The following is a 230686-nucleotide window of genomic DNA, read 5'->3' on the forward strand; positions in this document are numbered from 1 at the left end:
GATGTGGGCGCAGACTGCCCTTCCCAATTCGGACGGCTCGGGGGACCATCTGGCTGGATTCCGACCAAAGAATGGAGACGCCGTGCCCGATCTCAAGGGGCTGTCGCACATCGACTTGACCGTGTCCGACTGCGAACGGTCCGGTTCGTGGTGGGAGGACGTGCTCGGCTTCGTCACCGTGGCCAATTCACGTGGAGCGACCTTCGAGACGCGATCCATGATTCATCCGTCCGGCGTCGTCGTGACACTGATGCGTCATGACGGAACAATCGGCGGCTCGACATTCGATGAACGGCGAATCGGCCTGGATCACCTCAGTTTTCAAGTCGAGAACCTAGACGAGCTAAATCGTTGGACGGAACACCTCAACCAGCACGACGTCGAGCATTCGAAAGTTATCGACATCGGGTGGGGCCCAACGGTGGTGTTTCGCGACCCAGACAACATCCAACTAGAACTCTTCGTCCACCCGGATTCCACTGACTAGGTCGATTTCAGACTCAGGTTCAGGCCGCGGCGTCGCCAGACGTTGAACCGGAACTAGACGTTGAACCTAAATTCCACGACATCGCCGTCGGCCATCACGTAATCCTTGCCCTCCATGCGGACCTTGCCGGCGGCCTTGGCCGCGGCCATCGACCCGGCGTCGATCAAGTCGTCGTAGGACACGATTTCGGCCTTGATGAAACCTTTTTCAAAGTCGGTGTGGATCACCCCGGCGGCCTTCGGCGCGGTGTCGCCCTGGTGAATGACCCAGGCCCGCGCCTCCTTTGGCCCAGCCGTCAGGAAGGTCTGCAGTTTCAACGTGTGAAATCCAGCGCGGGCCAACGCATCCAAGCCCCGCTCGTGCTGGCCGATGGACTCCAACAGCTCGGTGGCCGACTCGTCATCGAGCTCGGCCAATTCCGCCTCGATCTTGGCGTCCAGGAAAACCGCGTCTGCGGGCGCGACGAGCTCGCGCAGCGCGGCGACTCGGTCGGCGTCGGTCAGCACCGCCTCGTCGGCGTTGAAGGCATACAGGAATGGTTTGGTGGTCAACAGGTTCAGCTCTCGCAGCGGCGAAGTGTCCAGCCCGGCAGCGAACAGGGTCGTCCCACCGTCGAGCACCCGCTGGGCGGTCAGTGCAGCCTCGTGAACGGGTTTGCGATCCTTGTTGTTACGGGCTTCCTTCTCCAATCGAGGCACCGCGCGTTCGAGTGTTTGCATGTCGGCCAGGATCAACTCGGTCTCGATGACCTCGATGTCGGATTTTGGGTCGACCTGTCCGGCGACGTGAGCGACGTCGTCATCGGAGAACACCCGCACCACTTGGCAAATCGCGTCGCACTCCCGAATGTTGGCCAGGAACTTGTTGCCCAGCCCGGCCCCCTCCGACGCGCCGGCGACCAGCCCGGCGATGTCGACGAAGGTCACCGGCGCCGGCACGTTCCGCTCGGAATCGAACATCGCGGCCAGCTTGGCCAACCGTGGATCGGGCAGCGGCACCACGCCTTCATTGGGTTCGATTGTCGCGAACGGGTAGTTGGCAGCCACCACGTCGTTCTTGGTCAACGCGTTGAACAGCGTCGACTTGCCGACATTCGGCAAACCCACAATTCCCAGGCTCAAGCTCACAGGGAGCCAAGTGTAGGGGCGATCGCAAGCGCGGCGGAGCCGGGCGCGGCGGGTCGGCCCCGTTGACCCCGGCGATCGCAAGCGCGGCGGAGCCGGGCGCGGCGGGTCGGCCCCGTTGACCCCGGCGATCGCAAGCGCGGCGGAGCCGGGCGCGGCGGGTCGGACCTCTACAAGCCGGGCAGGTCTTTACGGGCCTTTGGGCGCTGAGCCGGTACGGTCGACATGTGTCAGCACAGCGGGCGAGGTCGGCAGTGACGGCAGGTCATCGCTCGATCCACCCCAATTTTCCTGGTGTGCCGTGGTGGGCAGCGATCGTCATCGCAGCGACCGCGACCGCCGTCGGGTTCGCTTTCGACGCTGGCTCGGGCAACAAAGAGTTGACCGACGTTTTCTCCGCGCTCTACGTGCTGGGCTGCGTGGCTGCGGTGTTGGCGGTCCGGCAATCAGCTGTCTTCACCGCGGCCATCCAACCTCCGCTGATCCTGTTCTGCGCAGTTCCCGGCGCCTACTGGCTGTTCCACGGCGCCAGATTCACCGGGCTGAAGGACCTGCTGATCAACTGCGGCTATCCGCTGATCGAGCGTTTCCCGCTGATGCTGTTCACCTCGGCCGGGGTGCTGCTGATCGGAATGATCCGCTGGTATCTGGGAATGGCGGTACGAACAACCGTCAACACCGAACCCGAGACCGAGGAAACCGGCGGGGTTCTCAGCGCCGTCATCGCGAAGCTCGCCGCGATGATCGGTGGCGACGCAGCCGAACCCGAACACAGCAGGAAACCCGCCAAAGCGCCAGCCCGCGCCCGGCGCACCGACACTGCCGGCCGCCGCACCAAATCAGCCCAAGCCACCGGAGCCCGGGCCGCCAAGCGTCCCGCACCAACCCGGTCCCGGCACATTCGGCCGCCGTTGGAGGAGCCGCTCGACCCTGCGATCGAACGCACCCGGCGCCGACGCCCGACCCGTAACCGCGACATCGATGCACCAGAACCGCCCCGCCGCGGCCGAGTGCCCCGCGATCCCGACCTGCGCGGCCGACCACCGCGGGAGATCCGGCGCGACCCGCATCTGCGTCGCGGCAGGCCGGCGGCCCGCAGCAGCCGCTTCGACCCGTACGAGTCCACCGAGGGTTACGAACCCGTCAATCCTGTTGAACCGCGTCGCCGCTCCGCACCCAGCGGTGCGACCGCGACGCATCACCCCATTTCACAGGTGCGCTACCGGCGGTCAGCCGGGAACGACGACTCACGCAAACCGCGCAAGTTCAAGGCCGACTCCTGGGAATACGACGTCTGACTGGCCCCGCGCGAGCAGGATCAGGAACGGCTGGGGCGAATCTCTCGCGGTAGCGCGAACACCAGCGTCTCATTGGCAGTCGTCACCGGCTGCACCACGTCGTAGCCGGATTCGGCCAGCCGCTCCAGCACGCCACGCACCAGCACCTCGGGCACCGACGCTCCGGAGGTGACACCGACCGTGGTGACGCCGTCCAGCCAGGCCGGGTCGATGTCGTCGGCGCAGTCCACCAGGTGCGCGGCCCGCGAGCCGGCGCCCAGCGCCACCTCGACCAGTCGCACCGAGTTCGACGAGTTGGCCGACCCGACCACGATGACCAGCTCACATTCGGGCGCCATCGCCTTGACCGCGACCTGCCGGTTCTGGGTGGCATAGCAGATGTCGTCGCTGGGCGGATCCTGCAGCTTCGGGAAGCGCTCGCGCAGCCGCTGCACGGTTTGCATGGTCTCGTCGACGCTCAACGTGGTTTGGGACAGCCAGATGACCTTGTTCTCGTCACGGACCGTGACCTGCTCGACGGCGTCGGGTCCGTCGACCAGCTGCACGTGGTCGGGGGCTTCACCGGCGGTACCGATGACTTCCTCATGGCCCTGATGACCGATCAGCAGGATGTCGTAGTCGTCGCGGGCGAAACGCTTGGCTTCGTTGTGCACCTTGGCGACCAGCGGGCAGGTGGCGTCGATGACCTGCAGATCCCGCTCGGCGGCCGAGGTGTGGACGCTCGGCGCGACGCCGTGCGCGGAGAACACCACGATCGCGCCTTCGGGCACCTCGTCGGTTTCGTCGACGAAGATTGCCCCGGCTTTGGCCAGCGTGTCCACCACATGCCGGTTGTGCACGATCTCGTGGCGGACGTAGACGGGCGGGCCGTGCTTCTCCAACGCGCGTTCGACCGTCTCAACGGCGCGATCCACGCCGGCGCAGTATCCGCGGGGCTCGGCCAGCAACACCCGCTTACCGGTCGCGGACTCGACGACCGTGCTGGACGCACCGGGAATCCCCATGTTGATGGTAGGAGACATGACAACCAGGGTACGGTCCGGCGACCCGGCTACGCCATTTCCCGGCCAGCTTGGAGTTGACCGGCCGGGTAAGGCAGTCTTGGACCCATGCCTACTGCACCGTATGGGGTTCGGCTGCTGGTCGGTGCGGCGACGCTCGCCGTCGAGGAGACGATAAAGCTGCCGAAGACCATCCTGATGTACCCCATGACCCTGGCCAGCCAGGCCGCGCACGTCGTGATGCGATTCCAGCAGAACATGGCCGAACTGGTGATCAAGGGTGACGCCACGCTCGATAGCTTCTTCCCACCGAAGGACGAACAGCCCGAATGGGCAACCTTCGACGAGGACGCAGACGACGGCGAGCTGGAAGCCGGGCCCGAGCCGGGCGATGCCGAACGCCGCGCCGAAGGACGGTTCGCCCTGTACTCGACCTCGGATGGCGGTGCACCGACCGATCCCCCGACCACGCCCGTGCCCACCAAACGCGCCAAGAAGCCGGCCACGGCTACGGTGTCGATGCCGGCCGTGGCCGACGAGCTCGACTACGAAACGCTGACTCTGGCCCAGCTGCGTGCCCGGCTGAACACGCTGGACGTCGACGAGCTCGAGGCATTGCTGGCCTACGAAGAGGCCACCAAGGCGCGGGCGCCGTTCCAGACGTTGCTGGCCAACAGGATCACCCGCGCGACCGCCAAGTGACCGAAGCCGCGCAGCCGAACTCGGCCGAGAACCCGTTCCCGGTTCGCGCGGTGGCCATCCGGGTGGCCAGCTGGATCGACAAGCTGGGCACCGTGTGGGTGGAGGGCCAACTGACGCAGATCAAGGTGCGCCCAGACGCCAAGACGGCGTTCATGGTGTTGCGCGATCCCGCCGCCGACATGTCGCTGACCGTGACCGCTCCGCGCGATCTCGTGTTGAGCGCGCCCGTCAAACTCGCCGAAGGCGTCCAAGTCGTGGTGTGCGGCAAACCGAATTTCTACACTGGCCGAGGCACATTCTCGTTGCGGCTCAGCGAGATTCGCGCGGTCGGCATCGGCGATTTGCTGGCCCGCATCGAGCGGCTGCGTCGACTGCTGGACGCTGAGGGGTTGTTCGACCCGCGGCTCAAACGGCCGATCCCGTTCCTGCCGTGCACAGTTGGGCTGATCACTGGCCGGGCCAGCGCCGCCGAGCATGACGTGACGTCGGTGGCCGCTGCGCGCTGGCCCGCGGTGCGCTTCGCCGTGCGAAACACCGCCGTGCAGGGCCCGAATGCCGTCTCGCAGATCGTCGAGGCGTTGTCTGGGCTGGACGCCGACCCGGAGGTCGACGTGATCGTGCTGGCCCGCGGCGGCGGCAGTGTCGAGGATCTGCTGCCGTTTTCCGACGAGACGTTGTGCCGCGCGATTGCGGCATGCCGCACGCCGGTCGTCAGCGCGGTCGGCCATGAGCCGGACAACCCGCTGTGCGATCTGGTCGCCGACCTGCGCGCGGCCACACCCACCGACGCGGCGAAGAAGATCGTGCCGGACACCGCCGCCGAGCAGCGTCTGGTCGACGATTTGCGCCGGCGCAGTGCGCAGGCGCTGCGCAATTGGGTGTCCCGGGAGGAACGGGCCTTGGCCCAGTTGCGTAGTCGTCCGGTGCTGGCCGAGCCGCTGGCCGCGCTGCGGGTGCGTGCCGAGGAAATCCATCGTGCGCGGTCCGCGGGCCGCCGGGACATCACCCGGCGGGTCGCCGCGGAGACCGATCGGGTCGGCCATCTGGCCGCCCGGCTGGCCACCCTGGGACCGGCGGCGACGCTGGCCCGCGGCTATGCGGTGGTGCAGACGGTTCCGGCCTCGGGGCCGGCCGCGGTGCTGCGCTCGGTCGACGACGCCCCTTCCGGCACCAAGCTGCGGGTGCGAGTCGGCGATGGCGCGGTCGCGGCAGTCAGCGAAGGATCTACGGATGGCGAGTGACGAAGCTAAGCCCATTAGTCGCCTCGGCTATGAAGAATGCCGCGACGAACTGGTCGAAGTCGTGCGAGCCCTGGAGCAGGGCGGCTTGGACCTCGATGCGTCGCTGAAACTATGGGAAAGAGGCGAACAACTGGCTAAACGGTGCGAAGAGCACTTAGCTGGAGCTCGCAAACGCATCGAGGACGCGTTGGCTGCCGACAGGCCCAACGCCATCGATGAATAGTTGAAATCGGAACCAGTTTGACACGTTCCACTCGGAATTGGAACACGTTTCAGTTATCCTCGTCGGATGGGTGATGCATCGTTGACGACTGAACTCGGCCACATCCTGGTCACCGGCGGCTCCGGCTTCGTGGGCGCCAACCTGGTGACCACACTGCTCGAGCGCGGATATCACGTGCGCTCCTTCGACCGGGCGGCGTCGCCGCAGCCGGACCATCCCAAGCTGGACGTCGTCGAGGGCGATATCTGCGACGCTGACACGGTCGCCGCGGCGGTGGCCGGAATCGACACGATCATCCACACCGCGGCCATCATCGAGCTGATGGGCGGAGCATCGGTGACCGATGAGTACCGCAAACGCAGCTTCGCGGTCAACGTCGGCGGCACCGAAAACCTCGTGCGCGCCGGGCAGGCCGCCGGGGTGAAACGCTTCGTCTACACCGCGTCCAACAGCGTGGTGATGGGCGGTCAGCGCATTGCCAGCGGCGACGAAACACTCCCCTACACCGACCGGTTCAACGACCTCTACACCGAGACCAAGGTTGCTGCCGAGAAATATGTCTTGTCCCAGAACGGTGTCGGCGGCATGCTGACGTGTTCTATTCGGCCATCCGGGATCTGGGGTCGCGGTGACCAGACCATGTTTCGCAAGATGTTCGAAAGCGTCGTCGCCGGCCACGTCAAGGTGCTCGTCGGCAGCAAGAACGCCAAGTTGGACAACTCGTACGTGCACAACCTGATTCACGGCTTCATCCTGGCCGCAGAACACTTGGTGCCTGGCGGCACCGCACCGGGCCAGGCATACTTCGTCAACGACGCCGAGCCGATCAACATGTTCGAGTTCGCCCGGCCGGTGATCGAAGCCTGTGGGCAGCACTGGCCCCGGCTGCGGGTAAACGGTCCGCTGGTCCGCTGGGTGATGACGATCTGGCAGCGGCTGCACTTCCGGTTCGGGCTTCCCAAGCCGCCGCTGGAACCCCTTGCGGTGGAACGGCTTTACCTCGACAACTACTTCTCCATCGCCAAGGCAGAGCGTGACTTGGGTTACCGGCCGCTGTTCACCACCGAGCAGGCCATGGCCGACTGTCAGTCTTATTACTGTGAGTTGTTCGAGCAGATCAAGGCCACCACTGCGCCGCGTCCGGCGGCAGTCGTTGCTGCGCCGCCACCCGAATAGTCGTTACAACTGCGATCACATTTCGAGTCGGCGTGTAGCGTAATGCGCCATGGCTGAGACTGTGCTGGTCACCGGAGCGTTCGGAATGGTCGGCTCGGCGACGGTGCGACGGTTGCGTGCCGACGGCCACCGGATGATCGCCACCGACCTCGACGTGCCGGCCAACCGTAAAGGCGCGGCCAAGCTGCCGGGCGCCGTCGAAGTGCGCTGGGCCGATCTGACCGACGCGGAAGCGGTCGACACGCTGATGCGGTCGGTTCGTCCAACGGTCATCATCCATCTGGCGGCATTCATTCCGCCGCTGTGCTACGCCCGCCCGGCGCTGGCGCACAAGGTCAATGTCGACGCCACCGGCCTAGTCATCAACTCGGCCAGGGCATTACCGGAACCACCGCGACTCATCCTGGCGTCGAGCATCGGCGCTTACGGGGCCCGTAACCCGCATCGCATTACCGACTTGCTCACCGCGGAGACCCCGTTGCGCCCATCCGACAATTACGGCGCACACAAAGTGGCATCGGAGCACCTGGTGCGCGACTCCGGGCTGGAGGCAGTTGTACTCCGGCTCGGTGGCGTGCTGACCGCAGAGCCGCAACTCGATGTGGACCTCGACACCCTGTACTTCGCCGCATCGCTACCCCTCGACGGCCGCATTCAGACCGTCGACGTGCGCGACGTCGCCCGCGCATTCGCCGCGGCCACCACGGCGCCCGTCGCCGGTAAAACACTGCTGATCGGCGGCGACAGTTCGCACCGGCAACTGCAGGGTGATATCGCCGCGGCCACGGCAGCCGCGATGGGGCTGGTCGGTGGAATACCCGCGGGCCGGATGGGCGACCCCGATGATGACGACGGCTGGTACCACACCGACTGGATGGACACCACCGAAGCGCAGGAATTGCTTGATTTCCAACGAGTTTCGTGGCCACAGATGCTGGCCGAGACTGCCGATCGGGCGGGTTGGCGACGCTACCCGGCCCGGCTGGTCGCCCCGCTCGCGCATATGTTCCTCACGCGTCATTCGCCCTACTTTCGCTATCCGGGCCGCTACGCCGACCCGTGGGCCGTGATCGACGCCAAGTGGGGTAATTCCCGACCCGATAGGAGCACCGCATGAGCAGGCGCAGCGCGGTCGTCGTCGGAGGAGCCTCCGGCATCGGACGAGCGGTCGCCCATGCGCTGGCCGCCGATGACTGCCGCGTCACGGTCGCCGACCGCAACACCGACGGCGCCGAAGCGGTGGCCGCCGAACTCGGCGGTTCGCACGAAGCCGCGACCGTCGAAGTCACCGACGAAGATTCAGTTCAACGGTTATTCGCAGAGTCGGGTCCGCTCGACGTCGTCGTCAACACCGCGGGATTCAGCGGCGTCGGACTGATCACCGATCTGCCGGTCGAGGAATTCCGCTCGGTTGTCGATGTCTGCCTCACCGGCGCCTTCCTGGTGATCAAGCATGCCGCGCCGCAGCTACGCGATGGTGGCGCACTGGTGTCGTTGAGTTCGCTCAATGCCCGCCAGCCCGCGGCGGCGATGAGCGCCTACTGCGCGGCCAAAGCCGGGCTATCGATGCTGACCCAGGTTGCCGCACTGGAATTGGCGCCGCGCGGGGTCCGGGTCAATGCCGTCGCGCCCGGTTTCGTGCATACTCCGCTGACCGAACCGGCCACGCTCATTCCCGGGGTGCTCGACGACTATCTGGAAAACACCCCGCTCGGCCGGGCCGGCACGCCCGAGGACGTCGCCGATGCAGTGGTGTTTGCGACCAAGGCGTCGTGGCTGACCGGCGAAGTGCTCGACCTCAACGGCGGCGCGCACCTGATGCGATACCCCGACGTGTACGGGCATGTGATGAGACTGGCAGGTGGGCAATGACTTTCACCAGAAAGCAGGCGATCGTCACCGGCGGCGGCTCGGGAATCGGCGCCGCACTGTGCCGGGCGCTCGTGGCTGCCGGCGCCGACGTCGTGTGCACCGACGTCGACGGCGCCGCTGCGGCACGGACGGCCGATGCCATCACGGGTCCCGGCACCGCGCGCTCGGCCGTCCTCGACGTCACCGACGCTGCTGCGGTGCAAGCCTTGGTCGACCAGGTCGTGGAGCAGGCCGGTCGGTTGGATTTGATGTTCAACAACGCCGGGATCGCCTGGGGCGGCGACACCGAACTGCTGACGTTGGACCAGTGGAACGCGATCATCGACGTCAACATCCGCGGCGTGGTGCACGGCGTGGCCGCCGCTTATCCGGTGATGCTGCGGCAGGGCCACGGCCACATCGTCAACACCGCGTCGATGGCCGGACTCGCCGCGGCCGGGCAGATCACCAGCTACGTGATGACCAAGCACGCGGTGGTCGGGTTGTCGCTGGCGTTACGGTCCGAGGCGGTTTCGCGCGGGGTGGGCGTACTCGCGATCTGCCCGGCTGCCGTCGAGACGCCGATCCTGGATAAGGGTGCGGTCGGCGGCTTTGCCGGCCGCGACTACTACCTTCGCGGCCAGGGCATGAAGACCGCCTACGACCCCGACCGGCTCGCCCGCGACACGCTCAAAGCGATCCAGCGCAACAAGGCGTTATTGGTAGTGCCCAAACGCGCACACGCCTCCTGGCTGTTCGCCCGGCTGGCACCCGGGCTTCTGCAACGGTTTTCGGTCGGATTCATCACCCAGCAGCGCGCGCGGCAAGCCGCTCGATCGACTGCTGCACCATGAACACCGAATTCACCCGCACCCAGAAGCGGGCGCTGGCCGTGTTCACCCTCGTTGCCCTGCTGTTCACGGCGTATTTCCTGCGCAGCTACTTCGTGCTCATTGTGGTAGCGGCCGTCGGGGCGTATTTGTTCACACCACTTTTCACCTGGTTCGACCGACGGCTGCCTACCGGACTGGCGGCGACCTGCACGCTGCTGTCGGCGCTGGTAGCCGTCATCGTGCCGATCGGACTGCTGGTGCTGCTGGCGATCGTGCAGATCTCGCGGATGGTCACCCACGTCGCCGAATGGGTCGAGCGGACCGATCTCAGCCAGCTCGGCGACAAGGGCTTACGCCTCGCCAACGACCTGCTCGCGCGGGTGCCGTTCGTGCACACCACGATTACCGGCGAGTCGCTGCGGAAAGCGATGGTGACCGTTGCACAGAAGGCCGGCGAATGGTTCCTGCACGTATTGCAGGACACCGCCGGAAGCGTCTTCGGCGCCGTCACGTCGGCCATCATCTTCCTGTATGTGTTCGTCGCGATGCTCACGCATCGCGAGAAACTGTTGACGCTGATCCGCCAGCTCAATCCGCTCGGCGAAGAGGTCACCGATCTGTACCTGCGCAAGATGGGCTCGATGGTGCGCGGCACCGTCAGCGGCCAGTTCGTCATCGCGCTGTGCCAAGGTGTAGCCGGAGCCGCGTCGATCTACATCGCCGGATTTCACCATGGCTTCTTCATCTTTGCGATTCTGCTGACCGCGTTGTCCATCATCCCGTTAGGCGGTGGAATTGTCACAATCCCGTTCGGGATCGGGATGATCTTCTTCGGCAACATCTTTGGCGGCGTGTTCGTGGTGCTCTGGCATCTGATCGTGGTCACCAACCTGGATAACTTCTTGCGTCCGGTTCTGGTGCCGCGGGATGCTCGGCTCAATTCCGCGCTGATGCTGCTGTCGGTGTTCGCGGGTATCGCGATGTTCGGGCCGTGGGGCATTGTCATCGGCCCGGTGCTGATGATCGTCGTCGTCACCACGATCGAGGTCTACCTCGCGGTGTACAAGGACGTCGAGCTCGAAAATGGCGAGGACGCCGAAGAATCGGCTAAGCCAGCCGCGCAGTGAGAAACTCGACAACTCGCTTGCGGGCCTCGTAGGCCGGGTGGCCGTCGACCTCACGCACCTCGTCGGTCAGCACCGAGTGCGCCATCTTGGTGAAGCCGTACTCATTGCCTGCGCCGGACGGGATTTCGATCACCTCGAACGCGTCGCCGAGCCGCTTCTTGAGCGTCGCGAAGCGGTCGCCGGGGGACATCTTGTCCTCGCTGAAGCGCAATCCCATCGCACACAGCCCCTCATTGGCGGCGCGGTCCGCGACCACGTCCAGCTCGATGCGTGAAACGCCGGCGTCGCGGCGCTGCGCAGGCGTCAACGGCAACGGCAGCGACGGCTGGCTGAGCACCGGTGCCAGCACACTGTCGTCGACGGCGGCGGCCAGTGCGAAACCGCCAGTGAAGCACTGGCCGATCACCCCGACGCCCTTGCCGGGTGTCGATGCGTTGAGGTCACGGGCCAGCGCACGCAAAAACGACGCCACCGGCCGCTGTTTATCGGTCGCGAATGCCGCGAACTCCCTTGCCACACAGGCACGTGCCAACGTCGACACCGCGGCCACAACGTCGTCGCGGGGCGCTCCAGGGGTGCCGAACAATGACGGCATCGCAACCGTGAACCCGTTGTCCACCAGGTGATTCCCCAAAGCCAGCACGCCGGGATGGATGCCGGGTATCTCGGGGATCAGCACCACGCCGGGCCCCTCGCCCTTGCGGTAGACGTCGTGGGTATAGCCGCCACCGGTGAACGGTGACACCGACCAGCCGGTCAGATCGGCTTCGGGTGCGCTCATTGACGGTCCCTTCTAGCGCGGCAGCGGTGGTTGTGACTGGGTGGCCGCCGCCAGCGTACGGAACTGGTCGACGTTTCCCGCACCCGTGATCGCAATCTGGGTGGCACCGGCCGAACTGTCCAGCCGGGTGGTCCACACGTCCTCGGTTTTCCCGTCACCCCGGTAGACGATCCAGCCGGTGCCGTCGACGTCGACGGTGCCGGTGGGGTACATCGGGGACCCATCGTGGATCGAGCCGACCAGCTTGTCCTCGTCGGCGTTGCTCTGCGCCAGACTCAAGTACATGCCGGTGGGACTGATGTATCCCACCGTGGACGTCACCGCCCGCATCTTATGACCGGTCGACGGGTCGATCCGGCCGTCCGGGATGTCGCCGCGACTGCCGGAGTTGGGCTGCCAACCTTGCGGCAGCCGGGGCAGCCGGACCGGGAATCCCATCATCTGGGCATCTGCGTGCAGCGCGGCCGCCGCGTCGTAGGACGGCACCTGTCCCCGGTTGTTCGTGCCGGGCGCGAAGGTGCACATTCCGACCAGGCCGGCCAGCACGATGCAGGCGGCCACCAGCGGGACCAGCGACCAGAACATGTCCCGGCCGTCCTGCAGCAACCGTGGCTTGGCCGGTTTGGCCGTCGGCTGCGGCTGAGTCGTCACACCACAAGTATCCCAGCTCCAAACCGCCGACCTTCTTCTGGGACAATCGGCGCCATGACTGACCCCGGCGCCCCAGGCCAGCCGTCACGCCGCGAAGCTCCCGATCGCAACCTGGCCATGGAGCTGGTCCGGGTCACCGAGGCCGGGGCGATGGCCGCCGGCCGCTGGGTGGGCCGCGGCGACAAGGAGGGCGGTGACGGCGCGGCCGTCGACGCCATGCGCGAGCTGGTCAACTCGGTGTCGATGCGCGGTGTGGTCGTCATCGGCGAGGGCGAGAAGGACCACGCGCCGATGCTCTACAACGGCGAAGAAGTCGGCAACGGCGACGGACCGGACTGCGACTTCGCCGTCGACCCCATCGACGGCACCACCTTGATGAGCAAAGGCATGACCAACGCCATCTCGGTGCTGGCGGTGGCCGAACGCGGCGCGATGTTCGACCCGTCGGCGGTGTACTACATGAACAAGATCGCCACGGGCCCCGACGCCGCCCACGTCTTGGACATCACCGCGCCGATCGCCGACAACATCCGCGCGGTCGCCAAGGTCAAGGGCCTGTCGGTGCGGGATATGACGGTATGCATTCTCGACCGGCCCAGACACAGGCAGCTGATCAACGACGTACGCACCACTGGGGCGCGGATCCGGCTGATCACCGACGGCGACGTCGCCGGCGCGATCTCGGCATGCCGTCCGGAATCCGGCACCGACATGCTGGCCGGGATCGGCGGGACTCCGGAGGGCATCATCACTGCCGCGGCGCTCCGCTGCATGGGCGGCGAGATCCAGGCCCAGCTCGCACCGACCGACGACGCCGAACGGCAGAAGGCGATCGACGCCGGCTACGACCTCGCCCGAGTACTGACCACCGAGGACCTGGTGTCGGGCGACAACGTGTTCTTCTGCGCCACCGGCGTCACCGACGGCGATCTGCTCAAGGGGGTGCGCTACTACCCCGGCGGCTGCACCACCCAGTCGATCGTGATGCGCTCCAAGTCCGGCACGGTGCGGATGATCGAGGCTTACCACCGGCTCTCGAAACTCAACGAATACTCCGCGATCGACTTCACCGGCGACTCCACCGCTCAATATCCCCTGCCGTAACCGACAACCCTAGCGAGGATCACCCCCTATGGCCGATAGCGCCGAATACCGCATTGAACACGACACCATGGGCGAGGTCCGGGTACCGGTAAAAGCGTTGTGGCGTGCCCAGACTCAGCGCGCGGTAGAGAATTTCCCGATCTCCGGACGGGGCCTGGAGCGCACCCAGATCCGAGCGTTGGGTCTACTCAAAGGCGCGTGCGCGCAAGTCAATAAGGACCTCGGGTTGCTGGCGCCGGAGAAGGCCGACGCGATCATCGCCGCCGCCAACGAGATCGCCGACGGCCAGCACGACGATCAATTCCCCATCGACGTGTTCCAAACCGGGTCGGGCACCAGTTCCAACATGAACACCAACGAGGTGATCGCATCGATCGCGGGGGCCAACGGTGTCACGGTGCACCCCAACGACGACGTCAACATGTCGCAGTCGTCCAATGACACTTTCCCCACCGCCACCCACATCGCGGCCACCGAAGCCGCGGTGCGCCACCTGATTCCGGCGCTGCAGGTGCTGCACGACGCGCTGTCCGCCAAGGCCCGCGAGTGGCGCACGGTGGTGAAGTCGGGCCGCACGCATTTGATGGATGCGGTGCCGGTGACACTGGGCCAGGAGTTCTCGGGATACGCCCGCCAGATCGAGGCGGGTATCGAGCGGGTGCAGGCGACCCTGCCGCGGCTAGGAGAGCTGGCAATCGGCGGTACCGCGGTCGGTACCGGCCTCAACGCGCCCGACGGGTTCGGCACCAAGGTGGTCGAGGTGCTGGTCGACAGCACCGGTTTGGCTGAATTGCGTTCGGCGTCCAATTCATTCGAGGCGCAAGCCGCCCGCGACGGACTGGTCGAAGCGTCCGGCGCGCTGCGGACGATCGCCGTGTCGCTGACCAAGATCGCCAACGACATCCGCTGGATGGGATCGGGCCCGCTGACCGGGTTGGGCGAAATTCAGCTGCCCGATCTGCAGCCGGGCAGCTCGATCATGCCCGGTAAAGTGAATCCGGTACTGCCGGAAGCTGTTACGCAGGTTGCCGCCCAGGTGATCGGCAATGACGCGGCGATCGCCTGGGGCGGGGCCAACGGCGCGTTCGAGCTCAACGTCTACATCCCGATGATGGCGCGCAACATGCTGGAGTCGTTCAAACTGCTGACCAATGTGTCGCGGCTGTTCGCCGAGCGGTGCATCACCGGGCTGGCGGCCAATGTCGAGCGGCTGCGCGAGCTGGCCGAGTCGTCGCCGTCGATCGTGACGCCGCTGAACTCGGCGATCGGCTACGAAGAGGCCGCCGCGGTGGCCAAAGAAGCACTCAAGGAGCGCAAGACCATCCGCCAGACCGTGATCGACCGCGGGCTGATCGGCGACAAGCTTTCCGAGGAAGAGCTCGACCGTCGCCTCGACGTGCTGGCGATGTCCAGGGTGGCCGACGAGTCGCGATGATCAGCGCCGAGCTTCGGCGGCGCCGGCTGGCGACCATCGAAGAGCACATGAACACCGAGGTGACCAAGGAGTTCGACCGCACCCTGGCAACGTTCAACGGCCACCCGCGCTACGAGATCATGGCCACCGGCCAGATCTTCGACGGCGACGACGAGGTAATGGGGTACCACCGGACCACACGGACCGCGTTCCCCGACCAACGCCACGACAACGTCCGATACCACTTCGCCGACGACGCGGTCATCACCGAATTCGACCTGCTGGGCACCAATCTCGGTGAGTTCTACGGCCTGCCGCCGACCGGCAAGGCGTTTCGGGTTCCGATTATTGCGGTGTTCTTCTTTGACGGCGATCGAATCATTAACGAGCGCATCTACTTCGACTCGGCCAGTCTGCTCAGCCAAATCGGCCGCAGTGAACTGCTGACGCTCGCTGCTGCCGGCGAGTTGCCGGATCCGGGCAGATAGTCCTCAGCTGCCGTTGTTGGGCCCGCCCGAATTGGCGCCGGGAATGTCGGCGATCGGAAAGTTGGGCATCGGCTGGGGCGACGGCGTGTTGGGCAGCGACGGGATCTCGGCGGCCGGGATGTCGTGCAGGTCGTTGGCGGGCGGACCGTTCTCTCGGCTGCCGTAGACACTGCCCGGCGCTCGCGGTCCCAGCAGCTGACTGACCGTCACCAGGTGGTAACCGTTGGCCTTGAGCACTGGAATGAACTGGTAGACCAGGTCGACAGTGGACGAGTAGGTGTCGTGAAACAACACCACCGAGCCCGGCTTGATCTGCGTCATCAACACCGAGCGAGTGGCCGCAGTGTCGGAGTCGTTGATCCAGTCATACGGGATGACATCCCAGAGAATGGCGGCCTGACCGAGTTTGGCGGCGTCCTGGTTCACCGCCGCGTTGGTCAGCCCGCCCGGGGGCCGCCACAGCGTAGGCGTCACGCCGGTGGCCGCGCGGATCGCGTCGTTGGCCTTCGACAGCTGGCCCGGGACATCGGCGGGCGGGATCGTCGTCATGTTGGGGTGTTCCCAAGTGTGGCTGCCGATCTCCATGCCCGCCTCGGCGATACGCTTGGCGCCCGTCGGGTTGGCGGCGACCTTGTTGCCGATCAGGAAGAACGTGGCTTCGGCGTTGTTCTGCTGCAGGGTTTCCAACAGCCGACCGGTAAACGGGCTGGGGCCGTCGTCGAATGTCAGCGCCACACACTTGAGTTGCGTGCAATCGACGTTATCGGCGTCGGCACGTCGCACATGACCCGTACACGCCCCGATCACCAGCACACCTGTGGCCGCGACAACACCGAGAACCGTACGCCAGTACCGCCAGGCATGGCTGTCGCAGAGTCTCGGCACGCTGGCAGCCTACCGTCAGACCGCCACTTATCATCTCGGAGTCGATTCAACCGGCATGATTCGTGGACTGCCGTCCAGATAAGCGACGAGGCCCGACGGCCGGTAGGACGGAATCCGCTGGTATCGCTCAACCGCGGCGGAAGCGGCGTACTCGCGCATCTCATCACTGATACCGAGTTGTCGAACGAACGGCCGGATCAGACGGTAGAAGCCGGTGTACGAATCATGCTCCTGAGCCAAGGGGTCCGGCTCGACAGTTGTCAGGGAGCAAAGGATTCCGTCATTGCCGGGCGTCAGGGCAGCACTAGACGTTTGGATGAACGCCTCGGGCTCGAAGGACAAACCACACTCATGCGCGCGCTTCACCATCCACAGGAGCGGTATATCGCTCAACTCATGCTCCTGGTAGCCGCCGCCCACGTCGCAGTGAACGCCAACGAACCACACCTGCTCAATTCGCTGATCCCTAGGAGCGTCTCCCTGCGGCTTCCACAGCGTGGGCCGAAACGGACCTCTCTTCTCGTCGATCGCCAGCGCCTGGAAAGCTGCCTGGACGGTGGTGCTCAAGCTCGTGTCGTGAAATTCCCAGCGCCGGTTGAACCAGCGCAACCCGTTGATCGGAATGCCAAGAGCACCGACCGTGTCCCAAACACCGATGAAGCGGATCCCGGTTTCGTGCGAGTAGGACCGTCTGAACAGGGTCGCTTCGACGTTACGTGGGTGTGTTGTACTGCTTCGGCTGCGGTAAAGCGCGTACGCCTCGTCCACCCGGTCAATGTGCTCGCGGCGCAGGATTCCCGAATTTCGGACGAAGCCGGCGGTGCTGCGGGCGGTGAAGGCGCCGCGGCTGAAGCCGAAGAAGAACAGTTCGTCTCCCGGGTCGAAATTCTGCACGAGGAAGCGATAGGTCTCGCGGACATCGCGCGACAGCCCGAAGCCGAATGCACCTCCGCGGACGCGCTCCCAGCGGTTGGTTCCGACCCCACGGTGGTAGAAGGTTCGTTGCTCGCGCCCGTCGAGACCCTTCGGGGAAACTGCCAGTGCGACTTTGCTGACGTTCGTCGGCGTGGGGCTGCCACTGCTCTGCTGATCCGGGGTGTTCCACGTGCCATCGCAGCACACGATCAGCTGCTTCGACATCCGCGCTCCTTCACGGTCCGGCGTCCATCGGTCATGGAGCAGCGCTCAACCGGTTCGAAATTACGGCAGCGGCCCCTGGCTGATCTCCTCCAGCATCTCGGTGACCAGCGCGGCGATCGGCGACCGCTCGCTCCGCAGCAACGTGATGTGAGCGAACAGAGGATGGCCTTTGAGCTTCTCGATCACGGCCGCGACGCCGTCGTGACGGCCCACTCGCAGGTTGTCGCGCTGAGCGACGTCGTGGGTCAGGACGACTCGCGATCCTGCGCCCAGCCGGGACAGCACCGTCAGCAGCACGTTGCGTTCCAGCGATTGCGCCTCGTCGACGATGACGAACGAGTCGTGCAACGAGCGGCCCCGGATGTGGGTCAGCGGCAGCACTTCGAGCATGCCCCGGGACAGCACCTCCTCGAGCACCGCTGGACTGGCCAGACCCTCGAGGGTGTCGAAGACCGCCTGCGCCCACGGGCCCATCTTGTCGCTCTCGCTGCCGGGAAGGTAGCCCAACTCCTGGCCGCCAACCGCGTACAGCGGGCGGAAGACCACCACTTTGCGGTGAGTTCGCCGTTCCAGCACCGCTTCCAGGCCCGCGCACAGCGCCAGCGCCGACTTCCCGGTGCCGGCTTTGCCGCCCAGCGACACAATGCCCACCGACTCGTCGAGCAACAGGTCCAGCGCCACTCGTTGCTCGGCGGAGCGACCGCGCAGCCCGAACACCTCGCGGTCGCCGCGTACCAGTTGGACTCGCTTGTGCACGTTGATTCGCCCGAGCGCATGCGAACTGCCGCCCAGCAACCGGATCCCGGTGTGGCACGGCAGGTCTCGGGCAGCCGCCAGATCGATTTCGCCGTCGGCGAAGAGAGCGTCGATGTCCTCGGCCGCGGCTTCGACCTCGGTCATCCCGGTCCACCCGGAGATGACGACATCCTGTGCGTGATATTCGTCGGCGGCCAAGCCGACTGCACCGGCCTTGACCCGCAGCGGAATGTCCTTGCTCACCAACGTGACTTGCTTGCCTTCGGCGGCAAGGTTGGCCGCACAACTGAGGATCCGCGAGTCATTGCTGTCGGTGCGGAAACCCACCGGCAACACCGCCGGGTCCGTGTGGTTGAGCTCGACGTGCACCGTACCGCCTTGCGCACCAACGGGAATGGGCTGATCCAGCCGCCCATGCTCCAGCCGAAGGTCGTCGAACAAGCGCAGTGCCTGACGGGCGAACCAACCGAGCTCGTGGTGATGGCGTTTGGCCTCGAGTTCGCTGATCACCACCAGCGGCACCACTACGTGGTGTTCGGCGAACCGGGTACACGCCCACGGATCCGACAACAGCACCGAGGTGTCCAGCACATACGTCCGGATATCAGTCACGGAGCGCTCCTTGCGCGAACCGCGCGGCCCCCGCGCGGATGTGTCGGCGGGGATGCGGCACCAGGACCGGGGGCGGTCGTGGCGATGTCGTGACAAGAGGTGCCGTCGGGACAGCAGAGCACGTCGCTAGCCATCGAATGCGACGCTACTCCGGTCGGCACATACCCGCCGTGCAGGCGCGCCGTGGGCTAACGCGCCCGGCTATCAGCCTTGGATGAACTGCTGCAGCTCGGGCTGGTCCGCCAGCCCCCATGCCGTGATGCGGCCGGAAATCACCTGCTGCAGTTGCGAGTCGCCGAAAATCCCGGCGTCGGCCATGCTCTGCACCTTGTCCTGGTAGGCATCGATGTCGCCGCCGACGACACCGAGCTCGGCGGCGCGGGCGGCGATCGCGGCCAGCGTCTCGTCGCGGGTGTACTCCAGGCAGTGCGCCACGATGTTCGCGAAGAACTCCTCATGGCGCTCTTCGTCTTTGGCGATCCGGGTGATCAGCCCGGCCAGCACGGGCTCTTCGATCTGCGCCGCCAGGTTACGGCAGAACACCGCATGGGCACGCTCGAAGAAGGCCATGAACACCAGGGTCTCGACCTGGCTGAAGCGATCGGCGCGGTAGCCCTTCATCACGTGTTCCACCCGGACCTGCTCGTTGGCGGTCGGGTCCACTTCTCGGGTCACCACCAAGTACTCACGCAATGCGATGGCGTGCAGATGCTCCTCGGCGGTCCACCGGCCCAGCCAGCGGCCCCACCAGTCCTCGAGGATGAAGTGCTCGACGAGCTCGCGGTGGTAGCCGGCCAGGTTGTCCTTGGTGATGAGCAGGATCTCGCAGGCGTCGGTGATCAGCCGCGGCAGCGACGCCTGCGACGGGTCCCAGTCACGTCCACCGAGAAAGGCGAAGTTCTCGCCCTGTTCGAACGGCACGTAGTCGTGCGCGAACCAGATGTCCTCGGTCGTGAGATGGCGGTCCAGATTTGCCTCGACCACCGGATCGAGCTCCAGGATCAGTGCATTAGCTACAGGTTTCTGTGCCATAAAGTAACTGTAACCCAGGTTTACAGGTTTCGTGAAATCATCCGGGACGTGTCGTCAGGAGCCGACCAGCTTCCAGTCCTCGAGCCCGTCATAGAGCGGAAAAGCCCTGGCCAGCCGGGTCACACGGTCCCGCAGCCCCGGCACGTCGGCCGCCTCGCCGCCGGCCAGCGCGGTGCCGATGATGTCGGCAACCTCGCTGAACTCGGTGTCGCCGAAACCGCGGGTGGCCAGCGCCGGCGTACCGATCCGCAGCCCGGAGGTCACCATCGGCGGCCGGGGGTCGTTCGGCACCGCGTTCCGATTGACGGTGATGCCGATCTGGTGCAACAGATCCTCGGCCATCTGCCCGTCCAGCGGAGAGTTCCGCAGGTCGACGAGCACCAGGTGGACATCGGTGCCGCCACTGACCACCGACACTCCGGCCTTGGTGACGTCAGCCGCCAGCAACCGCTCGGCGAGGATGCGCGCCCCGGTCAGCGTGCGTTGTTGGCGCTCGGCGAACTCCGGCGAGCCGGCGATCTTGAGGGCCACCGCCTTGGCCGCGATCACGTGCATCAGCGGCCCGCCCTGCTGCCCGGGGAACACCGCGGAGTTGACCGCCTTGGCATATTCCTGCTTACCGACGATCAGCCCCGACCGCGGCCCGCCCAGCGTCTTGTGCACGGTGGTGGACACCAGCTGCGCATGCGGCACCGGCGACGGGTGCAGGCCGGCAGCGACCAGACCGGCGAAGTGGGCCATGTCCACCCACAACGTGGCGTCGACCTCGTCGGCGATCGAGCGGAACGCCGCGAAGTCGAGAATTCGCGGATAGGCCGACCAGCCGGCGATGATCACCTTCGGACGGAACTCGCGGGCCTTGGCCCGTACGGCGTCCATGTCGATCAGATGCGTCGCCGGGTCGACACCGTAGAAGCCGACGTCGTAGAGCTTGCCGGAGAAGTTGAGCCGCATGCCGTGAGTCAGATGGCCACCATTGGCCAGATCCAGGCCCAGCAGCCGCTCCCCCGGCGTCATCAGCGCGTGCAGCACCGCGGCGTTGGCCTGGGCGCCCGAATGTGGCTGCACATTGGCGAATTCGGCGCCGAACAGCGCCGTGGCGCGGTCGCGGGCGATGTTCTCCACCACGTCGACGTGTTCACACCCGCCGTAGTAGCGCCGGCCCGGCAGTCCCTCGGCGTATTTGTTGGTCAGCACGCTGCCCTGGGCCTGCAGCACCGAGCGCGGCACGAAGTTCTCCGAGGCGATCATCTCCAACGTGTCACGCTGCCGGCCGAGCTCTTTGCCCAGCAGGTCGGCGACATCGGGGTCGACCTCGGTGAGCGGGGCGGACATCACGGACGTAGCGGTGTCGGGAGCAGCAGTCACGTCGGCCAGTCTGGCATGTAAGGCCTATAGGGTCAGCCCCGGATAGAGCGGGTTGGCGGCCAGCAGCTCGGCTGCCGCGGCGTGCACCCGGCCGGCCGTGCCGTCGGCCAAGGTGTATTTGGCTTTCGAGGTGCCCTGCGGTGCGGTGTTGGTCAGCACGTCGACCACCAACTCGGCCACCCGGTCGAAGTCGTCGGTGCCGAACCCGCGGGTGGTCAGCGCCGGGGTGCCGAATCGGATCCCGCTGGTGTACCAGGCACCGTTGGGGTCGGCGGGGATGGAGTTGCGGTTGGTGACGACCCCGGAATCCAGCAGCGCGGATTCGGCCTGCCGCCCGGTCAGCCCAAACGACGTGACGTCGAGCAGCACGATGTGGTTGTCGGTGCCACCGGTGACCAACCGCGCTTCCCGCTTGAGGAACCCTTCGGCCAGCGCCTGCGCGTTGTCGGCGACCTGCTGGGCGTAGTCCTGGAACGCCGGGCGGCGAGCCTCGGCAAGGGCGACCGCCTTGGCGGCCATGACGTGTGCCAGCGGGCCGCCCAGCACCATCGGGCAGCCTTTGTCGACGGCATCGGCGTACTCCGGTTGGGCCAGGATCAACCCGCCGCGCGGTCCGCGCAGCGACTTGTGCGTAGTGGTGGTGGTGACGTGAGCGTGCGGAACCGGATCCTCGTCGCCGGTGAACACCTTGCCGGCCACCAGCCCCGCGAAGTGCGCCATGTCCACCATCAGCGTGGCGCCCACCTCGTCGGCGATCTGGCGCATGGTGGCGAAGTTGATCCGCCGCGGGTAGGCCGAATATCCGGCGACCAGAACCAGCGGCTTGAATTCCCGCGCCGCCGCGGCGAGGGCGTCGTAATCCAGCAGCCCGGTTTCGGGGTCGGTGCCATAGCTGCGCTGGTGGAACATCTTGCCGGAGATGTTGGGCCGAAACCCGTGGGTCAGATGCCCGCCGGCATCCAGCGACATGCCCAGCAGCCGCTGGTTGCCGAGCTTGTGCCGCAGCGCTTCCCAGTCCTCCTCGGACAAATCGTTGACGTGCTTGACGCCGGCCTCGGCCAGGCCGGGCGCCTCGACCCGGGTGGCCAGGATAGCCCAGTAGGCAACGAGATTGGCGTCGATACCCGAATGCGGCTGCACGTAAGCGTATGGCGCGCCGAACAGCTCGCGGGCGTGCTCGGCGGCCACGGTCTCGACGGTGTCCACGTTCTGGCAGCCGGCGTAAAAGCGGTGCCCGATGGTGCCCTCGGCGTATTTGTCCGACAACCAACTACCCATGGTGAGCAGCACCGCCGGTGACGCGTAGTTCTCGCTGGCGATCAGCTTGAGCGAATCACGTTGGTCGGCAAGCTCTTTGCGTGTTGCGGCGGCGATGCGAGGTTCGACGGCTTCGACGACCTGCAGTGCCGCACGGTAGGCGGCGCTCGCGGTGTCCGCGTATTCGGCGTCCATACTGTCAGCCTAAGCGCAGGGCTGACGGGATCAGCGGCTCGTCGAGCAGCCGGCCGAATCGCTCGATGAGACTGACCCCGGCCGGCCGATCATCCAGCCAGCCGCGCAGCAAGCGATATCCCTCGACGTAGGTGCTGGTGTAGGCGCGCCACAGCGGCGAGGACAGGAAGCGCAGCATCTGCCGGGCGCGGGTGTCGTTGACCAGCAGCCAGCGCCGCAGGAAGTCGGTCACCTCGTCGACGTCGCGGTGTTCGTCGTGCAGCATCAATGCCGCGTCCTGACGGACACCGGCCAGCGCCGCCGAGGCCTCCGACACCGCATCGGCCCGGTCGCCGTCGAAGCGCAGCCCCAAGTCGGCGTAGATCTCGGCGGCCCAGCTGCCCCAGCCGGCACCGACCGCGACGTGCAGGGCCAGATCGGCCAGGCCCTCGGCGATCAGGCACTGCGGAGTGTTGACCACAAAGATGGTCTGCTCGACCTGGCCCAGCCGGTTGACCAGCCCGGCTTCTTTGCGGCAGTGCTCGGTGTGGTGTCCCGGGTAGGACTCGTGGGCGACCAGCCGCGGCAGGTTGGACATCAGTTGTTTGAGGTCGGCGTTGACGGCCACCGTCGACCGGTAGTCGCCCAGGTAGTAGTTGAATCCGGACCACGGCTTGTCGCTGACGACCTGATAGTCGACGGTTTCGTTGTCGGGCAGCGGATACTCGCTGCGCACCCGGTCGCGCAGTGCGCTGGAGAACGCCTCGATGCACTCGGCCAGCCGCTGCGGCGGGATCTCTTCGGCGCTGCGATGGGCGGCCATCCGGTCGGCCAGTGGGCCGCTGCCGCCCAGCACCTCGTCGAGCCGGGTGTGCGCCTGCCGATAGCTGTCGGGATCACCTTTGGCGATGTCGACGTCGAAGTAGTCGCGCACCTCCTGCACGAAGCCGACATTCTCGCCGGCGAACTTCCGCCCGGCACAGGCCAGCGCACGCAGGTGAGCACCGAGGTAGTCGGCGCGAGTCTCGTCAAATCCGTTGCGGCGCGGCATGTCTGGCAGAACTGCGGTCAGCCGTTCGGCTTGCCGGACAAGGTCGGCCGGATCCGGCGCCGGTTCGTTGGCCACCTCCCGGCGCAGCGCGGGATCGCCGGTGAACGCGTCGACGTAGCCGGTCTCGACCCGGTCGAAGCGCAAACCCAGCAGCAAGTACTCACGGATCAGTGTGGCGGGCTCCATACCGGTTAACGCTATCCGCGTCGCCCCTGCAAGACTGACGCTATGCCGCGGCTGAGCGAGCCGAGCCCCTATGTGGAGTTCGACCGAAGTCAGTGGCGTGCGTTGCGCATGTCCACGCCGCTGCCGCTGACCGAAGAAGAAGTGGTCGCGCTGCGTGGTCTCGGCGAGCAGGTCGACCTGCTGGAAGTCGAAGAGGTCTACCTGCCGCTGGCCCGGTTGTTGCACCTGCAGGTCGCCGCCCGTCAGCGGCTGTTCGCCGCGACCGCCGAATTCCTCGGCGAGCCGCAGCAAAACCCGGACCGACCGGTGCCCTTCATCATCGGGGTGGCCGGCAGTGTGGCGGTCGGCAAGTCGACCACCGCCCGGCTGCTGCAGGCGCTGTTGGCCCGCTGGGACCACCACCCGCGGGTCGACCTGGTCACCACCGACGGCTTCCTCTACCCCAACGCCGAGCTCGAGCGGCGGAACCTCATGCACCGCAAGGGCTTCCCGGAAAGCTACGACAGGCGCGCGCTGATGCGTTTCGTCACCTCGGTGAAGTCGGGTTCGGAGTACGCATGCGCGCCGGTCTATTCACACCTGCACTACGACATCGTGCGCGGCGCCAAACACGTGGTGCGCCACCCCGACATCCTGATCCTCGAGGGTCTCAACGTGCTGCAGACCGGGCCGACGTTGATGGTGTCGGACCTGTTCGACTTCTCGCTGTATGTCGACGCGCGCATCGAGGACATCGAGCAGTGGTACGTGTCGCGGTTCTTGGCGATGCGCTCCACGGCCTTCGCCAACCCGGCCTCGCACTTCCACCACTACGCCGGGTTGAACGACCCGCAGGCCGTCGTCGCCGCCCGAGACATCTGGCGCTCCATCAACCGGCCCAACCTGGTCGAAAACATTCTGCCCACCCGGCCGAGGGCCACCTTGGTGCTGCGCAAAGACGCCGACCACTCCATCAACCGGCTGCGTCTGCGCAAGCTGTAATCCCCTTGAGCGCCGAACGTCTAGTTGTCGGGCGAAAATCCTAGATTTTCCACAACAACTCGACGCTCGGCACGGTTCAGACGTGAGCCGGTGCGGGGCCGCGCACCGTAAACCTCGAACGGCGGCGCCCCGCACCGACACCGGAGGGAGTCACGCCGGCAGTCGACGCACTCCGAGGTATTGCAGATAACCGAACAACGCGGTGTAGACCCCGCTGGCCAACGTTGCGGCAACACCGGTTGCGGTCAACGGCAGCGAGTCGGCCGCCACGACAGCAACCGCCGCCAGCGTGTACACGATGTTGGCGATAGCGACGCCGATTCCGGCTCGGCGCAGGTTTGGCAATGCGGCCACACTGAACACCGCCAGCCCGTAGAGCACGAAGAAGGCGCCCAGCGCATACTCCTGCACGGAGCTCAGTCCGGTCAGCGACGAGATCGGGTCGGCGGCAACAGCGACGGCCAGGCCCGCCAGTCCGGTCAACGTGGCGTCGGCGCGCATGGCGAACCGCAACAGCGAGTCGGTCGAGTCGGCCAAGGGGCGGGTAGGTATTCCGGTAACGGCGGTCATGTCAGGACTCCTTGGGGTGGTGGGTCGAACACCTCTGAGCGTGCCGTTCGGCGACTGCCAGATCGACGCGAGACACTGCCAAGTGATGCCATGCGCAGGTCAACCGGGTGACGATCGCGGACTATTCCCGGACTTAGGAGACCGGCAGCCGCCCACGCAGATCGGCAGCGATCAGCCGTGCGGCGGCGTTCTGCCAGTTGTGCAGTGACCGCTGCGGTACTTCGGTGACCAACCACTGCCAGGCTTGCCGGGCCGTCGGATCCAGTCCGGCGGCCGTGGCGTTCTGCGCGTAGGCGCGCACGCCGACGACATACGGGAAATACAGCGCGTTGTAGTAGCGCCATTGCTCGCTAGTGCCGAAGTCGCCGGCATCCCGCGGTTTGAGCGCCGTGATGCGATCGGCCAGCAGCGCCTTGAGTTCGATGGCCCGCTCCAGCGGCTGGTCGGGCGCCCCGCGGGCGGCCAGTCGCTGGTCGATGGTGGGCAGCGCGGTCAGCGGGCTGGCGACCAGCTTGGACAGGTCGCCGTAATGACCCAGCGCGCGCCGGGTGAGCCGGACGAATGTGTCGTCGTCGAAGCGGTCGAGCGGATCGTCCGATCGCAGCGGCAGCGCTGATTCGGTGCGGCGCAACGTCGCCCGGTCGGCGCGCAGCGCCGGCGAACGCGAGAAAGCCAGCCGGTCCAGCAGCCCCGCCAGCGGGTCGGCAAGGACCTGCACGTCGATCGCGATCGCCAAACTGGTGAATAGCAGCACCATCAGCGCGGGTTGCTGGCTTGTCAACGCGATCCCGATCAGCACCTGACCGCCGAACAGCGCCGCCACCGCGACGCTGCCCCAAAACGAGCGCAGCATGTCGGCCCGCAGCGCCTGACCTTCGTCGAAGGCGTCCCACAACGCCACCGCCACACCGAGCGCCAGCACGTCGCATCCCGTCGACGCCAGGGCCAGCCAGCTGGGCAACAAGCCCAGCGGAATGATCAGGATGGCGTTGCTCAGCGCGAAGAACAGCGTCGCGACGACGACCAGCCCGGCGACCGGGACCGGTTGGGCGGGCCGGACCAACGCCTTGGCCATTGCGCCGAGTGTGGAAAGCGAGATCACCGCAAACATCACCCAGTGGCCTGACCGCACCGGGCCGTCGACGCTGCCGGCCATCGTCGCGCCGACCAGGACGGCGGCCGCGACCCCGCCGGCCAGGAGCAGCTCGCGGGCGCGGCTAGACCAGTGATCGCACGGTCGCGCCAACTCCAGCAGCACCGCGAACCACGCCACGCCGGGAACAGCCGCCAAGTAAATCTCAATCTGGCTGAGCAAGCCGCTGTGCGCCGTCAGCCGCACCGCGTCCAGCGCCACGACGCCCGCGAAGCCACACAGGCCCGTCGCGGCCAACACCAGCACGGGCTTGCGCGGGTCACGGGCCAGCAGATACGCGCCCAGCCACCAGCTCAGCGCGAACACCACCGCAGACAGCGCAGCCATGGATCAAGTGTGGCACGCGCAACACGCGGTCACCGCGCGTATTCAGCGCGACGTGTTCAACTGCCAACCGCCGAGCACAACCGCGATCCCGCCGGCGGCGACGAGCGCCCAGTTACCCGATTCACTGAGCGACAACCAGCCAGACAATGCCGTCACCCACACGACCGGGGCGAAGATGAGGTTGAACACCCCGAATCCCCGCACCAGGCGTCGCGGAATCGGGCGCATCCGGTTCAGCCCGAACAGTAGGCCGATACCGCCAACGACAAACGCCAGCCCACCGGCAAGCAACGCCGGGTGCGGCACGCTCCACCAGTCACCGAGCGGCCCAGATAACGCGGCGACGATCGCGCCCGCGAGGCTCCAGAAGGCCAGGTCGGCAGAGATCGATTGCCAGCGTCCGCGGTCACCTCCCAGCAGGGGGTGGTTGTGACTACCTGAAATTATTTCGCGGGTCATGTGCCGATGGTGCGGCCGTCAGCAGTGCCAACGCCAGGCACGGCGCTGCCAAACGCTGCCAGCTACAGTGCGCTATCCGCCATAACGGCGGTGGCGCTGGCTGTAGTCGCGCAGCGCGCGGAGGAAGTCGACCCGACGGAACGCCGGCCAGTGCGCCTCGGTGAACCACATCTCCGAGTAGGCGCTCTGCCAGAGCAGGAAGCCCGATAGCCGCTGCTCCCCCGATGTCCGGATGACCAGATCGGGGTCGGGCTGCCCGGAGGTGTACAGGTTTTCCGAGATCGCGTCGACGGTGACCGCCTCGACGAGTTCCTCGGCACTGGCTCCGTTGGCGAGTTCCTTGTTCAACAGGCCGCGCACCGCGTCGGCGATTTCCTGGCGGCCGCCATAACCGACCGCCACATTGACGTGGAAGCCGCCGTTCTTCTCGCGGGTCGACTCGACGGCCGAGCGGAGCCGCCGCGCGGGCTCCTCGCCGACCAGCTCCAAATCTCCGACCGTGCGCACACTCCAGTGGTTCACCGGGGCACAGAGCTCCTCGACCACGTCGGTGATGATCTCGATGAGCGCGGCCAGTTCGTCGGGATCGCGTTGCAGGTTCTCGGTGGACAGCAGGTAGACGGTGGCCATTTCGATGCCGGCTTCTTGGCACCAGCGCAGCATTTCCGCGATCTTGACCGCGCCCATCCGGTAGCCGTAGCTGACATCGTCGTAGCCGGCGCTGCGCGCCCAACGTCGGTTCCCGTCGCACAGCACGGCGATGTGGCGGGGCAGTGCGGACCGGGAAGCAGCCAGGCCCTGCCGCAGCCGCAATTCATAGATGCGATACAGCGGTTCCTTGAGCCGTGGCGGGATGATGTCCACGAAGAACCAGATTACTGTGAGGGGCAATGGTTACCGGCAATCCCGGAGAGTTCCGGAAGGGCAAATCGAGCCAGACCGACGGCGCTTCGCGATCTGATCAGTCTGGACCGATGGCTGCTGTCCGGGAAGTGACCGACGACATCGTCGAGGGCGCCGCCCAAGTCCTGGTTAAGCCGCGAATGCGCGGCTGGATCCACTTCCACTCCGCCTGGTTGGCGCTCATCTGCGGCGCAGCGCTGGTATCCGTCTCATGGGCGGCCGAATCGCGCCGCGCCGGCCACGCGACGCTGATCTACGCCGCGGCCACGGTGGCGATGTTCGCCGTCAGCGCCACCTATCACCGGGTCCAGTGGAAATCGCTGACTGCCCGCAAGCGAATGAAGCGGCTTGACCACTCGATGATTTTCGTGTTCATCGCCGGAAGTTACACGCCGTTCGCACGGCTGGCCATGCCGCATGACACCGGCCTGCTGGTGCTGTGGATCGTGTGGGGCGGTGCACTGGCGGGGATCTTGCTGAAGATGTGCTGGCCTACGGCGCCACGCTGGGTCGGTGTACCGCTTTACCTGCTGCTGGGTTGGGTCGCGGTGTGGTTCGCCCCGACGATCGTGCACACCGCCGGGGTTGCCGCAATGGTGTTGCTGGCGGTCGGCGGTGTGCTGTACAGCATCGGCGGCGTGTTGTATGGACTGCGCTGGCCCGATCCGTGGCCGGCAACGTTCGGCTACCACGAGTTCTTCCACGGACTCACCGCGCTGGCCGCGGTCTGCCACTACATCGCCATGTGGTTTGCGGTGTTTTACGTCGGCCACCCGCTATAACTGCGTGGCGCTATAGCTGCGTGACGTTCTCCGGCGACCAGTAGGCCTTCATCCCGGCCACCTTGCCGTCGTCGTCGAAGACCATCACGTCGATCGGCTCGATCACCATCCGGCTGTCGCCGTATGCCACTGTCAGCCTGAAGTGGAAGGCCGCCTCGTTACCGGCGACCCGCAGTGTCACCAGCTCGCATTCCCGTTCGCCGGATTCCAGAGCCGCGTAGAAGCCGCGGATAGCCTGCCGACCGATGTGTACCTCGCCGCCGACCGGATCCTCGACGGTGGCGTCGTCGGCGTAGAGCTCGACGATGTCGTCGGCGCTGCCCTTGGCGACCAGGCTGATGTAGCGGTTGACGGTATCGGCGATGGTTTCAGCACTCGGCATGTCAGGCACGCTACCGCGACAGGGCGGCAGCCAGGTCCTCGGTAGTGGTGACCGGCATGTCGCACACCCGCCCACGGCATACGTAGGCGGCGTCGGCGCCGTCGACTCGATCGCGTCCGGCCAGTAGTTCCGACGAGTCGACCGCCCCGCCAACCACGATGGCTCCGCCCGGTGCGAGTCTGCGCGCATCAGCCAGCAACGACGATCCCGGCGCATCAGTAGCGACCGCGATCTGCAGCGGCCCACGGACGGCGGCTTCGGCGACCGCCAGCCAATGGCCGGCTGAGCGCGGCGCCCCGGCCAGTAACGGTGAATGCGCCAACAGGGCGTCGGCCGCCGCCTCTCGGTAACGATCAGCACGGTCAGCGCCCACCAAGTGCGCGGCGGTCAGCAGCGCCTCGGCGATCGTGGAGGCGCCCGACGGCGTCGCCCCGTCGACCGGATCGGCGGGCCGGTACATCAGTTCCTCGGCGTCGTCGGCGGTGTCGAACCAGCGGCCCGGGCGGTCCGGGTCGGCGAAGCGCGCCAGCGCGATGTCGAGCAGTTCAGTGGCAGTAGCCAGCCAGGTGTCCTCGGCGGTCAGCTGGTAGAGCGCCAACAACCCGGTGGCCAGCGCCGCATGGTCTTCCAGGATGGCCGCGGTGTCGCCGACTTCCCCGCGCAGACTGGCGCGACGCAGTCGACCGTCGACCATGTGCAGTTCCCCCAGCGCCGCGGCGCAGCGTCGGGCAGCAGCCAGCAGTTCCGAATCATCGAGGGCAACACTGGCTTCCGCCAACGCGGTGATCGCCAACCCGTTCCACGCTGTGACGATTTTGTCGTCGCGGTCGGGCTGCACCCGGGTCGACCGCGCGGCCAGCAGCACGGTGCGGACCCGGTCGAAGCGGTCGACGTCGCCGGGGTCGCTGCGCAACTGCAGCACCGACGTGCCCTCCTCGAACGTTCCGGTGTCGGTTACGCCGAATAGTGAAGCGGCCCAACGCCCGTCGTCGTCACCTAACACTTCACGCAATTGTGCGGGAGTCCACACGTAGGTCGAGCCTTCGCGGCCCGCGGCATCGGCGTCCAGCGACGAGGTGAACATGTCGGCGGCACCCAGGTCGTCGATGATGAACCGTGCGGTCTGGCCGGCGACGCGGCGCGCCAACGGGTCTCCGTTGCGACGAGCCAGGTGCGCATAAGCTCGCAGCAGCAGCGCATTGTCGTAGAGCATTTTCTCGAAATGCGGTACCACCCAGGCATCATCGACGCTGTAACGGGCGAACCCGCCCGCCAGCTGGTCATAGATTCCGCCCCGGGCCATCGCGGTGGCCGCGCGCTCCACCACGCCGAGCGCCTCAGCCGACCCGGTGCGCTCGTGGTCCCGCAGCAGCGCCTCCAGCAGGGCCGACGGCGGGAACTTCGGCGCTCGACCGAATCCGCCACGCACTGGGTCCTCCTCGCTCAGCACGGCGGCTACGGCCTGATCGCAAAGCGATGGCTTGACGTCTGGCCCGCCTCCCGGCATCCCAGAGGCCATCGATCGCAGCTCGCCGGCGATGTGGTCGGACGCCTGCTCGACTTCGTCACGGCGTGTCCGCCAGGTGTTGACGACGGCCGAAAGTAGTTCCAAGAACGCCGGTTTCGGATAGTAGGTGCCGCAGAAGAATGGCCGCCCGTCCGGCGTGAGGAAGCATGTCATCGGCCAGCCGCCGTGCCCGGTGAGCGCAACGGTGGCATTCATGTAGACGGCGTCGATGTCGGGCCGTTCCTCGCGGTCCACCTTCACGCACACGAATCCCGCGTTCATCGCCGCGGCAACGTCCTCGTCCTCGAAGGACTCGTGGGCCATGACATGACACCAGTGGCACGCGGCGTAGCCGACCGAGAGCAGGATCGGCACGTCGCGTTCGGCGGCCTCGGCCAGCGCCTGCGGCGTCCACTGCTGCCAGTGCACCGGGTTGTCGGCATGCTGGCGCAGATATGGGCTGGCGGCCCCGGCGAGGGTGTTGCTATTCGTCGGGTTCACGCGGCAATCCGTTGCGATCCGCCGGCTGATCGACGCCGACGGTACCTTCGTCGGCGGCCTGGTCCGGCTCCGGGTGCTGCGGGTCGAAAGACTCGGGGACCTTCTTCAGTTGCCGGTTCATCGACCGCACCAGCAGGAAGGTCCCGAGCAGCAGCAACACGATCACGAGCAGTCCGAACGGGCTGGCCTTGCCGAAATCCGGTCCGGTGTTGCGGGGAGCGTCGTCGGCAAGCAACGTCACCACATCGAAAAGCTCAATCACTGGTCGGTCTCGATTCCTGCGAACAGATCGGTCTCGGGTAGGCGCGGCGGCACCCGTGAGCGGGCCAGCTCGAATTCCTCGGTCGGCCAGAGTCGCTGCTGCCATTCGATCGGTGCGGCGAAGAAATCGCCGTCGGGATCGATCTGGGTGGCGTGGGCGCGCAAGGCGTCGTCACGCTGGCTGAAATACGCCGAGCACTCAACTCGGGTCGTCACCCGGTCGGCGAAGATGTCGTGCTTGGGATCCCAGTGCGCCAGCCACTTTCCGAACGGGCCCTCCTGGCCGTACTTGGCGAACTCGTCTTGCAGCAACTGCATCCGCTCGCGCAGGAAGCCGTGGTTGTAGTAGAGCTTGGGCACCGTCCACACGTCACCGGCCGCCGGGAAGCGGCGGTAATCGCCGGCCGCTTCGAACGCCGCCAGCGAAACCTGATGACAGCGGATGTGGTCGGGGTGCGGGTAGCCCCCGTTTTCGTCGTAGGTCGTCATGACATGCGGCCGAAACTCGCGCACGACCCGCACCAGCGCCTCGGTGCACGCCTCCAGCGGGGCCAGCGCGAAGCAATCCTGCGGTAGCGGTGGCGGTGGGTCGCCCTTGGGCAGGCCGGAGTCGATGAACCCGAGCCAGGTGTGCTCGACACCGAGAATCTCGGCGGCCTTGGCCATCTCGTCGCGGCGGATGTCGGCAATACGTCCGTGCACTTCCGGCAGGTCCATGGCGGGGTTGAGGATGTCGCCGCGTTCGCCGCCGGTCAACGTCACCACCAGCACGCGATGACCCTCGTCGGCGTAGCGGGCAAGGGTGGCGGCGCCCTTACTGGACTCGTCGTCCGGGTGGGCGTGCACCGCCATCAACCGCAGTTCGCTCACGTGCTCCCTGTCCGTGCGTTGTCGGGTCGATACCCTAATAGTTCCATCCTGGCGGTCCGGGTCCGAAACCGACTGAAGAGATGCGCATATGAGTGAAGCACTGCTGCCTCCGGAGAGCCGCTACGGCCGTGCCGCGCTGTCCGTCGCGTCGCGCCGCCGCGTCGTCATCGCGCTGGGATTGTTGGTGGTCGCCGCGGGCATCATCGTCGCGGTCGTCGCCTACCAGCGGCTGGGCACCGGTGAGGTGAAGGGCACGCTGGGCGGCTACCGGCTGATCGACGACGAGACGGTGTCGGTGACGATCAGCGTGACGCGGTCGGATCCGTCGCGTCCGGTCGACTGCATCGTGCGGGTCCGCGCCAAAGACGGCAGCGAGACAGGCCGGCGCGAAGTTCTGATCCCGCCGTCGCAGGCAGCGACGGTGCAGGTGACGACGATCGTGAAGTCCAGCAAGCCACCCGTGATGGGCGACGTCTACGGCTGCGGCACCAATGTGCCCGGCTACCTGCGCAGTTCCTGATCGCGCGGCCGCTCAAACGAATGCCGAACTGCGAAAATGTGCCCGACCGGCGGCTGCGCGGTGCTACCATGTTTTTGTGCACGGTTCCTGCTGGAACCGTGTATTGCTGCATTAGCGGGTATACGCAGCTATCAAGCCGTAGTACACGCGGGGGAACCGCAGGTGCGCAGGCACGCGATTTATCGCGCAACCGACGCCACGAGGAGCACGACGAGATGACGGACACCCAGGTGACCTGGTTGACCCAAGAGTCACACGACCGACTCAAGGCCGAACTCGACCAGTTGATCGCAAACCGTCCGGTCATCGCCGCGGAAATCAACGACCGCCGCGAGGAGGGCGACCTGCGGGAAAACGGCGGCTATCACGCAGCGCGCGAGGAACAGGGCCAACAGGAGGCACGGATCCGGCAGCTGCAGGATCTGCTGAACAACGCCAAGGTCGGCGAAGCGCCCACGCAGTCGGGTGTGGCACTGCCCGGTTCGGTGGTCACGGTCTACTACGGCGAGGACAAGTCGGAGACGGAGACGTTTCTGATCGCCACCCGCGGCGAGGGCGTCAACGACGGCGACCTGGAGGTGTACTCGCCGAACTCACCGCTGGGCGGCGCGCTGATCGACGCCAAGGAAGGCGAGAGCCGCAGCTACACCGTGCCCAACGGCAACACCGTCAAAGTGACGCTGGTCAGCGCCAAGCCTTACCACTCCTAGTCACCGCACCGGTCGGGGGATAAAGCCCGCTCAAGCCTGCTGATGGCGCGGATCGCCGAAGATCTACTTCTGTTGCTGCTCGACAATGCGTCGGCGCAGCCAGGGCTGGACCGAGCTTGCCGCGAACGCGTGCTGACCGCGGCGACGCTGCTGGATTTGGCGCATGCCTGCCGTATTCGTCCGGCAGTCGACAGTGAGCCGGTCGAAGCGGGACGACTGGTCGTGTTGAGCGGACCCGATCCTGCCGATCCGGTGCTGGCACCCGCGTTGCAGCTGCTGGGGCGTCGGCCGATGAGCCCGGCCGCCGCGATCACCAAGCTGCGTCCCGTTACGCCCGGCGCGCTACTGGCACAGCTCGAGTACCTCGGTCAGATCCGCCAGGTTCGGCTGCAGGGCAAAGGATTCAAGCACTCCTACGCCTGGCCGTTGAATGACCGGACCCGGGTGTCGCAGGCCCGTGCAGCGCTGATCGGCGCACTGTTCGACGACGACAACCCGGACCCGGCGACGGCGACGATCATCTCGCTGCTGCACACGGTCGACGGCCTGGGCGCGGTGTTCAGCCTCAATGACCGGGGTTGGGGATGGGTGCGCACCCGAGCCGGTGACATCGCCAGCGGCGGGTGGGTCGGCGGGTCGGAACCCGAACTCGCCGAAGTCAACCTGGCGGTGACGACGGCGGCGATCCGCCACGCGTTGAAGTAGCGCCTGGCCCGGTTGGAGGCGCCGTGACCGTGCGGATTCATCCGCCTCCCGCGGCGCGTCGCGGATGAAACCGCACAGTCGGCAACGGGTTTCAGCCGAGGCGCAGCTACTCGGCCAGCGCCTGCTCGAGGTCGGCCAGCAGGTCGGCGAGGTCCTCGATACCCACCGACAGACGCACCAGATCCTCGGGAACCTCCAACTGCGAGCCGGCCGTCGACGCGTGGGTCATCGCGCCCGGATGCTCGATCAGCGATTCGACCCCGCCGAGCGACTCCGCCAGGATGAACACTTCGGTGTTGGCGCACAGGCTTTCGGCGGCCGCCCGGCCGCCCCGCATCCGTACCGACACCATCCCGCCGAAACCGCTCATCTGCTTCGCCGCGACATCATGGCCGGGATGGGTGGGCAGGCCGGGATACAGCACATCGCCGACGGCCGGATGGCCACAGAGGAATTCGGCAACCTCGACGGCGTTTTCGCTGTGCCGCTGCATCCGCAGTACCAGCGTCTTGAGGCCGCGGATCGTCAGGTAGGCGTCGAACGGCCCCGGTACCGCGCCGGCGCTGTTCTGCAGGAAGCCGAACACGGCGTCGAACTCCTCGTCGTCGGTGACCAGCGCCCCGCCCACCACGTCGGAGTGCCCACCGATGTACTTGGTGGTCGAATGCAGCACGACGTCGGCGCCGAGTGTCAGCGGCTGCTGCAGTGCCGGTGATGCAAAGGTGTTGTCCACCAATAGTTTCACAGATCGGCTGCGGGCCAGCTCACCGATCGCGGCGATGTCGACGATCGACAACAGCGGATTGGTGGGTGTTTCCACCCAGATCAACCGAGTCTGTGGCGTGATCGCGGCGCGCACCGCGTCGAGGTCGGACAACCCCACCGGCGTGTACGCGACGCCCCATTGGGTGAACACCTTGTCGATCAACCGGAATGTGCCGCCGTAGGCGTCGTCGGGAATGACGACGTGATCGCCCGGGCGCAGCAGCGCGCGCAGGGCGCAGTCGGTGGCGGCCATGCCGGAACTGAACGCCCGGCCGAACCGGCCCTCTTCAACGGCGGCCAGCGAGGCTTCCAGCGCAGCCCGAGTCGGGTTGCCTGAGCGTGCGTATTCGAACCCGGCGCGCAGCTTGCCGACGCCGTCTTGGGCGAATGTGCTGGCCGTGTAGATCGGCGGATTGACCGCGCCGGTCGACGGGTCGGTGTGGTAGCCGGCGTGGATGGCCTTGGTCGCAAGTCCGGTGCGGCGCTGTTGATTCATCGACGACCAGCCTAACGAGACCGGGCCGTCACACCCGAAGCGCGGGGAACGGGCCGAACGGAAGGTTGCGCACCACGAACCAAGCCGACACCAACACCAGCATCACCGTCGCCGCCCAGCGATGGCGCTGCCAACTCCAGACCCGGCGTCCGGTGAGGCGCCGATAGGTCCATGCCGCGTACGCCCAACCCAATAAGACCGTCGCCGCCAGGGCCACCGCGTTGAATTTCGCGGCCGCCAGCAGGTCGCCGTGCAGCAGCGAGTACACCATCCGCAACGTGCCGCATCCGGGACAGTCGATGCCGAGCATCAGTCTGGTCGGGCACACCGGCAGCAGGCCGCCGGGGGTAGTCGGATCAGCCCACCACACCGCCGCGCATGCCAGCATCGCCGCTGCGGCCACCGCGACGGGCGCGCCGAGGCGATGCAGAGTCGACCTGCGCCGACTCTGCTGCAGCTGGGTCAAGAGGTGCCGGCTGAGAACGACACGACGTTGAACACCAGCGCGATGATGATGACGATCACGCCGGCGATCGCCGACCAGATCGCCCACTTCTTGGCGTCCTCGGACGCCTGGTGCGCTTCGGCGTATCTGCCCTGCGCCCACAACCCCGAGACCTGGCTGGATTTCACGATCGACACAATCCCCAGCGGCAAACAGCAGAGCACAGTGGTCAAAATGGCCCAGACGAGATAGCTGTCGGGTTGTGACGAGTAACCGGGCGGCCCCTGCGGCGGGTAGCCGCCGGCACCGGGTGGCGGTGGCGGCGGGTATCCCCCGGGAGGGGGCGGTGGGTAATTGCCCGACGGCGGACCAGGCGGTTGTTCGGTCATCGGCGCCTTCCTCGGTAGGGACTGGGTGTGGCGGTGCAGTACCCTACCCGAGCTGCTACCTGCGTCGTGGTCCCTCGGAGAGAAAGCCCAGCAAGTCGTGCCGCGTGATCACGCCCACCGGTTTGCCTTCTTCCACCACCATCACCGCGTCAAAGTCCCGCAGCGCCTTGGCAACAGCGCTCACCAATTCACCGGCTCCGATCATCGGCAGCGCGGCACTCATGTGCAGACCGACGGCATCGGCCAGCTTGGCCCGGCCCTCGAAGACAGCCGAGAGCAGTTCGCGTTCCGATACGCTGCCGGCCACCTCTCCGGCCATTACCGGTGGTTCGGCGCCGACGACGGGCATCTGAGACACCCCGTACTCGCGCAGGATGCCGATGGCGTCGCGCACCGTCTCCGACGGGTGGGTGTGCACCAGGTCGGGCAGTGCTCCGGATTTCCGGCGCAGCACGTCCCCGACGGTGGGCTGTTCGACCGAGCCGTCGAGCCGGGTGCGCAGGAACCCGTACGACGACATCCAGCCGTCGTTGAAGATCTTCGACAGGTAGCCACGGCCGCCGTCGGGGAGCAGCACCACGACCAGCGCGTCCGACCCGGCTTGCTCGGCCACCTTCCGCGCAGCCACCACCGCCATCCCGCAGGATCCGCCGACCAGCATCGCCTCTTCGCGGGCCAGCCGCCGCGTCATGTCGAACGAGTCGGAATCGGATACCGCGATGATCTCGTCGGGCACGCGCGGGTCGTAAGCCTCCGGCCAGAAGTCCTCGCCGACGCCCTCCACCAAGTAGGGACGGCCGGTGCCGCCGGAGTACACCGAGCCTTCCGGATCGGCACCGATGACGCGCACCGCCCCGCCGGAGACCTCCTTGAGGTAGCGGCCGGCGCCGCTGATCGTGCCGCCGGTCCCGATGCCGGCGACGAAATGAGTGACCTTGCCGTCGGTGTCGGCCCAGATCTCCGGGCCGGTGGTTTGGTAGTGACTGGCCGGCCCCTCGGGATTTGAGTACTGGTCGGGCTTCCAGGCGCCCTCGATGTCGTGGGCCAACCGGTTGGAGACGCTGTAGTAGCTGTCCGGGTGATCCGGCGGTACGGCCGTCGGGCAGACCACGACCTCAGCGCCGTAGGCGCGCAGCACATTCTGCTTGTCCTCGCTGACCTTGTCGGGGCAGACGAACACGCACTTGTACCCGCGCGGCTGCGCGACCAGCGCCAACCCGACGCCGGTGTTGCCCGAGGTGGGCTCGACGATGGTGCCGCCGGGCTTCAGCTGCCCGTTGGCCTCGGCGGCGTCGATCATCTTCGCCGCGATCCGGTCTTTGCTGCTCAGGCCGGGGTTGAGGTATTCCACCTTGGCGACCAGGCGCCCCGCCCCCGGCGGCACGACCGAGTTCAGCTGAACCAGTGGGGTATTGCCTATGAGTTCACTGATGTGCCGCGCGATCCGCATGCCTTCATGGTCTCAGGTGCGTTCCACGGCATCGCGACGAGCTATCCAGTGGCCTCGCGGATGTACTCGCCGATCTGGCGCAGCGAACGTGTCGCCTCCGGAATCACCGGCGCGGCGAGCTGGAAATCGTGAATCTGGCCGGGCCAGATCCGTACCTCGGCCGGGACGCCCACGGCCGCGAGCCGTCGGGCCGCCAACTGGGCGTCGTGCAGCAGCACTTCGGACCCCGATACGTGGATCAAGGTCCGAGGTAGCCCCGGCTCGACGTGGTCGAGCGGCTCATAGAGCGTCTCCGGCTCTCCGTTGACGATGTTCTTGGCGGCGGCCTTGGCGACCAGCGCGATCAGCGCGTCGAAGGCCCTGGCCGGGAACATCGTGTCGACCTTGATGTTGGGGTGCGCCTGCTTGGGCTCCTTGGCCAGCTGCAGCAACGGCGAGATCGCCACCAGCGCCGCGGGCTCCTCGTGCTCTTCCTGCAGTCGCTGCGCCAGCGCCAACGCCAGGTAGCCCCCGGCCGAGTCACCGGCCAGCACGATCTGCTCCGGGTCGTATCCCCGCAGCCGCAGCCAGCGGTAGGCGTCCATGCAATCGTCGAGGGCCATGCCCACCGAGTGCTTGGGGATGAGCCGGTAGTTGACCACCAGCACCGGCGAGTCGGCGTATCGGGACAACGCATTGACGACCCGGCTGTGCGAGTTCACGCCGCAGGTCAGGAAGGCGCCGCCGTGCAAGTAGAGCACCACCCGCCGGTTTCCGTCGGCCGGCAGCACACCGGGAGCGCGCACCAGTTGCGCGGTGGCATGCGGCAGACCGATGGTGGCGCGGATCGTGCCGGGAGCGGGCAGTAACACCCGCGATGCGAAGTCGACGATGCCGAACGGCCACGGCATATGCGGAACGCGGCTGCCGATGGCCAGCGTCGGGCGGACCGTCAGATACGTTGCCAGCGAAACCAATCGGGCGGAAATACTGGGACCGGTCTCGACGACCTCGACAGGCGCGCCGTCGCTGCTGGGAAATTTTCGCGCCCGGAGCGAATCCCGGGCGCGCAGATGATGTGTTGAAGAGCTGGGAATTTCAGTCGCTGCGGTCATGCTCCCACTTCCTACGTCGGTGTAGTCAGTCGACGAAGTAGCAGAGCATCCGGTTCAGCTAGCTACTAATTGCGGTGTACCCGCGACGGCGCTCAGCCAACCTCGCTAACTTAGCTTGACACCTGTAGAAGTTTCAACAATCAAAGAGTCTTATTCGATACCACATTTGGTCCAGTCCGTAATCGAGCCGTGTCGGCGATTTCAGACTGCCTTCATCTGGCGGCCTAAACTGATCATGTGGATATTCGCGCGCCGCGGCGATCGATGGTTGCTTTGGCCGCGGCAGGCGCGCTGGCGTCAACGGGCACGGCCTATCTGGGCGCTCGCAACCTGCTGATCGGCCAAGCTGCGCGCGCACGCCGGGTGATCCCCAAAGCTTGGGACGTCCCCCCGCGGGCCGACGGTGTGTATACCAGCGGCGGCGGCCCGGCGGAGCGATGGCAGCGCGGAACGCCGGTGGACTTCCATCTGATGATCTTCGGTGACTCGACGGCCACCGGCTACGGCTGCAGCAGTGCCGACGAGGTGCCGGGTGTGTTGGTTGCCAGGGGGCTGGCCGAGCAAACCGACAAACGCATCCGGCTGAGCACCAAAGCGATCGTCGGGGCGACATCGAAGGGCTTGTCCGGACAGGTCGATGCGATGTTCGTGGCCGGGCCGCCGCCGGACGCGGCGGTGATCATGATCGGCGCCAACGACGTCACGGCGCTCAACGGCATCGCGCCCTCGGCACGGCGACTGGGCGCGGCGGTACGGCGGCTGTGCGCCAGCGGCGCGGTGGTCGTCGTCGCAACCTGCCCCGATTTCGGCGTGATCACCGCGATCCCGCAGCCGCTGCGGTGGGCCGCGCACACTCGCGGTTTGCGACTGGCCCGGGCCCAGGCCCTCGAGGTCAAGGCTGCGGGCGGGGTGCCGGTCCCGTTGGCCGACCTGCTGGCGTCGAATTTCCTGCACTCGCCGGCGCTGCTGTTGTCCGAGGACCAGTACCACCCGTCGGCGGCCGGCTATGCGTTGTTAGCCGATCAGTTGCTGCCCGCACTGTGCGACGCGCTGGGGGTCGCCAGCGGCGACCTGACACCTGCGTTGCCGTCGGTGACCGAGGAACTGGCTCCCAGCCCCGCCAGGGGCCGCGCGATCGTGTCTCGGCTGCTGCGCCGGCACACCACCGGCGTGCCGGCGCCGGTCGTCGTGCCGGCGGTGAGGTAACGGCTCGATCCGCTTGCCCGCCTTGCCCGCTACGCGGGTGGGGCGCTCCACGGCTCGCGCCGCCACAAGGCTAGATTTGACGTAGCCAAACCACCCGGGCGCTGCCCAGATGTCCCAGGAGGGAATCGATCGTGCCGGAAGCCGTCATCGTCTCAACTGCCCGCTCGCCGATCGGCCGCGCCGTCAAGGGGTCACTGGCCACCATGCGGCCCGACGACCTCGCCACCCAGATGGTGCGCGCCGCGCTGGACAAGGTGCCGGCGCTGAACCCGCACCAGATCGAGGACCTGATGATGGGTTGCGGCCAGCCGGGCGGCGAGTCCGGTTACAACATCGCGCGCGTGGTCGCCGTCGCACTCGGCTATGACTTCCTGCCCGGCACCACCGTCAACCGGTATTGCTCGTCGTCGTTGCAGACCACCCGGATGGCCTTCCACGCGATCAAGGCCGGCGAGGGTGATGCGTTCATCTCCGCCGGCGTGGAGACCGTGTCGCGATTCGGCAAGGGCAGCGCCGACGGCATGCCGGACACCAAGAACCCGGTGTTCGCCGAGGCCCAGGAACGCACCGAGGCAGCGGCAGCCGGCGCCGAGGAATGGCATGACCCGCGAAGCGATCAGGCCCTGCCGGACGTCTACATCGCGATGGGCCAGACCGCCGAGAACGTGGCGCTGATGACCGGGATCAGCCGCGAAGACCAGGACCATTGGGGCGTACGTAGCCAGAACCTTGCCGAAGAGGCGATCAAGAGCGGCCACTTCGAGCGCGAGATCGAACCGGTCACCCTGCCGGACGGCACCACCGTCAGCGTCGACGACGGCCCGCGGCCGGGCACGACCTACGAGAAGGTCAGCCAACTCAAGCCGGTGTTTCGGCCCAACGGCACCGTGACGGCAGGCAACGCATGTCCGCTCAACGACGGCGCCGCGGCAGTGGTGATCACCAGCGACACCAAAGCCAAGGAACTCGGACTGACCCCGCTGGCCCGGATCGTGTCGACCGGAGTGACCGGGCTGTCCCCGGAGATCATGGGCCTGGGCCCCATCGAAGCGACCAAAAAAGCACTGATGAACGCGGGCATGTCGATCGGTGACATCGACTTGTTCGAGATCAACGAAGCCTTTGCGGTGCAGGTCCTCGGCTCGGCACGCGAGTTGGGGATCGACGAGGACAGGCTGAACGTCTCCGGCGGCGCGATCGCGCTGGGACACCCGTTCGGCATGACCGGCGCCCGCATCACCGCCACCTTGCTGAACAACCTGCAGACCCACGACAAGACGTTCGGTCTGGAAACCATGTGTGTCGGCGGCGGGCAGGGCATGGCGATGGTGGTCGAGCGGCTGTCTTAGTTTCGCGTCGACTCTGCGCGTACCAGGCAAAAGTGCGAGTAGCTTGCTTGGTCAGCGCAGAGTCAATGCATCCCAGGCGCGCCGCACCCGGTGCACGACGTCGCAGCCGCGGTGCTCGGCCAGTACTTTGATGTGCGTCCAGCCGACCCGTTGGATGTACTCCAGCCGGTCGACGTCCCAGACGTACTGCGGCCGGCTGGAGCGATGTTGGTCGCCGTCGTATTCGACCGTGAGCATGATGTCCTCCCACCCCATATCCAGGTAGTACAGCGGGTAGCCGTCCGGGCTTAGCACCGGGATCTGGGTCTGCGGCCGGGGGAAGCCAGCCTGCATCAGCAGTAGCCGCAGCCACGTCTCCTTCGGAGATTGCGCGCCGGAGTCGACGAGGTCGAGTGCCCGCTCCAGTTGACGCAGACCGCGGGTATGCGGATGGCGGCCAGCGAGTTCCGCGACATCGCCAACCTTGAAACCGGTGGCCCGTGCTAGCGCGTCGAGCCTGGCGACAGCCTGCCCGACGGTTCCGCGCCTAGCCAGATCAAAGGCGGTGCGCTCGGGCGTTGTTACGCGAAGCCCACCAAGCTGCTGGCTTTCCTCATCCCACAACAGCTCGTGACGGGTCTTCACACCCGCGGGCGCCCTGGCGTTGCGCCAAATCAACTCGACAATAGTGTCGTCATCCACCCACTTCGCGCCGTGCAGGGCTGACGCGGCAACGCCGGCGATGACGGCGCCGCGCTGCGACCACAGCCACGCCGCAAGAACGCGTTGCTGCAACGAGGGCGGCAGTCGCTTGTCCAGGTAGACGTTCGGCATGATCGCCGTGAAGTATCTGTCCAGCTCATGCCAGCTGACCACGCCCGCGGCAAGCGCCTCGGAACCGATGAACGGCTGCTTTCCCAACTCGCCCATGCGGGCATGCTGCCAACCTGCACCGACATGCTCGTTGACTCTGCGCGTACCAGGCAAAAGTGCGAGTAGCTTGCCGGGTCACCGCAGAGTCAATGCAAGTGCCGACAAGTAAAAGGCCGGCACGCTGAGCGTGCCGGCCTCCGACCCCCTTGGCGAAAGTTAGTCGCTTTGCAGGTAGCTGAGTAGACGCAGAATCTCGATGTAGAGCCAGACCAGAGTGACGGTCAGCCCCAGCGCCACACCCCAGGCCGCCTTCTCGGGTGCTCCGGCGCGGATCATCTGGTCGGCCCGGTCGAAGTCGATGAGGAAGCTGAATGCGGCAATGCCGATGCAGACCAGCGAGAAGATGATCGCCAGCGGGCCGCCGCTACGCAGTCCCAAACCCTCGCCGCCGTTGACGCCGAACATCGCCAGCACCAGGTTGCCGATCATCAGTGCCAGCACACCGAACAGGCCGGCGACGATCATCCGGGTGAACTTCGGGGTGACGCGGATGGCGCCGGTCTTGTACACGACGAGCATCCCGAAGAACACACCAAACGTGCCCAGAATCGCCTGTCCGATCAACACCCCGGCATTGGTGCTCGATACCGCGATGTTGGCCACAACAAACGAGATGGCGCCGAGAAACAGCCCCTCGAGCGCGGCATAGGACAACACGATCGCCGGGTTGTCCTGCTTGCGCCCGAACATGGCGACCAGCACCAACGCCAAGCCGCCAAAGGCACCGACGAAGGTGAACGGCATGGCCAACGCCATGTTGCCGGCCACCAAGAAATAGGAGACCACCGCGACAGCGGATAGCACAGCCAGCGTGATCCCCGTCTTGGTGACGACGTCGTCGATGGTCAGCGGACGGGAAACGGCTGCCCGCTGGTCGACATACGGAGCCGCATACGGGTCCGTCTGATGCCCATACTGGGTCGCGGCGGTAGCCGCTCCCGTGCCGAATTGCGCGTACCCACCCTGCTGTTTGGGCAGCGAGCGAAATACCGGGTTGCTAGTCTCCCGCACCGTCGGATCCTCTCTTGTGCTGTGACTCGAGCTGTGCGAACACCTGCTCAACGAACGGTGGTCCGGCCGAGTTCCCAGCTACCAGGTGGGCTTTGCAGCTATGGTCCGGACCTTCTCCAGCTAAACCTTACCCGCGGGCGCGCAGATCCGGGTAACGATCTAGATTGCTCGTCAAAGCTTGGCCATTGGAAGCCGCTTCCACCGAGGGGAGACCACGCGCGTGACTGGCGAATCCGATGAGATCTTGACCCGCGTCGACGACGGCATCGGCTTCGTGACCCTCAACCGCCCTAAGGCGATCAACTCGCTGAACCAGAATATGGTCACTGTGCTGCGCGCGGTGCTGACCGAGTGGGAGCGCGACGACGCGGTGCGGACGGTGGTGCTGTCCGGGGCCGGCGAACGCGGGTTGTGCGCGGGCGGCGATGTGGTGGCGATCTATCACAGTGCGCGCTCCGACGGCGTCGCAGCGCGGCGGTTCTGGTACGACGAATATTTGCTGAACGCCCAGATCGGTCGGTTCGCCAAACCGTATGTGTCGCTGATGGACGGCATCGTGATGGGCGGCGGTGTGGGCGTCGGCTGCCATGCCAACACCCGGGTCGTCACCGATACCACCAAAATGGCGATGCCTGAGGTGGGCATCGGGTTCATTCCCGACGTCGGCGGCACCTACCTACTGTCGCGCGCCCCAGGCTCGCTGGGTCTGCATGCGGCCTTGACCGGGGCGCCGTTCACCGGCGCCGATGCCATCGCGCTGGGCTTCGCCGACCACTACGTGCCACACGGCGAGCTGGACACGTTCAGCCGGTCGATCGTCACCGAGGGCGTCGAACGTGCGGTCGCCGAGCATGCCGTCGCGCCGCCACCGAGTGACCTTGCCGCACAACGGGAATGGATCGACGAATGCTACGGCGGTGACACCGTCGCCGATATCGTCGCCGCGCTGCGCGGTCATGACGCCGGGCCGGCTAACGATGCCGCCAACGTGATCGCCACCCGCTCCCCCGTCGCGCTATCGGTGACGTTGGAGTCGGTGCGTCGTGCCGCGAAGCTGGACGCCTTGGAAGACGTTCTGACGCAGGAATATCGGGTGTCCTGCGGTTCGCTGCGCTCACACGACTTGGTGGAGGGCATCCGCGCCCAACTGGTCGACAAGGACCGAAACCCGCAGTGGAATCCGTCGTCGCTGCCCGAGGTCAGCGCGACCGACGTCGAAGCGTATTTCCAACCCGCAGAACCTGATCTGACTTTCGAGGAGGAGCGGCGCTGATGACTTACGAAACCATCCTGGTCGAGCGAGACGGGCGCGTCGGCACGATCACGTTGAACCGGCCGCAGGCGCTCAACGCACTCAACAGCCAGGTGATGAACGAACTCACCGCTGCCGCAGCCGAATTGGATAGCGATCCGGGGATCGGGGCGATCATCATCACCGGTTCGGCCAAGGCGTTCGCCGCCGGCGCCGACATCAAGGAGATGTCGGAGCTGTCTTTCGCCGATGTCTTCAGCGCCGACTTCTTCGCTGCCTGGGGCAGGCTCGCGGCGGTGCGCACGCCGACGATCGCCGCGGTGGCCGGCCATGCGCTAGGGGGAGGATGCGAACTGGCGATGATGTGCGATCTGCTGATCGCCGCCGACACAGCGAAATTCGGTCAGCCGGAGATCAAACTCGGCGTGCTGCCGGGCATGGGCGGTTCGCAGCGGTTGACCCGGGCGGTCGGGAAGGCCAAGGCGATGGACCTGATCCTGACCGGCCGCACCATCGATGCCGCCGAGGCCGAACGCAGCGGACTGGTGTCGCGGGTGGTGCCCGCCGACGACCTGCTCACCGAGGCCAAGGCCGTCGCCACCACCATTGCAGGGATGTCGCTGTCGGCGGCGCGGATGGCCAAGGAGGCCGTCAACCGGTCCTTCGAATCCACCCTGGCCGAGGGGCTGCTCTACGAACGTCGGCTATTCCATTCGGCTTTCGCAACGGACGACCAATCCGAGGGGATGACCGCGTTCATCGAGAAGCGGCCGCCGAACTTCACCCACCGCTGACGAGCACACCTGCGGCGGCCAGCGCGTGATAGCCGCCGACGACGTCGGTGGCGCGGTGCAGACCCAAGTCTTGCAGCGCGGCCGCGGCCAGGCTGGAGGTGTAGCCCTCCGAGCAGAGAATCACCCACTCGACGTCGTCGCCGACGGCGTGCGGCAGCCGGGCGTCGCTGGTGGGGTCACACCGCCACTCCAGCACGTTGCGTTCGATCACCAACGCCCCCGGCACGTCGCCCTCGTGCGCGCGCTGGGCCTGCGGCCGGATGTCGACCAGCACGGCGCCCCGGCGCAGCGCGCCCGGCAACTCATCGGCAGTCAGCCGGCGCAGCCTGGCGCGAGCCGCGTCCAGCACGCGGTCGACGCGGCTCATGAAGCCTCCGGCTGGTCGGTCAGCTCGGTGCGCTCGCGACGCAACGTATTGCGGCCGGTGACCTGGTAGTACGACATCACGGTCAGCGGCGGGGAATACGCATGCACGCTCAGCGTCGGCTCCGCCGCGATGTCGTTCGGCGCCCAGACCACGTCATGCACCCAACCCAGCGGGAAGCCGGCCTGATCTCCGGCGTCGAGCCGCCGGCGGCGCAACTGTTCGCCGTCCCAGCGGAATTCGTCCAGGGAGCCGGACAGCAGCGTCAACGCGCCCAGCGACCCGCCGTGGTCGTGCAGCTCGGTGGCATGGCCGGGGACCCAGCTGATCAGCCAGATGTCGATGTCGTCGTCGCCGTGCAGGCGGGCAAACCAGCGGCCATCGACGGGTACGCCGCCCGGCGGGAGCACGTGGTCGTAGCGGCCGCTGAGCACATCGTCGGCGGTGCGGTCGGTGGCGTGCAGCAGATCGGGCAGCCGAAGCCGGGTGGCTCCGGTGCCGGCCGGTCGCGCCAACACAGGGTCAGCAACGGAGGAAAGCATGGAAAAACACTCCAGAATGGATGGGCGGACAGGGGCCAGGGGCGGTCAGCCCCGACAACACTCCCGAAACGCGATTCGCTCCATCACGGCACAGAGTCTTGCATAGATTGGCGGCGTGCATCGGTGCCCGTATCGCCTCCTGGCGTGGGGCGCTGTCGTCGTCACAGCGGCTGCCGGTTGCTCGGCACACCACGGCACCAAAGCCCCGGCGCCGTCCGGTGCGCCCGGCAGCGCGGCGTCGTTGCCGGCCGGGACGATCGCGGTGTCACCCGCCGGAGTGACCACCGCCGTCAACGTCCCGGCGGCATCCAGCGAAGAAGAGTATTTCCAGGCCTGCCATGCCGCAAAGACCTGGATGCAGGACCGGCCGGGCGATCGGCAGACCCTGATCGAGCCGTATCTCGCCGCCGTTCAGGCGCCCGGAGCCAGCGGGTCGGGCACCTGGGACACGGCATGGGCGCAACTGCGCCCGGCCCAGCAAGCCGCGGTGATCGTCGCGGTACGCGCGGCCGCCAACGACGAGTGTGGTTGATTCGGATCACGCTGTAATAAAAGGGCCGCGGGCGGCAGGACAATGAGGGAATGGCGCACACCGATGCACTGCGCGCCCCGGGTTTCGGGGCTGCCGACGTTCACCGGGCGAGCGGCTCGCCGCCGACCCGGGTGGCGCTGGCTCTGGGTAGCGGCGGCGCGCGCGGCTACGCCCATATCGGGGTGATCGACGAGCTGCGCGAGCGCGGTTATGAGATCGTCGGCGTTGCCGGTTCCTCGATGGGCGCGCTGGTCGGCGGCTTGCAGGCGGCCGGGCGGCTCGACGACTTCTCCGACTGGGCCAGGGCGCTGACCCAGCGTGCGGTGTTGCGGTTGCTCGACCCGTCTATCACCGCTGCGGGAGTGCTGCGGGCCGAGAAGATCCTCGCCGCGGTGCGGGACATCCTCGGTGCGGTCGTCATCGAGGAATTGCCGATCCCGTACACCGCGGTCACCACCGATCTGATCGCCGGGAAGTCGGTGTGGCTTCAGCGCGGCCCGGTCGACGAAGCCATCCGGGCGTCGATCGCAATCCCCGGCGTGATTGCACCACACGTGGTGGACGGACGCCTGCTTGCCGACGGTGGAATCCTCGACCCGCTGCCGATGGCGCCGATCGCCGCGGTCAATGCCGATCTGACGATCGCGGTCAGTGTGAGCGGCAGCGAGACCGAGGGCGAGCGCGAGGCCGAATCGCGTTCGGCGGCCGACTGGCTGAACCGCATGGTGCACAGCACGTCTGCGCTGCTCGAATTTCCGGCAGCGCGGGCGGTGCTCAGCCGGTTCGGCGGGTCCAATCCCGAAGCCGAGGACGAAACCGAGGCTGTCGAGCCGTCTTTCGGCGACGACGACGAGCTGCCCGAGGCGCCTAAACTCGGCGGCCGGTTCGAGGTGATGAACCGCACCATCGACATCGCACAGGCTGCGCTGGCCCGTCATGTCCTGGCGGCTTATCCACCAGACCTGCTGATCGAGGTGCCGCGTTCGGTCTGCCGCAGTCTCGAATTCCATCGTGCGGCCGAGGTGATCGACATCGGCCGCATGCTGGCCGCCCGCACGCTGGATTCAGGCGAGTCCCCGCCACATCCGATGGAATGCTGAGTCGGTGATCAGCCGAGTCCGTCGAGAAACGCCGCGACGCAAGCAGCCTCGCGGCGGCCCTGCGCACGACCGGCCCGCGCCGACGCGGTCCGGCAGCGTGGATCCAGCGGGTTGGAGCCGAACGCCGCCAGCGACTCGTCGTCGGCGAACACACCTAGCGCCGCACCGCTGAACGCCGCGATCTCGGCGGCCGGTCCCGGGCCGAACGACGACGGCGCCGACGCACCGGCGGGTACCAGTACCACCGCCGCTGCGCAGTCGTCGGCCACATCCAGGTTGATCGTGCTGCCGATCCCGCCGTCCATGTAGCGGCGGTCGGCGATCGTCACCGGCGGCCAGGCTCCCGGCACCGCGCAACTGGCCGCCACCGCGTCAACCAGTTCGACGCCGCAGTCTCGATGGAGCAGGACGAGTTCGCCGGTCGCGACGTCGATGGCGGTGATCCGCAAGGGGCGGCCGGGCCAGTCGTGTGACGGCAGCCGGTGAGCGATCACCTCGCGGCGCACCGGTTCGGCAACGGTTTCAGTCGCCAACGCGACCGCCCCGATGCGTTGCCGCTTCTGCGCGACCGTTGTTCCCGGGTCGGCCATCGCGGTCAGAAAAAGGTCGGCGATGTCATCGATCTCGACGCCGGGGTCGATCTCCGCAGAGCTCTCGTGCACCTGCCGCGCAAACAGCTCGTCGAGGGAGAGCCCGCTGCTGATCTGTGCCGCGACCGCTGAACCGGCCGAGGTTCCCACTAACACATCGGAATCCAGCAGTGTCTGCGCCAGATCCGGCGACTCGTCGGCGATACCTCGCAGAATCCCTGTCTCCCAGGCAATTCCCACGACTCCCCCACCGGCGAGCACCAACGCTCGTTTGGCTGTCACGGTCATGCAGTGTGCCAGGCCGACTTACGCCGAGGTGTGCTGGGCTGCCTGAACCACCGGGCTCAGATCCTCGCGGCGCAGTTGGTGCTGCGGCGGGTCGGGAAGCACCACCTCCCGACTTATCTGCAGTTCGGCGTCGACGTGGATCAGCTCCCCGGGACTGATCAACTGCCACCGCGGGTCCTCGTCCATCGGCTCGCTGGCGAACACGACCGCCGGCCTGCCGCACAGCTGCTCGGAGTCCGCCCGAATCCGATTGGTGCGCAGGTGAAGTCCATGTGCGGGTGCTCCGTCGCGGCGGTCCAACATGTACAACTCATGCGACTCCGGATAGCGCAGCGCCCACACGTCGGTGGCGGTGCTCAGTAACACGTTGACCGCGTAGATCGGCACGTTTGCCGCCAGCCAACGCATCGCGTCGACCACACCCGCCGACACATCACCGCGGGTTGCGCGGATCGAGACGGTGATCAACGCGAACACTCGCTCGGAGTCGGTCTGCCCCAGCACCAGGTCAGCGACGCCGAGCTCGGTCAGCCGCTCGTCGAGCACATCCAACCCCTCCAACACACCGTTGTGCGCAAAGATCCGGTCATCCTGCAGAAACGGGTGGGTGTTGACCACGTCGTGTGACCCGGAGGTCGCATAGCGCACATGCGCAACGAAGGTGGTGCCGGTCATGTCTTTTGCTTCGGCGGCGAAATCGGTGTCCTGCCACGCCGCGATCGGCTGCTTACGCAACTCCGGCTGTCCCTGCCCATCGAACACACCCAAGCCGGTGCCGTCCGGGTTGCGCCGACTCTGCGCGGCCAGGTTATCCGGCGCGTCCAGCAGCCAAAACGTGGCAGTGACAACGTTGGTTCCGGCGTGCAGCCCAAAGAGTCGACACATGGGCCCGAGGTTAGCGACTACCCGTCAACTGCGCCGAGAGCTCCTCGAGCGCCTGTCGCGCGTAGCCCTTCCACAGCAGGCCGAACACCGGCAGCAGTCCAGCGGTCAGCACCGACCGCGGGTGGATGATCCAACGCCAGGTGACGGTCGATCCGGTACCCGCGGGCGCGAAGAGCCATTCGCCGTCCACGTTGCTGACCAGGGGCGCCATCGGGCCGGTGATGTCGGTCAGCGTGTAACCGAACGACCGTGGCGGGTCGACACTGGTCAGTTGCTCGCGCATGCTGCCGCCGCCAGTCAGCAACACGACGCGAGTCTGACCGGCAGCGGCCCAGTCGCCGGTCTGATCGCGGACTTGCTTGATCGGCGGGATAGGGCCATACCAGCGACGAAACAGCACCGGCAGCGGAAGCGGCAACGTGCCGGCGAACGCGTCGTCAACGGCCACCGGTATTGTCCGTGACTGCTCGACGACCTTCGGCGTTGCCATCAGCGGCTCAGTCCGGGGGCGGCCCGGCCGGTAATCAGCGGCAGGTCGAAGAAGCTCTGAATACCGGCTGGCGCAGCACATGTCGCGGGAACGGCGTTGACGCAGTGTGCAGCGGTCGCGACCACACCGGGGTTACTTTTCAGTCCGGCCTCGACGCTCTCCGGCTGCCAGCCCTTGATGGTGACGAAGGTATCGGGGTTGCCGCGGACCTCCATCTCGTAGCGTTCCCGCGCGGGTCCGAAAGACCATGGGGGGTCAAGGTTTTCCTCGCCCATCAGCCAGTTCACCGTGATCCGGACCACCACGGTGTCGCCGACCATCGCCTCCCAGTGGAAGCGGCGTCCGGCGACCTGACCGGGCTCGATCACCCCGATCGGCGAGTCGATCGGCGCGGTCGCGACGGCCACCTCCTGCGATGCGCGGATCTCTGGGTCGGCGGCGAAGCCCAACCTGTCGACACACAACCGCGCCGACTGGATGAAGCCGCTGTTGAGCATCTTTTGCATCGGCCCGGTCAATGCGTTGTCCGGTGTACCGCCGAAACCCATCACGTAGCGCAGCACGTCAGGCGCGCCGTAGGTTCGAAGGTCGGAAAACTCTTCGCAGCGAACGAAAGTGACACCGGTGGACATCACCGAGAGCAGCAGCGGGAACAACTCGCTGACGGCACCGGGCGCGATGCCGACGCCGTGCAGTGTCGCATTGCCGGCTTGCGCGGCCACTTCCAGCGGGGCGGCCGCTCGTTCACTGGGGTAGACCCAGCCAACCGGAGTGACGACGTTCTTGCCTGAGTGCAGCAGCGCAGCGACTTCCTCCACGTTGCCCATCAGCGGCGCGTAGATCACCGCGTCGGCGTCCAGCGCGAGAATGTCGTCGATGCTGTCGGTCGCGGTCACGCCCAGCGGCGGCGTACCGATGATCTCGCCGACGTCCTTGCCGCTCTTGGCTTCCGAGTGGACCCAGCAGCCGGCGAGGTCGAGTTCGGGATGCTCGAGCACACCCTTGATGGCGGCCACCCCTACCGACCCGGTTGCCCATTGGACGACCCGCAGGCTCATCTCACTCCATTCTGGCGGATGCCACTAATCGTGTACCTCGGTGACCTCGTAGGCGTCCTCTGCGTGCCGGGACCGGATCGTCTTCTTGTCGTACTTGCCAACGCTGGTGCGCGGAATCTCGTCGACGAACGTCCATCGTTCGGGCAGCCACCATCGAACCACCTTGTCGGACAGAAACTTCCGTAACTCACCGGCGTCCACCGAGGCGCTTTCTTTGCGAACGATGACAGCAAGCGGCCGTTCCTGCCAGCGCTCGTCGGGAACACCGACGACAGCGGCCTCGACCACGTCGGGATGCGCGATCAGCGCATTCTCCAGTTCCACCGAAGAGATCCATTCCCCGCCGGATTTGATCACGTCCTTCGTGCGGTCGGTCAGCGTGATGAACCCACGTTCGTCGACGCGGCCCACATCGCCGGTGCGCAGCCACCCGGATTCGAACTTGGAGTCGTCGGCGCCGCGGTAGTAGGAACCGGTGATCCACGGTCCGCGGACTTCCAGTTCACCGACCGCTTCGCCGTCGTTAGGGAGCACGTTGTCGTCGTCGTCGACGATGCGGGCTTCCACACCGCACACCGGTTGACCCTGGGTGCCCCGCAGCGGCCAATGCTGGTCGTCGGGGGTACCCGGTGGCGGCCACGCCATGGTGGCCAGCGGCGACGTTTCCGTCATGCCCCACAGCTGGCGGATCTGCACGCCGTGGCGGTCTTCGAAGGTGCGCATCAACGACACCGGCACCGCCGAACCGCCGCAGGCCACCAGCCGCAACGACGACACGTCGTGGTCCGGTGCCTTCTCCAGGAAGTGCATGACGTCGTTCCAGATGGTCGGGACCGCGCCCGCTACGGTGGGCCGCAGCTTCTCGACCATGTCGACCAGCGATGTGGCGTCCATGTGGCGGTCGGGCAGCACTAAGTCAGCGCCGGCCATCAGCGCCGCATACGGCAATCCCCATGCGTTGGCGTGAAACATCGGCACGATCGGCAGCACCCGATCGCTGGAACCGATTCCGATCCCGTTGGTGGTGCAGGCGGCCATCGTGTGCAAAAAGCTCGAACGATGGCTGTAGACAACACCTTTCGGGTTGCCGGTGGTGCCGCTGGTGTAGCACATCGCGGCCGCGGCGTTCTCGTCGATGTCCGGCCAATCGAACTCGCTCGACTCGCCGTCCAGCAACTCGGCATAGCGCAACACCGTCTTGCCCGACTCCTCCAGCAACGCCGTGTCGCCTTCTCCGACGCCAATCACGGTGTGCACGGTGTCCAGGCGGTCCAGCACCGGCGCCAGCAGTTTGGCGAGTGACAGGTCCACCAAGACGACCTGATCTTCGGCTTCGTTGGCGACATAGATGATCTGTTCGGCGAACAGCCGGATATTGAGCGTGTGTAGCACGGCACCCATCGCCGGTATGGCCAGGTAGGCCGCCACATGCTCGGCGTTGTTCCACATGAAGGTGGCCACCCGCTGATCGCCGGTGACACCGAGGCGGCGTAACGCGTTGGCCAACTGCGCCACCTGGGCGCCCAACTCTGCGTAGCTGCACTGCCGGTAACCGTCGCCGGTCGCAGTCGTCACGGTGCGTGCGCCGTGAACGCCGGTGGCGTGCCGAAGGATGGCGGTGATTGTCAACGGGTAGTTCTGCATGGTGCTGTACATCGAGGTACAGCTTATGGTTCTCGGCGCGATGTCGCGCTGTGTTCAGCGTGCCCCGTCAGCTCATTGCCGGCTCGAGCTGCAGCAGCTCGGGCAAAGCCCACGCGTGCGGAGCGGTGGGCTCGTCGTCCGCCGACATGAGTAGGGCGGCGGCGGTCGAGGCGATCGTGAACACCGTGACCGTCCCGGCGTAGTCGGCGACGTAAAGGTGGTGACCGTCCGGGCTTTCCACCGCGCATGACGGCGCGCCGGCCACGGTGATGCTGCCGACGATGTCGTGGGTATGCGTGCTCACGACAGTCACGCGCTCGTCGTCGACGAGGTAGGCGCGTTCACCGTCGCGGCTGAGCGCCAGCTGCACGAGCAGACCGTTGATCTCGGCGATCTTGCTGGTGGCGGCGATCATGTTGGTGCGGGTGTCGACGACGTCGAGAACCGCGCCGAAGTCAGGACCGCAACTGGCGACATAGACCCTCGACCCGTCCCAACTGGGCGCGACATCGCGGATCGGCGAGCCGATCTCCACGGTGTCGACGACACGCTTCTCGTAAGTATCGATGACAGCGAGTTTTCCGCTCGACGCTCCGTTGGTCGCGACGTACACCCGGCGTCCGTCCGGGCTGACCCGGACGCATTCGGTGCTGGTGCCCGCGGCAGCCGCGATGCCGATCTCATCGACGCTACCGGTCCTGGTGTCCAGCACTGCCAGGTCGGCGCCGCCGGCTGCCGTTCGTCCGGCATAAACGCGCTCCCCGTTTGCGCTCACCGCGAGGTCGCGGACGCTACACGCGACAGGGTGGACTCCGACGACTCGGTTGGTGTCGATGTCGACGGCAACAATCGCGTCATATGCCGCCGTTACCGTGCTGATGTAGGCTCGCCGGCCGGCGATGGCTATGGCGAACGGTTCATTGAGTCCGGTCAGGGACCGCACCGCAGCACCGGAACCCGCGTCGATCGACGAGACGCTGTCGGCGCCGTAATTCGTCACCATCAGCCGGCCCTCCCGGCTGACGGCGATACCGCTGATCGGGCCGCGCGGTACGCGGATTTCGCCGACCTTCGCGAAACTCAGTGCAGTGCCGACGTCCATCGACGACTTGCCGCTGACCGCATCCTGGTCGTTGGCATAGCTGAGATCGCCCACGGTGGCACCTGCCTTTGCTTGTTCGCCCGACGTGTCTCGGACGGTGACACCTGGGTGGCCCGGCCGGCCGTTTTGGGTTTGCGGCCCCGATGTCATCTGGATTCGCGCCTTCCGGCGCTGCTTCCGAGCGAGTCTAGTGGCCGAATTCGGCCGCAAAAGTGTGCGTTTCGACGCACTGTCGCATGTGTCACGCCGTTAACTCAGACTCTGCTTAGACAATAATTCGCGGCTTATTGCGAAGGTCGAATAGAGCGAACGCGGCGGCGGCTTTGGCCAGGCTGTTTTACCCGAGAAGCTAACGGCGGTCTGGTTATGACGCTTGGTTGTCCGCGACTAAGATTCTCTTAATCTTTATGCCGCAAGAGCGGTCAACATCACATACTCCCGATGTCGACGCGCCCGGGATCGCCCGCGGCGGGCACGAACCACCGGCTCAACGCGCCGCTTAACCGATCGATGTCGTCATTTCCGCAGTTGTCGCTCGCCCAGGCCACGTAGCCGTCGGGGCGAATCAGCATTGCAGCAGGTGACTCCGGTCCCTCCGCGACGACGACGTGGACTGGGTCGGGGCAGCGCACGCCCGATTCCGCGACTGCGCCGCCGGCGAGGTCGAGCAGCACCGGGCGTCCGGAACGCATGAATTCAGCGACCCGTTGCCCGTTCGCCAATCTCAGGTCGGGAATCAATCGTCCCGACAGCGCGTGGCCGTCGCCGACGTCGTAACGCACATCCGAGCCGGCCAGCAGGTGTGCGATATGCGCAGCGGTGTCCGGCTTGGCCAACAATTCGGCGAATAGCGTGCGCAGCGCACCAACCTCGGGGCCGGGCGCCATCAGGGCAGTTTGCGACATCGACTGCATCATGACCCGCTGGCCCACCGGGTAGCGTTCGGAATGGTAGGTGTCGAGCAATCCCTGTGGCGCCCAACCATTCACCGCAGCCGCAAGTTTCCATCCCAGATTAACCGCGTCCTGCAGACCAAGGTTGAGGCCGGGGCCGCCCATCGCGGAGTGCACGTGCGCAGCGTCACCGACAAGAAAGACATTGCCGTCACGATAACGCTCGGCCTGCCTGGTGTTTTGACCGTCGATCCGGCGCAAGGCGTGCGGACCCGGTCCTAGCGGCGGTGCGATCGGTAGGTCGACTCCGAGCACCCGGCGCAGGCTCGCACGCATTTCCTGCACCGTCATCGGCGTCTCGACGGCTACCGGATCGGCTTCGGATTCCATGGTGCCGATCAGTGGGCGGCCCGGCTCGAATTCGGCGAAGATGAATATCCCGCCGTCCATCCGGTTGTGCGGCAGGGTAATTGGGCCGATACCCGGGATGTCGAGACCGCCATGGACGGTGCGGAATTCGTCGGGTATCGACACGTGGGCCAGGCGGCCTACCACCGGGGCGGTGCTGCCGGGAAACTCGATACCCACGTTCTTGCGCACCAAGCTGCGGCCGCCGTCGGCACCCACCAGGAATCTCGTCGCAAGTTCGTAAGAGCCCTGCGGCGCGGCGATATCGAGATCGACCCTGTCTTCCTGCTGGGCTAAGTCGACCAGCTCGTGGCCCCACCGGATATCGACCCCGAGGTCCCGAGCGTGCTGTTCGAGCAGCCGGACCAGCCGCGGCTGCTGAATCCCCAGCGCATACATCGGGTTGTCGGCTACCTCGGCGAAAGAAACCGGCATGCCGCTGAACATGTAGCCGGGAATCGGCTCCGGAGCATCTGGCGTTCCGGGGACCATCGTGTAGAGGCCGCGCATGTCGAGTATTCGAATCACCTGGCCGACAAGGCCGTTGGCTTTTGGCTCAGCACTGGGCTCCGGAAGAGCGTCAAGGACGACCGGTCGCACGCCGGCGAGTGCCAACTCGCATGCCACCATGAGGCCGGTCGGTCCGGCGCCCGATATCACTACGTCGGCCGGGTTTTTCTGCACGGCAGAGCCTTTCAGTTCATCTCGCCACGGTCACCGGGCAGTCGACATTGGGAACCCGGCAACAACGCTGGAAAACCCGTTGTGCAGCAGGGTGACGATATTCACCGGTGGATCCGCATGGACATAGGTATCGAGTGCGGCTTCGACGACGGCTCGGACTACGCCGGCAACCAAGCGCGGGTACATGTCTCGCAGCGGGTCGGTGCCGGTACGCTCGGCGATCACCTCAACCCAGTCGGCGAAGACCTCGTTGGAGATCGCCATCCGGGCCTCGGGCGCCAATAACAGCTTGCGCAACTCGGTCAGGTGTGCGGTGCTCGGCAGAAAATCGTCGGCGCCGTCGGCCTCCAGGGGTTCGCTCACCGCCGCGCTGATCGCTGTCCAGATCGGCTCGCCGGCGGGCCGGCCCCGTAACGCGACCAAACTTCGCCGCACCCGCTCGACCTGTCGATACGCCAGCACGTCGTACTTTCCGGCGAAGTAATTGCCGAAGGTGCGTACCGACACGCCGGCCCTGGCGGCAATGTCTTCGCGGGTGACATTGTCCAAGCCGCGCTCGAAAACCAAGCTCAGCGCAGCGTCGCTCAGCGCTTTGCGGGTATCGAGCTTTTTGCGGTCCCGCAGCCCTGACGACTGGCTCACCGGATTAGCCTAGAGCAATTTTTGCCCACTAGGCAATATTGCCTAGTGGGCAGCGGGTTAGTCAGGAAACCAGCGCTTCAGTAGCGCCGATCAGAGGTGTTCGGGGCAGTAGGCGCTCGCCGCATCCACCGCAAAGATTGCAGCGTGTTGGGGGGTGAAGCCGGGGTTGGTGGTACGCACCGCGTTGACGGTGTCCATCGGCGTCAAGCCGCCGTCCATCAGCTCGCAGACCGCCCTGCCAGCGGCAATGGCCTGGCCGTTGCCGCGGTGGGAGATTCCGTGTTGGTTGAGCGCCGCGAGGAAGCTCGCATCGCCACCGCCACCGGACTCATCGGCGTATGCAGGCGCGGCGAGCCCGACGAGGGCGGCGGCGCTGGCCAGCAGCAGGACTGTGCGTTTCATAGGTCGAAGTCTGCCGAGCAGCCGTTACAGGAGTGTTACCGATCCTTTAGGGTGCCTTGCCGAACTGTTAAATCGGCGTTACACCCTCTCGGGGTCTCGACGGCGGTGCCCCCAGTCGGACTCGAACCGACACTGGACGGATTTTAAGTCCGCTGCCTCTGCCAATTGGGCTATGGGGGCCCGGCGGCGAATGTAGCGCGAAGCCGGGCTCGCCGGCTCGGCGGTCCTGCCCCACGCCGATCCCACCGCGGGAGGGCGTCAGATGACAACGATGTGTCCTGCGACGTCACGGTGTTAAGAGTTGCGGCTCAGCGGTTACGAAGCAGTTAACCAGCTACCACTCAGGCTTGTTTTTGGGCAACTGTGGAGCCGTGAAATCGGTAGTGCGACAGCACCGTAGTGGCCGCACCCGCTGTGCGGGGCGGCTCGCTTCCCTTAAGGAGAAGTCATGTCTTTCGTGACCACGCAGCCCGAGGCGTTGATGGCCGCAGCCGGCAACTTGCAGGGGATCGGCGCGGCGATGGCTGCCCAAAACGCGGCCGTGGCAGCTCCGACCACTGGTGTGATCCCCGCTGCCGCCGATGAGGTTTCGGCGTTGACGGCCACCCAGTTCGCCGCGCACGCCACGCTGTATCAAACGGTCAGCGCTCAGGCCGCGGCGATCCACGAAATGTTCGTCAACACGCTGGGCACCAGTGCCGGGTCGTATGCGGCGACCGAGGCCGCCAACGCGATCGCGGCCGGGTAGGAGGCACTCCCGTGTTCGATTTCGGAGCGCTCCCGCCGGAGGTCAACTCCGCGCGGATCTACGCCGGCCCCGGCCCGGGGCCAATGATGGCTGCCGCCTCGGCCTGGAACGCTTTGGCCGCCGAGTTGAGCACCACGGCAGCCTCCTATGAGTCGGTGATCTCGGGACTGGCCAGCCAAGAGTGGATTGGCCCGGCCTCGGCGTCGATGGCGACTGCGGCCACGCCGTACGTGGCATGGATGAGTCACAGTGCCGCCCAAGCTCAAAAGGCCGCCGGCCAAGCCCAGGCGGCCGCGGCCGCCTACGAGGCGGCGTTTGCGATGACGGTGCCGCCACCGGTCGTCGCAGCCAACCGGACGCAGTTGGCCACGCTGGTGGCCACCAACTTCCTGGGGCAAAACACCCCCGCCATTGCGGCCACCGAAGCTCACTACGGCGAAATGTGGGCCCAAGATGCCGCAGCGATGTACGGCTACGCGGCCACTTCGGCGGTGGCCGCCCAATTGACGCCGTTCAACCCACCGACCAACAACACGAATCCGGCCGGTGTCGGCAACCAGGCCGCCGCAGTGACTCAAGCGACCGCCAGCGCGGCAGGCACGCACACCCAAATCAGTCAACTGATGAGCACGCTGCCCAACGCGTTGCAATCGATGTCCTCGCCACTGCAGTCGACGTCCGCGGCGTCGGGACTGCTCAGCGCGGCCCCGAGTGCGCTCTCGTCGTCGGACGCGCTGAACGTGATCTTGAACGGGATCTCGTCCGGAGGCGCAACGGCCGTGATGTATATCCCTTCGACGTTGATTCCCAGCATGGTTGGTTACTTCGCCGGCCCGGGTTTCAACGCCGCGGGAGGTGGCGCAGTGGGCAGCGGCCTGGGGTCACTCCTGGCTCCTGGTGGCGCGCTGGGGAACCTGGGCGCGCTCGGTGGCGGCGTCGGCAGCGGGATCAGTGGCGCAGGCGCGGCCAGCTCGGCGGTATCCGCGGGTGTGGGGCAGGCTACGACCGTCGGATCGCTGTCGGTTCCCCCGACGTGGGCTGCGGCCACGCCGACCGGTGCCGCCGCTCCGACAGTGCAGGGCACCGGCTGGGCTGCCGCCCCCGAAACCAACTCGGTGGCGGCCGTGCCCCCTGGGATGACCGGGGCCGGCATGGGCAACCGTGGTTATGGCTTTGGTGCGCCGCGGTATGGGTTCAAGCCGACGGTGATGGGCCGGCCGGTGGTGGCGGGATAAGGGGGAAACGGAAAACAACATGTCACGCGTTTGAAGCCGCCCGTTCAACCCCAGGTCGTACCCTGAGAAATAGCACGGGCCAGCACCCTCGCACCGAAACTGACTTCACCTGAAGGAGACCGTTATGACTACCCGGTTTATGACCGACCCGCACGCCATGCGCGACATGGCCGGCCGTTTTGATGTGCACGCCCAAACCGTCGAAGACGAGGCCCGCAAAATGTGGGCGTCGAGCCAAAACATCGCCGGAGCCGGCTGGAGCGGAACCGCCCAGCTGACCTCTCACGACACCATGGGCCAGATGAACACCGCATTTCGCAACATCGTCAACATGCTCCACGGCGTGCGCGACGGGCTGATCCGCGACGCCAACAACTACGAATCCCAAGAACAAGCGTCCCAGCAGATCCTGAGCAGCTAGGAGAACCCGCCATGACCATCAACTACCAATTCGGTGACGTCGATGCCCACGGCGCGCTGATCCGCGCCCAGGCCGCCTCCCTAGAAGCCGAACACCAGGCCATCGTCCGCGATGTGCTTGCCGCCGGCGACTTTTGGGGCGGCGCGGGCTCGGTGGCCTGCCAGGAGTTCATCACCCAACTGGGCCGCAACTTCCAGGTCATCTACGAACAGGCCAACGCCCACGGCCAAAAAGTCCAAACGGCCGGCAACAACATGGCCTCCACCGACTCGGCCGTCGGCTCCAGCTGGGCCTAACCCACCACACAAACGTGGCCCGCACACCCCCCTCGGTGTGCGGGCCACAACCTTTTCCGGCTACCCCGCCATCGGCGAGTGCGGGACCACGCTGGACCGAAACCCGATGGCCCGGACAGCACCGTCGACCTCACGCCCGGACACCCCCGGCATCACCAGCTTGGGAACGGCAGTCCCGCCCGGCGCTACCGCCGGGGCGGCACCGAGATTGGTGGCCGGCAACGGCATGGCACTGGCCGGGTGGATCGCTCCTAACGGGGCGGACCCGAACCAGTTCTGCGGCACCGACATCCCACTCAGCGAGGCCGCCTGCCCGACGCCCGCTGACGCTCCGGCACCGCCCAAGCCACCGCCTAAGCCACCAAGGCCGTGCAGTGGTCCTAAACTTCCTAGACCTCCGAAGCTCCCCAACGGTCCGAAGCCCCCACCCTCGGTCAGCGTGTCCGCGCCCAGGAAGTCGAGACCCAGGCCGCCGAAATCGACACCTAAGCCGCCGCCGTCCAAGGCGACCAGACCAACCCCGTCCTCCGCAAAGCCGGCCGTGTCCAGAGCCAGGCCAATGCCGCCCGCACCGCCTTCGGCCGGCAGAGCGGCAGGAAGGGCAGCCGCCGTCGCGCCCAGGCCGGCACCCTTGCCGGCGCCCTTGAGGGCCCCTTTGCCCGACGCACCGGTCATTCCCGTGAGCATGCTGGCCGGCGTGGTGGCCGCCGATGTCGCGGCGGACGTCCCGGTGCCCAGCGCCATCTGCGACATTCCCGCCGTGGACGACGTTGACTGCACCGGCTGGGCGAGCCCCTGCAGAGTTTGGGGCACATTCGACAGCGACGACGCCATGGTTTGTGCATGGGTGCCGGCAGATGTGCCGGCGGTATGCGCGACGGCGGCGGTTTGGCCGGCCAGCGCGCTCGGGTTGGTGTTCTGCGGCGGCGGGGTGAACGGTGTCAACGTCGAGGCAGCTCCCGCGCTGCCCGCATAGCCGTACATTGCCGCTGCATCCTGGGCCCACATCTCGCCGTAGTGAGCCTCGGTGGCCATGATCGCCGGGGTGTTCTGGCCCAAAAGGTTGGTGGCGATCAGGGTCATTAGCTGAGTGCGGTTGGCGGCGATCACCGGAGGCGGCACCGTCATCGCAAACGCCGCCTCGTAGGCGCTTGCCGCCGCTTTGGCCTGAGTAGCGGTCTGTTCAGCCTGCGTGGCGGTTGCACTCATCCAGGTCACATACGGTGCGGCCGCGGCCGCCATCGACACCGACGCGGGCCCCTGCCACGGCCCGGCGGTCAACCCCGTGACCACCGATTGATAGGCGGCGGCCGCGGAATGCAGGTCGGCGGCCAGCCCGTCCCAGGCGGCCGACGCGGCCAGCAGCGGCCCCGGGCCCGCGCCGGCGTACATGCGCGCGGAGTTGATTTCCGGCGGCAATGCGCCAAAATCCATCGCCTCTATCCTTTCGTTGCGTTAGCTGGCCTGCTCAAATTCGGGCTGCATTGGCGGCCTCGGTGGCCGCATACGAAGCGGCGCTGGTCTGCAGCGTGGTCACGAACATTTCGTGGACCGCGGCCGCTTGGGCACCGATGGCTTGATAGTTCCCGGCATGCGCGACGAACTGCGCCGCGGTCAGCGCCGACACCACGTCGGCGGCCGCCGGTACGACCGCGCCGGTCGGGCCGGCCGCCGCTGCATTCCCTGCGGCCATCTCCGAACCGATGCCATGCAGGTGGCCGGCCGCGGCTGCCAGCGCCTCCGGGTGCGTGTTGACAAATGGTGCGAAAGACATTGATGTCTCCTAACTTTCTCCAAAACCGAAGCTGGCCACTGCTCGACACTTGCCGTGCACAAACTCCGCGGCGACGGGCAATGGCCGCTCGCGGCCGCCTCAAATCGCGGCGTCAATGTCAAAGCTGTTTGCGCTCAGGCGATTAGAACGGCGCACTGCGCTGTGCGTCATCTCGTGGCTCAACGGCTGTGCACCACGGTATTTTTCGTATAGAAGCCATATCAAGTAGGCTCATGGGATACATAGAAAACGCATATCTGTCACTACAGGCACCCAGCCGGGCAGGTGGCCGCTACATTTGAGAACTCTATGAACTCCGTGACAACCTCATGTGTGCCAGGGAGAATGTAGGAACATGACCGCAATGTCCGGTTACGCACGCGAACAGCGGCCACGCCAGGCCATCCTCGGGCAGCTGCCCCGGATCAACCGGGCCGACGGATCGCCAATCCGGGTTTTGCTGGTCGACGACGAGCCGGCGCTGACCAATCTGGTCAAGATGGCCCTGCATTACGAAGGCTGGGTTGTCGACGTCGCACACAACGGCCGCGAGGCCGTCGCCAAGTTCGACAAGGTCGGCCCGGACGTGTTGGTGCTCGACATCATGCTTCCGGATATGGACGGACTACAGATCCTGCAGCGGGTGCGTGAATCAGACGCCTACACCCCGACGCTGTTCCTGACCGCCCGTGATTCGGTGATGGACCGGGTCACCGGCTTGACCGCTGGCGCCGACGATTACATGACCAAACCGTTCAGCCTCGAGGAGCTCGTCGCCAGGCTGCGCGGACTGCTTCGGCGGTCCAATCACCTGGCCCCGCCGGCCGAGGAGGTCCTGAGCGTCGGTGACCTCACCTTGGACGGCGCCAGCCGTGAGGTCACCCGCGGTGGAACACTGATCTCGCTGACGTCGACCGAGTTCGAACTGCTGCGATTCCTGATGCGCAATCCGCGTCGCGCGTTGACCCGCACCGAAATTCTGGACCGGGTTTGGAACTATGATTTCGCGGGGCGGACCAGCATCGTCGATTTGTACATCTCTTACCTGCGGAAGAAGCTCGACTCCGGCAGAGATCCGATGATCCACACCGTTCGCGGTGTCGGATACATGCTGCGATCGCCGGAATGATCCGACGTCGGGTCAGGCCGTGGTGGCGGACGCGATCCGTGCGCAGGCAGTTAGTGTTGAGCGTATCCGCCGTTGTCTGTGTGGTTTTGGTGGCAGTCGACATTGTCTCGGTGTTGAGCCTGCGCGCATACGTCACGACGATGAACGATGCCGAGGTTGTCGAATCGCTGGACGCACTGAGCCACTCGGTCACCCGCTACCGCAGCGGAGAGGGAGCGCACGGCGGCATACCCATCGAGGCGGCGATGCTGGGTTTCACCGGCCAGACGCCCGAAAATCTGATCGCGATACTGCATGACGGCACGGTGGTCGGCTCTGCCGTCTTCTCCGAAGACGAGCCGCACCCGGCGCCCCCCGACGTAGTTCGCGCCATCGAGTCACATACCTGGGCCGACGGCCCGCCGCGTACCGAACAGCTGGGCAGCTTGGGCTCCTACCGAGTCGACAGCCGCGCCGACGGCCCGGACCGTCTGCTGGTCGGGGTATCGCTGAACCTGGCCAACCGTACGATCGAACGCCGAACGGTTACCGCCACAGCGCTTTTGGCCGGAGCCCTGTTGGTCACAGCGATCCTGACGATTTGGGTGGTCGGCTACGCGCTGCGGCCGCTACGCCGAGTGGCCGCAACTGCCGCCGAGGTCGCGGCCATGCCACTCATCGGCGATGAGCACCGCATCACCACGCGGGTACGCCCCGACGACACCGACCCGAACAACGAAGTCGGCATCGTCGGGCACACATTGAATCGCCTGCTGGACAACGTCGATGGCGCATTGGCCCACCGCGTCGAATCCGACCGCCGGATGCGGCAGTTCATCACCGACGCCAGCCACGAACTGCGCACCCCGTTGGCGGCGATTCAGGGCTACGCCGAACTCACCCGCCAGGACAGCTCGGCATTGCCGCCGACCACTGAGTATGCGCTGGCCCGTATCGAGTCCGAGGCACTGCGGATGACATCGCTTGTCGACGAGTTGCTACTGCTGTCCCGGTTGGGCGAAGGCGAGGACCTGGACACCGAAGAGGTCGATCTGGGCGACGTCGTCATCAACGCGGTGAACGACTCGGCAGTGGCGGCGCCGACCCACCGTTGGGTCAAAGACTTACCCGAGGAACCGGTATGGGTGCGCGGAGACCGCCACCGTCTGCACCAACTGGTGAGCAACCTGCTGAGTAACGCGCACGTGCACACACCAGCCGGAGTCACCGTGACGACAGCGATTGCACGCCATCCCTCGGCCGCGGACGGGCCCTACGCCGAGTTGACCGTCACCGACAACGGGCCCGATATCGAGCCCGCTCTGCTGCCGCACCTGTTCGAGCGGTTCGTGCGCGGCGACGCGTCGCGGTCCAACGGGTCCGGCAACGGATTGGGACTGCCGATCGTCGCATCGATCGTCAAGGCGCACCATGGAACTGTCACCGCCGAATCCGCAGACGGTCAAACAGTCTTCCGAATCCGGCTTCCGATGAGCGCGCCGCCGACCGGTTAGCGCGCGGCACCGTAAACGTCACGGTTGCACCCGTAAAGAAAGCGTCAACGACACCGTCGCTCGATGCGGCGCGGCGTTAGCGTCATTGCAGCCCTGGTCACCGAGGGTGAATTGATGCTGGGTGAACGGAGACGACATGTCTGTTGTGCTCTACCTGCTGTTGAGCGCCACGGTGTTCGCCCTACTCGGCCTGGTCGTGAAGCTGGTCGACGGCCGATGAGCTTCGCCAACGCTGTCGGCCTGGTGCTTGCCGTGCTCGTTGCGGCTTTCCTCGTTGCGGCCCTGGCCTTTCCGGAGAAGTTCTAGTGAATAGCGCAACGGCCGGCCTGCTGTTCCTCGCGCTGCTGATCATGGCGCTGGTCGCAGTCCACCTGCCGCTCGGCGACTACATGTATCGGGTCTACAGCTCCGAGAGCCATTCGCGTGCAGAACGGTTCGTCTACCGGGTGATCGGCGCCGACCCGACCACCGAACAAGGCTGGGCGACCTATGCCCGTAGCCTGCTGGCATTCTCGGCTGTCAGCCTCGGGTTCCTTTTCATCCTCCAACTCGTCCAAGGCAAGCTCCCGCTACATCTTCTCAACACGGCGACAACCATGACTCCGGCGCTGGCGTGGAACACCGCAGTAAGTTTCGTCACCAACACGAACTGGCAGGCCTATGCGGGCGAATCAACGCAGGGGCATCTGGTGCAGATGTCCGGTCTGGCGGTTCAGAACTTTGTGTCGGCTGCGGTCGGTATGGCGGTCGCCATCGCGTTCGTTCGCGGCTTTGCTCGACGGAACGCCGCTGAACTCGGCAATTTTTGGGTGGATCTGGTGCGCGGCACGCTGCGCATCCTGTTGCCGATCGCAATCATTGGCGCGGTAGTACTCGTCGCGGGCGGCGTCGTGCAGAACTTCCATCTGCACGACCAGGTGGTCGCCACGCTGGCCGGATCGCCGCAGACCATCACCGGCGGCCCGGTGGCCAGTCAAGAGGTGATCAAGGCACTCGGCACCAACGGCGGCGGCTTCTACAACGCCAACTCGTCGCATCCCTTCGAGAATCCGACCACCTGGACGAACTGGGTCGAAATCTGTCTGCTGTCGATGATCAGCTTCTCGTTGCCACGCACCTTCGGCCGCCTGGTCGGCAACACCAAGCAGGGCTACGCGATCGCCGCGGTCATGGCGATCATCGCCGGGGCCAGCCTCACCCTGGCGATGCTGTTGCAGCTGCAACACCACGGCACCGTCCCCACCGCAGTGGGTGCCGCGACAGAAGGTGTCGAGCAGCGTTTCGGCGTCGCCGACTCCGCGGTGTACGCCGGCACGACCACCCTGACATCGACTGGCGCGGTCGATTCCGCGCACGACTCTTACACCAGCCTGGGTGGGATGGTGCCGCTGTTCAACATGCAGTTGGGTGAGGTGGCGCCCGGCGGCGTCGGCTCCGGCCTGTACGGAATGCTCATCCTGGCCGTGATCACGGTGTTCGTCGCCGGACTGATGGTCGGGCGAACTCCGGAATACTTGGGCAAGAAGATCACGCCGCGCGAGATCAAGCTTGCAGCAGGCTATTTCCTGATTACTCCGCTGATCGTGCTGCTCGGCACCGCGATCGCGCTAACCCTGCCCGGCCAGCGCGCCGGCATGGCGAACACCGAACCGCACGGCCTTTCGGAAGTGCTGTATGCGTTCACCTCGGCGGCGAACAACAACGGTTCGGCGTTCGCCGGACTCGCTGCCGACACCGTCTGGTACAACACCACACTCGGTCTGGCGATGCTTATCGGACGGTTCCTGCCGATGATTGTGGTGCTTGCGCTGGCCGGTTCGCTGGCTCGTCAGGGCACCACGCCGGCGTCGATCGGCACCCTGCCCACCCACAAACCGCAATTCGTCGGACTGGTCGTCGGTGTGACGATCATCCTGGTCGCGCTGACCTTTCTGCCAGCACTGGCCGTTGGCCCCCTTGCCGAAGGGCTGCACTGAAATGCGCAGTCCGACAAGAAATTCAGCGGGCGGGCTGCTCGACCCGCAGATGCTGCTGAAGTCGCTACCCGGCGCGCTACGCAAACTCGATCCTCGCACGCTGTGGCGCAACCCCGTGATGTTCGTCGTGGAGATCGGCGCCGTGTGGTCAACGGTGCTGGCGATCGGCGAGCCGAGCTGGTTCGGCTGGCTGGTGGTGGTCTGGTTGTGGCTGACGGTGGTATTCGCCAACCTGGCCGAGGCGGTGGCCGAAGGGCGCGGCAAGGCGCAGGCCGACACGTTACGCAAGTCAAGAGCCGGAACCCAGGCGCGCCGGCTGGTCGACTGGTCACCGGCCGCCGGCGGTATCGAAGAGCAGATTCCCGCGGTGCTGCTGCAACAGGGCGACGTCGTCGTCGTCGAAGCCGGCCAGGTTATCCCCGGCGATGGTGACGTCGTGGAAGGCATTGCGTCGGTGGACGAGTCGGCCATCACCGGCGAATCGGCGCCGGTGATCCGTGAGTCCGGTGGAGATCGCTCCGCGGTGACCGCCGGGACCACCGTGCTCTCCGACCGCATCGTCGTCAAGGTCACTCAACAGCCCGGTCACAGCTTCGTGGACAGGATGATCGCGCTGGTGGAAGGCGCCAACCGGCAAAAGACACCCAGTGAGATCGCGTTGAACATCCTGCTCGCCGCCGTCACGATCATCTTCGTGTTCGCGGTGGCCACCCTGCAGCCGCTGGCGATCTATTCGAAGACCAATAACCCCGGAGTGTCGGATACCGCTGCCCTCGACGAAAATGGCATCACCGGAATCGTTTTAGTGGCGCTGCTGGTGTGTCTGATCCCCACCACGATCGGTGCGTTGCTGTCGGCCATCGGCATCGCCGGGATGGACCGGTTGGTGCAGCGCAACGTGCTGGCGATGTCCGGGCGCGCGGTCGAGGCAGCCGGCGACGTCAACACCTTGCTATTGGACAAGACCGGAACGATCACGCTCGGCAACCGAGAGGCCTCGGAGTTCATCCCGGTCGACGGTGTGACCTTCGAGGAACTTGCCGACGCCGCTCAGTTGGCCAGCCTGGCTGACGAAACCCCGGAGGGCCGCTCGATCGTCGTCTACGCCAAAGATGCCTACGGGCTGCGGGCACGGTTGCCCGGTGAGCTCGATAACGCCAACTGGGTGGAATTCACCGCGGTGACGCGGATGTCGGGCGTCGACACCAACGGACGGCAGCTGCGCAAGGGTGCGGCCAGTTCCGTCGCGGAATGGGTGCGTGGTCATGGCGGCACGGTTTCGGCGCACGTCGGGCAGGTCGTCGACGGCATCTCGGCTGCCGGCGGAACCCCGCTGGTGGTGGGCCAGGTAGGCGGCGCCACCGCGCGGGTGCTTGGCGTCATTTACCTCAAAGACGTGGTGAAGCAGGGCATGCGCGACCGGTTCGACGCGATGCGCCGAATGGGCATTCGCACCGTGATGATCACCGGCGACAATCCATTGACCGCCAGGGCGATTGCTGACGAAGCCGGCGTCGACGACTTTCTGGCCGAGGCCACACCGGAAGACAAGCTGGTACTGATCAAGAGTGAGCAGCAAGGCGGCCGACTGGTTGCGATGACCGGCGACGGCACCAACGACGCTCCGGCGTTGGCCCAGGCCGACGTCGGGGTGGCGATGAACACCGGCACCAGTGCGGCCAAAGAAGCCGGCAACATGGTGGACCTGGACTCAGACCCCACCAAGCTGATCGAGATCGTCGAGATCGGCAAGCAATTGCTCATCACCCGCGGTGCGCTCACCACGTTTTCGATCGCCAACGACATCGCCAAGTATTTCGCGGTCATCCCGGCGCTGTTTGTGGTGCTCTTCCCCGGCCTGGACCTGCTCAACGTGATGCGGTTGCACAGCGCGGAGTCGGCGATCCTCTCGGCGGTGATCTTCAACGCGCTGGTGATCGTCGGCCTGATTCCGCTGGCGCTACGCGGAGTGCGATATACCCCGAGCCATGCATCAAAACTGTTGAGCCGCAACCTCGCAATCTACGGGCTGGGCGGAATTGTGACCCCGTTCATCGGTATCAAGATCATCGACCTGGTGGTTCGACTGCTTCCCGGGATGACCTGACAATGAGCAATTCGACCGTGGTTCGCCAGCATTGGGCAGCGCTGCGAGCGCTGCTCGTCTTCACCGTGATCCTGGGAATCGGCTACCCGCTGTTCGTTTGGCTGGTCGCGCAGTGTCCCGGTCTGCGCCCGCAGGCAGAGGGCTCGATCATCCGGATCGACGGAAAGCCGATTGGCAGCGCGCTGATCGGCCAGTCGTTCACCGACGCCGCCGGTCGGCCGCTGCCACAGTACTTTCAGTCGCGGCCTTCGGCGGCCGGTGACGATTACGACACGTTGAACAGCGGTGCAAGCAATCTGGGACCCGAAGACGTGGTGGATACGCCGACGCGGCCGAGCCTGCTCACCGTGGTGTGCTCACGCAGCAAGGCAATCGGTGATCAGGACGCGGTGGACGGATCGCGCCCGTTCTGCACGGCCGGCGGTGTCGGCGCCGTCCTGTCGGTGGTCGGTCCACGCAATGCGCGGGGCAATGTCATCCGGCCCACCCGAGTTGTCAGCGTCAACGAACCGTGCACAACCGTGACCCGTCCATTCGTGACCAGCTACGCCGGGGTGCCCGTGCAGTGCGCACAGGCCGGGCAGGACTACTCGGCCGGCCAGATTGTGCCGGTCCGTGGTGTCGCACCCGGCGATCCGCGAGTGCCCGCCGACGCGGTCACCGCAAGTGGCAGCGGTCTGGACCCGGACATCTCGCCGGCCTACGCCGAGATTCAAATCGCTCGGGTGGCTGCGGCTCGGCGTGTCGCCCCGGACCGAATCCGCGATGTGGTTCGGGCCAACAGCAGCGGCCGCGATCTCGGCATATTCGGTGAGCCCCGGGTCAACGTGCTGCGACTCAACCTCGCACTGGACCGGTCGTACCCCGGTCCTGGTGGATGATGGTTGGGTGAGTGTCGAGCACCGTCGCAAACGCGGGGAGCTGCGCATCTATCTCGGCGCGGCCCCGGGTGTCGGTAAGACGTATGCGATGCTCGGCGAAGCGCACCGGCGCCTGGAACGCGGCACCGACCTGGTGGGGGCAGTGGTCGAGGCGCACGGCCGCCGAAAAACCGCGGAACTGATCGCGGGGATCGAGATGATCCCGCCCCGTTTCCTCGACTACCGCGGCAAGCGCTTTCCCGAACTCGACGTACCGGCGGTGCTGGCCAGACAGCCGGAGGTGGTCCTGGTCGACGAGCTCGCGCATACCAACGCGCCCGGCAGCAAGAACCTTAAGCGATGGCAGGATGTCGAAGAGCTGCTCGATGCCGGCATCACCGTGATCTCCACGGTCAACATTCAGCATCTGGAAAGCCTCAACGATGTCGTCGCCCAGATCACCGGAATCGTCCAGCAGGAAACGATACCGGATTCGGTGGTGCGGCAAGCCTCCCAGGTCGAATTGATCGACGTCGCACCAGAAGCACTGCGGCGCAGGCTATCTCATGGAAATGTGTATGCTCCGGAGAAGGTCGACGCGGCGCTGTCCAACTACTTCCGCAGCGGAAACCTCACCGCGCTGCGAGAGCTGGCGTTACTGTGGCTGGCCGACCAAGTCGATGCGGCGTTGACCAAATACCGTGCGGACAAAAGGATCACCGATACCTGGGAGGCGCGTGAACGCGTGGTCGTCGCGGTCACCGGCGGACCCGAATCGGAAACATTGGTCCGGCGGGCATCGCGGATAGCAACGAAGTCCACCGCCGAGCTGCTGGTGGTCCACGTCTTGCGCGGCGACGGGCTCTCCGGCGCGTCGGCCCCGCGGATCAGCAAGATCCGTGAACTGGCCATCAGCCTCGACGCGTCGATGCACATCGTCGCCGGTGACGACGTGCCCACCGCGCTCCTGGATTTCGCCCGCCAGCTCAACGCCACTCAGCTGGTGATCGGGACGTCGCGCCGCTCGCGCTGGGCGCGCATCGTCGAAGAGGGCATCGGCGCCAGGGTGATCCAGCTGTCGGACAAGATCGACGTGCACATCGTCACCCACGAGGAGTCCAAACTCGGCATTCGACGGGCGGCGGTCTCCCCTCGGCAGCGACGAGCCGCATCATGGCTGGCGGCGATCGTTGTGCCGTCGGCGATTTGCGCGGTCACCGTGGCCTGGCTGGACCCCTTCCTGGGCACCAGCGGGGAAAGCGCGATGTTCTTCGTCGGCGTGCTGGTAGTGGCCCTGTTGGGCGGGGTCGCCCCGGCTGCGCTTTCTGCGGTGCTGTCGGGTCTGCTGTTGAACTACTACCTGACGACGCCGCGGCACAGCTTCACCATCGCCGAACCCGACGCGGCCGTAACCGAGTTGGTTCTGCTGGTTATCGCCGTTGCGATCGCGGTTCTGGTCGACGGCGCGGCCAAACGGGCCCGCGAAGCCGGCCGCGCATCCCAGGAGGCAGAGCTGCTGACGCTGTTCGCGGGATCGGTGCTGGGCGGCGCCGACCTGGAAACACTTCTCGAACGGGTACGGGAAACCTACTCACAGCGCGCCGTGAGCATGGTACGAACCGACAGCAGCGTCATTGCCTCGGTGGGTATGAACCCGTGTAGCACAGCGGATTCCGCCGACACTGCAATCGAGGTCGGCGACAACGAATTCTGGATGCTGATGGCCGGCAGGAAGCTGGCCGCCCGCGACCGCCGGGTGCTTTCGGCGGTGGCCACACAGGCCGCGGGCCTGATACGGCAGCGCGAATTGACGTTGGAGGCCGGCCGGGCCGCGGCGATCGAGCAAGCAGATGAGTTGCGGAGATCGCTGTTGTCGGCGGTCAGCCACGACCTGCGCACTCCGCTGGCAGGGGCCAAGGCCGCGGTGTCGAGCCTGCGCGCCGGTGATGTCGACTTCTCTCCCGAGGACACCGCCGAATTACTGGCCACCATCGAGGAATCGATCGACCAGCTCACCGCATTGGTGGGCAACCTGCTCGACTCGTCGCGGTTGGCCGCCGGGGTGATTCGGCCTGAGTTGCGCCGGGTGTATCTGGAGGAAACCGTGCAACGGGCGCTGGTCGGTATCGGCACGGGCGCTACCGGGTTCCTGCGGTCCGGCATCGACCGCGTCAAAGTCGACGTCGGCGGCACACAGGTGATGGCCGATGCCGGGCTGCTGGAGCGGGTGCTGGCCAACCTGATCGACAACGCGCTGCGCTACGCGCCCAATTGCGTCGTGCGCGTCAATGCCGGCCAGGTGGGCCAGCGCGTGTTGATCAATGTCATCGACGAGGGGCCGGGCGTCCCGGCGGGCAGCGGGGAAGGCCTTTTTGCGGCGTTTCAGCGGTTGGGCGATCACGACAACACCACCGGCGTCGGGCTGGGGTTGTCGGTGGCGCGCGGTTTCGTCGAGGCGATGGGTGGCACCATCCAAGCGACCGACACTCCGGGCGGTGGCCTGACCGTCGTCGTGGAACTGGCGGCACCCGGAGAGCGGCGCCAGTGACTCGAGTACTGGTGATCGACGACGAGCCGCACATCCTGCGCGCGCTGAAGATCAACTTGTCGGTTCGGGGTTATGAGGTGATCACCGCCTCCACCGGTGCCGGCGCGTTGCGCGCGGCCGCCGAACACCGTCCCGAAGTGGTGATCCTGGATCTGGGCCTGCCGGACATCTCGGGCATCGAGGTGCTGGCCGGACTGCGGGGCTGGCTCAGCGCCCCGGTCATCGTGCTCTCCGCGCGCACCGATTCGTCGGACAAGGTCGAGGCGCTGGACGCCGGCGCCGACGATTACGTCACCAAACCGTTCGGGATGGACGAGTTCCTCGCCCGGCTGCGCGCCGCGGTGCGCCGCAACGCCGCCGCGTCCGAAACCGATCAGCCGGTCATCGAAACTACGGCGTTCACTGTCGATTTGGCGGCGAAGAAGGTCATCAAGAACGGCACTGAAGTGCACCTGACGCCGACCGAATGGGGCATGCTCGAGGTGCTGGTCCGCAACCGGGGCAAGCTGGTCGGCCGCGAAGAACTCCTCAAAGAGGTATGGGGCCCGGCATACGCTACCGAAACACATTACCTGCGTGTCTATCTGGCGCAGCTGCGGCGAAAACTCGAGGACGACCCGTCCAGACCGCAGCACCTGCTGACTGAACCCGGCATGGGCTATCGCTTCGAGGCGTGAACTTCGGCGGACGGCCCAACGTCGAGTTGTTGGGCCGACGCGCGGCGTCGACGTTCACCGTCAACACAGTGAGAGCGCGATGCCGTCCAAGATGTCGTGTTCGCTGACGACCAACTCCTGTATGCCGGCGCGTTCGCGCAACGCCAATGCCAACTCCTCCACCACGATCGCACCGGCACCGATCACGTCGGCGCGGCCCGCGTGCATCGGCCCCAGCGCCGCGCGCTGCGCGCGCGTCATGCCGATCAGCCCATCGCATACCTGCAATAGCCGCCCGATGCCGACGCGCGAAAGATGAATGGCCGCAGCGTCATACACCGTCATATCCTGGGCCAAGGCCGCCAGTGTCGTCATCGTTCCGGCCACCCCCACCCAGGTATGGGCGCGCTGCACGGGGACGGCGCGTAGCGCCTCGTCGAGCCGGTCACGGACCAGCTCGCGGGCAGCCGCCACCTCGTCCGGAGTGGGCGGGTCCGAGTGCAGACAGCGCTCGGTGACCCGCACGCAGCCGATGTCGGCCGAGAAGCTGGCCACCACGGCATCGTCTCCGAGCACGATCTCGGTCGAGCCGCCCCCTAAGTCGACCACCACGAAAGGTGCTTCGGCAGGGTTCAATTCGTCGACCGCACCGGTGAACGACAACTCGGCTTCTTCTGCGCCGGTGACCACTTCGGCCCTCACCCCGAGCACGTCGGTCGTCATCGCGAAGAAGATGTCGCGATTGGCGACGTCCCGGGCCGCCGAGGTGGCCACCATCCGGATGCGGTCGACATCGCGGGCAGCGCACAATGCGGCATAGTCGACAAGCGCGGCGCGGGTGCGCGCCAACGCATCCGGCGCGAATTCACCTGTCGCGTCGACACCTTGCCCCAACCGCACAATGCGCATTTCGCGGTGCACGTCGCGCAGATGACCGTCGACCGGATCGGCGATCAGCAGACGAATCGAGTTGGTACCGCAGTCGATTGCCGCGACGCGCGTCACGTCCACTGCTCCTTGTCGAGAATCCCGGCCATCGCCGGCTCGGCGGCCAGCACCCCCAGTGCCTGATCGCCCAACGGGTTCAGTCCGCGGCCTTTGGCCAGTGCGTGCGCGATCAACACATGCAGGCATTTGACCCGGTCGGGCATACCGCCGCCGGAGAACGTGGTGCCCAACGGCTCGATCGCATCCCGCTCCGCTAGATAGGACTGGTGTGCGCGCCGGTAGGCGGCGGCCAAATCGGGGTCATGGTTGAGCCGTTCGGTCATCTCACGCATCATTCCTGACGACTCCAGCCGGCTCGCAGCAGCGGTCAGCACCGGATGCGTCAAGTAGTACAACGTCGGAAACGGCGTCCCATCCGGCAGTTTCGGTGCTGTTTTCACGACGGCGGGCTCACCGTTGGGACAGCGATAAGCGACCTCGAGCACCCCGCGCGGCTGACGACCGAGTTGCCGCGCCACCGCGTCGAGGTCCGCGCGCTCAACCACCGGCCGGCGCGGGTTCCGGCGGCGCGGGTGGCGCCGGCGTCGGCGGTCCGTGCGGAGTGTCGGCGATGGTATGCCACAGCGACGTGTACCAGGGTCCGTTGCTCGTCGGGGCCGCGGCCTCCGACCCCGGTTCGGTGGGAAGCGTCGCCGACGGGGGAAGCTGCACCTGATAGGGGACCTCTCCGGGCATCACGAACCCCAGCCGCTCGCGCGCCTGCGCCGCGATGTAGGCCGGATCAGCCAGCTTGCCTTTCTGCTCCTCGAGCGTGGCGATTTGGCGGCGTAACGCGGCTTCGGATGCGGCCAGCTGTTTCATCTCGGTACGTTGCGCGAAATAGGTGCGCACCGGGCCGGCGATGGTCAACGTCAGTACACAGACCACGGCGGCCAAGATCGCCGCCCGCCGCGCGGTCAGGCCCAGCCGCTGCTCGGACCGTTGCTCGGCCGAGGCGACGATGGCGCGCCTGATCGGTTCGACCGGCTCAGGTTGCGCACGTGACCCGTTCGACGCCCGGCGGCCCGTCGCCGACTTGCGGGGGCGGCCCGGAGCCGAATCGCCGGCCCGTCCCGGCCGCGGCGCTCGGGAGCGCCGCTTGGGATCGGGCCGTTTCGCGTCGGGCATCGTGATCGGCTATCTGGCGTCCAGCACGTATCGCGGGAAGGCGAGATCACCGGCGTAACGGGCTGCGTCGCCGAGCGCTTCTTCGATCCGCAGCAGTTGGTTGTACTTGGCGACGCGCTCGCTGCGCGCGGGTGCCCCGGTCTTGATCTGGCCGCAACTCGAGGCGACCGCCAGATCGGCGATCGTGGTGTCCTCGGTCTCGCCGCTGCGATGGCTCATCATGGTGCGGTAGCCACTGTGGTGGGCCAGCGCCACCGCATCCAGTGTCTCGGTCAGCGTCCCAATTTGGTTGACCTTGACCAGCAACGCATTCGCCGCGCCCCGCTCGATTCCCTCTTCGAGCCGTTCGGGATTGGTGACGAAGAGATCGTCGCCCACGATTTGCACCCGGTCACCGATGGCTGTGGTCAGCGAAACCCAACCGTCCCAATCGTCTTCGGAGAGCGGATCTTCAATCGACACAAGCGGGTACGAGTCAAGCAGCTCAGCGTAGAACTGAGCCATCTCATCGGCGCTGCGGGTGTTGTTCTCGAACGCATAGCCGCTGCCGTCGGTGTAGAACTCGGTAGCCGCTGCGTCGAGGGCCAACGCCACGTCGGAGCCGAGCCTGAAGCCGGCGGATTCGATGGCCAGGCCGATGACATCGAGCGCGGCCTTGGTGCCCGGTACATCCGGAGCGAAGCCGCCCTCGTCGCCCAACCCGGTACTCAGGCCCTGCTTCTTCAACTCGGCCTTGAGGGCGTGGTAGATCTCTGCGCCCCAGCGCAGCGCCTCGGAGAAACTCGCGGCGCCGATGGGCGCCACCATGAACTCCTGTATATCCACACCGGTGTCCGCGTGCGCCCCGCCGTTGAGGATGTTCATCATCGGCACCGGCAGGATGTGGGCGTTGGGACCGCCGACGTACCGGAACAGCGGTAGCTCGGCGGAATCGGCGGCGGCCTTGGCCACGGCCAGCGACACGCCGAGGATCGAGTTTGCGCCCAACCGCGACTTGTCCGGGGTGCCGTCGAGGTCCACCAGCGCCTGGTCAACCAGTCGCTGATCGTCGGCGTTCAGACCGATGACAGCCGGAGCGATTTCGTCGAGGACGGCCTGCACGGCCTTCTTCACACCTTTGCCGCCGTACCGGTCGCCGCCGTCACGCAGCTCGACGGCCTCGTGTTCTCCGGTGGACGCACCAGAGGGCACCGCTGCCCGCGCAAATGTCCCGTCGATGAGCGCAACCTCGACCTCGACAGTTGGGTTGCCGCGCGAATCGAGGATCTCGCGGGCCCCGACCTGCTCAATAATGGGCACTGGGTTCTCCTTGCTGATAAAGGCGACAGACCGGGTCTAAGCCTAGAGCGTGGCGGCGACCCGCTGCACTCGGCTACGCCGAGTTTGCGATCGCCGCGAGGCGTAGCTGAGCCTGGCTCAGAGCGGGTGACCTGCCGCATAGGCGGTGGCCCAGTCGCGCACCGCGCGCGCATACGGATCGGAATCGTTGTAGGCCCGCAGTGCGGTGATCCACCCCCGGGGTGTAGCGAGATCCTTTCCACGCCAGCATAAGTAGCCGGCGGCCGACAGCGCGGCGTCGTCGATGTTGTCGACGCTGACGATTCCGTCGTTGTTGGCGTCCACCCCGTAGAGGCGCCACGTCTCCGGAATGAACTGCATTGGGCCCATCGCCCGCACCACACCGTCGTCGTCGGCTAGATTCCCCGCCTCGCTGTCGACGATGTGCAGAGTGCCGCCGCTGCCGTCGAGGCGCACACCGCGAATCGGTGGGTGCACATCGCCGTTGGGCGCCACCCGCGCGCGCCGGTAGGTGCCGTGATGGCTCTCGATTTCACCGATCCCGGCCAACGTGGTCCACGACAGATGGCATTTGGGGTTTTCCACCTCCGCGACCCGCGCCGCATAGGCGTACGCCTCCAGCGCGATCACCGGAATGTCGAGCTTCGGAGCCCGCTCGGCCGCCCAGTCGTAGAGCTGGTCGGCGGGCCGCCCCTTGGCGTGAGTGTCGACCGATGGCACCGGGTCCCCGGCCGGGGGCGGCACGCCCTTGGGGATGGGCGTGCCCAGCTGCCAGGTGCAGCTGGAGGCCAGGAGCAGAGCGGTCGCCCCCACGACAGCGACCGCCCGTAGCCAACGCACCGGCGACACAGCACTCCCCTAACACCGTCTTTCCCAGCCATGGTCCCACGGGACGCGACTAGGTCGCCGCGTCGCCGCGGCCTCCCAGCCCTGGCTACTCCGATTCCACGCTATCGCGCTGGTCAGCCGGGTCTCGGTCTTCCGGCCCCGACTCGCCGGGTTCGATGTCCGCTTCAGCGGCCACTACCACGTCGACCGGCTCGTCCGCCGACGGCGGCCAGTACGTCCGCCACTCCTCCTCGGTGATCGCGCCAAGCGGTGTGACATCAAGCTCTTCGGGAAGGTCTGCCCCCCGGCGCTCGGCAGCGATCAGCTTCTCGGTATCACGAACGGTATCCATGAACTCCAAAACAGCGGCGCGCAGCGCGTTTTCGGCATCTGCACCGACGGTCACGCTGATCGAGGTGATCGCTTCGGGAATCAGGTCGGTGGGAAGCCCCGCTTGGCTGGCTCGTTGAATGGCCTTCTGCGCCAGCGCCAACGCCGGTTGCGCGGTGGGGACATTGTCCATCGCGGAATTCTGCGGCTTCCCTTTCTTCTCTAACGCCTTGCCCTCTTCCCACTGAGCCAACTGCTCATCGAGCGAAATCGCCTCTCCGGCAAGCACTCCGGGTACACGATTTCCAAGTTTACGCAGCAGGGTGTCGGCCACGTCGTCGATGCTGAACGGGTGTCGCGGCGCATCTTCGGCGATGCGAGCGTGGAAGAGCACCTGCAGCAGCACATCGCCGAGTTCCTCGCGAAGTTCGTCGGCGTTGCCGCTGCGCACCGCGTCAAAGAGCTCGTAGGTTTCCTCGAGCAAAAACCGGCGCAGCGAGTCGTGGGTTTGCTCGCTTTCCCACGGTCCGGCGGTGCGCAGCTTGTCCATCATGGCGACCGCATCGATGAGCCGTTCGCCGGGCTGCTGGTCGGGAGCCGATATCAGCCGGTCACCGGCGGCTAGGCGGGCGGTTACTGCCGGATGCTCGGGGTCCGATGACAGCAACACCGGGGCGTCGTCTCCGGTGTGCGCGGGGCGCGCGGTCGGCAGCGTCCAGGGCACCGCGACCGGCATCTCTTCGGTGTACTGCACCTCGCCCATGAGCAGTTCGATGGCTTCCACCGGAACCAGTGACGGGCGCCGTGGGTCGACCAAGACGACAGTCATCCGCGCCGTTCCTCGCTCGTCGCCACGGCATTCGTTATACCAACTTTGTCCTGCGGTTTTCCATCGAGCGCCGCTACCAGCTTGGCCACCATGGCGACCAGCTCCACATCGCGGATGCGCGGGGCGCCGACGCCGCCGGCACGCGGAATCGGAACCTGCACCGTCGACGTCGTCGCGCGGTAATGCGCGCCCGGATACATCCGTGCCAGCCGCACCTGGGCGGAGTCCGGAAGCGTCAGCGGGGACAGCCGCACCGTCGCCGCCGAGGCGGCCGTCACTTCGGTGATACCGGCGGCACGGCACAGCAACCGCAGGCGGGCGACCGCGATCAACCGCTGAGCGGGTTCGGGCAATGCGCCGTAGCGGTCGTTCAGTTCCTCCACGACGGCCTCAATTGCGGCGTCGTCGGGCGCCGCGGCCAGCCGCCGGTACCCCTCCAAACGCAGCCGGTCGCTGGGGATGTAGTCCGGCGGCAGATGCGCGTCCACCGGCAGGTCGATCCGCACGTCCTTGGGCTCCTCGGCGGTGGTGACGGTCTTTCCGTCAGCAGCGGCCCGGTAGGCCTCGACGGCCTCCCCGACCAGCCGCACATACAGGTCAAAGCCCACCCCGGCGACGTGGCCAGACTGCTCCACGCCCAGCACATTGCCCGCGCCGCGAATCTCCAGGTCTTTCATCGCCACCGCCATTCCGGCGCCCAGCTCGTTGTTCTGGGCGATCGTGGCCAGCCGGTCATAGGCGGTCTCGGTCAGCGGGGCGTGCTGCGGGTACAGGAAGTAGGCGTAGCCGCGTTCCCGGCTGCGCCCGACCCGGCCGCGCAGCTGGTGCAGCTGGGAGAGTCCGAAGGTGTCGGCGCGCTCGACGATCAGCGTGTTGGCGTTGGAGATGTCCAGGCCGGTCTCCACGATCGTGGTGCACACCAAGACGTCGTATTCGCGGTTCCAGAACCCTTGCACGGTGGATTCGAGCAAGTCTTCTTGCATCTGGCCGTGCGCCACGACCACGCGAGCCTCCGGCACCAGAGTCCGCACCCGCGCGGCCGCCTGGTCGATGGAGCTGACCCGGTTGTGCACATAGAAGGCCTGGCCGTCGCGCAGCAGCTCGCGTCGCAAGGCCGCCCCGACCTGCTTGTCGTCCTGCGGCCCGACGTAGGTCAGCACCGGGTAGCGCTCTTCGGGCGGGGTCAGGATCGTCGACATCTCCCGGATGCCGGCCAGGCTCATCTCCAGCGTGCGCGGGATCGGGGTGGCGCTCATGGTCAGGACATCGACGTGGGTGCGCAGCGACTTGATGTGTTCCTTGTGTTCGACGCCGAACCGCTGTTCCTCGTCGACGACGACCAGCCCGAGGTCTTTCCAGCGCACGCCGGTCTGCAGCAGCCGGTGAGTGCCGATCACGATGTCCACGCTGCCGTCGGCCATGCCGTCGACCACCGCGCGCGACTCGGCGGGATCGGTGAAGCGGGACAGCCCCTTGACGGTCACCGGGAACCCGGCCATCCGCTCCCGAAACGTCTCCAAATGCTGGTCGGCCAACAACGTGGTGGGCACCAGCACGGCGACCTGCTTGCCGTCCTGCACCGCCTTGAAGGCCGCCCGCACCGCGATCTCGGTCTTGCCGTAGCCGACGTCGCCGCAGATCACCCGGTCCATCGGCACCGGCTTTTCCATGTCGGCCTTGACCTCGGTGATGGCGGTGAGCTGGTCGACAGTCTCGGTGAACCCGAAAGCGTCCTCCATTTCCGCCTGCCACGGGGTGTCGGGTCCGAACGCGTACCCCGGCGCGGCTTGCCGCTTGGCGTAGAGCGACACCAGCTCGCCGGCGATCTCGCGAACGGCGCGCCGGGCCTTGGTCTTGGTGTTGGTCCAGTCGCTGCCGCCGAGCCGCGACAACGCCGGCGCCTGCCCGCCCACATACCGCGACAGCTGGTCCAGCGAGTCCATCGGCACGAACAGTTTGTCGGTCTGTTTGTCCGCGCCGCGCCGGCTTGAGGCGTACTCCAGCACCAGGTATTCGCGCCGGGCGCCGCCGACGGTGCGCTCGGTCATCTCCACGAACCGCCCGATGCCGTGCTGGTCGTGCACCACCAGGTCGCCGGCGGTCAGCGCCAGCGGATCGACCACATTGCGCCGCTTGGCCGCCAGCCGTTTGCCTTCGGTCGCGGTCACCCGGTTTCCGGTCAGGTCGGTTTCGGTGATGACGACGAGGTTGGCCCCGGGAAGTACCGCCCCGTCATGCAGCGGGCCCTGGAGCACCCCGACGACGCCCTGTTTGGGTGCGGCTCCCGGCTCCAACATCGTTGCGGGCGTGTCGGATTCGGCTAACTGCTCCACGACGCGATGGGCGGTCCCGGTTCCGGGTGCGACGACGGCGGCGTAGCCACCGGTGGCCACGTGGGCGCGCAGCATCGCGAAGATGCCGTCGATGTCGTGCTGATGGCCGCGGGCCGAGGGCGCCGAGCGGATGTCGAGTTCAATCGCCGACTCGTCGGACAGCTGGCTCAGCGTCCACCACGGGTGGCCGGCCTGCCGCGCCGCGGCCCGCGACTCGTCGAGGTCGCGGAAACCCGATCCGCCGAGCTGCTCGACGTCGATCGGAGCGTCCGCCCCCAGCGCCGCCACCGACCAGGACGCTTCGAGAAATTCCCGGCCCGTTTTGATCAGATCAGCGGCGCGGGTACGGACCTTTTCCGGGTCGCAGACCAGCACCGGAGTGTCCTCGGCCAGCTGGTCGGTCAGCAGCGACAAGTCGTCGGGCCGCAGCACCGGCAGCAGCGCCTCCATGCCGTCGACGGGAATGCCCTCCGCCAGCTTGGCCAGCATGTCGGCGACGCTGCCGGTCACGGCGTTTTCTGCTGACGGGCGGTGGGCGCTGAGTTCAGCGGCCCGCGCCCGCACCTCTTCGGTGAGCAGCAGTTCGCGGCAGGCGACCGCGACCAGGTTGTCGACGTCGATCTCGGCAATCGAACGCTGGTCGGCCACCGCGAACATCCGCATTTCGCTGACTTCGTCGCCCCAGAACTCCACTCGCACCGGGTGCTCGGCAGTCGGCGGGAAGACGTCGAGGATGCCGCCGCGGACCGCGAACTCCCCGCGCCGGCCGACCATGTCGACTCGGGTGTACGCGAGCTCGACCAGTCGGGCGATCACCCCCTCGAAGTCGACCTCGTCGCCGACGGCAAGACTCAGCGGTTCCAGCCGACCCAGTTGCGGAGTCATCGGTTGCAGCAGGGAGCGCACCGCAGTGACCACGACCTGCAGCGGCGGCCCCAATCTGGTGTCGGCGGGGTGGGCCAGCCGGCGCAGCAGCATCAACCGCGCGCCGACGGTGTCGACGCCGGGTGAGAGCCGTTCGTGCGGCAGCGTTTCCCAGGACGGGAACATCGCCACCGTCTCGCCGAAAACACCGCGCAGCTCGGCGGTCAAGTCGTCGGCTTCCCGGCCAGTGGCGGTGACCACCAACAGCGGCCCCCCGCGCGCCAGCGCACTGGCGACGAACACTCGCGCGCTGGCCGGGCCGACCAGCGTCAATTCGGCGGGTCGGTCGGCTGCGTGCTCGATGAGTTGCGCAAACGTGGGCGCGCGCAGCGCCAACTCCATCAGCCCCGCGATCGGGGTTACGGTCATGATCGCGCCACGACGATGCTGAACGTAGCGATGAGGAGGAGTGACGCCATGATTACCGCCATTCTATGCGTCGCTCGATTCACGTTGCGGCACTGGCCAACCCGACGTGACCGCCACCACACGACGCGTCTCCACCAACTGTGGTCACTTCTGCCACGTGAGCCAACCGCGCCGACTGACTGCTCAATCGTCGTTCAGGCATGCCTAAGTGGATTTGTCCAGCGAAGACCGGGAAATCGCATGAAATCTGTATCTGCAGAGGCGACTTCGACTCCGTGCTCAAGCGCGAGGGCAGCCAATTGTGCGTCGGGCACTAGGTTGCCGGTGATCTCTACTTCTGCGCACAACCCCGCGTAAACGCGGGCGGTGGTCTCTGTCGCCGGAGGAATCCACACCACCGGGACGGCAAGCCAGTCGGCTACGTATCGCCACGCATCTGCTGCGGTCAGCGGGTTCTCGGTGACACGTGGATGCGTAACAATCCGGAGAAATGCGCCAATGGTCTGCCAAGGAAGACCGACGCGGCCGTCGCCGTCGAGTGTTTGTTCCAGCCAAGCTGCCGCCGCCGCGTTTCGGGGGCTGCTCTCGTCGACCGCATACAACAGCAGGTTTGCGTCAACGATCATTGTCGAGCAGGTCAAGCACGTCGGCGACGTTGGTGACATCGACCTTCAGGCCGATTTTGGCAGTGCGGTGCCGGTACTTGACCTTGTGGGCCCCGGGTTCTGTAGCCATGCCCCGTCGCGCCAGAAGATTCAGGGCCTCGCTGACGCCCAATCCGTGGCGGCGAAGACGTTCGACCTCGGCGGCGACATCGCTATCAATCACCACGGTTGTACGCATAACGCCCATGATACGCCGGGCGCATCATGATGCGGCCTTACCAGCGTCGTGATGCTGTGTACAGACTTGTGAGTTCCGGCTGGTCTGCCAGTGCTGTATCCAAGAACTGGCCCTCGCGAGACCATCGCCGACGTATTGACGCGCGACCGCGGCCAACGGGCTATTCGTCCTGCAGCTGTGGATCGGCTTCCAAGCCGATCAGACCGTTCCACATCAAGTTGACCAGGTGCGCGGCGACCACTTCTTTTTTGGGCTCGCGGGTGTCGAGCCACCATTGCGCCGTCATCGACACCGAGCCGACCAGCGCCTGGGCGTACAGCGGAGCCAGGTCGGGGTCCAGGCCGCGCCGGGCGAAGTCCCCGGCCAAGATGGAGCTAACCTGGCTGACGGCGTCATTAAGCAGGCTGGAGTAAGTCCCCGAACTGATCGAGGCCGGCGAGTCGCGGATCATGATCCGGAAGCCGTCGGTTCGTTCCTCCACGTAGGTCAGCAATGCCAACGCCACCCGTTCGACGCGCACCCGCGACCGGTTGTTGGTCAACGACGACGTGATGCCATCCAGCAACGCCGACATCTCCCGGTCCACGACCACCGCATACAGCCCTTCTTTGCCGCCGAAATGCTCGTAGACCACTGGCTTAGATACGTTGGCCCGCAACGCGATCTCCTCGATCGAGGTGCCGTCATAGCCGCGTTCGGCAAACAGAGACCGGGCGATGTCGATGAGTTGATGCCGACGCTCGCTGCCGGTCATCCTGGCGCGCGGCGCACGCACTTCCTTGTCTGGTGCTGCCACGACTATTAGCGTATCGGCTTCCATTAGAGTCGTCGCTGGTACGCAGTCCGTCGTGGTGTAATCGGCAGCACATCAGATTTTGGTTCTGAGAGTTCAGGTTCGAGTCCTGGCGACGGAGCTTTTTTGCCCCGCTTTTGCGGCGAGCGTGCGGATAATGACACGCTGAACGGCGTGTCGGCGGACCAACACGCACACTCGCGGCAGGAGTGTCTATGACGACCCAAGGCGAAACGGCGGTCCTGGTATTGGCAGCGGGAGCCGGCACCCGGATGCGCTCCGATACCCCGAAGGTGCTGCATCCCATTGCCGGGCGCAGCATGCTGGCGCATTGCCTGCAGGCGATCGGCAAGCTGGCGCCTCAGCATCTGGTCGTGGTGCTGGGCCACGACCACGAGCGCATCGAACCGGTCGTCGCCGATTTGGCAGACACACTGGGACGGCCCGTCGACGTGGCGTTGCAGGCCCAGCAGCTGGGCACCGGAGACGCGGTGCAGTGCGGGCTGTCGGCGCTACCCGCCGACTTCGCCGGCGTGGTGGTGGTCACCTCCGGTGACATTCCGCTGCTGGACGCCGACACGCTGGCCGACTTGATCGCCGTGCACAGCTCCCAGCCGGCAGCGGTCACCGTGCTGACCACGACGCTGGCCGATCCCACCGGCTACGGGCGCATCCTGCGCACCCAGGACCACGAGGTCATCGCGATCGTCGAGCAGGCGGACGCGACACCGTCGCAGCAGCAGATCTGCGAAGTCAACGCCGGGGTGTACGCGTTCGACGTCGCGGCCCTGCGCTCGGCGTTGGGACGACTGTCCGCCGACAACGCCCAACAGGAGTTGTATCTCACCGACGTGATTGCCATCGTGCGGCAAGACGGTCAGGCCGTGCGCGCCCGCCACGTCGACGACAGCACGCTGGTGGCCGGTGTCAATGACCGGGTCCAGCTCGCCGAGCTGGGTGCCGAACTCAACCGCCGCATCGTGGCCACCCATCAGCGAGCCGGCGTCACCGTCGTCGATCCGGCCACCACCTGGATCGACATCGACGTCGGTATCGGCCGCGACACCGTCATCGAGCCGGGAACCCAGCTGCACGGCCACACCCGCATCGGCGGACGGTGCGTTATCGGCCCGGACACCACCTTGACCGACGTCACCGTCGGCGAGCGCGCCTCGGTGATCCGCACCCACGCCACGTCGGCGGTGATCGGCGACGGCGCGACGGTCGGTCCGTTCGCCTACCTGCGGCCGGGTTCGGTGCTCGGCGCCGACGGCAAGCTGGGCGCATTCGTCGAGACCAAGAACTCCACCATCGGCACCGGCACCAAGGTGCCGCACCTGACCTACGTCGGCGACGCCGACATCGGCGAGCACAGCAATATCGGCGCATCCAGCGTGTTCGTCAACTACGACGGCGAATCCAAACAACGCACGCGGATCGGCTCGCACGTGCGCACCGGGTCGGACACGATGTTCGTCGCCCCGGTCACCGTCGGCGACGGCGCCTATACCGGGGCGGGCACGGTGGTGCGCGACGACGTCCCGCCGGGGGCGTTGGCGGTGTCGGCGGGCCCGCAGCGCAACATCGAAGACTGGGTGCAGCGCAAGCGCCCGGGCAGCGCCGCCGCCCAAGCCGCTGACAAGGCGCGCGCCGCCACCGAGCCGGAGCCGCCCCGTGAACCTTCTTGATGTCACCCCGGCGCCAAACCGGGCGATTTTGTCCTTAATATATGTAGGCCAGCCATCAGGCAGTCATCTCGATCCGAACGGCGGGGGCAGCACGTGAGCCACGACTGGACCGACAACCGCAAAAATTTGATGCTCTTCTCGGGTCGCGCTCATCCGGAGCTGGCCGAAGAGGTCGCCAAGGAGCTCGACGTCCACGTCACGGCGCAGACCGCCCGCGATTTCGCCAACGGCGAGATCTTCGTGCGGTTCCAGGAGTCGGTGCGCGGTTGCGACGCGTTCGTCCTGCAGTCACACCCGGCGCCGGTCAACCAGTGGCTGGTCGAGCAGCTGATCATGATCGACGCGCTGAAGCGGGGCAGCGCCAAGCGGATCACCGCGGTGGTGCCGTTCTACCCCTACGCCCGGCAGGACAAGAAGCACCGCGGCCGCGAACCGATTTCGGCACGCCTGGTCGCCGACCTGCTCAAAACCGCCGGCGCGGACCGGATCGTGACCGTCGACCTGCACACCGACCAGATCCAGGGCTTCTTCGACGGGCCGGTGGACCACATGCGGGCGCAGCCGCTGCTCACCGGATACATCAAGGACAACTATCCCAACGGCGACATGGTGGTCGTCTCCCCCGACTCCGGACGAGTGCGCATCGCCGAGAAATGGGCCGACTCATTAGGCGGCGTTCCGCTGGCCTTCATCCACAAGACCCGCGACCCCCGGGTGCCCAACCAGGTGGTGTCCAACCGGGTGGTGGGCGATGTCGAGGGCAGAACCTGCGTGCTGATCGACGACATGATCGACACCGGCGGCACCATCGCCGGGGCGGTCAAGCTGCTGCACGACGACGGCGCAGGCGATGTCATCATCGCGGCCACCCACGGTGTGCTGTCCGAACCCGCGTCGGAGCGGCTGGCGGCCTGCGGTGCCCGTGAAGTGATCGTCACCAACACGCTGCCGATCGGCGAGGACAAGCGCTTTCCACAACTGACGGTGTTGTCGATTGCGCCGCTGCTGGCCAGCACGATTCGAGCTGTTTTCGAGAACGGCTCGGTCACAGGTCTTTTCGATGGAGACGCATAGATGCCTGACGGCGTGATCTATCACAACCCGCGCTGTTCGACTTCTCGCAAGACCTTGGAGTTGTTGCGCGACAACGGTATCGATCCCACTGTGATCGAATATCTCAAAGCACCGCCAGGTCGCGACGATTTGGCCAAGATGATCCGCGATGCCGGTATCGATGTGCGCGACGCCGTGCGGAAAAACGAAGACGTGTACCGACAGCTCGGCCTTGACGACGCCGGCGACGAGGAGTTGCTCGACGCCATGGCCGAGCATCCGATTCTCATCCAGCGGCCGTTCGTGGTCACCGCCAAGGGCACCCGACTGGGACGGCCGATCGACGCGGTGCGCGAAATTCTGTGAGACGTTTGGTTTTCGTGACGGCAGTCATGCTGGTTACGGTCGGCTGTGGACCGGAAACGCCTGACTACCAGTCGATCTGGACGACGACCACGACAACGACGCAGGCTCCTGCCGAGCCGCCTGTCCCGTTTTCGCAGTACCTGGAGGACACCGGCATCGGCCAGCAGCGGGTGGCCCCCAGTGCGCTCACCGACCTGACGGTGTCGATGCCCACACCGCCGGGATGGGAAAAGTACACCAACCCCGCCATCCCGCCGGAAACGGAAATGATCGCCAAGGACGGCAACCTTCCGAACGCGATGCTGGTGGTTTCCAAGCTGAACGGTGATTTCGACGGCCACGAAGTGGCCAAGCATGCCAATGCCGATGCCGTGCTGGCGCAGAACTTCAAACAGCTGGACGCGTCCAACGCCGACTTCCACGGTTTTCCCTCGTCGATGGTTCAGGGCAGCTACGACCTCAACGGCAGGCGATTGCACACCTTCAACCGGGTCGTCATCGCCACCGGATCACCGCCGGACTCTCAGCACTACCTCGTCCAGCTCACGGTGACCAGCCTGGCCGACCAAGCCGTCGCGCAATCCGCCGACGTCGAGGCGATCATCCGCGGCTTCACCGTCGCGGCCAAGTAGCGGCCGCCGCGCGTCCGACCGCGCATTAGTGTGTCTGCCATGACTGCCTGGACCGCCGCAGACCTCCCGTCGTTCGCCGGACGCACCGTCATCGTCACCGGCGCCAACAGCGGCCTGGGCGCGGTAACAGCCCGCGAGCTGGCCCGTGTCGGCGCTCAGGTCATCCTGGCCGTCCGCAATACCGGCAAGGGCGAGGCCGCCGCTCACAACATGCCCGGGGACGTCGAAGTGCGCCAACTGGACCTGCAGGAGCTGAGGTCGGTGCGTCATTTCGCCGACGGTGTGGACGGCGTCGACGTGCTGATCAACAATGCCGGCATCATGGCCACCCCGCACGCGGTGACGTCCGACGGTTTCGAAAGCCAGATCGGCACCAACCATCTCGGCCACTTCGCGTTGACCAACCTTTTGCTGCCCAAGCTCACCGACCGGGTAATCACGGTGTCGTCGATCATGCACTGGATGGGGCGTCTCAGCCTCACCGATCTGAATTGGACGGCGCGGCCCTACTCGGCCTGGCAAGCATATGGCCAGGCCAAGCTCGCCAACCTGCTGTTCACCAGCGAGCTGCAGCGGCGCCTCGAGTCGGCCGGGTCGTCGCTGCGCGCCCTGGCCGCCCATCCCGGTTATTCGCACACCAACCTGCAAGGGCGCTCCGGTCATAAGGTCGGGGATGCGGTGGTGTCGTGGGGCACCCGTCTGCTGGCCACCGACGCCGACTTCGGCGCCCGGCAAACGCTGTACGCGGCATCCCAGGACGTGCCGGGCGACACGTTCGTCGGACCACGGTTCGGCATGTTCGGCTCTACCCGGCCGGTCGGCCGCAGCCCGCTGGCCAAACGCGCCGACACCGCCGGCGAGCTCTGGGACCTGTCCGAGCGGCTCACGGACACTAAATTTCCGCTCTGAGGTGCTGATGCGCTAACCTGGCCGGGCGTCACGGCGAGGGTGGCTGAGGCATTTGGCAAGCCGCCGTTATCGACGGGGACCGATATTCCGGTTGTCGCGATGCTGGCCGTGCCCCGACCAACACAGGAGCGACACCATGGCTAAATCCGCGACTTCGTCCGCCAATCAGCTCAGCGTTTCGGTACGCGCCGAGACTGGCAAAGGCGCCTCCCGACGGGCGCGCCGCGACGGCAAGATCCCCGCAGTCCTCTACGGGCACGGCAGCGAGCCGCAACACCTGGAGCTGCCCGGACACGACTTCGCCGCGGTGCTGCGCCACGCCGGCACCAACGCGGTCCTGAGTCTCGACATCGAGGGCAAAGAGCAACTGGCGTTGACCAGAGCGTTGGACATTCACCCGATCCGCCGCACCATTCAGCACGCCGACCTGCTGGTGGTGCGTCGTGGCGAGAAAGTTGTCGTCGAGGTCACCGTCGATGTCGAGGGCGAAGCTGCTCCCGGCACTCTGGTGACCCAGGAGGCCAGCGCCATCGAGATCGAGGCCGAGGCGCTGTCGATTCCCGAGCAACTGACGGTCTCGGTCGAAGGCGCCCAACCGGGCACCCAGTTCACCGCCGGACAGATCACCTTGCCTTCGGGCGTCAGCCTGGTGTCCGATCCCGAGATGCTGGTGGTCAACGTGGTGAACGCGCCGACTGCCGAGGAACTCGAGGGTGAGGGCGCCGGCGAGGTGCCCGAGGCAGAGGAGCCCGCCGAAGAGGCGGCCGAAGCCGAGGCCGAAGCCTCCCCGCCCGAGTCCGAATAACAGATGGCCGAGCCACTGTTGGTGGTCGGCCTCGGCAACCCGGGACCCAACTATGCCCAGACCCGGCACAATCTGGGGTTCATCGTCGCCGATCTGCTTGCCGCGCGGCTGGGGTCGAAGTTCAAGGCGCACAAGAAGTCTGGCACGGAGATCAGCACCGGCCGGCTCGGTGGGCGCTCGGTCGTCCTGGCCAAACCGCGCAGCTACATGAACGAGTCAGGCCGCCAGGTGGGGCCGCTGGCGAAGTTCTACACCGTGCCGCCCGGCGCAGTCATTGTCATCCACGACGACCTCGACCTGGACTTCGGCCGGGTACGGCTCAAGATCGGCGGCGGCGAGGGCGGCCACAACGGGTTGCGTTCGGTGGCGTCTGCGCTGGGTACCAAGAACTTTCAGCGGGTGCGGATCGGTATCGGGCGTCCGCCGGGACGCAAGGACCCGGCGGCGTTCGTGTTGGAGAACTTCACCGCCGCCGAACGCGCGGAGGTTCCCACGATCTGCGAGCAGGCCGCCGACGCCACCGAACTGCTGCTCGAGTTGGGTCTGGAGCCCGCCCAGAACGTCGTCCACGCCTGGTAATCAGGGCGCACCTCCTGCGCGAGCGTGCGTGTCCCCGGACGACACGCCGTGTGCGACACCGTTTTTGCGCACACTCGCGCAGTAGGCGCAGAAACGCTTAGGTGACCAGCGTGACCGAGTTGGCCCGCCGCAGCTTGCCCGAGGGGGTCTTCGGAATCGTCCCGGGACCGAGCACCACGACGTTGCGGGGCCGCACGTCGACCTCGCGGACCACCTCGTGGGCCACCTGGTGCTCGATGCGGCGCACTTCGGCCGGGTTCTCGAAAGCGTTGGATTCCACCGCGACGGCGAAGGTCTCGCGCGAGTGCCCGGCGTCCAGCCGCACGGCCACCGCACAGCCCGGACGGACCCCGTCGACCCGGCCTGCGGCCCGCTCGATGTCGGTCGGATAGATGTTGCGGCCCGCCATGATGATGACGTCCTTGACGCGGCCGCACACCACGATGTGGCCGTTCTCCATCTGGTAACCGAGGTCGCCGGTGTCATACCAGCCGTGCTCGTCTTGCGCCGGGATAAAGCCGCCCATCGTGATGTAGCCGGGCGTCACCGGCTCACCGCGCAGTTCGATCACCCCGACGCCGCGGTGCGGCAGCACACTGCCATCCTCGTCGATGATGCGGGCCTCGAGCCCTTCCAGCAGCGGCCCAAGCGAGGCGAACCGGCGGGTGTTGCCCTTGGTGGCAGGCACCGCGCGGCGCAACGCGCCCAACAGGTCGGCATCCACCTCGTCGACGACCAGCCCGTCACCGAGCTCGGAGAACGACACCGCCAACGTGGTCTCGGCCATTCCGTAAGCCGGCATGACCGCCTCGGGCCGCAAACCGAACGGCTTGCCCGCGTCGATCAGGTCCTCGACGTCGGCGGGATCCACCGGCTCGGCTCCCGACAGCGCAAACCGCAGGGTCGACAAGTCGAATTGGCCGGGCTTGGCCTGCTTGCGCAGTCGCTTGGCGAACAGCGAGTACGCGAAGTTGGGCGCGGCGGTCATCGTGCCCTTGTACTTATCGATCAGCTTGGCCCACAACAGGGTGTCGCGCAGGAAGTCCATCGGGGTGACCTTGACCAACTCGACGCCGAAGTACATCGGTACGGTCAAGAAGCCGATCATGCCCATGTCGTGAAAACATGGCAACCAACTGAGCATCACGTCGTTGCCGCTGGGATCCATCTTGGCGCCGATGAACATCGCCTCGGCGTTGGAGTAGATGTTGCGGTGGGTGATCTGAACGGCTTTGGGCGATCCTGTCGAGCCGGACGTCAACTGCATCAACGCCAGATCGTCTTCGTCGGTGTCGATCGGGTCGATCGGGTTCGAGGCCAGCAGCTGCTCGACGGTCAGCACCGTGATACCGCGCTCGGCCAGCACCGGCGCGGCCGCCATGAACGGGTCGGAGACGATGACCGCCTTGGCCTCGATCATGTCGATGACCGTGGCGGTGTCCTCCGCCCAGATCACCAGGTCGGTGCGCGGCGTGGGCTGGTGCAGCATGGTCAGGCTGGCACCGCGCATCCACAGCCCCTGGGCGGTCGGCGCGATTTCCACCGGCGCGCCGGCTAGCACGCCGACCGCGTCGCCGTGACCGACCCCGGCCGCGGCCAAGCCGCCGGCCACCCGGCGGGCACGCTCGTAGACCTCGAGCCAGGTGTGCCGAACCGGCTGGTGCGGTTCGCCGGTCACCATGCCCTTCGTGCTCTCGTGAGCGTTACGGAACAAGTTCTCGGTAAACCTGCTCACGACAACCTCCTCGGTTCCAGCGCAACGTCCCTGGATTTCAGGTTGCCCCTGTTAAGGGGTCCTGCACAGGAGGCGCGCATACACAATTGGGGAGCGGTTCTGTCTCGAAGCGGTGATGAATCAGTAACCTCGCGCAACGGCGCGGCGTCGACAAGGACACGCCGTGGCCGTCGACTCAAAGACCGCCTGCCCAACCGCTCGGCAGGCGACAGAATCGGGCGCGCTTCTGGACCGCTATTCGTCACCGCCGAACATCTTAAACTCCTCTTAAGTAACGTCCAAACGCCGACGTCAAAGACGTGTCATACCCCACTAACGGGCGCCGGCACCACCCGGGCACCGTGTACCGGCCCGCTTGCAACTCGCACCGTGCGGCACACGCCGGCTCCGGACAGCTGGGTGCCGACGTCGACCGCGGCGGGGGCCGAGCGGCACAGAAAGGCACACGTCGGCCCGGAGCCCGACACGATGCCCGCGAGCGCACCCGCTTCAGCGCCGGCGCGCAGCACGCGCCGCAGCGTTGGGTCCAGACTCACCGCGGCCGCCTGCAACTCATTACCCATCAGCGGCGCCAGCTGTTCGGGGTCGCCGGCGGCCAGCGCCGCCAGCACCGGCCCGGGCTCATCGAGCCGCGGCGGCGACCCGGCATCGCGAAGCCGGTCGAGTTCTTCGAACACACCGGGGGTGGACATGCCGCCGTCGGCGAACGCCAGCACCCAGTGGAAGGTGTTGCGGGCCAGTACGGTCGCCAGCTCTTCGCCCCGGCCGGTGCCCAATGCAGTGCCGCCGTGCAGCGCGAACGGCACGTCGCTGCCCAGCTTTGCGGCCAGTGTGTGCAGGTCGCGGCGCGGCACGCCGAGTTCCCACAGCGCGTTGATGGCGACCAGCACCGCGGCGGCGTCTGCGCTGCCTCCGGCCATGCCGCCGGCGACCGGGATGGATTTGTCGATGGCGATCGAGACATCGGGAGCCCGGCCGACATGCTCAGCCATCAGCTCGGCGGCCTGCCAGGCCAGATTGCGCTCGTCGACCGGTAGCTGATCGGCGCCCTCGCCGGAGAACTCCAGCGACAGCACATCGGCGTTGCGCACTGTCACCTCGTCGACCAGGGAGACGGCGTGAAAAACCGTGGTCAGCTGGTGATAGCCGTCGCCGCGGCGGTCACCGACGGCCAGGTAGAGGTTGATCTTCCCGGGTACCCGGACCGTGACCGAGCCTGTGGGCACCCACTGAGCAGCGGTGTTTCCGTCCAACGGCACCGCACGAGACTATCGCCGGAACCTACGCTGTGGGCATGGTTGAGGCCGGCGAGCAGCTCGACGGCTATGTCGTCAACCAGGAGGTCGGCCGCGGTGGCTACGCCACGGTGTACCGGGCACACACCGCCGAAACCCCTGAGCGGCTGGTCGCGCTCAAGGTGCTCCGCGCCGACCGTCGCAGCTCGGCAGAACTGGCCCGACTCAACCGCGAATTCGAATTCGCACATCGGCTGTGCCATCCGCACATCGTCACGGTGTACGAGGAAGGGCCGTTCTGGCTGGCAATGCAGTTCGTCGACGGCGGCAAGTCCACCACGTTGCAGCGGTTGGACCACCAACTGGCGGCGCTGGCGCAGATCGCCGACGCGCTGGATTATGTGCACAGCCAAGGGATCGTTCACGCCGACGTCAAGCCAGCCAACATCCTTGTCGCCAAGGACTTTTCGCGTGACGGTGCATGTTTGATCGACTTCGGCGTGGCACACGCGGTCGTCGATGATGTCTTTCGTCGGCCCAAAGACATTCAGGCGTCCCTGTCGTATGCCGCCCCAGAGGTGTTGCGCGGACAAGCGCCAACGGCTGCCACCGACGAGTACGCGCTGGCCTGCTCGGTCGTTGAGTTACTCACCGGCACAACACCATTCTCAACCGATACTTCGGCTGAGTTGATCAGAGCGCACCTACGCGGCATCCCGCCGCGGGTATCTGGCAGGGTTGCATGGGCGTCACGGGCGTTCGACACGGTGGTCGGCAGAGCGATGGCGCGAGATCCCGAGGTGCGCTACCGATCCTGCGTCGAATTTGTCGAGCACGTCATCAGTGCCGTCGACGGCTAGCTGGCCGGGGCGTGCCGCTGCGGCGCGGGCCGGCCGGCGTCGGCTTCACCGCAACGCCGGAACAGCCGCACGAAGTCCTCGATGGTCAGCGTTTCACCCCGTCGTGCCGGGTCGATGCTGGCGGCCAGCAACCGGTTCGCCGACTCGTTGCCCGATCCCGCCCACTCCGCGAAGGCATTGCGAGAAGTCTTGCGCCGCTGCGCGAAAGCTATATCGATCAGGTTGAAGATGTGCTGACGGAAAGTGTCATCAGTAGGCCAGGGCGGCGTTTCATAGCGGTCGATACGCACCAGCCCCGAATAGACGCGCGGGATCGGCCAGAACACCGTCGGAGACACAGTGCCGTGGCGGCGCACGCGCCCGAAGAAGCGGACCTTCACGCTGGGCACGCCGTAGTCCTTGCCGCCCGGCTCGGCGGCGAGTCGTTCGGCGACCTCGGCTTGCACCATCACCATCAGGCTGCGGATTGACGGAAATTTGGCCAGCAGATGCAAGAGCGCCGGGACAGCGACGTTATAGGGCAGATTAGCCACCACCGCGGTCGGCTCGCTTTGTAAGTCGGCGGGAGCGATGGACAAGACGTCGCGGTTGCAGACGTGCAACCGGTGAATCTCGCTGTGCGAGTGCTCGGCGATGGTTTGCGGCAGTCGCTCGGCCAGCACCGGATCGATTTCCACCGCGCTGACCGCCGCGCCCCGCTCCAGCAATGCCAAGGTCAGCGATCCGAGTCCCGGCCCGACCTCCAGCACATGGTCGTTGCGGTGGACACCGGATGCCGCCACCACCCGGCGCACCGTATTGGCGTCATGGACGAAGTTTTGTCCCAGCGATTTCCGTGGCCGAAATTCGAGTTCTCTGGCCAGCCGCCTGATCTCGGTCCGCCCGAGCAGCCGGATGGTCAGCGCCGACTCCCGCACACCGGCCAGGCTCCCCAGCCCTGCCGCGCCCGCGTCACCTCGGCGATCGCGATCTGCTCTTCGCGGGTGGCGAGGTCGGCGCGCTCCGCATACCGCAGGCCACCGTTGCGCTCCCAGGTGCTCTGGTCGAATTGCACCCCGCCGTAGTAGCCGTTGCCGGTGTTGATGGCCCAGTTCCCGCCTGCCTCACACCGTGAGATGGCGTCCCAGACAGATCCGTTGCCGACGTCGGGAACCTCGGTTCCCGGTTTGGTGCCGACGCGCACCACAGCCTGGCGCGCGGGTGTCACCACAGTGTTGGCGACCGGCAGTCGCCCGGTCTCGACGCCGTTGACCTTGGCCACCGCGAACGTCACGTCCTGCTCGCCCGGGGTGCCCGGGTCCTCGACGATTTCGCGACTGATGTTCATTTCCGGGTCTTCGATGCGCTGCGCCTCGGGGGCCAGCGGAACCCGCTCGGTGACCTTCTCGATGCGGTTACGCGTCACCTGGATGTGCATGCCGTCGATCACCGGTGCGCTCGCGCCGGTACTGACCTGGTCGCTCTGCTCCAGCGGAGCACCGGCGGCGGCCAGCAGTTCCCCGACGTTGGCTGCGGCCAGATGCACGTTGCGCAGGGCTCCCCCGTCGTCGATCTCGACGGACTTGGCGCTGACGACGGGCAGGGCCATTCCGGCCAGCGGAACACGGCTGCCGCGCGAGGCCGCGGCCGGCGCGGTGTCGGTCATCGCGAGTTGGGCCAGTGCCTCGTCGACGGTGGAGGCGGTTGTCCACACCTGCTTGGTGTCCTGGCCGTCCGTCGAGATCTGCAGCGGCCGACTGCGGCGCAACACGATGGTGCCGGCATCGCGCACCTGCTCGGCGCCGGCCGGGTATAGGTCGTCGCGTTCGCCGACGTCGAAGCCGTTCTCTTTGATGATGTCGATGACCCGCGACTTCATCGTGGTCACCGTCATCGCGGTTCCATCGACGGTCAGCGTCACGGTTTTGTGGGCGGCGACCGCCATGCCTCCGGCGATGCTCAGGACCACTAGCAGCGCGGCGACCAGAAGTCGCAGGATCGGCGATGGGGTCTGGTGCAGTCTGGTGAGTACGTTCAATGTCTATTAATTCCCGACCTCAGCGTTACCTTCAGCAACAACCCAGTGACATAGCAAAGGGGCCACTCATGGCCCCACCGTACGATCACAAGACGGTAACGAACCGGCCTCCTTTGAGCAACTCCGACGCCGGGCTCTTAGTGGACTCTTAAGAACTGAGACCGTAGGCCCGGCGAGCGTTGGCCGTGGTGACCTGGGCCAATTCTTCGGCCGGCCGGTCAACGAGTTCAGCCAACGCTCGCACAGTGTAGGGCAAGCAATACGGCTCGTTGGGGGCACCCCGATACGGGTGCGGCGTCAGAAACGGAGCATCGGTTTCCACCAACAGCTGGCTGGCCGGGATCACCCCCACGGCGCCGCGCAGGTCGCGGGCATTACGGAAGCTCACGGTGCCGGACAGGCTGACCAGCCAGCCGGCCTCGGCACAGGCCCGTGCCATGGCAGTGCCCGACGAGAAGCAGTGGAAGATCACCGTGTCGGGCGCACCCTCGGCGCCCAGCACGTCGAGCACCTCGCCATCGGCGTCACGGTTGTGGATCATCAGCGGTTTCCCGATCCGCTTGGCCAAGTCGATGTGCCAGGCGAACGCCTCCCGCTGCACCCCGGGTTCCGCGCAACCGTCCAGCCGCCCGGGCCAATACAGGTCCATGCCGGTCTCGCCGACCGCCACCACCCGCGGCTCGGCGGCGAGCCGCTCGATCTCGGCCCGGGCCGCATCGGTGAGGCCTCCGGCTCGGGTGGGATGCAACGCCACCGCGGCATAGACCCGCTCGTCCCATCGGGCGGCCCGGGTCACCCAGCGCGCCGAATCCATGTCGTCGGCAATCGTGACGACGGCTTCGACGCCGACGGCGGCGGCGCGGTCGACGATCGCGCGCACCGCTTCGGCGTCGTCGGCTCCGCACGCGTCGAGATGGGTGTGCGCGTCGACCAACGGGCTCAACGGCTCCGGGGCCGGTGGCGGCGGACGTCGGGAACCCATCCGCACACAATAGGGTGAAAGCCGATGAGGCCCTACTACGTCACCACGGCGATCACCTACCCCAATGGCGCCCCGCATGTCGGGCATGCCTACGAGTACATCGCCACCGATGCGATCGCGCGATTCAAGCGACTCGACGGCTTCGACGTGCGTTTCCTGACCGGAACCGACGAGCACGGCCTCAAGATGGTCGAGACCGCCGCGGCAGAGGGCATTGGAACCGCCGAGCTGGCCCGCCGCAATTCCGATGTGTTCCAGCGGTTGCAGGAAAAGCTCGACATTTCCTTCGATCGGTTCATCCGCACCACCGACGCCGACCACCACGAGGCGTCCAAGGCAATCTGGCGACGGATGGTGGACGCCGGCGACATCTACCTGGACGCCTACTCCGGCTGGTATTCGGTGCGCGACGAACGGTTTTTCACCGAGTCGGAGACCATGCTTCTCGACGACGGGACCCGAGTGGCGACCGAGACCGGCGCACCCGTGACGTGGACCGAGGAGCAGACCTACTTCTTCCGGCTCTCGGCGTATGCCGAGAAACTGCTGGCGCACTACGAAACCCACCCCGATTTCATCGGACCCGAGGTCCGGCGCAACGAGGTGGTCAGCTTTGTCTCCGGGGGATTGCGGGATCTGTCGATCTCCCGCACCTCGTTCGACTGGGGTGTGCCGGTGCCCGAGCATCCCGACCACGTCATGTATGTCTGGGTCGACGCGCTGACCAACTACCTGACCGGAGTTGGATATCCCGACACCGAGTGCGAGATGTTCCGCCGCTTTTGGCCGGCCGATCTGCACATGATCGGCAAGGACATCATTCGCTTCCACACCGTTTACTGGCCGGCGTTTCTGATGTCTGCCGGGATCGAGCTTCCCCGAAGGGTTTTCGCGCATGGGTTCCTGCTGAACCGCGGCGAGAAGATGAGCAAGTCGGTGGGCAACGTCATCGACCCGGTCGAGCTGGTCGAAAGATTCGGCGTCGACCAGGTGCGCTACTTTCTGCTCCGCGAAGTACCGTTCGGCCAGGACGGCAGCTACAGCGACGAGGCGATCATCACCCGGATCAACGCCGATCTGGCCAACGAGTTGGGCAACCTGGCGCAGCGATCATTGTCGATGGTGGCCAAGAACCTCGACGGGATCGTGCCGCAGCCGGGCCGATTCACCACGGACGACGCCGAAATGTTGGCTACCGCTGACGCGCTACTGGACCGAGTACGCGCCGAATTCGACGCGCAGGCAATGCATTCAGCGTTGGAGGCGATCTGGCTGATGCTCGGTGCCGCCAACCGCTATTTCTCCGCGCAGCAGCCCTGGGTGCTGCGCAAAAGTGAGGCCGCGGCCGATCAGGCCCGGTTCGGCACCGTGCTCTACACCACGCTGGAAGCGGTGCGGATCGCGGCGTTGCTGATTCAGCCGGTGCTGCCCGAGTCGGCAGGCAGGCTGCTCGATTTGCTCGGCCAGCCCGCCGACCAGCGGACGTTCAGTGCGATCGGCACTCGGTTGGCGCCCGACACAGTGTTGCCGTCGCCCACTGGCGTCTTTCCGCGGTATCAACCGGCCGAGTGAACCGAGTCACTTTCTGCTGTCCATACGTTCTGCGACTCCGAATGCGTCGTATGGACAATGATCGGCCCGTGGAGCGACGGCGCAACACGCAGAGCCAGCAATCACCGATGTGCGCGCTGGAGCAACTGCCCGCGGTGGTGGTACTGGAACGGCTCGCAATTCCGGTGCTCGCCGTTGCGCAAGACGGCACCATCTTGTTCGCGAACACTGCGTTCGCGGACATGGTGGGCTGTGGCGCCCCCGAAGAGGTGGTGTCGTCGAGGTTTCATCAGATCTTCCACGCGGCGACCACCGCCGAGCCTGTTCTCCGCGTCGTGCATGCCCTTGCCAACATGGTCGTCGAATTGGCACACAAAGACGGCTCGATCGTCCGGGCGCTGATGAGCAAGTCGGCGCTGAGGCGATGCGACGACCTCATTGCGCTCACAACGTTTCAGGATTTGACCGAGCAGCTATGGATTCACGGGCGGTAGCGCGATCGGGGCACTGACCGACCCGTCACTCCTCGGGCAGATGCCGCTGCAGTAACTGCTTTTCACGTCGCGGACTCAATGCTGCCAACCGGATATCGCCGCCGTAGTGCTCGAGCAGGCGCGGGTCCATCACCCGACGCCACAACGGCGGGATCAAGGCCAACAGCAGCATGGTTGCGTAGCCACCCGGGAATTGCGGGGCTTCGTCGCTGTGACGCAATGCCTGATACCGGCGCAACGGATGGGCATGATGATCGGAGTGCCGCTGCAGATGAAACAGGCACACGTTGGCGATCACCGTGTTGCTGTTCCAACTGTGCGCGGCGCGCACCTTTTCGTATCGTCCACTGGGTAGTTTCCGCCGTCGCAGCCCATAGTGCTCCATGTAGTTGACGGCTTCGAGCAGGCACAAGCCAATTACTGCCTGACCGATCAGCCACGGCAGAACGACGACGCCAAACCACGCCGTCAGCCCAGCGAATAGCGCGAAACTCATCAGCCAGGCGCTGAGCACGTCGTTCTTGGCGGACCAGCGCGACTGCCCCTCACGCGCGAGGCGTTTGCCTTCGATTGTCCAGGCGGACCGAAGGCCGCCCGCCACGGAGCGTGGAATGAAGCCGTAGAGGCTCTCTCCCATTCGCGAGCTGGCCGGATCGTCGGCAGTTGCGACCCGCACGTGGTGTCCGCGGTTGTGCTCGACGAAAAAATGTCCGTAACAAGTCTGCGCGAGTGCCACCTTGCTGAGGTTTCTTTCGGCCTGTGGCCGCTTGTGCCCCAACTCGTGGGCGACGTTGATGGCAACGCCGCCGATTATTCCGACCGTCGCCATCAGCCCCAGTTTGTCGACACAAGTCATGGTGAGCCAGCCACCGCCGCTCCACAACCAACAGGCGAACACGACGGACAGGTATTGACCCGGCAGATAAAGATAAGTGGCCCACCGGTAGAAACGGTCGTCCTCTAACTGCGCGAGAACACTGTCTGGCGGATTGTCCGCGTCAGGGCCGACAAGATGGTCGAGCACCGGAATGATCACAAACGCCACGATTGGCGCGAACCACCAGAACCCGCCGAGTTCGGTAAAGCGCACGACCAGCCATGATGCTGCGACGTTGCACGGGACGACAGCCCCAAGTAGCCACAAATACCGCTTTGGGTCGCGCCAGCCAGGGACAGCGCGCAGTCCACGGCCGGCTGTGGTGTTTGCCGTGCTTTGTCGATGATCCGTTGCAGTTTTCGGCCAATCTGGCCGTCCGGTGTCGATGCCATGTGCCTGGTCCGCAGCCGAGCCAGTGAGGAGCATGCGCTAAATCCCTGCTATCGAGTCTGACCGTCTATGTAACGACGTTATCACGGACCCATTACTCGTCAATGACCCCGATTCGATACTGATCGTCTGTTCTGTGATAGATAAAGAGACCAGACCCAGCATGGTGCCGGAGGGTGGCTTCAATTCGACCGGTGACCACGGCTGGCGTCACATGACAGAAACCGGCTGCGACGACAAGGGGCACGATGGCAATCTCGCGACGACGCTTTCTGGGCAACGCCGCGCTGGCTGCCGCGGCGGCCGGCGGTACCGGAGCCGTCCGGTTGGAATCCAACCGCAAACGATCCGCTGCTCGCCGGCACTATGCGGCGATAGTGGTGGGCAGCGGCTACGGCGGTGGGGTGTCGGCCCTGCGACTCGGCCAGGCCGGCGTTGAAACCCTGATCTTGGAGATGGGCAGGTTGTGGAGCACCCGCGACGAGGACGGCAAACGCTTTTCAAAGATGTTGCCGCCCGACACTCGGGCGGGCTGGTTCACTCCACATCCGCCAAGTCTCGTTCCGTCATTTCAGGGCGTTTCGATCGACGCGGTAGCCGAACACATACCGTCGCCGCAGCCAGTGCAGGCCGGCATCTGTGACAAAGTCACGCACGGCTCGCACAACGTGTTTCGCGGCATCGCGGTTGGCGGTGGTTCGATGATCAACGCGGCCATCGCCGCCATTCCCACCCCGGCCCAGGTCCGGGAAACCTTCCCGGACATCGACCCTGCCGAGTTCCTGGGAACATATATGCAACGCGCGCGGGATGAGCTGCTGATCAACTACCGCGACATGCGGTGGTTCGAGGAGACGCCGTGTTTCCAGTACGCACGAGTCGGCCGCCAGTATGCAGCGGCGGCCGGATATCCGGTTGACTACAACGGCAGCGCCTTTTCCTTCCCCTACATCAAATACGAGGAAGCAGGCCAGGTCGAGCGCTCAGCACTCGCGCTCGAGCAGCAGTACGGAAATAACAACGGCCGATTCGGCAGCGTCGATCAGACCTATATCGGCGACGCGCTGGCGACCGGCAACGTCAGCCTGAAACCCCTCACCGAAGTAACCGACATCCGGAGGGAGCCATCCGGTGAGTACGTGGTGTCTACCCGCGAGATCGACCGATGGGGCAACGAGGTCGCGCGTGACGAATTCGGTTGCGATCAGCTGCACCTCGCCGGCGGCGTCATCGGAACCACCAAGCTGTTATTGAGGGCTCGGGATAGCGGGTCGCTGCCTAACCTGAGCGACGAAGTCGGCCGTGGGTACGGAAACAACGGCGACATCATGGTCGCTCACACACTCAATGAGAGCGACCCCGCGGGGACCGACCAATCGGTGATGGGAATGATCAACCTCGACGGCCGCGGCGATCCGGATAATCCGGTGTACGCCAGCATGTTTTCGCTTCCGCTACCGGTTGAGACGTTCACGCTCGGCTATTACGTGATGGTGAAGACGGGCGACCGCGCCGACATCAGCTATGACCGACGTTCGGACTCGATCAGCATCGACTGGCCGGAAGGACATACCGAGCAATTGTGCGCCAAGGCACAAGCAGTTTTCGACAAGATAACGTACGCCAACGGCGTGGACTACCGCGACGACATATTCGAGGGAAACGTCTTCGCGCCGAACACAGTTCACCCGATGGGTGGGTGCGTTCGAAATACCGCCACCGACAGTTATGGCCGGGTCAAGGGATACGACAACCTCTTTGTCAATGACGCGTCTCTGCTGCCCGGTTACCTCGGATGTAATCCGTTTATGTCGATCACTGCGCTCGCCGAAAGAAACATCGAAGGCATCCTTCAAGGTCGCCGCTGATCGGTGCCGTCGGTGCCAGAGGCTTGTCACGCCCATCGAGAACGCGACAGTCCACCGTGTTCAAAGCTGGGCTGCGACAACCGAAAGGCTGTCAAGCCCAGCTGGAACCGACGGCGCTGTCGGTACTGGCCATGTTGCTGCCGGCGGTTTGCACCTTGGAGCCGTGCGCGTTGGCCTGCTCGTATATCACCTGGAAATTACGACCCAGGTCGGTGATGAACTGTTGGCAAGCCACCGAACCGGCACCTCCCCAAAAGTCCCCGGCCGCAAGCACATCGCGAATGATGGCCTGGTGCTCGGCCTCCAAAGCCATCGCCTGCGCGCGAATGGTTGCGCCGTGCGCGTCGACGTCGCCGAATTGGTAATTGATAGTCATTTTCGTTGTCCCAACGTGAGAAAGTGGCTAACTGCTCAAGATCTGTTGCGAGGCCTGTTCTTGCTGCTCGTAGTTGTTGGCATCACGGATCAGCCCGTCGCGCACGCCATGCAGCATGTTCACGATGTTGCGAAACGCGGTATTCATCTGCCCCATTGTGTCGTGCGACGTGATTTGCGCCGTGCCGCTCCAACCGGCGCCGGCAATGTTCTGCGACGACGCCCACATCCGGCGGGCCTCATCTTCAACTGTCTGAGCGTGCACGTCGAAACGGCCCGCCATCGCCCGCATCTGGTCGGGATCGGTCATAAAACGCGTAGGCATCTGACTGCCTCCTTAACTCGAAATCGTCTGTTGTGATGGACAGTGACAGCCGGTTGGGTTATGCGCTCGCGTAACCGCCGACAGAAAATTCAGATGATCCCCTTCCCTTATCCGGCATATACCGGGCGTTGCACCACGGCGGGTTGGAAACCGAGCTTCGCTGTGGCCGCTGGCGGGCCGCTCATACCGCGCGCCGCGTTGGCCAGCATCGGCATCCCGCCGGTCATGCCTCCGGGCCCTCCCGGCAGGACCGCCGTCGTTGCGCTGGCGCCGGCCCCCGGCAACGCCGAACCAACCTGGTTGAATGCCGGAGCGGCTGACGCCCAGCCCTGTGGCACCGAAAGCATTCCGACTGAAGCCGCCCGGCCTGCACCCGCGGTCACGGCCGCGCTGCCCATGCTCGGTGCGCCGAAGGCGCCCGTCCCCAGGCCGAGACCGTTGCCGAACGCCGATCCCAACGCCTGGTTGCCCAAGGCGCCGACGGTCGGCCCCACGGATCGCATGAGCGAGCTTGCCAGGCCGGTCGCCGACATGCCCGAAGAAGACATCGACACAGACGAGCCGGCACCCGACGCCAGGCTGGCGCCCGAGGTGAGCGCCGTGGACGATGAGCTCAGGGTGCTCCAGGACGACAGCGGCGACGTCGACGACGACGATATCGTCGAGACGGCGGGTCCCGACACCGCATTAGGCGCGGCAGCGGTCAGCGATGACACGGTCTGAACTCCTGTGCCGGCAGAGGCAGCACTGGATTGGTCGACCGCCGCGGCTTGTGCGCTCACTCCCCCCACGTTGGTGTTCACCACCGGGGGCGTGAATGGTGCAAAGGTTGACGCCGCCTGCGCTGCAGCCTGATACCCATACATCGCCGCGGCGTCCTGGGCCCACATCTCCATGTAGTGGGCCTCGGTGGCCATAATCGCCGGCGTGTTTTGACCAAAGAAGTTGGTTGCTATCAGCAGCAGCAGAAGGGCTCGGTTAGCGGCGATCACCGGCGGGGGCACCGTCATCGCGAACGCCGCCTCATAAGCGGCCACCGCCACCTTGGCCTGCGCGCCGGTCGTCAGCGCTTGCCCGGCGGTCGCAGTTATCCAGGCCACGTAGGGCGCGGCCGCGGCCGCCATCATCATTGATGACGGGCCCAGCCACACGCTCGTGAGGTCCACAATCACCGAGTGGTAGGACGACGCGGTCGAGTCCAACTCGGCGCCGAGAACATCCCAGGCCGCTGCGACGGCCAGCATCGGGCCCGCTCCCGGACCGGCATACATCAGGCCCGAGTTGATCTCCGGTGGCAACGCCGCGAAATCGAGCATCGATGAACCGCCGAAAAATCAGCCAGCCGCGATCGCGTTGGCGACCTCGGTGGCCGCATACGACCCGGCGCTCGTCCCCAACGCGTTCACGAACATCTCGTGGATCGCAGCCGCTTGGGCGCTGACCGCCTGATACATCTGGGCGTGCATAGCGAACTGCACCGCGGTCGAGGCCGACACTTGATCGGCGGCCGCGGGAACCACCACCGTGGTCGGGGCCGCCGCAGCCGCGTTCTGGGCGCTCATCGATGAGCCGATCCCTTGCAAGGCGCCGGCCGCCGCGATTAGCGCTTCCGGCTGTGTGGTCACGAACGACATGGGCTCCTCCTCATGGACGCGGACCGACCTACAAGCCACCGCAGCCGCTGCGGTGAATGTCCGGCCAAAGCGATGACGCCTGGCACAGTACAAACGGATGATTCAGTGTTAGGCAAAGTATACATACTTTATGAATGATGTGAAGGGCTTCAACAAACTTATAGTACTTCGGCAGGGGAGGATGCGCTGGTGCTGTTGGCCACCAACACGGTCAGCTGCTGATGGAGGCTCCGCTGACGCGGAAGGCCTGCGCCTCCGGTCGTCCCAACCACTCAGCGAGTGACTGGGCCTCGGCATCTTTGCGAGAAAGGATGGGGTCCCGGACCGGCCAGTCGATGCCGATCCGCGGATCGTCCCAGCGCACACCGGACTCGGCCGCCGGGTTGTGGGTCCCTGTCGTCAGGTACTCGACTTCGGCGACATCCGACAGCGCACAGAACCCCCGCGCGAAGGAGGCGGGTGCCCATAGTTGCAAATGGTTTCGTTCGCTGGCGATGATGCTTTCGTACCGGCCCAGCGTGGCCGAGTCCGGGCGGATGTCCACGGCCACAAGGAACGCTTCGCCGCGCACCACACGCATGAGCTTGCCCATTGGCGGATCCCACTGGAAGTGCAGGCCGCGCACCACGTTTCGCACACTGCGGCTGTGATTGAGCTGAACGAACGTGCTAGGCAGGCCGAGTCCGGCGTGTGCGGCGAACTGGTCGGCGCGATACGCCTCCATGAAGAAGCCCCGCTCGTCTTCGAAAACCTCGTGTTCCACGACGAGGACGTCGGGCAGTGAGGTTTGGCTGACCGTCACCTTCATGGTGGCCCTACTGCCGCTGGTTCCTGGGTGAGGTGCCGGACCGCACCGACTCGTTCTGCATCTCGGGGCACCCCAGACCGGTAGGGGTCCGTGGCCTTCCCAGGTTCCGCCTCGGTGAGCGAGGCAACGTACTCGGCGAGCGCCTCCTGCCAGGGCCGCATGATCATGATGTCAAGCTCCTGCAAGCGGCGGTGCGCCAGGATGGAGTACGCGGGACGCCGGACTTTGCGCTCCATTGTCGTCGCAGTCGCCTTATGGATCGGCACTTCGGAGAGGCCGGCCAGACGCAGCGTCTCGGTGGCGAAGGCGTGCCAGGACACCTCGCCCACACCCGTCGCGTGGACGATCCCATAGCCGTTCGTAGCACTCAGCGCCACCAGCTGGCGGGCCAGATCCGGGGTGTACGTCGGCCCCACGACTTCGTCGGTCACCACAGTGAGCTGGCGCTGTTCCCGGGCCAGCTGCAGCATCAGACGCGGGAAGTTCAGCCCGCCCTTGGCGCGGCAGGGTCGCGGGCCGTAGAGACCGGACGTGCGGACCACGAAGGCTCGAGGACAGATGGCCTGGACGAGGTGCTCCCCGGCCAGCTTGGAAGCGCCATAGACATTGAGGGGTCCAGGCAGGTCGCGCTCGTCATAAGGCGACCCCTTCGCACCGTCGAACACATAGTCCGTGCTGATGTGGATGAGGGCTGCCCTCATGTGCGCAGCGGCTGCCGCCACGTTGCGCGCGCCCATCGCATTGACGGCGTACGCAGAGGGTTGATCCTCCTCGCAGCGGTCGAGATGGTGGAAGGCGGCCGTATTGACGACAAGTGATGGGCGCGCCGCGGACACCGCGGCCAGAACGGCCGGTCTATCCGTGACGTCCACGTCGGAGTGGCCCAGCCCCACCACATCCCGCCCCGCCGATCTGAAGGCATCGACGACGTCGGCGCCCAGCTGGCCGGTCGCCCCCAGAACGAGCACGCGCGCAGCGGCCATGGCCTATGCCGCCTTCGGAGCCCGGGCCTTGAGACCGCTCACTCCCATCCCGTCGGCTGTGAGGGCGCGGAATGTCGCGATGTTGTAGTAAGCCGGGTTATCCAGGTCGGCGAACGCATTTCGGTTCTGGATGAGGTCGCCGACAATCTTGTCGATGTCGTAGCTGGGCTTGAAGCCGAGATGCACCCGTGCCCGGTCTACCGACACTTTGTAGTTCCGCACGTCGGCCTTCTCGAGGATCTCGAGCTCTGGCTCGAGATCGAGGTTCCGCGTGAGCGATTCGCCTACCTGGTCGGCGAGGGCGCCCAGCGTTGTGTTCTCCGACGCCACGTTGAATGTCCCGCTTACGGAGGGAGCCGCCTCGACGGCACGGACATATGCGGCCACCGCATCCTGGATGGCCAGGATGGGCCGCCAGATAGCTGGGTTGCTCACGACGATGCGACCGTCCTGCAAGGCCGTCTTGAACATTGTGTTGATGACTAAGTCCAGCCTCATCCGTGGGCTGTAGCCGCAGACGGTGCCCTTGCGCAAGATGATGACACTGAACGAGCGGTCCTCAAGGTGGCGGACGCCCGCCTCGGCCTGCAGCTTGCTGATGCCGTAGGGGTGTGCGGTGCTGGTCGGCGAGTCCTCATCCCAGAGCTCGTCCTCGGTGAAGCCGTAGACCGAGCAGGACGACGCGAGGATGAAGCGGCGTGCCCCGGCGCGCTTGGCGAGGTAGGCCAGGTTGGCTGGTGCCGCCGCGTTGTGAACGTAATTGAGAGCCGGGTTGAACTCCGCCATCGGGTCGTTCGAGAGGCCTGCCAGGAAGATGACCACGTCGGTCCCGGCCAGATCCGCCTCGGTGAGGGACATGACGTCCTTTCGGACGAGCGGTATCTCCGCAGGCAGATGGTTGCCGAACCAGCCCAGGTCAGCGGCCGTGACAGCGTACCCGCGGGCGGCCAAACGGGGTGCCAGCACTGTTCCGACGTAGCCGGCACCGCCGGCGATCAAGATTCTCATGGCTCTATCGGCTCCTTCAACAACGCGGGACCGCCGTCGCGGTGACGACGACCGCAGCCATAGGCTCGCGCGGCAAACGGATAATTCAGTTCTAGGGCAGTGTACATACTTTTTGCATGATGTGAGCCAGATTTCAAACTTATAGTATTGGTCCCTAGCCGCGGACTGAGCCAGCCAGACTCCGGAACTCGACGCCTTGCTGTGCCAGACGCTCCCGGCCAGGCAGTGAATCGGCGGACTCGACCAGCCCGAGCAGCGAGTCGGAACGAAATGGAAACGGGACACCTGCGCCCTCGAGCAGCCGGAGGATGGCCATAACGAGGCCTGCGGGAACTGGCAGGCTAAGCCGGCGCTTGTGCTCCGGTGACAGGCCCGTGAAGATCGAAGACAGGTCGAGCGACTGCGGATTGGCGAGTCCCATGATCTCGCCCGACAGCTCGTCGTAGCGGTCGATGACCCTCATGATTGTTTGCGCGACATCGTCCTCGTGCGCGAGGAACAGTTTCGCCGCTTTGAAGCGCGGCCAAAGCGGGAGACGCGAGATTTTCCGTAGCGTGCCCGCCATGCCACCGGGCGATTCTCCGTAAACGAGACCTGGACGGACCACCACGCAACCCAAGTCCAGGGCAGTGCGTTCCACGGCGAGCTTCATCAAGCCGTAAGTTTGTCGTGTGCCGAAATAGGCGGACATCGAAGAAACGAACACCACCTTCTGGACGCCGGCAGTCACGGCGGCTTCGATCAGCCTGCGGGAGCCGATCACGTTCTCGTGCCAAAGTTGGCTCGTATCTTTTCCGCTCAGAACCCAAGCAGCGTGGATCAGCGCGTCGACGTCGCGGAAAAGCGCCCCGTCGATGGGTCGATCGAGCTCGAAGTGGCGCCATTCGCTGACCGCGCGTTCCGGGCGCCGACGCGTGAACGCGACCACTTCGTCGCCGCGACTCGAAAACCGATCCGACAGAACCGATCCCAGATAACCGGTCGCACCCGTGATCGCCACCCGCGAAGAGGTCATCACGATGCCCTTGCGGCTTCGGTGGCGATTCGGTGCGCATTCGCCATGATCGTCAACGTGAACGTGGTCGCTGCAACCGTCGGAAACACCGAGGCGTCGACGAGATGGACGTTGCGCCACGGCCCCACCCGACCCAGGAGGTCGCTGGAGAACTCGCCGACAGGCTTGGCGTGCATGGGAAACGACCCCCCGTAGTGGTAGCTCTTTGCGGGCCCCGAGAGCTTCGTTTGACCTGGTATCGGGTGAAGATCGAGCGTTCGACCGCAACGCCGCAGGCGCCGGGTCACCCGATCCAGCATGGGCTTCGTCGCCTCATTCGCGCCTGAAGTCACGCGGATTGGTGGCAGAGAACCGTCAGCGTTCGCTCGCCCGATGCGAAGCTCAACAGGAGGCGAGGCCCACGAGGGCAAGTAACCGAGGCCGACCGTCAGGCGCCGAAGACCCGTTCTCGTCACTGCGCTGAGCCGGCCAGAGGTCAAGAATCCCGGGAGCGCCGCCAACATAATGTCGTTGTACGGGTAACAGTGGACGAGTGCGGCTTCCTTGCCGTCGCTGTCGAAGGCGACGAACAGATTGAACTGATTGAGAGTGAACTCGCCATCCTGGGTGAGCTCGGGAACCGGTCTCAGCGATAGGAACGGCATCATGAACTGTACGGACTCGGCCAACATCACCGAGCGATCCGTGAGTCCCAGAGAACCTGCGACGATCCTCGTCGTGCCGATAGCTCCGGCGCCCATAAAGACCCGATCCGCACCGAAAACCCGGCGCTGTCCGGTATCGACTTCGGTGGCGTGAACCGTCACGCGGCCCGCCGCATCCTCGTCGATGCGGTCAACCCGCGTTCCGGACCGATAGTCCACCCTTTTTCTGGCTCTCAGTTGGTCGAAAGTCTGCGACGCGGAGTAGATCAGCTGGTACGGACAGCCGGTCATGCACAGGCCGACGCGTCGACACGCCGACCCCTTCAGCGCGAGACGGGCGTGCCCAACTGTCACCCCGTGTCGCCGCACCGCGATCCGCTGCCGCTCATACCTCTGCAGCACAGACGACGTGCGGTGAGTAACTTGCGGCAGATGATCGGGACTACCCATCAGCGGAAAGGTTTCCTCGAGGTCGTCGGACTCGCCCGAATACGGGATCTGCCTGAGGATTTCGCGGTAGTGCGGTTCCATATTCAGCCGTGAGATGGGCCACGTCCTAAACGTCCCCGATGAGTACGGCATCAGCTGTGCCCCCCACGTGTTCGAGAAGCCTCCGTATGCTCCAGACACCACCAGCGGGTTGGCTTCGCCGTCCGTGTCGATGTCGTCAAGTTGCCCCGAGTTCTCGAAGACAAAATTCGATCCGTAGATCTGCTTGATGGGCAGTCGGCCCGCCGACGTGGCTTTCGGAGGTGACGAGACTAACTGCAGATCCTCCGGACTCCACCGTTCCGGCGATGTGCTTGCCAAGGCCGCCCGGGCAGCCTGTCGCCCGCCCTCAAGCTGGGTGCCCAGATCCAAAACGGTGATGGTTGCCTCACGGACCTGTTCCAGCGCCAAGGCAGCAGCCGCCGCCGAGGGACCAGATCCGACGATCACGATGTCCATGGGACGCCGAAACTACGTTGCTCGGGGCGTCGTGCGGACTGTCACGGATGTCCCATAAGCCGCAGGGTACTTGTTGGCCCGCATTGCACTCCTCATGTATCCGCTGAGGTCTTTTTAGATGTACGCGGTTTGTTCTCAGATGCTAACCTGGCTACTTGCATGTCACGTATGAAATAGAAGACTATCAGTCATCCATCCATTCACCCAGACGGCATCCCCGCCGCCGACGGACCCACTGGAAGCACTTATGCCCGATCTCGACTCGGCCATGCGATACGCGAGCCATCCCCCCGTCGAGCGCATGCCGCCGATGTACTTCTCAACCGCCGGCCATTGGTCTGCTCCTTGAGATTGACGCAGAAGGAAGGCCTGGCGATGATGCGAAACTATTGTGCGCCAGGGGTATTCATGACAAGAATCGCTAAGGCGTGCACGCCCGCGTTGCGCTCATCGGCGGGAATGATCGCGGTCGCTGCCGTCGTTCTGAGCGCCTGCGCGACGTCGAGCGCACCGGCTGCCCCGCAGGGCGCCCCGGCGAACCTGGGCGGGACGTTTGCCACGACGGCGCAGGTGCTGGAAGCCGTCAGGGCAGCCCAAACCATCGACATCCTGCCCGAATCGGTGCGCTACTTCCTGACCAAGGCGGACTGGCCCATGCCCACCGGGCACTTCGCCTGCCACGAGGTCGACGCTGATGAGGTTGGCCTTCCCGCCAACATTCTCGACCCCTCCGTATCAGAATTCGGCCAATGTGCCGCGGGCGCGGAGCACGGCACCAAGCTCATGATTACGTTCGGGGATTCCCGTGCCGGCATGTGGGGGGCGGCGCTCGAAGGCATAGCGGCAAAGAACGGCTATCAACTGCGGACCTTCCACATGGCCAACTGTCCACCTCTCGACCTGCATTTCTTCTCGTATGAAAAACACGCGCCCGACGACGCCTGCTACCAATTCCGCCGAAGCGCGATCACCGCGATACGACATCTGCATCCAGACCTCGTCGTCCTGGCCAGCTTCAGCACCCACATGCTCGCCGACGGCAGCCAACCGACCGCCACTCAGTGGCAACAAGGCTTGGAGCCGACCTTTCGCGAACTGGCCCAACCCGGAACACAGTTGGCGATGTTCGGCGATATACCCGACTGGGAAAAAAACGACGCGCACTGCCTGGCGGGCCACGCTGCGGCAGTCCAGAGGTGCAGCGTGCCGACAGCTGAGGGCGTGCCGTCAGGAAATCTCGATGCCGAACGGATTGCCGCATCGGCAACCGGAGCGCTCTACATCCCCACCCTGCAGTGGGTGTGCGCCGATCGTTGCGAACCCGTCATCGCCGACATCCGGGTGTACCAAGACCAATACCACTTCACCGACTCGTACACGAAGTATCTGACCGGCGCCGTCGACGATGCACTCAAACCGGCACTCACCTAAGTCGGCGACGATGGACCTTCGCGCGCAATCGGTCTCGCATACCCCCTCGCCGGTTGCTGTGCGCGTGGTGCCCGATCTGCGCGCTGGTCGCAGACTTGGCTGCCCGACTCTCGCCGGGACCGCAATATGAACCGCAACATCTCGCGCAGGACATTTCTGCATGGCGCAAGCCGCATTGCCGCGGTCGGCGCACTTTCGGGATTCGTCGGGAGCGCCGTCCTGAATGCCCAAACTTTGAGCGATTCCAATATCCCCCCTCCCGGTGTGAAATTTCGTGGAGTCAACTTCGCCAACAACTTCACCCAGACGACAGCTGCTGACGGCAACGACATCTGGGCTTCCCTATGGGGTGTCTGGAACTGGGACGGCCTCATCGCTCCGCAATTGGACGACATCGCCAAAATCGCCAACGCGGTCCGCATCATCGGCAACACGCTGGTTATGGCGCTCGAAAGCATCACCCTCAGTCAGTACCTTGCCCGATGGCAGCAGTTCCTCGACCACGCCCAATCGCTCGGGCTCTTTGTCTACCCGTGCGGCGGTGATTTGGGGCATTGGGGCAACTACACCTGGACGCAGTCCGCCCAGACGTACACCCAGCTCGCCCAACTGCTCAAGAGCTATCCCAACGTCATCGGTGTTGACATTGTCAATGAAGCGTCTCAGCCGCTGGAGCTGGTGGGCTGGACGTACAACCAGCCAGAACCCGTCGCTGAGCTGTTGACCGGTCTGGGTAGCATCGTCCGGTCCGTCGGGCTGCCGATCACCTATTCCCGCAGCGTCGCGAACAGCAGCGGGTGGACGCAGCCTTACTTCACCGACGACCTGGGTGATTTTCTCGACTTCCATGTCTACTACCTGCCGAAAGCCACAGACTCTCTTCAGGCGTACGGTCAGTCCAGCAGTGTCGACAAACGGCTGATCATTGGAGAGTTCGGTGTCAACAACACGTTCTCACCGGAGTATCGAGCCGCCTATTACAACGCGATGCGGGTCATGACTGACAACGATCCCCGCTGTATGGGCGCGCTCGCTTGGTCCGCCTACGACATTGGCCCAACGACGGACATGCAGTGGGGGTTGTTCGACCAACAGCGGCAGCTGCGTCCAGACATTGGTCAACCGTTCTCCGAGTTCCCGGTGCGGTAGTGACTTCCTCGGTGGCCACGTAGGTCGCGTGAACACAACCAGCGAAGTGCACCAATGACCAATTCACGGCGTGTGATCCTGATCGGATCGCTGATGGCCACCACTGGGCTTACGCTGGTGCTGGGTGTCACCGATCCGGCCCCACCCCTGACCTACCCGACCCGGTTCTTCGTATGGAATCTCGTGTTGGCATGTATCCCGATGTTCTTTGCGGTTGGTTTCGCCACGGTGCGCCGGCGGATCTGGTTGATTCCGCTGGGGTTGGGGTGGCTCGTGTTCCTGCCCAATGCCCCTTATCTGCTGACCGACCTGGTGCACTTAGGAACCGACGTCGAATTGTGGCGGCACGTCATGCAATACGGGGCGGCAGCCTGGACCGGCGTCATCCTCGGGGTGGTGTCGATGCTCCTGGTATGTCGGCGGATCGAGCGCGAGTTCGGGGCGGTAACCGGATGGATCGCGGCCGTCGTCTCGGTCGGCTTGTGCGCGGTTGGTGTGGTGATCGGGCGGTTCCAGCGGTGGAACTCCTGGGACTTGGTGACGCAGCCGCGCGCGGTGGCGGCGACGACGCTCGACTGGGTGCGTTCGCCGCTTGCCTACGTCCAGCCGACCGGTGTGGCACTCGCGGTTGGGGCCATCTTCGGGCTGGCATACCTGACGCTGTGGTCCCTTTGGCCCTCCCCTGGATCAGTGCGCGCATTGGTGCCGGCGGATGAGTCCGCGTCGGCGAAATAAGTCCACCCGACGGCGTCCGGTGAAGTGACATGTGTCGGGTCTGTGGTCCACGGTTTGGTAACAGGATGCGCCTCAGTTAGGCAGATTTTTTCTCTGCTATTTACAAAACTAAAAGTTTTACAGTCTCAGGTGTTCTATGCCAAACTGTATGGGTGCTCCGGGGTCAAGTGCATCGTCGGTACCCCCGTTTGCGTGGGGCGGCAACGGCGTGATGACGGACACGATGACGGCGAACGGCGGCGCGACTATCGCATCGCAGGATGCCGTCGGCAGTCGACCGCGAGCCCGGAATGTCATCGCCTCGCCGCTGGCGGAACACGGCGACGGCGGCGATCGGTTTCGTGGGGACATCGAGGGCATGCGCGCCATTGCAGTAGGGCTCGTGCTTTTGTTTCACGGCTACGGCAAGCCCTTTAACGGCGGTTTCGTCGGTGTGGATGTCTTTTTCGTCATCTCCGGGTTCTTGATCACGGGCATCCTCCTTCACGAGCAGATCAAAGACGGCCGAATTTCCATCGGGCGCTTCTACGCCCGGCGGGTGCGTCGCATATTGCCGGCGTCGACTCTCATGGTGCTCGTCACGATCGTCGCGGCCTATCAACTGCTCGGCTTCATCTCCGGCAACGAACTGGCCAACGATGCCAAATGGACAGCTGTGTTCGCGGCGAACATCCACTTCGCCCGGGTAGGGACCGACTACCTCGGATCGCAACTACCACCGTCACCTCTGCAGCACATGTGGTCGCTCGGTGTCGAGGAGCAGTTCTACCTGGTATGGCCAAGTCTCTTCCTGTTGCTGGTCGTCATTGTTCGCCGTTTGAGGCGCCGCAACATATCCGGTGTGCTGGCAACCTTGTTGCTGGTAATCATCGGCGCCTCGGTTGCGTGGTCGGTTGTTGAGACATCGTCGAACGCAACGTGGGCATACTTTTCGCCCTTGACCCGGGCTTGGGAGCTTGCGCTGGGAGCTTTGGTCGCAGTGGGCGGGTCCGCGGTTTCACGAGTGCCTACGTGGGTTTGCCAGGTGGCCGCGCTATCAGGACTGGCCGGGATCGTGGTCGGCGCGCTGACCCTAACGCCGTCCATGCCATATCCCGGTTGGAGAGTGGCGTTCCCAGTTGTGGGTAGCGCGCTGCTGATCTGGGCCGGATGCGGCAATCCGCAGACTGTCATCGGCCGCGTTCTATCGGTTCGGCCGATGCAATGGTTAGGGGCGCGATCCTATTCGCTGTATCTGTGGCACTGGCCGCTTCTCATGATCGGTGCCCAGTACGCCGGGCATCATCTCAGCACGTGGCAGAACTCAGGTTTGCTTCTGGCTGCGGTCGCGGCATCGGCGATCACATTTCGGCTGGTTGAGAACCCCGTGCGCAACTCCCGCTTCTTGAAGTCTCGAACGGGACTGACTCTCGCGATCGGGGTCGTCCTGACTTTGTTGACAATCGGCGTAGCACAGTGGCAGATTGCTTCACACTTCGGAACCTGGAATCCGTTGGTGACGAGCGGATTTCCATCATGATCTCACCCCGTGGCGCATTGCGCTGTTCGGCCGCCATCGCAGCGGCCGCCGCTGTGGTTCTGAGCGGCTGTGCGCCGGCTGCCCCACTGGGCGGGCCGACTGGCCCCGGCCGGACATCTGCCACGACGGCGCAAGTGCTCGAAGCCGTCAAGGCGGCTCAAACCATCGACGTGCTGCCCAATTCGGTGGCCGCTTCGCTGACGAAAGCGGACTTGGCCAAGGCCAGCGGACGCTTCGACTGTCACGCGATCGCGCTTCCGCCCAGTTTCGTTGACTTCTCCAAGTCAGAGTGGGGGCACGAATTCGGGCAGTGTGCAGCGGGTGCTGAGAAGGGCACCAAGCTCATGGTCATCCTCGGAGATTCCCGTGCCGGGATGTGGGGGGCGGCACTCGAAGGTGTGGCCGCAAAGAACGGCTATAAGCTCCGAACGTTTTACATGAATAGCTGTCCGGCTCCCGATCTCCGTTTCATGTCGTATCAGACCCATGCGCCGAACGACGAGTGTTACCAATTCCATCGGAGCGCGATCGCCGCAATCCGAGATCTGCATCCAGATCTGGCCATCGTGACCAGCTTCAGCACCCAGATGCTCGCCAACGGCAGCCAACCAACCGCCGCTCAGTGGCAGAAAGGCCTGTCCTCGACTTTCCGAGAACTGGCACGACCCGGAACAAGGTTGGCGATGCTCGGCGCCATTCCGGAGTGGGAGAAAAACGATCCCCACTGCCTGGCGGCCCACGTCACGGCAGTACAGAAGTGCAGCGTGCCGACCGCAGAAGCCACGCCGACAAATCTCGAAGCCGAGCAAGCGGCCGTATCGGCATTTGGCGGGCTGTACATCCCGACCATGGCATGGGTGTGTGCGGATCGTTGTGAACCCGTCATCGCCGATATGCGGGTGTACAACGAGCGATACCACTTCAGCAAGTCATATACGGCCTATCTGACCGATACGGTTGGCGGAGCATTGCAACCGGCACTTGCCCAGGTTGGCGACGGGCGCATCAAATGAGGGTATTCGAGCTGGCGATGGCCCGAAACCGTGGTGTGCCAAAGGTATTCATCACAGCGATAGCCGCGTTCGCCGCCGTCGTTCTGAGCGCCTGCTCGACGTCGCACGCGCCGGCTGCCCCACCGGGCGCGTCGGCGAACCCGGTGCGGACATTCGCCACGACGGCGCAGGTTCTCGGAGCCGTCAAGGCGGCCCAAAGCATGAACGAGCTGCCCGATACGGTGGGCTTCCTGACCAAAGTGGACTGGTCGATGGCCACCGAACACTTCGCCTGCCACGAGGTCGACGCTGATGAGATCGGGCTTCTTACCGACATTCTCGACGCCACCAGAGGATCAGAATTCGGCCAATGTGCCGCGGGTGCGGAGCACGGCACCAAGCTCATGGTTACGTTCGGGGATTCCCGTGCCGGGATGTGGGGGGCGGCGCTCGAAGGCATAGCGGCTAAGAACGGCTATCAACTGCGGACCTTCCACATGGCCAACTGTTCGCCGCTCGACCTGCATTTCCGCTCGTATGAAACACATGCGCCCGACGACGCCTGCTACCAATTCCGTCAAAGCGCGATCACCGCGATACGACGTCTGCATCCAGACCTCGTCATCGTGACCAGCTTCAGCACCCACATGCTCGCCGACGGCAGCCAACCGACCGCCGCTCAGTGGCAACAAGGCTTGGAGTCGACCTTTCGCGAACTGACCCAACCCGGAACACAGTTGGCGATGTTCGGCGACATACCCCACTGGGAAAAAAACGACCCGCGCTGCCTGGCGGGCCACGTCATGGCAGTCCAGAAGTGCAGCGTGCCGAAAGCAGCGGGCGTGCCGTCAGGAAATCTCGATGCCGAACGGACTGCCGCATCGGCAACCGGAGCGCTCTACATCCCCACCCTGCAGTGGGTGTGCGCCGAGCGTTGCGAACCTGTCATCGCCGACATCCGGGTGTACCAGGACCAATACCACTTCACCGACTCGTACACGAAGTATCTGACCGGTGCCGTCGATGATGCACTCAAACCGGCACTGACCTAGTTTGGCGATGGGACATCGGATGAAGATTTTCGAAGCGACGGACTGCTACCCGCCTCCGCTAGTCGGAGGACGCGACCTCGCCGTCCAGTTGCTCTCGCGTGAGCTGGCGCGCCGGGGCCACGACGTCGACGTTCTGAGTTTGGCCGGGCCGAAGGGACCACGCACGGAGTACGACGGCGATGTGCGGGTACACCGGGTTGCCGGGTGGGGGCGCATCCTCAATTCGCTTTATGCTGACCCTGAAAAGCCCTTCCACCCAACGCTTCCCGACCCTGGTCTGGCCCGCGCGATTTCCAAGCTGATCGAGGAGCGGCAACCGGACATTGTCCATGTGCACTCCTGGCTGCTTTACTCGCTGCTGCCACTACTGCCGTCACCGAAGACCCGGCTGGTTGTGTGGGTGCACGATTATGGCTTCATCTGCCCCAAGGCCACGTACTTTCACCGTGGTGACGTGTGCACCGGCCCCGGGTACACGAAGTGCGTCTCGTGCTCGAGCGAACAATACGGCCCGCCACGGGCTGTCGCCCTCACCACCGGACTGGCGGCGATGAAGCCTTGGCGTGGGCGTGTCGATCGCTACGTCGCGAACAGCCAATTCGTTGCTGACGCCTCGGCGCCACTGGTGGCCCGCAGCGGCCAAAGGATAGATGTAATCCCACCTTTCGTGCCGGACGAGGCATTTCACGCAGCACGGGGACCGCGTCCGGCCTTCGTACCGCCGGTAGGGGACTACCTCATGTTCGCCGGTGCGCTTGGACCGCACAAGGGCATCGACGTCCTGCTGGAGGCATGGTCGGGTCTTCAAAATAGGCCGCCGTTGGTCTTGGCCGGGATACGGCGATTCGACACCCCAACCTCGTTTCCCTCCGGCGTCATCGTTGCCGACGATGTTCTCCCTCGCGAGGAGGTATTGCGCGCCTGGGGTCATTGCCTTGCGGCGGTGGTGCCATCCGTCTGGCCGGAGCCCTTCGGCCTCGTCGCCGCGGAGGCGATGGCGGCGGGAAAGCCAGTAGTGGCGTCGGCGGTCGGCGGGCTGGCCGAACTGGTACAAGACGGCGTTACCGGGATTCACGTGCATCCGGGTGACGTTGCCGCGTTGCGGAATGCGCTCGAGCGCATCATCGCCGACGCGCCCTTGCGCGCCCGATTGGGCGCAGCAGGTCGCGAGAGGGCGCAGGCGTACTCGCCGGACGTGGTCGTCGCAGCATGGGAGCAGGTCTTCAACGACGTGCTCGAAACACGAAGCCAGGGTATGGAAACCCGAGCACACCAGTAAAACTGCGGGGCCTTGGCTGTGCCGGGTCTGCCATCCGGGCACAGCTGATCATTACTGCTCGAGCGCGTGTCCTGCCGTTCGGTGTCCGACGACGGTGAAGTTCGGTACCGGCAAAGTCATTCGATGCCGGGTGGACGGTTGGAAATGGTAGGTCACGGTTGTCGATTCGAACCCCAGCACGCCAAGGAAGCGCTGAATGAGTTTGGGGCTCAACCTCCACCACGTTTCGTAAGGTCTCCCTGTCCTGGGATTCGGACAAAAGCGCATCGCCGGCCGCTGAAACGAATCCAGCACGTTGAGAGGAAACACATCTCTGGCGAACAAGAGGTCGGTGACGATGACCGTTTCCCGGGTGAGCCGGCATGCATTCCACAGCGCATGGAACGGGTCGCGAAGGTGCAGAAGGATCGAGCCGAAGGTCGCGACGTCCACCGCTCCGATCTCCTCAGGAATCTCGTAAGCGGATGTATATACGACTTTTGCTCGAGAGCCGAATGCAGCATGCCCCAGCCAGTAGGCGTCGTTGATTCGCCGCACATGCGATTTGCGGACCGAATCGTCCTCTTCCGCATCGAATTCGGCGAACGGAACAAGGTCCCACGACTGCTCCTCAGATAGATCGACAGCGACGACATCCGCGCCGCGCCGCTCCATCTCGAAGCAAAAAAACCCGTTTGCGGTACCCATCTCCAGCACACGCTTCCCCGCTAAGTCGACCTTGCCGAGATAGCGGTCCACCCCTCGTCGTAGATCCCATTCCCCTTTCATAGTGCCGTAACCGGGGATGTCGATCGTGTGGTAGAAAATGCACGATTCGGGATCCGTGACAGATCGAGGTTGCGCATATATCGACGGGATTGGCGCGACGTCCCCTTTTGGGAAGTCCTCAATCAGACCGGTCATGGTGTCGTTCCTCCTCGGTACAGATGTGACGTTGGTCTTGGTGAACAGAGCGTGGTTCGACGTGTGCGGTGCGGCGCCGCTATCACCGCGAGCTCGCAGCCAGCGTTAGAGAGACGGCGCGCGGGCGCGCAGCCGGTCGTTTGCCCATCCGTCCACGGAACGCGTCGGCGAGTCCCTGGATGTACGCCGCCGCAACGGCGCGTTGGCGGGACTTGATGACCCGCCAGCCGTTGAATCCCCCATACACGACCAATATCCCGGCCATCCGTGTGAGTCGGCGCAGGGTCTGTGGCGTTTCGAGCGCGAACCGCAGAGGGTTGCGACCCTCGTAGTAAGCCGAGTTTTCCGTCAGGCCTAAGCTTCCTCGTTGTCCCGCAGTAGCACTGACGGCGTGTGTGCACAGCACCTCACCGAGGTAGCGGCAGCTCCATCCGGCCGCTCTGGCTCGCTGGCACCATTCGGCATCGCCGTAGACCAGGAAAAAGTCCCCGCGAAAAAGCCCGACCGACCGCAATGCCTCTGACGACAACAGTGCGCAGCAGCCGGAAATGTATCCAACCTCAGAGCTCGGCGGCGGGGAAGCCGCGGGCTGGCGCAGGCCACGGTGACGCGGGTAGGCGAGCCAATCGTTTACCTTGCCGCCCCCGAACCACAGCAAATCTGGTCGATCGGCGAAAGTGACAGCCGGCCCGACGATTGCGACGTCCGGTGTGGCCAGCGCCTCGGCCAGACACCGGCTCAAGCAGTCCCGGTCGACCGTAGCGTCATTGTTCAGCAACAGGATCCAGTCCACATTCTGGGCGAGGGCATACTCCAGCCCCACATTGCACCCTGCATCGAAGCCAAGGTTTTCGCCCACTTCGATGAGCACGGTTTCTTTCGGCATGTTCGCGCGCAATTGGGACAAGTCCTCAAGAGAGGATCCATTGTCGACGCAAATGATCAGATCGGGTGGCACAGTCATGGATGCCAAGCTGTGCAGGGCCTTGACAGTCTCGTCTGGCAGTCCCCAGCTCACCGTTACGCTAGCGGTCTTCACTGGACCTCCTGCTGTCCCGGATGTTGGATTCGTGTTTTGAGTAGTCGCTGAAGACCTGCTCGCGCGCCGATACTGCTAATACCGACGATACACTTGCTTCCGCATATTACATACCTTTCGTCCGATTGAGATCCATCTCACAAGGATTCAGTCATACAGCATCCGGGACACTGATGTCCGAGGGCGACTCGAGCGGGGGCGTTTTTCCCGGTAATCGGCGCGCGGGCATCCCGAGGCGGTTGATCAATTCGTCGTAGGCGCCCGCGGTGTGTTCCCAGCTGTGCTGATCGTGGTAGCGGCGCCCACAGAACTGCGGCAGATTGCGAATGGCGTCTCGCAACGCTCCTGGATCACGCGGAGGCACCAGGATGGCGCCCTCATAGTCGGCGACGGCTTCTGGTAGTCCGCCGACCGCCGTCAAAACCAGCGGCAACCCATTGGCCATGGCAACGCTGGCGGGAGAACTTGCCGACGAGCGGTGATAAGGCAGAACGGCAGCGTCGGCCCCGGCGAAGTATGCGGTCACCTCGTCGTCATCGACGAAGCGGTTCACCAGCGTGATCCGAGAGCGATGCCGGCTGCCCTCGATGAGCCGGATCGGCAGATCCCAGCCTTCCCACGTCTCGCCGACCACCGTCAACCAGTAGTGACGCACCTCATCGTCATCGAGCATGTCGAACGCGTCGACGAGGTCCTCCAGACCCTTGTAGGGACGGATGATGCCGAAGAACAGCAGATTGATGACGTCCCTTGGCGGATCACGAAGCGCACGCGACGGAGAGTCGTCGTCCGGAGCGAAGTGATCGATCGGCCCGTGCGGGATGACGACACACGGACGGTTTCCGATGCCGTAGCGCTCGCTGATCGGCTGCCGGTCAACTTCCGAATGAATCACAAACGCATCCGCCAGACCAAAGAACGGCCGCCCCAGCACCCGCACCCACGCTCTGGCGAGCGGTATCCGTTGCTCCGCGGTGTCGAGCACCTCATGGAACTCGACGATCACGCGGGTTCCGGATAGCCGAGCGACCAGCGCCAGGAAGAGATAAGTGTGCAGCACTGAGCCGGTCCACCACTGGAAGACGACGATGTCGGGCCGCCACGCGCGCAGGCGCCACACGGCACGAGCCAAATGAGAACCCCAAAACCAGTCGATCTCCCCCAGCACCAAGACATTTCGGTCAAGTTCCAGACGGGTGGAAACTTCCCCGACCCGTGACCGGCCCGGATACAGAAAGGTGGGAATGAGCTGTCGCATCGGGATGATGGCAACAGTAAAGCGCTGTGCAAGGGCGTTGGTCAGCTGGATGGTGTAGTAGCTCATCGCGCTGAGTAAGCGGGTACCGGCACCGATGACCAGTACCCGGGGAATGCCCTCTACCTCAGTGGGGGCAGCGGTCCCATCGGAGCGGACTCGAGGCCAAACCAGCACCATGATGGTCAACCCCTTGGCTCGTGGGGCTTGTTGTCAAACGAGAATTTCAGAACGACTACGGATCGGCGATCATCAGTCTTCATGGCGTGCTGGCGCTTCGCCGACTGGTTTTGCCTCTGCGTCCCACGTTGGTTGTCAATCGAATGCTTCTTCATCCAAGCGCGGAACTCCCGGTTCGCCCGAGCGCGAAGTTTCCCGACTATGGCGGCCAACCGTGATCGGTAAAGTCCACCAAGCGACAGCACAACCGCGATGCCCCCCAACAATTCTCCAAGAGGTTGCCGGGAAAATCCGATTGGTGTGGCCGCGAGAAGCACCGCGGTGCACGTTGCCACGGAGACGCTGATGCCCACGCTGGCAAGCAGCCCTTCGACCGGCGACTGAGGTTCGGGAAGCGCAGCTAGCACGACAGACAAACCCGGCACCACGAACACCATCAGCAAACCCAGCACGATCTGACCTGCATGCGGGACGCGCACGGGCGCGACGGCCGAATACCCCGCGTAGCCCGTCGCCGTCGCCACGCTGGCACAGCCAGCGACATACAACGTGAATAACCAAAAGCGGCGAGGGCCTCTCGCGATGCCCTTTTCGCGTGGGTGGGGCACGGCAAGACTCATGGACAGGTACCTCTTTCGATCTTGGACACGTCATATATCTGGATGGGTCCGGCATCGTAGATCAATTCGACGCAGGGGTCGGATGAAAACTTCTCAAGTGCCGCCGCCGGGAACGCATGCTCGTAATGACGGGCCTCGGGCTCAAACGGGTGGATAAAAAAATCAGGTATCTCAGGCGCCGCGCGTATCATCCGCCAATTGACCAGGATGTACTGCAGCCGAAGCTTTTTGATGTCTTTTACGGCGTCGCTGTTGAACGATTCGGCAAAGAATACGGACCAGAGCCACCGCTGGTCGGCGAGGTCTTGATCGCCATAGGTGCCGATCGCCAACGCGTCAATGAAGTTGGCACCGAACATGTGGTTCGGTCCGAGATTGTGCAGGGCCCATGTCGAAGCGGCGACGACGTCTGGCTGCACTGTCCTCTCATAGTGCTGCGGGTGGGCTCCCTCCGGGTACCGTTCTTGAACCCGAGTGCCCACGGTCACGTTGCCCACGAACACTACGGTCACAAGCAACGCGGCAATGCAGGTGGGAATGAATGAGTCCCGCCAACTGTGGCGATGGTCAACACGTTTGCCCCTCAGCTTGACGCGCCGCCGATACCATTTCGATGCTTCAGCAGCGAACAGCAGGCCGATAACACAGCCCAGGCCGGTGTAAACGAATTCCGAGGACCGACCTGAGATTGCGACACCATTCGACGCCAAACGCGGTGCCAGGGTGAGCGGGAAGGCTATCCCCAGCGCCGTGGCAACGGCCGCGGGTGCCCGCCGACAAGATCGCCGCGCCTGAAGGAGGCCGGAAGGCAGCACCGCCAGGAGCACAAAAATGGCGGCGAAACCGGCGAGAGGTTCCCAAGCCGGTGGCGCCATGGATGTGTGGTACAGCTTGCGCGGAGCGGTGTGCCCAGTGATCACATTGAATGTGTCCTGCAGGGCCGGAACGAGATTGTTCATTATCAGGTACGTCGGGGCCGGCCGCGCCACGGCGAAGAACCACACGAGCACCGCGCACCAAGCCACTATCGCCAGGATTCCGACCTGCCGCCGCGCCGCTTTCGGAGCATGGCAGCCGACGTGCTCGGCGAACCACCAGGCTGCGAGCAGGCCTGCCAGGGCGAACCCCACAATATGGTGGGTGATGGTCACGGCGATGATGCCGGCCATAGCCACCACCATGGATGTAAGGCCACCGCGGTTGCGTGTCCGGCCGATCCACCAGATCACAAAGGCTCCAACCGGAAACGCGAGGTTCTCGTAGGTGAAGGTCGAGCTCCAGAACAGAAACATCGGGTTGGCTACGTAGATGAGGCCGGCGAGCGCTGCTGCCCGACCCGAATGCGTGATGCTCTCGAAAATGAGGTAGAAGTAGGCGCACAGCAGCACACGTGTAATACCTACGACCAGTAGGCCGGCGACGAACGTGGTCAAGCCCGTGAGCTCCACGACACCGGCGGTCAGTGCGCCAAGTCCCGGGTAGTAAGAGGCTGTGGCCAGCAGTGGGTTCCACGTGAACAGGTGACGCATGCTGATAATCGCGTTGGTATTGCGCACATGGACGTACTCGTCGACGAAAGTGAAGGTGTCGGGCGAGCTCACTACCTTCACCAAATACAAAGCGAGTCCGAGAAAGATGATGAGAGTCAGCCGCTCCCGCGTACTCACATCGCGTGCCAGAACACGAAAAGCGATGGGAACGAAGATCAGCAGCACTCCGAGCCAAAAAAACAGATACGTTGGGACGGAGGCATCTTGGCGTCGACTGGCGTCGTCGGCCACCGCTAGAACGCCAACCCCGGCCGCGCTGCAAATCACGATCGCGGTTACCCAGCCATAGGAGAATCGAGCAGACGGCGGCTCCTGCGCAGTCGACGGCGTCGAAAGCTGCTCGGTTGCAGCAGAGGTCTTCGCCTGAGCTGTCACGACTCCTTCGGCTCTCAGTAATGTCGCGACACTGCCAGCCGTTTCTTCCTGCGCGCCATGCCCGTTGGTGCCTGCAAGGAGTTCGCGCCGGCCATTCACCGGATTTCCTTGTGGTTACCGCAGTCTCGCACCCGAGCGCGCGTTAGCTGCCTACGCCAATCGAGGACGACGTATCCGCATCCGCACAGCTGCATTGCCAGGAATGCCCAACCCACCGCACTGATACCGATCAGGGGCAGCAGAATCCACGAAATCACCACGGTGCCGATGCCGATGCCGAGCAGCAGCGATGCGGCGGCGACAAGCCGTGCTTCGGCGCGGAGAACCCCGACATACACCTGCACCACCGCGTCAGGAATCGAGGCAAATACTGCCAGCCTCAACAGCCCGGCCGCGTGGTCGCTGTAGGTGTGACCGAAGGCGGACAACAACGTCCCCCCAAAAACAAGGATGGTCAACAAGCCGGGTACCAGGATGGCGCCCATGATCTTGAATGCCGACCGAGCCAGCGCGCCGACTTCCTCGGGCCGGTGTATCCCCTCCGCGAATAACGAACTGGAGAACGCTGGTGCGATGACGAGGAAGAGTCCCACCAGCATCCATGTCGTGTAGAAGTAGGCGTTGTCGCGCGCGGAGAGTCGCACGGTCACGAGTAAGGGGAGCAGATACGGCAATAGCCCCGCACCTATCCCGATCAGTTGGTGACCGGTGACGCGGGAGCCAAACCCCCGAACGGTCCTCATCAGCACGGAAAATCCCGGCGGTCGCGCGACACCGATATGGCGGACGAGCAACGTCGCACCGAGGCCGAGGCCGCACACGGCCGCAACTCCCCATGCCCCGAGCAGACGTACGGCATCCGGTCTAACGGCGAGTGCCAGTAGCCCGAGCATGAGGACCTTGACGGCGCCGACAGCGAAGTTGCGCCTGAAGGCGTCGCTCGCTCTGCGTTCGGCGACATAGACGGCGTCGAGCGCGGTGCCCACTGTCAGGGCGACCGTGCCGATGGCGAACACAACCGCATAGCCCACACCGTGCAGCGCCATCAGTTGGGGCGAGATGAGCGGAAGCACTGCAACGCCAGTCCCACACAGGGCCACGGCAACGAGTGTCACTGTGGCCATCCCCGCCCAGAACGTGGCCGACCACTCGGTGTCCTTCGGCTGTCGGGGAAGCGACTGGATGAACATGCCGCCGACGCCCATGCAGGACAACATCAGCACCACGGTGGCGGCCGAGGTGGCTGCAGCCGTCAGTCCAACTATCGCCGGGCTGTACAGACGCGCTGCCAGCAGCCAGAACACGTAGCCAAACGCCGAGGACACCACTTGCGTCGCCGTGATGAACACGCCGTTTCGGATGAGCGAGTCGCTGCGGGCACGCTCGATGAACCCGCGCAGCCGATCAATGCGTGTTCTCAAGCGCTGGCGCCCGGCCAACTCGGGCCACTTCGACCTGCGCGTGAGTTCGATGTCGGTAATCGGCAAGTCTCGCGGCGGGTCAGCAGAGCGAAAAGCCAAACTCATGAACTGTGCTCCTCCTCACGGAAGCAGCCCAACCCGGGGTTGTAACGCCGACGCTTGAGTGCCAAGGTTGTGTGTGCATACCGATGATGCATCTGTACGCCAGAATATATACTATTAGATGATATTCTGGGCCAATAACCAACCTCTAGTCGGCAGCATGCGGACAGCATCAGCACAACGGGAGGGGTAGTGAACCGACCACGCGGTTCTGTCAGGCAGCTCCTCGGGAGAAGCCGACGCTGGAACCAGCGCAACATGCCGACGACAGAGATGCCGACATTTTTCGGACCGTCCGATTCGCCATTGTTCGGCGTGGTTCATCTACCGGTCGATAACCAGATCAGAGGCGGGGTACTGATCTGTGGTTCGCTCGGAAAGGAGGGGATGGACAGTGTCCGCCTGCACCGCATCCTCGCCGACAGCTTGGCGCGCCGCGGTTTCGGCGTGCTGCGTTTCGACTACCTGGGCTTGGGTGATTCTGCATACGCTCAGATCCGTGATGACGCGGTTGCCAACTGGGTGGCAAGCGTGGGCCACGCGCTCGACTACCTGACACTGATCGGCGCGGAGTCGGTGACGGCTATCGGCATACGTGCCGGCTGTCTGATCCTCGACGAGTACCTGGCCCAATCCCATCCGGTCAAGCGCGGCGGAGCCGGGCGCTGGGGGTGCCCCCAGCCGCGGAGCGGCGAGGGGGACGGGTCGCCGCCATTGAACCGCGTCGTCTACTTCGATCCCGCCGGCACGGGCAGGCGTTACCTTCGGGAAAACACCACGCTGTTCCGGTTGTCGTTGGGAGAGGACGCTCTGACGCCCGGCGAAGTGTCAATCATCGGCGGGCGGTTGAGCGAGTACGCCGCCGCAGAATTCGCCGCGCTGCGGATAGGTGCCAATCCAGTCAGCGCCCATGGCGTCGACAACGTACTTCTGGTGGGAAGGCCAGGCGAGACCGACAAGCGCCTCACCGACCTGGCGTCGGCCGAGGGAGTTGATTCGATCATTACCTGCGGTCTGCCGGAATGCATCCGGTCGGAAGAGGGGTTGTTGTTACCGATCCCGTTCACCGCGGTCGATTCGATCGTCGAGTGGATCGACGGAAACGTTCCCACTCGCACCCGTCGCGTCGTACCGCAATACCTGACAACGGTGCGGATGCCTGCCGAAGGGCCCGGCGGGGCCGAGGTTTTCGAGAGCATCGAACGAATCGGGCCGCACGGCCTCTTCGCGATCCGCACGCTGCCCGGGCGCCGCAGTGCCGCGCCCGCAAAGACGGTGTTGTTTTTCGTGACGGCCCACGACTTGCACGTCGGACCCACGCGGGAGTGGGTCGAATTGTCACGTCGCATCGCAGCTGCCGGGTCGCAGGCGGTGCGCTGGGACCCGGCAGGACTGGGCTTGTCGGGCCGGATCAGCCGGAACCCTTGGCGCAGTATCTATTCCAAGGCTGACATCACCGACTCGATAGCGGTGGCCAGACATGCGTGCCAAGACGCCGGCGATCTCGAGCTTGTCGGTATCTGCTCCGGCTCGTGGTATGCCGCTCATGCCGCCCGCAATATCGGTGCACAGTCGGCGATCCTGGTCAACTTGATGCTGTGGAATTGGCGGATCACGTCCGCCGTGCTGACGCAGTGGATCGGCCGGGAGAAAGCGCTACGCGCCAGCGCGGCTACTGACACAGGCGGCGGCCCCTCTGAATCCAGGACAAAGCGCCTCAGAGCACTGCTCAACCCGGCTCGGGAGCCAGCGAAGACCTTGATGCACAACCACTTCCCGCGATACCTCTTGCGGGTGTTGAACTGGGTCGGACTCGTGTGGCTCCCGGAGCATGTCCTCACAACGCTTGCCGACCGTGGCACCGCCGTGACGCTGATTGCCTCGCCCGAGGATGCGGAGCTGTTCACCGCCAAAGGCGGTCGGGCAGCCCTTGACCGGCTGCAATGGACGTCGCAGCCGCCCCGCCTGATCGCCGCACCCACCGGCGACCACGCCGGACATCACCCGGCGATATTGGCGGCGATCCGCAACGCGGTGTTGCCGTTAGCTACCGCTTCCCCATCGGAGCACCCAGGTTCTTCCGGCGCGGCCTGCAACGGCGGCGGCATATTGATCGGCAGTGGCGGTGTCGGCGGGAACGGCGATCCGACATTCACGATTAACGGCGACGCCAAGGCCGGCGCGCGATGACGCGCAGACACGATCCAGCACAGATGTGGATGATCGGCGCGTGCGGTGGCGCGCTCGCTCTTGCCGTGGCCGTTCTGGCCGGTTACGGCACCGGCCCGGGAGGCCTCAGGCTGGCGCTGCATGTCACGGCGCGCTGGTCGTTCCTCTTTTTCTGGCTTTCCTATGCCGGCGGCGCGATGGCCGTCCTGTTCGGCCCAGCCTTTGCCGGGCTGGCCCGCCGGGCACGAGCCTTCGGCCTGGCCTTCGCCGCCGCGCTTCTGGTCCATATCGGTTGTGTCGTCTGGCTGGGCGTCGTCATCGGTCAGATCCCGCTGCAGGGCGGCGTGTTGTTGTTCTTCCTGGTCGCACTGTTCTTCGCCTGTCTGCTGACGCTGCTGTCCTTCGGGATCGGAACGCGAGCCCTGGGACGTCTGTGGCGGCCACTGCTCTTCTTCGGCACGACTTACATCCTGATCGCGTTCGGCTGGGATTTTGTGCTGGGCGCACTCGACCAGAAGGCACAGCAGTGGCTCCACGCCGCCGAATATGTGCCGTTCGCCTTATTGAGCCTTGTCGCAATCCCGCTGCGCCTTGCGGCATTTCTTCGTCAGCGCTTCGGTTTGCGTTCCGCCACGGCCTAACGCGACTCGGCCGGACTGCAGACCACGAGAACTACGGCCATGGCGTGGCAATCGGCGTGCGAAAGTGACAAAGACGAGCTGCGCCAGCCTTGGTGTTGTGCCCGCTCGGCGACCGCCCCGCTCAGCCGAAGCACCGGCAGCGGACCGTCCCCTGCTACCTCGATCTCGCGCAGGGAAAACGGCATGTCGGGTTCTGCGAATGCCTTGATCACTGCCTCCTTGGCGGCGAACCGGGCCGCCAGTCTGTGCACCTGGTTACTGCCCTGGCAGTCGTTGATTTCGCTCGCCGTAAAAACCTTGCGCAGGTACCGGTCCCCGAACGTCGCCAGCGAGTCCTGGACCTCATCAATGGCCACGACATCGCATCCGACGCGGACGCGGTGCCCGTCAACCTCGTCTGGCAAGGTGATCATGCGCTCGCCGTAAACTCTGCGGTATCAAGGGAATCCGAGTGCGGCGTCACGCAGACGACTTGACCAGGCCTTCGACTACCTGCTCGATGTTGCGGACGGAAGCGAAGGTGGATTTCTTGAGCACTTCATCGGGGAACTCGATGTCGAACGCATCCTCAAGCGCGAGCATGACATTGACCGATGCATGTGAAGTCAGCCCGAGCTCGTAAAGGTCGGCCTGATCGTCCACCCCACGTGGATCGACCGTCATACGGCCATGAGCAGCTAGGACGTCACGAATCCGGTCCTTTATCACACTGCCCCTCACGTCAAACCCGATTAATCCGTCCAACGTATTAAACCAGTGCTCGGCCCAGCAACCGCAGCTTCCGGCCCGAATCTGCGCCGGCCGGGCATCCAGGGTGGGACACGTCTCCAGGGCACTGACGCCCCGCGCCCCGGTACCAGTACCATCCACGGAAATGGGACGGACTCCGATCGAGTTGAGGCGGGTTCTCGGCGCGGCCGCCCACCTGTGGTCCGCTCCCGGCCATCACGCGGTGGAACCGGAGTGGTGGACAGCGTTCAGCGGCGAGCTCAGCGCCTTCTACAACGTGGCCTTTTGTCAATCATCCGACAACGAGGTGCTGGTGGACCACTGCCTCCAGCCGCTGCTCGACCTCAAGAAGCCGGGAGTCATCATGCTGGCCGGACCGGGCCTGGCCACCGCCCAGATGCTGGCCGACGCCGGTTGGGTCGTCGTCGAGGCGTTGCCCCTCATGGTGCTCGACGGGCCGGACCTGCCCCACGTGGACGGGACGGGTGTGCGGGCCCTCACCGAGGAGGACCTGCCCGAGGCCCGCGCGCTGCTGGCCGACACCTACAGCACGTCCGACGCGGCCGCCGCGGCGGCCCTCCCCCTCCGGGCGGTGAAGGACCCCGACCTCGGAGTGTGGGGCTTGTTCGACGGCGACCGCATGGTGTCCGTGTTCAGCGGCGTCACCGAGGACGGGCTGGTGGTGGTGTGGTCCATGGCCACCCGGGCGCACGACCAGGGGAACGGCTACGGGCGGCGACTGCTGGCCACCGCGCTCCGGTCCTGGTTCGAAGCGGGGGTCGAGGGCTCACTGCTTCAGTCGTCGGCGGTCGGCGAGCGCCTCTACCGCGGGCTGGGCTACGAAGTCGTCGAGTACTGGCAGCTCTGGTCCCGACCACGCTGGGTCATGAGCCGCGCCTGACCTGGGTAGCACCCGTTTGGCTAGAGCCGACTCGCAGCGAAAGCCGCGGCCTGATTAACCATCCCGGACTGCACATAGCCAACGTGCGCCGACGAATCCCCGCCGTCGGAGCAAATCGGATCTCCGGGATTACACAAGTCAATGGTCTTAGCGCCATACAGCGGGCTGATCGCGCTCAGAGGTAGCCCCCGCGATTTATCCCACGGATTTCCGAAGACGGCAACCGCGGCAACGTGATCAGCCACCTCTGGCGGCATCGACGCGCCGGGCGCGGTGATGAGATCGATGACGACCGCGCCTAACGAATATCCACCGAGCACCATCCGGGTATTGGGACAGTTCGCGGCCATGTGCTGGACATGGGCGCTCGCATCTTTAGCGCCGGCGGAGGCGGCGTTAGCCAACTCATTGCTCTTGTTCGTCGCGGGGTAGTTGACTGCATATACCCCGAAGGATCTCCCGCCGACGTGCGGGCGCAGGGAATCGACAAATGCCTGTCCGAACACGCCGACACCGGGTGGATCATCGCTGCCGCGAGCAAACACCACCTCGACGTCGGGGCATTGCGCTGCAGCGGCGGTGGAAGGAACGCTGACGGCTGCATTGAGCATCGCGCAACTGGTCAGAACTGCGGCAGCAAAGAAACGAGCAATCTGGCGGGCGCTCACGTCGCTCATACTGGCATATGGCAGCAAGTCGAAGTAGGTGACGAGACCGGCCGGCTTGTCCGGCGTCAGGATGGCTGCCGCCTGTTTCGGTGACCTCTACCGGCGAGCGAGAATAATGAGCGTGCAGCATCTGCGAGAAGGCGTGACGGATGATGGCGTGCTCGGTGCGGTGCTTGCCCACGCCGACCAGGCCCCCGATCGGCCTGCTGTCAAGGACCTGGATCGCGCGTTGACCCGGGGCGAGTTGCGCGCCGCCGCGGGGAAAGTGGCCGCTGGCTTGGTGCAGAAGGGCGTCGAGCCCGGCGATCGGGTTGCCTTGCTGATCGGTAATTCCGTGGACTTCGTGGTTGCGGCGCTGGGCTGTCTGTGGGCGGGGGCCACGTTCGTTCCACTGGCGATCACCGATCCAGATCTCCGCCGTTCGCAGATCGTGGCTGACTGTCGGCCCGCACTGGTGATCACCGCAGGCTCGGACCAAACTGCGCCATCGGGACTTCCCGTCGGCACGGCGTGGACCTCCCTTTCGGCGCTGAGCGTCGCAGACGGGCCCACGCCGCCACCAGTCATTGGCGCCGTCTCCTACATCATTTACACGTCGGGCACGACCGGTACCCCCAAGGGCGTGCAGATACCCCCGTCGGCCTTCCTCACCGCGGCCGACGCATGCGCCGACGCGATGGGCCTCACCGCGGACGACCGGTACCTGTGCGTTTCTCCCGTGCACTTCGATGGGTCCTTCTCGGCCATCTTCCCCCCGCTCGTGCGCGGCGTCCCCCTCGTCATCCCCGACCGGGAAGCCCTCCTGTTCCCACGCAGGTTCTTCTCGATTGTCGATAGCGAGGGGATCACGGCGACCAGCTTCTCTCCCAGCTACCTCCGCTTGCTCCGGGCCAGCGGCCGTCTGGCGCGGTTGGCTGACACCCCGCTGAGAGTGATGGCCCTGGGCGGCGAAGCGCCGTCCACGGCCGATATCAGGGCGGTGTGGGCCGCCAGTCCGGGACTGCGGGTGGTGAACCGATACGGCCCGACAGAGACGACCATCGCCGTCGCCCATCTGGAACTGACGCCCGAGTTGCTCGACACGGGGCTGGTACCGATCGGTCGACCACATCACGGAAGCTCGTTCCACCTCGTTGATGAACACGGAACGCGGGTGGATGGTCCTGGCGTGGTCGGCGAGCTGTACATCGGCGGCCCGCAGCTCATGGCCGGGTATCTGAACGACCCGACGCTGAGCGCAGCTGTGCTGCGCGCGGACGTCGTCGAAGGAACCACCCTCTACCGCACCGGTGACCTCGTCCTCCGCGACGACCGCGGCAACTACGTATACGTGGGGCGTTCGGACCGCGTCATCAAGCGACATGGCGTGAGGATGTCGCTGGTCGAGGTGACCGAGGCGCTCGGTGGTCTCGACGGGATCGCATCCGCGGCGTGCACAACCTTCGACCTGGACGGCGAACTGGGAGTCGTCGCATTCGTGGTGCCGGACGGCGAGCTCGCCCCTGTCGCCGTCCGCCAGGCCGCCGCCGAACGGCTCCCGGAAACGATGCTGCCCGATCAATTCGTCTTAGTGGCCGACTTGCCCTTGACGTCTGCCAGCAAGGTCGACGAGCGACGCCTGCTGAAGGACGCCGGCTTGTCTCCGCCGAACGAAGGGGCCTGAGCCCTCAGCGTCCGTTGCGGCTTCGCCTCGAGGAACTGCCTGACTAAACCGCGCGGTCTGTTCATCCGTCAGCCTGCCGGGGGTAACGCTGCTTTCTTGCTCTTTGTAAACTAGACGTTGGCTATATGCTTCTGTTTTAATCTATCGGTATGTAAGCTGTGGCGAAGGTGCACCATCGGTATACGAGCACCCAAGCGTCGGCGTAACGCCCCCGGGTTCGGCTGCTTCCGTTAGGAGGAGCGCATGTCGTTGGTGACCACCCAGGCAGAAATGCTGGCGGTGACGGCCGCCGACTTCACCAGCGACAACACTCCCGGTGGTGCACCCGAGATCACTGCGGCTGTTGTAGCGGCAGCCTCCGGGCAGGCACCGCCCTACGGCGCAGACGGTTGGACGTCGAGCGCACGACGCCGCTTCAGCGAGATCTTTGATTGCGACGTCGATCTGCTCCCCGTTTCCACCGGCTCGGCGGCGAACGCATTGAGCTTGGCCGCGCTGACCCCACCGTGGGGCAGCGTGTTATGCCACCGCGACAGCCATATCAATAACGACGAGTGCGGCGCACCGGAGTTCTTCACAGGGGGTGCCAAACTCATTGCCCTGGGCGGGGATAACGCCAAGGTCGACGCCGACGAGTTGCAGGCCGCAGTGCACCGTAAGGCCGGAGACGTGCACAGCGTGCAACCCTCCGTGTTGAGTCTCACCCAGGCGACCGAGACCGGCGCCGTATACACCCCCGCCGAGATTGGACGTCTGGCCGGCATTGCGAAGCGCGCCGGCCTGCGCGTTCACCTGGATGGCGCCCGCCTCGCCAACGCCGTCGCCGCATTGGGCTGCAACCCCGCCGAGCTAACCTGGCGCGCCGGCGTGGACGTGCTGTCCTTTGGCGCCATCAAGAACGGGAGCCTTAACGCCGATGCGATCGTCGTCTTCGACCGCTCCCTGACGACCGAGCTCCGCTTCCGGGCGAAGCGGGCCGGGCAGCTCGCCGCCAAGATGCGCTTCGCCGCCGCCCAGCTCGACGCCTACCTCGCCGACGATCTGTGGCTGCGCAATGCCTGGCACGCCAATGCCATGACCGCGCGGCTCGAAGAGGGGCTGAAGTCCATTCCCGGCATTCGTCTTGCGGGCACGCCAGAGGCAAACATCCTCTTCTGCCACCTGCCCCGGCAGGTCATCGACGGACTTCTGGACCAGGGTTACGGCTTTTACCACGGCCGTTGGGAGCCAGGTGTCGTCCGTTTCGTCACCTCCTTCGCCACCACGACCCACGATGTCGACGAGCTGGTACACACGGTCCGCCGACTCAGCGCGACCGCGATCGAGGAAAGCCGATCTAACCGGGCTCGAACGCAGAGAGCAGCCGGCGGCCGCCGATCTGAGGTGGCGTGTATGGGACGCGTCCGATGATCGAGATTGCCATCGTGGGTCTGGGCTCGTGGGGTCTGTGTGTCGTGGAGCGGACGGTGCACCGGGCTCGCCGGACCGGGACGCCGGTGCGGCTGCATGTGGTCGAACCCGCTCAGCTCGGAGGCGGGGTCTACTCCGCCGAGCAGCCCGACTTTCTGGTACTCAACAACGCCTGCGGGCAGCTCTCCCTCTACGCCGCCCCCGACGGGGACGCCGCCCCGCCCTATGCGATCGGCCTGCACCAGTGGGCGGTGTGCTGCGGCTACCGCTGGCTGGGTTACGAGTGCCGCATCGGCGCCGGGGGGGACCCCATCCGGCCCACCGACTACCTGCCCCGGCGATTGATGGGCGAGTACCTGGCCTGGTTCTACAACACGCTGGTGGACTACGCCCCGCCCAATCTCGAGATCGTCCGGCACTACGCGGCGGCCGTCGACATCTCGCCGGCGCTGGCGGGGCGCGAGGAGGTGCTGCTCGACAACGGCACCACCCTCACCGTCGACCACGTGATACTGACCTCGGGGCACACCTGGAACGACGAGCTCGGGGCCGGCGGGGGCGTGCACTACCTGCGCGCCTACCCCGTCGGATTTCTGGACCAGAATATTCCGGCCGGATCCTCGGTGGCCGTGGCCGGCATGGGCCTGGTCGGCTACGACGTCCTCACCGCCCTCACCATCGGACGAGGCGGGACCTTCGAGGACCGGTGCGATCGGGCCGACCGCATGCGGTACGTGCCCTCGGGCCGGGAGCCGGACATCATCCTTTACTCACGCTCGGGCATGCCGCACTGTGCCAAGTCGGCCCAGGGCGTCGACCCCTACGGCCAGTACCAGCCGGTGGTGTGCACCCCCGAGGAGTTCGCGGCGCTGACCAATCCGGGCGGGTCGCCGGTGCGCCGGCACGTGGACCTCCGGGCCGAGCTTCTCCCCCTCATCTTCGCCGAGATGCAGGCGCGCTACTACATCCACGCCGCCTTGCTGGCCCGGGGCGAGGTCGAGTCGACCGAGGTCCGTGCCGTCCTTCGCCAAGGCTGGGTCAACGGGCACTACGAGAAGGCCGTCGACAGTCTCGAGCCGCGCTACGGGCGCTTCGACCCGGCTGCCCATGTCTTCGCTGAGTCCGACCGCCACTACGCGTCGGCCGCCGACTACCAGGGCCAGGTGTACGACATGATCGAGGCCGACCTCACCGAGGCCCTACGCCCCGGTGGGAGCCCGGTCAAGGCGGCCGAGGAGGTGCTGCGAATCCTGCGGGACCAGCTCCGTTCGGTCATCGAGTTCGGTGGTCTTTCCCTCGACTCCTACGTCGACTTCCAGTCCAACATCCGGGGCCGCATCAACCGCCTGGAGGCGGGCCCGCCACCCCTGCGCTCCCAGCAGCTCCTGGCGCTGCTGGATGCCGGGGTGGCGCGGATCCCGCTCGGACCGAACCCGGAGACGGCCGCCTGCCCCGATGGCGTCCGCCTGAGCTCCAGGGCTCTCGACGAGCCGACGGCCGTCACGGTCGAAAAGGTGGTGCGGGGCCATCTCGACATGCCCTCGCTGGCCCGGTCGAGCTCACCCCTGCTCAGCCGTCTCTACGCCAAGGGCAGGCTGACCCAGCTCAGCTACGGCGACACGCCCGTGGGCAGCGTGGCCATCAATGAGGAATTCCACCCCTACGACACCGAGGGCCGGCTCCAGCCCAACCTCTCGTTGCTGGGTGTGCTCACCGAGGGAGTGCGCTACTTCACCCACTACCTGCCCTCGCCGCGCAGCCGCCTCCGGGCCGTCTACGACGCCCAGTACTGCGTCGAGGCCGTCATCGGAAGCAGCGGCCTCCAGGACGTCTACGACGCCCAGGACTGCGTCGAGGCCACGATCGGCTGAGCACATGATGGATTCGGTGACCGGGCGGGCGCGGCCATTAGTGGCGGTTGGCTACGGCCCGCGTTGCGTTCCGGTGATGCAGCTGGCCGAAGCGGCCGCCGGCCTCTGCGATCTGCTGTGGATGATCGACACGACCGTCCCGGGGATGGCCGAGATGGTCGATCTCCTCAACCGGTTCGGCGCCGTTGTCGACCTCGAGGGCATGAGCGCCGAGCAGGCGGTCAAAACCCTGGCCGACTGGGAGCCCGACGGCATGACCACCTACCTCGACGCCGGCATGGTCGAACTGGCCCGGATGGCCGAGAAGCTAAGTCTCCCCTTCCACAGCCCGGCGACCGCCGCCGCCCTCACCGACAAGGCCCGCCAGCGCCGGGCCCTCGCCGACGCCGGCATGGACATCCCCCCTTGCCACCTCGTCCGTCCCGGCCTGTCGGAGCCCGAGCTCTCGGCCGTCGAGGCCGAGGTGGGGTGGCCCGCCATCCTCAAGCCCCGCTCGGCCCAGGGCAGCCGCTGCACCTTTTTGGTCCGCGATGGGGCCGAGCTCGAGAAGCTGCTCGACGCCCTCGGACCGGGCCGCCCCGGCATGGTCCTCGAGGGTTACCTGGCCGACGATCCGGCCCGGACCGGCGACCCCTACGCCGGCTACGTGTCGGTCGAGAGCGTGGTGGCCGACGGCACCATCAGCCACCTGGCCCTGACCGGCCGCTTCCCGCCGGCCGAAAACTTCCGTGAGACCGGGTTCTTCATCCCCGCCGCCCTCGACGCCGGGAGCCGCTCGGCCGTCCTGGACCTGGCCACCCGGGCGATCGACGCCCTTGGAGTCCGCACCGGGTGCCTGCACACCGAGGTCAAGTTCACACCCGACGGGCCCCGCATCATCGAGGTCAACGGACGGGCGGGCGGCGGTGTGCCCGAGATGCTGGAGCGAGCCGCCGGCGTCAGCCTGCTCGACCTCACCTTGCGGGTGGCCCTGGGCGAGCCGGTATCGATCGACGGGCCGGTAGCCACCGACCGCATCGGCTACCGCTTCTTCCTCCAGCCGCCGACCGTTTCGGCGACGGTGACGGCCATTGAGGGCATCAACGACTTCACCGACCACGCCCTGGTGGACACGGTGAGCGTCCACCAGGGCCCGGGGGCCGCCCTCGACTGGCGGGACGGCTCGGGCAACCACATCGTGGCCGTGGTCGGCTCGACCGACGACGAGAAGCAGTTGCAGGCGGCCTACCGGCTCCTCCACCAGGAGGTCACGGTCACCTACACCGACGTGAGGCATTGAGCGGTGAGCGCGGGACTGGCCGGGGCCCTCCACCTGCAGGCGGCGCCGGAATGGGCCCAGGGACCGCGGCCGTGGCGGTGCGCCCTGGTCAACAACATGCCCGATGCCGCCTTCGGCGCGACCGAGCGACAGTTCGCGGGCCTGCTGGACGCCGTGTCCGGGTGTGAGACGGTCGCCCTGACCCGCCACACCATGGCCGGGGTGCCCCGTGCCGAGCGGATCCGAGCGCGTATCGCCGCCGAGTACCGTCCCCTCGAGGACATCACCTCCGATCCCCCCGACCTGCTGATGGTGACGGGCTGCAACCCTGTCGAGTCCCGCATCCAGAACGAGCCCTACTGGTCCGATCTGTGCGGCCTGCTGCGGTGGGGCAGCGAAAACGTGCCGGTCATGGTGCTGTCCTGCCTGGCGGCACACGCCGCCCTGGCCATCTTCGACGGCGTCGAACGAATCACCCTGCCGGCCAAGTGCACCGGCGTCTTCGCCCAGAAGGCCGACCCGACGCACCCTCTGACAGCCGGGATGTCTGAAATGGGGACCGTCGTCCTACCCCACTCGCGGCTCAACACCGTGCCTGTAGAGGCGGTGACCGCCGCGGGCTACGCGGTGGCCCTGCAGTCGGAGGAGGTGGGGTGGAGCGTGGTCACGAGGACGGTGGGTCGATCCGAGGTCGTGTTGGTCCAAGGCCATCCCGAGTACGACCCGTCGAGCCTCGTGCGCGAGTACCACCGGGACGTGCGGCGCTACGCCAGCCACCAGAGCGAGGTGCTCCCCTATCTCCCCCGGGGCTGTGTGGCCGGCCCGGATTGGGACAGGCTTCGCAGGCTGCACGAGCGGGTGGTGGCCGGCGAGCGAGACCCGGCCCTGGTGGCCGCCTTCCCCTTCGACGAGGTCGGCGCCCGCGCCCCCTGGCCGTGGCGGGGCACGGCACTGCGTCTATACGCGAACCTGTTGGGCAGCATCGCGAAGAGGAGCGTCTGAGGCCATGCACGACGAAACGATCGCCATCCACGGTGGCTACACGCCCGACGGGACGCGGGCCGTGGCCGTGCCCATCTATCAGACGGTGGCTCACGACTTCATCGACGCCGCCCACGCGGGTGCCGTGCTCGACCTCGAGACGCCCGGCTTCCACTACAACCGACTCAACAACCCGACCTGCGACGTCCTCGAGCAGCGCATCTGCGCCCTCGAAGGAGGCACGGCGGCCCTGGTGGTCGCTTCGGGCATGGCCGCCGTCAGCTATGCCATCCTGACGGTGGCCAGTGCCGGCTCGAACATCGTGGTGGCCCCCCAGCTCTACGGCGCCACCTTCACCTACTTCGCCCACGTGCTGCCCACCCTCGGCATCGAAGCCCGCTTCGCCGTCGACGACCGAGCCGAGTCGATCGCTCCACTCATCGACGAGAACACCCGCGCCGTCTTCTGCGAGACCATCGGCAACCCGGCCGGCAACATCGTGGACCTGGAGGCCGTGGCCGCCGTGGCTCATGCGGCCGGTGTGCCCCTCATCGTGGACAACACGGTGGCCACGCCGCTCGTGCTCAAGCCCTTCGAGCACGGGGCCGACGTGGTGGTCCACTCGCTGACCAAGTTCGTGGGCGGCCACGGCACCACGCTGGGTGGGGCCATCGTCGACGCCGGCCGATTCCCGTGGGCCGACCATCCCGACCGCTTCCCCATGTTCAACCAGCCCGAGCCCGCCTTCCACGGCGTCGTCTTCGCCCGCGACTTCCCCGAGCGGCCCTTCACCGTGCGGGCCCGCGCCACTCAGCTGCGCAACAGCGGCGCCACCCTCTCCCCCTTCAACGCCTTCCTGCTCCTCCAGGGCCTCGAGACAATGGCCGTGCGCCTCGAGCGCCACGAGGCCAACGCCCGGGCCGTGGCCGACTACCTGACCGCCGACCCCCGGGTGGCCTGGGTGAGTTTCGCCGGCTTCCCCGACCATCCCTATCACCACCTGGTCCAGCGCTACCTCAACGGGCGCGTGCCGTCGATCGTCACCTTCGGAGTCGCCGGGGGAGGCGAAGGCGGCTATGCCGCGGGACTGGCCTTCTTCGATGCGCTCCAGCTCGTCAAGCGGCTGCTCAATCTGGGAGATGCTAAGAGCCTGGCCATCCATCCGGCCTCCACCACCCATCGCCAGCTGTCCGGCGAGGAGTTGGTGAAGGCCGGTATCCGGCCGGAGACGATCCGGCTGTCCATCGGGATCGAGCACATCGACGACATCATCGACGACATCGACCAGGCCCTGGACAAGGCCATGGCCAGCCGAGCCGGCTGATTAGCTGGGGTCGAACTGCCGGCACTTTCCCCTCGACAGCCGCTCTATCGAATCCACCTCGTGCACAACGACGTTCGACTCCGGCCCGTCGTGCCGACGGAGCACATCGATCAGTTCCGTCCGCAGCTGCGCCAAGTCGCATGAGCCGTCGGTCACCACGGACACGTCGACACCCCCAGCCGTCCTACCCACGAAAAAGTTGGCGACGCCGGGGGTGGCAAGGACCGTCCGCTCAAAGGCCACCCGGGGCACCACAGCACCACTTTCGTACTCGAAGGCGCCGTTGATCCGGCCGTGGACCGAGGTGATGCGGCGATGAGCACAACCGCACGGACACGGGTCGTCGGAGATCGTCACCGCGTCTGCCATGTCATAGCGGATCAGCGGCTGCTCCAAGTTGAACAGGTTCGTCAGCAGCATCCGATCCGCAGGTTGCCCATACGGAACGACATTGCCATCGGCGTCCGCCGGCTCGAGAATCACCAGATCGTCGGCGATGTGCTTGCCTTCTCCAACGCCGCATGGAAAGGCATAGGTGCCTTCTGAGCAACCCCAGAACTCCGAAGCCTCGATCCCCCATGCGGACCGAACCGCTTCTCGCACAGGCGGAGTGCACACCTCTCCCGCGATGCTGACCCAGGTTGGTTTTATGGTGAGCCGTCCGTGCATCGCCTCTAAAGCCAGCTCCCAGATCAGGCTCGGCCACCCTTGGAGGGCCTGCACTGCGGGACGGGCGTTGTTGAGGCCGTCGACAATCTCACTGAGCGGCAGCGTGGCATCGAAGCAGTGCGAAGCCGGCCCTCCGCTCTCAAAGGTGCTGAACGCGTGGAAAATCCCCGATTCGTGTTTGGGACTGCCACTGAAGCACTGCGCCAACACCGCGTCCGGGTCTTCGCCGCGGCGCCCGGTCCAGCGCGAGCCCTGCATCACAAACGTGACGAACGAGTCCCAGCCGTAGAGGTGGTACGACGGGGATTCGGTATATCCCGACGTGACAATTGCCCGGTACTCGTCGTCGAGGTAGCCGTCGCCGGTCAACTGATCGACGTGGTGTCGGACCCGGTCGAGGGTCAGCCCGGGCACAGTGACCAGCCGGTCGAACTCCGCCATCATCTCGGATTTGGTCAGGATCGGCAGAGACGGGAGGTCGGCCTCGGTGAAATTCGCCAGATCGCGGCCGGCCAGTCGTTCCCGCCAGAACGGCGAGCGGTCGGCGGCATACACCAGCAGCTCCCGAAGACGCCGTTCGCGTTCGGCAGCGAGACGCCCTGCGTCCCATCGCAACCGGCGCACACCCTTCAGGTACGCATCTTGCAATTGGGCACGCTGAAGCCGGACCAGCTGCTCGTAATGCCCCTCCGACCGCACAGCAGTTGCACTCGATTGCACCAACCGATCGTAGCTCAAATGACGTATTTCGATACTATTCGAAGGAAAATAATCGTTTATGTTAACGATCGGTCGGGGAGCTGCTGATGTGGAGCCATCGTTGAGAGGCGAAATCGATCTCATGGCGTTCGCGCTCGTCGCACCGCTTGGGCAGCGTCTTCGTGTCCGTTGGTGATCAATCCTGCGATCACGCCGTCGACGTCAGCGGCTGGTCGATTCTGGCTGAGCTTGAACTTGGCCTCGATGCGGGTGATCAGCACTTCCACTCCCACAATGGCTCGTAGTTGCCCTTCGATGAATTGTGGTGGCGCGTCGTCGACGGACCATGATTGCGGTCGCCCAGCTTCATGACGTCGGGTGAGGTCACGCACATTCTGTTCGACCCAGGCCGGGTCCTCGTGCACCGCGAGTCGCCCATAGACGTGCGCAGTGACGTAGTTCCAGGTGGGCACCACGCGTCCGTGCTCGGCCTTGCTCGGATACCAGGCCGGCGAAATGTACGCATCTGGTCCCCGCACAATGACCAGCGCCTCGCCGAGCACCGGGTGCCGCCACTGGTCATTGCTGCGGGCTAGATGACCACGAAGGGTCCTCATGCCCGGGTCATAGACGAACGGCAGCATAGTAGCGACCATGCCCTCCGGTGTCGCAGTGATCAGGTCAGCGGCACCGTGGTGAGTGAGCAAGTCGTCGACGGCCTGCTCGTCGGCGGCGAAATGAGCGGGGATGTACATGTTGTCCAGTCTGTCGGCGAGTGGATGGTCACTACTGCCGATTCAACGGCGAGAAACGGCGCACCCCGCGACCGAAGCCACGATTAGACCCGCCACCTGACGAATGTTTCCTTCTTGTCAGGCATTCGCCGGCGCATGTCCGTTGGTCGGCAGGTACACGATGGCCGGTTGATATCCGGGGGGCGCGTGTCCGTTTGTCGGGAACCCGGCGGGCACCGGGTATTTCGCGATTGCCGGGGATGCCGCCTCCGGCGAGTATCCGGCGGCTGTTGGGCGCGCGGCAACCTTGAGGCGCGGCCCGTATTTGGCAGCAGCAGCAGCACCGCCCGCGCCAGCGACGGCGCCCATAGCTGCAGCCCCCGGTGCCCCACCGAACATGAATGGGAAACCCACTCCGGCGCCAAGATCGCTGGCCGCCAACGGCAAAGCTGCAGCAGCCGACATTCCTAGCGGGGCCGCCCCCAGCATCGCCGCCGGACCCGCCGCGGCCCAGCCCCAGCTCGCCGGCACCGACAACGCCCCGACCGAGGCCGCTTGACCCAGGCCCGCCAAACCGCCCATGCCCCCAGCGACCCCAGACCCCAACGCACCCGCCGCCGCGCCGGCCCCTAACGGCGCCAGGGCTGCGCCACCGGCTAAGGAGTTGAAGCCCATACTCATGGGAATAGCCATCAGGGGTCCGAGCGCATTGGCGCCGATGAACATGCCGAAAAACCCGGGGAGCGTGAGGTACGAGGTAAGCGCACCTTGGAGCATGCCTGGGAGCGAGAACCCGGACGACGCGGATCCCAGGAGCCCTCCTACGGGCGATGTCGTGGCGGACGACACGCCAGAAGACCCACCCAGAAGCGAAGCCAGGGGTCCCGTTGCCGACGCCGAAGCGGGCGACGCGAGGCTCTGCAGCGCGGGAGTAGTCGAGGAGAGTAGCTGTGACAACGTTGACTGCACACCCGCGCCAGTCGACGTGGCGGCGGTCTGGGCACCCGTGGCGCCCTGCGCGGCCAACCCGGCCGCATTCGTGGTCTGCGGCGCCGCGGTGAACGGCGTCACGCTCGCGGTGCTTGCCGCCGAATTCGCGGCATAGCCGTACATCGCCGCGGCGTCCTGGGCCCACATTTCGCCGTATTGGGCCTCGGTCGCCGCGATCGCCGGCGTGTTCTGACCGAACACGTTGGTCGCGACCAGCGAGGCCAGCTGCGCGCGGTTGGCCGCGACCACCGGCGGGGGCACCGTCATCGCAAACGCCGTCTCATAGGCGCCCGCCGCCGCTTGAGCCTGGGTGGCCGCCAGCTGAGCCTGCCCGGCGGTCGCGCTCATCCACGCCGCGTAGGGTGCGGCCGCGGCCGCCATCGCCGTTGACGATGGTCCCACCCACGGCCCGCTGGTCAGCCCTGAGATTATCGACGTGTAACCGGCGGCGCCCGAATGCAATTCGGCGGCCAACGCGTTCCAGGCGGCTGCGGCGGCCAGCATCGACCCAGGCCCCGGACCGGCATACATCCGAGCCGAGTTGATCTCCGGCGGTAACGCCCCGAATTCCATGCTGGAACCTCCGCCGCTCAGAGAGCCGCTGCGGCGTTGGCGGCCTCACAGGCCGCGTACGAACCGGCGCTGGCCGCGAGGGTATGCACAAATAGTTCGTGAATCGCCGTGGCTTGGGCGCCGATCGCTTGGTACAGGTGGCCGTGTGCGGCGAAATGCGCCGCCGTCAGCGCCGACACCTCGTCGGCCGCCGCGGGAACCACCCCGGTCGTCGGAGCTGCTGCCGCCATATTCCCGGCAGCCACTGCAGAGCCCATCTCCTGCAATCCTCCGGCCGCCAACGCCAGCATTTCCGGGTGTGTGGTCACGAACGACATGTGCTCCTCCTAACGGAAGCAGGCCGGTCGAGAGACGGGCCCGGTGACGCGCCGCCACGGTGCGGCCGCCAACTGTATACCAACCATACGCTCAATGTGCCTATAAAGATACTGGTAGCTTGATAACTAGCTTTAATTTAGACCATTAGTAACGATGACTACTCGATCACGCCGTGACTGCCGTCGACATAGCCGCTGCCGGTCTGCCCGCAGCGTGTCGCGCCGCCTGGTAGAGATGCCCGCTAACGCCCGAGCGGTGATGGCGCAGAACGGTTCGCAGGACGCGGATGCCGTCGCGGATGGCGTGCAAGTTCGAGCTACCGGTACGCCGCGGCAACTCGAGGCTGGGAACCTCGGCAATGCGCAGGCCCGCCTGCATGGCCCGCACCGTCATTTCGGCTTCGATTTCGAACCCGGTGGCCGATAAGCGGAGATGTTCGAGATACCGCCGGTGAAACGCGCAGAATCCGTAACACAAATCTGTCAGGTGTGCGTCGTATGCCGTGTTGAAGACCGTGAGCAGGAACCAGTTGCCCAGTCCGCGGAACCGTGTGATGTCCAATGATCCGCCGCCGCTGATGAACCGCGACCCTTTGACGAAGTCGTAACCGTTAGAGAGGAAATGCAAGTAGTGCCTGATCTCTTGCGGCGACATGCTGCCGTCCGCGTCCATCATCACGATGATGTCACCGGTGGCCGCCAGGAAGCCGGTGCGCAACGCGCTGCCTTTACCTGCACCCTGCTGTGCCACGATCCGGACGTCGGGTCGGCATCGAGAAGCGGTAACCAGGGTGACATCGGTCGAGTTGCCGTCGACAAGGATGATTTCAGCTACCTCATCGGCGATCTGTTCAAGCACCCAGGCAATGTTGCGCGCCTCGTTTCTCACCGGAATAACCAGGCTCACGCTCAGATCTGGGCCGGTCGATGGTCTCGAACGAGAGGCAGAAAGCGGATGCTCGGGTGTTTCCGCGCCTTCTGCCGGCTTGAGTGCCGCGACCCGGTAGTAGTCCAAATCGCTTGAGTTTGAGGGTGAAACGGTGGTCATGTTTCGGCTGCCAATCTCTACGTGAACTGCTGCGTGACTCGCAGCCTGAGTGAAAAGGGAGTTGCTGAAAGGGATAACGCGACTACACCTTGATCGGTCGGAAACTCGATGCCCGCGCATCCAGTCGCATCTGCAGTGCGGGCGGCGTGCACATGAACGTCTGCCAACGCCGACTCCGGCTCAGACGGTTAGCCACTCGCTAGTCAAGGTCCCATGCGGCCCTCCCATGTAATCCGCACACTGACACCCCGCGGTTACGGCGGCGGCGACTGGGTGCGACCCTGCGCATATACCGATGATACGCTTGAATCGGTAGGATACATACGATTCGACTGTATGTAAACCGATAACAAACTAGAAGTCACAATCAGTATCGGTATGCACCTGCGGAGACCTATCTCGACAGGCACGGCGCCGCCGCAGCCACTCGGCGTCTAATCCCATCGGACCAAACCGGTACCGGTAGCCGCTGACCAGGGCTACGCCGTCAATACTTGGCCCGGATCGGCGGGCGCTTCATTGCTCCGGCCACTACGGCGCTCACGACCAGGCAGCGCTTGTGCTTTCCATCCACAGCCGGTCCGTCAAATTCTCAAACGTCACCAACACAACCGGATCATCGCTACGCTTCAGCGCCGACTTGCTCATCCTGGCCTGCACCGTCCAACCCTCCCAATGCCGCAACTCCACGACCAGATTGCCCAGTGCGCCGACGCCGGAGAGCGCGCCTACCGCGGCCGGCACGGTATGGAAGATCTCAGGAAACGCCAACCCCGCTAGTTTGTCGTGCGGGTAACCCACCATCTCTGCAAATGCCGTATTCGCGAACAAGATAACGCCGTCCCGCGTGAGAGCGAGCGAAGGCACCGGGATCCGCTCCAACACCACGACAGCAGGTAACTGGGTCAGGATGTCCGCCGGTGAATCGCCCGATCCTCGATTACGCCGCCGCTCGCCGGTCACGCCAGCGCCCACGCGCGGGTAGGCGTGTACGCCCCCCGCAAGCAGTCGGGCGCTCGACCGGGATGCCACAGATGTCAGCATCTCCCGCTCTGTGTCCGCGAACATCGGTTCCCCTAACTGAAGCAGGACGACCCGGGGGACCGCGGTGCAGCAGCGCCAGGCTTCGACTGGATGTATACCCTCGGTGTACTTAAATCGGCAGTATACATACTCAGTGGCCTTAATCAAGCCTTTCCATCGGACTGACAGTCTTACACTAAAATGAAAAGCATGGGTAAACCCGGGATACTGGGTGAAGGGCAAGCCGCGGACCAACCGAAGACCTCGACGAACGTAACTCTTCCCCCGGACGGACGAGAAATGCGTGTCCGCCCGGCGGGTCACCGCCCGCTATCGGCTAACCGTCCCCTATCATCGATGAGACCGACTGGGCCGCGGAACTGCCGTGGCGCGAAGCCATCCCGCCGCTGCGCGGCGACCGCGACGAGACAGGCGGGCCGATGACTGTAGCCAGCGAACGGCGCGCCGACACCACGCGCCAACGACTCATCGACGCCGCATCACGCCAGTTTGCCCACCGCACGTACAGCATGGTCAGCCTCGACGACATCCTGACGGAGGCCGAACTCACCAAGGGGGCCATGTACTTCCACTTCCAGTCTAAGCAGGCACTGGCTCTGGCGATCATCGACGACCTCAACGAGATGAGCCGTGCAGCAGTCACCGAGCTGCTTGTCCGCAAGATGTCGGGCCTGGAAACACTGATCGACCTTGTCTATCTCCTGGCCGTTCAAGACACCCAAAACGAGGTGGCGCGGGCCGGCGTCCGCCTGCTCGACACCCTGGATGACACAACCGCCTTGCCCACCACGATGTGGCAAACATGGATCGAGTTCGTCACCACCCTCATCCAGAAGGCGATCATTGAGGGCGACGTCGCCGAACATCACGACCCCGAAGACATCGCCAAAATGCTAGTGGCGCTGTGGGTGGGTATCCGCCGAATCAGCGATCTCGACCAACCCGAGCACCACCTCGATAATCTTCAAAACGCATGGGTACTGGCGCTGCCCAGCTTCACCAATCCCGATCGAATCGACTACTTCACCCTATTCATGAAACGACGCCACGCACTCGCCGTGAAAAAGGTTTCCGCTCCGGCGCTCTCACCATGACTGCACACCACAGCCGTCCCTTCGCACAGCAACCACCAGCCCGACACGTCTACTGCACTTCGGAGGTTTAGGGACGATGGTGCCCCAAGCCCGTTCGGAGGCCACCCGCCAAAAGATCCTCAACGCCGCGATAGATCTGTTCAGCGAGGTCGGGTACGCGGCCGCAGGGCTAGGCGAGATCATCGAGCGCGTGGGTATGACCAAGGGCGCCCTTTACCACCATTTCGACTCCAAAGAAGCGCTGGCAACCGCCATCATCGAACACGGCACCAACCTGACCCGCGACGCGTTCCGCCACGTGTGCGAATCATCCTCGCCTGCACTCGAGAACATGGTCCACGGCGTCTTCGTCGTCACAGACCTCCTTGTCACCGACAAAACTGCCCGCACGGCTGAACAGCTCACCAGCGGACTGGCTGAATTCAACAGCGCAGCCTCCCAAGTTTGGAGCAGCCGGTTGGACGCGATAACGACCCAGGCCAAACGCGCAAGCACCGAAGGCGACCTCCACGAGGGCCTCGACCCCTGCGTGGTCAGCGAATCAATCCTCAACGCCATGCTCGGCGCCCAACTGCTCTCCAAGGCAGCAGACGGCAACGATCACATCAAGCGACTAACCCGCTCCCTGGACCTTCTCCTCCCCGCAATCGTCGCTGAGCCATCGTTGCCGTACTTCCGCGAGTTTCTCGCCCGCGAGCCCCTACGCCACCCGCCACGCCACCGGCCCACCTGACCGACGCACTATCGCTCGTCGGTCCACAGTTGCTCGGTCAAATTCTCAAAGGTCACCAACACGATCGGATCACTGCTGCGCTTCAGCGCCGACTTGCTCATCTTGGCCCGCACCGTCCAACCCTCACGATGCCGCAGCTCCACGACCAGGTTTGCCAATGCATGAACGTCAGAGAGCCCGCCAGCCCCGTTCGGCACGGTGTGGAAGATGTCAGGGAACGCCAACCCCGTTAACCCGTCCTGCCGGTAACCCACCATCTCTGCAAACGCCGTATTCGCGAACAAAATGGTGCCGTCACGTCCGACAGCAACCGTGGGAACCGGGATCCGCTCCAGCACCACCACAGCAGGCAACCGCCTCAGGATGTCCGCCGGTGAATCACCAGACATCAGGTTGCGTCGCCGCTCAGTGCGCCGATTGCCATCCACACCAGTGCCGTCGCTGGAGTAGCTCTGGGAGCCCTCGCCCAGTGGCTCGGCATCCGCCATGCGTGGGACAGTAGCGACACGACAAGATCAACGCATCAAAAACGCTGAAATCTGCAGACTGTCGGCCACGGCAGGTGGACCATGCGGGGCCGGCGCTGTCAGCTCGTGCAGCGCGGTGACCGTCGCCTGTACGCCGGTGCTGACGTTGAAGGTGTGCGAGTGCGGGCGGTACCTGCTGCCACGCGGTGATACGGCTCAGTCGCCTCACGGATGTAGTCGCCAATCTGGCGCAGCGACCGGTTAGCTTCCGGCACCATCGGCGCGGCAATCTGAAACACGTGCATTTGGCCGGGCCACACCCGCAGCTGGACCGGTACTCCCACCGTGGCCAGCCGCCGCGCCGCCAGCCGAGCATCGTGCAGCAGGATTTCTGAACCGGATACGTGAATCAACGTGCGGGGCAGGCCCACCGCGACATGGTCGAGCGGTTCATAGATCTTTTCAAACCGCCCGTCCCGCTGGGCTGCCCTGTCAATCAAGTCGACGAATGCGTCAAACGCCTTAGCGGGGAACATCGCATCGCTGCGGACGTTGGGATGTGTCTGCTTAGGCGCTCTGACGATCTGCATCAGCGGTGACATGCAAACGAGGGCCGCCAACTTCTCGCCTTCACCGAGCAGCCGTTCGGCCAGCGTGAGTGACAGGTAGCCTCCGGCGGAGTCTCCGGCCAAGACGATCTGGTCGGGCCGGTAACCCCGACCACGCAGCCACCGGTAGCCGTCATAGCAGTCATCGATCGCCTCACCGATCGAATGCTTGGGCATCATCCGGTAGTTGATCACCAGCACCGGGCTCCCGGCATACTTCGACAACACGGTGACGAGCCGGTCATGCGTGTTGGCACCACAGGTCAAGAAGGCGCCACCGTGCATGTACAAGACGACGCGCCGGCTGTCCTCGGCAGGCACGACACCGGCAGCGCGGACCAATCGCGCGGTGCAATGTGGCAACCGAATCTGCGTGCGGATACTGCCCGGCGCGCGCCTGACGGCCCCCGCAGCGAAGTCAACCAAGCCCCACGGCCACGGCGCGCTCGCCACCCTGCTACCAATCGTCAGGGCTGGCCGGATGGTAAGCCGAGCGCCGAGCCAGGCAAGTTGGCCGATGACGCTCGGACCGCCTTCCACGACCTCCCGAACCGCCCCCGAGCTCCGCCGGTCGTCGGTCGCAGTCAACCCCGATGTGCATGAGCTTGCGGGTAAAACGCTGGTCATGTTCGCCTGCCAAGCTGAGCCCTGACTTGATGAGATACTGAAAGTATGCTATCACCATACACAACGTATGTTCAGTACGTATTCGGCGTTTGTGAGGGGTTATCAGTATGTGCGTTCCCCTTCGGACTTTGGCAGGTGAACTCATCGGCAACGTGCCCCAGCGCGCTGTGCGGGTGCCCGTCGTCAGATGGAACATCGACGCGACGTCGTCAAACAGTTGACGGTGATGACTAACGCCTGCCTCGGCACGGTCAGCGCACTGCCGTGAATTCGCTTCGGGTACTGTGGCTTTCGCCCTCCCTGCGCTCGCTCGCGCGAGTGCAGACCGAGGCGCTGCGCCGACGGGGTGTCGACGTGCTGCTCGTAACGTCCGATCAAGGCAAGGATCCCGACGCAGCCCGCGACTATGAGTTGGTACTAGAAGCGGGGTTTCGCTCAGATTTTCCCGCGTGGCTAGCCGCCGAGCAGCGAGTGCGGGCGTATCGGCCCCACGTCGTGCTCGCCGAGCTAGTCCGCGATCCGTGGTGGATCGAGCTGGCCGGTTCAGTCCCTTGTGTCCAATTGGTACACGACGCCGCCGAGGAGCGACCAGCACGCGAACGTGCTGCCTTCGACCGCTCGGCAGCGACCGTGACCTTTAGCGACTATGTCGCAACCGCCGTTGCGGCGCGGCCTGATGTACGCGGCACTCCGGTGCACGTGGTTCCGCGCACCAGCGATCTCGACGCGGCGCTGGTCCCTCCGCTTGTGGGCGCCGACCGGCGCCATGACTTCGTGCTAATCGGCCGGCTCGACCCGTACAAAAACATCGAGCGGGTGCTCGAAGCTTGGGAGCGACATGTAACCGGTCGCGACTGGCGCGGCGATGACTTGGTGCTCATCGGTGCCGGGCAGCTTGTCCTTCGGTCGCTGCCCACATTCGTTCGGTGGGTTCCCGGCAGTTACCGCAATTCCGATGTCATCCCCACGCTCGCGGCTGCGAAAGGCTCGATCGCCCACTACCAAGTTGCCTCGCAAAGCGGTGTGCAGGTCTTGTCGATGCAACTCGGCGTCATGCCGATCGTTTCTACCGTCGGCGGGTTGCCTGAATACCAGCCGCCGGGATTTCCACCGATCGGAGTCGAGGACGTCGCTGGACTGACCGCAGCATTCGACGACTTGGCTGATCCCTTCAACGCGACACTGCTTGGGGCGGCGGCCGCGCGTCACTACGCCCAGGGATTTAACGTTGACTGCGCCGCGGATCGTCTGCTGGCCATCATCGGCGAAGTACTGGCAACTCGCTCGCCAGGCCGCCCTTAGATCGCCCCCGAGTTCAGCGCCTCACGGTCCGCCAAGAAAGGCATTGGCATCCAGCCTGTGGAAAGTAGTGATCCCATGGCTTCGGCGCTGATCGGGCGAGACAACAAGTATCCCTGTGCCCGGTAGCATCCGTAATGCATCAAGGTCAGTGCCGCAGCTGGGGTCTCGACCCCTTCGGCGACCACTTGAAGGCCGAATGCCTCGGCGAGGCCGATGATCGCGCGAACGATCGCCAGATCAGTCGCACTGTTACCCAAGTCGCGCACGAATGTCGTGTCGATTTTGAGCATGTCGACCGGAATGGACTTCAGGTGTGACAGAACGGCGTAGCCCGTGCCAAAGTCGTCGATGGCGATCTGGACCCCGACCTCCTTCAACTCCTCGAGCCTTCGTCGAGTGGTTTCAATGTCGCGCACCAATACCCGCTCGGTGATCTCCAGGCACACCGACCCGCTGTCAATGCAGAACTCGTCGATAATGTCCGCGACACTGCGGACAAAACCGCGGGAAACCAGTTGCACAGGCGAGACGTTGATGCGCAGCGTGGCGTTTTGCCCCACGCCGTGGGAGCGCCATTTACTGAATTCGGCGCAGGCGGCTCGCATGACCCAGTTCCCCAGTTCCCGCCCGAGATTTGTCGATTCCGCTAAGCCGATGAACGAATCCGGTAGCAACAGTCCTCGCCTGGGGTGGCGCCAGCGGACCAGCGCCTCCGCCCCCAGGATCGCGCCGCTCCACAAATCGACCTCGGGAAGGTAGTGCAGTACCAGCGCTTCGCTGTCGATGTCCTCCCGGAGATGGAGTTCGATATCGGTGCGCAGCGCGTCCTTGAGTGATACGTAACCGTTGGTCACTGCGATCTGGTCGCCGCCGGCGCGTTTGGCCATCAGGACGGCTTCATCGGCACGGCTGAGCAGATCAGTGGTGTCATCTTGTCCGGGGACACCCACCGCTACCCCAATGCTGACAGCGGGAGTGATCGTATCGCCGGCAATCACCAGACGCTCGCACAACTTCGTCTTAATCTCGCGGGCAAATACTGCGGCGGTATCGCTCGGCATCGGCCCGTCCGGGACGATGACGAACTCATCGCCGCCGAGCCGTGCCGTCATGCTCTTTCCCGCGCTCGCACGAAGCCGCTCGGCGACTACCTGGATAAACCAATCGCCAACGGTATGGCCAAAACAATCGTTGATGGACTTCAACCGGTCGAGATCGAGATACAAAACAGAAACGGGTCCCGGTCGTCCCGGTGCCAATCTGCCAGAAAGGTACTCAATAAGCGCCCGGCGATTATGCAAGCTTGTCAAATCGTCATGCTGAGCCAGATAATGAAGTCTTTCTTCGGCGACAACACGGGCCTGAAATTGCGCAAATAGAGAGGCAACCGCCTCAAGCGTGTTGATCTCTTCTGGCTTCCATTTTCTGCGCCCGAATTTGACGATGCCGAGCGCGCCAGTTGTCACTTCTCCTGAGATCAGCGGTGCGACGGCCACGGATGGAGGATCAGGTCGAGAGCCATTCGCGACCCAGTGTCGATAAGCGCGCTTCATCTGCTCAGGCGAAATCACGACGGGCGTCTTGCCATGTTCACCGACCGCGAATGAGGGGTCGGCACTAGCGAAGTGGATAACTGCCAGGGGGTCAGGATCTGGAACGTCGGATCGTGGTGGCCACTCCGCGATCAAGATCGAGGCATGGAGATCGTGGTCATTGCGACGCAAAAAGCTAAAGTCCGCCTTGAGGTCTTCGGCGACCTGAGCGAGTATTTGTTCACTCAATTGGACAGCGTCGGATCCGCTCGCCTCCATCAATCGGTTGGCCACAGCGGCAACCAGATTGCGCGGCACGGTGTCCTCCCCGACAGTGCGTGGAATTCAGATCGTGGCCGCTGTTTCTCGTCGTCCAGTGTGATATTCGGCGTCTGTCTAATGGGCTACTCGACGTCAGTCAGGTCACGGATCAGTATCAGGCGTAATACGACAGTATATCCACGCATCGCGGCGGTCCGCACATCAATGTCACAGATTCGAATGTTACCGACTTGTTTCTTACGCGAGCCTGGATATCGATCGCTCTTGACAACCGGTTTGGAGATTTCCTGCAGCGAGGCCGCGATGGCGGAGAAGGATCGCGCGCAACGGCCCGCGCTGCCGGACCCCCGCAATCCTCACCACCGCGCTAGATCGCGCCCAGGGACAACGCCTCACTGTCGGCGAGGAATGGCATCGGCATCCAGCCGGTAGACAGCAAAGACTTGGTGGCATCGGCGGTCAACGGGTGAGATAGCAAGAATCCCTGCGCTCGGTAACATCCGTGCTGCATCAAGGTCATAGCAGCAGCCGGGGTCTCGACCCCTTCGGCAACGACTTGGAGGTCGAACGCCTCGGCAAGTCCGATGATCGCGCGAACGATCGCCAGGTCGGTGCCGCTCTCACCCAAATCACGCACGAATGCCCTATCAATCTTGAGCACATCGACCGGAAGGGATTTGAGGTGAGACAGGACGGCGTAGCCCGTGCCGAAGTCGTCGATCGCGATTTGAACGCCCACTTCCTTTAATTCTTGCAGCGTTCGTCGAGTGGTTTCGATGTCACGCACCATGACCCGCTCGGTGATCTCGAGGCATACCGAACCGCTGTCGATGCCGAATTCTCCGATGATGTCCGCGACGCTGCGGACGAAGCCGCGGGTAACCAGTTGAGCAGGTGAGACGTTGACCCGCAGGATGGCATTTCGCGCGAGGCCACCTGACCGCCACCGGCTGAACTCAGCACAGGCTTTTCGCAACACCCAACGGCCGAGTTCCTCCGTCAGGTTCATTGACTCGACCACGCCGATGAAAGAATCCGGCATCAGCAGACCGAATTCGGGGTTCCACCAGCGGACCAACGCCTCAACGGCTACTACGGCGCCGCTCCACAAATCAACCTCGGGCAGGTAGTGCAGTATGAGGGCTTCTCTGTCGATATCGCCCTGGAGGTGCCGACGAATATCGGCACGGAGCGCCTCCTCAATCGACATATGGCCGCTCCTGGAGACCACCACCCCATTTCCGCCGGCGCGCTTGGCTGCCATCACAGCTTCGTCAGCACGGCTGAGCAGGCTGGCGCTGTCATCCCGTCCCGCGACGCCGACCGCAACGCCGATACTGACAGTGGAGGTGATGGTGTCGCCGCCGATCGTCAGACGATCACACAGCATCGGCTGAAGCCGGTATGCGAATGCCTCCGCGGCCTCGGTTGTCATCGCCCGGTCCGGAATGACGACGAATTCATCGCCACCGATACGGGCGACCACGCTATTACTGCCGATACTTTCCCGAAGCTTTTCAGCGAATACCTGGATGAACCAATCGCCGGCGGCATGGCCGAAGCTGTCGTTGATGGACTTCAGCCGGTCGAGGTCGAGATACATAATCCCGACGGGTCCGTCGCCCTCATCTGCGAGCCTGCGGGAAAGGTGTGCCACCAACGCGCGGCGGTTATGTAGACCGGTCAGGTCGTCATGGTCGGCCAGATAGCGGACCTTTTCTTCGGCAGCAATGCGGGCGTGCAGGTGTGCGAAGAGGGAGGCGACCGCTTCGAGAATGGCTATCTCTTCCGGCTTCCAAATGTTGCGACCGAATTTGACGAACCCGATCATCCCGGTGGTCACCTGCCCGGAAATCAGCGGCGCGCAGGCGGCGGTCGGCGCGCCGACGTGGCGGCTTGGCCTGATGCGGTACGCCAAGGACCTATGGTCGAGTTCGGTGATGATCGGTTTGCTGCGATTTTTGCAAATCGCGAAGAACGGGTCCTTGCTGGTAAACGGAACGACGGCGAGCAGATCAGCCGACTCCGGGACAGCGCGTGGTGGCCACTCGGCGAAGAGCACCGAGGCGCGCCCTTCCTCGTCGTTGTAGCGCACAAAGCTGGCATCCACGTCGAGTTGTCGAACGAGATACGCCAGCACACGTTCGCCGACCTGCTGGGCGTTGGACGCGGTTGCCTTCATCAACCGGGCTGCGACCGTGGTGACCAAGGTGCGCTCCACCCGTGCCTCCCCTGCATGGCGCGCAGCCATCGCTTCTAGCCGATGAGATATTCAACATGTGCCAAATCAGGCATTTGGCATCAGTTTGAGAACGCCTAAACACCAATGCAGAAAAAACGAAGTATATATATATGACACCGGACCCGCGCAAGGGTTTCCGCCGCCCGCACAGGGTAGACGAAGGAGTCGGCCATAGCTTTCTGCACTGCACACGTTCTCGATGCAGGGGACCCTGTTGACCAAACCGAATTGGAACAGCTACGCGTCGATCCCGCCATCGCGTTCATCGATCATCACGAAGCGCAAGTCGAGGAGTTGCGCCGACTTCGGCCGTCACCTGATCCGGAGTTGGTCGCCGAACCCGGCCGCTGGGCTTACTATCCCTGGCGGCGCACCGTCGTTGCAATTCTGGGGCCCAAGGGGTTTCGTGCAGTGCGATTAGATCGCAACCGCAATGCGATCACCTCCGAGGAACAAAGCCGGCTGGGTGCGCTGCGCATCGGCGTTGCAGGTCTGAGCGTTGGGCACATCATCGCGCACACGTTGGCGGCGGAAGGCATGTGCCACGAGCTTCGGCTGGCGGATTTCGACCAGTTCGAGCTGTCCAACCTGAACCGGGTGCCGGCGACCGTCTTCGATCTCGGGCTGAACAAGGCTCAGGTGGCGGCCCGCCGGATCGCCGAACTCGACCCGTATCTGGCCGTCCGAGTTCTTGACGCCGGGCTGACGCTCGACACCGTTGACGAGTTCCTCGACGGATTGGACATCGTTGTCGAGGAATGCGATTCACTACATATGAAGGCCGTCCTCCGCGAGCGCGCCCGCGCCCGCCGGATTCCGGTGCTGATGGCGACCAGCGACCGAGGCCTGGTGGACGTGGAACGTTTCGACCTCGAGCCGCAGCGCCCGATTCTGCATGGCCTGCTGGGCGAGTTGGATATCGAGTTGCTTGCCGGAATGAGCGGCCGGGAAAACGTTCCACGCCTGCTCCGTCTCCTCGACGCCGAACAGTTGTCGCCACGACTGCTGGCGTCGGTGATCGAGATCGACCGCACCCTGTCGACATGGCCGCAAGTGGCCGGCGAGGTGGTATTAGGGGCGACCGTGCTGGTCGAAGCGGTGCGCAGAATCGGGTTGGGCGAAAACTTGCAATCCGGTCGGACTCGCATTGACATCGGCGATGCGCTTGATCGGCTCGACGAACCGGAGATTGCGCAGGATTGCCCCCCTGTCCCGGCTGCCGATTCCGGTCCTACGCTGCCGGGCGTTTCGGGTGCCATCGCCGACGCCGCCATTCGCGCGCCGTCCGGCGGAAACGCTCAACCCTGGCATATTGAGATCGAACCAGAGGTGATCACCATTCAGCTTGCGCCAGAGCACACCTCGATGATGGACGTCGGATTTCGCGGCAGTGCGGTGGCGCTCGGAGCGGCCCTGTTCAACGCGCAAGTAGCCGCTGCCGCCCACCAGGTACTGGGGCCGGTGAGCTTGCTCGAAGACGTCGGCGGGGTGCCGTTGCAAGCGACGCTGCACCTTGGCGGCGGGGCTGATCCCGACCTGGCTGGGCTTTACCAGCCGATGCTGGCGCGGGAAACCAACCGCCGGGTTGGAACGCCCCAACCGATAGCCGCAGACACGGTCGAACTGCTCCAGACTGTCGCGGAACGGGAGGGCGCGCGGCTGCATCTCTTGACCGAGCGAGACGATATCGCAAGGGCCGCAACGGTTCTTGCCTCCGCTGACCGTATCCGCTACCTGACGCCGCGACTGCACAAGGAAATGATCTCCGAGTTGCGCTGGCCCGGTGATCGACATCCCGACACGGGTATCGACGTGCGCAGCCTTGAACTCGACCCCGGCGATCTCGCCGTGCTCGACATCTTGCGCCGCCCAGACGTGATGGCTCACCTGGCGCAGTGGAACGTTGGGACCGCCTTAGGCGAGGACAGTCGCCGTCACGTGTTGGGGAGCTCCGCGGTAGCCGTCATTTCGGTGCCCGGCGGCGCCCTGGCCGACTATGCCCGCGGCGGTTCTGCCGCGGAGGCGGTATGGATCACCGCCCAGCAGCGCGGGTTGGCCGTCCAGCCCACCTCGCCGATCTTCTTGTACGTCCACGATCTCGAGGAACTGAACGAATTGTCGGCGGCGTTTGCCGACGAACTGGGTCAACTGCAGAAGGAGTTCCGGCAGCTCGTCCGCCTACCGGCTGAGACCTCCGCTGTTCTGGTGCTACGACTCGCCGTCGACAGGCGGGCATCGGTGCGGAGCCGTCGCAACCTTGCTCGTGTCGAATTTGTTAACACAGCCGTAACATAGACAGCGCCTAATTATGAGTGCTATGGCCCGCAGTCTGGACGATCTGGTCACGGCGGCCGCCGCCGAATTGATGGCAGCCACCGCAGCTGACCACGTCGCAATCAGCCAGCGAGTGCTCGCCGACCTAGTTAGCTACTTCGGCGTGGACTGGAGCTTCCTGCGCCACAATGACCATGCAATCCACGCGACAGTGCTGGTCGCCGAATGGCCGCCACGCCAAGACGTTCCCGACCCCGATCCCATCGGTGCGGTGTATTTCGCCGGCGCCGACTCGGTCTTTGCGATAGCCGAGCACCTCAAAGTGCCCGGTGTTTTGCGTCCCGAGCCTACAAACGCCGAGTATCAACGCAATATCGAGGAAGGCTCAGGTATCCCCGCAGTCTCCCTCGCGTGCGTGCCCCTGTTGTCCGGGGACATCACCACCGGCACACTGGGATTCGTCAGGTACGGGGACCGCGAGTGGCTATCTGAGGAGTTGAACGCGCTGCAGGCGATTGCCACCTTGTTCGCTCAGGTGCAGGGACGCACCGTCGCCGAAGAGCAACTTCACTATCTCGCCGAACACGACGACCTGACCGGACTGCTCAACCGCAGGGCGTTGATCGCCCACCTCGACGGCCGACTTGCTGAGGGCCAGCCTGGTCCAGTCGCATTGGTGTTCCTTAATCTGGACCGCCTCAAGGCAGTCAATGACCACCTCGGACACAAAGCCGGCGACCGGTTCATCGAGATCTTCGCCCAACTCTTGCGTGAAGCCGCTGATGCTTCATCGGTCATCGCACGCTTCGGCGGTGACGAGTTTGTCATTGTGCCGGCGGTCCCGATGGACGCCAACACCGGCGAGGCGTTGGCCAAACAGCTGCAGAAGCGGGTTTACACGCAGGTTGCGGTGGACGGCGAAACCATCACCCGCACTGTCAGTATCGGGGTCGCCGTGGGCATACCTGGGCACGACAACTCGTCGGACGTGCTCCGCCGAGCCGATCAGGCCGTCGTGTCCGCCAAGAGCGTCGGCGGAAACGCGGTAGCGGCGTTCAACCCGGAGATGTCGGAGAAATTCGCGATACGCAATGACATCGAGCTTCACCTAGAAGGGGCAATCGAGAGCGATACCGGCGCACTGGTCCTGCATTACCTCCCCGAGGTCGACATGCGCACCGGCCAGATCCTCGGGACCGAGGCGCTCATACGTTGGCGTCACCCAACTCGAGGACTGCTGATGCCTGATTCGTTCATGGACGTGGTCGAATCCACCAATCTGGCGGGTAAGCTTGGCCGGCTCGTAATGCGTTCCGCGTGTGCGCAATTCAGCCATTGGCATGACCGTGGCCTGGGACACGATGTGGCGCTGAGCATCAATGTGTCGCCCGCGCAGCTTGTCACGAATGGCTTTGTCGACATGGTCGCCGGGACGCTCGACGAGTTCGTCCTCGACGCCGGCACGATATGCCTGGAGATTACCGAACACGTTGTAGTCAAAGATATCGCCACCACCCACAAGACGCTGGCCGGACTCAAGGAAATAGGTGTGCAGGTTGCGATCGACGACTTTGGCACTGGCTACAGCGCCCTGACATATTTGAAGTCTCTTCCTGTCGACAGGCTCAAGATCGATAAGGAATTCATCCGCGACCTCGGGACAGACGCGGCCGACTCAGCGATCGTGCGGCAGGTGACGGCCTTGGCCAACGCTTTTGGACTCGATGTCGTCGCTGAAGGCGTCGAGACCGCTGCCGCGGTCAGGCTACTGCTTGCCTTGGATTGCTTCCGGGCACAAGGGTTTCTGTTGTCCCGCCCGCTCGACGGAGCGGCGATGGAGTCGCTACTTGGCCGGGGTCACGTGCCGATGGACTTCACGTATTAGCCCGGCGTTACACCGCATTCCGCGCCGCGAAGTCAGTGCCACTGCGGTAGGACTCTTCGGTTAGTCGCTGCCCCTCCATCAGGGTTTTGGCGACCTGCTGCGGTTCGGCGTAGTTAACGAAGTCGCGCCGGTTCAACCAGATCATCTTGGTTTGGTAGCGGGCATCAGGATAGGGCGCAGCCGGAATAGCTGCCACCACCCCACCAGATGATCGCCAGCGGTTCAGCACGTGCGCCGCCGCAGTGGCCATCATGAACTGACAGTCGAGGAGCGCGCCAATGTGGAAACCGCTGCGAGCCAAAGCGTCGGTAACTGAACCATTCTGAGCCGGGTCGTCGATTACCCAGCCCGCCTTCAACTCCAGGACGCCGAAGGGGATCCGGTCTGTGATCATGTCGCGGACCGCCTGTTGGCCGGGCTGCCCTGCCCATTCGACGACAGCATGCGAGTCGTCAGCCGATCGTAGCGGTCCCTTGGCTCGCAAGCCCCCGAGCATCTGTCCGGCATCATCGATCACGGCGAAGAACATGATGGTGTCGGCTCCGCTACGCAGTGCATCGACGTCGAGGGCGCACTCGACACCATGCTTGCGATAGCTTCTCTGTGCACCCAGTGAGAACTCGCTCCACAAGTCGGGGTCGACGGCCGGCTGCGACAGCACTAACGTGTAGCCGATATCAGGATCGCGCCAGCTAAGGCGCTGGGGGAGCTCGAACCGACCGATAGTCATGGGATTCGGTGCAATGACACTCATCGGTATCGGTTTGTGCATATAATCGGACTCCAGCTTTGTTCTGTATGAATTTAAATACGTACCGGATTTATTTGTTGGTTTTTGCCAACCATCTTTATGCCCCAGAATTCAATTATAGCTACTCTTTGGCCGTTTCAAAGACAACCAGCCGTCGAAGTCCAGCATGGAATCGCGACGCACGGAAACGCAAAATAATATCCGAGGCGCTGACTGGCTAAAGCGACGTTTCACTTGGACGACCGAAACGCGTCATCTATGAAGCATGCAGCACGAAATTCTGTTGCCGGCAAGTGTTAGTCAGATATGTGACGAGACCGGCAGCGTGACGTTGCCTGGCCGCTTTCGTCCCAGCTCAGACGATGCGGGCCGCTGGTCCGCCGGGGGGTGGCTACTCGGCCCAGGCGGACCGGCAAAAGCTAGCCGTCGCCGTTGGCCACGCACCGCGCGAGCCGCTCGATCGTCGGAAACTTATACGGCAGAGAGGCGGATAACGGGCGGCCAACGAAATCCTCTAGCTCGCCCATCAGCGCAACCGCGTCCGCGGAATCCAGGCCGAGGTGATCGAACCGGCGCGTGCGATCGATATCGCTGGCTGACGTTTTAGTTCGGTGTGCGACGTGTGCGGCAAGCATCGTTTCGATGTCCTCATAACTTTTCAACTCATCCTCCTGCAAGTTACTCAACTAGCGCGCGCACAATGCCTGTAACCAGCTCGTGGGCGCGCTCACGAACGAAGTGGTGCTCGGCGTCGAGCGTTGCGAGGCGAAAAGTCGCCGTCGTGTGATTTGCCCAGCCGGCCACTTGGTCCACGGTGATGTCCGGGTCACGCTGGCCGGCGAAAGCAGTAATCGGACATGGCAGCGGCGCGCTGGCATCGGCCGAGTATTCGACCGCAAGCTGAAAGTCGGCGCGGATCATCGGCATGAGGAGGTCGACCAGCTCCACGTCGTTCAAGACCTGCAGCGGTGTGCCCAACCGGCGCAACTCTGCGACCAACTCCTCGCGCGGACGAAGATGCAGCCCACGCCCCCACGCGGGGTACCGATCGTGCGGGCACGCGGCGACGAATAAATGAACCGGTCCACGTTCGTACGCGACCAACCGGCGCGCGAGTTCGAAGCCGATCTTGCCGCCGAGGCTGTGTCCGAAGATCGCGAGTGGTTGATCACCCAGCGTTAGAAGTTCGGGAAGGAGCCGCTCGACGAGCGGCTTCATCGTTGCAAGTGGCGGCTCGTTGATGCGGGCGCCACGCCCCGGCAGCTCGAGCGGAACGAGGGAAAGCCAATCTGGCATCAATGCGTGCCACGTCGCGAAGAGCGCAGTCGTTCGTCCAGCACCGGGCACGCATATGAGCTTCATTAGCCCGCAAGTTTGGTGAGCCCGCGGTAAAAGTGCGCAATCGCGTGCTCGAATGCCGTGGACGTGTGAGGTGCGATTCCGTTCTCGCGTGCGACCTTGAAGTGATAGGTCCCAACCAAACCACTCACGTCGAATTTCCAGTGGAAGCCGGCCGGCGGCGCGCGGCGAGAGTCTGCTCTTGCAAATAAATTGCTACCACCGCCCCGGCAGATCGATCCGGCGCATGGTCACGCGCAGCAGTGTGAACGCGCCGAGCTCCATCGAGTACGCAAACATGCGCAGGTAACGCTCGCACCACGCAACCACCTCCTCGCTCGACACCGCGATCGCGTCCTCTCGCCGTGCCCGCAAGCGATCGAACCACGCGCGCAGCGTTTTGACGTAGTCGCCGCGATCGTTTCGCACCCTTTCGATTTCGAGTTCCATCTCTGCAGCGCGCGCGATGTCGGCGAGCCGTGGCAGTTCCGACTCCGGGAAAACATGGTCGACGATGAAGCGATCCCGGAGCGGTCGATCGCGCGGGATGTCGCCGTAGGCGATCGTCTGTAGCGAGAGGCGCCCGTCCGGCTTCAGCCAATCGCGACACGCTCGGAAGAATCTGCGGTAGGCCTCGACTTGCTCCTCCGGCGACAAGCCTTGACGCGCGAAATGCTCGAAAGCGCCTACCGAGATGATGGCATCGAACGGCGCGGTCGGTTGGTAGTCACTCCAATTGCGCACTAGGACCTCGACGTTGTTTGGCGCGGTCGCGCGCAGGTACTCCGCCTGTGCGTCGGAGAGGGTGAGCCCGACAGCGTGTTGCACACCGTGGGCGTTCACCAGATGCGTGAGCATGGCGCCCCAACCGCAGCCGACGTCGAGCACGCGCGCTGCACCGGCCGCGCGCGCCTGATCGACGTGATAGTCGAGTTTGCGACGTTGCGCGCGCTCGAGATCGTCGTCTGGGTCTTCCCACATCGCGCACGAGTAGCTCATCGTCGGATCGAGCCAGATCCGCCAGAACTCGTTGCCGACGTCATAGTGATGGCGAATCGCGGCCGGCCCGGCACCTAAGTATGTTTCGCTCATTCACGACTCCGACTTGCTGAGCACCGGCTGCTTGAGGTCACTAACCAACCCGCACGCCGACAACACGCGTAACACCGCGCCTCCGATATCGATCTGCCACCAACGCACCCGGGTGGTGTACGCCCGCGGCGCGTCGTGGTGGTTGGCGTGATATCCGCCACCGATGCCGGGAACTGCAAGCCATATGTTGTTGCGCGCCTGCCCCGAGTGCGGCAACTGCGCCCGGCCACCGAACGCATGGCCGAGCGAATTGACGGCCCAGGTCAGTTGACTCACCAGAAACACGCGAATCATCCCGCCCCACAGGAAACCGGTGAGCGCGCCGCGCGGGCCGCCGGCGAAACCGATCAGCGTCGGGATCGCCAGTCCCAGCACGCCCCACAGGAGGTAGCTGCGGTGCAGCGCGATCGTGCGTGGGCTTTGCCAGAGGTCCCTCACTTCGCCTGCGGAGATCGCCATCGCGGTGTGTTCGGGACGAAAGAGCCAGCCGACGTGCGCGTGCACCAACCCGTGCAGGCCGCTGAACGGCCAGTGCGGCGAGTGCGGATCACCCTCGCGGTCGGTGAGCGCATGGTGGCGGCGATGCGTCGCGACCCACCACATCACTGGCCCAAGGAATGCGCTCGATCCGAGCGCACCAAGGATCCAGATCAGCGCCGGATGTGCGGTGAAGGAGCGGTGTGTGAAATAACGGTGGAAGCCCAACTCGACGCCCGATATGGTCGCGGTCGCACCGACCGCCAACACGATCAGGTCGGTTCGCGACGGTGCCACTCCGGCGAACCACAACGCCGCCGCCACGATCACGGCCGCCGGCGGCGCGAAAACTGTGAACACGGCGAGCGCGTAACCGCGAATCATGTGCGTTGCCCGGTCACATGACGATGAACCTCGACGAGCTCACCGCGCGAGTACAAGCTGCGACACTCGCTGCGCCTGATCTTGCCGCTGGTGGTGCGCGGGATGCCGCCGCGGCGGACAAACACGACCGAGTCGGCCGGCGTCCCATGCGCGGTAGCAACAGCGGCGACGATTTGGTCGGCCACCTCGCTCCATTCCGCTTCCGCGTCGCGTGCGATCTCGCTGACGATCACCAGATGCTCGCGCAGGCCGTCATCGTGGCTGAATGCCGCGCATCCGTTCGCATAGAGCGATCCAAGGCGCAGCTGTTCAACGGTGGTCTCGAGATCCTCGGCGGCGTAATTGACGCCGTTTTTGACGACCACGTCTTTGGCCCTACCGGTGATGTACAGCTCGCCGTCGACGATGCAACCGAGATCGCCGGTGCGTAGCCACGTTCTCCCGTCAAGCGTGGCGGCGAACGTGTCGCGCGACACCTGTTCGTCGCCGAAGTAACCGCCCGCGACACTTGCGCTACGTACCCAGATCTCGCCCTCGACGCCGTCGTCGCAGCGAGCGCAGCGGGCGCGATCAACGATCGCAAGCTCGGTCCCGACACACGCGCGACCACAGCTCACGCGCGTAGGGCCGCTCGGGTCGTTCCAGACGGCCGGTGGCTCGCCGTATCGCCCGCCCGACACGATCAGCGTCGCCTCGGCGAGGCCGTAGCACGGGTAGAACGCCTCGCGGCGAAAGCCAACCGCGGCGAATGTGGCCGCGAAGCGGTCGAGTGTCGCCGCGCGCACCGGCTCGGCGCCCACGAACGCGAGGTCCCAACTCGACAAATCGAGACCGGCGAGGCTCTTGCTGCCTTGGCGCTCCACGGCAGCGACGCACATCTCGTAGGCGAAGTTGGGCCCGCCGCTCCTTGTAGCGCGGTACTGCGTGATCTCGCGCAGCCAGCGCAGCGGGTGTTTGAGGAACTGCAGCGGAGTCATGATCACGCACTCGAAACCGGTGTACACCGGTTGCACCACGTAACCGATGAGCCCCATGTCGTGCTGGAACGGCAGCCAACCAAGCGCCACCGTCGACGAGGTGTGCTCGAACGCGTCCTCGATCATCGCCTCGTTCGCCATCAGGTTCGCGTGGCTCACCATTACGCCGCGCGGAACCCCGGACGAGCCCGATGAGTATTGCAGGATGGCGAGATCTTCCAGGGTGACGGTCGGTTCCCGCGTCGGTGCGTCAGTCGCGGGAAGCTCGTCGATCGCGATACATGGGATATCCGCGAGTTCGGGAACCAGCGCTCGCGCAGCGAGTAGTTCACCGGTGGTGAGCACGACGTGGGGCCGAGCGTCGGCGACGATCGCGCAAAGACGCGGCAGTGTCTGCGCGAGCCGCGACGGGATCGGAACGTGCGCCGGAACCGCGCATACGCCAGCCCGGAAGCAGCCGAACAGCGCGTCGAGGAACGTCGCGTCCTGTGGCATGAGTAGCAGCGCGCGTGGCTGCTCTGGCGTACGCGCCAGGTCGTTCAAGACGGCAGCCACGGCGCGCGCGCCCATGGCGAGTTCGGCCCAGGTGCGCGTATTCACACCCTCTCCGTCCTCGACGAACGAGAAGGCGCGGCAATCCGGACGCACACTTGCGTGCTGCTCCAACCGGTGCGCAATCGTCATGGCGCCGGTGTCAGCATCCATTTCACCCAGGTAGGCCGGCTCCGTCATCGTCTTATGCCTAACCCTCCGGCGTGCACGTTTTGGCCCATCTTGGCGGCCAACCAACACGCTTTCGAGCCATGGGGCCGAGGGCTTTGCTCCCAGACCTTTCGGATTAGCGCCCTCATGTCATCTACCTCAAAGGCGGGTCGCTTACGGCTGCGCTAATGACGCAGCATACTCACCGATACAAGTTTGCGGAGGAGTCTGGCAGACAACCAATTCAGGCGTCGGCAGCCCGGGGGCGACGAGTTCGCGTTTACGCCGGGAGTGATCTCGATCACCAGATGTCACACTCGCCGCACCGGCGGTGTCTCAAGGGCACAACCCGCGAGAAACTAGGAGACAGCTATGAGCGAGCAGCGCACCCACGTCGTCGTGGTCGGCGGCGGATACGCCGGATCACTGGCGGCCAACCACCTGCGGATGCGTGCCGATGTCGACATCACACTGGTCAATCCGCGCCCGATGTTCGTCGAGCGGATCCGACTGCACCAACTCGTCGCCGGCACGCATGCCGCCACGGTCGACTACGGCACAATGCTGGGCGAGGACATCCAACTGGTCGTCGACACCGCCGAGCGGATCGAGACCACTGATTCCACGCTGGCGTTGGCCTCCGGCGCCACGCTGGACTTCGATTATCTGATCTATGCCGTCGGCAGCACCGCCGCCGCTCCTGAATTCGCTTATGCGATAGGTGAATTCGAGCAGGCCGAGCGGTTACGCGGTGCCCTGGCAGCGCTGGGTCCGCAAGCCCCGGTCACCGTTGTCGGCGGTGGATTGACCGGCATCGAAACAGCTTCCGAACTGGCTGAACAGGGCCGGCGCGTGACACTGGTTTGTGGCGGCGTGTTGGGGCCGTCACTGGCACGCGTCGGCCGGCGCTCGGTAGCCAAGGCGCTGGCGCGATTCGGCGTCGAGGTACTGGAGACGGCCGTCGTCGCCGAAGTACGGCCGAATGCGGTGGTGCTTACCGACGGTGCCGTTTTGCCCAGCGCAGTCACGGTGTGGACGGCCGGCTTCGGGGTACCAAACCTGGCCGGCCGCAGCGGACTTCGCACCGACGGGTTGGGCCGGTTACTCACCGACGAGACGCTGACCAGCGTCGACGACATCCGCATCGTGGCGGCTGGAGACTCCGCCGCGCCGTCGGGTGCGCCGCTGCGGATGAGCTGCCAGGCTGCGATCCCGCTCGGCGCCCAAGCGGCCAACACCGTCCTGAGCCGCATCGCCGGCATCGAGCCCGCGCCCGTGAATCAGGCGTTCACCGGACAGTGCATCAGCCTCGGCCGGTCGTATGCCACTGTCCAGCTGGCCCGCCCCGACGACACCCCGATCAACGTCGCGATCGGCGGGCGGTTCGGCGCGCCGATCAAGGAAGCGGTCTGCAGGGGAACGGTTTGGGGCATTCGCCGCGAGGCCGCAAAGCCCGGTTGGTACCGCTGGCTCAAGGGCGGCAAGCGCCCGCAGCGAATCGCGGATGCGGCGGTCACCGTATCGTGACCGCCGCGCCCAGCGAACACGCCGAACGGTTCACCCTGCTGCGGCCGTTGCTGTTCACCATCGCCTACGAAATCCTCGGCAGTGCGACCGAATCCGACGATGTCCTACAGGACAGCTATTTGCGATGGGCCGACGTCGACTTGTCGACCGTGCGCGATACGAAGTCCTATCTGGCCCGGCTGGTCACCCGGCAGGCGCTCAATGCGCTGCGGGCCGGTGCCCGGCGCCGCGAGGATTACGTCGGCCCCTGGCTGCCCGAGCCGCTGTTGCTCGACGAACAGGATCCATCGGCCGACGTGGTGCTGGCCGAATCGGTGTCGATGGCGATGCTGGTGCTGCTGGAGACACTGACGCCCGACGAACGCGCGGTGTTCGTGCTGCGAGAGGTGTTCGGCTTCGACTACGCCGAAATCGCCGATGCGGTCGGCAAACCCACGCCGACCGTGCGACAGATCGCACACCGGGCCCGCGAACACGTGCAAGCCCGGCGCCGTCGCTTCACTCCGGTCGATCCGGAACAAAATGCGCGCATCACCGCGGAATTCATGGCGGCGGCCTCCACCGGTGACGTCACAGCCGTGATGTCGATGCTGGCGCCCGATGTGACCTGGACCGCGGACAGTGGGGGCAAAGCCAGCGCGGCGCGCCGCCCGGTGGTCGGCGCCGAGAAGGTTGCCAGGGCGGTCGTCGGGTTGGTGGGCCGGGGCATGCAGGTTCCCGATGTCCGGGTGGAAACGGTGGTGTGCAACGCCGCGCCTGCGGTGCTGCTGTACCGCGCCGGCCAGCTGGAGGGCGTATTCACCGTCGAAATCATCGACGGCAAGATCACCAACTTCTACGCGATGCGCAACCCCGACAAGCTGACCAGGCTGACGACCCCACACGAGATCAGCCGCGGCTGAGCGTCTGCAAAGCTGGGTTGGTGCGAATCGACCGGCTCGGCGATCTCGGCGGCGCCGCCGCTGTGCTGCGTGCTGTCGGCGCGGCCACCCTTTGGCGTGGTCTTCCGCCGCCGGCCGCGCTGACCGGCGACTGGTTCGGCGCCCAGGCAGTCATCGCGCCCAGCGTGTCGGTGCAGCCGGTCGGCGCCGTCGACGCGTTCACCGTCCGCCCGGGTTCCGGGACCGCCGCGGTGGGCGGCGGCTGGATCGGCTACCTGTCCTACCCCGATCCCGGCGACGACGGGCGGCCGCCCCGGATCCCCGAAGCGGCCGGCGGGTGGACCGACTGCGTGTTGCGCTACGACCGCGGCGGGCAGTGGTGGTACGAGAGCCTGTCGGGTGCGGCGATGCCGGGATGGCTGGCGGAAGCACTGGCCACGCCGGCGCCGGGGCGGACTTGCCGGATCGATTGGGATGCCGGCGACCGGGACGCCCACCGCGCCGGAGTGCTGGCCTGCCTGGAGGCCATCCGCGCCGGGGAGGTCTACCAGGCGTGCGTGTGCACGCAGTTCACCGGCTCCGTCAGCGGAGCGCCGTTGGACTTCTTCGTCAACGCCGTCGAGCAGATGGACCCGGCCCGGGCGGCCTATCTTGCCGGGCCGTGGGGCGCCGTGGCGTCGCTGTCACCGGAGTTGTTCCTGCGCCGGCGCGGCGCCGTCGTGACCTCCAGTCCGATCAAGGGCACGTTGCCGCTGGACGCCCCGCCATCAGCGCTGCGGGCTTCGGTCAAGGACGTAGCCGAAAACATCATGATCGTCGACCTGGTCCGCAACGACCTGGGCCGGGTGGCGATCACCGGAACGGTCACCGTGCCCGAGCTGCTGGTGGTGCGGCCCGCCCCGGGCGTGTGGCATCTGGTGTCCACGGTCTCCGCACTGGTGCCGGTCGACCTGCCGACATCGGAACTACTGGACGCCACCTTCCCGCCCGCCTCAGTCACCGGAACTCCGAAACTGCGGGCCCGTCAGCTGATTTCGCAATGGGAGTCATTGCGACGCGGAGTCTATTGCGGCACAGTGGGTTTGGCATCTCCGGTCGCCGGCTGCGAGCTCAATGTAGCCATCCGGACCGTCGAATTCGACACCGCCGGCAACGCGGTGCTGGGGTCCGGCGGTGGCATCACCGCTGATTCCGACGCCGACGCGGAATGGCGCGAGTGCCTGCACAAAGCGGCACCGATCCTGTCAGCTTCTCGACCGCAGGACCGCGTCGTAGAGCTCACGCCGTGACACCGGCGTCTCGCCGATTACCTGCGCACACGCATCTTTGACGCGAATCCCTTGGCGCGTCAGGTTTTCCACCTCGGCCACTAGCGTCGTCATGTCTGCACGTGGCTGTGCACCGGCCAGCACTACTGTGATCTCGCCGAGCACGCCGTCGGCCGCCCAGGTGGCCAGCTCCGCCAGCGTCCCGCGCACTACTTCCTCGTGCACCTTGGTCAGCTCGCGACACACCGCCGCCCGCCGCGTCTCGCCGAGCTCTTCGGCGGCGTCGTGCAGACAGGCGCCCAGTCGGCGCGGCGACTCGAAGAACACGCAGGTGCGCCGCTCCTGCGCCAGCGACGCTAACCAACTGCGTCGCGCCGACTGCTTACGCGGCGCGAACCCTTCGAAGCAGAACTTGTCCGACGGCAGCCCCGACACCGCCAGCGCGGTGGTCACCGCCGACGGCCCGGGCAAACACGTCACCTCCAGGCGGGCGTCGACACACGCCGCCACCAACCGGTAGCCCGGATCGCTGATCACCGGCATCCCCGCGTCGCTGACCACCAGCACCGTCGCGCCGTCGGTAATCTCGTCGACCAGTGCAGGCACCCGGGTGTCCTCGTTCTGGTCGTAGAGGCTGACCACCTTGCCGGCGATGCGGACCTCGAGCGCGCTGGCCAGTGTCCGCACCCGCCGGGTGTCCTCGGCGGCCACCACGTCGGCGGACCCCAGGGCGGCGATCAGCCGCGGTGAGGCATCCGACGGCTGGCCCAGCGGGGTGGCGCCCAGCAATAGTCGGCCAGCGGTCATGGGCCACAGCCTACGATCGGTGCTTGTGACGACCGCCCCGCCCGTCGACGTCGCCGCCGAGCGGACAGTTCCCGTCATCAGCCCCGGCCCGCTGATGCCGGTGGCCGATTTCGGGCCCGTCGACCGCCTGTACGGCTGGGCGGTGACTGGAGCGATCACCGCGCTGGCGGCGGTGACGCGTTTTGTGAACCTGGGCTCACCCACCGATGCCGGCACCCCGATCTTCGACGAGAAGCACTACGCGCCGCAGGCCTGGCAGATGCTGCACAACCACGGCGTCGAGGACAACCCTGGGTTTGGCTTGGTCGTTCATCCGCCGGTCGGCAAGCAACTGATTGCGCTCGGTGAGGCCGTCTTCGGCTACAACGGGGTGGGTTGGCGGTTCACCGGGGCCTTGCTCGGCGTCATTCTGGTGGCGTTGGTGGTGCGGATCGTGCGGCGGATCAGCCGTTCGACGTTGGTCGGCGGAATCGCCGGATTGCTGCTTATCGCCGATGGTGTCAGCTTCGTGGCGTCTCGGACCGCACTGCTGGACGGCTTTCTGGCGTTCCTCGTAGTCGCGGCCTTCGGCGCGTTGATCGTCGACCGTGACCAGGTCCGCGAACGCATGCACATCGTTTTACTCGAGGGCCGCAGCACCGAGACGATGTGGGGGCCGCGGCTGGGGGTGCGGTGGTGGCGGTTCGGCGCCGGCGTGCTACTCGGATTGGCTTGTGCCACAAAGTGGTCGGGTCTGTACTTTGTGATGTTCTTCGGGTTGATGTCGTTGGCGTTCGACGTCGCCGCACGCCGCGCCTATCGGGTGCCGAGGCCGTGGCTCGGGGTTCTGCGGCGTGACGTAGCTCCGACGGCGTATGCGCTGCTGGTCATTCCGTTTGCGGTGTACTTGGCTTCCTATGCGCCGTGGTTTGCCTCCGAGACCGCGATCAACCGCCACGAGGTCGGCCAGTCGATTGGCCCCGAGGCATCCTTCCCGATGCCGGATGCCATTCGCTCGCTGTGGCATTACACGTTCAAGGCCTACCAATTCCATTCCGGGCTGACGAATTCGGCCGGGAACTACCACCCGTGGGAATCCAAACCGTGGGCCTGGCCGATGTCGCTGCGACCCGTGCTCTACGCCATCGATCAACAGAACGTCCCCGGTTGCGGCGCGCAGTCGTGTGTCAAGGCGGTGATGCTGGTCGGTACCCCCGCGATGTGGTGGCTCTCGGTGCCAGTGCTCTTTTATGCGGCGTGGCGAATGGTGGTGCGGCGAGACTGGCGCTACGCCGCGGTGCTGGTCGGCTACTGCGCGGGTTGGCTGCCGTGGTTCGCCGACATCGACCGGCAGATGTATTTCTTCTACGCCGCTACGATGGCGCCGTTTCTGGCCATGGCTATCGCGTTGGTTCTCGGCGACCTCCTGTACAAACCTCGCCAAGGTGCCGAGCGTCGCGTGCTCGGCCTGATCGTCGTATCGGCTTACGTGGCTTTGGTGCTCACCAACTTCGCATGGCTATTTCCGGTGCTCACCGGTCAGCCGATTTCGCAGTCCACCTGGAACATGGAGATCTGGCTGCCTAGTTGGCGTTGACCTCTTTACCGTTGAGATTGCGCACAGAGTCGTTGCACCGCGGTTATCCACAACGCTGCGCGCAATCTCAACGCGTGACACGGCCGGAGGTACCAGTATCACGGCATGCCTGAAGTGTTCGTGGGCACCGAGATGCTCGCCCGCGGCGCGCTGACCAAAGGCCAGTTGCGCTGGAATTACAGCCCGATATTTCCCGATGTCTATGTACCGCGGGAGACGGCTCCGTCACTGCGGTGCAATACCGTCGGCGCATGGCTGTGGTCAGGACGTAACGGCGTGATCGCCGGGCGTGCCGCAGCGGCGCTGCACGGCGCGCTCTGGATTGGCGCAATGACACCGATCGAGATGATCTGGCGTAGTGGCCGACCGCCGTCAGGAATTGTGGTTCGCAACGAACGGATCGGCGCTGACGAGATCGTCAGCGTAGGCAACATTGCAGTCACTAGTCCTGCGAGGACCGCGTTGGACCTTGCGCGACATCTGCCGCGTGATGTCGCGGTGCGGCAACTCGACGCGTTGGCCCGCGCAACGGGTGTCCTGGCCTGCGAGGTCCTTTCACTGGCCGAGCGCTACCCCAGGGCACGAGGTCTTCGCCGTTCGGAAATCGCGCTCCGGCTGATGAACTCGGGCGCTCAATCGCCCAAGGAGACGTGGTTGCGGCTGGTCCTGATCGACGCCGGGCTACCCGCACCGAGAACACAGATACGGGTAACCGACGGCTTCAATGAAGCATTCATCGATATGGGATACGACGAACCGATGGTCGGCCTTGATTATGACGGCCGGCACCACAACGCCGATCGCGAACGGTACGTGCACGACATCGGACGCGCCGAGCTCATCGAGCGCGAAGGTTGGATCGACATTCACGTAGTGGCCGAACACAGCCGACGATTCATCGTTCACCGGGTATCGGATGCCTTGGCACGGCGCGGATATCCGGTGAGATTGCGCTCAGGGTCGTGATATTCGAACCAACCACAGCCCTACGCGCAATCTGAACGCGATCAAAGCGGGTCGCGGGCGACGGGACACGACATACAGCGCGGCCCGCCGCGGCCGGTGCCCAATTCGGAGGCGGCGATGGTGAGCACTTCAATCCCCGCCTCCTCAAGGCGGGCATTGGTCCGCACGTTGCGCTCGTAGGCGACGACGACACCGGGCGCCAGCGCCAACGTGTTGTTGCCGTCGTCCCATTGTTCGCGTTCGGCGATAACGGGATCCAAGCCGGTGTCGATGATCCGCAGCTTGTCGATGCGCATCGCCGCGGCGGCCGCATCGACGAACGGGGCCTCGTCGGAGATCTTCACCCCGTCGGGTGTGCGGGCAATAGTGAACGCCGACAGCGTGTCAACGATGTTGGCATACATCACCACCGCATCGGTGTCGACCATGGTGCACACCGTGTCGAGGTGCATCTGCGCGCGCTTCTGCTCGATCGGTACCGCCAGCACGACCTTGGCAAGATCATCGTCGAACAGGCTGCGCGCCAAGGCCTCCGCGCCTGCCGGCGTGGTCCGCTCCCCCACTCCCACCGCGACGACACCCGGGGCCAACAGCAGTACGTCGCCGCCTTCCACCGGCGCGGTGTGCGATTCGTAGGCCCGCCGCACGCCGGTGAAGCGCGGGTGGTGGGCATAGATCAGGTCGGTCAACGATGCCTCGCGGGCCCGCGCCGGTAGCGCCAACGACGGGATGACTACCCGCGGCCCGATGAAGATCGACGAATCGCGGGTGAACACCAGATTGGGCAACGGCTCGATGACGTAGTCGGCGCCGTGATGCATCAGACGTACCAGCGACACGTCGGACCGGGTGTCCGGCGGCAGCTCGGCAAAGGTCATACCGGCCATCAACACGTGGGCCAGCGCGGCCGGCTGCAGTCCGCGCAGATACGCTGAAAGCTCTTGCACCAGCGGCAATCCCAGCCGTCGCGCGTCGACGGCAGCGGCGATCCCCTGCATCCGGGCAGCACCACTGTGCAGAGCTTCGGTGAGTAGATCGGACAGCAGCACCACTTCGACACCCTGCGACCGCAGCAGCTCGGCGAATGCGTCGTGCTCCTCTTGCGCACGTGCGACCCAGGGCAGCCCGTCGAACAGCAGCCTGTCGTTGTTGCCCGGCGTAAGCCGACGCAGCTCAGCGCCCGGCCGGTGCAGGATGACCGTCCGTAGCGTTCCCACCTCAGAGTTACAGCCCAGCTGCCCGGCACTCACAATTAGCACGGTAACGCCAAACCGCACCTCAAGTATTGTTTAGGTATATGGACACCCCGGAGCTGTCACCGAGCGAACTGGCCGCGCGGGCGGGCGTCGCGATCTCGGCTCTGCACTTCTACGAGCGGCAGGGACTGATCACCAGCCGTCGCACCTCGGGTAATCAGCGGCGCTACGGCCGGGAGACCCTGCGGCGCGTCGCATTCATCCGGATGTCGCAACGACTGGGCATCCCGCTGGCCCGGGTGCGAGAGGCACTGGCCACGCTGCCCACCGATCGCGTGCCCACCAGCAAGGACTGGGCGCGACTGTCGGCCGGGTGGCGCGCCGATCTCGACGATCGGATCCTGCACCTGCAGCAGCTGCGCGACAATCTCGCCGACTGCATCGGATGCGGTTGCCTGAGCCTGCGCAGTTGTGCACTGTCCAACCCGGGCGACGTGCTCGCCGAACAAGGGCCCGGCCCGGTCCGCCTGCAGTAGGCTTCGAACGTGCGTGCGATAAACTGGTGACCGTGGCGATACCGGTACAGGAGTCGCTGTTCGACTGCAACGAGCGCAGAGCGCTCGGCGATGGCGCCTGGATCGACATCCGGTCCGGCTGGCTGACCGATGCCGACGACATGTTCGACGAGCTGATGAGCGCCGTGCCGTGGCGCGCCGAACGCCGCCGGATGTACGACCACGTGCTCGACGTGCCGCGACTGGTCAGCTTTCATGACCTCGCCGTCGAGGATCCGCCGCATCCGTCATTGGCGAAGCTGCGGCGCCGGCTCAACGACATCTACGCCGGCGAACTGGGCGAGCCGTTCACCACGGTCGGCCTGTGTCTGTACCGCGACGGATCCGACAGCGTTGCCTGGCACGGCGACACCATCGGGCGCAGCAGCGCAGAAGACACGATGGTGGCGATCGTCAGCCTCGGCGCCATCCGCACCTTCGCGTTGCGGCCACGTGGCGGCGGTCCGTCACTGCGGTTGCCGCAGGGTCATGGCGATCTGCTGGTCATGGGCGGATCATGCCAACGGACCTGGGAGCACTCGGTGCCCAAGACGTCGGGATGTGTGGGTCCGCGAATCAGTATCCAGTTTCGGCCCCGCGACGTGCGCTAGGTCAACTCCGGACGGCGGCAACCGCTTTGACCAGCAGGTCACGGGCCCGCGTGGTGTCGACGGGAGCGACAGGCTTGTCCGGCATCACCAGCGGGTTGGCTGTCACGATGACCTGGTAGTCGCCGAAATGCGCCGAGTAGTTGTACAGCTCGCCGGTGCGCGCCTGGCCGTCGGCCATCGTTTGAACCTTGCGGTGCACCCCCAGAGTGCGCGTCCCGTCGATCTGCGGCACATCGACGACCTCGACGAAACCGTGCACCGGGCCTCCGAAGAATTCGACCTTCGTGCAGTTTCTTCCCGGGTCGTTGAACGGCAGAGCTCGAGATGTCTGCAAGGCGATAGTGATGAACCGGTTGCCGTTGCCCTCGGCCGACACTGCGGCCATATTGCCCTGCACTCCAGACGGCATCTGTTGGCCTACCACCAATTTCGCGCAGTCCGCAGGTTTGAACTGCAGTCCCTCAGGCAGCTTCTGCGAGGACAGCAGCTTGGGGTCAATTCCCGTCTTGGGAATGTCTTTGACGCGGAAATCAGGACCGAAGCTCGACTTCACTTCGGATACCTTGGTGATGTCCGCGGAGGTGGTGGCAGGCTTGCCGAATCCACAGGCGGCCAGCCAGCACACGCATCCGATTGCAATCGCCCAGCGCATCACGGTGGCAATCTAACTCACCGCGGTTAGCTGCGTAACGCGGACACCGTCTTCACCAGCAGCTCGGCAGCTGTCTGCGGTGACAGCGATGGATGCGGCGAGCCTGGGTCGGTGACCACCGCGGCGAATGCATAGTAGTCCCCGAGATACGCGGCGAAGGTCGTTGCCCCGGAGCTGATTTCATTGCCGCCTTCGACTGATGTCGTGGTCTCGGTAGCCATGCCGAGGGTCGCGGCGCCGTCGATGTCAGGCGCCGCGATGAGGTGTACTCGCGCGGTGGCGCGCCGGTTGGCCATCGTCCATTGCGCGCAGTCGGCCATCAGCGCGGGATCCAGCTGCACCGGTGCGGCGGTGACCATCGCGTAGATGATGCCGCCGGCGCCTGACCCCGACACGCCTTGCGAGGATTGGAAGTGACCGTGGACCGGGTCTGCCAGCGTGGCGCAGCGCGGCGGATCGGCTGTCCACTCGCCGGCCAGGCCCCAGATCGGCGGCGGTGCGGCGATATCCGAAACGCTGCGCACTTCGTAGCCGGGCGGCAGCTCCCGGCCCACCCGTTTGATCTTGGCGGGATGGATCGGGTGAGTCGACGTGCTCGGCGGCGGTGCCGGCCCGGGTCCTTCCGAGTGGGCGCAGGCGGCGATCAACGCGGCCGCCGCCGCAGCGATCCACACCCGCCGCATGCGACGTTGATACCAGAGTCGAAAACGGTTGGATATGGTTCGGCCATGTGCACCCGAGTCTTGTGGAACACCAACGACCTCGCCGTGTTGACCGGACGCAGTATGGATTGGCCGGAATCAACCCAGCCGCTGATCGTGGCGTTCCCCCGCGGGCGGCAGCGAGACGGCGGTGCGCTGGCCGGCACGATGATCGTCGACGACAATCCGCTGCGCTGGACCAGCCGCTACGGCAGTGTGGTCAGCACGGTCTATGGCATCGGCAGTATCGACGGCGTCAACGAGCGTGGGCTCGGTGCTCATGGGCTGTATCTGAAGTCGACCAGCTTCGGCGAGCGGGATACGTCCCGACCGAGGCTGCAGACCGGGTTGTGGGTGCAGTATCTGCTCGACCAGGCCGCCACCGTCGTCGAGGCGCTGACCCTGATGGACAATGTTCAACTGGTCATGGTTGGCGCCCACGGCCGCGACGCCACCATCCACCTCGCCATCGAGGACGCGTCCGGCGACTCGGCGATCATCGAGTTCGCCGACGGTAAGCAGGTCGTGCACCACGGCCGGCAGTACACCTTGATGACCAATGACCCAAGTTACGACGAGCAACTGGAGTTGCTTGGCAAACAGGACTTTTCCCATCCCAGTCGGGATATGCCGCTGCCCGGTAACGTCAACCCGGTCGACCGCTTCCAACGTGCCGCCTATTACTCGGCGCTGTTACCCACACCGGAAAGCCAGCGCCAGGCAGTGGCGTCGGTGATGGCGATCATGCGTAACGTCTCAGTGCCCTTTGGCGCGCCCTACGGTGAGTTCGGCGTCTACAACACCGAATACCGCACGGTCACCGATCACACCCACCGGATGTATGTCTTCGAACTGTCCACCAGCCCTAACACCATCTGGGTCGAACTGGACGGACTTGACTTGACCGCCGAGGCCGAGCCGCAGGCGATTGATCCCTACGACCACTCGCTGATCGGCAACGTGACCGCGCAGTTCACCCCGCACCAGATACCGTTTTGAGCTTCAGCCGACGGCCCGGATCACCTGGCGGGCAACGCGTTTGAGGTGACGGATCATGTCGCATTCAAGTGGCAGGTCGCTCGGGTCGGGTACATCGATGACGGTGGTGACGACGCCCACGTCGTCGCGTTCCCAGAATGCGCCGTAGCGGTCGATGATCCTCCGCATCGATAGGTTATCGGAAAGCACTCGTGCGGTGAACTTCTCGATCCCGTCGACATGCGCCGCAACCGATAGTGCCGCGATCAAGAACGTGCCGATGCCGCGGCCTTGGTAGGCGTCGGCCACGGTGAACGCGATTTCCGCGACGGCGGGATCGTGGTTGTCACGGACGAAGCGGGCGTCAGCGACAGGATGGCCCTCGGCATCGGTGATCACCCACACGAAGTGGTCGACATAGTCGACCTCGGCCAGGTAGTCCATCAGTCCCGGGCTGGGAATCCGAGGCGACATGAACCTGCGGTACAGCGTCTCGCTGGAGAACCGCACGTGCCCCTGCATGGTTCTTTCACTGTCCCCGGGCAGCACGGGGCGAAGCAGAAGTTCGGTGCCGTCCGGGACCTGGATCCGCAGCGGCGTGATAAATGCGGCCAACCGTTGGCGCACGGTGCGGACCAGCCGCTCCATCACCCCGGGAATGTGCACCATTCGGACAAAGGCATCGTTGTCGCCGATCCAACCGGTCAGCGGTTCGGTTGCGGTCACGGTGGCCGTGCGAGGGATGTCACGCAGCAGGGCGATTTCTCCGACGATCATGCCGGCGGAGACCTCCTCGACGGTCGTGACGCCGTCGTCCCCGACATGCTTGACCTCAACGGCACCGGTGGAGATCAGCAGAAACGAGACCGCCTGCTCTCCTTGCTGCATGAGCACCTGGTTGGCGGCGGCGTGCAGAGGCTGCAGGCTGGCGGCCAACGGCATCAAGTCCTCGGCCGGACAGCCGGCGAAGACCTCCATGGCCGCGAGTTCGTCGGCGCGCAACGCCGTCACCTCGGTCGCCATGAACTAGTCGCCCCCTGTCCGGTGCGCCGGTTCGCACACCCCTGGTCGCGGCGCGATTGTTGCCAGGTTATGGCGCGGGTTCGGGCCGCGGCAAGGACCGATAACCTTTAACGGTGCTGGACGAAAAGCTGCACGACGTCTACGACGAAGTGCTACGCCGTGACGCGGGCGAGACGGAATTCCACCAGGCCGTCTACGAGATCCTCAGCAGCCTGGGTCCGGTGGTGGCCAAGCACCCGCAGTACGCCGACGCTGCCGTCATCCGGCGGATGTGCGAGCCGGAACGGCAGATCATCTTCCGCGTTCCCTGGGCCGACGACGCCGGCGTCGTGCAGATCAACCGCGGCTTTCGAGTCGAGTTCAACTCCGCGCTCGGCCCCTACAAGGGCGGCTTGCGCTTCCATCCATCCGTCTACCTGGGGATCATCAAGTTCCTCGGATTCGAGCAGACCTTCAAAAACGCACTGACCGGCATGCCGATCGGCGGCGGCAAGGGCGGGTCGGACTTCGACCCCAAGGGCCGCTCGGACGCGGAGATCATGCGCTTTTGCCAATCGTTCATGACCGAGCTATACCGTCACATCGGCGAATACACCGACGTCCCGGCCGGTGACATCGGGGTCGGCGGCCGCGAACTCGGTTACTTGTTCGGCCAGTACAAGCGCATCACCAACCGCTACGAATCCGGCACCTTCACCGGTAAAGGGGTGACCTGGGGCGGTTCGCAGGTGCGCACCGAAGCCACCGGCTACGGCACCGCGTTTTTCATCGACGAGGTGCTCAAAGCGGCCAACCAATCCTTCGACGGCAAGCAGGTCGTGGTGTCGGGGTCGGGCAACGTCGCAATCTATGGGATCGAGAAGATCCATCAACTCGGCGGCAATGTGATCGCCTGCGGGGATTCGTCGGGGTACATCGTCGACCACAAGGGCATCGATCTCGAGCTGCTCAAGGACGTCAAGGAAGTGCGCCGGGAGCGGATCAGTGCCTATGCCGAGTCCCGCGGCGGCGAGTCACACTTCATCGGCGGCGGGTCGGTGTGGGAGGTGCCGTGCGACATCGCGGTGCCCAGCGCCACCCAGAATGAGCTCAACGGATCGGATGCTGCCCGCCTGATCAAGGGCGGCTGCCGCATCGTCGCCGAAGGCGCCAACATGCCCTGCACTCCCGACGCGGTCAAACTCTTCGCCGAAGCCGGGGTGGTTTTCGCGCCCGGAAAGGCAGCCAACGCCGGCGGGGTGGCCACCAGCGCGCTGGAGATGCAGCAGAACGCGTCGCGCGACTCGTGGACGTTCGAAGACACCGAACAACGCCTGGCCGAAATCATGCGCCGTATCCACGACCGTTGCCTGGCCACCGCCGATGAATACGGCAGGCCCGGCGACTATGTGGCCGGAGCCAACATCGCCGGCTTCACTCAGGTTGCCGACGCCATGTTGGCGCTTGGCCTGATCTGATGGACGTCAGCGACGATCCGCTCGGGGCGACCCGCGATCTGCTGACTCTGCCCGCGTCGGAGCGCCATGGTTTCCTCGACGTGCTGGGGGAATCGACGGCCGCCCCGGTGCCCACGTTTGCGCAGCGGGCGATGAACAGCCCCTTCGTCGCAACGGTGTACGAACGACTGTGGCGGCCGGTGTCGTTCTATGTCGCCAGCGGGATCACCACCGGCGCCGAGCAGCGCCGCGCCGCCGCGGCGTTGCAGTTGTCCTCGGCGCATAGGCTGCTCGACGTTGCCTGCGGCCCAGGCAATTTCACCGGCGAACTGGCGAGGCGACTGCCCGCCGGCGGCCTCGCCGTCGGGTTCGACATCTCCGAGCCGATGCTGACCCGTGCAGTGCTCGACAACCGCGGCCCGGGCACCTGCTATGTCCGCGGCGATGCCCGCACCTTGCCGTTCGCTGACGAAACATTTGACGCTGTCTGTTGTTTCGGTGCGCTGTACCTGATGCCCGAACCGTTTCGAGTCGCCGAGGAGATGCTGCGAGTGTTGCGGCCGGGCGGACGGGTCGCGATCCTCACCAGCTATGCCGGGCAAGTGGCACCGCTCCGGAATGCCTTGGGGGCAGGTGCTCGCGTGATCGGAGTGCGCATGTTCGACCGCGACGAGTTCGTCGACTTTTTCATTTCGGCGGGCCTGGTCGAAGTCAAACAGCAGACGCAACGGGCGTTACAGTTCGTCACGGCCACTAAGCATGGCTGAGCACACAAGCGTGCGGTTTCACACCGCATTTAATTTGAATCCGGTCATAACAGATCTGCAGCTGATAACAAGGAATTTGAATTGCGCTGGTTGCAATTAGCTGAAAAGTTCCTAGGTGCGTAACCGACACTGACCATAAACTTTATGGAATGCGCCGTGCGGCGTTGACTGTGCATGCTGGGCTGGCTTGAACCGCAAGCTCAGCGGCAACCACCCTCGCCGCGCACGCCCCACCCGATACGACGGCCCAAGTTATTCGACGCGTGGAGAGTCTATGAGGCGGTCGGGCGAGGCTCCGCCGAAGATTCTAGGAATACGTCCATTCCCTAGCCCATCGACACGGGCCGCTGTATACACTCATGTTCTCCACAAATGCCCGTCCGTGGCGTGCCTACATCGACACTTAATGAGATAGCTTTCAGTACTTCCTTCAGGCGACTTGGTACGGCGGCCCCACAACGTTTGCGTACCCCGGAGACCACCGTGGCCTGTTTGTCGACTTCGCCAGCGCAGATCCCCCTTCTTGGCGCCTGGTCATTGCGCAGAGCAACGGCCGGAGTCCTGTCAGGGGGTGATCTGACAAAGCAACGATGACTCACCGAATGTGTTTCGGTATCTGGCTCGCCAGTGTGGAGACAGCCGCATGCGCGCCTCAACTGAACGCCCGATCAGACGTAGGTGGTTGCAACTGCTCGACACCTAAGGCGTGAGGTCCGAGACACCTCGGATTTATGAGAGGACACTGTGCGCGGCGACCTGGATCGCATCATCACCTCGGTGGCTAGTCAGTTGATGGAAGCCACCACAGAGACTGCCGCACGGGTTAGCGAACGGGCGCTGTGTTGGCTCGTCGAACAACTCGAGGTGGAAGCCGCCTTCTTGCGTCATCACGACCGCGCGGTTCGCGCCTCGAGGCTCGTCGCGGAATGGCCGCCGCGATACAACGTTCCAAATCCGGATCCGCTGGCGGTTATGTACTTCGCCCGCACGGATCCGCAATTCGCGCTAACTGAAGACAGCAAGAAAACTGTCATCATTCGGCCAGACCCAGCGAGCCACGGTTACCTACCCCGCAACTCAGTGCGCCGCCACGACGTATTGCCCTCGGTGGCGCTCGTGCCCTTGGTGTCGGGAACGACGACCACTGGCGTGCTCGGGTTCGCGAAATCCGGTAGTGAGTGGGCGGCTCACGAAATCAACGCTCTCGAAGCGGTCGCCGCACTGTTCGCGCTGCTGCAGGCCCGCATCGCGGCTGAGGCCAAAATTAGTCACCTGGAGCGACACGACGGTTTGACCGGCCTCGCCAATCGCCCAGCGCTGGTCGCAGAACTCAAAGACAGACTACGGGCGGGACGACCGGGCCCCGTCGCCGTCTTATATCTCGACCTCGACCGGATGAAGACCATCAACGACTACCTCGGCCGTGATGCCGGCGATTTCTTCATCCGCATGTTCGCCCAGCGGCTTGCCACGAGAACCGGATCTCTCGCCATGACTGCCCGGGTCGGGGGCGACGAGTTCGTCCTCCTGCCGAACTACCCGATGACCGCCGAGGACGCACAGGCATTTGCGCAACGGGTCCAGACCATGATGCGAAGCGGTGTGCCCATCCACGGCGAGTTGTTCAGCCGAACGGTCAGCATCGGATTCGCGCTGGGCGTTCCGGGAAGCGACACGTGTGAGGACATGCTCCGGCGAGCTGCCGACGCCACCGCTATAGCCAAGCACACCGGACTAAGTCGAGTCGCCATGGCGACCGCTGAGATGTCCCGCGCCAGCGCCGACCGCGACGATAGCGACCTTCGTCTGATTCGCGACATCCGCCGGGAGTCACTACATGTCCGCTACCTGCCCGAAGTTGACTTGCGGACCGGTGAGATAGTCGCGGCCGAAGCGCTGGTGCATTTCCAACACCCGACACGAGGTTTGTTGTCTGCGGATGCATTCCTCGGAACCGCGCAAAATATCGACTTGGTGTGTGAACTGGACCGATGGGTCATACAAACCGCGTGCGCCGAATTCAGCCGCTGGCGCTCACACGGTATAGGACAAAACGCGCAGCTGCGGGTCAATCTCTCGCCCCTCCAACTGGTGCGCAGCGGATTCGTCAACGCGGTTGCCGAAACCATCGATGAGTTTGGCATCGACGACAACTCGGTGTGTCTGGAAGTCACCGAGCGAGCCGTGATCGACAACATCGCAACCACCCGGCGCGCATTCGAGAAATTGAAGTATGTCGGAGCCCAGATCGCCATCGACGACTTCGGTACCGGTCATGCAGCGTTGTCACACTTGAAGTCTCTTCCGGTCGATACCCTCAAGATCGACTCCTCCTTCGTACGTAACTTGGCTAGCAGCACGATCGACCAGGTGATCGTCCGGGCGATCATCGGGCTTGCTGAAGCGTTCGACCTCCAACTCGTCGCTGCAGGTGTCGAGACCCCTGCTGCTGCGGTGACTTTGGCGCGATATGGCTGCTACCGGGCGCAAGGCTTCTTGCTGTCGCGGCCGCTGCCAAGTGATGCCATGGAGTCGTTGCTGGCCAAGCGCCGAATACCCGTGCCCTTCTCCGTTGATGATCAACCTTGACGTGTCGGTTTCGCGTTTGGTTATGGCGTCACGATGTTGAACCAGAAGGGGAAGGTGTCGAGCAGACCGAGGAACTCGTTGAACGACGCTTCCCGGCCGTCGATGGCGAGTTTGTTTTGAGCTCTGGCATCGTCGATTGTGATGTTGCCGAGCTGAATATCGTCGAGTGTCGCCTTGGTCAGGGTGAGCTTTGCGTTGGCGTTGGGTACCGGCTGCGGGGCATAATGCAGCACTGCGTTTTCCACCGTCAACGCGTATTCCTTGTCGAGATCGGTGAATTCGATATTGAGGGTGATGTTTTTGCCGGCGGCCTTCGGCCCGTCCAGGCGCACGCCGAGGTAATCGAACAGCATCTCCGGCGGCATCGCCTTGATGGTGTCTGGGCTAGCGGTGTCGGTTCCGCCCGCCTTGGGCACGCCGTTGCGTAATTCGTAAGCTCCCTGCAGGTAGACCGAACGCCAGGGCCCGGATTCCGCCTGGTAGCCGAGTTGCTCATAGCTGTCGGCGAGAAGATTTTTGCCGTCGACGCTGTCCGGGTTGGCAAAGACCACCTGCTTGAGCACCATCGCGGTCCAGCGGTAGTTCCCGTTGTCGAAATCGTCCTTCGCCTTTTTCAGGATCGCGTCCTCGCCTCCCATGTACTCGACGTACTTCTTGGCTGCCTCGGCCGGCGGCAGATCATCGAGGTCTGACGGGTTGCCGTCATACCACCCCATGTAGCGCTGGTAGACCGCTCGGGAATTGTGCTTCAACGTGCCGTAGTAACCGCGGTCCGGCCAGAAGTTGTTCAGCTCTGGCGGAAGCTGGATTTCTTCGGCGATCTCCGAGCCGACCAGACCCTGATTCATCAGCCGCACCGACTGGTCATGCATGTACTTGTACATGTCACGTTGCTTTTTCCAGTAGTCGATGATCCTGGCGTTTCCCCACATCGGCCAGTGATGACTCTGGAACTTCACCTCGGTCTGCGGACCATAGACCCGAATGGTCTCGTCGAGAAATTGCGCCCACTTCAACGCATCACGCACCTGGGCACCGCGAAGGGTGAGCAGATTGTGCATGGTGTTGGTGGTGTTCTCCGCCATCCACATGGCCTTGAACTGCGGGAAATGGGTGTTCATTTCAGTGGGAGCTTCGGTGCCCGGCGTCATCTGGAACACCATGTCGACACCGTCGACCGTCATCTTGGTGCCCGTTGTTGTGATGATGTCGGTCGGAATGATCAACGTGGGCAGACCGGTCGACACCGTCATGCCCAGGCCGCCGTTGACGCCACCTTGCGGATTCCGTGGGAGAAGCGCGCCGTACATGTACACAGCGCGACGCCCCATCGCATTCCCCGCAATGACGTTCTCACTAACCGCGTCCTCGACAAACGCCTGCGGTGCGATGACCTTGACTTTCCCGGAGTCCACGTCCTGTTGCGACACAACGCCCCGCACACCGCCGTAATGGTCTACATGCGAATGGCTGTGCACCACAGCAACAATCGGCTTGTTTCCGAGATTCTGCGTTACCAGATCGTAGGCAGCCTTCGCGGTCTCCGGTGAGATCAGCGTGTCCATGACGATCCATCCGGTATCGCCCTGCACGAAGGTGATGTTGGACAGGTCGTAACCGCGCACTTGGTAGATGCGATCGGTCACCTTGTACAGGCCATACTGCATGCACAACTGCGCATTGCGCCACAGGCTGGGATTAACACTATCCGGAGCCGGCTTGTCCGGGCCGATGTAGGTCTTGTACTCCTCCAAGTCCCACACCACAGTGCCGTTGGCATCCTTGATCGTCAGCTTGTCCGGTCGGGCGATCAGGTTCCGCTGAGCATCGTCGAAGTCATCATGGTTGTTGAATGGCAGCGAGTTGAGAATCTTCTGGTTAGCCGTCTTGGTTGCTTCGGTGGCTTGCTTTACCGAGTTGTCCGTCGTAATAGCTCCGCCGGAAGACGATTTGTGTGAGCCACTGTCGCATCCCGATATGGCTGTTGAGGCAGCCATTGCGCCGACGCCGACGACGGCGAGACGACTCATCGCCGTCCGTCGAGTTATGCGGTTGCGGGGGTGCGCAGGTTGACCGGTCTCAGATGGCGTCTTCGGTGGCGTCGGATGCATGCATTCGAATTATGCCGAATACAAGGGACACTCACCCACGAAACGAGAAGTGTCCGAATATGGCTCGGCTACTGTCGGTGATGGGCTGCTGCGTCCCTCGGGCGTGTATAGATCGCGCTCAGCAGCGTGACGCCTCGTAACAACAAGTGAGATGACTCGGACCGAGTAAGGAGATCTCATGCCCGGAATCACCGCAATGGCTCTGGCCGGCGCTCCCGTCGTCGGGGGTGCGCTGCTCGGCCTGGTGGCCGGCAACCTGCGCCCGCCCGATCTTCGGGCAAGCATCAAGAGCGATCTGGAATTGCTCAAACTGCTGCCGCCGGAGGAAGACGAGCGGCGTGCCGAGTTGCAACGCGTCATCAACATGCGCATTGACGATCTGGTCACCGGGGTCGACCGCAACCGCGAGATCCGGGACTTGGCAACGTCGTATCAGGGCAATTGGCGTGACATCGTGGTCTTCATCTGCGCCGTACTGTTCACGTTCGTGTGGTGGAACGTCAGCCACAGCCGCGACAACTGGCTGGTGACGTTTGTCGCGCTCATCGTGCTGTCGATCTTGTCCGCGATTTACGCCGCGCGCGGGATTGTCCGAGGTATCGCCATTTACATTCACTCACGCAAGAAGCGTGAAAGCACTTAACGAGGACTTAAAGGGCGGTAGGTAGACCACGCCGTAGAGGATGATGACGCCGTGATCTATAACAGGGACCGCACCGCGCTGGTCGTGATCGATCCGTACAACGACTTCATTTCCGAGGGCGGCAAAGTGTGGGATCGCCTCAGAGGTGTTGCTGAAGCTAACCAGTGCGTGCCGCACATGAGTCAAGTCCTGGAAGCCGCGCGTACCGCTGACATCCGCGTCTTCTATGCGCTTCATCGCCGGTATCGCCCCGGCGATTACGAGGACTGGGCGTATATCGCGCCGATCCAGAAAGCAGCGTGGTCACGCAAGACCTTCGAATACGGAACTTGGGGCGGTCAGATCCGCCAGGAGTTCGAGCCCCAACCGACCGATATCGTTGCCCAAGAGCATTGGTGCTCCAGCGGTTTCGCCAACACCGATCTGGATCTTCTGCTCAAACGACATGGCATTCAGCAGTTGATCATGATGGGACTGATCGCGCATACCTGCCTTGAGGCGACGGTGCGCTTCGGGGCCGAACTCGGATACCAGGTCACCGTGGTCAAGGACGCGACGGCCAGCTACTCCGATACGGAGATGCATGCGGCCCTGGAAGTCAACATTCCCAATTACGCCACCGCCGTCGTCTCCGCCGACGAAATCGTCGAGGCGCTGTCGTCACTGGGCACGTAGCCGCCCTTTTCGTTGACGACCGTCATTGACGGCCGTCAACGACGGGTATACGGTGCCCATATGCGGTCGCTGCACGCCGCCCCGTCAGCAGGTGCGTCGGCTGGTGGCGTAAGAGAAGCCCGACGGCTCGAAACCCGGGCGCGTCTCTTCGATGCCGCGCTGGCCGAAATCGGTCGCTCGGGCTTGGCGGGCGCCGACGTCACTGCCATCGCAAACGCTGTCGGAGTGGTGCGGGGAACGTTCTACTTCCACTTCCCGACCAAAGAACACGTCCTCGTCGAATTGGAACGAAACGAACAGGCCCAGATCGTCGCCGAACTGCGCGACGTGTTGACCGACGACGACTTGATGTCAGTACTTCTGCAGCTGGTGCGTCACGTCCTGGCAGCGGAACGCCGCTTGGGTCCCGTCGTCTTCCGTGACATGTTGGGCTTGCACTTCTCGTCGACGCGGCCCGTGGAAGACGAAGTGGCAGAGCACCCGTTGGCGCAGTTCGTGATCGGGGTGATCACCGCAGCGCAACAAGCGGGGCGGGTCCCCTCGGACGTGGACGCAAATGAACTTGGAGTGTTCTTCCTGGCCGGACTCTTCGCGCTACTTGCAGCTGGCGTACAGGACTCTGCGACTGCGGATGCCGTGCTGAGCCGTTATGTGACAACGATCGTCAAAGGAATGGAGACGCGATGACCACAGGTATCGAGGGCTACCGGGACTTCCTGCGTAGGCGCGACGGAGAAGCTGACCTGCTCAACAGACGCTTGGAAAATCGCGAACAGTTCTTCAAGCACCTTGAAACCAACCCAGTCCGTTCGGGCCGTCCCGCCGACCGAGCGACCTTCCTGCGAAACCTGCGCCGTCGAATACCCGAACCAGGCTTGGACCGCAAAATGCTGTTCCTGTTGGCTACCGCCAAACTGAACCAAGCCGAGCGGTTCGGTGTGGGGCTTGGCGAGACCTATGGAGTGAACAGCGACGAGGAGCTGCCGCCCGAGCGGGTGTACCTCGAACTCGAAGAGCATTACCACACCCGGCTTCTCGCTTACGTGTTGGACATTTTCGACTTGACGTTCCAAGTCGTGCCACCGCCATTCGTGATGCGCCAATTCGTCAAGACGGGCGTCTTTCTCCCTGAGCGCCTTGGAATGTTGTTCGTCGGCGCGGCGGAGATGGTCGGGTGCGTGATGTTTGACGAACTACGCCGCGTCGGGATCGAACTGTTCGCCGACGAGCCGGAAGTCTGCGAACGCGTCGAGCGCCTCTACAGCGAAATCCTCACCGACGAAGTAGGTCACGTCGGCTACTGCGCCTCTCGATGCACGGCGGCTGAACGAGCGATCATGCGCCGGATTTATCCACTGATCGGGCGTCTGGTTGCGCGACAGACGGCTGAAATCAGTCTTCTCGTCGATCCCGCGACGCTGCGCGCGCGCCTCGACCGCCCGTTTAACATCGACGAACTCACCGCCGGACTGGGCAACGAAACGTACCTCGTTACCCATCCCTGATCCGTCGCGCACTCTCACTCATACGCAAGCTGTAGGCGTTCGAGGCGTCGCACCAGAAGACTTGGGAGCCACGTCCCGATGTCGGCGGCCGCGATATTCGAGGTCCGCTCCAGGAGCTGCCCGAGCACGATTCTCGCCTCCAGGCGGGCGAGCGCCGCACCGACGCAGAAGTGGATTCCCTTGCCGAAGCTGATATGACCCTTCCCCGATGGTCGGTCAAGTCGAAACTGCTGGGGGCTGTCGAAGTGTGACGGGTCGCGATTGGCCGCTCCCCACAGCAGCAGCAGCCGCGAGCCCGCGGGCAGTTCGACACCGCACAGTTCGGTGTCGTTGACGACGTGCCGGTAGTGGCCCCGGAAGGGTGGTTCGTAGCGCAGCGCCTCTTCGAGGAACGCCCCGAGCTGTTCGGGTTGATCGCGCAGCTGCCACTGGATGTCTGGCTGCGTCGCGAGAACCCACGCGGCAGAACCGATGAGCGAGGCGGTGGATTCGCCGCCTGCACTGAAGAGGATGATCATCATGGCCACCGCTGCCACGTCGTCTAGTTCGCCGGCGGCGCAGGCGTTAGCGAGGTCGCCCAGCAGATTGTCTTGCGGATTGGCCGCCGCCTGCTGGAACTGTTCGGTGATGTAGCCGCTGAGTTCCATCACGGCGACGGCCGCGGTGTCCATCTGTTCTTGGGAGACCAGTCCTTCGACTACTTGGGTCGCGGAGTAACCCCATTGGATGAGCTTGTCGACGTCGGCGGCGGGGACCCCAATGATCCTGCCAATGATCATCATGGGTAGTCGGTTCGCCATCGCGCTCATCCATTCGATACGCCCGTGTGCCGCATGGGTATTCCAGGTCTCAGCGGCGGTGTCGGCGATGAATGGTTCGAAGGCGCGGATGCGTTTGGCTGCGAGTTGCGGCAGCAGTAACTTCCGATGCACCGAGTGTGCGGGTTCGTCAGCAGTGGCCAATGCTTGGGTGGGTCCGCCGAGTTCCCCGACGTGGAATGCGGTGACGGTGCTTCCGGGCTGATACATCATCGTCGCGGTCAGGTTGGACGAGAAGTCGTCGCAGCGCGCAACCGCCTCGTTGACGGCGTCCCAACTACTCACGGCGTAGAAGCCAGACTCTCCGATCCGATGGACATGCCCGGCCTCATGCATCTGCTCGTAGAGCCGGTGCGGATGCTGGATGAATTGGTCGTCAAACAGCGCCAGGCCCAGGTCACCATCACGCGATGTCATTCCTCAACGCTGAGCGACCAAGGCGTGCTGCGTCAATCGGAGTCCACGAAGTTGCGAAACGCCCTCCAGGCTTCGCGTTGGGGCTGTCTCATCAGAGTCCAACCACCAGTGGAAATGGGTGAGACATAGTGCCAAGCTCGTCTCAGGCTTGAGAACATATGTATTTGATGACGCACGGAGGTGGACGACCATGGTTCGCGATGACTGGGTGGTTGGTGGCGACCGCCGAGCGGCGGCAGCTGATCGCATCTACGCTGCTGCAACTGATCTCGTAATACGAGAAGGCCTGGATGCCTTCGACATCGACACCTTGGCGAAACGGGTCCACTGTTCACGAGCCACCATCTATCGCTACGCGGGAGGCAAAGCCCAGATCCGCGACGCTGTGCTGATCCGTCTTTCAGCGCGGATCATCGAGACGGTCCGGCGTGCCGTCGACGGGCTGAGTGGTCCGGAGCGGGTGATCACCGCTGTCACCGTGGCACTCCAGCAGATCAGGTCTGACCCACTACGGCGCCTGATGTTAAGTCCAGGCAGTCGCCCGGATTTGGACGAGTTGCATTCGTCGCCAGTGCTCAGTCATCTTGCAGCCGAGCTCACCGGAATCACTGACGACGATCCCCAAGCCGCGCAGTGGATCGTACGGGTGGTGCTATCGCTGGCCTACTGGCCCATCGCAAGCCGTCGCGCGGAACAACAGGTGCTGCAGCGTTTCCTGGCTCCCGCCTTCAGCTGATGAAGTCATCGCCGCCCGTAGCGACGCCTGGTGCGATCCGGTAATCAAAGAGTGGAGCTAAGGGGAATCGAACCCCTGACCTACTCGATGCGAACGAGTCGCGCTACCAACTGCGCCATAGCCCCTGATCGCTAGCAGGCTACCAGTCGCCAAACGACTGGCCGAATTGTTACTGGCCGACCGCTCGCGGCAGGTCGCGGTGCCAGCCGTAATCACGCGCGTAAGGCGCATAGTCGAGATGCTCGAAGACTGGGTCCTCGTCGTCGATCTCCAGCACCACCGCGCCCGGGCGTCGTAGCCGTGACGGCACCACGTCGAATTCCCGGTCGTAGGTGTTCTCGACGCCGAGCCGCGACCGCGCCATCCGCTGCGTGCGCCGGCGCCGCACCCGTGCCTCGATGCGGGTTTGACGGCGCAGATACGCCAAATACAGCATCGTCACTGTGCCGGTCGACCCGCAGACCCACCATGCCGTCGGCGTCAACAGGAAGGCCGCGGCAGCTGAGGCCGCCAGCATCAGCGCCATCGTTACCAGCATCCGCTTGCGGTAGGCGTACTTGCGGGCGCTGACCGCGGCGGCCTTCCTCGCGTCGTAGCCGTGTCGCCGCGAGATCGCCGCGGTCGCCCTGGTTTCCGGCTCCTCGGCCACCGGTATTCCAGAGGTATCGGCGACGTATTCGTACTCGTCGTCCTGGGCGTCCTCGTCCTCGTCGTGTTCGGCGGTCGCGTCAGCAACGACGGGCTCGCCTTCCTCGTCGACCACAACCTCGTCCTCGGAGACCTCGGCCTCCACCAGTTCGGGTTCGGCTTCGACAACCACGGCGGCCGGCGCCGCGACAATAATCTCCGCCGTCGGTGACTCGTCCACGTCGTCGTCGAGGTCGTCGAACGCGTCTTCTTCGGGCTGCCAATCGGGGTTACTGCGATGACCCGCCGCCGGTCCGCCGCGCCTGAGCAGGCGCGCGGCCGTACCACTGTTGAGCACACGGGTCGCCAACGCCAGGTCGCTGGTCCGTCGCACGGCGTCGCGCTTGCTGACCAGCATCGGGACCAGCACGAACAACCAGAGCACTACTAGCGAAATCCACAGCAGAGATTGCGGGATGCTTGGCATGGTGACCTGTCCTTTCCACGCCAGAATGGGCCGGTAGCCGGCGCAGCCCGTAAAGCGCGCCGAGGACAATTACACACCTGTAATTTGGCTGTGACAAGCACCAAACGCCACAAATGTCACATCTGTAACACATTGGCGGCAAATTTTGGTGCGGGAACCGAGCGAGCTAAGCCCAGCCGGCGTGCCCTCCGCGCACCAGGGTCGACGTCACCGATCCGTACACCTCGTCCGCGGTGAGCGCTACCAGCACATGGTCGCGCCAGGCACCGTCAACCTGGAGGTACCGCCGTAGAAGTCCCTCCTCGCGGAAGCCGACCTTGGCCAGCACTGCCCGACTCGCCACGTTCTCCGGTCGCACGGTGGCCTCTACGCGATGCAGTCCCACTGGACCGAAGCAGTGGTCCAAGCCCAACGCCAACGCTCCGGTGGCCACCCCGGCGCCGGTCGCCCTACTGGACACCCAGTAGCCGATCCACGCCGAGCGCAACGCGCCGTGCGTGACGTTGCCGATCGTCAGCTGTCCACAGAACTGCCCGTCCAGCTCGATCACATAGGGCAGCATGCGGCCTTTGCGAGCTTCCGAGCGCAGGCTCGAACACACCGCCGGCCACGACGAAACCCCATGCCGTACAGCCCAATCCGCCTCGGTGCTGGGCTCCCAGGGTTCCAGATGGGCACGATCGGCCAACCGGATACGGCTCCATTGCGCGGCGTCGCGCATCCGCACCGGACGCAGTCGGATCACCCCGGCCGTCACCCGCAATGGGCCAATCACCATCGGCCAGCCAGGATGCTGGGAGCCGGAACGCCACAGGTTCACGAGGGTCTGCCGCCGTGTCTCAGCCACGTTGAGCCAGGAACGCAACATCGACGATCTCGCCGGTTCGAATCTGCTCGGCCTCGCCGGGAACCACGACCAGGCAGTTGGCTTCCGCCAGCGTGGCCAACAGGTGCGACGAGGCGCCCGGCGCGCCGCCCAGCGCCTGGACCAGGTATTCACCGCTGTCCTGGTCCCGCATCAACTGGCCGCGCAGATAGCCTTTGCGCCCCGGCACCGAGGTGATCGGTGACAGCGTGCGGGCCTGCACCACCCGCCGCATCGGCTGCCGCTTGCCCAGCGACAGCCGGATCAACGGGCGCACCATCACCTCGAAGACCACCAGCGCACTGACCGGATTGGCGGGCAACAGGAACGTCGGTATTCCTTCGCGGCCCAACTGACCGAAACCTTGTACAGATCCGGGGTGCATCGCGACCCGGGTGACTTCCATCTCGCCGAGCCGGCACAGCACCGAGCGCACCGCCTCGGCGGCCGCGCCGCCCACCGCGCCGGCGATCACCAAAATCTCAGCGCGGTTGATCTGGCCTTCGACGACATCGCGCAGTTCGCCGGGATCGTTGGCGACGATCCCGACTCGGTTCACCTCCGCGCCCGCGTCGCGACCGGCTGCTGCCAGGGCATAGGAGTTGACGTCGTAGACCTGCCCGTTGCCCGGAGTGCGCGAGATGTCGACCAGCTCACCGCCGACGGCCATCACCGACAACCGCGGGCGCGGGTGAACAAGCACCCGCTCCCGGCCGACCGCAGCCAGCAACCCGACTTGCGCAGCGCCGATGATCGTCCCGGCCCGGACCGCGACGTCACCTGGTTGCACATCGTCGCCGGTGCGGCGCACGTAGGCACCCGAGCGCACGCCGCGCAGCACCCGCACCCGCGACTCCCCGCCGTCGGTCCAGCGCAACGGCAGAACCGCGTCTGCCAGCGTCGGCAACGGGGCACCGGTCTGCACCCGAGCGGCCTGCCGCGGCTGCAGCCGGCTGGGCGTACGGGCGCCGGCCTCGATGGCCGCCATCACCGGCAGCGTCACGTCGCCGCGGGCGTCCTCGTCGTGACCGTCATCGGTGTCACCGACACCGAGCACGTCGACGCTGCGTACCGCGTAGCCGTCGATCGCGGCTTGGTCGAAGCCGGGCAGCGGGCGCTCGGTCACCACCTCTTCGGCGCACATCAGTCCCTGCGCCTCGGCGATCGCCACGCGCACCGGTCTCGGTGCCACCGCGGCGGCCGACACCCGGGCCTGCTGCTCTTCCACCGAACGCACAGCGCGCCTTTCTGCCGTCGAGCCTCTGCCAGTCAGGCCCGACCCGATTGCCCGGGGCTATCCCTCGGGCAGGCCCAATCGCGCCACTAACCACCGGCGCAGGTCCGGGCCATAGTCAGCGCGGTCCAACGCAAAGTCAACCGCAGCCTTGAGGTAGCCGCCGGGATTTCCCAGGTCGTGTCGAGAGCCGCGATGCACGACGACGTGGACCGGATGCCCTTCGGTGATCAGCAACGCGATTGCATCGGTGAGCTGCACCTCGCCGCCCGCCCCGCGGTCGATGCGGCGCACCGCATCGAACACCACGCGGTCGAGGACATAGCGGCCGGCCGCCGCAAACAACGACGGAGCATTCTCGGGCTTGGGTTTTTCCACCATGCCGTTGACTTTGAGCACGTCTTTGTCGGCGCCGGGAACCGGCTCGACGTCGAACACCCCATAGGCGCTGATCTCTTCGCGGCTGACCTCGATGGCGCACAACACCGTGCCGCCTTGCTCGGCCCGCACTTTGGACATGGTTTCCAGGACGCCCGTCGGTAGCACCAGGTCGTCGGGGAGCAACACGGCCACCGCGTCCTCGTCGTCCGACAGCGTCGACTCCACGCAGGCGATCGCGTGCCCCAGTCCCAGCGGCTCGGCCTGCACCACCGACTCGACCTTGATCAGCCCCGGCGCGCGCCGCACCTTGGCCAGCATCGCCTTCTTGCCGCGGGCCTCCAGTGTTCCTTCGAGCACCAGGTCTTCGACGAAATGCGCGACGACGCCGTCCTTGCCCTCCGACGTGATGATTACCAGCCGTTCCGCGCCGGCATCTGCTGCCTCGGCGGCGACCAACTCGATGCCCGGAGTGTCGACCACCGGCAGCAGCTCCTTGGGCACCGTCTTGGTGGCCGGCAGGAAGCGGGTGCCCAGGCCGGCAGCCGGAACAATTGCCGTGCGCGGAACGCGGATCTGTGCGCGTGACATCGTTCACACGATAACCATGTGGGGGTGTGGCGCGCCGGAAGGTCGGGCTGTCATCGTTGATGTCATGGGCACCGCCGGCAAAGCCGCATTGCGACAACAGCTGTTGGCCGCCCGGCGCTCGGTTGCCGACGACGTCCGCGCCGACGAGGCGCGGGCGCTGAGCCGGCATTTGAGCGGTCTGAATTCGGACGTGAGCAGCGACAGCACGGTCTGCGCCTATGTCCCGGTCGGCGCTGAACCCGGGTCGATCGACATGCTGGAGGTGTTGCTGCGCCGAGCCGGACGAGTGCTGCTGCCCGTTGCCCGCATTGCCGGCGACGACACGCCGTTGGCGTTGCGGTGGGGCGAGTACCAACCGGGGCGGCTGGTGGCCGGGCGGTTCGGACTGCTCGAACCCGACGAGCCGTGGCTGCCGCCCGCGGCCCTGGCGGAAGCCACTCTGGTGCTGGTTCCGGCGCTGGCGGTCGACCGGGCGGGAGTGCGGCTGGGCCGTGGCGGCGGGTTCTACGACCGCTCGCTGCAACACCGCGACCCGCAGGCACGTGTGGTCGCGGTGGTCCGCGACGACGAACTCCGCGACGAGCTGCCCTGCGAGCCGCATGACGTGCGGATGAGCCATGCGCTCACCCCGAAGGGCGGTTTTCTCGCCCTGGACACCAGTCGGGAATCATGCAGTGCCGATGGCGGTTCTAGCACTTGACACGGTAGAGTGCTAACGAATCTGATACCCGGAGGTTTCTGTGCCGACTTACAGCTACGCGTGCACTGAGTGCGGCAACCGCTTCGACGTGGTTCAGGCCTTCACCGATGACGCCCTGACGACCTGCCAGGAGTGCTCCGGCCGGTTGCGCAAGGTGTTCAACTCCGTCGGCGTGGTGTTCAAAGGCAGCGGTTTCTACCGCACCGACAGCCGCGAATCGACGAAGAGCTCGACCAATGGCTCCAGCAAGTCTGAGTCCTCGTCGAGTTCCAGCGAAAAGTCGAGTTCCAGCGACAAGTCCTCCTCGAGCGGTAGCAAAGAGACGTCAACCAATTCGTCGGCGTCGAAGACATCGGACTCCGCGAAGTCTGCCGCGGCCAGCTGATAGTTATCCACAACCGGGTTTTTTCTCGAGCACACTCAACGTCTCGGCGCGCTTAGCGTGGCGCCATGGGCGAATCGCTGAATCCGTCGCTGGCGGACCGCGTCTCGCAGTGGTTACGCCCGGACTGGACGCGAACGGTGCTGGCCCGGCGGATGGCAGCCGGCGGGCTCGTCGTGTTGGCCGGTGTCGCGGCGTTTCGATCCGATCCCGACGGCGACCGCACCGAGGTGGTGGTGGCGGTGCGCGACCTCAGGCCGGGCGCGGAATTGACTGCGGAGGATGTTCAGCTCGAAAAGCGTTTGGCGGCAATGATTCCCGATGGTTCACAAGACAACCTGGACGCAGTCGTCGGTGCGACGCTGGCCGGGCCGGCGCGTCGGGGAGAGGTGCTCACCGACGTGCGGGTACTGAGCAGCCGACTGGCCGAGTCCACCGCAGGGCCGCAGGCCCGGATGGTGCCGTTGCATCCGGCCGACAGCGCGCTGGTCGACCTGGTGCGCCCCGGAGACGTCGTCGATATCGTGGCCGCGCCCAGCGACGGCATCACCGACCCGCACAGCACGCCCCGGCTCATCGCCAGCGACGCCATCGTCGTCCTGGTTTCCGCGAAGCAGAAGGCGCCGTCGGACGACCGGGTGGTGCTGGTGGCGCTACCGGCCGCCGCGGCCACCGCGGTGGCCGGCGCTGCGCTGGTTCAGACTGTGACGCTCACCCTGCATTGAGCGCGTTTGGATGTGTCAGGCGGCCGCCGGCTGTTCGCTGGCGCAGTACTTGCACTTCTGCGCGGCCTCGGGGATGTCCGACATGCACTGCGGGCAGGCCTTGGTGGCCGGCTCGTCTCCGAACACCGTGACTCCGCGGCGTTTCTGAATGTGCTTGTACGGCAACACAATCACGAAGTACACCACCGCCATGAAGACGATGAAGTAGATGATCGCCGAAATGAAGGCACCGAAGTCGATGAACGTCGCCTTGTTTCCGGCGTCGCCGAGTTGCACACCCAACCCCAGGGTTGCATTGGGCTGCGCGGCAGCGACTAGCGGATTGATCACGCTATCGGTGAAGGCCTTGACCAGATTCGAGAACGCCAGAGCCACCACCAAACCGACGGCCACGGTGATCACGTCACCGCGCATCACGAAATCTCTGAAACCTTTGAACACCAGAGCCACCCTCCCGTCACAGGAATCATCGGAGCGACGCGACGCCGCCCGAAAAAACCGTATGACGCAGAAGGGCCAATTGTGGGCGTTGCGAACAATTAGTCATCGAGGATTGACCGCGCCGTGACCATCAATTGTGATGGGGCGGCACGTTCTCTTGAAGCCAGCGCTCGCGCTCGTCGGCGTCCCGAACATCGTCCGGATCGCGCTCGTCTGAGGTTTCGCTCATATCTCCAGACTCGAAAGCTGACCGATGATCTGCGCCGCCAGCGGGTTCAGGGTCGCCATCCCGTCGCGCACTGCAGATCGCGAACCGGCGAGGTTGACCACCAACGTGCTGCCCGAGATGCCGGCCAGACCGCGCGACAACCCGGCCTCGGCGACGCCGGCCGACAATCCGGAGGCGCGAATCGCTTCGGCGATACCGAGGAGTTCGCGATCGAGGATCTCCCGAGTTGCCTCCGGAGCGACGTCACGTGGGGTCACGCCGGTACCGCCGACCGACACCACCAAATCCACCCCGCCGATCACGGCGGTGTTCAGCGCGTTGCGAATCTCCACTTCGTCGGCGGCGACGGCCACCACACCGTCGACGACGAATCCGGCCTCCGCGAGCAACTCGGTGACCAGCGGTCCGCTGTGGTCCTCTTCATCCCCGTGCGCCGTGCGGTCGTCGACCACGACGACGAGTGCCCGGCCTACCATGTCCGCACGCTGTTCCATGGCTGCAACCGTATATCCGTGATCTGACCCCGGCGCGTCGACTCTCATCACCGATCCGCCTTGCCCAAAGTGACCTGCACCGTCCGGGTGTCACCCGACGGATCCAAATACGTCAGGGTCACCTTGTCCCCGGGCGCTCTGGACCGCACCGCGGCAACCAGGCCGTCGGCACTGTTGATCGTGCGGTCGTTGACCTTGGTGACCACCACCCCGCTGGGCAGCCCCGCGGCTGCCGCCGCACCGCCCGGCACCACATCGACAACCTTGGCGCCAGGAGCGCCCTTGTCGTTCATGACCTGGACACCCAGCGAGGCGTGGGACGCCGTGCCGCTGCGGATCAGCTCGTCGGCTATCCGCTTGGCCTGGTCGATCGGAATCGCGAAGCCGAGGCCGATCGAACCGCTCTGCGCATCGGCGGAGTCCCCGCCGAGGGTGGCGATCGCCGAGTTCACGCCGATCAGATCACCATTCATGTTGACCAGCGCACCGCCCGAGTTACCGGGGTTGATCGCGGCGTCGGTCTGGATAGCGTCCAGCACCGTGTTCTGGTTGCCGGTGTCCCCGGTGGTCGACACCGGCCGGTTGAGCGCGCTGACGATCCCGGTGGTGACCGTGCCCTCCAGACCGAGCGGTGACCCGACCGCGATCACCGGCTGACCGACGCGCAGGTCAGCCGACGAGCCGATGCTGATCGGGGCCAACCCGGAAACGTCTTGTACCCGAACCACTGCGATATCGGTGGTGGGATCGGCCCCGACCACGGTAAACGGAGCGGTGCGCCCATCGGAAAAGGTCACTGTCGTTTTCGGCGCCTCGCCGGGGGGCGCCTCGCCACGGGCGCCCTTGCCGGCAGCGGCGACGACGTGATTATTGGTCAGGATCAGCCCGTCAGCCGACAAGATGATGCCCGACCCCTCTTCGGACTGGCGCCCCAGATCCGTCTCCAGCATTACCACGCTGGGAACAACCTTGGTGGCAACCTGCTCCACGCTGCCTGCCGGCAAGTTAGCGGCCGGCACGCTGGGCGCGGGCCCGCCGCGGATGGTCGTGGTGCTGTGCGCGCCGCCCTGTCCGCTGTGCTCGACCACCGACGCCGCGGCACCACCGATGCCCGCCGACACCACTGCAATAGCCAGCGCGCCGGCAGCTAATAGCCCTGCGCGCGAACGTTTTTGGGATGGAACGATCGGCGGCGGGGGGCTGGCCGGGCCGGGCTGGCCGGCACCGAACGGCGGGTAGGGCTGCCGGTAGCCCTGCTGCTGGGCGTACCGCCAGTCGTATTGCTGGGCATACGTTTGCTGCTGGCCCGGAATGGAATAGGCTGGCGCCGCATGCTGATCGGACACCGGGCGGTATCCGGGCTGCGGCGGTGGCGAATACCTCGGGTGATTCGTCATGCGCTCGGTCGCTCTTCCTCTAAAGATCAGTTCGGGCTCAACGGTAACGGCAACTACCTTGCCTGCGTGGACTGAGATTCCACTGAGACAACGTTCGCTGGGCCTTCAGAGTTTCCCCCATTTTGCCCCGCGCTAACATCCGGCTCCGGATAGGGCATAACCGGCAGCGGACGTCCGGGTAGCAACACGTATATCGAGGTCCCCGGCGGCTGGCCGCCGGGCACGGTGTCCTCCACGCGCAGCGCTCCACCGTGTTTGAGTACCACTTGCTTGACGATCGCCAGCCCCAGGCCGGAACCGGGCATCGCCCGCGCGGCCGCGGAACGGAAGAACCGTTCGAACACCAGTTGGCGTTCCTCCGGCGGGATGCCCGGGCCGTTGTCGGCGACCACCAGTTCGGCATGCGCGGGATCCAGTTGGGTCACCCGGACGCTGACCCGCCCGCCCGACGGACTCCACTTGGCCGCGTTGTCCATCAGATTCAGCACCGCGCGGGACAGGCCGGCGAGGTCACCGTAGACCTGCCATCCGATCACCTGTACCTCGAACTCGATGTCGTTGCGCCGCCGCCGGACCCGCTCCAGGCTGCGGTCGATGACCTCACCCATGTCAACCGGCTCGTGCACGACCTCTCCGGCGTCGTCTCTGGTCAAGTCCACCAAATCGCCTATCAGCGTGGACAATTCCTCGATCTGGGCGATTACGTCGGCGCGCAGGTCGATCATTTCCTGCTCCGGTAGTCGCGGCGCGCCGGGCTGCATCGACGCCATCAGCAACTCGACGTTGGTCCGCAGCGACGTCAGCGGGGTCCGCAGTTCATGACCGGCATCGGTGACCAGCTGGGCCTGCCGCTCCCGCGACTCGGCCAGGGCCCGCAGCATCAGGTTGAATGCCTCGGTCAGCCTGGCCAACTCGTCACTGCCGAATACCGGGATGGGTCGTAGGTCGTCGGTGCGGGCCACCCGCTCGGCGGCCCCGGTGAGCCGGCCCACCGGGCGCAGCCCGGCGCGGGTGACCATGCCCCCGGCTACCGCGGCCACCACGACGCCCACCCCGCCGACAATCAGCAGCACCCAGCGCAGTTTCAGCATGACCGCATCGGTGGGCGCCAGGCTTTTGGAGATCAGGAGCGATGCGCCGTTTGGCAGGTGAATGGCCAGCACCCGCTGGTCGGCCGCCGTGCGCCGGGACATGAACAAGTCACCGCGGATGACTGCTTTTTCCGGGTTGCCGACCGGCAGCGTCTGACCTTCCTGGTTAGCGGTGTAGATCGATCGGCCCGGGTTGACCAGCATCGCGTTGACATCCGAATAGGCAGTGCCCTCAATGGCTTTGCCGGGGTCGGCGGATAGCGATCCGCTTGCGATCAGCAGTTGCGCCCGGCTCTGCAGTTGGTTGTCGATGTCCTTATAGAGCGCTGCCGAGATCACCGCGTACACCGCGACGGCCATCAAGACGACGACCATCGCCACCATCGACATCGCCAGGAGCATCACCCGCCATCGCAACGACAACGAGGGGGTCGCTCGCAGCGGAGCGCGCCGGCCGAACATGGACATCAGGGAGGCGTTTCACGGAGCACGTAACCCACTCCGCGAACGGTGTGGATCAACCGCGGCTCGCCTTCGGCTTCGGTCTTGCGGCGCAGATACCCGACGTAGACCTCCAGCGCGTTGCCCGAGGTGGGAAAGTCGAAGCCCCATACTTCCTCGAGAATGCGACTGCGGGTCAGCACTCGCCGCGGGTTGGCGATCAGCATCTCCAACAGCGCGAATTCGGTGCGGGTCAGGCTGATCTGGCGTTGCCCGCGAGTGACGTCACGGGTCATCGGGTCGAGTGTCAGATCCGAGAACGTCATAGCCACCGACTCGGCGGAATCCTCGGGCTGGGTGCGGCGCAACAGCGCCCGCATCCGGGCCAGCAGCTCTTCAAGTGCGAACGGCTTCGGTAGATAGTCGTCGGCGCCGGCATCCAGGCCGGCTACCCGCTCGGAGATCGCGTCGCGGGCGGTCAACACCAGGATGGGCAGATCATCGCCGGTGCTGCGCAACTGACGGCAAACTTCCAGACCATCCAGCCGCGGCATCATGACGTCCAAGACCACGGCGTCGGGCCGGTCGGTGGTGATCATGTCGAGGGCCTCGACACCGTCTTGAGCCAGCGTCACCGAGTAGCCGTTGAACGACAGCGAGCGCCGCAGCGACTCACGCACCGCACGATCGTCGTCGACGACAAGAATCCGCACGGCCACCAGTTTTAACCAATCGCCTGAGAGCGACCTAAGAGGTCCGCGGCCTTAGTACAGTGCGCGCCGTCGCATCACACTCGACGGGCGAAGTCAGCGCCGGTCGAGGTCGATGAGACCGAGCCGGGCGGCTTTGAGCAGCCGACGCGGCACCTTATGCCGTTGACCGGCCACCGTCACACCGACGAGTTCTGGCTTGGCGGCCTTCCACTGGGCGCGCCGGCTTCGGGTGTTCGCACGCGACATCCTGCGCTTGGGCACAGCCATAATCGAGCCTTACTCCTGGTAGGGGGGTCGCCGCGCAACAGATCGACAGCGACGATTGCTCCTCAGAATAGTCGGTGACCTGTTGGGCGCCCAAATCGGGTGACCGGGCGGGCACCCTTGACGTAACGCCTGCCCCACCGGCTAACCTACCGGTTGGTTGGTACGTTGGCTGCTTAGTCGCCGGGGAGGGAAGACGCGCATGAAGCCTGCGGTCCGAATCGGGAACTGCTCGGGGTTCTACGGCGACCGGCTTGCGGCGATGCGCGAGATGCTCACCGGCGGTGATTTGGACTACCTGACCGGCGACTACCTGGCCGAGCTGACCATGCTGATCCTGGGCCGCGACAAGATGCAGCACCCCGAGCGCGGCTACGCCAAGACCTTCCTCACCCAACTCGAGGAGTGCCTGGGGCTGGCCCACGACCGCGGCGTACGGATCGTGGCCAACGCCGGCGGCCTCAACCCGGCCGGCCTGGCCGACGCGGTGCGAGAACTGGCCGCCAGGCTGGGCATCCAGACGCGGGTGGCGCACGTCGAGGGCGACGACCTGCAGCCGCGCGCCGACGAGCTCGGGCTGGGCACGCCGCTGACCGCCAACGCTTACCTGGGCGCCTGGGGCATCGTCGACTGCCTGAACAGCGGCGCCGACGTGGTCGTCACCGGGCGGGTCACCGACGCGTCGGTGATCGTGGGTCCGGCGGCTGCGCATTTCAGCTGGACGCGCAGCGACTACAACCAGTTGGCCGGAGCGGTGGTGGCCGGCCACGTCATCGAATGCGGCATCCAGGCCACCGGCGGCAACTATTCGTTCTTCACCGAGGTGCCCGACCTGACCTATGCCGGCTTCCCGCTGGCCGAGATTTTCCCCGACGGCTCCTCGGTGATCACCAAACATCCCGGCACCGGAGGTCTGGTCAGCGTCGACACGGTGACCGCCCAACTGCTCTATGAAGTCACCGGCTCCCGCTACGCCAACCCGGACGTCACCGCCCGGATGGACGCCGTCGCGTTGTCCGAAGACGGCCCGGACCGGGTGCGGATCAGCGGTGTGGCCGGCGAGCCGCCACCGCCGACGCTGAAGGTGTCGCTGAACAGCATCGGCGGATTCCGCAACGCGATGACGTTCGTGCTGACCGGGCTGGACATCGAGGCCAAAGCCGAGCTGGTGCGACGGCAGCTGGAGGCCGGGCTCCCGGTCAAGCCCGCGGAGCTCGAGTGGACGCTGGCCCGCACCGACCACGCCGACGCCGACACCGAGGAAGCGGCCAGCGCGCTGCTGCGCTGCGTGGTCCGCGATGCCGACCCGGCAAATGTCGGACGCCAATTCTCTTCGGCTGCAGTTGAACTCGCGCTGGCTAGCTATCCCGGTTTCACGGTGACCGCTCCGCCTGGCGAAGGCCAGGTCTACGGTGTGTACACGCCAGGCTATGTCGATGCCGCCAAAGTGCCGCACGTCGCAGTGCAAGCCGATGGCAACCGGGTCGAGATTCCCTGCGCCGCCGAGACTCTCGAGTTGAATCCGGCCGATCCGCCTGAGTTGCCCGAGCCACTGCCGGCGGGGCCGACCCAGCGGCTGCCGCTGGGTGTCATGGCGGGCGCCCGCAGCGGCGACAAGGGCGGTTCGGCCAACGTCGGGGTGTGGGTGCGAACTGATGAGCAGTGGCGCTGGCTGGCCCACACACTGACTGTGGACTTGCTGCGCGAACTACTGCCCGAGACCAAAGACCTGCCGGTCACCCGGCACGTGCTGCCCAATCTGCGCGCGGTGAACTTCGTCATCGAAGACATCCTCGGCAAAGGTGCCGCCTACCAGGCCCGCTTCGATCCGCAGGCCAAGGGGCTGGGCGAGTGGCTGCGCAGCCGTCACGTCGACATCCCGGAGGGCCTGCTGTGAGTACCTGGAACACGCCGGAGCGCGATCAGCTCCGCAAGACCGCGCGCGCATTCGCCGAGCGGGAGATCATGCCCAACATCGACGCGTGGGAGCGCGACGGCGAACTGCCCCGCGAGCTGCACCGCCGCGCCGGCCAGACCGGCCTGCTGGGGGCGAACTTCCCCGAATCAGTCGGCGGTGGCGATGGCGACGGCGCCGACGCGGTTGTCATCTGCGAAGAAATGCATCAAGCCGGCACGCCGGGCGGCGTTTTCGCGTCGCTGTTCACCTGTGGTATCTCGGTGCCACACATGATCGCCTCCGGAGATCAGCGGCTGATCGAGAAGTTCGTCCGGCCGACGCTGGCCGGGGAGAAGATCGGCGCACTGGCCATCACCGAACCGGGCGGGGGCTCCGACGTCGGGCACTTGCGCACCACCGCGCGTCGGGATGGCGATCACTACGTGGTCAACGGCGCCAAAACGTACATCACTTCGGGGGTGCGCGCCGACTACGTGGTGACCGCGGTGCGCACCGGCGGCCCCGGCGCGGCCGGGGTGTCGCTGCTGACCGTCGAGAAGGGCACGCCGGGGTTCGAGGTCACCCGCAAACTGGAGAAGATGGGTTGGCGGTCGTCGGACACCGCGGAGTTGTCTTACAGCGACGTCCGGGTACCGGCGGGCAATCTGGTGGGCGTCGAGAACAGCGGCTTCGCTCAGATCGCGCTGGCATTCGTCTCCGAACGCGTAGGGCTTGCCGCCCAAGCATATTCGAGTGCGCAGCGTTGCCTGGATCTGACCGTCCAGTGGTGCCGTGACCGGGAAACCTTCGGCCGGCCGCTGATCTCGCGGCAGACTGTGCAGAACACGCTCGCCGAGATGGCCCGTCGGATCGACGTGGCCCGCGTCTATACCCGCAATGTGGTGGAACGTCAGCTCGCCGGTGAGACCAACCTGATCGCGCAGGTGTGTTTCGCCAAGAACACCGCGGTGGAAGCCGGCGAATGGGTCGCCCACCAAGCCGTCCAATTGTTCGGGGGAATGGGATACATGGCCGAGTCCGAAATCGAACGCCAATATCGCGATATGCGAATTATCGGTATCGGCGGTGGAACCACCGAAATCCTGACCGCACTGGCCGCCAAAACCCTTGGATACCAATCATGACTGTGCTGCAGTCCACGCTCGATCCCTCCGCATCCACTTACACCGAAGCGGCGGCGTCCTTATCCAGCAAGCTGGACGAGATCGACGCTGAACTCGCCAAAGCTCTGGGCGGCGGTGGGTCTAAATACGTTGAACGTCACCACGCCCGGGGCAAGTTCACCGCGCGGGAACGCATCGAGCTGCTCGTCGACGCGGATTCGCCGTTTCTCGAGTTGAGCCCGCTGGCAGCGTGGGGCAGCAACTTCCAGATCGGCGCCAGCCTGGTGGTCGGCATCGGTGCGGTCTCCGGGGTGGAGTGCATGATCGTCGCCAATGACCCCACCGTCAAAGGCGGCACCAGCAACCCGTGGACGCTGCGAAAAATACTTCGGGCCAACCAGATCGCATTCCAGAACCGGCTGCCGGTGATCTCACTGGTGGAATCCGGTGGCGCGGACCTGCCGACCCAGAAGGAGATCTTCATCCCGGGCGGGCAGATGTTCCGCGACCTGACCCGGCTCTCGGCCGCCGGAATCCCCACGATTGCCTTGGTTTTCGGCAACTCGACCGCGGGCGGGGCCTACATCCCCGGCATGTCCGATCACGTGGTGATGATCAAAGAACGCTCGAAGGTCTTCCTGGCCGGCCCGCCGCTGGTGAAGATGGCGACCGGCGAGGAGTCCGACGACGAGTCGCTGGGTGGCGCCGAGATGCATGCCCGCACTTCGGGATTGGCAGACTACTTCGCCGTCGACGAGCTCGACGCGATCCGGCTCGGTCGCCGCATCGTGGCGCGGCTCAACTGGGTCAAGCAGGGTCCCGCGCCGAAGCCGGTGACCGAGCCATTGTTCGACACCGAAGAGCTGATCGGCATCGTCTCGTCGGACTTGCGCATCCCGTTCGATCCCCGGGAAGTGATCGCCCGCATTGTCGATGGCTCCGAGTACGACGAGTTCAAGCCGATGTACGGCTCATCGCTGGTGACGGGCTGGGCACAACTCCACGGGTACCCGCTGGGCATCCTGGCCAATGCCCGAGGAGTGTTGTTTTCCGAGGAGTCGCAGAAGGCAACCCAGTTCATTCAGCTGGCCAACCGCTCCGACACGCCATTGCTGTTCTTGCACAACACCACCGGCTACATGGTGGGGAAGGACTATGAAGAGGGCGGAATGATCAAGCACGGCTCGATGATGATCAACGCCGTGTCGAACTCGACGGTGCCGCACATTTCGCTGCTGATCGGCGCCTCCTACGGCGCGGGGCACTACGGGATGTGTGGTCGGGCCTACGACCCGAGATTCTTGTTCGCTTGGCCCAGCGCCAAATCGGCCGTGATGGGCGGCGCCCAGTTGGCCGGGGTGCTGTCGATCGTGAGCCGGGCCGCCGCCGAAGCTCGCGGCCAGCAGGTCGATGAACAGGCCGACGCCGCGATGCGGGCCGCCGTCGAGGGCCAGATCGAAGCCGAGTCGCTGCCCATGGTGCTATCCGGGATGCTGTACGACGACGGGGTGATCGACCCGCGCGATACCCGCACGGTGTTGGGAATGTGTTTGTCCGCCATCGCCAATGGCCCGATCAAAGGGACGTCGAATTTCGGCGTCTTCCGGATGTGATGCCCGTGATTACCCGAGTATTGGTGGCCAACCGCGGCGAGATCGCGCGGCGGGTCTTCGCCACCTGCCGTCGACTGGGCCTGAGCACCGTCGCCGTCTATACCGACCCCGACGCCAACGCACCGCACGTCTGCGAGGCAGACGCAAAGGTGCGGCTGCCGAAGACCACCGACTACCTGTCCATCGATGCGCTGATCGCCGCGGCGCGCGCGGCCGGCGCCGATGCAGTCCATCCCGGCTACGGGTTCCTCTCGGAGAACGCGGATTTCGCTTCCGCTGTGCAGAGCGCCGGCCTGACGTGGATCGGGCCGCCGGTGGCCGCGGTACGGGCGATGGGATCCAAAATCGAGGCCAAGAAGATGATGGCGGCCGCCGGAGTGCCGGTCCTCGACGAGCTCGACCCGGACACCGTGACGCCACAGCAGCTGCCGGTGCTGGTCAAAGCATCGGCAGGTGGCGGTGGACGCGGTATGCGGGTGGTCAACGACCTGGCAGACCTCCGAGACCAGGTCGCGGCCGCCACCCGCGAAGCGCAATCGGCGTTCGGCGACCCCACCGTGTTCTGCGAGCGCTACCTGCCCACCGGCCACCACATCGAGGTCCAGGTGCTCGCCGACGCCCACGGCACCGTATGGGCTGTCGGTGAACGCGAATGCTCGATCCAGCGCCGGCATCAGAAGATCATCGAGGAGGCGCCCTCACCGCTTGTCGAGCGCACGCCGGGTATGCGCACCAAGCTTTTCGACGCCGCGCGGCTGGCGGCCGAGGCGATCGGCTACACCGGCGCCGGAACCGTCGAGTTCTTGGCGGACGACGACGGCGAGTTCTACTTCCTGGAAATGAACACCCGACTGCAGGTCGAGCACCCGGTCACCGAGGAGACGACCGGGCTCGACCTGGTCGAACTTCAGCTCGCCGTGGCCGACGGTGTCCGCCTGGACGCGCAACCGCCCGCCGCGCAGGGGTATTCGATCGAAGCGCGGCTCTATGCCGAAGACCCGGCCCGGGGCTGGCAGCCGCAGGCAGGTGAGGTGCAGCGCATCGACGTCGCCGGCACCCGGACCGAGTTCGAGACGCTCGGCTCACGCACCGGGATCCGGCTGGATTCCGGGATTGTCGACGGGTCGGTGGTGTCCATCCACTACGACCCGATGCTGGCCAAGGTCATCTCGTATGCTCCTACCCGCCGCCGGGCCGCGCTGGTGCTCGCCGACGCACTGGCCCGCGGCCACGTGCACGGGGTGCGCACCAACCGCGATCTACTGGTCAATGTGCTGCGTCATCCAGCGTTCCTCGACGGCGCCACCGACACAGCGTTTTTCGACACGCACGGCCTGGACCAGTTGTCGGCACCGCTGGCCGATGCGGCGGGTATCCGGCTGTCCGCCGTGGCGGCCGCACTTGCCGACGCCGCGCACAACCGCTCGACGGCGGTGGTTCTCGGCTCGATCCCCAGCGGCTGGCGCAATCTGGCGTCGGGCTACCAGGCCAAGTCCTACCTCGACGACAGCGGCGAAGAACATCGAATTGAATACCGCTTCAGCAGAACCGGTTTGGAGTTGGCCGACGAAGTGCGTCTAGTCTCCTCCACCCCGGATGCGGTCGTGCTGGCTGACAGCGCAGGGGTGGCGCGCAGGTTTGCGGTCGCCCGCTACGGCGACGACGTCTACGTCGACTCGCCGCACGGGCCGGTGCACCTGGTCGCGCTGCCGCGATTCCCCGAGCCGGGCTCTGCCGTCGAACAGGGCTCGCTGGTAGCCCCGATGCCCGGCAACGTCATTCGGGTCGGTGCCCAAGTCGGCGACGCCGTGACCGAAGGGCAGCCACTGATCTGGTTGGAAGCCATGAAGATGGAACACACCATCACCTCTCCCACCGACGGCGTACTCGCCGAACTCGATGTCCAGCCCGGCCAGCAGGTCGAGGTGGGCGCCGTCCTGGCCCGCGTCGACGCATCACCCGAAGGAGAATCCCAATGACCGACACGAGTTTCATCGAGAACGAAGATCGACGGGCACTGCGTAAAGCGGTCGCCGCGCTGGTCTCCAACTACGGCCAGGAGTACTACCTGGAGAAGGCACGCGCACAGCAGCACACCGACGAACTGTGGAACGAGGCAGGAAAACTCGGGTTCCTTGGCGTCAACCTGCCTGAGTCATACGGTGGCGGCGGCGCTGGCATGTATGAACTCTCGCTGGTCATGGAAGAGATGGCCACCCATGGTTGCGCGCTGCTCATGATGGTGGTGTCGCCGGCGATCAATGGCACGATCATCGCGAAGTTCGGCACCGACGAGCAGAAGCAGCGCTGGCTGCCCGGCCTTGCCGACGGATCGCTCACCATGGCTTTTGCCATCACCGAACCGGATGCCGGATCCAACTCGCACAAGATCACTACTACCGCGCGTCGCGACGGCAGCGACTGGATCCTCAAGGGACAGAAGACGTACATTTCCGGTGTCGACCAGGCGCAGGCGGTGTTGGTGGTCGGCCGCACCGAGGAGACCAAGACCGGAAAGCTACGCCCGGCGCTGTTCGTGGTGCCCACCGATGCACCCGGCTTCAGCTACACCCCGATCGAAATGGAACTGATCAGCCCGGAGCGCCAATTCCAAGTGTTCATCGATGATGTCCGGTTGCCGGCCGATGCGTTGGTGGGATCCGAAGATGCCGCGATCGCCCAGCTGTTCGCCGGCCTGAACCCGGAGCGGATCATGGGTGCGGCCAGCGCGGTGGGCATGGGCCGGTTCGCGATCAACAAGGCCGCTGACTACGTCAAGACCCGCAAGGTGTGGGGCACCCCGATCGGGGCACACCAGGGACTTGCACACCCGTTGGCGCAGAACCACATTGAGATCGAGCTGGCCAAGCTGATGATGCAGAAGGCCGCGACCCTCTACGACAGCGGCGACGACATCGGCGCCGCCGAATCGGCCAACATGGCCAAATACGCCGCCGGCGAGGCTTCGACGCGAGCAGTCGACCAGGCCGTCCAGTCGCTGGGCGGCAACGGGCTGACCAAGGAATATGGCGTCGCCGCGGCGCTGACGGCGTCCCGATTGTCGCGCATCGCGCCGGTGAGCCGGGAGATGGTGCTGAACTTTGTCGCCCAGACGTCGCTTGGTCTGCCGCGGTCCTACTGATGGACGAACTCGTCGAATATGCAGTCGAGGACCACGTCGCCCGACTGACGCTGAATTCCCCGAAGAACCGTAACGCTCTGTCGACCGCGCTGATCGCCCAGCTGCACCAAGGACTGCGGGACGCGGCTGACGATCCGGCGGTGCGGGCGGTGGTGCTCGGCCACACCGGCGGAACATTCTGCGCCGGTGCGGATCTGACCCAAGCCTCCGGCGGCGATCCCGTAGACATGGCTGCCGATCGGGCTCGCGAGCTGACGTCGCTGTTGCGGGCAATCGTGGAGTCGCCGCTGCCGGTGATCGGGGCGATCGACGGCCACGTCCGGGCCGGCGGCTTCGGCCTGGTCGGTGCGTGCGACATCGTCGTTGCCGGACCGGGCTGCACGTTCGCGCTGACCGAAGCCCGGATCGGGGTCGCGCCGGCGATCATCTCGCTGACGCTGCTGCCGAAAATGTCGGCGCGTGCCGCGGCGCGCTACTACCTGACCGGCGAGAAGTTCGACGCCCGCGAAGCTGCCGCGATCGGGTTGGTCACGAAGGCAGTCGACGACGTGGACGCCGCGGTGGCGGTGTTGGTCGCCGATCTCAGGCTCGCGTCTCCGCAGGGCCTGGCGGCATCCAAGGCGCTGACCACAGCTGGTGTCCTGGCCGGCTTCGACCGCGACGCCGAGCGGCTCACGGCCGACTCCGCGCAACTGTTCGTGTCCGAGGAGGCTCGGGAAGGCATGCTCGCCTTCCTGCAGAAACGCCCGCCCCGGTGGGCGAGCGACGACGATGCGGGCCGCTGACCGGTCCGCGACAGCCGCACGCCACTTTGGCGAAGTTGCCTTGCAGCAAAAATTCTTCGTCGTAGGCTCATCAGTGATGAGCAATTCAGCGCAACCAGGCGCGCGGGGCGAGCGGAGCGGTCTGCCGCGCGCCGCTGAAACCGACCGCATCCAGGTGGCCCAGTTGCTCACCGAGGCCGCTGCTCAGGGCCGGCTGCAGATGAGCGACTACGAAGATCGGCTCACCAAGGCATACGCGGCCAAGACGTATGCCGAATTGGACCGCCTGCACTCCGATTTAGTCGGATCGTCGGTCAGCCCGTGTCGGGGCGGCGACTGCCAACCCGCGCCGTCCACGCTGCTGCTGGCCATCATGAGCGCGTTCGAGCGACGCGGCCGGTGGAACGTACCCAAGAAGTTGACGACGTTTGCGCTGTGGGGCGGTGGAGTGGTCGATCTCCGCTACGCCGACTTCACCTCCACCGAGGTGGAAATCCGCGCCTACTCGATCATGGGCGGGCAAACGATCCTGTTGCCGCCGGAGGTCAACGTCGATATCCACGGCCACGGCGTGATGGGCGGATTCGATCAGAAGGTCAGCGGCGATGGATCGCCCGGTGCCCCGACGGTCAAGGTCCGCGGCTTCTCGCTGTGGGGCGGTGTGGGCATCAAGCGGAAGAACCGCAAAGCTCAGCGCTAGTGCCGTCGCCTGGACCGTAGGTAGTCGCCCACCACCGCGGCGCCCAGCCCGTCGAGGTCGGGCACCACGACCCGGCCCTCCACCCGTCGTGCCACCTGGTCGATGAACCGGGCCAGGCCAGGATCGCTGCCCAGCCGGAAAATCGTCACCTGCGCGCCCAGCCTGGCCATGTCGTCGAATCCGCGCACGGTGTGGGCGATGGTCCGCGGGTGGGGCGGATAGTCGAAAAACACTGCCGCGCCGTCCCCGTCGGTTCCTTCCAGATGGGCGGTCGGCTCGCCGTCGGTGACCACCAGGACGACCGGCTGCGCGTTGGGGTGGCGGCGTAGATGCTGTCCGGCCAGCGCCAACGCGTGGTGCAGATTGGTGCCCTGCTCATAGACACCCTCCAGGCCCATCAGCTCGGCCGGCGTCATCGTTCGCGCGTAGCGGCCAAATGCGATGATCTGCAGCGCATCCGAGCGGAACCGAGTGCTGACCAGATGGTTGAGCGCCAGCGCCGTTCGCTTCATCGGCAACCAGCGGTTCTCCATCACCATTGAAAACGAGGTGTCGACCAGCAGCGCGACCGCGGCCTGCGTGCGGGTCTCCGTCTCGGAGACCTCGACGTCGTCCACGGTGATCCGGATCGGCCCATCGACGGTTGCGGTGCCGGCCTGCCGTAGTACCGCGTTGGTCAGCGTGCGGGTGACATTCCACGGCTCGGTGTCACCGAACTGCCACGGCCGGGTCGCGCCGGTCAGCTCGCCGGCCGCACCGGCACGCCGGTGATCACGCTCGCCGCGCCGGCTCGAAAGCTGTTCTGCCACATCGCGTAACGCCGTCTCACCCAGTCGCCGCATCGCCTTGGGCGAGAGCCGCCACTGGCCGTCCGAACCGCGGTCGAAGAAGCCCTGGTTGACCAGCGCGCGCTCCAGCTCGGCGAGCGTTTGCGCGTCGATGGCGGACTGGTCGCCGAGCTGGCGGGCCAGCGCGTCCAGATCGACGTCGTCCATGGTCGCGCCCGGGTAGCTCTGCGACAGCTGCTCGGCCAATTGTTCCAGCTCGGCAATGTCGGCCAACGCCTGCGCGCCCTCCCCCATGCCCAAGGGGTTGTCTCCGGGGAACTCCGACGAGCCGGTCCAGTCCTCGCCCGGGCGGGCTGCCTGCAGGTGCATGTCCAGCCGGTCCAGTGCCTGCATCAATGCCGGTGATCCGAATGCCTGCTGCGCCAACGCATCCAACTCGGCACGCTGCTCCGCGCTCAGGCTGTTGCGGAACCGCTGCGCGGCGGCGGCCCGCTTGGCCAGCGAGTCGAGCAGTTCGTCGACGTTGCGCGGGTTCTCCGGGAAGAACTCGCCGTGCTTGTTCATGAAGTCCTGAAAATCCTGCTGCGTATCCGCACCCTGGGCGTGCTTGTCCAGCAGGCTGTTCAGGTCATCGAGCATCTCGGTGACGCGCTGACGATCCGCGTCGGTAGCGCCCTCCAGTGCTTGCTTCATCCCGGCGAAGCGCTGGTCCAGCATCTCGCGGCCGAGCAGATCCTTGATCTGCTCGTACTTTTCGCGAGCTTCACCGCTGCGCCAGTTGTACTCGGAGAGCTCTTGGACGGCTTTGGCCGGCGACGGCGAAAGCGCCTCGAGCTGCAGCTCGCCGAAGCGTGCGTCGTCGTCGAGCGCGCGGGCCAATGCCTTGCGCTCAGCCAGCACCGCCTCGTCGAGAAGCTTCTTGATCTCCTGCAACGTGCCGTCTAAATTGTTCTGGCGCAACAAGTCCCGTCGGCGCCGGTTGGCCTCGGCAGCCAGCCGGTCAGCTCCAGGCAGATTCTTGGTGCCCCGCCGCAGCAGCTCGGACAACGCCCGGCGCGGCGAGGTGCCCGCCATCACGTCCTGCCCGATCTGCTCCAGCGCCTCGCGCAGGTCCACCGGCGGGGCCAGCGGGTCGGGCCCGCCGGTATACGCCGAATACCGCGACGAGTGCCCTCGTGACGATCGCGAGCGCGGCGAAGCCGGGCGCTGCGGGTCGTCACCGTCGAACCTAGCCATAGACGGTTTCGCCGTCCCCGGACATTTTGTCGACACGCTTGGCCAAATACAGCGCCTCCAGCGCCAACTCCAGCGCGGCGGCGCGCTCGCCCTCGGATTCCGCACCCAGCCGCTTGGCAACCGCGTCGATCACCGGCAAATCAGGCAGCGCCGCCAACACGTTCTTGGCCGACACCCGCTCACCCGTCGTCACCGCCGAACCACCTTCGACCGCGGCCACCAATGGGCCGACATCGAGCCCGCCGAGCACCCTCGACGCGGTGTCGGCGGTGGCGCGGCGCAACAGGTGTTCCAGCACGGCCTGCTCGCGGCCTTCCTCACCGGACTCGAACTCCAATTTGCCGCGCAGCACGTCGATGACCGTGCCGAGGTCCACCACCCGGGCCACCGGGTCCGTCTCACCCAGCACCGCGCCGCGATGGCGCGCGGCGGCAGCCACCGTCTCGGCCGCCGCGATCGCGAACCGCGCCGAGACGCCGGAGCGCTGATCGACCGAGTGGGATTCGCGCAGGTAGCGGGCGAACCGGGCGATCACCTGGGTCAGATGGTCGGGCACCTGAGCACTCAGGTGCGCCTCCTGCACGATCACGCCCACTTCGGCGTCGAGCTCCAGCGGGTAGTGCGTGCGGATCTCCGCGCCGAACCGGTCTTTGAGCGGGGTGATGATCCGGCCGCGGTTGGTGTAATCCTCCGGGTTGGCGCTGGCCACCACCAGCACATCCAGCGGCAGCCGCAGCGTGTAGCCGCGGACCTGGATGTCGCGTTCCTCCATGACGTTGAGCATCGACACCTGGATGCGCTCGGCCAGGTCGGGCAGTTCGTTAACCGCGACGATGCCGCGATGCGCCCGGGGGATCAGGCCGTAGGCGATGGTCTCGGGGTCACCGAGGCTGCGGCCCTCGGCGACCTTGATCGGGTCGATGTCGCCGACCAGGTCGGCCACGCTGGTGTCCGGTGTTGCCAGCTTCTCGGTGTAACGCTCGCTGCGGTGTCGCCACTCCACCGGCAGGTCGTCGCCCAGGGTGGCGGCCCGCCGGATCGACTCCGGTGTGATCGGCGAGTACGGATGCTCACCGAGTTCGGCGCCGCCGATCACCGGTGTCCACTCGTCGAGCAATCCCACCAGTGCCCGCAGCAGTCGCGTCTTGCCCTGGCCACGTTCGCCGAGCAGGACGAAGTCATGGCCGGCGATCAGCGCGCGTTCCAGCTGCGGCAACACGGTGTCGTCGAAGCCCAGGATCCCCGGCCAGATGTCGTCACCCTCGGCCAGCGCGGTGAGCAGGTTTTCCCGGATTTCCTGTTTGACTCCCCGCTCGCGATGCCCGCCGGCGCGCAGTTCGCCGACGGTGCGGGGCAGATGGGTCGGTGCAGTCACCACTCCACGCTACGACGGCGCCGTAACGGGCGTCATGCCACGTCGAATCCCGCCGTTTGTCGAGCCTCCCTAGCTACCCGATACCCTTGGTTTCGTGAACCTGCTGGATTGGCGTGATCGTCCCGCGACCGCGCACTTCGGGCCGGCCTGCTGGCAGCAGAGCCTGCTTGCCCTGTTGACGGCGATCTTCGTCCGGCCAGTGCTGACGGTCTTGACTGTCGTCGGCATGATCGTCAACCGCTTCCGCCCGGATGCCCTGCAGCGCGCCCGCCTCGACGTCATCGACAAGCCGCTGCGGGTGATTCCGCCGCTGCCGGACACCGAAGTCACGGTTGTGCGGCTGCCGCACTGCTCAGCCGAGTGGGTGGTCGCTGACTCGGCACGTGGCTCTGGTCGGGTCATCGTCTACTTCCACGGCTCGGCGCTGGTCACCTTGGGCCTAAATTCACACCGCCGCTTCGTCAGCAAGCTGTCGGCCGCGACCGGCGCCCAGGTGTTCAATGTGGGCTATCGGCTGGCCCCGCAGGTTGGCATTGAAGACGCGGTGTCCGACGGGCTCGACGCCTACCGGTACGTGCTATCCCGCGGATTTCCCGCGGAACACGTTGTGGTGGCCGGAGATTCGGCAGGCGGATTGATGGCCGCCCAAACCGCGCTGGCGGCCAGGGACGCCGGGCTGCCAGTGCCGGCCGGGCAGGCACTGCTGTCACCGCTGACGTCGTCGGACATGGAGTTGAAGTACCGCGCCCTCAAGAACCACCGCGACGTGATGTTTCCGTTCATGACGGTCAAGTTCATCTACGACGTGTTCGCCACCGTCAACGGCACCCGCCCGCTACCGGTAATGCCGCCGGAAGCAGACCTGCGCGGGCTCGGCCCGTGCCTGCTGCAAGTCGGCACCCACGAGATGCTGCTCAACGACGCCCGGACGCTGGCCGAGCGGTTGCGGGCAGCCGAGGTTCCGGTGTGGCTGCAGGAGTGGCACAAGTCCATGCACATGTTCCAGCTCAGCTTCGACGTCAACCCCGACGCCCGCCGCGCGGTCGAAGAGGTCGCCGGCTTCATCCGCTACGTGACGACCGTCCCGGACGAAGCCAGCGCCTAAGCCCTTTCGCGAAAGTGGGGTTAGCGACGCGTTTCTCGAGTAGGCGCGTCGGTAGTTGCACTCTCGCGGAGAGCCTAGTGCGCGAAGTGCCGCGCGCCGGTCAGATACAGCGTGACTCCGGCTTTGGCTGCAGCGGCGGTCACCTCGTCGTCGCGAACCGAGCCGCCGGGATGGACGATCGCCGTGACCCCTGCGGCGGCCAGCGTCTCCAGCCCGTCCGGGAACGGGAAGAACGCGTCGGACGCCGCGACCGCGCCCTGTACCCGCTCCCCGCCGCGCTCGACAGCCAACCGGGCCGCGTCGACGCGGTTGACCTGACCCATGCCGACACCGATCGTGGCCCCGTCGGCGGCGACCACGATCGCGTTGGACTTCACCGCGCGACAGGTGCGCCAGGCAAACACTAAGTCTTCCAACGTTGCTGGGCCGGCGGGAGAGCCAGCTGCCAGCGTCCAGTTGGCCGGGTTGTCCCCGACTGCGTCGAGGCGGTCACGTTGCTGCATCAGCAGTCCGCCGCTGATCTGCCGTACCTCGGTGCCGCCGCCGAGCGGCTCGGAAGCTACCAGCACCCGGATGTTCTTCTTGCGCGCCAGCACGTCGACGGCCCCGGGGGCATACGCCGGCGCAACAATCACTTCGGTGAAGATGGTGCTGACGTATTCGGCCATCTCGACGCTGACTTCGGTGTTGGCCGCGATCACTCCACCGAACGCGCTGAGCGGGTCGCACTCATGGGCTTTGCGATGCGCGGCGGCGACTGAAACCGAGGAGATTGCGATCCCGCACGGGTTGGCGTGTTTGATGATCGCCACACACGTCTGCTCGTGGTCGAACGCCGCCCGCCAGGCGGCATCAGCGTCGGTGAAGTTGTTGTAGGACATCTCTTTTCCGTGCAGCTGGTCGGCCTGCGCCAGTCCCGGCCAACCGCCGTCGTCGGTGTAGAGCGCCGCCTGCTGATGCGGGTTCTCGCCGTACCGGAGCAGGGTCGAGCGCCGCCACGACCCGGCGAACCACTCCGGGAAAGACGTCTGTGGCTGCTCGGGCGCCAGCGTCGACTCCATCCAGCCGGCAACCGCGATGTCGTAGTCGGCGGTATGCCGGAATGCCAAAGACGCCAACTTCTTCCGCTCGGCGAGGGTGAATCCGCCATTGGTCACCGCGGCGAGCACGCCGTCGTAGCCGAGCGGGTCGACCACCACTGCGACGCTGGGATGGTTCTTGGCCGCCGCCCGCACCATCGACGGTCCGCCGATATCGATCTGTTCGACGCATTCGTCGACGCCGGCGCCGGAGTCCACCGTCTCGCCGAACGGATACAGATTGACCACCACCAGCTCGAATGCGGCGATCCCAAGCTGCTCGAGAGCCGCGGCGTGCTCCGGCTTGCGCAGGTCGGCGAGCAACCCGGCATGCACATGCGGATGCAGGGTCTTGACCCGGCCGTCCAACACCTCCGGAAAGCCGGTGACATCCTCCACCGGGGTGACCGGAATACCCTCGCCTGCAATCGTTTTCGCCGTCGAGCCGGTCGAGACGATATCGACGCCGGCGGCGTGCAGGCCGCGGGCGAGGTCGATCAGTCCTGTCTTGTCGTAGACGCTGATCAATGCGCGACGGACCGGCCGTCTCCCGTCGTTGCTCACCCGATAATCGCCTTTCGTCCGCTCCACGTCACGCCGCCGGTTGCCACCGCGGCCACCACGTCGACCAACAGCTGCCGCTCGGTGACCTTGATTCGCTCGTGCAGGGTCTGCTCGTCGTCGCCGTCGAGCACCGGAACGACGTGCTGAGCAAGTATCGGCCCGGTGTCGGTGCCGGCGTCGACCAGGTGCACCGTACAGCCGGTGATCTTCACCCCGTAGTCCAGCGCGTCGGCGACCCCGTGCGCACCGGGAAACGCCGGCAGCAGGGTCGGGTGCGAGTTGACGATGCGGCCCGAGAATCGTGAAAGAAACTGCGGACCAAGGATCTTCATGAATCCGGCGGAGATGATCAGATCGGGCGAATGGGCTGTGGTGGCTTCGGTGAGCGCGGCGTCCCAGGCGTCACGGTCCGGGTAGTCCTTGAGCCGGGCGGTGAAGATCGGCAGCGTCGCCGCGGTGGCGACCTCGGCGGCCCGGCAAGCACGATCCACCCCAACAGCGACCACTCGGCCGGGGTAATCCCCGACGGCGGCGCCGAGCAGTGACTCGAGCAGCGAACCGGTACCCGAAGCCAGAACCACCAGCCGTGCCGGCGCGCTGGGAGGCACACGGAGCGGTTGCTGCACAGGCTGAGCGTAGCTGGACAACCGAGCCTCAGTCCGTGTCTGGCGGTAGGTCGCCCGTGTCGGTCGGCGTTTCGGGCTCGTCGCCGGCGGGTTCGGCGACGGAATCAACCTGCGCCGGGTCCGGCAGGTCCGGTCGATCGTCGGGCTCGGCGGCAGGCGGTACGGTTTTGGGCTTGCGGGGCAGGTCGTCGGGCTCGGCGGCAGACGGTACGGTCTTGGGCTTGCGGGGCAGGCGGCTGACCCCGCCGGCCATCACGACCGTGATCAATCCCACGATCGCAAACCAGAGGAATACCGCGACGGCGAAGGTGCCCTGGTCGACGCCGACAGGGCCGAAGTTGCCCAACTGCCCACTGCCGGCGTAGCCGAGCAGCGCCATCGTCAGCGCCGCGAGCACCGCTGCAACCAACAGCTTGGCCACTGCCGCCAACGCCGGAAGCGGGCGTCGTGCGCATTGCTGCCCGACCGCCACTCCGGCGGATGCGCCGATGATCAGCAGCGCGACCCAAACCGGCCCCAACGGCGGGCTCGGAGCCGCAGCCAGAACCGGCAGGGAGGGGATGTCGCCGCCGAACACGGTGAACGAGCTGAACGTCGCGAATCCCAGATGGACACTGGATCCGACCGCAACTGCGGCGGTCCCGACGATGACGTTGGGCGCATACAACACCGACAGCACGGTCAGACTGAATTGGCCGAATATCGAATCGGTGATCGCATAAAGCTCGTGCATCGTCCCCCAGTGCACGATCAGCGAGCCGGCCGTCACGATCCCGGACAGACCCAGCAACGCCAGCATGCCCGCGACCGCGCCTCGCAGTGAATCAAACAGCCAGTGGGGCAACGGCGAAATGGCCACGGCCCGGCGGCCCACCCGGGAACCGACCCCGATCGTCGCGCCGATGCCGTGCACCACCAGCACGCTCACGAACGCCCGCAGCGCGCTCGGCGTTTGCAGCTCGGTGATCACCGAGGCGGCATCATGGATGACGGCCAAGGAGATTGCCGCGATCAGCAGCGGCCCGCCCAGCGCTGACGCCACTATCCAGCGGATAACGAACCACGACGCCGTGCTGGCCGTGGCGTGCGCCGTGGTGCGGGCAGCGCCCCACACCATCAGCAGCACCGGCAACAACGGCATCACACCGAGTTCACGGCCGCCGATGGAGATAGGCACCTGATGAACACCCAGCCACATGCTCGCGATGGCGCCCAGCGCGCCGGTCATGTCGCTGTTGGCCATCAGCAACTGCAGCAACGTCACCGCGGCGATGATGACCAGTGCCATCACAGCCGGGCCGAACGCCACCCGCAACAGGTCACGGGCCTGACGGGCGCCCGCCGCTGGATTGTCAGCCACCCACGTCACTCTTCGCGCACGTTGCTAACCAGCTGCGCTCGTCGTCGCGCTGTCGATCACCACATGCTCCCGGTGGCGACCCGCTGCGCCCGTCAGGACTGAGACGGGCCTGATGACGGAGACTGCGGTTGCTGTCCCTGACCGTACGACTGCTGGCTCTGTCCCGAACCGCTCTGACTGCCGGAGCTTCCCTGACCTGAGGTCTGCGACCCCGAACCGCTCGACGGCGGTTGGCCGTAGCTGGGGAAGCCCGTGGGCGGCGTGGCCGGGCCGTGTTGGGAGCCCTGCTGCGAAGACTGCTGCTGCTGGCCGGTCTGCTGGCCGACTGTGCTGAAGCCGCCGGTCGACGGCGAAGACGGGTAGCCGCCATACTGCGATCCGTAGCCCTGGGGCGACTGCGGGCTGTGCTGCTGCTGGTAGTGGCCCTGTTGCTGGCCGTAGTAACCGTACTGGCCGTAGTGACCGCCGTACTGGTCGTACTTGGGTCGCGGCGCAGGCGGGGTGATGACGCCGGCCTCCAGCAGGAGCGCAACGACCGCGACGATCGCCTGGATCACGCCGCAGGCCAGGATGAACCACAGCGCCCAGGCGGCCGAGACACCGCTCGGCGTGCTGAGCGTCTCTTTGATCGCCGTCAGCGCGCCCAACACCGCAATCGCCGCTACCACAGCCGCGTAGTTCTTGGCCTTGGGCACCAAACTGACGGCGGCGAGCAGCGCAGCCACCAGCGCCGCGAGGATCCCGATTCCGATGTCGCCGGAAACCGGTACGGCCGGACCGACGTCGGAGTCGACGTTGAACATCGTGCCGAAGCTCGCCAAGTAGCTTGCCAAGCCGAGGGCCGCCACCGCGATGGTCAAGTAGAGGCCCAAATTGCTGGCGTGGTCATCAGATTTCGCGAACGACGGGGCGGATGCTCCGTAGGAGCCCTGCGACTGAGCGGGCGGATATCCGGGACTGCCGGGCGAGTAGGTCATGGCTTCTCCTGTGCTTCCAGTGCTGTTCCGGCCCCACTGTCGTGCGGCACTTGTAACTGCCACGCGCCGCTCCCCGCGACGCTACGTCGGACCGCTCCATGAACGCCGTGACGGCTGGCGCGGCGTTGCGACGCGATTCGATCATCCACGCTAGCGCACCGACTGGTGAAGGCGCTGCGCCCCTCGTGTCTCAATCTGTCACCCCCGCGGTTGCCCACTGGATTGGAACACGTTCTAATTCAGGGCATGGATTACGGGCTTGTGCTGTTCACCAGTGACCGTGGTATCTCCCCGGCCGCGGCCGCCACCCTCGCAGAAAGCCATGGCTTCCACACCTTCTATGTCCCGGAGCACACGCATATCCCGATCAAGCGCGAGGCGGCACACCCGACCACCGGCGACGAGTCGCTACCCGACGACCGCTACATGCGCACGTTGGATCCGTGGGTGAGTTTGGGCGCGGCGTGCGCGGTCACGTCACGGGTCCGGTTGTCCACAGCGGTGGCGCTGCCGGTGGAACATGATCCGATCACGCTGGCCAAATCGATTGCCACCCTGGACCATCTGTCCGGCGGCCGGGTGAGCCTCGGCGTGGGGTTCGGCTGGAACACCGACGAACTCGCCGACCATGGTGTGCCGCCCGGCCGGCGCCGCACGATGCTGCGTGAATACCTCGAGGCGATGCGGGCGTTGTGGACCGAGGAGGAAGCCGCCTACCGGGGTGAGTTCGTCAACTTCGGGCCCAGTTGGGCCTGGCCCAAGCCGGTGCAGTCGCATATCCCGGTCCTGGTGGGCGCGGCCGGCACCGAAAAGAACTTCAAGTGGATTGCGCGTAGCGCCGACGGCTGGATCACCACCCCACGGGACTTCGACATCGACGAGCCGGTGAAGCTATTGCAGGACACCTGGGCGGCCACGGGCCGCGACGGGGCGCCGCAGATTGTGGCGCTGGACTTCAAGCCGGTGCCCGAGAAGTTGGCCCACTGGGCCGAACTGGGCGTCACCGAGGTGCTGTTCGGCTTGCCGGACCGTTCCGAAGATGAGGTGGCCGCCTACGTGGAGCGGCTGGCCGGGAAGCTGGCCGCCTCCGTTTAGCGCCGAGGGTGCGCAGAAACGGGTTTTATGTCGGCGTGTCGACCGGGGACACGCACACTCGCGGGAAAATAGTTAGGTGAGCGTGCAGCGATTGCCGTAATCGAACGCGCGCACCGAAACCGACTGTCCGAGCGGATCGCCGTCGGTCAGCAACGCGATCAAGTCGTCGTCCTCGGTGGTGGCCAAAAACCGGCTGTCGTCGGCGGTCAAGCGGCCGATGATGATCCCGGTCAGCCGGCCCTTGTCGCGCCGGACCGTGTAGGTCTCGACAGTGCCGAACCCTTCGGCCTGCTCGGTCACCGCCACCGTGGGCGCTTCGGCGATCTGTGCCTGCAGCTGCGCGCTGCGATCGCCCTTCCATTCCACCGGCGTGCTCGAGTAGACCCCGACCGAGTACTTGCTCATGATGCCGCCGTTGGCGCCGACGAGACCGAATTGCCCTGGCCGACTGCGCATCTGCGCCACGGTCTCGGCCACACCGTGCATCGAGTAATTGTTGCCGGCCCCGCCGAAGAACGGCAGGCCACCGGTCAGGGTCAGCCCACGCGGATCGTCAGGCGCAATGCCCATCCCGTCGCAGATGTTGAACACCGGCACCGGGAAGCAACTGTACAAATCGAACGTGGCGATGTCGTCGATGCCGATGCCGGCGACAGCCAGCGCTTCGCGCACCGCCATCACCGCCGACGGGGCATCCCCGAGATCGGGCCGATCCAGCAGACTCTGCTCTTCCATATCCGAATGCCCGTGCAGGTAGACCCAGTTCTCTTCGGGCACACCGAGTTTGCGTGCGGCCTCCACCGACATCAGCAGTGCGGCCGCACCCTGGTTGACCTGGTCACGGGCGACGAGCAGCCGCGGGTACGGCTCGGAGATCATCCGGTTGCTCTCGGTGACGGTGATCAGTTCTTCGACGTCGCGTTGCACCGGTGCAGCGGCGAACGGATTGTCGGCGGCGACATTGGAAAACGGCGCGAACAGCTCACCCATTCGCCGCCGATAGTCGGCCGGCCCCAGTCCGGTCCCGGCCCGTCGGGCATTCTCCAGCAACGCGTATTGAGTGGGCGCGTCCACCAAGCCGTGCACCACTGTGTAGCGGCTGATGAGTCCCTCGATGCCGTAGCCGCGGTCTTCCAGCGTTCCCTCGACCGTTTCGGTGAAGTCCGGCCGGTTGTCGGCCGCGGCGAAGTAGCGCGTCGTCGACGTCGCGTCCGACCCGAAGATCAACACGACCTCGGCCTGGCCGGCGGCGATCCCACCGGCCAGTTCGGTGATCAGGTGCTGCGGGCCTTGTCCGCCCACCACCTCCAGAATCGCCCGGGCCGGGTCGGCGCCGATCCGATTGGCCACCGAGCGTGGGTAGTTGTTCGACTTGCCCAACACCGGCTGAGCCGGTCCGGAGATCTCGAACTGGCGCACGCCCGCGACGGTGTCGATCGCCGCGGCCACCTTGGCGACGTCGGCGCCGCAGTCGTCCAGCGCGGCTCGGGCTCCGGCGGCGGCCAGCTCCACGGCTGACATTGCGCGGTAGTACGGGTCGTCGATCCGTTCGGCAGCTTGCCCGACACCGACGACGACGGGAGTGCGGGGATCGACGGTCACAAGTCCTGCAGGAGCTTCCGCGCCAGCGCCGCGGTCTCCGACGGCGTTTTGCCGACCTTGACGCCGGCCGCTTCCAGGGCTTCTTTCTTGGCGGCAGCGGTGCCTGACGAACCGGACACGATGGCACCGGCGTGGCCCATCGTCTTGCCTTCCGGAGCGGTGAACCCGGCGACGTAGCCGACGACGGGCTTGGAGACGTTGGCTTTGATGTAGTCGGCGGCGCGTTCCTCGGCGTCGCCGCCGATCTCGCCGATCATCACGATGACCTTGGTCTCCGGATCCTTCTCGAACGCCTCGATGGCGTCGATGTGAGTGGTGCCGATCACCGGGTCGCCGCCGATGCCGATCGCGGTGGAGAACCCGAAGTCACGCAGCTCGAACATCATCTGATAGGTCAACGTGCCCGACTTCGACACCAGGCCGATCGGACCGGGCCCGCTGATGTTAGCCGGCGTAATTCCGACCAACGCCTGGCCGGGGGTGATGATCCCGGGACAGTTCGGGCCGATGATCCGGGTCTTGTTGCCCTTGCCGACGTTGTAGGCCCACGCGTATGCGCTGTCCTGCACCGGAATTCCTTCGGTGATGACGACCAGCAGCGGAATCTCGGCGTCGACGGCCTCGATGATGGCGTCCTTGGCGAACTTGGGCGGCACGAAGATGATCGAGACGTCGGCGCCGGTCTCTTTCATGGCCTCCGCGACACTGCCGAATACCGGCAGCTTGATGACCCGGCCACCTTTGTCTTCATGGGTGACGGTGGTGCCGGCCTTACGGGCGTTGACACCGCCGACGATCTGGGTGCCGGCCCGCAGCATCCGGGCGGTGTGCACGGTGGCCTCGCTGCCGGTGATGCCCTGAACGATGACCTTGTTCTCTTTGGTCAGGAAAATAGCCATGAAGTCATCTCTCCTTGTCAGGCGCTCGCCAGCTCGGCGGCTTTGTCGGCGGCCTCATCCATCGTGGCCACCAGCGTCACCAGCGGGTGGTCGGCCTCAGCCAGGATGCGCCGGCCCTCCTCGACGTTGTTGCCGTCGAGCCGAACCACCAGCGGCTTGGTGGCGGTGTCGCCAAGCATCTGCAGCGCCGACACGATGCCACTGGCCACCGCGTCGCAGGCGGTGATGCCGCCGAATACGTTGACGAACACGCTCTTGACCTGCGGGTCACCCAGGATGACGTCCAGGCCGGCCGCCATCACCTCGGCGGATGCGCCGCCGCCGATGTCCAGGAAGTTGGCCGGCTTCACGCCGCCGTGCTTCTCGCCGGCATAGGCGGCCACGTCCAGCGTCGACATCACCAAGCCGGCGCCGTTGCCGATGATCCCAATCTGTCCGTCCAGCTTGACGTAGTTGAGGTCGTGTTCTTTGGCCTTCAGCTCCAGCGGGTCGGTGGCGTCGCGATCTTCGAACTCGGCATGCCCGGGCTGGCGGAAGTCGGCGTTGCCGTCGAGCGTCACCTTGCCGTCCAGCGCCAGGATCTGATCGTCGGGGGTGCGCACCAGCGGGTTGACCTCGACCAGCGTGGCGTCCTCGGCGACGAAACACTCCCAGAGCTTCTGGATGGTGACTGCCGCGGCATCGAGCACCTCGCCCGGCAGATGACCCTGCTCGGCGATGGACCGCGCAAACGCCAGATCGACGCCCTTGACCGCGTCGACGGGGACCTTGGCCAGCCGCTCGGGCTTGGTAGCGGCGACTTCCTCGATCTCCATACCGCCCTCCACCGAGCACATCGCCAGGTAGGTGCGGTTGGCCCGGTCGAGTAAGAAGGAGATGTAGTACTCCTCGGCGATATCGCTGGCTTCCGAGACCAACAACTTCTTCACGATGTGGCCCTTGATGTCCAGACCGAGGATGTTGTTGGCGTGGGTGTAGGTGTCGTCGGGCGTCGCGGCGTACTTCACGCCGCCGGCCTTGCCCCGACCACCGGTCTTGACTTGCGCTTTGACCATCACCGGGCGACCGATTTCCTGGGCGATCGCCTTCGCGTCGTCGGCGTCGACGGTCACCCGGCCGGGCGTGGTGGGCACGTTGTGCTTGGCGAACAATTCCTTCGCCTGGTACTCGAAAAGATCCATGGGCTCACTTCTATGTGTCGGCCTGTGTGTCCGCGGGTCGGGTTTCCCGAACCCCGCTTGCGGGAACTGTATCGACACGGCCAGAAGGTTCCATCGTCGGCATCCGCCGATGTGGTCGATCTCACCGCCCGGGTTGCGTGATTCAAGTCACATTCTCGGACGGATCTTTGGCGCGGGATTGCGAGCTCCGCCGCTCTGCGGTTAACGTCTCAGGGTCCAGATAACGTTATGGTTACGACCCGAGGGACAAATCAGGTTGACCCAGCACCTTTCCGCCCGGTCTCCTGCCTTAGGAGACTCTCGCGGATCGAGCGACCGCTGGTCAGATTTCGACCGCAACGAAGTCACCGACATCATTCCGTTCAACGAGTTCGGGGAACTTGACAACCTCGACGACCTGGACTTCTGCGACAACAGCGTCTTCGACACCGAAGCAGCGGTGCTGCGGGCGCCCGAGTTGGACGACCTCGACGACACCGACGATCTGACCCCGTTACGACTGGCCCGCCCCAGCAGGCACCGGCTGACGCCGGACGAGGCTCGCACCGACCGACACCGGTTCGACCTGCGCAGTCACTCCAATGGCGTCGACGGCACCGAGCAGCCCTGGCGTCGCGGACAGCACCGCAAGCAGCCGAGCAGTGCGGTGCGCGGCCGGGTGTTGATCACCGCGATGGCGGCCGGGGCCGCCGCTGCGGCCGCGCACTCTGCGACGCATCCGTCCGACACTGCCAATGCCGAAACCGTCCTGGCCGCCGACGCCTCAGCGATCAACGGCGGGCCGATCACCACCTCGCCGCGGGGTATGCAAATGGTCACCGTGCAACCGGCTGCCAGCGCAGCGGTGCACAGTGCCGAACTCGCCAAGGGCGTGGCGTTTGCCCAAGAGCGGGCTCAGCGCGAGGCGCGACTCCAGCAGCCACTGTTCGTCATGCCGACAAAGGGCCTGTTCACCTCCAACTTCGGCTACCGCTGGGGGGTGCTGCACGCCGGTATCGACATCGCGAACTCGATCGGGACCCCGATCGTGGCGGTGTCCGACGGCGTCGTCGTCGACGCCGGCCCGACCGCCGGCTACGGAATGTGGGTCAAACTGCGCCATGCCGACGGGACGGTGACGCTCTACGGTCACGTCAACACCACCACGGTCAGTGTCGGTGAGCGGGTGATGGCCGGCGATCAGATTGCCACGATGGGCAACCGCGGCAATTCCACCGGACCGCACCTGCATTTCGAGGTGTTGCTCAACGGCTCGGACCGGGTGGACCCGGTGCCGTGGCTGGCCAAGCGGGGCCTCAGCCTCGGCAGCTTCGCCGGTTGATCGGTGGCCAAGCCGACTCGGCGATAGTGCGCCTACCATCGATCTGATGGTCCTTTTTGCGACGGCGACGCTGCGGACTCCGCCGCGGCCACACCGCCACCCGAGGACACCACAGGAAGGCCTGAGGTGACGACATCCCACGACGAAGCGCCCCGGACTCGCATCATCCGCCGAGCGCCCACCACGCCGCTCCCGGCGATAGCAGACGATGCCCGCACCACCCACATCCCGCGCCAGCCCCCGACCTCCAGCGGCCACCCCGCCCCGCGTCCCGGCGCCGGCACGCATACGGCGGAGGTACCGGCCAGCCGGGTAGCCATCGCCGCCGCCGCCGTCAGCATCGTCAGCGGCTGGGCAACGTCGGTGGTGGCCACCGAATTGATCGCGGGCTGGTGGCAATCCGATCGGTTGTTTTGCGTCGCGGTCGCGTTTCTCGCGTTGGTGTTCGCGCTGGCCACCGTGTCGGGTGTGATCATGCTGCTACGGCGGCGAACGCTGGGCCGCTACCTCATCGTGGCCGGCGCCGTAGTGGCGGTGCTGACTTATCTCGGCATATTCATCGCCGGCGCGCACGTCGCGTGGATTGTGCACACGCTGTGGGTGCTGCCGGTCGCCAGCGCGGTGCTGGCAATGCACCCGGAAACCAAACGCTGGCTGCCTCAGCGTTAGCCCGCGCGGGCTAGAGCTTGGTGACCGGGGCGTGGTTATGCATCAGCTTGACTCGCCCCGAGCTGCCGAAGTCGATCAGCGACATCGCCGATTCCCCGACCCCGGAAACTTCCTCCACCCGGCCCAACCCGTACTTGTCGTGCGACACCCGGTCACCGGGCTGCAACACCAGCAGCGGGCGTTTGCTCGACGACGCGCGGGTCGGTGACGGCCTCGCCGGCCCGAACCGGCCGGCGCCGCTCACCGGTGCGCTGAACGTCGGGGCGGGGTCGGTGCGCCGCCAGTCGATGAGGTCCTCCGGGATCTCCCGCAGGAACCGCGACTCGGGGTTGAGCATCGGCTGTCCCCACGACGAGCGGACCTTTGCCCGGCTCAGATAAAGCCGCTGCCGTGCCCGGGTGATACCGACGTAGGCCAGCCGCCGCTCCTCGCAGAGCTCGGTCGGATCGCCCAAGGCCCGCATATGCGGGAACATCCCGTCCTCCCACCCGGTCACGAACACGACCGGAAACTCCAGCCCTTTGGCGGTATGCAGCGTCATCAACGTCACCACACCGGCGGTATGTTCGGGGATCTCGTCGGCATCGGCGACCAGCGAAACCCGTTCCAGAAACTGTGCCAGCACACCGGTGTCGGGCACGTCTTCGTCGTCGGGAGCATCCTCGAGTGCGGCTGCGTTGGCCAAATCGGTCGCGAATTCGTGTGCGACGCTGACGAGTTCGTTGAGGTTATCCAGCCGGGCAAGATCTTGGGGGTCGCTGGACGATTCCAGCTCCGAGCGATAGCCAGTGCGGTCCAGCACCGCCTCGACCAGCTCGCCCAGATCACCATCAAGGTGACCCCGCAGCTCGTCGAGCATGTCGACAAAACCCTTGATCGCATTGACCGCACGGGAATTCAGCATCGGAACTTTGCCAGCCGCGGCGGCCTGCAGCGCGTCGGCAAAAGTCGCCCCGGTGCTCTCGGCGTACACAGCCACACAGGCCTCGGCGCGGTCACCGATCCCCCGCCGCGGTGTGTTGAGAATGCGGCGCAGGCTCACCGCGTCGCCCGGGTTGTCCAGCACCCGCAGGTAGGCGACGACGTCGCGGATCTCCCTGCGCTCGTAAAACCGCACTCCGCCAACGACTTTGTATGGGATACCGGCCCGGATGAACACCTCTTCCAGCGACCGCGACGAGTTGTTGGTCCGGTAGAAAACCGCCACATCGTTGTAGGTGATGTCACCGTTCTGCGCCAGTGCGTCGATCTCCTCGGCGACAAAGCGTGCCTCGTCGTGTTCGTTGTCGGCGACATAGCCGACGATCAGCTCGCCCTCGCCGGCATCGGTCCACAGCCGCTTTTCCCGGCGCCCAGAGTTCCGCGCGATCACCGAGTTCGCCGCTGACAGGATGTTCTGCGTCGAGCGGTAATTCTGTTCCAGCAGAATCGTTGTGGCGTTCGGGTAGTCGCGTTCGAAATCTTCGATATTGCGGATCGTGGCGCCGCGGAAGGCGTAGATCGACTGGTCGGCGTCACCGACCACGCAAAGCTCCGCAGGTCGCACGTCGTCGTTGGTGCCGTGTCCCGCGAGCTCACGCACCAGCACGTATTGCGCGTGGTTGGTGTCCTGGTATTCGTCGACCAGGATGTGCCGGAACCGCCTGCGGTAATGCTGAGCGATCTGCGGGAAGGCTTGCAACACTGCGACGGTCTCGCCGATCAAGTCGTCGAAGTCCAGCGCGTTGGCCGCCCGCAGCCGGTGCTGGTATTCGGAGTAGACGGCGGCCACGGTGCGGGCTAGGTCGTCGGATTCCTCGGAGAGATCCGACATCGCCCGTTGCGGGTCGACCAGCTCGTTTTTCAGGTTGGAGATGGCGTTGGCCAGCAGCCGCGGCGAATACCGCTTGATATCCAGTCCCATGTCCTTGCCGATCATCTGCAGCAGCCGCCGCGAATCGTCGGCATCGTAGATCGAGAAGTTGGAATTCAGGCCGGGGACCAACGCGGCTTGGTTGCGCAGGATCCGCACGCAGGTCGAATGGAACGTCGACACCCACATAGAGAACCCGGCGCGTGCTCCTGTCAGCTGGATCACCCGCTCGCGCATCTCGGCGGCGGCCTTGTTGGTGAAGGTGATGGCCAGAACCTGACCAGGGCCGACGTCGCGGGCGGCCATCAGGTAGGCGATCCGTCGCGTCAAGACGGCGGTCTTGCCGGACCCCGCGCCGGCGACGATCAGCAGCGGCGAACCTTCGTGCAGCACGGCCTGGCGCTGCTGCGGGTTGAGCCCGTCGAGGAGTTGGTCTGCTTCGGTGTCGGCAACGTGCGCGGTCATATGCGTCCAAACTTACCGCCGTTCGGTGACACCTTTGCGCTGGCACGACCGTTAGTGGCACACTTCCATTCGTGCTCTACACGCAGCATCGATTTTTCTACGGGTACCGGACAGCGGTGCCCGTGGTCTAGCTGCTTCCCAGAGCCCCGCGGTCCGCATCTGCGATCCGGGGCTCGTCTGTTGTGTGAGGCCCGGACACGGATGAAATCAGAAGCCACCAACAGCGAGAATGCGGAGTCACAACCCATGACTACAGAAACCGAACAGCTTTCCGACATCAATGAGCTGCGGCATGAGATTGATCGGCTGGATGCCGAGATTCTGGCCGCGGTCAAGCGCCGCACCGAGGTCTCCCAGGCGATCGGCAAGGTCCGGATGGCCTCCGGCGGGACGCGCTTGGTACACAGTCGCGAGATGAAAGTCATCGAGCGCTACAGCGAGCTCGGTCTGGATGGCAAAGACCTGGCCATGCTGCTGCTGCGGATGGGTCGCGGACGGCTCGGTCACTAGAGGCTTTAGTCATCTCATGGCTGTGGGTCATGTCACCGGTCGGACCCCTAAGAATTAAAGCCGGCAAATCCTAAGCTTTTGGTGCGACCCGAGCGAAGGAAGTTCCGATGGCCAGCTACACCTCCGACACCATCCTTGGCGACATCGTTACCGCGGATCCCTCCCGCACTCGGATTCTGGAACGCTTCGGAATCGACTACTGCTGTAATGGCCGACGGCCGCTCGGTGACGCCTGTAGCGCGGCACGAATCGATGCAGGCGAGCTTCTCGCCGCGTTGAACGCCGAAGAGCCCGGACAGCGGGCCGGTTGGGCGGATCTCGATGATCCGGCGTTGATCGAGCACATTCTCACTAGCCACCATCGGTTCCTCTGGGAGGAATTTCCGCGGATGTCGGCACTGGTGGATAAGGTGGCAACCGTCCACGGCCCAAACCACGCCGAGTTGGCCCGGGTGCGGGAAGCATTCGGCGAGCTACGCCATAAGGTCGAGCCGCATCTGCGCACCGAGGAGACGGTATTGTTTCCAGAAATCCTTGCGCGCAACGGGGCCGGCGGTCCCATCTCTGAACAGTTGCACGCCGCGCTGGAGGAGAATATGAAGCAACACGACCGCGCCGGTGAACTGCTCGCCGAGTTGCGGCAACTTACCAGCGGTTACACCGTTCCGCCTGACGCCTGCCCCACCTACACGGCCATGCTCGCGGGCCTGGAAGAAATCGAATCCGACTTACACATGCACGTTCACAAGGAGAACAACGTGCTGTTTGCCCGCGTGCTCGCCAACAATTGACCGACTCAACCCTTGACCGGCCCGACTAGGGTCGAAAATATGATTGCCGCTATCCCTGACATCACCGCCACTCCAGCCTGGAGCGCGCTGCGCGGACATCACGACCAGATCAAAGACCTCCATCTGCGCGAGCTCTTCGCCGACGACCCAGACCGCGGCCGCGAACTGACGGTCACCGTCGGTGACCTCTATATCGACTACAGCAAGCACCGCGTCACCCGCGAGACACTCACGCTGTTGGCCGACCTGGCCCGGGCGGCCGGACTCGAGCAGCGCCGCGACGAGATGTTCGCCGGCAAGCACATCAACACGTCGGAAAACCGGGCGGTGCTGCACACCGCGCTGCGGCTGCCGCGCGACGCCAAACTGACCGTCGACGGGCAGAACGTCGTCGAGGACGTGCACGCCGTGCTCGACGCGATGGGTGATTTCACCGACCGGCTGCGCAGCGGCGAGTGGACCGGCGCGACGGGCAAGCGGATCAGCACGGTCATCAACATCGGCATCGGCGGCTCGGACCTCGGGCCGGTGATGGTGTACCAGGCGCTGCGCCACTACGCCGACGCGGGCATCTCGGCGCGGTTCGTCTCCAACGTCGATCCGGCCGACCTCGTCGCGACGTTGGCTGATTTAGACCCGGCCACAACTCTTTTCATCGTCGCCTCCAAAACGTTTTCCACCCTGGAGACACTGACTAACGCGACCGCGGCGCGACGCTGGCTGACCGACGCGCTCGGTGACGACGCGGTGGCAAAGCATTTCGTCGCGGTGTCCACCAACTCCGAACGCGTGTCGGACTTCGGCATCGACACCGAGAACATGTTCGGATTCTGGGACTGGGTCGGCGGACGGTATTCGGTCGATTCGGCGATCGGGCTGTCGGTGATGGCCGCAATCGGCCGAGAAGCCTTCGCCGACTTCCTGTCCGGATTCCACATCGTCGACGAGCATTTCAAGACCGCTCCGCTGGAATCCAACGCGCCGGCGCTGCTCGGGCTGATCGAGCTGTGGTACTCCAACTTCTTCGATGCGCAGTCGCGGGCGGTGTTGCCGTATTCCAATGACCTGGCGCGGTTCGCCGCCTATCTGCAGCAGCTGACCATGGAGTCCAACGGCAAGTCGACCCGCGCCGACGGCACGCCTGTCGTCACCGACACCGGCGAAATCTATTGGGGTGAGCCGGGAACCAACGGCCAACACGCCTTCTACCAGTTGCTACACCAGGGCACCCGGTTGGTGCCCGCCGATTTCATCGGGTTTTCCCAGCCACTCGACGATTTGCCGACCGCCGACGGCGACGGCAGCATGCACGACTTGTTGATGAGCAACTTCTTCGCCCAAACGCAGGTGCTGGCGTTCGGCAAGACCGCCGACGAGATCGCCGCCGAGGGAACATCGCCGGATGTGGTGCCGCACAAGGTCATGCCCGGCAACCGGCCGACCACGTCGATTCTGGCGGGCCGGCTCACCCCGTCGGTGCTCGGGCAGTTGATCGCGCTCTACGAGCACCAGGTGTTCACCGAGGGTGTGGTGTGGGGTATCGACTCGTTCGACCAGTGGGGTGTGGAGCTGGGCAAGACTCAGGCCAAGGAGCTGTTGCCGGTGCTGGTCGACGACGCCTCGCCGGGTGAGCAGTCGGACAGCTCGACCGATGCGCTGGTGCGCCGGTATCGCACCGAAAGAGGCCGCACGGCCTGACATTTCGTCACCGCGACGGGACCACGAGCTCGGAACCGAATCGCCGCACAAAGGTGCGCAGCCGCTCCACGGTCGCGGTGTGGGGATCGCTGAGGTGCAGCTGCAACAGTTCGCGGCCGGAAGCGTGCAAAATTCGAGCAGTGTATTCGGGATCATGCAGATGGGGATTGATGCGCAGCAGTTCCCGGACAAAGAACTCACGTACGGCGGCCTCGGATTGCGCCAGCCGGGCATATAACTCCGGTGGAGCGCCCTGCGGTGGGAACAAAAACAGCCGCCAGGTCGCCGGGTGGGCGTCGACGGCGGCCAGCACACCGTCGAACGCGAGCACCAGCGATTGGTCTTCGGCGGCAACGTCCAATCCGGAGGTCGCTTCGGCGAACTGAGCGCCGGCCCGTGCCGCTTCGCGGTCGATCAGCTCGACGAACAGCCCTGCCAGGTCGCCGAACTTCTGATAGATCAACGACCGATTGATGCCGGCCTGCCCTGCGATGCGGTTCGGCGTTGCCGCGTGAAACCCTTCGGCGTCGACGATCGCGTGGGTGACGTCGAGGATCTGCGCGCGCCGGCCTTCGGCGGTCATGCGCCGCTTCGGGTGGGCCACAGTCACGCTTGACAGCATAACTAACAACTTGTGAGTATTACTCACTAACTGTTAGTTAGCGGGAGGTTGTGATGGTCACGTACTACCCCGAACTCGCCAAGCGAGTCCGAAGCCAGCGCGATTTGCAGCCCGACCTCTACGGGGACTTCGACTTCGACCAGCAGCCGGATCGCCTCGCCACCGAGCCCGACGTCGATTCGGCCCTGCCCACCTGGGTCGCCGACCGCGCGCCGATCCTGGAAGACGACCGCGTTCTGGAATTGATCAGTACGGCTACCCTGCTCGGCGACGTCGTCGCCGATCCCTACGCGGCGCTGATGGCCACGCACAGCGTCACGCAGCTGATCGACATGCTCAAAAGGGCGTGCCGCGAGGGCATCGAGGCGGTCCCCGAGGCGCCCCCCGAGCTCGCGTCGTTCATCGCCGCGATGGAGGCCACTCCGGAGTGGATCGACTTCGACCGGGTACGCGAGGGCGCCCGGCAGGAGCGCATCCCCGCGGCGCTGCTGGCCCCCTTCATCACGCGCGGGGCCTTCATCGCGACCTTCACCAACACCTACGCCGCGCTGCCGATGGCCCTGACCGGCGCGCTCTCGGGCAAACGGGCCGCCCGGCGGGTCAACGAGACGGCCAGTTTCTTCGCCGTCACCACCCTGCCCGGTGCGCTGGACCGGTACGGCCCCGGCTTCGAAGCCGCCGCCATGGTCCGGTTGATGCATTCGATGGTCCGCTACAACGCGCTGAAGAGATCCGAGAAGTGGGACGTCGGGATCTACGGCATGCCGATACCGCAGGTCGACCAGATGCCCGCCGGAATGATCGGCCAGTACCTGTTGGCTCGCAAAGCGCGTCAGGAGGGCCGGACGAAGTTCACCAAACAGGAACGTGCCGCCGTCGAATTCGCCAGGTATCGCTGCTTTTTGCTCGGCTTACCGCCCGAACTCCTGCCCTCCGAACCTGCCGACATCATGCACGTCATGCACGCGCGTTCGGCGCTGCTGCGCGACGGATTCGACGACATCTGCCGC

At 65.3% G+C, this 230686-nt stretch carries 216 protein-coding genes, 3 tRNA genes and 3 pseudogenes (1 of these 222 cut by a window edge); 103 read left to right on the forward strand and 119 right to left on the reverse strand.

Annotated features, from left to right (window positions below):
* Positions 1-82 precede the first annotated feature (82 nt).
* Positions 83-487 (forward strand): VOC family protein, encoded by a 405-nt coding sequence (locus AC5Y42_RS03895; protein ID WP_499895954.1) that lies wholly within the window; start codon positions 83-85, stop codon positions 485-487.
* A 53-nt stretch (positions 488-540) separates the two neighbouring features.
* Here the strand turns inward: AC5Y42_RS03895 and ychF are convergent, their stop codons facing one another.
* Positions 541-1614: a redox-regulated ATPase YchF gene (ychF, locus tag AC5Y42_RS03900; RefSeq protein ID WP_499895955.1), complete on the reverse strand. Its 1074-nt coding sequence runs from the start codon at positions 1612-1614 to the stop codon at positions 541-543.
* Between the two features lie 224 nt (positions 1615-1838).
* On the opposite strand from ychF, the gene AC5Y42_RS03905 reads away from it, so the two are divergent.
* Positions 1839-2909 (forward strand): DUF6542 domain-containing protein, encoded by a 1071-nt coding sequence (locus AC5Y42_RS03905; protein WP_499895957.1) that lies wholly within the window; start codon positions 1839-1841, stop codon positions 2907-2909.
* A 20-nt stretch (positions 2910-2929) separates the two neighbouring features.
* On the opposite strand, the gene AC5Y42_RS03910 is transcribed toward AC5Y42_RS03905, so the two are convergent.
* Positions 2930-3931: a 4-hydroxy-3-methylbut-2-enyl diphosphate reductase gene (locus AC5Y42_RS03910; protein WP_499895959.1), complete on the reverse strand. Its 1002-nt coding sequence runs from the start codon at positions 3929-3931 to the stop codon at positions 2930-2932.
* 87 nt (positions 3932-4018) lie between these two features.
* Between AC5Y42_RS03910 and AC5Y42_RS03915 the strand changes: the two genes are divergently transcribed.
* The 8 genes from AC5Y42_RS03915 (at position 4019) to AC5Y42_RS03950 (ending at position 11063) form a co-directional block, all read left to right on the forward strand.
* Positions 4019-4612, forward strand: a complete 594-nt coding sequence (locus AC5Y42_RS03915) for a lipid droplet-associated protein (protein ID WP_499895960.1) — start codon at positions 4019-4021, stop codon at positions 4610-4612.
* Positions 4609-5853 (forward strand): exodeoxyribonuclease VII large subunit, encoded by a 1245-nt coding sequence (xseA, locus tag AC5Y42_RS03920; RefSeq protein WP_499895962.1) that lies wholly within the window; start codon positions 4609-4611, stop codon positions 5851-5853. The genes AC5Y42_RS03915 and xseA overlap by 4 nt, the downstream gene beginning before the upstream one ends.
* The gene (locus AC5Y42_RS03925; protein WP_499895964.1) at positions 5843-6076 is read left to right on the forward strand and encodes an exodeoxyribonuclease VII small subunit; all 234 of its coding nucleotides are present in this window, start codon (positions 5843-5845) and stop codon (positions 6074-6076) included. Before xseA ends, AC5Y42_RS03925 begins: the two co-directional genes overlap by 11 nt.
* Positions 6077-6142: 66 nt before the next feature.
* Positions 6143-7252 carry a 3-beta-hydroxysteroid dehydrogenase gene (locus AC5Y42_RS03930; RefSeq protein WP_499895966.1) on the forward strand — a complete coding sequence of 370 codons (1110 nt, stop codon included), beginning with the start codon at positions 6143-6145 and terminating at the stop codon, positions 7250-7252.
* A gap of 49 nt (positions 7253-7301) precedes the next feature.
* Positions 7302-8369, forward strand: coding sequence for an NAD-dependent epimerase/dehydratase family protein (locus AC5Y42_RS03935; RefSeq protein WP_499895967.1), 1068 nt, complete (start codon positions 7302-7304; stop codon positions 8367-8369).
* The gene (locus tag AC5Y42_RS03940; RefSeq protein WP_499895969.1) at positions 8366-9124 is read left to right on the forward strand and encodes an SDR family NAD(P)-dependent oxidoreductase; all 759 of its coding nucleotides are present in this window, start codon (positions 8366-8368) and stop codon (positions 9122-9124) included. Before AC5Y42_RS03935 ends, AC5Y42_RS03940 begins: the two co-directional genes overlap by 4 nt.
* Positions 9121-9957 (forward strand): SDR family NAD(P)-dependent oxidoreductase, encoded by an 837-nt coding sequence (locus AC5Y42_RS03945; protein ID WP_499895971.1) that lies wholly within the window; start codon positions 9121-9123, stop codon positions 9955-9957. The genes AC5Y42_RS03940 and AC5Y42_RS03945 overlap by 4 nt, the downstream gene beginning before the upstream one ends.
* Positions 9954-11063: an AI-2E family transporter gene (locus AC5Y42_RS03950; protein WP_499895972.1), complete on the forward strand. Its 1110-nt coding sequence runs from the start codon at positions 9954-9956 to the stop codon at positions 11061-11063. Before AC5Y42_RS03945 ends, AC5Y42_RS03950 begins: the two co-directional genes overlap by 4 nt.
* Here AC5Y42_RS03950 and AC5Y42_RS03955 read toward each other — a convergent pair.
* Complete coding sequence (locus tag AC5Y42_RS03955) at positions 11044-11844, reverse strand: dienelactone hydrolase family protein (RefSeq protein WP_499895974.1); 801 nt, start codon at positions 11842-11844, stop codon at positions 11044-11046. The two genes, AC5Y42_RS03950 and AC5Y42_RS03955, sit on opposite strands and share 20 nt — an antisense overlap.
* 12 nt (positions 11845-11856) lie before the next feature.
* Complete coding sequence (locus tag AC5Y42_RS03960) at positions 11857-12495, reverse strand: DUF4245 domain-containing protein (RefSeq protein WP_499895976.1); 639 nt, start codon at positions 12493-12495, stop codon at positions 11857-11859.
* Between the two features lie 54 nt (positions 12496-12549).
* On the opposite strand from AC5Y42_RS03960, the gene glpX reads away from it, so the two are divergent.
* The 3 genes from glpX to AC5Y42_RS03975 are packed head-to-tail and all read left to right on the forward strand — an operon-like array spanning position 12550 to position 15501.
* A complete protein-coding gene (gene glpX / locus AC5Y42_RS03965) occupies positions 12550-13599 on the forward strand; it encodes a class II fructose-bisphosphatase (RefSeq protein ID WP_499895978.1) in 1050 nt (349 codons plus the stop codon).
* A 28-nt stretch (positions 13600-13627) separates the two neighbouring features.
* Positions 13628-15034, forward strand: coding sequence for a class II fumarate hydratase (locus AC5Y42_RS03970; protein WP_499895980.1), 1407 nt, complete (start codon positions 13628-13630; stop codon positions 15032-15034).
* The gene (locus tag AC5Y42_RS03975) at positions 15031-15501 is read left to right on the forward strand and encodes an ester cyclase (RefSeq protein WP_499895981.1); all 471 of its coding nucleotides are present in this window, start codon (positions 15031-15033) and stop codon (positions 15499-15501) included. The genes AC5Y42_RS03970 and AC5Y42_RS03975 overlap by 4 nt, the downstream gene beginning before the upstream one ends.
* 3 nt (positions 15502-15504) lie before the next feature.
* Here AC5Y42_RS03975 and AC5Y42_RS03980 read toward each other — a convergent pair whose 3' ends face one another.
* The 7 genes from AC5Y42_RS03980 to AC5Y42_RS04010 form a co-directional block, all read right to left on the reverse strand.
* Positions 15505-16386, reverse strand: a complete 882-nt coding sequence (locus AC5Y42_RS03980; protein WP_499895983.1) for a polysaccharide deacetylase family protein — start codon at positions 16384-16386, stop codon at positions 15505-15507.
* Between the two features lie 30 nt (positions 16387-16416).
* On the reverse strand, positions 16417-17526 hold the full coding sequence (locus AC5Y42_RS03985) for a T6SS phospholipase effector Tle1-like catalytic domain-containing protein (RefSeq protein ID WP_499895985.1): 1110 nt from the start codon (positions 17524-17526) through the stop codon (positions 16417-16419).
* Between the two features lie 60 nt (positions 17527-17586).
* Positions 17587-18894: an RNA 5'-3' helicase PhoH2 gene (gene phoH2, locus AC5Y42_RS03990; RefSeq protein WP_499895987.1), complete on the reverse strand. Its 1308-nt coding sequence runs from the start codon at positions 18892-18894 to the stop codon at positions 17587-17589.
* Between the two features lie 204 nt (positions 18895-19098).
* Positions 19099-19926, reverse strand: coding sequence for an acyl-ACP desaturase (locus AC5Y42_RS03995; protein WP_499895989.1), 828 nt, complete (start codon positions 19924-19926; stop codon positions 19099-19101).
* Positions 19927-19980: 54 nt separating this feature from the next.
* A complete protein-coding gene (gene glyA, locus AC5Y42_RS04000; RefSeq protein WP_499896739.1) occupies positions 19981-21261 on the reverse strand; it encodes a serine hydroxymethyltransferase in 1281 nt (426 codons plus the stop codon).
* A 57-nt stretch (positions 21262-21318) separates the two neighbouring features.
* Positions 21319-22746: a glycine hydroxymethyltransferase gene (locus AC5Y42_RS04005; RefSeq protein ID WP_499895991.1), complete on the reverse strand. Its 1428-nt coding sequence runs from the start codon at positions 22744-22746 to the stop codon at positions 21319-21321.
* A gap of 4 nt (positions 22747-22750) precedes the next feature.
* On the reverse strand, positions 22751-23962 hold the full coding sequence (locus AC5Y42_RS04010; protein ID WP_499895992.1) for a DUF885 domain-containing protein: 1212 nt from the start codon (positions 23960-23962) through the stop codon (positions 22751-22753).
* A 42-nt stretch (positions 23963-24004) separates the two neighbouring features.
* Here AC5Y42_RS04010 and coaA point away from each other — a divergent pair, with 42 nt between their 5' ends.
* Positions 24005-24943: a type I pantothenate kinase gene (gene coaA, locus AC5Y42_RS04015; protein WP_499895994.1), complete on the forward strand. Its 939-nt coding sequence runs from the start codon at positions 24005-24007 to the stop codon at positions 24941-24943.
* 150 nt (positions 24944-25093) lie between these two features.
* Here coaA and AC5Y42_RS04020 read toward each other — a convergent pair whose 3' ends face one another.
* The 4 genes from AC5Y42_RS04020 to AC5Y42_RS04035 form a co-directional block, all read right to left on the reverse strand.
* Positions 25094-25513 carry a hypothetical protein gene (locus tag AC5Y42_RS04020; protein WP_499895996.1) on the reverse strand — a complete coding sequence of 140 codons (420 nt, stop codon included), beginning with the start codon at positions 25511-25513 and terminating at the stop codon, positions 25094-25096.
* A 133-nt stretch (positions 25514-25646) separates the two neighbouring features.
* Positions 25647-26993 carry a hypothetical protein gene (locus tag AC5Y42_RS04025; RefSeq protein ID WP_499895997.1) on the reverse strand — a complete coding sequence of 449 codons (1347 nt, stop codon included), beginning with the start codon at positions 26991-26993 and terminating at the stop codon, positions 25647-25649.
* A 42-nt stretch (positions 26994-27035) separates the two neighbouring features.
* On the reverse strand, positions 27036-27452 hold the full coding sequence (locus tag AC5Y42_RS04030; protein ID WP_499895999.1) for a hypothetical protein: 417 nt from the start codon (positions 27450-27452) through the stop codon (positions 27036-27038).
* A gap of 72 nt (positions 27453-27524) precedes the next feature.
* Complete coding sequence (locus AC5Y42_RS04035) at positions 27525-28316, reverse strand: (2Z,6E)-farnesyl diphosphate synthase (RefSeq protein WP_499896001.1); 792 nt, start codon at positions 28314-28316, stop codon at positions 27525-27527.
* A 110-nt stretch (positions 28317-28426) separates the two neighbouring features.
* Here AC5Y42_RS04035 and trhA point away from each other — a divergent pair, with 110 nt between their 5' ends.
* Complete coding sequence (gene trhA / locus AC5Y42_RS04040; RefSeq protein WP_499896002.1) at positions 28427-29137, forward strand: PAQR family membrane homeostasis protein TrhA; 711 nt, start codon at positions 28427-28429, stop codon at positions 29135-29137.
* A gap of 10 nt (positions 29138-29147) precedes the next feature.
* Here the strand turns inward: trhA and AC5Y42_RS04045 are convergent, their stop codons facing one another.
* The 4 genes from AC5Y42_RS04045 to mca are packed head-to-tail and all read right to left on the reverse strand — an operon-like array spanning position 29148 to position 32658.
* On the reverse strand, positions 29148-29519 hold the full coding sequence (locus AC5Y42_RS04045; RefSeq protein WP_499896004.1) for a nuclear transport factor 2 family protein: 372 nt from the start codon (positions 29517-29519) through the stop codon (positions 29148-29150).
* 10 nt (positions 29520-29529) lie between these two features.
* A complete protein-coding gene (locus AC5Y42_RS04050; protein ID WP_499896006.1) occupies positions 29530-31527 on the reverse strand; it encodes a thioredoxin domain-containing protein in 1998 nt (665 codons plus the stop codon).
* Positions 31511-31789 (reverse strand): hypothetical protein, encoded by a 279-nt coding sequence (locus tag AC5Y42_RS04055; RefSeq protein WP_499896008.1) that lies wholly within the window; start codon positions 31787-31789, stop codon positions 31511-31513. Before AC5Y42_RS04055 ends, AC5Y42_RS04050 begins: the two co-directional genes overlap by 17 nt.
* Positions 31786-32658, reverse strand: coding sequence for a mycothiol conjugate amidase Mca (gene mca / locus AC5Y42_RS04060; protein WP_499896009.1), 873 nt, complete (start codon positions 32656-32658; stop codon positions 31786-31788). Before mca ends, AC5Y42_RS04055 begins: the two co-directional genes overlap by 4 nt.
* An 88-nt stretch (positions 32659-32746) precedes the next feature.
* Here mca and AC5Y42_RS04065 point away from each other — a divergent pair, with 88 nt between their 5' ends.
* The 3 genes from AC5Y42_RS04065 (at position 32747) to AC5Y42_RS04075 (ending at position 34593) form a co-directional block, all read left to right on the forward strand.
* Complete coding sequence (locus tag AC5Y42_RS04065) at positions 32747-33178, forward strand: DUF4307 domain-containing protein (RefSeq protein WP_499896011.1); 432 nt, start codon at positions 32747-32749, stop codon at positions 33176-33178.
* Between the two features lie 215 nt (positions 33179-33393).
* On the forward strand, positions 33394-33888 hold the full coding sequence (gene greA, locus AC5Y42_RS04070) for a transcription elongation factor GreA (RefSeq protein WP_499896012.1): 495 nt from the start codon (positions 33394-33396) through the stop codon (positions 33886-33888).
* Positions 33889-33930: 42 nt separating this feature from the next.
* Positions 33931-34593: a GOLPH3/VPS74 family protein gene (locus AC5Y42_RS04075; protein ID WP_499896013.1), complete on the forward strand. Its 663-nt coding sequence runs from the start codon at positions 33931-33933 to the stop codon at positions 34591-34593.
* Positions 34594-34699: 106 nt separating this feature from the next.
* Here AC5Y42_RS04075 and AC5Y42_RS04080 read toward each other — a convergent pair whose 3' ends face one another.
* The 5 genes from AC5Y42_RS04080 to AC5Y42_RS04100 form a co-directional block, all read right to left on the reverse strand.
* Entirely contained in the window at positions 34700-35854 is a 1155-nt protein-coding gene (locus AC5Y42_RS04080) for a cystathionine gamma-synthase (protein ID WP_499896015.1), read from the reverse strand.
* A gap of 28 nt (positions 35855-35882) precedes the next feature.
* The gene (locus AC5Y42_RS04085; RefSeq protein WP_499896740.1) at positions 35883-36242 is read right to left on the reverse strand and encodes a DUF2752 domain-containing protein; all 360 of its coding nucleotides are present in this window, start codon (positions 36240-36242) and stop codon (positions 35883-35885) included.
* 74 nt (positions 36243-36316) lie between these two features.
* A complete protein-coding gene (locus AC5Y42_RS04090) occupies positions 36317-36688 on the reverse strand; it encodes a CD225/dispanin family protein (RefSeq protein WP_499896017.1) in 372 nt (123 codons plus the stop codon).
* Positions 36689-36743: 55 nt separating this feature from the next.
* Complete coding sequence (locus AC5Y42_RS04095; RefSeq protein WP_499896019.1) at positions 36744-38138, reverse strand: cystathionine beta-synthase; 1395 nt, start codon at positions 38136-38138, stop codon at positions 36744-36746.
* Between the two features lie 41 nt (positions 38139-38179).
* Positions 38180-39232 (reverse strand): alpha/beta hydrolase, encoded by a 1053-nt coding sequence (locus tag AC5Y42_RS04100; RefSeq protein ID WP_499896020.1) that lies wholly within the window; start codon positions 39230-39232, stop codon positions 38180-38182.
* Between the two features lie 237 nt (positions 39233-39469).
* Here AC5Y42_RS04100 and AC5Y42_RS04105 point away from each other — a divergent pair, with 237 nt between their 5' ends.
* Together AC5Y42_RS04105 and AC5Y42_RS04110 are read left to right on the forward strand one after the other, a co-directional pair.
* Positions 39470-40438 (forward strand): SGNH/GDSL hydrolase family protein, encoded by a 969-nt coding sequence (locus AC5Y42_RS04105; RefSeq protein WP_499896021.1) that lies wholly within the window; start codon positions 39470-39472, stop codon positions 40436-40438.
* Positions 40439-40569: 131 nt separating this feature from the next.
* Positions 40570-41787 (forward strand): acetyl-CoA C-acetyltransferase, encoded by a 1218-nt coding sequence (locus tag AC5Y42_RS04110; protein ID WP_499896023.1) that lies wholly within the window; start codon positions 40570-40572, stop codon positions 41785-41787.
* Between the two features lie 51 nt (positions 41788-41838).
* Here AC5Y42_RS04110 and AC5Y42_RS04115 read toward each other — a convergent pair whose 3' ends face one another.
* Entirely contained in the window at positions 41839-42696 is an 858-nt protein-coding gene (locus tag AC5Y42_RS04115) for a type IV toxin-antitoxin system AbiEi family antitoxin (RefSeq protein ID WP_499896025.1), read from the reverse strand.
* 159 nt (positions 42697-42855) lie between these two features.
* Positions 42856-43710 carry a Bax inhibitor-1/YccA family protein gene (locus AC5Y42_RS04120; protein ID WP_499896027.1) on the reverse strand — a complete coding sequence of 285 codons (855 nt, stop codon included), beginning with the start codon at positions 43708-43710 and terminating at the stop codon, positions 42856-42858.
* A gap of 220 nt (positions 43711-43930) precedes the next feature.
* Between AC5Y42_RS04120 and AC5Y42_RS04125 the strand changes: the two genes are divergently transcribed.
* Both AC5Y42_RS04125 and AC5Y42_RS04130 read left to right on the forward strand, forming a co-directional pair.
* The gene (locus AC5Y42_RS04125) at positions 43931-44983 is read left to right on the forward strand and encodes an enoyl-CoA hydratase/isomerase family protein (protein ID WP_499896028.1); all 1053 of its coding nucleotides are present in this window, start codon (positions 43931-43933) and stop codon (positions 44981-44983) included.
* Positions 44983-45756: an enoyl-CoA hydratase gene (locus AC5Y42_RS04130; RefSeq protein ID WP_499896029.1), complete on the forward strand. Its 774-nt coding sequence runs from the start codon at positions 44983-44985 to the stop codon at positions 45754-45756. Before AC5Y42_RS04125 ends, AC5Y42_RS04130 begins: the two co-directional genes overlap by 1 nt.
* On the opposite strand, the gene AC5Y42_RS04135 is transcribed toward AC5Y42_RS04130, so the two are convergent.
* Together AC5Y42_RS04135 and AC5Y42_RS04140 are read right to left on the reverse strand one after the other, a co-directional pair.
* Positions 45743-46123 carry a rhodanese-like domain-containing protein gene (locus AC5Y42_RS04135; RefSeq protein ID WP_499896031.1) on the reverse strand — a complete coding sequence of 127 codons (381 nt, stop codon included), beginning with the start codon at positions 46121-46123 and terminating at the stop codon, positions 45743-45745. The genes AC5Y42_RS04130 and AC5Y42_RS04135 overlap by 14 nt on opposite strands.
* Entirely contained in the window at positions 46120-46662 is a 543-nt protein-coding gene (locus AC5Y42_RS04140; RefSeq protein WP_499896032.1) for a cysteine dioxygenase, read from the reverse strand. Before AC5Y42_RS04140 ends, AC5Y42_RS04135 begins: the two co-directional genes overlap by 4 nt.
* Before the next feature lie 115 nt (positions 46663-46777).
* Between AC5Y42_RS04140 and lpqV the strand changes: the two genes are divergently transcribed.
* Together lpqV and AC5Y42_RS04150 are read left to right on the forward strand one after the other, a co-directional pair.
* Entirely contained in the window at positions 46778-47194 is a 417-nt protein-coding gene (gene lpqV, locus AC5Y42_RS04145) for a lipoprotein LpqV (RefSeq protein ID WP_499896034.1), read from the forward strand.
* A 131-nt stretch (positions 47195-47325) separates the two neighbouring features.
* The gene (locus AC5Y42_RS04150; protein WP_499896741.1) at positions 47326-48294 is read left to right on the forward strand and encodes a patatin-like phospholipase family protein; all 969 of its coding nucleotides are present in this window, start codon (positions 47326-47328) and stop codon (positions 48292-48294) included.
* Between the two features lie 8 nt (positions 48295-48302).
* On the opposite strand, the gene AC5Y42_RS04155 is transcribed toward AC5Y42_RS04150, so the two are convergent.
* From AC5Y42_RS04155 to AC5Y42_RS04200, 10 genes are all read right to left on the reverse strand, one after another.
* Positions 48303-49166, reverse strand: a complete 864-nt coding sequence (locus tag AC5Y42_RS04155; RefSeq protein WP_499896036.1) for a patatin-like phospholipase family protein — start codon at positions 49164-49166, stop codon at positions 48303-48305.
* A gap of 24 nt (positions 49167-49190) precedes the next feature.
* Complete coding sequence (locus AC5Y42_RS04160) at positions 49191-50057, reverse strand: class II glutamine amidotransferase (RefSeq protein WP_499896038.1); 867 nt, start codon at positions 50055-50057, stop codon at positions 49191-49193.
* A gap of 10 nt (positions 50058-50067) precedes the next feature.
* Positions 50068-50547 (reverse strand): SRPBCC family protein, encoded by a 480-nt coding sequence (locus AC5Y42_RS04165; protein WP_499896040.1) that lies wholly within the window; start codon positions 50545-50547, stop codon positions 50068-50070.
* Positions 50547-51605 (reverse strand): NAD(P)H-dependent amine dehydrogenase family protein, encoded by a 1059-nt coding sequence (locus AC5Y42_RS04170; protein ID WP_499896041.1) that lies wholly within the window; start codon positions 51603-51605, stop codon positions 50547-50549. The genes AC5Y42_RS04165 and AC5Y42_RS04170 overlap by 1 nt, the downstream gene beginning before the upstream one ends.
* A gap of 24 nt (positions 51606-51629) precedes the next feature.
* Complete coding sequence (locus AC5Y42_RS04175) at positions 51630-53261, reverse strand: long-chain fatty acid--CoA ligase (RefSeq protein ID WP_499896043.1); 1632 nt, start codon at positions 53259-53261, stop codon at positions 51630-51632.
* A gap of 55 nt (positions 53262-53316) precedes the next feature.
* Positions 53317-54351: a YncE family protein gene (locus AC5Y42_RS04180; protein ID WP_499896742.1), complete on the reverse strand. Its 1035-nt coding sequence runs from the start codon at positions 54349-54351 to the stop codon at positions 53317-53319.
* A gap of 428 nt (positions 54352-54779) precedes the next feature.
* Positions 54780-56336 carry an FAD-dependent monooxygenase gene (locus AC5Y42_RS04185; protein ID WP_499896045.1) on the reverse strand — a complete coding sequence of 519 codons (1557 nt, stop codon included), beginning with the start codon at positions 56334-56336 and terminating at the stop codon, positions 54780-54782.
* 30 nt (positions 56337-56366) lie between these two features.
* Positions 56367-56978 carry a TetR/AcrR family transcriptional regulator gene (locus AC5Y42_RS04190; RefSeq protein ID WP_499896046.1) on the reverse strand — a complete coding sequence of 204 codons (612 nt, stop codon included), beginning with the start codon at positions 56976-56978 and terminating at the stop codon, positions 56367-56369.
* 90 nt (positions 56979-57068) lie between these two features.
* On the reverse strand, positions 57069-57380 hold the full coding sequence (locus tag AC5Y42_RS04195; RefSeq protein WP_499886711.1) for a DUF732 domain-containing protein: 312 nt from the start codon (positions 57378-57380) through the stop codon (positions 57069-57071).
* A 106-nt stretch (positions 57381-57486) separates the two neighbouring features.
* Positions 57487-57560, reverse strand: a tRNA-Leu gene (locus AC5Y42_RS04200).
* A gap of 268 nt (positions 57561-57828) precedes the next feature.
* Here AC5Y42_RS04200 and AC5Y42_RS04205 point away from each other — a divergent pair.
* The 4 genes from AC5Y42_RS04205 to AC5Y42_RS04220 all read left to right on the forward strand — a co-directional run bounded on the left by AC5Y42_RS04205 (position 57829) and on the right by AC5Y42_RS04220 (position 60080).
* Positions 57829-58128, forward strand: a complete 300-nt coding sequence (locus AC5Y42_RS04205; RefSeq protein ID WP_499896048.1) for a PE family protein — start codon at positions 57829-57831, stop codon at positions 58126-58128.
* An 11-nt stretch (positions 58129-58139) separates the two neighbouring features.
* Complete coding sequence (locus AC5Y42_RS04210) at positions 58140-59363, forward strand: PPE family protein (RefSeq protein ID WP_499896050.1); 1224 nt, start codon at positions 58140-58142, stop codon at positions 59361-59363.
* Between the two features lie 124 nt (positions 59364-59487).
* A complete protein-coding gene (locus tag AC5Y42_RS04215; RefSeq protein WP_499886717.1) occupies positions 59488-59784 on the forward strand; it encodes a WXG100 family type VII secretion target in 297 nt (98 codons plus the stop codon).
* Positions 59785-59795: 11 nt separating this feature from the next.
* Positions 59796-60080: a WXG100 family type VII secretion target gene (locus AC5Y42_RS04220; protein ID WP_065012885.1), complete on the forward strand. Its 285-nt coding sequence runs from the start codon at positions 59796-59798 to the stop codon at positions 60078-60080.
* Between the two features lie 60 nt (positions 60081-60140).
* Here the strand turns inward: AC5Y42_RS04220 and AC5Y42_RS04225 are convergent, their stop codons facing one another.
* Both AC5Y42_RS04225 and AC5Y42_RS04230 read right to left on the reverse strand, forming a co-directional pair.
* Positions 60141-61514, reverse strand: a complete 1374-nt coding sequence (locus AC5Y42_RS04225; protein ID WP_499896052.1) for a PPE family protein — start codon at positions 61512-61514, stop codon at positions 60141-60143.
* Positions 61515-61548: 34 nt separating this feature from the next.
* Entirely contained in the window at positions 61549-61854 is a 306-nt protein-coding gene (locus tag AC5Y42_RS04230; RefSeq protein WP_499896054.1) for a PE family protein, read from the reverse strand.
* Positions 61855-62209: 355 nt separating this feature from the next.
* Between AC5Y42_RS04230 and AC5Y42_RS04235 the strand changes: the two genes are divergently transcribed.
* From AC5Y42_RS04235 to AC5Y42_RS04270, 8 genes are all read left to right on the forward strand, one after another.
* Positions 62210-62983 (forward strand): response regulator transcription factor, encoded by a 774-nt coding sequence (locus tag AC5Y42_RS04235; RefSeq protein WP_499896056.1) that lies wholly within the window; start codon positions 62210-62212, stop codon positions 62981-62983.
* A complete protein-coding gene (locus AC5Y42_RS04240) occupies positions 62980-64476 on the forward strand; it encodes a sensor histidine kinase (protein WP_499896057.1) in 1497 nt (498 codons plus the stop codon). The genes AC5Y42_RS04235 and AC5Y42_RS04240 overlap by 4 nt, the downstream gene beginning before the upstream one ends.
* A gap of 216 nt (positions 64477-64692) precedes the next feature.
* Positions 64693-64782 carry a potassium-transporting ATPase subunit F gene (locus AC5Y42_RS04245; RefSeq protein ID WP_499896058.1) on the forward strand — a complete coding sequence of 30 codons (90 nt, stop codon included), beginning with the start codon at positions 64693-64695 and terminating at the stop codon, positions 64780-64782.
* Entirely contained in the window at positions 64782-66452 is a 1671-nt protein-coding gene (gene kdpA, locus AC5Y42_RS04250; RefSeq protein WP_499896060.1) for a potassium-transporting ATPase subunit KdpA, read from the forward strand. Before AC5Y42_RS04245 ends, kdpA begins: the two co-directional genes overlap by 1 nt.
* Before the next feature lies 1 nt (position 66453).
* Complete coding sequence (gene kdpB, locus AC5Y42_RS04255; RefSeq protein ID WP_499896061.1) at positions 66454-68559, forward strand: potassium-transporting ATPase subunit KdpB; 2106 nt, start codon at positions 66454-66456, stop codon at positions 68557-68559.
* Between the two features lie 2 nt (positions 68560-68561).
* The gene (locus tag AC5Y42_RS04260; RefSeq protein WP_499896062.1) at positions 68562-69440 is read left to right on the forward strand and encodes a potassium-transporting ATPase subunit C; all 879 of its coding nucleotides are present in this window, start codon (positions 68562-68564) and stop codon (positions 69438-69440) included.
* Positions 69430-71967 carry a DUF4118 domain-containing protein gene (locus AC5Y42_RS04265; RefSeq protein ID WP_499896744.1) on the forward strand — a complete coding sequence of 846 codons (2538 nt, stop codon included), beginning with the start codon at positions 69430-69432 and terminating at the stop codon, positions 71965-71967. The genes AC5Y42_RS04260 and AC5Y42_RS04265 overlap by 11 nt, the downstream gene beginning before the upstream one ends.
* Positions 71964-72644: a response regulator gene (locus tag AC5Y42_RS04270; RefSeq protein ID WP_499896063.1), complete on the forward strand. Its 681-nt coding sequence runs from the start codon at positions 71964-71966 to the stop codon at positions 72642-72644. Before AC5Y42_RS04265 ends, AC5Y42_RS04270 begins: the two co-directional genes overlap by 4 nt.
* Before the next feature lie 60 nt (positions 72645-72704).
* Here the strand turns inward: AC5Y42_RS04270 and AC5Y42_RS04275 are convergent, their stop codons facing one another.
* From AC5Y42_RS04275 to AC5Y42_RS04320, 10 genes are all read right to left on the reverse strand, one after another.
* Entirely contained in the window at positions 72705-73634 is a 930-nt protein-coding gene (locus AC5Y42_RS04275; RefSeq protein ID WP_499896065.1) for a Ppx/GppA phosphatase family protein, read from the reverse strand.
* On the reverse strand, positions 73625-74116 hold the full coding sequence (locus tag AC5Y42_RS04280; protein ID WP_499896066.1) for a DUF501 domain-containing protein: 492 nt from the start codon (positions 74114-74116) through the stop codon (positions 73625-73627). The genes AC5Y42_RS04275 and AC5Y42_RS04280 overlap by 10 nt, the downstream gene beginning before the upstream one ends.
* Positions 74109-74738: an FtsB family cell division protein gene (locus AC5Y42_RS04285; protein WP_499896068.1), complete on the reverse strand. Its 630-nt coding sequence runs from the start codon at positions 74736-74738 to the stop codon at positions 74109-74111. Before AC5Y42_RS04285 ends, AC5Y42_RS04280 begins: the two co-directional genes overlap by 8 nt.
* A gap of 9 nt (positions 74739-74747) precedes the next feature.
* Positions 74748-76037 (reverse strand): phosphopyruvate hydratase, encoded by a 1290-nt coding sequence (gene eno, locus AC5Y42_RS04290; protein ID WP_499896070.1) that lies wholly within the window; start codon positions 76035-76037, stop codon positions 74748-74750.
* Between the two features lie 117 nt (positions 76038-76154).
* Positions 76155-76886: a lytic transglycosylase domain-containing protein gene (locus tag AC5Y42_RS04295; protein ID WP_499896071.1), complete on the reverse strand. Its 732-nt coding sequence runs from the start codon at positions 76884-76886 to the stop codon at positions 76155-76157.
* A gap of 85 nt (positions 76887-76971) precedes the next feature.
* On the reverse strand, positions 76972-78024 hold the full coding sequence (locus AC5Y42_RS04300; protein WP_499896073.1) for a nucleoside triphosphate pyrophosphohydrolase: 1053 nt from the start codon (positions 78022-78024) through the stop codon (positions 76972-76974).
* Positions 78021-81650 (reverse strand): transcription-repair coupling factor, encoded by a 3630-nt coding sequence (mfd, locus tag AC5Y42_RS04305; RefSeq protein WP_499896075.1) that lies wholly within the window; start codon positions 81648-81650, stop codon positions 78021-78023. Before mfd ends, AC5Y42_RS04300 begins: the two co-directional genes overlap by 4 nt.
* Positions 81651-81844: 194 nt before the next feature.
* Positions 81845-82276 (reverse strand): TA system VapC family ribonuclease toxin, encoded by a 432-nt coding sequence (locus AC5Y42_RS04310; RefSeq protein WP_499896077.1) that lies wholly within the window; start codon positions 82274-82276, stop codon positions 81845-81847.
* A complete protein-coding gene (locus AC5Y42_RS04315) occupies positions 82266-82493 on the reverse strand; it encodes a CopG family transcriptional regulator (RefSeq protein ID WP_499896078.1) in 228 nt (75 codons plus the stop codon). Before AC5Y42_RS04315 ends, AC5Y42_RS04310 begins: the two co-directional genes overlap by 11 nt.
* A gap of 160 nt (positions 82494-82653) precedes the next feature.
* Positions 82654-83247, reverse strand: coding sequence for a TetR/AcrR family transcriptional regulator (locus AC5Y42_RS04320; RefSeq protein ID WP_499896745.1), 594 nt, complete (start codon positions 83245-83247; stop codon positions 82654-82656).
* Between the two features lie 88 nt (positions 83248-83335).
* On the opposite strand from AC5Y42_RS04320, the gene AC5Y42_RS04325 reads away from it, so the two are divergent.
* The 8 genes from AC5Y42_RS04325 (at position 83336) to pth (ending at position 89318) form a co-directional block, all read left to right on the forward strand.
* A tRNA-Gln gene (locus AC5Y42_RS04325) sits at positions 83336-83407 on the forward strand.
* Between the two features lie 94 nt (positions 83408-83501).
* On the forward strand, positions 83502-84974 hold the full coding sequence (glmU, locus tag AC5Y42_RS04330; protein ID WP_499896079.1) for a bifunctional UDP-N-acetylglucosamine diphosphorylase/glucosamine-1-phosphate N-acetyltransferase GlmU: 1473 nt from the start codon (positions 83502-83504) through the stop codon (positions 84972-84974).
* A 93-nt stretch (positions 84975-85067) separates the two neighbouring features.
* On the forward strand, positions 85068-86048 hold the full coding sequence (locus AC5Y42_RS04335) for a ribose-phosphate diphosphokinase (RefSeq protein ID WP_499896081.1): 981 nt from the start codon (positions 85068-85070) through the stop codon (positions 86046-86048).
* Positions 86049-86393, forward strand: coding sequence for an arsenate reductase (glutaredoxin) (gene arsC / locus AC5Y42_RS04340; RefSeq protein ID WP_499896082.1), 345 nt, complete (start codon positions 86049-86051; stop codon positions 86391-86393).
* Positions 86394-86419: 26 nt separating this feature from the next.
* On the forward strand, positions 86420-87025 hold the full coding sequence (locus AC5Y42_RS04345; RefSeq protein ID WP_499896746.1) for an LpqN/LpqT family lipoprotein: 606 nt from the start codon (positions 86420-86422) through the stop codon (positions 87023-87025).
* Between the two features lie 39 nt (positions 87026-87064).
* A complete protein-coding gene (locus AC5Y42_RS04350) occupies positions 87065-87934 on the forward strand; it encodes an oxidoreductase (RefSeq protein ID WP_499896083.1) in 870 nt (289 codons plus the stop codon).
* 136 nt (positions 87935-88070) lie between these two features.
* Positions 88071-88739, forward strand: a complete 669-nt coding sequence (locus AC5Y42_RS04355) for a 50S ribosomal protein L25/general stress protein Ctc (RefSeq protein WP_499896085.1) — start codon at positions 88071-88073, stop codon at positions 88737-88739.
* Between the two features lie 3 nt (positions 88740-88742).
* Positions 88743-89318 (forward strand): aminoacyl-tRNA hydrolase, encoded by a 576-nt coding sequence (pth, locus tag AC5Y42_RS04360; RefSeq protein ID WP_499896087.1) that lies wholly within the window; start codon positions 88743-88745, stop codon positions 89316-89318.
* Between the two features lie 97 nt (positions 89319-89415).
* Here the strand turns inward: pth and AC5Y42_RS04365 are convergent, their stop codons facing one another.
* Both AC5Y42_RS04365 and AC5Y42_RS04370 read right to left on the reverse strand, forming a co-directional pair.
* Positions 89416-91053: a fatty acyl-AMP ligase gene (locus AC5Y42_RS04365; RefSeq protein ID WP_499896088.1), complete on the reverse strand. Its 1638-nt coding sequence runs from the start codon at positions 91051-91053 to the stop codon at positions 89416-89418.
* 302 nt (positions 91054-91355) lie between these two features.
* Positions 91356-92312, reverse strand: a complete 957-nt coding sequence (locus tag AC5Y42_RS04370; RefSeq protein ID WP_499896089.1) for a 4-(cytidine 5'-diphospho)-2-C-methyl-D-erythritol kinase — start codon at positions 92310-92312, stop codon at positions 91356-91358.
* Positions 92313-92347: 35 nt separating this feature from the next.
* Between AC5Y42_RS04370 and AC5Y42_RS04375 the strand changes: the two genes are divergently transcribed.
* A complete protein-coding gene (locus tag AC5Y42_RS04375) occupies positions 92348-93148 on the forward strand; it encodes a serine/threonine-protein kinase (protein ID WP_499896090.1) in 801 nt (266 codons plus the stop codon).
* On the opposite strand, the gene rsmA is transcribed toward AC5Y42_RS04375, so the two are convergent.
* The 3 genes from rsmA to AC5Y42_RS04390 form a co-directional block, all read right to left on the reverse strand.
* Complete coding sequence (gene rsmA, locus AC5Y42_RS04380; protein ID WP_499896747.1) at positions 93145-94050, reverse strand: 16S rRNA (adenine(1518)-N(6)/adenine(1519)-N(6))-dimethyltransferase RsmA; 906 nt, start codon at positions 94048-94050, stop codon at positions 93145-93147. The two genes, AC5Y42_RS04375 and rsmA, sit on opposite strands and share 4 nt — an antisense overlap.
* On the reverse strand, positions 94047-95165 hold the full coding sequence (locus AC5Y42_RS04385) for a resuscitation-promoting factor (protein ID WP_499896092.1): 1119 nt from the start codon (positions 95163-95165) through the stop codon (positions 94047-94049). Before AC5Y42_RS04385 ends, rsmA begins: the two co-directional genes overlap by 4 nt.
* A gap of 148 nt (positions 95166-95313) precedes the next feature.
* Positions 95314-96147: a TatD family hydrolase gene (locus AC5Y42_RS04390; RefSeq protein ID WP_499896094.1), complete on the reverse strand. Its 834-nt coding sequence runs from the start codon at positions 96145-96147 to the stop codon at positions 95314-95316.
* A gap of 24 nt (positions 96148-96171) precedes the next feature.
* Here AC5Y42_RS04390 and metG point away from each other — a divergent pair, with 24 nt between their 5' ends.
* Positions 96172-97719, forward strand: a complete 1548-nt coding sequence (gene metG / locus AC5Y42_RS04395; protein ID WP_499896095.1) for a methionine--tRNA ligase — start codon at positions 96172-96174, stop codon at positions 97717-97719.
* A 107-nt stretch (positions 97720-97826) separates the two neighbouring features.
* Positions 97827-98192: a PAS domain-containing protein gene (locus AC5Y42_RS04400; RefSeq protein WP_499896749.1), complete on the forward strand. Its 366-nt coding sequence runs from the start codon at positions 97827-97829 to the stop codon at positions 98190-98192.
* A 25-nt stretch (positions 98193-98217) separates the two neighbouring features.
* On the opposite strand, the gene AC5Y42_RS04405 is transcribed toward AC5Y42_RS04400, so the two are convergent.
* Complete coding sequence (locus AC5Y42_RS04405; RefSeq protein ID WP_499896750.1) at positions 98218-99375, reverse strand: alkane 1-monooxygenase; 1158 nt, start codon at positions 99373-99375, stop codon at positions 98218-98220.
* A 332-nt stretch (positions 99376-99707) separates the two neighbouring features.
* Between AC5Y42_RS04405 and AC5Y42_RS04410 the strand changes: the two genes are divergently transcribed.
* Complete coding sequence (locus tag AC5Y42_RS04410) at positions 99708-101327, forward strand: GMC oxidoreductase (RefSeq protein ID WP_499896097.1); 1620 nt, start codon at positions 99708-99710, stop codon at positions 101325-101327.
* A gap of 91 nt (positions 101328-101418) precedes the next feature.
* On the opposite strand, the gene AC5Y42_RS04415 is transcribed toward AC5Y42_RS04410, so the two are convergent.
* The 9 genes from AC5Y42_RS04415 to AC5Y42_RS04455 all read right to left on the reverse strand — a co-directional run bounded on the left by AC5Y42_RS04415 (position 101419) and on the right by AC5Y42_RS04455 (position 109067).
* Positions 101419-101703, reverse strand: coding sequence for a WXG100 family type VII secretion target (locus AC5Y42_RS04415; RefSeq protein ID WP_499896099.1), 285 nt, complete (start codon positions 101701-101703; stop codon positions 101419-101421).
* A 27-nt stretch (positions 101704-101730) separates the two neighbouring features.
* Positions 101731-102027, reverse strand: coding sequence for a WXG100 family type VII secretion target (locus AC5Y42_RS04420; RefSeq protein WP_499896100.1), 297 nt, complete (start codon positions 102025-102027; stop codon positions 101731-101733).
* A 107-nt stretch (positions 102028-102134) separates the two neighbouring features.
* A complete protein-coding gene (locus AC5Y42_RS04425) occupies positions 102135-103343 on the reverse strand; it encodes a PPE family protein (RefSeq protein ID WP_499896102.1) in 1209 nt (402 codons plus the stop codon).
* An 18-nt stretch (positions 103344-103361) separates the two neighbouring features.
* Positions 103362-103661 carry a PE family protein gene (locus AC5Y42_RS04430; protein ID WP_499896104.1) on the reverse strand — a complete coding sequence of 100 codons (300 nt, stop codon included), beginning with the start codon at positions 103659-103661 and terminating at the stop codon, positions 103362-103364.
* Positions 103662-103872: 211 nt separating this feature from the next.
* Positions 103873-104469, reverse strand: a complete 597-nt coding sequence (gene rfbC / locus AC5Y42_RS04435; RefSeq protein WP_499896106.1) for a dTDP-4-dehydrorhamnose 3,5-epimerase — start codon at positions 104467-104469, stop codon at positions 103873-103875.
* A complete protein-coding gene (gene rfbD / locus AC5Y42_RS04440; RefSeq protein WP_499896108.1) occupies positions 104466-105452 on the reverse strand; it encodes a dTDP-4-dehydrorhamnose reductase in 987 nt (328 codons plus the stop codon). Before rfbD ends, rfbC begins: the two co-directional genes overlap by 4 nt.
* Positions 105453-105455: 3 nt before the next feature.
* Positions 105456-106460 carry an NAD-dependent epimerase/dehydratase family protein gene (locus AC5Y42_RS04445; protein ID WP_499896110.1) on the reverse strand — a complete coding sequence of 335 codons (1005 nt, stop codon included), beginning with the start codon at positions 106458-106460 and terminating at the stop codon, positions 105456-105458.
* A 154-nt stretch (positions 106461-106614) separates the two neighbouring features.
* Positions 106615-107475 (reverse strand): NAD-dependent epimerase/dehydratase family protein, encoded by an 861-nt coding sequence (locus tag AC5Y42_RS04450; RefSeq protein ID WP_499896112.1) that lies wholly within the window; start codon positions 107473-107475, stop codon positions 106615-106617.
* Entirely contained in the window at positions 107475-109067 is a 1593-nt protein-coding gene (locus tag AC5Y42_RS04455; protein WP_499896113.1) for a GMC family oxidoreductase, read from the reverse strand. Before AC5Y42_RS04455 ends, AC5Y42_RS04450 begins: the two co-directional genes overlap by 1 nt.
* A gap of 408 nt (positions 109068-109475) precedes the next feature.
* Here AC5Y42_RS04455 and AC5Y42_RS04460 point away from each other — a divergent pair, with 408 nt between their 5' ends.
* The 7 genes from AC5Y42_RS04460 to AC5Y42_RS04490 all read left to right on the forward strand — a co-directional run bounded on the left by AC5Y42_RS04460 (position 109476) and on the right by AC5Y42_RS04490 (position 117224).
* On the forward strand, positions 109476-110498 hold the full coding sequence (locus tag AC5Y42_RS04460; protein ID WP_499896114.1) for an SGNH hydrolase domain-containing protein: 1023 nt from the start codon (positions 109476-109478) through the stop codon (positions 110496-110498).
* A 126-nt stretch (positions 110499-110624) separates the two neighbouring features.
* Complete coding sequence (locus AC5Y42_RS04465) at positions 110625-111647, forward strand: glycoside hydrolase family 5 protein (protein WP_499896115.1); 1023 nt, start codon at positions 110625-110627, stop codon at positions 111645-111647.
* 54 nt (positions 111648-111701) lie between these two features.
* Positions 111702-112382, forward strand: coding sequence for a DUF1361 domain-containing protein (locus AC5Y42_RS04470; RefSeq protein ID WP_499896117.1), 681 nt, complete (start codon positions 111702-111704; stop codon positions 112380-112382).
* A gap of 223 nt (positions 112383-112605) precedes the next feature.
* Complete coding sequence (locus tag AC5Y42_RS04475; protein WP_499896119.1) at positions 112606-113901, forward strand: acyltransferase family protein; 1296 nt, start codon at positions 112606-112608, stop codon at positions 113899-113901.
* Positions 113898-114914: an SGNH hydrolase domain-containing protein gene (locus tag AC5Y42_RS04480; protein ID WP_499896121.1), complete on the forward strand. Its 1017-nt coding sequence runs from the start codon at positions 113898-113900 to the stop codon at positions 114912-114914. The genes AC5Y42_RS04475 and AC5Y42_RS04480 overlap by 4 nt, the downstream gene beginning before the upstream one ends.
* Positions 114911-115945, forward strand: coding sequence for an SGNH hydrolase domain-containing protein (locus tag AC5Y42_RS04485; protein ID WP_499896123.1), 1035 nt, complete (start codon positions 114911-114913; stop codon positions 115943-115945). The genes AC5Y42_RS04480 and AC5Y42_RS04485 overlap by 4 nt, the downstream gene beginning before the upstream one ends.
* A gap of 19 nt (positions 115946-115964) precedes the next feature.
* Complete coding sequence (locus AC5Y42_RS04490) at positions 115965-117224, forward strand: glycosyltransferase family 4 protein (protein ID WP_499896124.1); 1260 nt, start codon at positions 115965-115967, stop codon at positions 117222-117224.
* Between the two features lie 51 nt (positions 117225-117275).
* Here AC5Y42_RS04490 and AC5Y42_RS04495 read toward each other — a convergent pair whose 3' ends face one another.
* From AC5Y42_RS04495 to AC5Y42_RS04520, 6 genes are all read right to left on the reverse strand, one after another.
* Positions 117276-118127 (reverse strand): class I SAM-dependent methyltransferase, encoded by an 852-nt coding sequence (locus tag AC5Y42_RS04495; RefSeq protein WP_499896125.1) that lies wholly within the window; start codon positions 118125-118127, stop codon positions 117276-117278.
* 82 nt (positions 118128-118209) lie between these two features.
* Complete coding sequence (locus AC5Y42_RS04500) at positions 118210-119166, reverse strand: glycosyltransferase family 2 protein (protein WP_499896127.1); 957 nt, start codon at positions 119164-119166, stop codon at positions 118210-118212.
* Between the two features lie 151 nt (positions 119167-119317).
* Complete coding sequence (locus AC5Y42_RS04505) at positions 119318-120601, reverse strand: glycosyltransferase family 4 protein (protein WP_499896129.1); 1284 nt, start codon at positions 120599-120601, stop codon at positions 119318-119320.
* Positions 120602-120606: 5 nt separating this feature from the next.
* Positions 120607-121221: a hypothetical protein gene (locus AC5Y42_RS04510; RefSeq protein ID WP_499896131.1), complete on the reverse strand. Its 615-nt coding sequence runs from the start codon at positions 121219-121221 to the stop codon at positions 120607-120609.
* The gene (locus tag AC5Y42_RS04515) at positions 121218-123245 is read right to left on the reverse strand and encodes a putative glycosyltransferase family protein (protein ID WP_499896132.1); all 2028 of its coding nucleotides are present in this window, start codon (positions 123243-123245) and stop codon (positions 121218-121220) included. The genes AC5Y42_RS04510 and AC5Y42_RS04515 overlap by 4 nt, the downstream gene beginning before the upstream one ends.
* Positions 123242-124672, reverse strand: a complete 1431-nt coding sequence (locus AC5Y42_RS04520) for a lipopolysaccharide biosynthesis protein (RefSeq protein WP_499896133.1) — start codon at positions 124670-124672, stop codon at positions 123242-123244. Before AC5Y42_RS04520 ends, AC5Y42_RS04515 begins: the two co-directional genes overlap by 4 nt.
* Before the next feature lie 255 nt (positions 124673-124927).
* Here AC5Y42_RS04520 and AC5Y42_RS04525 point away from each other — a divergent pair, with 255 nt between their 5' ends.
* Entirely contained in the window at positions 124928-126859 is a 1932-nt protein-coding gene (locus AC5Y42_RS04525) for an alpha/beta hydrolase family protein (RefSeq protein ID WP_499896135.1), read from the forward strand.
* A 23-nt stretch (positions 126860-126882) separates the two neighbouring features.
* The gene (locus tag AC5Y42_RS04530; protein WP_499896137.1) at positions 126883-127479 is read left to right on the forward strand and encodes a hypothetical protein; all 597 of its coding nucleotides are present in this window, start codon (positions 126883-126885) and stop codon (positions 127477-127479) included.
* Here the strand turns inward: AC5Y42_RS04530 and AC5Y42_RS04535 are convergent.
* Together AC5Y42_RS04535 and AC5Y42_RS04540 are read right to left on the reverse strand one after the other, a co-directional pair.
* Entirely contained in the window at positions 127476-127892 is a 417-nt protein-coding gene (locus AC5Y42_RS04535) for a holo-ACP synthase (protein WP_499896138.1), read from the reverse strand. The two genes, AC5Y42_RS04530 and AC5Y42_RS04535, sit on opposite strands and share 4 nt — an antisense overlap.
* Positions 127893-127938: 46 nt before the next feature.
* A complete protein-coding gene (locus AC5Y42_RS04540; RefSeq protein WP_499896751.1) occupies positions 127939-128187 on the reverse strand; it encodes an acyl carrier protein in 249 nt (82 codons plus the stop codon).
* 166 nt (positions 128188-128353) lie between these two features.
* Here AC5Y42_RS04540 and AC5Y42_RS04545 point away from each other — a divergent pair, with 166 nt between their 5' ends.
* Positions 128354-129109 (forward strand): GNAT family N-acetyltransferase, encoded by a 756-nt coding sequence (locus tag AC5Y42_RS04545; protein ID WP_499896140.1) that lies wholly within the window; start codon positions 128354-128356, stop codon positions 129107-129109.
* 20 nt (positions 129110-129129) lie between these two features.
* Here AC5Y42_RS04545 and AC5Y42_RS04550 read toward each other — a convergent pair whose 3' ends face one another.
* Positions 129130-129786 (reverse strand): cutinase family protein, encoded by a 657-nt coding sequence (locus AC5Y42_RS04550; protein ID WP_499896142.1) that lies wholly within the window; start codon positions 129784-129786, stop codon positions 129130-129132.
* Between the two features lie 112 nt (positions 129787-129898).
* On the opposite strand from AC5Y42_RS04550, the gene AC5Y42_RS04555 reads away from it, so the two are divergent.
* The 6 genes from AC5Y42_RS04555 to AC5Y42_RS04580 all read left to right on the forward strand — a co-directional run bounded on the left by AC5Y42_RS04555 (position 129899) and on the right by AC5Y42_RS04580 (position 138284).
* The gene (locus AC5Y42_RS04555; protein WP_499896143.1) at positions 129899-131440 is read left to right on the forward strand and encodes an amino acid adenylation domain-containing protein; all 1542 of its coding nucleotides are present in this window, start codon (positions 129899-129901) and stop codon (positions 131438-131440) included.
* A gap of 243 nt (positions 131441-131683) precedes the next feature.
* Entirely contained in the window at positions 131684-132850 is a 1167-nt protein-coding gene (locus tag AC5Y42_RS04560; RefSeq protein ID WP_499896145.1) for a threonine aldolase family protein, read from the forward strand.
* A complete protein-coding gene (locus AC5Y42_RS04565; RefSeq protein ID WP_499896146.1) occupies positions 132829-134721 on the forward strand; it encodes an FAD/NAD(P)-binding protein in 1893 nt (630 codons plus the stop codon). Before AC5Y42_RS04560 ends, AC5Y42_RS04565 begins: the two co-directional genes overlap by 22 nt.
* Before the next feature lie 4 nt (positions 134722-134725).
* On the forward strand, positions 134726-136000 hold the full coding sequence (locus AC5Y42_RS04570; protein WP_499896148.1) for an ATP-grasp domain-containing protein: 1275 nt from the start codon (positions 134726-134728) through the stop codon (positions 135998-136000).
* 3 nt (positions 136001-136003) lie between these two features.
* Positions 136004-136981 (forward strand): homoserine O-acetyltransferase/O-succinyltransferase family protein, encoded by a 978-nt coding sequence (locus tag AC5Y42_RS04575; protein ID WP_499896150.1) that lies wholly within the window; start codon positions 136004-136006, stop codon positions 136979-136981.
* A 4-nt stretch (positions 136982-136985) separates the two neighbouring features.
* Positions 136986-138284, forward strand: coding sequence for an O-acetylhomoserine aminocarboxypropyltransferase/cysteine synthase family protein (locus tag AC5Y42_RS04580; RefSeq protein ID WP_499896152.1), 1299 nt, complete (start codon positions 136986-136988; stop codon positions 138282-138284).
* Here AC5Y42_RS04580 and AC5Y42_RS04585 read toward each other — a convergent pair whose 3' ends face one another.
* The 6 genes from AC5Y42_RS04585 to AC5Y42_RS04610 form a co-directional block, all read right to left on the reverse strand.
* Positions 138285-139673, reverse strand: a complete 1389-nt coding sequence (locus AC5Y42_RS04585) for a phenylacetate--CoA ligase family protein (RefSeq protein ID WP_499896154.1) — start codon at positions 139671-139673, stop codon at positions 138285-138287.
* Between the two features lie 119 nt (positions 139674-139792).
* Entirely contained in the window at positions 139793-140407 is a 615-nt protein-coding gene (locus tag AC5Y42_RS04590; RefSeq protein WP_499896155.1) for an FMN-binding negative transcriptional regulator, read from the reverse strand.
* A gap of 117 nt (positions 140408-140524) precedes the next feature.
* Positions 140525-141949 (reverse strand): PPE family protein, encoded by a 1425-nt coding sequence (locus tag AC5Y42_RS04595; protein ID WP_499896157.1) that lies wholly within the window; start codon positions 141947-141949, stop codon positions 140525-140527.
* A 17-nt stretch (positions 141950-141966) separates the two neighbouring features.
* Complete coding sequence (locus AC5Y42_RS04600) at positions 141967-142266, reverse strand: PE family protein (protein ID WP_499896158.1); 300 nt, start codon at positions 142264-142266, stop codon at positions 141967-141969.
* 166 nt (positions 142267-142432) lie between these two features.
* Positions 142433-143281, reverse strand: coding sequence for a glycosyltransferase family 2 protein (locus AC5Y42_RS04605; protein ID WP_499896753.1), 849 nt, complete (start codon positions 143279-143281; stop codon positions 142433-142435).
* Between the two features lie 573 nt (positions 143282-143854).
* Complete coding sequence (locus AC5Y42_RS04610; RefSeq protein WP_499896160.1) at positions 143855-144277, reverse strand: PAS domain S-box protein; 423 nt, start codon at positions 144275-144277, stop codon at positions 143855-143857.
* A gap of 500 nt (positions 144278-144777) precedes the next feature.
* On the opposite strand from AC5Y42_RS04610, the gene AC5Y42_RS04615 reads away from it, so the two are divergent.
* Together AC5Y42_RS04615 and AC5Y42_RS04620 are read left to right on the forward strand one after the other, a co-directional pair.
* Entirely contained in the window at positions 144778-145452 is a 675-nt protein-coding gene (locus AC5Y42_RS04615) for a ScbR family autoregulator-binding transcription factor (protein WP_499896161.1), read from the forward strand.
* 76 nt (positions 145453-145528) lie between these two features.
* Positions 145529-146185, forward strand: coding sequence for a TetR family transcriptional regulator (locus AC5Y42_RS04620; protein WP_499896162.1), 657 nt, complete (start codon positions 145529-145531; stop codon positions 146183-146185).
* 8 nt (positions 146186-146193) lie between these two features.
* On the opposite strand, the gene AC5Y42_RS04625 is transcribed toward AC5Y42_RS04620, so the two are convergent.
* The gene (locus tag AC5Y42_RS04625) at positions 146194-146574 is read right to left on the reverse strand and encodes a PAS domain S-box protein (RefSeq protein WP_499896755.1); all 381 of its coding nucleotides are present in this window, start codon (positions 146572-146574) and stop codon (positions 146194-146196) included.
* 296 nt (positions 146575-146870) lie between these two features.
* Positions 146871-147887 (reverse strand): annotated as a pseudogene (locus AC5Y42_RS04630) (alpha/beta hydrolase); the annotation flags it as partial.
* Positions 147888-148151: 264 nt separating this feature from the next.
* Here AC5Y42_RS04630 and AC5Y42_RS04635 point away from each other — a divergent pair.
* Positions 148152-149189: a glycosyltransferase gene (locus AC5Y42_RS04635; protein ID WP_499896164.1), complete on the forward strand. Its 1038-nt coding sequence runs from the start codon at positions 148152-148154 to the stop codon at positions 149187-149189.
* Here the strand turns inward: AC5Y42_RS04635 and AC5Y42_RS04640 are convergent.
* Both AC5Y42_RS04640 and AC5Y42_RS04645 read right to left on the reverse strand, forming a co-directional pair.
* On the reverse strand, positions 149186-151039 hold the full coding sequence (locus tag AC5Y42_RS04640) for a putative bifunctional diguanylate cyclase/phosphodiesterase (protein ID WP_499896165.1): 1854 nt from the start codon (positions 151037-151039) through the stop codon (positions 149186-149188). The genes AC5Y42_RS04635 and AC5Y42_RS04640 overlap by 4 nt on opposite strands.
* Positions 151040-151370: 331 nt before the next feature.
* Entirely contained in the window at positions 151371-153254 is a 1884-nt protein-coding gene (locus tag AC5Y42_RS04645) for a putative bifunctional diguanylate cyclase/phosphodiesterase (RefSeq protein WP_499896167.1), read from the reverse strand.
* Between the two features lie 162 nt (positions 153255-153416).
* Here AC5Y42_RS04645 and AC5Y42_RS04650 point away from each other — a divergent pair, with 162 nt between their 5' ends.
* Positions 153417-155540, forward strand: a complete 2124-nt coding sequence (locus AC5Y42_RS04650; RefSeq protein WP_499896756.1) for an Rv1355c family protein — start codon at positions 153417-153419, stop codon at positions 155538-155540.
* A 22-nt stretch (positions 155541-155562) separates the two neighbouring features.
* Positions 155563-157404, forward strand: a complete 1842-nt coding sequence (locus AC5Y42_RS04655) for a putative bifunctional diguanylate cyclase/phosphodiesterase (RefSeq protein ID WP_499896169.1) — start codon at positions 155563-155565, stop codon at positions 157402-157404.
* 7 nt (positions 157405-157411) lie between these two features.
* On the opposite strand, the gene AC5Y42_RS04660 is transcribed toward AC5Y42_RS04655, so the two are convergent.
* From AC5Y42_RS04660 to AC5Y42_RS04685, 6 genes are all read right to left on the reverse strand, one after another.
* Entirely contained in the window at positions 157412-158158 is a 747-nt protein-coding gene (locus AC5Y42_RS04660; RefSeq protein ID WP_499896170.1) for a hypothetical protein, read from the reverse strand.
* Between the two features lie 416 nt (positions 158159-158574).
* Positions 158575-158832, reverse strand: a complete 258-nt coding sequence (locus AC5Y42_RS04665; protein ID WP_499896172.1) for an acyl carrier protein — start codon at positions 158830-158832, stop codon at positions 158575-158577.
* A 1-nt stretch (position 158833) separates the two neighbouring features.
* Positions 158834-159517: a thioesterase II family protein gene (locus AC5Y42_RS04670; RefSeq protein ID WP_499896174.1), complete on the reverse strand. Its 684-nt coding sequence runs from the start codon at positions 159515-159517 to the stop codon at positions 158834-158836.
* Positions 159518-159709: 192 nt separating this feature from the next.
* Positions 159710-160585: a class I SAM-dependent methyltransferase gene (locus tag AC5Y42_RS04675; protein WP_499896175.1), complete on the reverse strand. Its 876-nt coding sequence runs from the start codon at positions 160583-160585 to the stop codon at positions 159710-159712.
* A complete protein-coding gene (locus AC5Y42_RS04680) occupies positions 160586-161422 on the reverse strand; it encodes an acyl-CoA desaturase (RefSeq protein WP_499896177.1) in 837 nt (278 codons plus the stop codon). It lies immediately after the preceding gene.
* Between the two features lie 20 nt (positions 161423-161442).
* Positions 161443-163155, reverse strand: coding sequence for a fatty acyl-AMP ligase (locus AC5Y42_RS04685; protein ID WP_499896178.1), 1713 nt, complete (start codon positions 163153-163155; stop codon positions 161443-161445).
* Between the two features lie 342 nt (positions 163156-163497).
* On the opposite strand from AC5Y42_RS04685, the gene AC5Y42_RS04690 reads away from it, so the two are divergent.
* From AC5Y42_RS04690 to AC5Y42_RS04700, 3 genes are read left to right on the forward strand one after another with little or no spacing between them, the layout of a single operon-like run.
* Positions 163498-164652: an NAD(P)/FAD-dependent oxidoreductase gene (locus AC5Y42_RS04690; RefSeq protein WP_499896180.1), complete on the forward strand. Its 1155-nt coding sequence runs from the start codon at positions 163498-163500 to the stop codon at positions 164650-164652.
* A complete protein-coding gene (locus AC5Y42_RS04695) occupies positions 164649-165554 on the forward strand; it encodes an RNA polymerase sigma-70 factor (protein WP_499896181.1) in 906 nt (301 codons plus the stop codon). The genes AC5Y42_RS04690 and AC5Y42_RS04695 overlap by 4 nt, the downstream gene beginning before the upstream one ends.
* A 20-nt stretch (positions 165555-165574) precedes the next feature.
* Positions 165575-166822 carry an aminodeoxychorismate synthase component I gene (locus AC5Y42_RS04700; protein ID WP_499896183.1) on the forward strand — a complete coding sequence of 416 codons (1248 nt, stop codon included), beginning with the start codon at positions 165575-165577 and terminating at the stop codon, positions 166820-166822.
* Here AC5Y42_RS04700 and rsmI read toward each other — a convergent pair.
* Positions 166778-167608, reverse strand: a complete 831-nt coding sequence (gene rsmI / locus AC5Y42_RS04705) for a 16S rRNA (cytidine(1402)-2'-O)-methyltransferase (RefSeq protein ID WP_499896184.1) — start codon at positions 167606-167608, stop codon at positions 166778-166780. The two genes, AC5Y42_RS04700 and rsmI, sit on opposite strands and share 45 nt — an antisense overlap.
* A gap of 94 nt (positions 167609-167702) precedes the next feature.
* Between rsmI and AC5Y42_RS04710 the strand changes: the two genes are divergently transcribed.
* Both AC5Y42_RS04710 and AC5Y42_RS04715 read left to right on the forward strand, forming a co-directional pair.
* Positions 167703-169184: a dolichyl-phosphate-mannose--protein mannosyltransferase gene (locus AC5Y42_RS04710; RefSeq protein ID WP_499896758.1), complete on the forward strand. Its 1482-nt coding sequence runs from the start codon at positions 167703-167705 to the stop codon at positions 169182-169184.
* 105 nt (positions 169185-169289) lie between these two features.
* Positions 169290-170150: a hypothetical protein gene (locus tag AC5Y42_RS04715; protein ID WP_499896186.1), complete on the forward strand. Its 861-nt coding sequence runs from the start codon at positions 169290-169292 to the stop codon at positions 170148-170150.
* Between the two features lie 41 nt (positions 170151-170191).
* On the opposite strand, the gene arcA is transcribed toward AC5Y42_RS04715, so the two are convergent.
* Positions 170192-171400 (reverse strand): arginine deiminase, encoded by a 1209-nt coding sequence (gene arcA / locus AC5Y42_RS04720; RefSeq protein WP_499896188.1) that lies wholly within the window; start codon positions 171398-171400, stop codon positions 170192-170194.
* Positions 171401-171447: 47 nt separating this feature from the next.
* Between arcA and soxR the strand changes: the two genes are divergently transcribed.
* Complete coding sequence (gene soxR / locus AC5Y42_RS04725) at positions 171448-171882, forward strand: redox-sensitive transcriptional activator SoxR (RefSeq protein ID WP_499896189.1); 435 nt, start codon at positions 171448-171450, stop codon at positions 171880-171882.
* Positions 171883-171914: 32 nt separating this feature from the next.
* Positions 171915-172511, forward strand: coding sequence for an alpha-ketoglutarate-dependent dioxygenase AlkB (locus AC5Y42_RS04730; RefSeq protein ID WP_499896190.1), 597 nt, complete (start codon positions 171915-171917; stop codon positions 172509-172511).
* A 1-nt stretch (position 172512) separates the two neighbouring features.
* Here AC5Y42_RS04730 and AC5Y42_RS04735 read toward each other — a convergent pair whose 3' ends face one another.
* Together AC5Y42_RS04735 and AC5Y42_RS04740 are read right to left on the reverse strand one after the other, a co-directional pair.
* On the reverse strand, positions 172513-173163 hold the full coding sequence (locus tag AC5Y42_RS04735) for a DUF5642 family protein (protein ID WP_499896759.1): 651 nt from the start codon (positions 173161-173163) through the stop codon (positions 172513-172515).
* Positions 173164-173189: 26 nt separating this feature from the next.
* Positions 173190-173846, reverse strand: a complete 657-nt coding sequence (locus AC5Y42_RS04740; protein WP_499896191.1) for a DUF5642 family protein — start codon at positions 173844-173846, stop codon at positions 173190-173192.
* 45 nt (positions 173847-173891) lie between these two features.
* On the opposite strand from AC5Y42_RS04740, the gene AC5Y42_RS04745 reads away from it, so the two are divergent.
* Positions 173892-174863, forward strand: a complete 972-nt coding sequence (locus AC5Y42_RS04745) for a linear amide C-N hydrolase (protein WP_499896192.1) — start codon at positions 173892-173894, stop codon at positions 174861-174863.
* Between the two features lie 3 nt (positions 174864-174866).
* Here the strand turns inward: AC5Y42_RS04745 and pat are convergent, their stop codons facing one another.
* Positions 174867-175865: an acetyltransferase Pat gene (pat, locus tag AC5Y42_RS04750; protein WP_499896194.1), complete on the reverse strand. Its 999-nt coding sequence runs from the start codon at positions 175863-175865 to the stop codon at positions 174867-174869.
* Positions 175866-175978: 113 nt separating this feature from the next.
* On the opposite strand from pat, the gene gdhA reads away from it, so the two are divergent.
* The 3 genes from gdhA (at position 175979) to AC5Y42_RS04765 (ending at position 180657) form a co-directional block, all read left to right on the forward strand.
* Positions 175979-177322: an NADP-specific glutamate dehydrogenase gene (gene gdhA / locus AC5Y42_RS04755; protein WP_499896195.1), complete on the forward strand. Its 1344-nt coding sequence runs from the start codon at positions 175979-175981 to the stop codon at positions 177320-177322.
* Entirely contained in the window at positions 177322-178068 is a 747-nt protein-coding gene (locus AC5Y42_RS04760) for a class I SAM-dependent methyltransferase (RefSeq protein WP_499896197.1), read from the forward strand. Before gdhA ends, AC5Y42_RS04760 begins: the two co-directional genes overlap by 1 nt.
* A 744-nt stretch (positions 178069-178812) precedes the next feature.
* Positions 178813-180657 carry a putative bifunctional diguanylate cyclase/phosphodiesterase gene (locus AC5Y42_RS04765; RefSeq protein WP_499896199.1) on the forward strand — a complete coding sequence of 615 codons (1845 nt, stop codon included), beginning with the start codon at positions 178813-178815 and terminating at the stop codon, positions 180655-180657.
* 20 nt (positions 180658-180677) lie between these two features.
* Here AC5Y42_RS04765 and AC5Y42_RS04770 read toward each other — a convergent pair whose 3' ends face one another.
* Positions 180678-182687 carry an alkyl/aryl-sulfatase gene (locus AC5Y42_RS04770; protein WP_499896201.1) on the reverse strand — a complete coding sequence of 670 codons (2010 nt, stop codon included), beginning with the start codon at positions 182685-182687 and terminating at the stop codon, positions 180678-180680.
* A 259-nt stretch (positions 182688-182946) separates the two neighbouring features.
* Here AC5Y42_RS04770 and AC5Y42_RS04775 point away from each other — a divergent pair, with 259 nt between their 5' ends.
* From AC5Y42_RS04775 to AC5Y42_RS04790, 4 genes are read left to right on the forward strand one after another with little or no spacing between them, the layout of a single operon-like run.
* Positions 182947-183411, forward strand: a complete 465-nt coding sequence (locus AC5Y42_RS04775; RefSeq protein WP_499896202.1) for a hypothetical protein — start codon at positions 182947-182949, stop codon at positions 183409-183411.
* 51 nt (positions 183412-183462) lie between these two features.
* On the forward strand, positions 183463-184086 hold the full coding sequence (locus AC5Y42_RS04780) for a cysteine hydrolase family protein (RefSeq protein WP_499896204.1): 624 nt from the start codon (positions 183463-183465) through the stop codon (positions 184084-184086).
* 60 nt (positions 184087-184146) lie between these two features.
* The gene (locus tag AC5Y42_RS04785) at positions 184147-184773 is read left to right on the forward strand and encodes a TetR/AcrR family transcriptional regulator (protein WP_499896206.1); all 627 of its coding nucleotides are present in this window, start codon (positions 184147-184149) and stop codon (positions 184771-184773) included.
* A complete protein-coding gene (locus AC5Y42_RS04790) occupies positions 184770-185591 on the forward strand; it encodes a hypothetical protein (protein ID WP_499896207.1) in 822 nt (273 codons plus the stop codon). The genes AC5Y42_RS04785 and AC5Y42_RS04790 overlap by 4 nt, the downstream gene beginning before the upstream one ends.
* A 14-nt stretch (positions 185592-185605) precedes the next feature.
* Here the strand turns inward: AC5Y42_RS04790 and AC5Y42_RS04795 are convergent, their stop codons facing one another.
* Positions 185606-186826: a cytochrome P450 gene (locus AC5Y42_RS04795; RefSeq protein WP_499896209.1), complete on the reverse strand. Its 1221-nt coding sequence runs from the start codon at positions 186824-186826 to the stop codon at positions 185606-185608.
* A gap of 190 nt (positions 186827-187016) precedes the next feature.
* On the opposite strand from AC5Y42_RS04795, the gene AC5Y42_RS04800 reads away from it, so the two are divergent.
* Positions 187017-187562 carry a TetR/AcrR family transcriptional regulator gene (locus AC5Y42_RS04800; RefSeq protein WP_499896211.1) on the forward strand — a complete coding sequence of 182 codons (546 nt, stop codon included), beginning with the start codon at positions 187017-187019 and terminating at the stop codon, positions 187560-187562.
* A 52-nt stretch (positions 187563-187614) separates the two neighbouring features.
* Here AC5Y42_RS04800 and AC5Y42_RS04805 read toward each other — a convergent pair.
* The 5 genes from AC5Y42_RS04805 to AC5Y42_RS04825 form a co-directional block, all read right to left on the reverse strand.
* Positions 187615-187687, reverse strand: a tRNA-Ala gene (locus AC5Y42_RS04805).
* 44 nt (positions 187688-187731) lie between these two features.
* Positions 187732-188676 carry a divisome protein SepX/GlpR gene (sepX, locus tag AC5Y42_RS04810; protein ID WP_499896213.1) on the reverse strand — a complete coding sequence of 315 codons (945 nt, stop codon included), beginning with the start codon at positions 188674-188676 and terminating at the stop codon, positions 187732-187734.
* A 166-nt stretch (positions 188677-188842) separates the two neighbouring features.
* Positions 188843-189496, reverse strand: coding sequence for a GNAT family N-acetyltransferase (locus tag AC5Y42_RS04815; RefSeq protein WP_499896761.1), 654 nt, complete (start codon positions 189494-189496; stop codon positions 188843-188845).
* 19 nt (positions 189497-189515) lie between these two features.
* A complete protein-coding gene (gene glp / locus AC5Y42_RS04820) occupies positions 189516-190778 on the reverse strand; it encodes a molybdotransferase-like divisome protein Glp (protein ID WP_499896215.1) in 1263 nt (420 codons plus the stop codon).
* A 57-nt stretch (positions 190779-190835) separates the two neighbouring features.
* Positions 190836-191744, reverse strand: a complete 909-nt coding sequence (locus AC5Y42_RS04825) for a UTP--glucose-1-phosphate uridylyltransferase (RefSeq protein ID WP_499896216.1) — start codon at positions 191742-191744, stop codon at positions 190836-190838.
* Between the two features lie 64 nt (positions 191745-191808).
* Between AC5Y42_RS04825 and AC5Y42_RS04830 the strand changes: the two genes are divergently transcribed.
* From AC5Y42_RS04830 to AC5Y42_RS04840, 3 genes are all read left to right on the forward strand, one after another.
* A complete protein-coding gene (locus tag AC5Y42_RS04830) occupies positions 191809-192444 on the forward strand; it encodes a 5-formyltetrahydrofolate cyclo-ligase (RefSeq protein ID WP_499896218.1) in 636 nt (211 codons plus the stop codon).
* 40 nt (positions 192445-192484) lie between these two features.
* Complete coding sequence (locus AC5Y42_RS04835) at positions 192485-192829, forward strand: FmdB family zinc ribbon protein (protein ID WP_499896219.1); 345 nt, start codon at positions 192485-192487, stop codon at positions 192827-192829.
* Positions 192830-192894: 65 nt separating this feature from the next.
* Positions 192895-193551, forward strand: a complete 657-nt coding sequence (locus tag AC5Y42_RS04840; protein ID WP_499896221.1) for an SAF domain-containing protein — start codon at positions 192895-192897, stop codon at positions 193549-193551.
* Between the two features lie 15 nt (positions 193552-193566).
* On the opposite strand, the gene AC5Y42_RS04845 is transcribed toward AC5Y42_RS04840, so the two are convergent.
* The 6 genes and pseudogenes from AC5Y42_RS04845 to rpmF form a co-directional block, all read right to left on the reverse strand.
* Positions 193567-193992 (reverse strand): large conductance mechanosensitive channel protein MscL, encoded by a 426-nt coding sequence (locus AC5Y42_RS04845; protein WP_065013357.1) that lies wholly within the window; start codon positions 193990-193992, stop codon positions 193567-193569.
* 225 nt (positions 193993-194217) lie between these two features.
* Positions 194218-194763 (reverse strand): MogA/MoaB family molybdenum cofactor biosynthesis protein, encoded by a 546-nt coding sequence (locus AC5Y42_RS04850; protein ID WP_499896223.1) that lies wholly within the window; start codon positions 194761-194763, stop codon positions 194218-194220.
* Positions 194763-196135, reverse strand: a pseudogene (locus tag AC5Y42_RS04855) (S1C family serine protease); the annotation flags it as partial. The pseudogene AC5Y42_RS04855 and the gene AC5Y42_RS04850, both read right to left, overlap by 1 nt.
* A 30-nt stretch (positions 196136-196165) precedes the next feature.
* The gene (locus AC5Y42_RS04860) at positions 196166-197671 is read right to left on the reverse strand and encodes a HAMP domain-containing sensor histidine kinase (RefSeq protein WP_499896224.1); all 1506 of its coding nucleotides are present in this window, start codon (positions 197669-197671) and stop codon (positions 196166-196168) included.
* Positions 197671-198357 carry a response regulator transcription factor gene (locus AC5Y42_RS04865; protein WP_499896226.1) on the reverse strand — a complete coding sequence of 229 codons (687 nt, stop codon included), beginning with the start codon at positions 198355-198357 and terminating at the stop codon, positions 197671-197673. The genes AC5Y42_RS04860 and AC5Y42_RS04865 overlap by 1 nt, the downstream gene beginning before the upstream one ends.
* A 93-nt stretch (positions 198358-198450) precedes the next feature.
* A complete protein-coding gene (gene rpmF, locus AC5Y42_RS04870) occupies positions 198451-198624 on the reverse strand; it encodes a 50S ribosomal protein L32 (protein ID WP_085194965.1) in 174 nt (57 codons plus the stop codon).
* Positions 198625-198823: 199 nt separating this feature from the next.
* Between rpmF and AC5Y42_RS04875 the strand changes: the two genes are divergently transcribed.
* From AC5Y42_RS04875 to AC5Y42_RS04905, 7 genes and pseudogenes are all read left to right on the forward strand, one after another.
* Positions 198824-200518 carry an acyclic terpene utilization AtuA family protein gene (locus AC5Y42_RS04875; RefSeq protein ID WP_499896228.1) on the forward strand — a complete coding sequence of 565 codons (1695 nt, stop codon included), beginning with the start codon at positions 198824-198826 and terminating at the stop codon, positions 200516-200518.
* The gene (locus AC5Y42_RS04880) at positions 200515-201663 is read left to right on the forward strand and encodes an acyl-CoA dehydrogenase family protein (protein ID WP_499896230.1); all 1149 of its coding nucleotides are present in this window, start codon (positions 200515-200517) and stop codon (positions 201661-201663) included. Before AC5Y42_RS04875 ends, AC5Y42_RS04880 begins: the two co-directional genes overlap by 4 nt.
* Before the next feature lie 2 nt (positions 201664-201665).
* Positions 201666-203255, forward strand: a complete 1590-nt coding sequence (locus tag AC5Y42_RS04885) for an acyl-CoA carboxylase subunit beta (protein ID WP_499896763.1) — start codon at positions 201666-201668, stop codon at positions 203253-203255.
* The gene (locus tag AC5Y42_RS04890) at positions 203255-205234 is read left to right on the forward strand and encodes an acetyl/propionyl/methylcrotonyl-CoA carboxylase subunit alpha (RefSeq protein ID WP_499896231.1); all 1980 of its coding nucleotides are present in this window, start codon (positions 203255-203257) and stop codon (positions 205232-205234) included. The genes AC5Y42_RS04885 and AC5Y42_RS04890 overlap by 1 nt, the downstream gene beginning before the upstream one ends.
* A complete protein-coding gene (locus AC5Y42_RS04895; protein ID WP_499896233.1) occupies positions 205231-206397 on the forward strand; it encodes an acyl-CoA dehydrogenase family protein in 1167 nt (388 codons plus the stop codon). Before AC5Y42_RS04890 ends, AC5Y42_RS04895 begins: the two co-directional genes overlap by 4 nt.
* A pseudogene (locus tag AC5Y42_RS04900) lies at positions 206397-207183 on the forward strand (enoyl-CoA hydratase family protein); the annotation flags it as partial. The gene AC5Y42_RS04895 and the pseudogene AC5Y42_RS04900, both read left to right, overlap by 1 nt.
* Positions 207184-207258: 75 nt before the next feature.
* Positions 207259-207861, forward strand: a complete 603-nt coding sequence (locus AC5Y42_RS04905; protein WP_499886987.1) for a DUF1707 SHOCT-like domain-containing protein — start codon at positions 207259-207261, stop codon at positions 207859-207861.
* Here the strand turns inward: AC5Y42_RS04905 and AC5Y42_RS04910 are convergent.
* Both AC5Y42_RS04910 and AC5Y42_RS04915 read right to left on the reverse strand, forming a co-directional pair.
* Complete coding sequence (locus tag AC5Y42_RS04910; RefSeq protein WP_499896235.1) at positions 207858-209885, reverse strand: vWA domain-containing protein; 2028 nt, start codon at positions 209883-209885, stop codon at positions 207858-207860. The genes AC5Y42_RS04905 and AC5Y42_RS04910 overlap by 4 nt on opposite strands.
* Positions 209878-211263, reverse strand: a complete 1386-nt coding sequence (locus AC5Y42_RS04915) for a sigma 54-interacting transcriptional regulator (RefSeq protein WP_499896237.1) — start codon at positions 211261-211263, stop codon at positions 209878-209880. The genes AC5Y42_RS04910 and AC5Y42_RS04915 overlap by 8 nt, the downstream gene beginning before the upstream one ends.
* A 91-nt stretch (positions 211264-211354) precedes the next feature.
* On the opposite strand from AC5Y42_RS04915, the gene AC5Y42_RS04920 reads away from it, so the two are divergent.
* Entirely contained in the window at positions 211355-212365 is a 1011-nt protein-coding gene (locus AC5Y42_RS04920; RefSeq protein ID WP_499896238.1) for an alpha/beta hydrolase, read from the forward strand.
* A 74-nt stretch (positions 212366-212439) separates the two neighbouring features.
* On the opposite strand, the gene purH is transcribed toward AC5Y42_RS04920, so the two are convergent.
* The 4 genes from purH to AC5Y42_RS04940 form a co-directional block, all read right to left on the reverse strand.
* Positions 212440-214008 carry a bifunctional phosphoribosylaminoimidazolecarboxamide formyltransferase/IMP cyclohydrolase gene (gene purH / locus AC5Y42_RS04925; RefSeq protein ID WP_499896240.1) on the reverse strand — a complete coding sequence of 523 codons (1569 nt, stop codon included), beginning with the start codon at positions 214006-214008 and terminating at the stop codon, positions 212440-212442.
* A complete protein-coding gene (purN, locus tag AC5Y42_RS04930; protein ID WP_499896242.1) occupies positions 214005-214634 on the reverse strand; it encodes a phosphoribosylglycinamide formyltransferase in 630 nt (209 codons plus the stop codon). The genes purH and purN overlap by 4 nt, the downstream gene beginning before the upstream one ends.
* 28 nt (positions 214635-214662) lie before the next feature.
* The gene (locus tag AC5Y42_RS04935) at positions 214663-215994 is read right to left on the reverse strand and encodes a cell division protein PerM (RefSeq protein WP_499896243.1); all 1332 of its coding nucleotides are present in this window, start codon (positions 215992-215994) and stop codon (positions 214663-214665) included.
* A gap of 92 nt (positions 215995-216086) precedes the next feature.
* Positions 216087-216971, reverse strand: coding sequence for a DUF5336 domain-containing protein (locus AC5Y42_RS04940; protein ID WP_499896245.1), 885 nt, complete (start codon positions 216969-216971; stop codon positions 216087-216089).
* Positions 216972-217217: 246 nt separating this feature from the next.
* On the opposite strand from AC5Y42_RS04940, the gene AC5Y42_RS04945 reads away from it, so the two are divergent.
* A complete protein-coding gene (locus AC5Y42_RS04945) occupies positions 217218-218066 on the forward strand; it encodes an LLM class F420-dependent oxidoreductase (RefSeq protein ID WP_499896246.1) in 849 nt (282 codons plus the stop codon).
* 72 nt (positions 218067-218138) lie between these two features.
* Here the strand turns inward: AC5Y42_RS04945 and AC5Y42_RS04950 are convergent, their stop codons facing one another.
* The 3 genes from AC5Y42_RS04950 to sucC are packed head-to-tail and all read right to left on the reverse strand — an operon-like array spanning position 218139 to position 221748.
* Complete coding sequence (locus AC5Y42_RS04950) at positions 218139-219668, reverse strand: acetyl-CoA acetyltransferase (protein ID WP_499896248.1); 1530 nt, start codon at positions 219666-219668, stop codon at positions 218139-218141.
* Positions 219665-220567 carry a succinate--CoA ligase subunit alpha gene (sucD, locus tag AC5Y42_RS04955; protein ID WP_499896250.1) on the reverse strand — a complete coding sequence of 301 codons (903 nt, stop codon included), beginning with the start codon at positions 220565-220567 and terminating at the stop codon, positions 219665-219667. Before sucD ends, AC5Y42_RS04950 begins: the two co-directional genes overlap by 4 nt.
* Before the next feature lie 17 nt (positions 220568-220584).
* A complete protein-coding gene (sucC, locus tag AC5Y42_RS04960; RefSeq protein WP_499896252.1) occupies positions 220585-221748 on the reverse strand; it encodes an ADP-forming succinate--CoA ligase subunit beta in 1164 nt (387 codons plus the stop codon).
* A 256-nt stretch (positions 221749-222004) separates the two neighbouring features.
* Between sucC and AC5Y42_RS04965 the strand changes: the two genes are divergently transcribed.
* Together AC5Y42_RS04965 and AC5Y42_RS04970 are read left to right on the forward strand one after the other, a co-directional pair.
* Positions 222005-223069, forward strand: coding sequence for a M23 family metallopeptidase (locus AC5Y42_RS04965; RefSeq protein WP_499896254.1), 1065 nt, complete (start codon positions 222005-222007; stop codon positions 223067-223069).
* A gap of 126 nt (positions 223070-223195) precedes the next feature.
* The gene (locus AC5Y42_RS04970; RefSeq protein ID WP_499896256.1) at positions 223196-223738 is read left to right on the forward strand and encodes a hypothetical protein; all 543 of its coding nucleotides are present in this window, start codon (positions 223196-223198) and stop codon (positions 223736-223738) included.
* Between the two features lie 10 nt (positions 223739-223748).
* Here AC5Y42_RS04970 and pcrA read toward each other — a convergent pair whose 3' ends face one another.
* Positions 223749-226055, reverse strand: coding sequence for a DNA helicase PcrA (gene pcrA, locus AC5Y42_RS04975; protein WP_499896257.1), 2307 nt, complete (start codon positions 226053-226055; stop codon positions 223749-223751).
* Positions 226056-226256: 201 nt separating this feature from the next.
* On the opposite strand from pcrA, the gene AC5Y42_RS04980 reads away from it, so the two are divergent.
* The 3 genes from AC5Y42_RS04980 to pgi all read left to right on the forward strand — a co-directional run bounded on the left by AC5Y42_RS04980 (position 226257) and on the right by pgi (position 229054).
* Complete coding sequence (locus AC5Y42_RS04980; protein WP_499896258.1) at positions 226257-226565, forward strand: chorismate mutase; 309 nt, start codon at positions 226257-226259, stop codon at positions 226563-226565.
* Positions 226566-226672: 107 nt separating this feature from the next.
* Positions 226673-227356, forward strand: coding sequence for an iron-sulfur cluster repair di-iron protein (gene ric, locus AC5Y42_RS04985; RefSeq protein ID WP_499896259.1), 684 nt, complete (start codon positions 226673-226675; stop codon positions 227354-227356).
* Between the two features lie 39 nt (positions 227357-227395).
* Positions 227396-229054: a glucose-6-phosphate isomerase gene (gene pgi / locus AC5Y42_RS04990; RefSeq protein WP_499896261.1), complete on the forward strand. Its 1659-nt coding sequence runs from the start codon at positions 227396-227398 to the stop codon at positions 229052-229054.
* 7 nt (positions 229055-229061) lie between these two features.
* Here the strand turns inward: pgi and AC5Y42_RS04995 are convergent, their stop codons facing one another.
* Positions 229062-229637, reverse strand: coding sequence for a TetR/AcrR family transcriptional regulator (locus AC5Y42_RS04995; protein ID WP_499896765.1), 576 nt, complete (start codon positions 229635-229637; stop codon positions 229062-229064).
* 92 nt (positions 229638-229729) lie between these two features.
* Here AC5Y42_RS04995 and AC5Y42_RS05000 point away from each other — a divergent pair, with 92 nt between their 5' ends.
* Positions 229730-230686 carry the 5' portion of an oxygenase MpaB family protein gene (locus tag AC5Y42_RS05000; RefSeq protein WP_499896262.1) on the forward strand. It continues 363 nt past the right edge of the window, so only the first 957 of its 1320 coding nucleotides appear in the window; the start codon lies at positions 229730-229732; its stop codon lies off the right edge, out of view.

Source organism: Mycobacterium sp. NGS48, assembly GCF_059812585.1.

Bases quoted from the DNA above. Each gene is read 5' to 3' on its own strand.
- AC5Y42_RS04550 (WP_499896142.1), bottom strand. From the start codon at position 129,786: ATGAGCGACGTGAGCGCCCGCCAGATTGCTCGTTTCTTTGCTGCCGCA.
- AC5Y42_RS04310 (WP_499896077.1), bottom strand. From the start codon at position 82,276: ATGATCGTTGACGCAAACCTGCTGTTGTATGCGGTCGACGAGAGCAGC.
- AC5Y42_RS04660 (WP_499896170.1), bottom strand. From the start codon at position 158,158: ATGAGTGTCATTGCACCGAATCCCATGACTATCGGTCGGTTCGAGCTC.
- AC5Y42_RS04345 (WP_499896746.1), top strand. From the start codon at position 86,420: ATGCTGGTTACGGTCGGCTGTGGACCGGAAACGCCTGACTACCAGTCG.
- AC5Y42_RS03995 (WP_499895989.1), bottom strand. From the start codon at position 19,926: ATGGCACAGAAACCTGTAGCTAATGCACTGATCCTGGAGCTCGATCCG.
- AC5Y42_RS04095 (WP_499896019.1), bottom strand. From the start codon at position 38,138: ATGCGGATCGCGCGGCACATCAGTGAACTCATAGGCAATACCCCACTG.
- glpX (WP_499895978.1), top strand. From the start codon at position 12,550: ATGACTGACCCCGGCGCCCCAGGCCAGCCGTCACGCCGCGAAGCTCCC.
- AC5Y42_RS04580 (WP_499896152.1), top strand. From the start codon at position 136,986: ATGCACGACGAAACGATCGCCATCCACGGTGGCTACACGCCCGACGGG.
- sepX (WP_499896213.1), bottom strand. From the start codon at position 188,676: ATGCCAAGCATCCCGCAATCTCTGCTGTGGATTTCGCTAGTAGTGCTC.
- AC5Y42_RS04760 (WP_499896197.1), top strand. From the start codon at position 177,322: ATGGACGTCAGCGACGATCCGCTCGGGGCGACCCGCGATCTGCTGACT.
- AC5Y42_RS04355 (WP_499896085.1), top strand. From the start codon at position 88,071: ATGGCTAAATCCGCGACTTCGTCCGCCAATCAGCTCAGCGTTTCGGTA.
- AC5Y42_RS04475 (WP_499896119.1), top strand. From the start codon at position 112,606: ATGACGGCGAACGGCGGCGCGACTATCGCATCGCAGGATGCCGTCGGC.
- AC5Y42_RS04415 (WP_499896099.1), bottom strand. From the start codon at position 101,703: ATGACTATCAATTACCAATTCGGCGACGTCGACGCGCACGGCGCAACC.
- AC5Y42_RS04800 (WP_499896211.1), top strand. From the start codon at position 187,017: ATGGTTCGCGATGACTGGGTGGTTGGTGGCGACCGCCGAGCGGCGGCA.
- AC5Y42_RS04745 (WP_499896192.1), top strand. From the start codon at position 173,892: ATGTGCACCCGAGTCTTGTGGAACACCAACGACCTCGCCGTGTTGACC.
- AC5Y42_RS04245 (WP_499896058.1), top strand. From the start codon at position 64,693: ATGAGCTTCGCCAACGCTGTCGGCCTGGTGCTTGCCGTGCTCGTTGCG.
- AC5Y42_RS04455 (WP_499896113.1), bottom strand. From the start codon at position 109,067: ATGGACATCGTGATCGTCGGATCTGGTCCCTCGGCGGCGGCTGCTGCC.
- AC5Y42_RS03925 (WP_499895964.1), top strand. From the start codon at position 5,843: ATGGCGAGTGACGAAGCTAAGCCCATTAGTCGCCTCGGCTATGAAGAA.
- sucC (WP_499896252.1), bottom strand. From the start codon at position 221,748: ATGGATCTTTTCGAGTACCAGGCGAAGGAATTGTTCGCCAAGCACAAC.
- AC5Y42_RS03975 (WP_499895981.1), top strand. From the start codon at position 15,031: ATGATCAGCGCCGAGCTTCGGCGGCGCCGGCTGGCGACCATCGAAGAG.
- coaA (WP_499895994.1), top strand. From the start codon at position 24,005: ATGCCGCGGCTGAGCGAGCCGAGCCCCTATGTGGAGTTCGACCGAAGT.
- AC5Y42_RS04735 (WP_499896759.1), bottom strand. From the start codon at position 173,163: ATGCGCTGGGCGATTGCAATCGGATGCGTGTGCTGGCTGGCCGCCTGT.
- AC5Y42_RS04445 (WP_499896110.1), bottom strand. From the start codon at position 106,460: ATGAGAATCTTGATCGCCGGCGGTGCCGGCTACGTCGGAACAGTGCTG.
- AC5Y42_RS04115 (WP_499896025.1), bottom strand. From the start codon at position 42,696: ATGGGCGAGTTGGGAAAGCAGCCGTTCATCGGTTCCGAGGCGCTTGCC.
- AC5Y42_RS04520 (WP_499896133.1), bottom strand. From the start codon at position 124,672: ATGAGTTTGGCTTTTCGCTCTGCTGACCCGCCGCGAGACTTGCCGATT.
- AC5Y42_RS04710 (WP_499896758.1), top strand. From the start codon at position 167,703: ATGCCGGTGGCCGATTTCGGGCCCGTCGACCGCCTGTACGGCTGGGCG.
- ric (WP_499896259.1), top strand. From the start codon at position 226,673: ATGGCCAGCTACACCTCCGACACCATCCTTGGCGACATCGTTACCGCG.
- AC5Y42_RS04085 (WP_499896740.1), bottom strand. From the start codon at position 36,242: ATGCTGGCATGCGCGGCGGTGTGGTGGGCTGATCCGACTACCCCCGGC.
- AC5Y42_RS04065 (WP_499896011.1), top strand. From the start codon at position 32,747: ATGAGTGAAGCACTGCTGCCTCCGGAGAGCCGCTACGGCCGTGCCGCG.
- AC5Y42_RS04910 (WP_499896235.1), bottom strand. From the start codon at position 209,885: ATGGCTAGGTTCGACGGTGACGACCCGCAGCGCCCGGCTTCGCCGCGC.
- trhA (WP_499896002.1), top strand. From the start codon at position 28,427: ATGGCTGCTGTCCGGGAAGTGACCGACGACATCGTCGAGGGCGCCGCC.
- AC5Y42_RS04315 (WP_499896078.1), bottom strand. From the start codon at position 82,493: ATGCGTACAACCGTGGTGATTGATAGCGATGTCGCCGCCGAGGTCGAA.
- greA (WP_499896012.1), top strand. From the start codon at position 33,394: ATGACGGACACCCAGGTGACCTGGTTGACCCAAGAGTCACACGACCGA.
- AC5Y42_RS04690 (WP_499896180.1), top strand. From the start codon at position 163,498: ATGAGCGAGCAGCGCACCCACGTCGTCGTGGTCGGCGGCGGATACGCC.
- glyA (WP_499896739.1), bottom strand. From the start codon at position 21,261: ATGTCCGCCCCGCTCACCGAGGTCGACCCCGATGTCGCCGACCTGCTG.
- AC5Y42_RS04645 (WP_499896167.1), bottom strand. From the start codon at position 153,254: ATGGCTGCGCGCCATGCAGGGGAGGCACGGGTGGAGCGCACCTTGGTC.
- AC5Y42_RS04495 (WP_499896125.1), bottom strand. From the start codon at position 118,127: ATGACCGGTCTGATTGAGGACTTCCCAAAAGGGGACGTCGCGCCAATC.
- AC5Y42_RS04905 (WP_499886987.1), top strand. From the start codon at position 207,259: ATGAGCAATTCAGCGCAACCAGGCGCGCGGGGCGAGCGGAGCGGTCTG.
- AC5Y42_RS03955 (WP_499895974.1), bottom strand. From the start codon at position 11,844: ATGAGCGCACCCGAAGCCGATCTGACCGGCTGGTCGGTGTCACCGTTC.
- AC5Y42_RS04595 (WP_499896157.1), bottom strand. From the start codon at position 141,949: ATGGAATTCGGGGCGTTACCGCCGGAGATCAACTCGGCTCGGATGTAT.
- AC5Y42_RS04010 (WP_499895992.1), bottom strand. From the start codon at position 23,962: ATGGAGCCCGCCACACTGATCCGTGAGTACTTGCTGCTGGGTTTGCGC.
- rsmI (WP_499896184.1), bottom strand. From the start codon at position 167,608: ATGACCGCTGGCCGACTATTGCTGGGCGCCACCCCGCTGGGCCAGCCG.
- AC5Y42_RS03935 (WP_499895967.1), top strand. From the start codon at position 7,302: ATGGCTGAGACTGTGCTGGTCACCGGAGCGTTCGGAATGGTCGGCTCG.
- AC5Y42_RS04530 (WP_499896137.1), top strand. From the start codon at position 126,883: ATGTGGATGATCGGCGCGTGCGGTGGCGCGCTCGCTCTTGCCGTGGCC.
- AC5Y42_RS04375 (WP_499896090.1), top strand. From the start codon at position 92,348: ATGGTTGAGGCCGGCGAGCAGCTCGACGGCTATGTCGTCAACCAGGAG.
- AC5Y42_RS04425 (WP_499896102.1), bottom strand. From the start codon at position 103,343: ATGCTCGATTTCGCGGCGTTGCCACCGGAGATCAACTCGGGCCTGATG.
- soxR (WP_499896189.1), top strand. From the start codon at position 171,448: ATGGACACCCCGGAGCTGTCACCGAGCGAACTGGCCGCGCGGGCGGGC.
- AC5Y42_RS04135 (WP_499896031.1), bottom strand. From the start codon at position 46,123: ATGAGCCGCGTCGACCGCGTGCTGGACGCGGCTCGCGCCAGGCTGCGC.
- AC5Y42_RS04025 (WP_499895997.1), bottom strand. From the start codon at position 26,993: ATGGCTGCGCTGTCTGCGGTGGTGTTCGCGCTGAGCTGGTGGCTGGGC.
- AC5Y42_RS04775 (WP_499896202.1), top strand. From the start codon at position 182,947: ATGCCCGGAATCACCGCAATGGCTCTGGCCGGCGCTCCCGTCGTCGGG.
- AC5Y42_RS04450 (WP_499896112.1), bottom strand. From the start codon at position 107,475: ATGACCTCTTCGCGGGTGGCGATCACGGGTGCGACCGGTTATCTGGGA.
- AC5Y42_RS04545 (WP_499896140.1), top strand. From the start codon at position 128,354: ATGGGACGGACTCCGATCGAGTTGAGGCGGGTTCTCGGCGCGGCCGCC.
- AC5Y42_RS04030 (WP_499895999.1), bottom strand. From the start codon at position 27,452: ATGACCCGCGAAATAATTTCAGGTAGTCACAACCACCCCCTGCTGGGA.
- arsC (WP_499896082.1), top strand. From the start codon at position 86,049: ATGCCTGACGGCGTGATCTATCACAACCCGCGCTGTTCGACTTCTCGC.
- AC5Y42_RS04470 (WP_499896117.1), top strand. From the start codon at position 111,702: ATGACCAATTCACGGCGTGTGATCCTGATCGGATCGCTGATGGCCACC.
- AC5Y42_RS04460 (WP_499896114.1), top strand. From the start codon at position 109,476: ATGACAAGAATCGCTAAGGCGTGCACGCCCGCGTTGCGCTCATCGGCG.
- AC5Y42_RS04840 (WP_499896221.1), top strand. From the start codon at position 192,895: ATGGGCGAATCGCTGAATCCGTCGCTGGCGGACCGCGTCTCGCAGTGG.
- AC5Y42_RS04795 (WP_499896209.1), bottom strand. From the start codon at position 186,826: ATGACATCGCGTGATGGTGACCTGGGCCTGGCGCTGTTTGACGACCAA.
- AC5Y42_RS04350 (WP_499896083.1), top strand. From the start codon at position 87,065: ATGACTGCCTGGACCGCCGCAGACCTCCCGTCGTTCGCCGGACGCACC.
- glmU (WP_499896079.1), top strand. From the start codon at position 83,502: ATGACGACCCAAGGCGAAACGGCGGTCCTGGTATTGGCAGCGGGAGCC.
- AC5Y42_RS04890 (WP_499896231.1), top strand. From the start codon at position 203,255: ATGCCCGTGATTACCCGAGTATTGGTGGCCAACCGCGGCGAGATCGCG.
- AC5Y42_RS04535 (WP_499896138.1), bottom strand. From the start codon at position 127,892: ATGATCACCTTGCCAGACGAGGTTGACGGGCACCGCGTCCGCGTCGGA.
- AC5Y42_RS04285 (WP_499896068.1), bottom strand. From the start codon at position 74,738: ATGCCCGACGCGAAACGGCCCGATCCCAAGCGGCGCTCCCGAGCGCCG.
- AC5Y42_RS03910 (WP_499895959.1), bottom strand. From the start codon at position 3,931: ATGTCTCCTACCATCAACATGGGGATTCCCGGTGCGTCCAGCACGGTC.
- AC5Y42_RS04160 (WP_499896038.1), bottom strand. From the start codon at position 50,057: ATGTGTCGACTCTTTGGGCTGCACGCCGGAACCAACGTTGTCACTGCC.
- AC5Y42_RS04980 (WP_499896258.1), top strand. From the start codon at position 226,257: ATGAAATCAGAAGCCACCAACAGCGAGAATGCGGAGTCACAACCCATG.
- AC5Y42_RS04465 (WP_499896115.1), top strand. From the start codon at position 110,625: ATGAACCGCAACATCTCGCGCAGGACATTTCTGCATGGCGCAAGCCGC.
- AC5Y42_RS04825 (WP_499896216.1), bottom strand. From the start codon at position 191,744: ATGTCACGCGCACAGATCCGCGTTCCGCGCACGGCAATTGTTCCGGCT.
- AC5Y42_RS04420 (WP_499896100.1), bottom strand. From the start codon at position 102,027: ATGCCTACGCGTTTTATGACCGATCCCGACCAGATGCGGGCGATGGCG.
- AC5Y42_RS04490 (WP_499896124.1), top strand. From the start codon at position 115,965: ATGAAGATTTTCGAAGCGACGGACTGCTACCCGCCTCCGCTAGTCGGA.
- AC5Y42_RS04485 (WP_499896123.1), top strand. From the start codon at position 114,911: ATGAGGGTATTCGAGCTGGCGATGGCCCGAAACCGTGGTGTGCCAAAG.
- AC5Y42_RS04130 (WP_499896029.1), top strand. From the start codon at position 44,983: ATGACTTACGAAACCATCCTGGTCGAGCGAGACGGGCGCGTCGGCACG.
- AC5Y42_RS04045 (WP_499896004.1), bottom strand. From the start codon at position 29,519: ATGCCGAGTGCTGAAACCATCGCCGATACCGTCAACCGCTACATCAGC.
- rfbD (WP_499896108.1), bottom strand. From the start codon at position 105,452: ATGGCCGCTGCGCGCGTGCTCGTTCTGGGGGCGACCGGCCAGCTGGGC.
- AC5Y42_RS04390 (WP_499896094.1), bottom strand. From the start codon at position 96,147: ATGGGTTCCCGACGTCCGCCGCCACCGGCCCCGGAGCCGTTGAGCCCG.
- AC5Y42_RS03940 (WP_499895969.1), top strand. From the start codon at position 8,366: ATGAGCAGGCGCAGCGCGGTCGTCGTCGGAGGAGCCTCCGGCATCGGA.
- AC5Y42_RS03945 (WP_499895971.1), top strand. From the start codon at position 9,121: ATGACTTTCACCAGAAAGCAGGCGATCGTCACCGGCGGCGGCTCGGGA.
- AC5Y42_RS04230 (WP_499896054.1), bottom strand. From the start codon at position 61,854: ATGTCTTTCGCACCATTTGTCAACACGCACCCGGAGGCGCTGGCAGCC.
- AC5Y42_RS04615 (WP_499896161.1), top strand. From the start codon at position 144,778: ATGACTGTAGCCAGCGAACGGCGCGCCGACACCACGCGCCAACGACTC.
- AC5Y42_RS04240 (WP_499896057.1), top strand. From the start codon at position 62,980: ATGATCCGACGTCGGGTCAGGCCGTGGTGGCGGACGCGATCCGTGCGC.
- AC5Y42_RS04300 (WP_499896073.1), bottom strand. From the start codon at position 78,024: ATGACTGTCGTCTTGGTCGACCCACGGCGCCCGTCACTGGTTCCGGTG.
- AC5Y42_RS04675 (WP_499896175.1), bottom strand. From the start codon at position 160,585: ATGAGCGAAACATACTTAGGTGCCGGGCCGGCCGCGATTCGCCATCAC.
- AC5Y42_RS04165 (WP_499896040.1), bottom strand. From the start codon at position 50,547: ATGGCAACGCCGAAGGTCGTCGAGCAGTCACGGACAATACCGGTGGCC.
- AC5Y42_RS04560 (WP_499896145.1), top strand. From the start codon at position 131,684: ATGTCGTTGGTGACCACCCAGGCAGAAATGCTGGCGGTGACGGCCGCC.
- AC5Y42_RS04715 (WP_499896186.1), top strand. From the start codon at position 169,290: ATGCCTGAAGTGTTCGTGGGCACCGAGATGCTCGCCCGCGGCGCGCTG.
- AC5Y42_RS04850 (WP_499896223.1), bottom strand. From the start codon at position 194,763: ATGAGAGTCGACGCGCCGGGGTCAGATCACGGATATACGGTTGCAGCC.
- AC5Y42_RS04625 (WP_499896755.1), bottom strand. From the start codon at position 146,574: ATGTCTGGTGATTCACCGGCGGACATCCTGAGGCGGTTGCCTGCTGTG.
- AC5Y42_RS04005 (WP_499895991.1), bottom strand. From the start codon at position 22,746: ATGGACGCCGAATACGCGGACACCGCGAGCGCCGCCTACCGTGCGGCA.
- pgi (WP_499896261.1), top strand. From the start codon at position 227,396: ATGATTGCCGCTATCCCTGACATCACCGCCACTCCAGCCTGGAGCGCG.
- AC5Y42_RS04995 (WP_499896765.1), bottom strand. From the start codon at position 229,637: ATGACCGCCGAAGGCCGGCGCGCGCAGATCCTCGACGTCACCCACGCG.
- AC5Y42_RS04570 (WP_499896148.1), top strand. From the start codon at position 134,726: ATGATGGATTCGGTGACCGGGCGGGCGCGGCCATTAGTGGCGGTTGGC.
- AC5Y42_RS04790 (WP_499896207.1), top strand. From the start codon at position 184,770: ATGACCACAGGTATCGAGGGCTACCGGGACTTCCTGCGTAGGCGCGAC.
- AC5Y42_RS04220 (WP_065012885.1), top strand. From the start codon at position 59,796: ATGACCATCAACTACCAATTCGGTGACGTCGATGCCCACGGCGCGCTG.
- AC5Y42_RS04785 (WP_499896206.1), top strand. From the start codon at position 184,147: ATGCGGTCGCTGCACGCCGCCCCGTCAGCAGGTGCGTCGGCTGGTGGC.
- AC5Y42_RS04505 (WP_499896129.1), bottom strand. From the start codon at position 120,601: ATGGTGCTGGTTTGGCCTCGAGTCCGCTCCGATGGGACCGCTGCCCCC.
- AC5Y42_RS04170 (WP_499896041.1), bottom strand. From the start codon at position 51,605: ATGAGCCTGCGGGTCGTCCAATGGGCAACCGGGTCGGTAGGGGTGGCC.
- AC5Y42_RS04895 (WP_499896233.1), top strand. From the start codon at position 205,231: ATGACCGACACGAGTTTCATCGAGAACGAAGATCGACGGGCACTGCGT.
- AC5Y42_RS04235 (WP_499896056.1), top strand. From the start codon at position 62,210: ATGACCGCAATGTCCGGTTACGCACGCGAACAGCGGCCACGCCAGGCC.
- AC5Y42_RS04195 (WP_499886711.1), bottom strand. From the start codon at position 57,380: ATGAAACGCACAGTCCTGCTGCTGGCCAGCGCCGCCGCCCTCGTCGGG.
- mfd (WP_499896075.1), bottom strand. From the start codon at position 81,650: ATGACCGTAACCCCGATCGCGGGGCTGATGGAGTTGGCGCTGCGCGCG.
- rfbC (WP_499896106.1), bottom strand. From the start codon at position 104,469: ATGAAGGTGACGGTCAGCCAAACCTCACTGCCCGACGTCCTCGTCGTG.
- AC5Y42_RS03985 (WP_499895985.1), bottom strand. From the start codon at position 17,526: ATGTCGAAGCAGCTGATCGTGTGCTGCGATGGCACGTGGAACACCCCG.
- pat (WP_499896194.1), bottom strand. From the start codon at position 175,865: ATGGCGACCGAGGTGACGGCGTTGCGCGCCGACGAACTCGCGGCCATG.
- AC5Y42_RS03970 (WP_499895980.1), top strand. From the start codon at position 13,628: ATGGCCGATAGCGCCGAATACCGCATTGAACACGACACCATGGGCGAG.
- AC5Y42_RS03915 (WP_499895960.1), top strand. From the start codon at position 4,019: ATGCCTACTGCACCGTATGGGGTTCGGCTGCTGGTCGGTGCGGCGACG.
- AC5Y42_RS04430 (WP_499896104.1), bottom strand. From the start codon at position 103,661: ATGTCGTTCGTGACCACACAGCCGGAAGCGCTAATCGCGGCGGCCGGC.
- AC5Y42_RS04080 (WP_499896015.1), bottom strand. From the start codon at position 35,854: ATGAATCAACAGCGCCGCACCGGACTTGCGACCAAGGCCATCCACGCC.
- AC5Y42_RS04075 (WP_499896013.1), top strand. From the start codon at position 33,931: ATGGCGCGGATCGCCGAAGATCTACTTCTGTTGCTGCTCGACAATGCG.
- AC5Y42_RS04770 (WP_499896201.1), bottom strand. From the start codon at position 182,687: ATGAGTCGTCTCGCCGTCGTCGGCGTCGGCGCAATGGCTGCCTCAACA.
- AC5Y42_RS04205 (WP_499896048.1), top strand. From the start codon at position 57,829: ATGTCTTTCGTGACCACGCAGCCCGAGGCGTTGATGGCCGCAGCCGGC.
- pcrA (WP_499896257.1), bottom strand. From the start codon at position 226,055: ATGACCGCGCACGTTGCCGACACCGAAGCAGACCAACTCCTCGACGGG.
- metG (WP_499896095.1), top strand. From the start codon at position 96,172: ATGAGGCCCTACTACGTCACCACGGCGATCACCTACCCCAATGGCGCC.
- AC5Y42_RS04875 (WP_499896228.1), top strand. From the start codon at position 198,824: ATGAAGCCTGCGGTCCGAATCGGGAACTGCTCGGGGTTCTACGGCGAC.
- AC5Y42_RS04670 (WP_499896174.1), bottom strand. From the start codon at position 159,517: ATGAAGCTCATATGCGTGCCCGGTGCTGGACGAACGACTGCGCTCTTC.
- AC5Y42_RS04620 (WP_499896162.1), top strand. From the start codon at position 145,529: ATGGTGCCCCAAGCCCGTTCGGAGGCCACCCGCCAAAAGATCCTCAAC.
- pth (WP_499896087.1), top strand. From the start codon at position 88,743: ATGGCCGAGCCACTGTTGGTGGTCGGCCTCGGCAACCCGGGACCCAAC.
- AC5Y42_RS04140 (WP_499896032.1), bottom strand. From the start codon at position 46,662: ATGCTTTCCTCCGTTGCTGACCCTGTGTTGGCGCGACCGGCCGGCACC.
- AC5Y42_RS04945 (WP_499896246.1), top strand. From the start codon at position 217,218: ATGGATTACGGGCTTGTGCTGTTCACCAGTGACCGTGGTATCTCCCCG.
- AC5Y42_RS04860 (WP_499896224.1), bottom strand. From the start codon at position 197,671: ATGTCCATGTTCGGCCGGCGCGCTCCGCTGCGAGCGACCCCCTCGTTG.
- AC5Y42_RS04410 (WP_499896097.1), top strand. From the start codon at position 99,708: ATGGCAATCTCGCGACGACGCTTTCTGGGCAACGCCGCGCTGGCTGCC.
- AC5Y42_RS04175 (WP_499896043.1), bottom strand. From the start codon at position 53,261: ATGTACAGCACCATGCAGAACTACCCGTTGACAATCACCGCCATCCTT.
- AC5Y42_RS04180 (WP_499896742.1), bottom strand. From the start codon at position 54,351: ATGGACGTCGGCACTGCACTGAGTTTCGCGAAGGTCGGCGAAATCCGC.
- AC5Y42_RS04090 (WP_499896017.1), bottom strand. From the start codon at position 36,688: ATGACCGAACAACCGCCTGGTCCGCCGTCGGGCAATTACCCACCGCCC.
- AC5Y42_RS04320 (WP_499896745.1), bottom strand. From the start codon at position 83,247: ATGACCGGCAGCGAGCGTCGGCATCAACTCATCGACATCGCCCGGTCT.
- AC5Y42_RS04740 (WP_499896191.1), bottom strand. From the start codon at position 173,846: ATGCGGCGGGTGTGGATCGCTGCGGCGGCGGCCGCGTTGATCGCCGCC.
- AC5Y42_RS04685 (WP_499896178.1), bottom strand. From the start codon at position 163,155: ATGACGGAGCCGGCCTACCTGGGTGAAATGGATGCTGACACCGGCGCC.
- rpmF (WP_085194965.1), bottom strand. From the start codon at position 198,624: ATGGCTGTGCCCAAGCGCAGGATGTCGCGTGCGAACACCCGAAGCCGG.
- AC5Y42_RS04020 (WP_499895996.1), bottom strand. From the start codon at position 25,513: ATGACCGCCGTTACCGGAATACCTACCCGCCCCTTGGCCGACTCGACC.
- kdpB (WP_499896061.1), top strand. From the start codon at position 66,454: ATGCGCAGTCCGACAAGAAATTCAGCGGGCGGGCTGCTCGACCCGCAG.
- AC5Y42_RS04940 (WP_499896245.1), bottom strand. From the start codon at position 216,971: ATGACCTACTCGCCCGGCAGTCCCGGATATCCGCCCGCTCAGTCGCAG.
- AC5Y42_RS04655 (WP_499896169.1), top strand. From the start codon at position 155,563: ATGGCCCGCAGTCTGGACGATCTGGTCACGGCGGCCGCCGCCGAATTG.
- sucD (WP_499896250.1), bottom strand. From the start codon at position 220,567: ATGGCTATTTTCCTGACCAAAGAGAACAAGGTCATCGTTCAGGGCATC.
- AC5Y42_RS04600 (WP_499896158.1), bottom strand. From the start codon at position 142,266: ATGTCGTTCGTGACCACACACCCGGAAATGCTGGCGTTGGCGGCCGGA.
- AC5Y42_RS04225 (WP_499896052.1), bottom strand. From the start codon at position 61,514: ATGGATTTTGGCGCATTGCCGCCGGAAATCAACTCCGCGCGCATGTAC.
- AC5Y42_RS04480 (WP_499896121.1), top strand. From the start codon at position 113,898: ATGATCTCACCCCGTGGCGCATTGCGCTGTTCGGCCGCCATCGCAGCG.
- AC5Y42_RS04400 (WP_499896749.1), top strand. From the start codon at position 97,827: ATGTGCGCGCTGGAGCAACTGCCCGCGGTGGTGGTACTGGAACGGCTC.
- AC5Y42_RS04100 (WP_499896020.1), bottom strand. From the start codon at position 39,232: ATGACCGCAGCGACTGAAATTCCCAGCTCTTCAACACATCATCTGCGC.
- AC5Y42_RS04830 (WP_499896218.1), top strand. From the start codon at position 191,809: ATGGGCACCGCCGGCAAAGCCGCATTGCGACAACAGCTGTTGGCCGCC.
- AC5Y42_RS04215 (WP_499886717.1), top strand. From the start codon at position 59,488: ATGACTACCCGGTTTATGACCGACCCGCACGCCATGCGCGACATGGCC.
- AC5Y42_RS04590 (WP_499896155.1), bottom strand. From the start codon at position 140,407: ATGTACATCCCCGCTCATTTCGCCGCCGACGAGCAGGCCGTCGACGAC.
- AC5Y42_RS04525 (WP_499896135.1), top strand. From the start codon at position 124,928: ATGCCGACGACAGAGATGCCGACATTTTTCGGACCGTCCGATTCGCCA.
- AC5Y42_RS03930 (WP_499895966.1), top strand. From the start codon at position 6,143: ATGGGTGATGCATCGTTGACGACTGAACTCGGCCACATCCTGGTCACC.
- AC5Y42_RS04510 (WP_499896131.1), bottom strand. From the start codon at position 121,221: ATGAGTCTTGCCGTGCCCCACCCACGCGAAAAGGGCATCGCGAGAGGC.
- AC5Y42_RS04260 (WP_499896062.1), top strand. From the start codon at position 68,562: ATGAGCAATTCGACCGTGGTTCGCCAGCATTGGGCAGCGCTGCGAGCG.
- AC5Y42_RS03950 (WP_499895972.1), top strand. From the start codon at position 9,954: ATGAACACCGAATTCACCCGCACCCAGAAGCGGGCGCTGGCCGTGTTC.